This is a genomic window from Thalassospira sp. (assembly GCF_040218635.1).
Lineage (GTDB): Bacteria > Pseudomonadota > Alphaproteobacteria > Rhodospirillales > Thalassospiraceae > Thalassospira.
The window spans coordinates 461,374-692,059 of sequence record NZ_JAVJRB010000012.1; the positions used below are offsets into that span (position 1 = coordinate 461,374).

Sequence of the window (230,686 nt, forward strand, 5' to 3'; positions counted from 1 at the left end):
CTGGTCGGCAATCCAGATTACGACATCTGCCGGGCTTTGCGCCGTGATGGATATGGTTTTGACCGGGACGTTGCCGGGGGCAGGCTATGTGCGTCAGGAAGAAGTCAAACTAGACGACCTTCTTGCCAACAGGTTCGGCCGTTATTACGAAGCGAATCGTTAAAACGGGTTCCTGAGGGCAAAAATTGGCGTCGGTAAATTAAAAGTCCCTCGGAATTTATCCGGGGGATTTTTGTTTGTTTTGAGGTGTTTAGTAAGTTGCGTTTCATCCAGAATTCCGTGGGCTTCCTTCTGCGTTGATTGACAAAGGCGCACGGGGGCGCTGATCCATGGTCATGGCAGGAAATTTGTGGCAAAGACGTGGTTTGTTAACGCTTGGGCGTTATGGTTGGCCCGCAATTAAATTCACGTATGGCAATAGGTATTCCTTGTCTGATTTCGCCGCCATTTACCGATCTGCGTTGGGTTTGTATGAAGCAGGCCAGCTTGCGGAGGCTGAACAAGCCTGCCGCACAATGACCCGTAGCTATCCGCAAGCAGCAGAAGCCATGCATTTGGCCGGGTTGGTCGCGATGCGTCAGGGGAACCAGACGCTGGCGGCAGAACGGATGGGACGGGCAGCAATTGCCGATGCCAATAGTGCCGAAATTCAGCATGACCATGCACAAGCCTTAAAATCGATTGGGAAACTTCGCGATGCAGTGGGCGCGTTTAAACGCGCCATTCGGCTGTGTCCGGATGCACCGGCCCTTTATTGTAATATTGCCAATACCTATCGCCAGTTAGACGAATTGGACAGCGCACGCGCAAATTACGAACGTGCGTTGGAAATGGCCCCTGATGTTGCCGAAATTCATGCCAATTTTGCCGCCTGCCAATATGCGATGGGCGATATCAATGGGGCTGAAAAATCCTGTATGACCGCGCTTAAAATGCGCGATGATATTGTCAATGCGTTGGTTTTGATTGGCCAGATACGCCTTGATCAGGGACGTACTGTTTCGGCAAGCGAACCCTTGCGCCGTGCCTTAACGCTTGAGCCGGGGCATCAACGTGCGCTGAGTGCCTATGGTGATGCGCTGTTTCGTCTTGGTCAGTTTGCCGGTGCGCAGCATTGCTTGCGTCAGGTCTTGGCCCTTGATCCCGATGATGAAAGTGCCCGCCGGACATTGGCGATGCTGAACCTTCGTGTCGGGCAGGGGACCGAAGCAATCGGTGCGCTTGAACCGCTAATGGTGAAATACCCCAAAGATCCGCAATTGCTTTTGATGATGGGTGAGGCACTAAGCCTTGTTGGTCGTCATGGTGAGGCGGTTGAACGATTTGGGGCAGCCATCGGTGTGGGTGGCGGCGATGACGCGGTATTTCGTCTGGCGGTCGAACTTGCCGAAGAGGGCGATACAGAATCCGCACAATCGGTTTTGCAAAACGGCATTGATCGTAAAATTGCTGCGGGTCAAAACACCACATTATTTCGCACAGCACGTCGTTTGCTGTTTGCGCCGGTACCAAGCAACCTTGCGGCCCAGAATGATGAAGTTGTTCGGGATCTTTTGGACGATACGCTTGATGAAGATGCGATTGAACCGGATCTGGAATTCGTTGGAACCGACCGGATTGATCCGGTCATTTTGACGCGTTTCCCGCCGGTTTGGCGCGCGGCATTGCGCCCGGAAGGCGACAAGCAACTTCGCGCAGTGGGCCATTATTGGGAAAGGTTGGTTTCGGGCTATGATGTGCCTAAAGTCAGCCGATCCAAAGAACGCAAAGGTGGTAAAATCCGTCTCGGGATTGTGTCGGCCAATATGCGTGATAATGGCATTGGCCGCTGGATTGTTGGTCTTGCGGACGCCATTGACCGTGACCGGTTCGATGTCACCATCATTCGACCCCCAACAGGCGAAGACGATATTACGGCACGGATCGACGATCATGCTGATCTTGTTGTGCCCTTGCCCCTTGATCCCTTGCATTCTGCACGGGTAATTGCCGGGCTTGATCTTGATGTCTTGCATTATGTCGATCCGCAGTCGGATGCCTATACCATGATGCTGGCAAGCTGGCGTTTGGCACCGCTTCAGATTTCGGGTGGGGGCATTGCCGCGACCAGTGGTCTTTCAAATATTGACTATCATTTGATTGCAGAAGATTGGGAAACGGCCGGCGGGGAAAAGCGGTTTAGTGAAAAGCTGATCCGCTTACCGGGACTTTTCGTGAATGCAAGCCCGCCTGAAGATGTCGACATGACGCCAAGTGAACTTCAGCGCCGCTGGCGTCTGGCACAGGATCGCAACACGTATCTTTGCCCGCAGCCCTTGGATGTTCTCACGGCTGAATTTGATCCGTTGATCGCGGAAATTCTGCGTCTTGATGAAACGGCGGAACTTTTGCTGATCGCGCCAGAACGCGATAGTTGGGATGCTGCGTGGGGACGTCGGTTTGCGGTCAATTACGCCGATGTGGCAGGCCGGATGCGGTTTGTCACGGTGCGGAACCGCTCAGACCTATTGTCGCTTCTATGTGCGGTGGATGTCGTTCTTGAGAGTCCGGCCTGGAATGACGCGATGTTGGCGTTTGATTGCCTTGGGCTTGGTGTGCCACTTGTGACATTACCGGGAAGTGCAGCACGTTCGCGGCGCAGTCATACGTGCTACCGTCAGATTTCGGTGTTTGATTGTGTTGCCTATCATTCAGCAGATTTCGTTGATACGGCGTTGACGCTGGCGACCGATAAACGCCGCCGATCTGTGGTGTCGCATGCGATCAAAAGCCGATCACACATCCTGTTTGGCCAAAAATCATCCTTTGATGCCTATATGCAGTTCCTTGATCAATGTGTTGCTGTTCCAGCAGACAAAGTGATCTGATTTCCCCAAGATTTCCATAAAAAAAGCCAACCCGTGTATGGGCAGTTTGCCGCTGCAATTGGTTGGCTTTTATGTTGGGGATTTTGAGACGGAATTAGCTGAGCGCGTCAATATCGGCTTCTGACAAGGCGGCGGGCACAATCGTCAGCGGCAGGCGAAGTTGCCCGACCGTGTCGCTTTTGGTCAGGGCTGTGATCAGCGGGCCGGGACCATCTGACGTGGTGCCTGCGGCAAGAACAAGAATGGAAATCTGTTCTTCTTCGTCAAGTAGCGTCAGCAATTCATCCTTTAAGCGGCCTTCGCGGATGAACAAAAGCGGCATGGAGCCGGTTTGTTCATGGACATAGGCGGCGAGTTCATTGACGCGGGCCTCTGCTTCGTCGCGGGCCTCTTCTTTCATAAGGTCACCAACCGCCATCCAGTGTTGGAATTCAGCAGGTTCAATAACACTGAGCAGGGCGACGCGTCCGCCAGTATGCTGTGCCCGGCGGCAGGCATAGCGAAGTGCCTTGGTCATTTCGTCGCTGTTATCGACAACAACAAGAAATGTCCGGTTGGACGTGGCGCGGAGTTCCTGATCGGCATCGTATGACGTCATATGGCTTCTCAAAATGGTTTCCTGATCCGGTCCATATGGACGTGTATATGGGGCGCGTCCACATGCCGGATCAGCAAAGTGTGCCGTAAATTGTGGTTTGTTTCCAAGTTGTTTTTATGAACATCGATAAAGATTTATTATTTGCGATTGCAGCAAAAAATGCCGCATGTGCGAATGCGTAAAGCGCATCAGACTGATTTGAATGGGATGTGGGGCGGACTTGATCTGCCGGCGGCACGCCAAAGGATGTCGATTATCTTTTGCGGAAGGCAACACTTGCGATCCAGCCCGCGATGATCGCGATGATGACGGCGATAATGCCATACAAGGCCGAATAACGGTGGGCGAAGTCATAGACTGCGGCACTGACACCTGTTTTGGAAACCACAAGCGGCGTGGTTTTAACGCTGGCAATGCGGCCATCCCGAATCAGATAGACATTGATCGTGTATGTGCCTGTCGGGGTGTTGGCCGGAAAATGAATATCAGTCCGGAACAGCTGATTTGACAGAAAACTGATTTTGGCCGGACGACGATTGAACAAGCCGGCATTTTGCATGTTGCGGACCAGTGCCTCGCGATAAACCTTCTGGTCTATTTCGGTGGTTCCGCTTTCCGCAATGAAACGCTGATGTTCCAAACCGATGCGATAGTCTTTCAGGACATTTTCTGGTGCAATAATCTCGATCGGGCGGTTTGACGCGCTGGCATAATAGGCCGGTACGTTTTTGTAACGCGCACTGTCGCTGTTGATCCAAATGCCGACTTTGCGTTCTTTCTGACGGACGATCATGTCCTGATCGGGGCCGCGCACCGTGACAATGACATCGCCTTCATTTTGAACCGCGCCAAACAGCAATACATCGGTTCCGGTAAAGCCGGTTGTGATCGCCACAAGGTGATTGGATAAATCAACGACAAGCGGGTCGGCCGATGCAGATTTTGCTGTGTGGCCAATGGCATAGAAAACGAAGGCGGTCAAACAAACGATCATTGATTTATGCAAGGAAGCTGCCATTACAGGTTCCCCGGCATGATCGAATAAAGTTCACTTGGTTCAATCACCAAATCAAACAGAAGCTTCAGACAAACCGACAGAACCAGCAGCCCAAGAAGGGCACGTAAATGTTCGGCTTTTAGCCGTGCGCCAAACTGTGCGCCAAACTGTGCGCCAATGACCCCACCGATCAAAAGCAGGATCGCTAGGGCAACATCAACGGTTTGGGTTTGGACCGACTGCAGAAAGGTAACGTTCGCCGTCACGAAAATAATCTGGAAAAGGGATGTGCCAATCACAACCCCGGTAGGCATGCCGAGCAGATAAATCATTGCTGGCACCATGACGAACCCGCCACCAACTCCCATCAACGCGGTCAGCATGCCAACAAAGAACCCGATGGCAAGCGGGAGCAGGGCACTGATATAAAGGCCGGAACGGTAAAACCGCATTTTGAACGGCAGGCCGTGGATGAAGCTGTGCTGGTGTTTTTTGCTGCGTCGGAACGCACTACCTTTGCGGCGTGTTTTGAAAATCGCATGGGTCGCTTCGACAAGCATCATGCCGCCAATAATGCCAAGGAAAATGACGTAGCACAGCGAAATGACAAGATCGATTTGCCCCAAAGACCGCAGCCAGGCAAAGACCCAAACACCAACCGTTGAGCCGACAATGCCGCCAGCCAGCAACACAAGGCCCATTTTCAAATCGACATTTCCGCGTCGCCAATGGGCGAATACGCCAGATACGGATGATGCGACAATCTGATTTGCGGCAGTTGCAACAGATACTGCTGGTGGGATACCGTAAAAGATCAAAAGCGGGGTGATCAAAAAGCCCCCGCCAACGCCAAACAGGCCAGACAAAAAGCCTACCCCGCCGCCCAGTCCCAGAATAAGGAATATATTTACCGATATTTCGGCAATCGGGAGATAGATTTGCATCTTGGGGAGGCTAACAGCGTTTGATTGATTGTTATTATTCAGTCTAACATATTGTGCAAATGCAACAATCGCCAATTGGCACTATCTCAGACCAAATTCGTTTTTTTTATAAGGTCGTTCATGACGTCATCTTCAAGTGATACTTACGATGTTATTCTTGATGCACGGGGGTTGATATGCCCAATGCCGGTGCTTAAGGCAAAGAAGTCTTTGCGCGATGTTCCTGACGGGGGCATTTTAAAAGTGATGGCAACCGATCCCGGGTCTGTTGCAGACATGAAATCCTTCTGCGAGATGACGGGTAACCGGCTGGTCTCATCGAAAGAAGAAGACGGTGTTTTTGTCTATCACATCGAAAAGGCGGGCGCGTAGCTATCCATCGCTCGTTACCGCCCCTTGGGAAAGTCAATGTCCTTATCTTTCGAGCCGTGAAGAGATTTTCAGATGCCAGACACACGTAATAATCTGAACTGGGTGACATGCCGTTTTGAAGAAATGTCACCGTTTCAGGTTTATAGCCTGCTGAAATTGCGACAGCAGATTTTCATTATCGAGCAAGAATGCATTTTTCCCGAGATCGACGGGCTTGATCCGGTATGCCTGCATATTCTTGCCTTGGATGGAAACGAAGTTCTTGCCGCTACACGCATTGTTGGTCCGGGTCTGGATCCGGATCATGCGGAGCAGGGCGATAGGCCCGCGATTGGCCGTGTTGTGACGAGCGAGGTTTTGCGTGGGCAAGGCATTGGCCGCGTCTTGATGGCGCGCGCGATTGAAGCCTGTGCCGATAATTTTGCCGGAAAGCCGATCTATTTGAACGCACAGCTTTATCTGCGCGATTTTTATCAAGGTCTTGGCTTTGTGCAATTTGGTGATGAATATGATGAGGACGGGATCGCGCATATCTCGATGGAACGCCCGGCGTAATGCAGGACGTTCCACGCAATCTTACAGATTGTTATTTAAGGTTAGCGTAAGCCGCTTGTCGCCATGCCGGTAAAGAATTCAAGCTGCCAATTCATGTCATCTTCACTAAGCGGATATTGATTGCCGTTACGCGGATTGAGTGTCTGGCTTGGCGGGACGTGACCAAGTTTGACCTGGATTTTCACTGCAAGATCAGCCGGAAGGCCTGCTTTCCATGCCAATGAAACAACACCCTTTGCCGAGTGGGTGTTAAGAACCTTGGTAACGGCTTCTGGCGGTATGCCTGCCAAAACCGACAGGGCTGCACGGGCAAATTTTATATCATTGGCTGCCAATGCCTTCGCAACTTCCTTATCGGTAAGCTTTTTCTTGGCATGAAGTGCAAGGGCCCTTTCGTATGCTGGCTCCTCTTCTTCTTCCTCGCCATCAGTTGCAGCTTTGCCAGATGCTGGGGTGTCGGTTTTACCTTTGGCACCTTTATCTGCGGCTACGGCTTTATCAGCCTTTTTACCCTTTTGTTTTTTGGCATCTTCCGGTGCTTCGTCGCGTTTTTCGAATTCACCAGACGCAATGCGCCGCTGTACGACTTCGCGCACAGCATCGAGCTGTTCCTTTTTAAGGTCCTTGCGCCGTTCAAGCACGCTGATCAGATTTTCGGCAACAAATCGGGCCAGTTTTCCTGCCGCTGTTGGCGGTAAGTGCTGACGTTCAACCAATGGTTCATGCCATTCCGGATAATCCGGTGCGCGATCAATCAGTTGATCAAGGGTTTCTTCACGGATCTGGGCCGATTTGTTGCCCAAAAGGTGCGAAATCGCATCCTTGTCGCTGCTCGACGCAATGGCATCTGAAAGTTTTTCGCCGACATTGCGGCGGCGCGAGACAAAGCTTAGCGCGCCACGCCCGGAACTGCCTTCGATGATTTCAAGAAGGTCTTCTTCGCTCAGAACCGGCGAATATTGTAGAACCGGACCACAAACGACACTTTCCGCATCACGGGCAAGTTGCTGGATGATTGGTTGCGGCGCTTCGGCGATGTCTTTGAGAGTTTCAGAAATTACCTGACGGACATGGACAGCCTGATCTCGCGCGAGTTTATCAAGCGCCTCATAGGTCATCCGACGCAGTTTGTCGGTTTCATTTGGTGTCAGACCGGCCGAGAGATGTGCGATTTTTTCAGCAAGACTGCCACGTACGCTGTCATCGGAATCATCGGTCAGAAGAACATCGGCCTGAACCGGGGTCGCTTCGTTGGCAGCAATATGACGACGGACAGAAGAATCGTTGTCGGTTGCAAGGAAATACAGGATTTCAGGGCGCGTATCATGGCGCTGTGCAAGCTTGCCACGGACATCTGCATCCGGGCTTCCTGCCATTTCCTTGGCTTCGTCATAGGTAATCGGGGTTTCGCGCCGTTTGGTGAAGACCCGCTGCAAAAATCCCTTCATCGGGTATTCCTCCTAATCTTCTATCTTTGCCGGATCTTCTGATCCGGGTGCGGCAGCGATGCCAAAACGACCTTTGCCATGTTTCTTGACCTGATACATGGTTTGATCTGCGCGTTGTACAAGATGCTGTAATTCTTCTTTCGAAGACGGTTCGTGAACGGCGATCCCCACAGATATGCCCAGCGGATGTTCTTTGTCGCCGGAATATTTTGTCAGAATGGCGCTTTCTTTCATCAATACCTTCGCACGCCGTGATGCGGCGTTTACATCCGCTCCTTCAAGCCACAGAACGAATTCGTCACCGCCCAGTCGCGCGACCAAATCAGCGGGGCGCACATTGTCTTGCAGCACATGTGTCAGGGCAAGGATGGCTTCATCACCTGTCTGATGGCCGTGAATATCGTTCACCAGCTTGAAGTTATCCATATCAACATACATCAGGGATGCGGGTTCCGCGGCACGTTGCAATCGGCTATGGCGACGTTTGAGTTCTTCAAAGAACGCGCGACGGTTCAGAAGCCCGGTCATGCCGTCAGTGCGTGACAATGTCAGAATGCGTTCATGCTGGATTGCCTGTTCAATTGCGATGCCGACCTGATCTGAAACCTCGGTCATGATGGCACGTTCGCCATCCGTTGGTTCAGGGTGATCGGCATTAAACATAAAGACCACCGCGCCATTGTTGCGTTGATGGTAATGGCAGCGCAGGGCAAAAATGCGGTATTCGCCAATCTGGGCGTCAAACGGTTCTTCTGTGCTTTGCAGTTGGCTTAGGGCCTGCTTGGCAACTTCGCAGGCATCCTTACTTTCATCGCCAGCAGCGATGTCAAGTTCATCTGTTTCGTCATTACGTTTGAAAATCACACAGTTTGAGCAGGCAAGTGCGCGCGTGCTGGCCTCGGATGCGCCTTTTAAAACCATAAGAGGATCAATTTCGTCACGCATGGTGCGCACGATATAGGTCATCAGGCGGTCTCGGTTTCGTGCGGTCGAGACTTCGCTTTCGCGGCGGCGCTGTTCGGTGATGTCATGGGCCAGACCACGGGTGCCAGTCCACCGTCCTTCACGTGAATAGACAGGGGTCGACGACACAGACAGGCAGGCATCAGTACCGTTTGACCGACGGAACCAGACCGGCACATCACGGACAGCTTTCTGACTGCGGAAAACGTGTTCACTGTCCTGATCACCGGTATCAAGCAGGAAGTTGCGCGGGAAACGCCCGACGATATCATCTGCACGATACCCCAATGCCCCACGCGGGGAGACAAAAACAAACTTGCCGGTTTCATCGGTTTCCCAAGCAAAGGCCGAGGAAACTTCGACAATGTCGCGATATCTTTGGCGCGAATCAATCAGGGCTTCGCGTAAATTACGATCCATGCTGACGTCACGCGGCAAAATCATGACCTGATTGCTGCCGGTCGGAAGGGCGGTCAGTTCAAGTGTTGCTGTGCCGCGCTGAACTTCAAAGGTCATCATCTCAACCACACCACCCGGGGTGGTTAGTGTCCGGCGGATCAGTTGATAAATTTCAGGGAACAGACCATCGCGGATGCCTTTGGCAAACCCGACAGCGTTCTTATTGGCAAATAACGGAACCCCGTGGGCATCCATGACGATGACGGGGGCTTCTGCCTGTGCCATGACTTTGGGATCAAGGGTGAAAAGGCTGGCATCATAGCTGATCAGATCATCGATTGCGTCAGCACTTAACGATGCGGTGTCGACAGGGTGACGGGAAGTCATGCGCGTCCTCCTGTTATGGCCGAGACATCAATATTTTCTTCCGACGAGATGTCGGTCGCTGTTGTGGCATTTGCTTTGTCATAGCCATCCTGGCTGCCAATCGTGACTGGCGGACCAAGATGGTAGCCTTGGCCATAATCAATGCCCAGATCACGGACCATTTCGTAGCTGGCCTGATCATGGATCATTTCGGCAATGGTGTGGATGCCAAGGTCATGACACAGAAGGGCGGTCGCCTTCAGGAAGGCGCGACCTTTGGGATTTGCAAGTGCCGTGCGCATCGCACCACCATCAAATTTGATAATGTCGACATCCAAAGCACTGAGATATTCAAAATTCGCGGCACCGGCACCAAAATCATCCAGACAGATTTCATGACCACGTTTGCGCAAAATCTGCAGTCCGTTATTCACATCGGTAAGTCCGCGGATACGCGACGTTTCGGTGACTTCAAACAAGACCCTATGTGGTGCAATATCGTATTGATCAAGAAGTTCCACCAATGCAGGCAGGAATCCGGTCTGTTCTAGTGAATGTCCTGAAAGGTTCACTGCGACCGGGAAGGGGATGTTGTCTGCGCCATCACGCAAGTGATCGAGAACCTTGCTGCACATCGCCAAGTCAAATTCAGTGATCAGTCCTGTGCCTTCGGCAAAGTGAATGATCTGATCGACAGCAAGCGGGCTGTTGCCGATGTTAAACCGGGCGAGGGCCTCGAAATGGTGCATTTCCTGGCTATGAAGATGGACAATCGGCTGAAGTGCGACGGCAAACGATCCGTTTTCAACGATTTCGCGGAATGCGCGTACGGATTTCAGCGTTTCATTAATCAAATGCGGCAGGCTGGCCGAAAGCCGGGCTGCGGTGACTTCGTTCTGCGCTTTGCGTTGCATACGGTTCAAGGCATATGCAACCGCACGCGTCAGATTGGTTTCACGATCGTTTTCACTGTTTTCAGCATCGAAATGATGAATGTTACGCGCGCTTTCATAGTCACTGCCAAACGGGTCAGATGCATCAGGTCGTTTCGTGTTTGGGTCAGATGAAGACGCGCTATTGGTCAAGGCCATCAAGCCGTCGCGGACCGGTTCTTCAAGATCGGCACGCAATGCTGAGGCATATGCAACAATGCGCCGTTCAAGTTCAATCATCGGTTCGTCAACAGGGTGGATTTTCATCGTTTTATGCGATGAGGACGCGTTGATCGTCAATGACGGTGCGAATTGTTTCACGCCAATGCCGATCAGGCGGGCGAGTTCATTCGTTGCAGCGGTCTCGGCCTGTGAACGCGACGCTGCCAGATTTTCAAGTACGACCAAGGCCTCGCTGTGATAGGAGGCGGCCGCCTTATCGGTCAAGGTTGCTGCATGGCGGGTTTCGGCGTTTTGGTTTTGTCGAATAACGGCGTTTTGCAGAATAATTCGGTCTATGCCGGAACGGGCACGCGGGCGAATCGCACGGTGACGGGCGGCAATGTAATATCGGCTTGACGGGTCGGCGATCATATAACCGCTGAGTGACAAAGGAACGGATTCCTGTAGCGGGCTGCCATCAGCTTCGAAAACCTGAAAATCCAGATCAAGCTCTTCAAGCCGTTTCAATCCGTTGCTGGTGTGCAGATACGCACGCATCAACGGGCGTTCCGACTTTATGACAATGTTTTCAAGTGCTTCACCAATCAAACGGTCCGGTGTGCAGCCCAACAGGCTTTCGGTTGCACCGGCGACAAACAGGATATAGCCGTTTTCATCGACTTCAAGCAGCATATCTGCCCAGCAGAACGCCATGGCCGCTAAAAGGTCCTGGTCGTTTGTTTCCGCAGAATACCCGGTGCTGTCTGTCATTTGTGAACCGTCATATAAAGCCGCCTGATCTTCGTGTGCTGCAGTGTTCGCAGTCTTTCGGAACTTGCGATCTTACTAAGGATATGAAGGATTTGCACTTGATATGCCAAAAAAATCCGCCCCGTCTCTGATCGAAATTTATTGGGCTGGGAAAACCGGCGGTTTTGTGGGCCTGAATGGCGTGAGAAATCCTAGTGATATCTGGTTGTCTATGCGCTTTTTACCGATGCATATCGTGATCATCAAATTTTAGATGGCACTGAACGTCGACGATTGAAAGATACTTATCCATTAAGGGAATTAAATATTAGATGTTTATGCTTTCAGCTCGGTCTATCTTGTTAATCTCAAAAGAGGACGACAGAGGCGTGGCTTGAAGTTCGGCGATTGAGCATCAATTTAAAAACGGGTTTTGGGGCAATGTTATTGGGTGCCATGGCTTTTGAATTGTTTGTGATCTGTTGGAAACATTGAGGTGAATATGCTGAATCGAAACATCAATCGCCGTCGCTTTATTAAGTCTTTTCTTATGGCAACAGGGGTGATTGCTGTTTCGTCCCGGATCGGGATTAAGAATGCACATGCGCTTGAAAATATCTCGGTGATTGTTGTTGGTGCCGGGATCGCCGGGTTGGGCGCGGCGAACATGTTGCGCCAACACGGGGCCAAGGTAACCGTGTTGGAAGCCAAGCCTCATATCGGCGGTCGGTTGCTTACCGATTGGTCCATGGGCGCACCTTTTGAAGTGGGGGCGGGGTGGATCCACGGACCATCCTCAGACAACCCGACCAAGAAATTAGCCGATGCCGTTGGTGCAAAATACGTTGTCACTGATGATGAAAATGCCACGTATTTCGATCTGGAAGGATACGAATACGATGAAGACGAGGTCGAACGTATTGTCGATGCTTGGGAAGGGGTCCTAGACCATATCGACAGTAATTATGAAGTGAATGATCAGCGCAGCTTGGTGCAGGCGATTAAAGATTACCGGCCCGCTTATCTAAGCGACCCAGCCATAATGTGGGTCTTTTCGGCTTATACCGAGTTTTCCAAAGGCGGTGCGATTGAAAAACTATCAGCACCGCTTTTCAATTGGGACTCTGCGTTTGATGGTGATGATGTTGTCGTTACCACGGGATATGACGAAATTCTCAAACCGCTTGCAGATGGAATTGATGTCAAGCTGTCGCACAACGTGACGTCAATTAACTATCAAGTTGATGAACATGTTGTCGTTCAGACCGACAAGGGAACGTTCGAGGCGGATTACTGTATTTGCGCTGTTCCGTTGGGCGTTTTGAAAGCAAACAAGATCAAGTTTCAACCCGATCTTCCGGGCAGTTACAAAGCATCAATCGAAAAACTTGGCTTTGGGAGTGTTACCAAACTTGCCCTTAAATTCGACGAACCGTTCTGGGATATTGAAACCCAGTATTTCGGGATCACAACAGAACCGAAGGGGCGTTGGAATTATTGGCTAAATTACAGAACATTTTCCGATGAAAACATTTTGTTGGGGTTGAGTGTCGGCGACTATGCCCTTGAAGCGGACCGCATGTCAGATCAGGAAATGGTTGACGACGCGCTTATGGTTTTACGCAATGTTTGGGAAGATGAAGTTGGTGAACCAATAGAGGTTCTTGCAACCCATTGGGCAACAGATCCATTCACGCTTGGTGCATATAGTTTTCCCCGGCCTGGTACCACCAAGTCGGATTTCGATGATCTTGGAGAACCAATAGAAAATCGACTGATTCTTGCAGGGGAACATACGATTTTTGATTATGCGGGAACGACACACGGGGCCTATATGACGGGGATTCGTGCCGCAGAATTCATCATTGATGAAGAATCATAAGAAGACAACCGGTGTCGTTGCGAACCACTATTTCAGTGGGTCAAGCCGCGTCGTGGTCGGCATTCTTGGTCGCCACAGTCTTCCGACCTGCGTGTTTTTTGGCATACATGGCGTCATCAGCGGCCCGGATCAGGTCGGAGATATCGCTTTTGGCCGAGTAAACGGTGTAGCCAAAGCTTGCCTTGATGCCAAGGGCCTTGCCTTGCCAGATCAGAGGGAAGCGTGCGGTTGCGTTTTGGAGTTGGTTGATGCGTTTTTCTGCTGCATCTGGACTGCTGCCGCTCATGAGAATGGCGAATTCGTCGCCGCCAAAGCGTGCGACATAGTCATCGGACCGGGTGTGGGTACGCAGGTTTTGACCGAAGTGGCGCAAAACGGCATCGCCCGCGGCATGGCCGTGTTGATCATTTATTTCCTTGAAACCATCAAGGTCAGCAATAACCATCAGGCCACGTTCAGCATTCCGGGCGGCCCGCGCAAGGGCTTCACGGGTGCGGCGCATGAAGCCACGGCGGTTATAAAGACCGGTCAATTCGTCGGTTTCGACCATCAATTCGAGTTGGCGAATTCGATTTTGTTGCTGGTCAAGGCGCGTCTGCATGTCACGGGCCAGATCGACCAGCGTTGACAATGCGTTGCTTTGTTCGGATTCCTCAGTCGCGCGATTGTTAATCGCTGTTTGCTGCTGAAAATCAGCGGCGAGTTCTATGAGCAATTCTATCTGCGACTTTTCCATGAGCTGTCTTGTAACCAATGACATGATATGGTGAAACCCTTAAAAGGATAGCTAACCTTTTAGCGTTAATGGCTTACAAGAACCTTAACGTAGCAGGAATGAATTTGTGTTGAATGAGAATCGTTCACGCATAGGAGAACACCTAGATGAAAAACGGTTATATGGTTGGACTAGCGAAGAAAATTGCGGTTTTCACAGTGGCGGTTACGCTGTCAGCGTGTTCGTTTCTGCAGACGGAAAATTTTACCGTTGGCGGTGAGATAACCGATCACGGGCAGGAATGTGTAACGTTCCGTGCCGAAGATGGAACGCTTTATGCGCTGGCCAATAAGGCAAGCCGTCTTCGTCCGGGTGATAAAGTGCGTGTGACGGGACATCTGGCGCTGATGACAACCTGCACCGAAGCAACGACTTTAATTGTTGATAAGATCGTGTTGCTTGCCCCGGGTGGTTAAGGCCATCCCACGGTTATATCGGGTCATTTGAAACTTTGAGAATTCAGCGCAAGATTGCAAAACAATCGGTGCCGTCAGCTTTAAGCTGGCGGCATTTTTGTTCTGCCTGATCCGGGGTGATAAAGCCAACCAGTTGAAGGCGATGATAAATGCCTTTGGTGCCCAAATCGGCACTTACGATTGTCTTTTGATGGGTTTGCGCAAGTTCGGGATAGCGAATGCGAAAGCTCGCCCAATAGGTTTCTGCGGAAATGGTGTCACGAAATGCACCAAGCTGGATCAGATAGGCGTTGCTATTGGCACTCACTGCGGCATTTTCTGATCGTGACGCAGTATTCACCGAATGTGACCGATCAGTTTTGGTCGCGATCAATTCTGAAGAATTCGGAGCCGTTCCAACGCTAGGGCGCGTTTGATCAGGCGTCTTTCCCCCTGTGCTTTGGGCATTTTGAACGCTTGTCGGGCGTTGTTGTCGCCGTATTGGCGCATTGCCTGTCAAAGTCTGATGATATTGCGTGGCAAGAGATGGAATTTCCAAATCTTCTTCGAGTGTAATATTGACGGGGATCGTGCCGGGCAGGAGGCTGACCGGTTGATTAGCAGGCGGCATTGTTGATGCATGTGCCGGGAGGTCTGTTGGAATGATGTCGATCCCGGTTGGGATGGTGTCGGTGCTTGATGTTTGAGCATAGGCATTTTTAGGTGCCGTAATGCCCACAATAACCAGCGTCCCGAAAGCAGCAATCAGATATAAACCACCCCATTTTTTGGATGCGCAAACCGCTTGCGACAAACCTGCCGCAAGTTGTTGGCGATCATGGGGTGGTGTATCCATTCTTACATCTCCGCGCGCGGCTGATAGGCATGTCGTTCACGCAATATCTGGTCATTACTGCGCAAACGTTCCATGGCCTTGCCATAAACGCTGTTGGCCGGGTATTGCCCGTCATGGCGGTCACCAGATGGCATGCCGCTTAGCAGTTCAATGGCATCATTGATATGCTCAACGGTCCAGATATTGAACTTGCCCTGACGAATGGCCTGAACAACTTCTTCGCGAAGAACGACGTTTTCCGCATTGGCAAGCGGGATGATAACCCCCTGATCACCGGTGAATCCCTGATCCGCACAGATGCGATAGAACCCTTCGATCTTGTGTGAGACGCCGCCGACCGGTTGTGCTTCGCCAAACTGGTTCATTGATCCGGTTACGCCGATATTCTGGCGCATCGGAATGTTTGAGACCGCCGATATGATCGCGCAGAGTTCCGCCATCGATGCGGAATCGCCTTCGATACCGCCATAGTTTTGTTCAAACGTGACGTTGCAGGCAAAGGATAACGGGAATTCCTGTGCAAAGCGTGATTTCAGGAAACCTTCAATCGTCATGACCGACTTTTGCTGAAGCGGGCCGGACATATCGACCATCCGTTCAATATTAAGAACGCCCAGACTTCCGACATAAGACCGCGCCGATACACGGGCCGGTAGGCCAAAAGCGTGATCGCCATAATCAAGGACGGTAAGTGCATTGACCTGCCCGGCGACCGCGCCAAAGCTGTCAATCAGGATTTCCCGGCGTTGAACCCGTTCATGGGATCTATCTTCAAGGCGGCTGTTGCGGTGACGTCGTTCTTCAATGGCACGCCGGACATCTGCGGCACGAATGGTTTCGCGACCATCCGATTTACAAAGTGCCCCGGCCTCAATCGCAACATCTTCTACCCGTTCGATCTGTGCGGTGAGTTTGTCACGTTCCCCTGCCCAGCGGGCGGCTTGTCCTAAGAGTTGCCGGATGGCGCCATTATCAACCGGGATGCGCGAACGAGACAACGCAGATGCGCGCAAAAGCCCGGTATAAATCGAAATATTGCGCCCACCTGCAGGCATGTCGGCGTCGATATCGGCCTTTACACGGAAATGATTTCGGAAATCCACATCAAGCGAGAAGAAGGTGTAATAGAATTTCGGCGCGCCGACGATGACGACCTTAAGATCAAGCGGGATCGGACGGGGTTCTGGCGCACCTGCGGTGGGTGGGCCGCCTTTCTGGGTTTCTTCAATGCGGATTTCGCGGTCACGCAGGGCGGCCTTTAAATAACCCCAGCATTCTTCATGCTCGACCAGTGATTCGGCACGCAAAACCAAAACCCCGCCATTGGCGCGGTGTAATGCGCCGGGCTTGATCAGGCTGAAATGTGGATGCATGCCGCCGCCCATCGGGCGGTACTGAATTTGGCCAAACAGGTTGTCGTAGCTTGGGCTTGGTTCCAAAACCACATCTGGGTGACTGTCGCGAGAATGGTCAATCAGAAGATTGACGGCATAGCGGTCATCGACGGTTTCGGGGATTTTACCATCGCCACTTTCAATGGCGGGCTGATCGCTTTCTTCTTCGAAGGCATCGATGTTATCGAGAATGTCTTTTTCAAGTGCTTCGAACCATGCCTTCAGGCCGGGGCTTGTGAATTTATCGCGCAGTTTTTTGATGCGCGGTTTGAGAACCACTTTGGCGGCTCCACGACGGAGGCTATCAAGCGTATCGGAAATCTGTTCTTCAAGATCGCGGCTTGAAAGAAGGGTTTTGCGGGCTTCTTCTGCGACTTCTTCAAAGGAAGCTTCGGCGGTGCTCCGGCGTTCCTTGGGGATTTCATCAAGAGAAACCGGCTCGCCTTCGTCGTTAAGGGCGACGATCATCACACCTTTTTCGTTTTCCTGAACATCAAGACCGCGTTCACGGGCATATTCCCGAAGGGATTCGAATTTTTCGCGCAGCTGGGTGCGGGCTTCTTCGGTTTGGGTTTGTGTTTCGGTCAGGTGTGCGGGGGCGTTAAAGGCTGATGCAAATGCTTCGCGCAGATGCGAGATCAGCGTTTCCATGGATGAGAAAAGCTTGCTCCCTTCGCCAGCCGGAAGGGCATAGGGACGTGGGCGGTTGGTGCGTGAGAAATTGTTCAGATAGACCCAGTCATCGGGAGTGGCGCGTTCTTCCATTGCCTTGTTCAGGTAGTCAAGCGTCGCGGTCATACGTCCGGCGCGATCAAGACCCAGAACAAAGATGTTAAAACCCGGTTCGGACATCGAAAGCCCGAATTTAAGGGCCTCTGCGGCACGGTAATGCGATGAGAAATCGAAAATTTGCGGCGGTTGGTCTTTGTGTGGGCTGCGAATCCGAAAATGCGGGAAGCCGCAATCTTCTGCGTCAAGGCGGGAAACTGGCATTTGCTGACTTTCTGCTGCCCAAGATAAGAAATAGCGACGGCGTTTTGCGCCCCGCAACATATCTTGGAAGCAACGCAATCATGTGGTCAAGCGTTGCGTGCGGAAATTGCTGAAATGCCGAAAGGAATTTCTTTTTAACGTTTTAATTGGCCCATAGTGTGAACGTCGCCAATGTCGCCAGTTGGGTTTCGGCAAGCCGACTATGAGAGTTCTTTACGTGCCGTTTTGTTGAAATTCACATCACAACTGAATTGCCAAAGTCACTGCTTTTAAGCAGCCGGTCGACAATCTGCACCCCGCGGCGTAACCGTTCAGTGGACCGTTCTGCTCCAAAGCAAAGTCGTAATCCGCGCGGTACCGGCCCAACAGAAAATTGCTGTGCGGCGGTTAACAAAACACCGCTATTGGCGGCATTCATCACCAATTCACCCGTGTCGATATGGTCAGGCAGGTCAAGCCAGATGTGATAGTTGGTCGGGTGGAAGCGGACATCATATCCTTTGAGCGTACTTAATATGATGGCAAGTCGCTGGACTGCTTCATCGCGGTGCCAGGCTTCGTATTGGGCAAGGCTGCCATCCATGATCATGCGGGTGACCAGTTCAAGATTGATCGTCGAGACCATCCAGCATGTTGATCGGATCGCGCTGGCAAGTTTGCCAATCATTTCACCGGGGGCGTGGATATATCCGACACGCAATCCACCGCCGATGCTTTTGGATACGCCATCAAGATAAATGCTGCGTTCCGGGGCAAAGCAGGACAGGGGCGGTGGCGCATCAGGATCAAGGAAATGATAAATGCCGTCTTCGATCAATGTCAGATCGTATTTTCGCAGAATTTCCGCAATTTCGATGCGGCGTTGCTGGCTCATGGTGGTGCATAGCGGGTTGTGCAGCGTTGGCATCAGATAAATCGCGCGCGGGCTATGTGTGCGACAGATATTTTCAAGAACGTCCGGAATGATACCGTCATCATCCATGGCAATGCCGCGTAACCGGAACTGCAGCAAATTGGCAAGGCTGCGAAGATTGGGATAGGTCAGTTCTTCGCACAGAACCAGATCACCCGGACGGATCGTTGCCAAAAGCGAAACTGTCATACCGTGTTGAACACCCGCCGTCGGAAGCACGCGTTCCGGATTGTCATCCAATCCAAGCATTCCTGCAGAACAGGCCAAAGCTTTGCGTTGATGGGCGAGGCCGTATTCCGATTTGTAGGACACCATGTCATCAATCGGCATCGTGCTAGCGATGTCCATCAGGGTTTGGCGAAGATGTCCTTCTTGCGGGGGTAGGGGGCAATTCATCCGGAAATTGATGGGGCCGGTATCGTCTGAGCCGTCAGGCTCATCTTGTGGAATGCTCAGCTTTCGCCCCATCTGCGCAAGATTGTTTGTAAAGGCAAGCGGGATGGGGGCGGTCGCGGCCATGTCGAGTTCGGACTGGATGTTATCAAGAACATATGTCCCGCGCCCAACTTCACCGGCAACAAGCCCCAGCCTTTCGGCTTCGCGATAAGACCGCGTGATGGTCCCGACAGTCACACCCAGTTGATATGCGAGATCGCGGTGGGTCGGCAGTCGGTCCCCCGGTTTAAGAGAGCCGTCTTTAACCGCTTTGCTAATCGTCTGTGCGATCTGTCGATAAACAGGTCCGCCAGCATCATCAAGTTTTGGAATCCATATTGTCATGGTTACAATGTTTAAATTGACACCGTTACAATGTCAATGACAAAACAATATCGAGACAATTACCCGATAGGAGATGGAAATGGTAAATTGTAACGATACAATCCAGCTTCCCGACATCCGTGTTAATAATCGCGCAGTGATGAACGGCAAGCAGGGGACAAAATCTGTAACCTGGCGTTCGGCGATGGTTGGCGTGGCCGTCTCCATCGTGGAATACTTGGCACGATTGCAGGCCCATGCACGTAACCGTCATGCGATCCAAATGCTTGACAACAATATGCTTAAAGATATCGGCCTGACGCGTGCGGACATTGATAACGAGCTTTCCAAGCCATTTTGGACCGGGTTACCACCGCGCGGTTAGCCACTGCCGCGTAGGACGGAGACATAGACTCCCTTTATGTCTCCGTCTGGTCCGGGTTTAGTCGAAAATTTCGATTGTATTGATGTGTTATCTGTATGGGTACAATATCCATGTTTAGTCTGGCGGAATTAAGAGATGCGGCAGATTTCGTGCGCCAATATGTCGCGCCGACCCCGACAATCCAATGGCCGATGCTCGATCGGGCAACGGGATTGTCTTTGTATGTCAAACACGAAAATCATACACGTCTTGGTGCGTTTAAAATTCGCGGTGGCCTGACATTCTGCCGTTATCTGAGTACATCCGTTGAGGTGAATCGCGGATTGATTTCAGCCACCCGGGGCAATCACGGGCAAAGCCTTGCACATGCAGCCAGCCGGTTTGGGATGGCTGCAACCATTATTGTCCCGCATGGGAACTCGGTCGAGAAAAATGCAGCCATGCGGGCGTGGGGTGCTGAGGTCATTGAACATGGCGATGACTTTCAGGAGGCGGCCGAATATGCGTTCTCATACGCGTCCCGGACAGATCTGGTCATGGTTCCGCCATTCCACCGGGAACTTGTCCGCGGTGTCGCATCCTATGGGCTTGAGCTGTTTGATGACATCAAGCGGCTGGACCGGGTCTATGTCCCTGTCGGGATGGGATCGGGGATTTGTTCGCTGATCACGGCGCGCGATGCCCTTGGTTTGGAAACCGAGATTATTGGTGTGGTCGCCAAGGGGGCGGATGCCGTTCGCCAGTCATTCATTGCGGGCAAGGTCATTCAAACGCCAAGTGCGAAAACGTTTGCCGATGGTGTTGCGTGTCGTAGTCCGGATGCCGCTGCGTTTGAAATCATCAAAGCCGGTGCTACGGATATCGTCGCGGTTGACGATGATCAGATAGCCAATGCCATGCGCCTTTATTTCAGTTCATGCCACACCCTTGCCGAAGGGGCCGGGGCCTTGCCCCTTGCAGCGGCAATGGCGCATCGTGATGAGAATATCGGGAAAAAAGTTGCCCTGATTTTAACCGGGGCAAATATCGACCGGGCGGATTACGCCCGTATCCTTTCGGGAAAAAACAAATGACCAGCGTTCCAAATCGTGCATCTGACAGCCCCACTGACAATGCACGTCATCTGATGTTTGACGACCTTGAAAAGCTTGGCCGTATCCTTGTGGAAACAGGCGATATTGCCCATGGCTTTGTCCAAGGTGCGGATGACATCGATGTGACTTGCCGTGATTTTTCTGCCTTTGACCCCTCGCGCCCCTTATCAAGGCAGGGAAGCGGCACACTTGATGCGTTGCGAGCAGCAAAAGAAGAAATTCTGCCGCTGCTCGCCGCATCAATCGGTCCTCGGTATCTTGGTTTTGTGACCGGCGGCACGACCCCTGCCGCCCTTGTCGGGGATTGGTTGGCAAGTGCGGTTGATCAAAACGCCACGGGTCCCGAAGGATCGGTTAATGCTGCGGTCGAAGAGCAGGTCATAAACTGGCTCTGCGACATGGGGGGATTGCCCTCGGATCGGTTCGATGGTGTCCTGACCACTGGGGCGACTGTTTCAAATCTGCTGGGCCTTGTGACCGCGCGGCAATGGTGCGGGGAGCGGGTCGGTGTCAATATTGATGCCGATGGCGCGGGTGTGCTTCCGGATCTTGACATCTTTGCCGCCAGTCCACATGCCAGCATGGTGAAGGATCTGTCGATTGCGGGCATTGGACGCAATCGTGTTACCAAGGTCGCGACTTTGCCGGGCTCAGAACAAACGGATATTGCCGATCTTAAAGCACAGCTTGATGCCAGTGAAGCACGTGGCAAGATTGTTATTGCGTCGGCCGGTACGGTCAATGCGACGGATTTTGATGATCTTGATGCGATTGCCGATCTTTGTGCGGCTTATGGTGCATGGTTGCATGTTGATGCAGCATTCGGATTGTTTGCCGCACTGGATGATCGGCGGGCGCATTTTCTAAACGGGATTGATCGTGCGGATTCTATTACCTCGGATGGGCATAAATGGCTGAATGTGCCCTATGATTGCGGGATATTCCTGACGCGGCATATCTCGGTTCTTGAAACCTGTTGTCGCGCCTTTGCGCCATATCTTGATACCAAGGCCGAGGGGAACAGTTACATAAATCGCGGCGTTGAAAACTCCCGCCGGTTCCGTGCCCTGCCACTTTGGTTGTCGATGAAGGCCTATGGTCGGGACGGGTTTGCATCGGTTATTCGTGCAAACTGCGATCAGGCGGCGGATTTGGCTTCATGGGTGCGAACCCATGAAAAACTTGAATTGCTCTCTGAGCCGAAACTTAATGTGACAATGTTCAGGGCGATGGGCAGCGACGATGACAATCGGGCATTGCTGGATCGGATCAATGCCACGGGCAAGGTTTTCATGACGCCGACTGTTTACGGTGGGCGGTTTGGTTTTCGTGCCGCATTTAGCAATTGGCGGACACAGGATCATGACCTTATCATCGTGAAACAAGCTATTGATGCTGTTCTTTAGGCCTGCAAAAAGCGATCAGATGTTGCAGTATGTACGCTACAAGACGTGCAAATGCTGACGTTAGGATACTGTTATGAATACCCAGACTTTACCGATCTATCAGGTTGATGCCTTCACCGATATTTTGTTTGCAGGAAACCCTGCGGCCGTCGTGCCATTGCAGCAGTGGCTGGCCGACGATGTGATGCAGAAAATTGCGATGGAAAACAATCTGTCGGAAACGGCATTCTTTGTGCCATGTGGTGCAGGCGATGAAGCGGACTATCATATCCGTTGGTTTACCCCGACCGTTGAAGTTCCATTATGCGGACACGCAACACTGGCCAGTGCATTTGTCATTTTCAACCACCTTGGATTTGAGGGCGGTTTGGTCAAGCTCCAAAGTAAAAGTGGTATTCTGGCCGCGAAGCGCGATGGCGATGCGATTGTCCTGGATTTCCCAAAACAACCGATCAAAAGCAGCAGCGTTCCAGATGACGTGATCGCAGCCCTTGGGGGTGAAGCACCAACTGAAACCTATCAGGTGACCAGTCGCGATACGGATCATGTTGTGGTTTATCGTGATGCCAAGGTTGTCCGTGAAATGCGCCCGGATATGTCTGTGCTTGGCAAATTGAAGGGCCGGGGTGTGATTGTCACAGCACCGGGGGATAAAACCGGTCTTGATATGGTTTCGCGTTTTTTCGTTCCTGCAATTGGCATCAATGAAGACCCGGTTACGGGCTATATGCATTGTGTTGTTGCGCCGTACTGGGCAGACAAGCTGGGCCAGAAGAACGTTGTCGGGTATCAGGCTTCTGCGCGCGGTGGTATTGTCGCCTGTTCGGTGGATGGTGATCGGGTCGGCCTTAAGGGTGAAGCCGTGCTGTATCTCAAAGGTGAAATTAGCATTCCGGGCTAAGCCAGAAGCCATTTTCCGTGTGTGAATAAAAAAGACGGGCAGCAGAAATGTTGCCCGTTTTGTCGTGAAACAGGCTGGAAATCGTATGTTTCCTAGACAATGCGTGACTACCGATTAATCTGTATTGAATGTCTGTGACGCTGTTTTTCTATTGACCGGACTGTAGGGCTTTCGTCTAAGTAAAGACAAAATACGACGATTGTGGACAAATCACACGGGTCAATCCGTGGATTGCAAACCGCAAGGATACTGGTTTTACAGGGGAAGATTTATCGTGATCGAAAGTGTTGTCGCCAGTACTGCGACGCCGATGCAGATGTGGGTGGTTCTTGCACTTGTTGCCGGATCGCTTGTTCTGTATGGGCTTGAACGCATTTCGCTTGAGCTGACCAGCATGGCGCTGATCGCGACCCTGTTGCTGTTTTTCAATTTCTTCCCGCTTCTTGATGCCGATGGTTCGAACCTAATGGGCCCGGATACCGTCATGTCGGGCTTTGCCAATCCGGCATTGCTGACGGTTTTGTCGTTGCTTGTTGTCGGACAGGGGATGGTTTTGACCGGTGGGGTAAGTTATATTGCCGGGTTGATTACCGAACATGGCGGTAAAAACGCGTCTGTCGCGATCTTTATTGGCCTGTTTGTTGTGATGCTGATGTCGGCATTCCTGAACAATACACCGGTGGTCGTTATCTTTATCCCAATCATTCAAGCACTGGCAGAGCGTATTGAACGTTCGCCAAGTGCGCTGATGATCCCGCTTTCCTATGCGGCGATCCTTGGTGGGATGACGACCTTGATTGGCTCTTCGACCAACCTTTTGGTATCAAGTTCTCTGATCGAACTTGGTATGCCGGGGCTTGAATTCTTTGAATTCACGACGATTGGCAGCGTCTTGGCGGTTACAGGTTTTGTTTATGTCTTGTTCGTTGCGCCACGTCTGTTGCCGGCATTGGCATCAATGCGCAGCAAGCTTGCCAATCCAGATAGCAGCGGCAAACAGTTCATTGCCCAGATTACGGTTGGTCCGGCATCCCTTATGATTGGAACCCGCCCGGTCGCAGGTTTTTTCAAGAATTTGCCAAACATCACCATTCAAATGATTGTGCGCCGTGAACATGCCGAGCTGCCGCCATTTGAAGATGATATGGAAATTCGGGCAGGGGATGTTCTTGTCGTTGCCGCAACGCGTAAGGCCCTGACCGAGGCGATTCAGAAAGATCCGGGCCTTTTGCATTCCGACGCCGCAGCGGTCAGCAGCGATGGCGAAGAAGTTCCGCAAAAATCAACGCAACTTCTGGCCGAAGTTATGTTGCCGCCCGGATCGCGCTTGATCGGCTTTAACCTTGAGCAGATCGGTTTCCGCTACCAGTATAAATGCCTTGTTCTTGGTATTCAGCGCCGGTCGCGCATGATCCGGACCCAGATGACAGAAATCCGCCTTGAGGCGGGGGATGTGTTGCTCGTACAGGGCCGTTCCGAGGATGTCGAAGCCCTTAGAACGATTCGGGATGTGGTGTTGCTTGAATGGTCAACGCGCACATTGCCGCGCCCATTCCATGCGCGCCGTGCCGCAGCCATTTTTCTTGCTGTCATCGCGTTGGCGGCAACCGGTGTTGTGCCGATCATGGTTTCAAGCTTTATCGGTGCGGGCCTTATGATTGCATCCGGGGCCTTGAACCTGCGTCAAGCATCGCGTGCGATTGATCGAAAAATCGTCCTTCTGGTGGCAGCGGCCCTTGCCCTTGGCAATGCCTTGCAGTTGACCGGCGGTGCCGAATTTGTTGCGGATCAGCTGTTGGAAGCAACAAGTGGGGCACCAGCGCCCGTTATCTTGTCGCTGTTCTTCCTGATCGTGGCGGTCTTTACCAACGTACTGTCAAACAATGCCTGTGCGGTGTTGTTCACCCCGATCGGTATTGGTATGGCCCAGCAGCTTGGCGTGCCGCCGCATGTCTTCGCAATTGCGGTGGTGATGGCGGCAAACTGTTCGTTTGCATCCCCGGTTGGGTATCAGACCAACCTTCTGGTTATGGGGCCGGGGCATTATCGTTTCATCGACTTCCTAAAGGCGGGGACTCCCTTGATTATCCTGCTTTGGGTCGCGTTTAGTCTGTTTGCGCCGTGGTATTACGATATACCGATGTAAAAGCGCTGTGCATCTGGATACAGGCTAATTCACACAAACGGGCCAGCCATGCAAAATTGGCTGGCCCGTTTGTGTGGAAGGCGTTTGACTTTTGCCTTTGTCTCAATAGGATCAGCCCCCTAATTTGATCTGGAATGATCCGGTTGGGTTGTTCTTTTTGCTCAGGAATATGCCGATGGCTCAGAATGCCGAGAACACCAATTTCGCAAAGCCCGCACTTCGACCAACCAGCCCGAACTTTTCATCGGGTCCGTGCAAGAAACGCCCGGGTTGGTCGGCTGCTGCGCTTGAAACCGAAATACTCGGCAGATCGCATCGTTCCAAACTGGGCAAACAGCGCCTTGAAGAGGTCATTGACCGTTCGCGCGCCATTCTAAACCTTCCTGACGACTATCTTTTGGCCGTGGTTCCTGCATCCGATACGGGTGCGGTTGAGATGGCGCTGTGGTCGATGCTGGGCGCACGCGGCGTTGATATGCTGGCTTGGGAAAGCTTTGGCGCGACGTGGGTCACCGATGTGATCAAGCAGCTTAAACTTGATGATGTGCGTGTCCTTGAAGCGGATTACGGCAAGTTGCCGGACCTTGGATCCGTTGATTTTGATCGCGATGTTGTCTTTACCTGGAATGGCACGACAGCAGGGGTGCGTGTTCCCAATGGCGACTGGATTGCCGATGATCGCAAAGGTCTGGCCATTTGTGATGCGACCTCGGCGATTTTTGCCATGGAACTGCCGTGGGATAAACTCGATGTTGTGACCTATAGCTGGCAGAAGGTTCTGGGCGGCGAGGGTGGCCATGGGGTGATTATTCTAAGCCCGCGTGCGGTTGAGCGCCTTGAAAGCTATCTCCCTGCTTGGCCAATGCCGAAAATCTTCCGCCTGACCAAGGGCGGCAAGTTGATTGACGGGATATTCCGCGGAGAAACTATCAACACGCCGTCGATGCTTGTGGTTGAAGATGCGATTGATGCTTTGAAATGGGCAGAAGGTCTTGGCGGTCTTGAAGGATTGTTAAGCCGGACGCGTGCAAACCGCAGCCATCTTGATGCGTGGCTTGCGACCAGCGACTGGGCGGCCGACCTTGCCGAAGCACCGGAAACGGCATCGAATACATCGATGTGCATCAAAATTATCGACCCTTGGGCGCTGGCCTTGCCGGTCGATCAGCAGGCGACGTTGCCGAAAAAGATTTCTCAGCTTCTTGAAGCAGAAAATGTTGCGCTTGATATTAATGGCTATCGCGACGCGCCTCCGGGCTTGCGAATTTGGGGTGGGGCAACGGTCGAACCCAACGATATCAAGGCACTTTTGCCATGGCTTGATTGGGCATATTCGGTGGTAAAAGCCGAATTTGATGCTGGTTAAGCGATATTTTGTACGTATTATTTGCGTTTTAGGGGTTTTCCCCGTTGCTCTGTCCGGCACAACACGGTAGTAACCGCTACCGGATAGAGAGCCTTGAGTAAAACTCAGGTTATCATCAAGTCGAATTTGCGCGCCCAGTCCGGAAAGCACACATAATGACCGACCTCGCCAGGAAAGCTCTTTTGCCCGCCGGCCTGCAGGATGTCCTGCCAGGAACCGCCGCACGGGAAGCTGAAATCCGTGAAAAGCTGATGTCCAGTTTGGCACATGCAGGCTATGACCGGGTTAAAACACCGCTGGTCGAGTTTGAAGAAAGCCTTCTTGAAGGTGCTGCCCCCGAACTTGCCACACAAACCTTCCGCCTGATGGACCCAGAGTCGCGTCGCATGATGGGATTGCGTTCGGACATGACCCCGCAGGTTGGTCGTATTGCCGCAACCCGTTTGGTCGATGCACCGCGTCCTTTGCGTCTGTCCTATTCCGGTGATGTCTTGCGGATCAAGGGATCACACCTGCGCCCGGAACGTCAGTTCGCACAGGTTGGTGCCGAGCTGATCGGTGTATCCAGTGCTGCTGCAGATACCGAGATTGTTCTTCTGACACTTGAAGCACTTGAAAGCATCGGTTTGCCGGATGTCTCGGTTGACCTTAATCTTCCGACATTGCCGATACGTTTGTTTGATGCCTTTGGCGTGTCGCGCGATGATCGCGAAGCTTTGACCGAGGCGCTTGAGCGCCGTGATGTTGCGGCATTGCGGGTTCTGGATGGTAAAGTGACCGATGTGCTGGTTGCGCTGCTTGAAGCAGCTGGCCCGGCACAGACGGCCCTGCCAAAACTTAAAAAGCTTGAATTGCCACTTGGTGCGTCAGAAGAATTGCATCGCCTGATTGATGTTGCAGAACGTGTTCTGGCATCGGGGCTTGACGCAGCGCTTACGATTGATCCGGTTGAAATGGCTGGTTTCCGGTATCAGACCGGTGTCAGCTTCACCTTGTTTGCGCGTAATGTACGCGGTGAAATTGGCCGGGGCGGACGTTACCGTGCCGGCGGTGCCGCGGGTGAGGCGGCAACGGGCATGTCGCTTTATATGGATAGTATCCTTCGCGGGCTTCCTGAAGGTGCGTCGGTTGAACGTGTTTACCTTCCGTTGGGAACGCCACAGCGTGAAGCACGTAAATTGCGCGCCGAAGGACATTACACGGTAGCCGCCCTTGAAGGTGCGGCCGAGGCCAAAACAGAAGATGCTGCCCGTGTCGACGCGCGTCGCATGGGGTGTGACTATATTTACCTTGGTGGCCAGGTCGTGCCGCTTAAGGTGTAATCGAACGAATTTTTTATCGCGCAAGGAGTTTTGCGATGACCAATGTTGCCGTGATCGGTTCCCAGTGGGGGGACGAAGGTAAAGGCAAGATCGTCGACTGGCTGTCCGAACGGGCCGATGTCGTTGTGCGTTTCCAGGGTGGTCATAACGCCGGTCATACTTTGGTGATCGACGGAACCGTTTATAAACTTAGCCTGCTGCCCTCAGGTATTGTTCGTGAGAACAAACTGTCGGTTATCGGCAACGGTGTTGTTGTTGATCCGTGGGCGCTGTTGGCCGAGATTGCTCGCCTGAGCGAACAGGGTGTGAGCATTACGCCTGAAAATCTGCGTTTGGCTGAAAATGCCTGCCTGATTCTTCCGCTGCATGGCAATCTTGATCGTGCCCGGGAAGCAGCAGCTTCGGGTGACAACAAAATCGGTACCACCGGTCGTGGTATTGGCCCGGCATACGAAGACCGCGTTGGTCGTCGCGCGATCCGTGTTGGCGACTTGGCTGATGTTGATCTGCTGGAATCCAAAGTCGAAAACCTTTTGACCCACCATAACGCACTTCTGCGTGGTCTTGGTCAGCCGGAAGTCGACGGTTCTGAACTGCTGGCACAGCTTAAAGAAATCGCACCGAAAATCCTGCCATTCTCAGACACGGTTTGGAAATCACTGAACCAGTTCAAAGAAGCTGGCAAACGCATTCTGTTTGAAGGTGCGCAGGGCACGATGCTTGATATCGATCATGGCACATATCCGTTTGTGACATCTTCGAATACCGTATCGGGTCAGGCTGCTGCCGGTTCAGGCATGGGACCATCTGGTGTTGGGTATGTTCTTGGGATCACCAAAGCTTACACCACCCGTGTTGGCGAAGGTCCGTTCCCATCCGAGCTGTTTGATGCTGATGGCGAACGTCTTGGTGAACGGGGTCACGAGTTTGGTGTTGTCACCGGTCGTAAACGCCGTTGTGGCTGGTTTGATGCTGCTCTTGTCCGCCAGTCGGTCAAGGTCAATGGCATTACCGGTATCGCACTGACCAAGCTTGACGTTCTTGATGGCTTTGATGAAATCAAGATATGCACCGGTTATGACATTGATGGTGAAATTTATGACCATCTTCCGGCAAATCAGCGTCTTCAGGCCAAAGCCAAACCGGTTTACGAAAGCATCGAAGGTTGGTCAGACACGACCATGGGCGCGCGTAGCTGGGCAGATCTTCCGGCGGCAGCGATCAAATATGTTCGCCGCATCGAAGAACTGATCGAAGCACCGGTTGCGTTGCTTTCGACCAGCCCGGAACGTGATGACACCATCCTTGTTCACGACCCGTTCAGCGCCTGATTATCAATTCGTGCAGTGCACCGCGAAAGCCACCAGTTTGAACTGGTGGCTTTTTTCGTGGAATTTGAATGAATTGGTCTGATTTCATAATGGGCGCAAAGCCGATAACAGCTTGCTCCTATGGGGTATCAGAAGTATCGTTTTATCAACCTTTTGTGGGTAGCGTACTGGGTGACGTGTCAGGTAGGTAGCCGTTCAGAACAAGCGCGTCCCTCAGGGATGATAAATTCGGTAATGAAATATCGGGATCATGGCAGAGCAAGCTGAAGATCAGGAACAGGACGTTTCGAAAAATGCTGCGCAATCGCCGGTGATGGATGCACCGGGGGGCGGTGCACCTATGCCCAGTGAAGAACTTGACGCGGGTGGTGCGGCGATCATTGAAGATGAACTTCCCGGTGGCACTCGAAGTGTCGAGATCGGCAATTTCCGTGTCTTCATGAATTTGCGGCTGCCTGAATACGATATGGGGCACTGCAAGGCTTATTCAGCTGATAATCTGCGCCGTGATGAAGGCAGTGCCTTTGCTATCATTACCGATCCGGCTCTGCCGACCCGCTATGACCTGCTTAAATTCCTGACCGGCATGCATCTGGCCGGTCAGATTGATCTTCTTGATAGCGAAATAGCGCTCTGGCCGCCATTTGGTCGCAAGACCATGGTGTTGTTCTATGAGAAGCCCAAAGGTGGCCGCGTTACCGCGAAAGAAGGCAAAAAGAAGCTCGCGATTGATGAGCACGACATTAGCTCCGTCGTGGTCGAACCGCTGATAAGTGTCTTGCAAGCACTTGGCGAGAAAGGACTGGCGCACCGGAATGTCCGGGCGGGAAACCTGTTCTTTGCCGATCCCATGGGGGAGAAAGTTGTGTTGGGTGATTGTGCTGGCGGACCGCCGGGCTTTGACCAACCGCTTGTCTATGAAACTGCAGCCCGAATGAGTGCTGATCCCGCGGGTCGCGGGATGGGAACATCATCTGACGATCTGTATGCGCTTGGAATGACACTGGCCGAGCTTGGAATTGGGCATGTACCGCTCAATAAGCTCAGCGATCAGGAAGCGATGGACTTAAAGTTGTCCAAGGGATCATTTCAGGCGATCGCATCGCAGGAAAAGCTGCCGCTTGTCCTGATTGAGCCTGTTCGTGGGCTGCTGTGTGACGACCCCGAAGAACGATGGGGCTTTAACGAGCTTAATGCATGGATTGACGGTCGCCGAAGCAAACCGGTTCAGGCGAATACCGAAAAGCGTGCTGCACGTTCGCAAAACCTGGCGGGGCGGGATTATTATACTGTGCGTGCACTGGCCCAGGGGATGGCGGCGAACTGGGTGACTTCCCTTGCACCATTGCGTGATAGCACGGTTGAAATCTGGTTGCGGCGTGGATTGGGCGACAATGAACGCGCCAAAGCCCTGTCTGACGCCATGCGTCAACTCCAATGGGCTGGGGCTGATAAACGATCTGCGGAAGATGTTCTGATCGCACGTGCCATTATCATCATGGACCCGGCTGGCCCTGTTCGGTTTAAGGGCTTTTCGTCGATGGTTGATGGTTTTGGCTATATGCTGTCCTACGATGTGCAGCATGGTCGGGGCCCGCAACGGTTTGCCGATGTGGTTGTGCGTGATGTGCCATCCTTCTGGTTTGGCCGTCAGGAAGGGTTTAGCCCGGAAGTTCAAAAGCTTCAGCAGCTTTACAAAAACCTGCGCTATTACATTCAGCAGCAAAGTGCGGGCTATGGTTATGAACGTTGTTTATACGCAACGGTGCGCAATCAGCATTGCCTAAGCCCGATGGTTGAACAGGAATTTGTTGTCGAAATATCTCAGCTTTTGCCTGCCCTTGAAAAAGCAGCAGAAGAAGCATCTGAAGATACCTGGCCGGTTGACCGTCATATCGCTGCCTTCATCGCAACCCGCCTTGAGGACGATGTTGAAGGTCAGTTGATGGCGATGCAAAATCCATCTGACGAAGTTGAATATAGCCGTGCCATCATCAGCATGCTGGCAATTGTCCAGTGGCGTCATGGTCCGGAAAATCTGCAGAATCTTTCGCATTGGGTGGCGCGTTTGATGGAACCGGCAATCAAGGTGTTCCATAGCAAAGCCCGCCGCGAACGTGTGGAAAACGAAATTCCGAAACTGGCAAAACGCGGCAATCTGGTCGAACTTTACAACCTGATCAATGATGAACAGGAACGGCGCAAGGACCAGTCGGAATTCGTCGAAGCCGTAGCAGAATATTCCGAAGCCGAGAGTGAGGTTTTTGACCTTGAATCATCTGGCCCGGCACGTCTTGAACTGGCTGAAAAGGTTGGGCAGCAGGCGGCTGCGTTTGCGTCAACCATGATTGCGCTGCTGACCGTCTCGGCACTGTTTTTGATGCATATCTTTTAAGGGACCAACATGGCAAAAGGCAAAAGCCCAAAGGGCCGTAGTGCATTTTCCGGCTTGTCTGTGGTGGCATCGGCGGTGCTGTTGTTCATGGTCGCATTGCCGACATTCATCACGCTGACAGTCGGTTTGTTGCCATCCATGGTCGCCTTTATCTTTGACAGGAGCCCCGGGCGGTCGATGGCGCGGTGTGTTTTTGGCCTGAACTTTTCGGGGGTTGCTCCCTATATCCTTGAGCTTTGGCAGATACCCTCTCAGACGGTTGGTGGGGCAACCCAACAGATTTTTCAACCCCTTGCACTGTCCATCATGTATGGGGCGGCGGGACTTGGCTGGTTGCTTTATCTTGCGATGCCGCCCATCGTTGCCAATGTTTTGAACCTTTCGGCACAGCGCCGGGTGGGTGAACTGCGTAAAACCCAGCGCGGCCTGATCAAGACTTGGGGCGATAGCCTGATCAAGGAAGTGGATCGTTCCGGGAACTGAAACACTTGGTTCTGCGCATCATTGGCGAGAATAAAAAAAACGGCGGACATTTTGTCCGCCGTAGTTCGTTTCAAGAGGGGGGAAGAGGACAGTAATCAGAGTCCGGTTCGTCTACTGTCGGGGCAGATCGGTATGGATGGATTTACGGACCTTTTCAAAAGCCCGCACTTCGATTTGGCGGATACGCTCACGTGAGATACCGTAAGACACACTCAGGTTTTCAAGCGTCACCGGGCTTTCAAGCAGGCGGCGCTGGGTCAGGATATCGCGTTCCCGATCGTTCAGATGCGACATGGCGCTTTTGAGCATATTCATGCGCTGCAGGAATTCTTCGCGTTTCCCATAAAGGGTTTCCTGATCTTCATCTTCGCTTTCAAGCCAGTCGACCCATTCACCATCGCCATCAATACGTACCGGCGCATTAAGAGAATGATCCGGTCCGGCAAGGCGGCGGTTCATCATGATCACGTCATCTTCGGAAACACTCAGCTTGGTGGCGATAATCTCGACCTGTTCTGGTAACAGATCTCCTTCATCAATTGCCTGCATCTGGCTTTTGAGTTTGCGAAGATTGAAAAACAGCTTTTTCTGCGAAGCGGTTGTGCCCATTTTCACGAGCGACCAGGAATGAAGAATGTATTCCTGAATGGCGGCACGGATCCACCACATCGCGTAGGTGGCAAGACGGAACCCCTTATCAGGGTCAAAACGTTTCACAGATTGAAGCAGTCCGACATTGCCTTCGGAGATCAGCTCGTTAATTGGCAGGCCATATCCGCGATAGCTCATCGCGATTTTAGCAACCAATCGAAGGTGGCTGGTGATCATCTTTTCCGCGGACTTGTCGCAATCCTTGTCACGAAAGTCACAGGCGTATGTGGTTTCCTGTTCGGGTGTAAGCATTGGGTAACGGCGGATACGCTGTAAATATACAGTCAGACCATCTTTAGAAATTACTGGAAGAGCATTTCCCTGTTTCATTGAAGCCTCCCGTTATGCTTCGTAAAGGTGCTGTTATCCCCTAGCACTTTTGTAGCCTATACGAGAGTATTAGAAATCGTCAACAGGATTTCGACCTTAATGGCTAGGTAGAGCTATTCCTTTGGATAGGTTCAGACTGTTGATAAGGGCAAGTAAGTCATCAGGAAGGGGGGCGGTGGTCGAAATGTAAGAACCAGTGCGAGGGTGCACAAATCCTAGGGTTCTGGCATGTAGCGCCTGCTTGTTGAATGCGTTCAAGACCCCCTGCGCTTCTAGGTTGCACTTTTGGAGGTTTTTGTTTCTTCCGTAAACAGGATCACAAACAAGTGAGTGGCCAATATGGGTCATGTGAACCCGGATTTGATGTGTGCGCCCGGTTGAAAGACGGCATTCAACCAGTGATGCTAACGAGTCGTCGCGCGATTGTAGTGTTTTGTAATGGGTTAGCGCGTATTTTCCCGTGGTTTTCAACACTGTCATCTTCTTGCGGTTGCGCGGGCTACGGCCAATATTGCCCTCGATATCGCCGGACAATGGGCGTGGGACGCCCCACACAACCGCAAGGTATGCGCGGTCGATGTTTTCCTTGTCCTCGGAAAACAATGTCGAAAGGGCGCGGTGGGCCGTGTCGTTCTTCGCCACAACCATGGCCCCGCTGGTATCTTTATCAAGGCGATGAACAATGCCCGGGCGTTTCACGCCACCAATTCCAGACAGGCTGTCGCCACAATGGGCCAGAAGTGCGTTAACCAATGTACCGCTTTCATTTCCTGCTGCGGGATGCACAACCATGCCAGCTGGCTTGTTTATGACCAGAAGGTCGTCATCCTCAAAGAGAACATCAAGTTTGATGTCTTCGGGTTCTGGCGTGGCGGCTTCTGCGGGCGGGATGATCAGATGAAACACATCACCCTGTTTGACCTTTGATGACATTTTGCGAACGGGCTGATCATTTACGATCAGATGACCATCTTCAATTAGCGCCTTGATCCGCGAACGCGATTGTTCGGGCCATGCGGTTGCAAGCACCTTATCAAGGCGCGCACCTTCATCATCAGGTGATGCGGTGTAATTGAGGTTTTCTGTCATCTGATCGTCATGGGTCATGTGTTTCTGTTGTATCGCATCGATCTGTTATCCGGGCGGGCATCGGTTTTTGGTCCGGGGCTGCTTGTAGCGTCTTTATGCCCAATTGCAATGAATTGCACCGGATTACACCGGGTAAACAGGGTATTTGTCATCACACGATATGAGACGGCATATTACACTGCATATATCGCTGTGGAACTCAGGCATAATCTGCTTCACAAGTCAGACGATTGCAATGGATGAGCGGCGCGTTGTTGTCTTGCAATTGCAGGAACTTGTCGTTATGGCCTTGAACTATGTTTTGCGTGTTCGGGTTTTCTGGCCGAACATGCGGGTTTCAAACAGTTTTGTCAGTTGGAAATACGATGCGTGTAGTTAAGACGTTGGTTGCGTTTATGGGCCTGTTGATCGTGATTGGCATCGGGCTTGTGGCCTATGGCCTGTCGCTTGACAAGAACGCCAAGGATCAAGACGCAGCTTTAAACGAACAAGCACCATCTGTTCCAATGGCGGGAGACAACCAAGTTGTTAACGCACCAGATGCCATTTCGGCAGGTTCAAAGATCGCACCTTTTGGCGACATCGCGGTTGATATTGAACCCGATGAACGTTTGATCGGCTATACCGTATCAGGCGATAACGTGACCTTGCATATCGAAGGTGGCGATGGTTTGGCGGCACGTCTGGTGATTGTCTCCTTGTCTGAAAAAACAGTCCTTGGCCGCATCCTGATTGCGCCAAATGCACAATAACCAACGATAAAAGGGACTGTTTTCATGGGGGACGGGCAGGGTGTGCAGGACAACGACGGCAAAGCCACGCTGGATCAAGCCAGTGTCTATCTATCAGCACGTCTTCATCAAGAAATCCGTGACCTTTCTGCTTTGCAATGGCCCGAAGAATGTTGTGGTCTTTTGATTGCGTCCCAAAATACACCCAATCGTATTCACCGGGTTGTCGTGGCACGCAACGTTGCAACAGATCCGCTTAAAACCTTTGAAATTGATCCCCAGACCCTGATTGATACCTATCGCACGGTAAGGGACAGTTCCGAAACTGTTGTTGGTTGTTTTCATTCCCACCCCAATGGCAATGTCTTGCCGTCAAACTCGGACCGTGCGCGGGCCGACGAAGATGGGTTTTTGTGGCTGATCATTGCAACGGGGCATAATGGCGCGCTTAAAAGCGGCATGTATCGCGCGCAACAGCAGACAGCACAGGGCGATGAGGACGATGAAAGTCTTCGCTATTTCCGCCGCTGCAAACTGATCGAAGACTAGATATTAGCTGATTGACGTAACAGAGCAGTCACCGCGTATTTTCTCTAGCTGGACGGGTTCGCTAGTTTGGTCAGGTTTGAGCGCGTAGAACCCGGCTTCTTCATCACCGTTTCAAGTGCGAGAACAAGGGCGCGTTCCAATTTGCCTTCTTTGCCCATTTCCTTAAGGATCTCAATCGATTTGGCAACGCTGAAGCGCGGCTTATAAGAGCGTTCTTCAAGAAGTGCGCCCATGATATCGCATATGGTCAGGATGCGGGTCAGGTCAGGAATCTGATCGGCCGTCAGGCCATCTGGATAGCCACTGCCATCAAGATATTCATGATGATGTCTTACGCCGTGTAGAATGCTTGCATCAATGTTTCCCTGTGCATTTAGCTTGTTAAAGCCGTCCACGGGATGACGTTTGACGATGTCAAACTCTTCGGCGGTCAGTTTTCCCGGCTTATCAAGGATCGCATCGGGTATCGAAACCTTGCCGACATCGTGCAAAAGCCCGGCCTGGGTCAATTTGGCAATGTCGGCTTTGCTCATCCCGGTATTTTGCGCAAAGGCACAGGCAATGCCAGTCACCAACAAAATATGCTGGAACGTGGATTGGTGATAAATGCGAACCGTGCTGAGCCATTCTGAAATGCCCAGATCGGCAATGGATGCGGCAATGTTGCGACCGGCTTCACTGATTTTATCGACATCAATCGCCGTGTCGTTCTTAAATTCGTCAAAGCTGTCTTTGATCGCCTTGGCACCGATTTCGGCCGCGGCGGTCGCGGTTTTTCCGGTCATGCCAGAAGCTGTGCGGCGTTGTTCGATATGGGTTGCGATCGATTTCTCGGAAATCGGTTTTACAATCGGCTTTTTCGCACCAAGGGCCGTTGCCTGCAATTCATCTTGCAGATCGTTTTTGCCAATTGCGATAACAAGGTCAGAACCACGTTGCGACACCTTCCGAAAGGCACGCAGACGTGAAAGCATATCCGGGTTTTTAAGATCAACATCAACCATCAAAAACATAGTGTCTGCGGGGATCGGTTTTTGTAGGTCAAGCAGATCTAGCTCAAACCCCATAAGTGCGCTTGGCAATAAATGGCGGTGATCTTGGTCGCAGAGAATATGAATTACGTTGTCCAGGTCTTCTGACACTGTCTTTGTTTCATCTATGTAAGTTCCACAGCGAACACGCTGTGAGCGCCAACCCTAAAGCTAGGCTAGGTGACTGTCATAGGTCTCTGATGACAGGGCGTCAATGACCTGTTTTTTCGTGATCCTGCCAATCGGTGTTGTGTCATGTGCATGCACAAGGATGGCGTCATCTGATTCCAGAACCAGCGGTAGGATATCTTCAAGACGGGTGTCATGGGCGATACTTCTGGTGTTTTGGGACTGCAGGCCGTCGTCCGGGCCTGTGGTTGGCTCCATGATGCTTTTGGCGCGCAAGACCCGCCCACGGTTCACATCACGGGTAAAGGCCTGTACATAGTCATCTGCCGGATGCAGGACAATTTCTTCGGGGCGTCCGACCTGGATCAGTTTTCCGTCTTTCAGGATCGCGATGCGGTCCCCGATCGTAAGCGCCTCGTCAAGATCATGGGTGATAAAGACAATGGTTTTATGAAGCTCGGTCTGAAGCTTCATCAACTCATCTTGCATGTCAGATCGGATCAACGGATCAAGGGCGGAAAAGGCCTCGTCCATCAACAGAACTTCCGGGTCGGTGGCAAGGGCCCGGGCAAGGCCAACACGTTGCTGCATGCCGCCCGATAGCTGATCGGGGAATTTGGCTTCGTACCCGGCCAGACCAACCCGTTCGATCCATTTCGATGCGGCGGCCTCGCGGGTTTTGCGCGGTTGTCCCTGAATTTCCAACCCATAGGCAACGTTATCCATGACATTGCGATGGGGAAGCAGGCCAAAGCGCTGAAACACCATGCCAAGCCGTTTGCGGCGAAAGGCGTTCAATGTCGGGATATCCATCGACAGGATATCTTCCCCGCCAAAGGATACTTCACCAGCCGTCGGATCAATCAGGCGGTTAAGGTGGCGGATCAGGGTGGACTTACCCGAACCCGATAGACCCATCACGACAAAGGTTTCCCCCTGTTCGATGGAAAGTGACACGTCGTGAAGCCCGACCGTATGTCCCGTCGCAGCGAGGATTTCATCCTTGTCCGATCCTGCCTTGGCAAGTTCAAGTGCGCTTTTGGGATCGGGGCCGAAGATTTTGAAAATATTGCGGATTTCGATATAGCTCATCTACACATCCTCCGCCGACGGGCTGCGTTGCGATCGCTTGCCATAGGCTTGCCCGATCCGGTCAAACACGACCGCCAAAAGCACAATTGCAATCCCGGCTTCCATCCCCGCACCAACATCAAGGCGTTGAATGCCCATCAAAACCTGTTCGCCTAGACCCCGTGCGCCAATCATGGAGGCAATCACCACCATGGAAATCGACATCATGGTGGTTTGATTGATCCCGGCCATAATGTTGGGAAGTGCAAGCGGCAATTGAACCCCAAACAGGATTTGCTTGCGGCTGGCGCCAAAGGACCGCGATGCTTCAAGAACTTCTTGATCCACCAGTCGAATACCCAAATCGGTCAAGCGCATAACAGGTGGGGCTGCGTAAATCACCGTGGCCAGAATGGCGGGAACTTTGCCCAAGCCAAACAGCATCAGGGCAGGGATCAGATAGACAAAACTTGGCATGGTCTGCATGGTGTCAAGGATCGGTAGCATCACGGCACGTAACCGGTTTGAAAGCGCCATGGCTATCCCGACCGGAACGCCGATCATCACCGAAAGCGATGTGGCAACAATCATCAGGGCCAAGGTCTGCATCGCCTTGTCCCAAAGGCCCAGCATGCCAATGGCAAACATCGCCACCACAAGTCCGACAACAAGCTTCCAGTTCTTGCTGGCATGCCATGTGATTGCGGCAATCGCGATAAGAACCACCCACCAGGGCGCGCCGCGCAACACCTGTTCCAACGCGACCAAAACGGTCAGCAGGCTGTCGGCAAAGGCTTCAAACGCAGCCCCATAATTGATCACCAGCCAATCAACAAACTGATTGACCCACTTGCCCAACGGCACATTCAATTGTTCTGGAAACATAATGGCGCTACGCCCGATTTGCCCAATAAATCAACGAGCGTAGCAGCCTAACAAGATCGCTCTGCCCGCGCGACCGTAAATCGAACTCTGACTGACATCTCCTGACTTCTTTTGGTAACGTATTCCTGTGATTGATAATCCAGAGGCCAGCCATAGCCGTAAGTCAGAGACAACATTGTTTTCCTGAGAGGTTGCGATGATCACTGTGTTCTTTGATGGAAAATGCGGTCTATGTTCCAGAGAAATCAATTACTATCGCAAGATAGCACCAAGAGGTGTTTTCGACTGGCGTGACGTGACGGAACATGCAGGTGATCTTGAAAAGCACGGCATTTCCCTTGTCCAAGGATTAAAGCAAATGCGTGCCTTGGATTCAGATCGGCAATGGCATGCAGGTGCCGATGCGTTCATTTTGATCTGGCGGCAATTACGCTGGTGGCGCATTTTGGCAGCTGTTGTTTCGCTGCCGGTTATTCGGCAGATCGCAAATCTTGTTTATCGCCTGTGGGCCGCATGGCGCTTCAAACGCCTTACGCACTGTCAGCTTGCGGCTGTTCATGATGAGCCCCGACAAACCTAGTTTGTCCGATTTTCATCGTATTTTTGATTACCAAACAAAACACCCCGCAAGATTTCTCCGGCGGGGTGTTTGAATTAGGTTGCCGTATTGAGGTTAAAGCGCGCTTTCAACCCGTGCTGCGACTTCATCCGATACCCATGATTTCCAGACGTCCGGCTTTTGCTGTAGGAAATACAACGCCGCCTCGTCCGGCTTTTCGTTGTTTTCCTGCATATAGGCCAGCATTTCAGAAACAAGCGCATTGCTGGTTTCGTAATGGGTCAGGAAGTCGATCAGTTTGGGGGCTGATTTCATAAAGTCCGAATTCACACCCACCGTCACCGTGCTTTGCGGATAGGCGGTTGCTTTTGTCGGATTTTCGTCGGTTTTCAGCGCGTCAAAGATCGACTTGTCATAGGCCGGTTCTTCAAGACGGTGACTGTCATAAAGGCCCATCACCCATGTCGGACCCCAATAATAATAAAGGGCCGGTTTTCCGCGTTTATGGGCCGATGCGATGGCGGCTGACAAAGCAGCCCCCGTACCGGGACGGAAATTGGTGAAGCTTTCATCAAGGTTATAGGCCGTCAGTTTTGATGAATTGACCTTTTCACAGACCCAACCTGATGGACAGTTGTAAAAACGGCCTTTGCCGGGTTCTTCGGCGTCTTCAAACAGATCAACATATTTCGGCAGATCGTCGACCGATTTAAGGTCGGGTGCCATCGGTTCGATCCCGCGTTTGGCATCGCCTTCGATGACATAGCGCGGCACGAACCAGCCTTCGACGGCGTCATTGAAATTAACCCCGATCTGTCTGACAGTTCCGGCCGCCTCGGCCTTTGTCCAGGCTTCGGCGACATTGTCGCGCCAGATTTCCATGACGACATCGACATCACCCTTGCCTGTGCCGGTCAAAAGCGGGATGACATCGCCGGGCAGGGCATCGGTTTTGCAGCCATAGCCTTTTTCAATGATGAAACGGGCAACCGCGTTATGGAACAGGGCACTGTCATAGTTCAGCCCGGCAAACATCACCGGTCGATCTATTTCGCAGGTCGCATCCTGTGCCTGTGCGGTTGATGAGAATTGGGTAAATGCAAGGCCAGCGGCCATCAGCATTGCGGCTCCGGTAGGCAGGGTTTTCATCTTTCTGTCCCTTCGTGGTTGCGGTCCGGAAACGCATCAAATGCATGGTCTTTGCAGCCTTTGACCGCAGGGTTCGGATCGGTGCTGATCCTGTATGAACGTGACCGTGCCCCTGATACAGGTGCGTCAATTCTAGACATGGCCCTAGAAAGGACGCAACCCCCGGTGTCTGATATAACGACGACGTGATGACGTCTTGGTGCTGATATCATTGCAGAATGCTCCTGACAGGGGTGGCAGGAGATGTCAGTTAGACTGGGTTAATTACGCAACGATAAATCCGTGAATTTCACGGCATGTATCGTTATGTTGAGCGAAACAAACCTGTGGGGCCCGTCATGATGCATTCCAGTCTGTTCGTCTTTGATATCGAAACCGTTCCCGATATTGACGTCTTGCCGCAATTGACCGGGCAAACCGCGCCTGATCCCGAAACCGGGCGCAAGATGCTGGAAGACTATCATCTTGAGATCACCAATGGCCGAAACGGATTTCCGCGTCAGCCGTTTCACAAGGTGGTAGCGATCAGTTTCCTGCGGGCAACGATCCAGCGCGACGGCGATGTCGAAATGTATGAGATCGATGAATTGCGATCAGGTGGGGAACTGACGTCCGAGGAAAAGGATCTTGTGAACGGGTTCTTTTCGTATTGTGGCAAACTGTTCCCGCGTCTTGTCAGTTTCAATGGCCGCGGGTTTGACATTCCGGTGTTGAAATACCGGGCGATGAAACACGGCGTATCGGCGCGTTGGTTGCATCAAGCGACCAATAAGTGGGAAAATTATACGTCACGCTATGCGCCGAACTGGCATTGTGATCTGGCCGAAGTTCTTTCCGATTATGGTGCATCTGCACGGACCAAAATGAATGAAGTCTGTGCGGCCCTTGATCTGCCGGGGAAAACCGGGGTGGATGGCAGCAAGGTTTCCGAGATGTTTGATAATGGCGAGGTCGATGCCATTCGCCGATATTGCGAGACGGATGTTCTCAATACCTATTTGCTGTATCTGCGCCATGCACTTCATACCGGTTTGACCGACCATGATAGCTATAACCATGCGATCAACCTGACCGTCGCGTGGCTTGAAGAACGGGCAGGCGATGTCCCCGCGTATCAAGAATTCCTTGAGGCGTGGCGGACATCCAGCAACGGGTCCTTCAACGTCTTATAATCGGTATCACGGCCGCTTATGCAACTTTGCGGATAAGTGATCTGCGTCACACTTGCGGGTTGATTTTGGAAAACCTTATTGAAAAAGGGACTGGATTCTCTTAATTGCAAACGCGGATGCAAATGAGTTGCAGGATCAGGGCAGCTTGGAAGCTCACAAGTTTCAAAAGGGATCGTTCCAATGGATATCAGAAAACTAATCGGTGGTGCTGTTCTTGGCGCCTCGACGCTTGTCGCGGGTGCTGTATCGGCACAGGAAGTGAATGTTTATTCCCTGCGTCAGGAGTTCTTGGTTGAACCACTGTTTGCGAAATTTACCGAACAAACCGGCGTTAAGGTCAATGTGATCTTTGCTGAAAAAGGTTTGGTTGAACGGATCAAACAGGAAGGCGACAACAGCCCGGCGGATATCCTGATGACGGTTGATATCAGTCGTATTCAGCAGGCAGTTGATGCCGGTGTTACCCAATCCCTGTCCAATGATGTGATTTCGGCCAATGTTCCGGCCCATCTTCGTGACTCAGATGGTCACTGGTTCGCTTTGACCCAGCGTGGCCGCGCAATCTATGCATCGAAGGACCGCGTCGCCGAGGGTGAAATCGCCACCTATGAAGATCTTGCTGATCCGAAATGGGAAGGCCGCATTTGCACACGTTCCGGGACGCACGATTACAATGTTGCCTTGTTTGCATCCATGATCGCTGTGCACGGCGAAGCAAAAGCCAAAGAATGGCTCGAAGGCCTGAAAAGCAACTTGGCCCGCAAACCACAGGGCAATGACCGTGCGCAGGTTAAAGCGATCAAGGAAGGTGAGTGCGATCTTGCGATCGGCAACACCTATTACTTTGGCAAGATGATGGATAACGAAGAACAGCGTCCTTGGGCAGAAGCGGTAAATATCGTCTTCCCGAACCAGGATGGCCGTGGCATGTCGATGAATATTTCGGGCATGAGCCTGATCAAAAATGCACCGAACCAGGACAATGCCGTAAAATTGATGGAATTCCTGACCGGTGATGTTGCTCAGGAAATCTATGCCGAAGTGAATTATGAATACCCGGTCAAAGCCGGTGTTAAATGGGCTGATAATGTTAAGTCATGGGGCACATTCAAGGCAGACGAACTGCCGTTGTCCGAGATCGCCCGACTGAGCCCGGACGCGGTTAAAATGGTCGATCAGGTTGGCTATAACGAATAGTCAAAAGACCCGATACAGACCGAATGATCAAAGGGATGGCATTTTGCCATCCCTTTTTCTTATTTGTGCCCCACGCTTGGAAAGAAGCTCATAAGACTTTGCGGTTCAGCCTTTGGCAAGGCACTCATGTGGTTTTCTCACTTGCAAAAGACCGGGGCGGCCCATTAGTTTCGGGCAAAGAAAATACAAATCATTCCTAATTGCTGCAGTGTGTTGCGGCATATCGAAAATGAGGCACTTATGAATTCTCTGCGCAAAACGGTCTGTGGTCTTGTTGCGGTGGCAATGGGACTTTCAACGGTTCAAGCCGCCAACGCAGCAGAAGAAGTAAATGTCTATTCGTTGCGTCAGCCTTTCCTGATCAAGCCGATGTTCGAACGGTTTACCGAAGAAACCGGCATCCGTGTGAATACCCTGTATTCACAAAGCGGTCTGGTCGAACGGATCAAGCATGAAGGGCGTAACAGCCCGGCCGATTTGCTTTTGACGGTTGATATCGGACGTATTCAGGATGCTGTTGATGCCGATATTGCCCAGCCAATCCAAAGCGATATTCTGGATGCCAACATTCCGGCGCAGTTTCGCGATGAAAACCATCTTTGGGTTGGAATGACCACCCGTGCGCGCGTGATTTACACATCCCTTGATCGTGTGGATCCGGCCGAGATCAGCAGTTACGAAGAACTAGCCGATCCTAAGTGGAAAGCACGCATCTGTGTGCGTTCGGGGATGCATGTCTATAACATTGCCCTGATTGCTTCGATGATTGCCCATCATGGCCCGGAAGAAACCAAGGCGTGGCTCACGGCACTTAAGGACAATCTTGCCCGTAAACCGCAAGGTGCCGATACCGACCAGATTGAGGCGGTATCACAAGGCGTTTGTGATGTGGCAATCGGCAATTCTTATTATTACGGCAAGATGCTTGATGATCCGAACAAGGCACCTGCGGCAAAAGCTGTGCGTATTGTTTTCCCCAATCAGGGAGATCGCGGGACGCATGTGAATATCTCGGGCGTGGCCTTGATGAAAAACGCGCCGAATAAGGAAAACGCGCTTAAACTGGTCGAGTTTCTGTCAAATGATGAAGCCCAGCACATGTATGCGGACATCAATTTTGAATATCCGGTGAAGCAGGGCGTTGCCTGGTCGGAAATGGTGCGGTCCTGGGGAACGTTTCGTCATGACGAGTTGTCGCTTAATGCGATTGCGGCCAACCGGGGTGAGGCGATCCGTCTGATTGATGAAGTCGGGTTTAACGAATAGCCACTAGGCCTTTGGCATTCATCACAAATTTTGCGCAGTTAAAATCGCACCAGAATTTGTCAGAATTGTTTTCATTCGATCTTCGGGTAACCATGTATAGATGCGTGAAGATTTTTGAGAATGGCTATAGTTGATGGATTTCAGGCCTTTCAGATTGTTCCTTTGTGTTGGGTTCTTCGCTGCAGGTTTCGGCAATATTGCCAAGGCTGATGGCGAAGTTAATGTTTATACCGAACGGCAGCCAGAATTTGTGCAGCCGGTGTTTGAACGCTTCACCAAAGCAACCGGTATCGCCGTTAACGTTCTGTATTCTCAAACAGACTTGGTTGATCGCATCGTCCGTGAGGGCGCAAGCACACCTGCGGATGTTCTCTTGGCTGTGAATGTTGGGCGTTTGGTTGAAGCCGGTCAATCGGGCATTGCAGAACCGATCAATGACGCATTGGTCGCGCAAAATATTCCTTCGGACTATCGCGACAAAGATAACCTTTGGGTGGGGCTGACGTCCCGTGCGCGCGTGTTTGTTACATTGCGGGATGCAACTAAAAGTCTGCCAATCACAAGTTACGAAGAACTCGCCAGCCCGGAATTTAAGGGGCAGATCTGCATTCGGTCCGGCTATCATGTTTACAATCTTGGCCTGATCGGTTCGATGATAGCCCGTCATGACGTTGATTTCACGCGTGATTGGCTGCGTTTTGTTAAAAGCAACCTTGCGCGCAAGCCGCAAGGCGGAGACGTCGACCAAATCATGGCCGTTGCACGCGGTGAATGCGGTGTTGCCATCGTAAACTCGTACTATTACGGCAAGATGCTTGATGATCCGGCTGCCAGATCAGCCGCAAGCAAGGTCCATATCGTGTTTCCTAATCAAGAAGCTGGCGGGACTCATATGAACATTACCGGTGTTGTCTTGGTAAAAGGGGCGCCGAACCGGATAAACGCCTTGAGACTGATCGAGTTCATGTCGAGCAGCGAAATTCAGCATGTCTATGCCGATGCCAATTTTGAATATCCGGTTGGGGTTGTTTGGCCAGAAATGTTGCGTTCCTGGGGCGAGTTTACATCTGAACGTTTGCCTTTAACCGTCATTGCAGGCTATCAGGACCAAGCTAAGCAGCTTTTGGACGAAGTGGCCTTCGACGATTAAGGCGGGAATAACCGTGAACAACGCTTGTAATACACAAAAGGGGGATGATAATCGCCCTGCCGTGATTGCGGAAACTCTTGATCCCATGCGCAAACTGACTGGGCGTACTGCAATGCGCTGGTTGCCGCGTGGACAGTCGTCGATTTGGCTCATCGGGGCATTTATTGTCGCGATGATGGTCGCTGCACCGATTATTGCCGTGGCCTATCTGGCATTCTTTCCCACAGAAAACATTTGGCCGCATCTAGCATCGACCATGTTGCCGCGATACCTGAAAAACACCGGCATTTTGATGTTGGGTGTTGGTGTTGGCGTGATTTTGATCGGGGTGTCGAGTGCATGGGTTGTGACCATGTGCAAATTGCCGGGTAAACGGTTCTTTGAATGGGCGATGCTGCTGCCGATGGCGGTTCCGGCCTACATCGTTGCTTATGTCTATACCGACCTTTTGGAATATGCCGGTCCGGTGCAGCGGATGTTGCGTGATATGTTTGGCTGGCAATCGGCCGCAGACTATTGGTTCCCCGATATCCGGACCAAGGGCGGGGCGATCATTGTGCTTAGCCTGACATTATACCCCTATGTCTATATGCTGGCACGGGCGGCATTTCTTGCGCAATCGGTGTGTGTCATCGAGGCTGCCCGTATTCTGGGACGCAGTTCATGGAATTCATTTATAACGGTAGCACTTCCTTTGGCGCGACCTGCCATTGTCGTTGGTGTTGTGATTGCGTTGATGGAAACATTGAACGATTTTGGCACGATTGATTTCTTTGCCGTGCATACGCTGACAGCGGGGATTTTCAATGTCTGGCTGGGCATGGGCAATGCAGGTGGTGCGGCACAGATCGCGCTTACGATGTTGGCCGTTGTCATCGCACTTATGGTGATTGAACGCTATTCCCGCCGTCGCCAGCGGTTCCACGACACCACCAACCGTTATCAGGAATTGCCGGGATATGATCTTGGCCCGGTTGGAAAAGTCGGGGCGTTGGCGGTGTGCATCCTGCCGATCCTGCTTGGCTTTGTTGTGCCGTCCTTGGTGCTGATTTATTATTCGGTTGGATATTTTGATCAAAGCTGGACGCCAGATTTCTTTGAATTTGCGGGCAACAGTTTGCTGGTGTCAGGCTTGGCAACCCTTGTCGCCGTTGGCTGTGCCATTTTCATGGCCTATGCGTTGCGGTTATTCCCACAAACTTTGCTAAAGTTCTTTGTGCGGTTGTCATCGGTCGGCTATGCCGTGCCCGGTGCTGTTTTGGCGATCGGTGTTTTGATTCCGTTTGCGCGTTTTGATAATGCACTTGATGCTGTCATGCGCGAGACCTTTGGGATATCGACCGGCTTGTTGCTAAGCGGGACGGTTTTTGCCTTGGTTTTTGCTTATGCCGTGCGGTTCATGGCGGTTTCCTATGGCGCGATTGAAGCCGCCCTTGGTAAAGTTCGACCAAGCATGGACGATGCGGCGAGAACACTGGGTGAAAGCCCGTGGGGAACGCTTAAACGTATTCATTTCCCAATGGTGCGTGGCGGGATTTTGGCGGCAGCCGTTTTGGTGTTTGTCGATGGCATGAAAGAATTGCCCGCAACCTTGATCTTGCGGCCGTTTAATTTTGATACGCTGGCAACCCATGTCTATCAGTTTGCCAAGGACGAGATGATCGAACAGGCTGCTCTTGGGGCGCTGACCATCGTTCTTGTCGGGGTGATCCCCGTCATCATGCTCAGCCGGGCGATTTCCAAATCGCGACCGGGGCACAGTGGCCAGTCTTAAGTAGGGAATGTGACCATTCAAATGCAAAACACCAAACCCGGACTGACATCGCTTTCGGACGCATTGGAAATTGCATTCGCAGAAGTGCTAGTGAACCCATCCGTTGAAGAGCGGTCACTTGTTGAGTGCTATGGCGCGGTCCTGCGCGAAGATGTGATTGCGACGGTGTCGGTTCCGTCGGTCGATAACTCGGCAATGGATGGTTATGCCCTGCGTCATGCTGATCTGATAGTGGCGAAAGGGCCTATTGACGTCGTTGGTGTTTCGTTGGCCGGGCATCCCTATGCCGGGTCACTCCCCACCGGGGCTGCTATTCGCATCGCAACCGGGGCTGCTATTCCCGATGGCGCTGATTGTGTGGTTATTCAGGAAAATGTCTCTGCCAATGATGATGAAACCATCATTGAAATCGGCGACGAGGTTATCGGCCGGACAACCTTGAACCAGAATATCCGTTGGGCCGGTGAAGATATCAAAGCCGACGACGTGGTACTTGCAAACGGTATGGTTCTGCGACCACAAGATATCGCAATTGCCGCGGGGCAGGGACGCGGTGCTCTGACGGTGTCAAAACCCTTATCCATTGCCGTTTTTTCCACCGGTGATGAATTGGCAAAGCCCGGCGATCCGCTGCCGCCCGGTGGAATTTATGATTCCAACCGGTTTGCGATGATTGGCATGTTGCGCGAGATTGGGTGCAAAGTAACCGATCTTGGTTTGTTGGCAGATGATTTTGATGTTTTGAGAAACGCGCTTGGCAGTGCGGCCAAAACCCATGATGTGATTATGACCTCTGGCGGGGTTTCGGTTGGTAAGGCGGACTTGCTTAAACCGGTTGTTGATCAACTTGGTGAAATCACCGCATGGAAGCTTGCGATCAAGCCGGGAAAACCGTTGATGCGTGGGAAGATTGGCGATTGTCTGGTGATTGGCCTTCCGGGAAATCCGGTTTCAGTGTTGGTGTCCGGGTTGCTGTATGTGATGCCGTTGCTGCGCCATGTTATGGGCGCACAGCGATCCCAAACCGAACCGGTTCGAATTCCGGTTCGTGCGGGGTTTGACTTTAAGCGTGGAACGGGGCGCCGGGAGTGGTTGCGCGCGCGTCTTGTGCAAAATGATGACGGCGAATTTGAAGCCGTTGCTTTTAACTCGACAAGTTCAGGTATGTTATCTTCGATGGTGTGGGCCGAGGGATTGATTGAGATTCCTGAGAGCTGTGGCCAGGTCTCCAAAGGCGACACTGTTTTGTATTTGCCGCTTCGCGGTCTTCAATAAACTGGTTTGAACTGATCCAAATCATTGCAGAGGCAAATGTTTTCCTGAAGTCTTGGAGCGGTTCCAATGCGCGAAGGTGAAGAACATGACGGTATCGGTTACATTTTGCGGAGCAGCTGGCGGTGTGACAGGCTCATGCTGTCTCCTGCAAACAGATCACGGCAACATTCTGGTTGATTGCGGAATGTTTCAGGGAAGTAAGACCGTCCGGGAACTCAATTATGGTCCTTTTCCGTTTGAAGCCAAGGATATAGCTGCGGTTCTTCTTACCCATGCCCATATCGATCATTCCGGATTGCTGCCAAAGCTGATCAAAGCCGGGTTTGATAAATCGATCTTTGCGACAGAGCCGACCTGTGACCTTTTGACATATATGCTACCTGATTCCGGCTATATTCAGGAAAGCGAGGTCGAGCGACTAAACCGCCGGAACGCGCGGCGTGGTCGTCCCGAGGTCGAACCAATTTATACCCGCAAGGATGCTGAAAATACCCTTACACGCTTGAAAACTGTGGACTACCATGAATGGCAGGAAGTCTTGCCAGGCGTTCGAGCAAGATTCTGGGATGCAGGACATTTGTTGGGATCAGCATCGATCGAAGTCGAAATTGCATCAAACAAGGCTGATGGTAAGCCAACCCGCCTGCTGTTTTCGGGTGATCTTGGCACCGGTGAAGCTGTGTTTAACGATGCACCAGAGGCCCCGTCGGGGCTGGATTATTTGTTTGTGGAAACAACCTATGGGGACCGAAATCGCCCGGAAATTAGTGATGATGAACGTCGGGCGATGTTGAGAAAGGAAGTGCGGGACGCCTTGAAGGCGGGTGGAAACCTTATTGTTCCAAGTTTTGCAGTGGCGCGTACTCAAGAACTGCTGGTCGATCTTGCGTATTTGTTTAATCGCGGTGAATTGCTTGAAGCGAATGTCTTTGTCGACAGCCCGCTTGCCCAACGTGCGACAGAAGTGTTTGCCAAGCATCTTGATCGCAGTGATGCCAATGCTTTATCGCATCCAAAATTTCACATGGTTCCGGATGTCGAAGCAAGTAAGCAACTGGCAAATGTCACAAGCGGCGCGATCATCATTTCGGCCAGTGGCATGTGTGACGCTGGTCGTATTCGTTATCATCTAAAAAACAATTTGTGGCGCCCGAACTCAACGGTGCTTTTGGTTGGTTTTCAGGCAGCAGGATCATTTGGAAGCGTTTTGCAACGTGGTGCCAAACGGGTTCGTATCCACGGCGAGGAAATTGAAGTCCGTGCCCGTATTCGAACGCTTGATGTATATTCAGGGCATGCCGATCAGGAGATGTTGTTGCACTGGACGAAAGACAGACTACCTGTTTCACGGCGAATATTCCTAACGCATGGTGAGCAGGGGGCACGGGCTGCTTTTGAACAGGCATTGATCGCACAAGGCATTCCTGCCAACCAGATTTCCTTACCGATGCTTGATGAAACGGTCGCTTTGCAAAAAGGTGGTGTTAAGGCAATTGTTCCCACGCCCAGAATTTCAGGTGAAGAATTATCCCGCGATGACTGGCACAATCTTTATGCAGGAACGGTCACAGCACTTTCTGAAAAGCTACGGTCGCTTAAATCTGATACAGAAAGGCGCGATATACTAGAAAAAGTCTTGCGCGATATCGGGTCAGTGTGAGAGCAATTACCTTGGAAAAGAAATAATGGCAAAAATAGCTAATGCGCGGATTTACTTGCCAACATTGGATAACCTGTCACCCTGTTAACAGGGTGCGCAGGTATATGGAATCACTACGCAGACGGGCGGGTATATGTCAATCGTAGGGAACTCTGGTTATCGGGTTCTTATTTATAGCCACGATACCTTCGGGCTGGGCCATTTGCGCCGTTGCCGCACCATTGCGCATGCGCTTGTTTCGCGCAGGGATGATGTTTCCGTTCTAATTCTGTCCGGGTCCCCCATTATCGGCAGTTTTGAATTCCGTTCACGAGTCGATTTCGTCCGCATTCCGGGCGTGATCAAGCTGTCTAACGGTGAATATACCTCGCTTAATCTCAACATCGATGTTGATCAGATTCTAGCGATGCGTGAATCGATCATTAAACACACTGCAGACGTCTTCAATCCCGATATCTTTATCGTTGATAAGGAGCCGCTCGGCTTGCGCGGCGAAGTGGAATCGACATTGCAAATGTTGCGTCATCGTCGCACCCGCCTTGTGATGGGCTTACGTGATGTGATGGATGATCCGGTTAATTTACGCGAAGAATGGGATCGCAAACAATGCGTGCCAGCGCTTGCCGATCTTTATGACGAAATATGGGTTTATGGTTTGCAGGAAATCTGCAATCCGCTTGAAGGCATTGATCTTCCAGCAGGGGTTGAAGAAAAGATGGCCTATACCGGCTATCTGCCGCGCACAGCAACGCGCCGCCCAACGCCGGAACATGGCGCACTTGGCCTGGAAGAACCTTATTATCTGGTGACGCCGGGTGGCGGCGGTGATGGGGTCAATCTGGTTGACTGGGTGATTAGCGCCTATGAAACCGACCCGACGATTGCGGTGCCATCGCTGATTGTTCTGGGGCCGTTCATGGCACCTGCGGAACAGAAAATGTTTATGGAACGGGCTGAAAATATCGCAAAGCTTTCTGTTATTACTTTTGACGCCAATGTTGAAATGCTGATGGATAAATCGGCAGGTGTCGTTGCGATGGGCGGCTATAATACGTTCTGTGAAATCCTGTCCTTTGATAAGCCAGCGGTCATCGTCCCGCGTACTGTGCCGCGTCTTGAACAGTATGTGCGTGCATCGGCTGCCGAAAAACTTGGTCTGGTCAAAATGCTGACCGAGGACGGTGGCCGTGATCCGCGTGAAATGGCCAATGTGCTTCATGGGCTGATTGATCAACCCAAACCATCCCACGTGACAGTCCCCAACCTTATGGGCGGACTTGATCGGGTTGGTGATCTTGTCGATCGTTGGCTTCCGCCGCAAATGGCTGCTGAATAAACCATCAGGAACAGAATTGATGACACGCGACAGTCTTGCAATCGTGGTGAAAGGATATCCGCGATTGTCGGAAACCTTTATTGCGCAGGAAATTCTGGGAATTCAGCAGGCAGGCATTCCGTATCGGATCGTGTCACTCCGTCATCCCACGGATAAGAAGCGTCACCCGATCAATGACCGCATTACCGGTGATGTCGATTACCTTCCGGAATATGTCTATCAGGAACCGCTAAGGGTTCTGCGGAGCTGGTTAAAGGTTCGCAAGCTTCCCGGATATCGTCGTGCCTTTAATATCTGGTGGCAAGATTACCGCCGTGATCGCACGTCCAACCGTGCCCGTCGTTTTGCCCAAGGCATGGTAATGGCCGCGGAACTTCCCGACGATATCACGCGCATCTATGCCCATTTCCTCCATACGCCAGCATCGGTCGCACGCTATTGCGCGATCATACGCGGCTTGCCGTGGTCCTGTTCGGCACATGCCAAGGATATCTACACCAGCGAAGATTGGGATATGCGCGAAAAGCTGCGCGATATGGATTGGTTGGTGACCTGTACAAAGGCCAATGTTGACTACCTGCGTGAGCTGGCGGAAGACCCAGCCAAGGTCAATCTGCTGTATCATGGTCTGGATTTCTCGCGCTTTCCGGAAGAGTTACCGGAACGTACGGTGCGCGATGGCAGCGATGCTTCTGATCCGGTGATTGTTCTCTCCGTTGGGCGTTTGGTTGGCAAAAAGGGGTATGACGATCTTTTGCGTGCCTTTGCCAAACTTCCAAAAACACTGCATTGGCGGTTCGTTCATATCGGTGGCGGCAGCCGCGATAAATACAAGCAGCTGGCCGTAGAACTTGGCATCTCCGATCGCTGTGACTGGCAAGGTGCGCGCGACCAAAAGGAAGTGATTGCCGCGTGTCAGTCATCTGATTTGTTTGTTCTGGCCAGCCGGATTGAACAGGATGGCGACCGTGATGGGTTGCCAAATGTTTTGATGGAAGCACAGCTTTGTGGATTGGCGGCCGTTTCAACCGCGATTTCGGCAATCCCGGAACTGATCGAAGACGGGGTAAACGGCAAGCTGGTCGGGCAACGCGATCCTGAGGCGCTGGCACATGCATTGGAAGTCATGATTTCTGATCCAGCCAAGCGTGCCGACATGGGCCGTAAAGGCAATGAAATTGTGCGGCGTGATTTCTCATTCTATCGCGGGATGAAGGAACTGGCCCATCGGTTCGGTGTTTCTGATCAGAACACCGAAAATAAAGACGCAACAATCCAACAACCCGCCGCAGAGTAGGAGGCACGCGTTTGCAGGTTGCCTTTTACGCCCCGCTAAAGCCCATTGATCATCCCGTACCATCAGGTGATCGCCTGATGGCGCGTATGCTGTGTGACGCGTTGAAACATGCAGGGATGGAGATTGATGTCGCCTCCCGCCTTCGCAGCCGTGTCGCCGATGGCAATGTCTTGCAACAAGCACGACTGGCCGAATTGGGCACGAAACTGGCGGCAAGGTTGTTGCGGCAATATCAATCGGGTTTTCGTCCATGCCCCGATATCTGGTTTACCTATCATCTGTATTACAAGGCGCCGGACTGGATCGGGCCGATTGTCGCCAATGCACTTGATATCCCCTATGTCGTCGCCGAAGCATCCTTTGCGCCCAAACGGGCAAGTGGCCCATGGGGGCAAAGCCATGCTGCAGTTGAAACCGCATTGCGCCATGCAGATGCGGTTTTCTCCTTAAACCGGGCGGATATGGAATGCCTTTACCCCATCTGTGATCCCGGTTCTGTTCATTTCTTGCCACCCTTTACTCAAGTTGAAAACTGGTCGGTTGCACGCCGAAGGGCAATTGATCCTGCCTGCGTCCAGTTGGTGACGACCGCCATGATGCGTAAGGGCGATAAGCTTAAATCATATGACCTTCTTGCCCGTTCTTTAGGGCAGGCTTTGCGAAACGGTGTTGATCATTGGCATCTAACCGTCATTGGCGATGGACCTGCGAGATCAGATGTCGAAGCCCTGTTTGATCAGCACATGGTCACAGCAAGCCACGTTTCGTTCTCGGGTCAGTGTGTGCCCGAACAAACGCGTGAAGTTCTGGGCAAATCGGATCTGTTTGTCTGGCCGGCAATCAATGAAGCATTTGGTATGGCATTGTTGGAAGCACAGGCGGCAGGACTACCAGTTTTGGCGGGAGACGCCGGTGGGGTTTCGGGGATCGTATCTGAAGGCATGACCGGGTGGCTTGTACCGGTTGGTGATGAAGCTGCCTTTACGGACAGGCTGACACGTTGTCTAACCCGAGATGTCAAAGCTTTACGCCCAATAGGGGAAGCTGGCGCATCCAAGGCAATGCAGCACCACACGGTTGCTGCGGCAGCCAATATCCTTGGTGCGACACTCCGCAATCTTGTTTCTGATGGGCAGGGCAGGTCATGAGCACCATTCGCTTTGCTCTGCTGCGTCATGGTGTGACTGACTGGAATGCGCAAAAACGCATTCAGGGAAGATCAGACATTTCGCTTCGGGCGGAAACGGTTCAGACCTATCGCAATTATCGACTACCGGATGATTGGTGTAATGTGCCGTGGTTCTGTACGCCTTTGTCGCGAACCCGCGAAACGGCGAATGCCTTGTCGATTTCCCCGATCTCGGTTGAGACTGCGCTAATCGAAATGGATTGGGGGCAGTGGGAAGGACGAAGACTTCCGGAACTGCGTGCCGAACTTGGCGATGCCATGCGGGTCAACGAAGATCGTGGGTGGGATTTCCGACCCGATGGCGGCGAAAGCCCACGTGATGTCTTACAGCGTGTCGAAGGGTTCCTTCGCAACAGTGATGTTCCGACATTTGGCGCTGTCACCCATAAAGGCGTCATTCGGGCGGTTTATGCTGCTGCCCGTCCATGGGACATGATGGGGAAAATGCCAGATCGTCTGGATTGGGAGTGTTTGCACGTTTTTGAATGGTCATCGGATGCTGGGTTGTCTGTTTCCGAGCTGAATGTGCCGTTGAGCACGTTAGGAGAGTTAAGCTGATGGCCGATGTCATGGTGTATGTGCAGCATCTGTTGGGCATTGGTCATGTGCGCCGTATGGCTTTGATCAACCGTGCAATTCAAGATCGCGGTCTGACAGTGTTGGTTGCCAGTGGTGGTGTGCCGGATGACGGACAGGATTTTGCCGCCGATCAGGTCGTGCAGCTTTCGCCCTGTAAAACAGCCGATAGCAATTTTTCCGGGCTTGTCGATCCAAATGGCAATGTGCTTGGCGATGACTGGAATGAACAACGCAAGGCAGAACTACTTGCTGCCTTCAGCAATTGCGCGCCCAAGCTTTTATTGATCGAGATGTTCCCGTTTGGCCGCAGGGCATTTCGGTTTGAATTGATCCCGTTATTTGATGCCGCGCGAACCGCAGGTATTCCAATCGTTTGTTCTGTGCGTGATTTGCTGGTGCGCAAAGCCGACATCGGTAAAACGCAATGGATGCGCGATGTTGCGCGCCAATATCTTGATGCGGTTCTGGTACATGGTGACCCGGCATTGTTTGGGTTTGATCATAGCTTTGAATGCGCAGATGAAATTGCGGATCTGATTGTGCACACCGGCTATGTTGCGTCAGGAATTGCTCCTGACCCGGCAAGTGACCCTGCGCAAGATCGCAAAGGTGTTTTGATTTCTGCGGGCGGTGGTGCTGTCGGTGCGGAGCTGATTGATCTTGCGATTGCTGCCCGTCAATATTCTGAGAAGTATGCAGATGCGGCATGGGATATCGTCACAGGCCCGCATTTTCCCGCTGATCGTTTCGATGCGCTGTTGAAAAACATGCCAGACGGGATGGTGTTACATCGCTTTCTGCCAGACTTTCGCGAACGTATGGCGCGGGCTTCTGTATCGGTATCACAGGCGGGCTATAACACGTTGATGGACGTGCTTTCGACTCAAACACCTGCCGTGATGGTGCCCTTTGCACAAGGCGGAGAAAGCGAACAAACAGAGCGTGCCGAAATTCTTTCAAAAGAAGGGGTTATTTCCCTGCTTGATCTTGATGGCCTGTCTGCGCAATCATTAGCAAAACAAATAGATCGTGCCAGACGGCCAAGCGGTTTGAAAATCGCACTGGATGGCGCGCAAAAAACTGCGGCGATTATCGCAGGAATGATTAAGGGTAAGGCATGAGCAGTTGGGATCATTTACGCACGGAGCTTGATCTGTGGCAATCCGAAGGACGGATCGCGACGGCATGGTGGCGTGATGATGATGCAGTGACTGTCACCCCGGAACTTGAAGCAATTCTTGCGTTTGAGCAGCATTACAACGTTCCGCTCGCATTGGCGGTTGTCCCGGCTGATCTTCAAAACGATCTTGTGGAACGTTTGGTGGAAACGGTTGATACCCGTGTGCTTCAGCATGGCTGGTCACATAAAAACCATATGCCCGTTGGACGCAAGAAGCAGGAACTTGATGATGTCCGCGATATCGGGGACGTCGTGTCAGACTTACGACATGGATTCTCGGTTCTGAAATCCCGGTTTGGTAGCCGGTTTTTACCGGTGATTGTTCCGCCTTGGAACAGGGTCGCTGAAGATGTTGTTGCTTCATTGCAATCCTTGGGATTCTTCGGGATCAGCACCTTTAACCCGCGCGCATCGGCGGAACCGTATCAGGGCCTGTTACAGGTCAACACCCATGTTGATGTTATCGATTGGCGCGGCACACGGGGCTTTGCGGGCGAAGACGTGGTTCTTGGTGCAATGGTTGCGCATCTTGTCGCACGTCGAACAGGGCAGGTGGATGACCTGGAACCTACCGGCATCCTGACCCATCATATGGTGCATGACAAAGGTACGACCAAGTTCCTCGATAATCTGTTTTCAATGGAACATTCAGCTCTGAACTGGCTGAAAATACCTGGAGTATTTCCATGGCAATAAGCCCAAAAGAGCGCGCGGAACCAGAAGAAATTCTGGGTTCCGACACCTTGACTGACCCGGTGAAACCTGCGGGTGTCGGGGATAATGACGTTCAGATGATGGCCTATCCGCCAAAACTGATGGCGCCGGATTTGGCGAAATCAATTGTCGGGTTGCTGATCTGCGGCGTGATTGCGCTCATCCCGGATATGCTTTCAATCATCAAATGGACGGCAGCCGGGTTGGCATTGTTGTTCGTGTTTTACTTTGCCCGCACGCTGATGCGTTTCCAGTCCAAGCTATATGTCTCGGAATATGGTATTCGTCTCTCGAACATGCGCGGCGGAACTGCTTTTGCGTGGTCGGAACTTTCCAAATTCCGGTTGCGCTATTTCAGTACCAAACGTGACGGAAACAAGGGATGGTTTGAACTGACGATCCAGGCTGGCGAATCCAAAATTGTCGCAGAATCAACACTGGACGGTTTTGACGATCTGCTTGATATCTCACGTGATTGGGCCAAAGATAACAATCTTCTTGTAGATGACGTGACACGAACAAATCTGATGCGGATGGACGAAGCTGAAACCCTTGTTCAGGCAGCTGCATCTGAACGCGCACAAAGCGGTGCCAAACGAACATGATCGATATTCTGCGTATCAAGGATTTGAAAGTCGAATTTGTCTTGCCGCATATGCGGGTCAAGGCGGTCGAAAATGTAAGCTTTCGTATTGGTGCGCAAGAAACTGTCGCCTTGGTCGGGGAATCCGGATCGGGTAAAAGCACGATCTCTCAGGCGATTATGGGATTGCTACCAAAGGCAGCCCAGATCACCAATGGATCAATCATTTTTGCGGATCCGAAAAAGCCGGGCACACGGGTTGATATTGCCTTGCTGGATCGCAGCGGTACAGAAATGCGTGCGATCCGCGGTGGCCGGATTTCCATGATCTTTCAGGAACCCATGAGTTCCCTGTCCCCCCTACACACCATTGGCGATCAGATTTGTGAAGCTGTGCGCCTGCATCGGCGTGTCGGTCGGGCTGAGGCAAATGAATTGGCCGTTGAAATGCTGACGCTGATCGGCTTTCCTCAGCCTAAAAGGGCGCTTAAGACATACCCGTTCGAATTGTCAGGTGGCCTTCGCCAACGTGCGATGATTGCCATGGCGTTGGTCTGTCGTCCGGCACTTCTGGTTGCGGATGAGCCGACCACGGCACTCGATGTAACGATACAGGCGCAAATCCTGCGACTGATCAAGGAAGTGCAAAGCGAATTGCAGATGTCCGTTTTGCTGATCACCCATGATCTCGGTGTGGTCGCAAATATGGCGGATCGCATGGTTGTTATTTACGATGGCCGGGTGGTGGAATCTGGCAAAACCGATGATGTGTTTATTAATCCGGGACATGCCTATACCCAGTCGTTATTGGCGGCTGTTCCGCATTTTGACATGGGGCCGGATGAACGCCTGCGCCCGTTGCGCGAAATCAAACCCAAAACCGGAAGTCTGCTTGCCGAGATTACAGCGCAAGACACCCCACGCGAAGCAATAGAAGTTCCGGCTGCCTTGGCTTTGCACCCATCGATGGCGAGTGAGCCTGTATTGGCAGTCCGTCATCTCAGCAAAAGTTTCAGCACCCGTAAAGGCAACTGGATCAAATCCGAAGAACGGATGATCCCGGCCGTTTCCGATGTGTCACTCACCGTGAACCGTGGGGAATGTGTCGGGTTGGTTGGGGAAAGCGGGTGTGGCAAGACAACGCTTTCCAAACTGATCATGCGGGCCATGAACCCGGATGAGGGATCTATTCTGTTCCGCGGGGAAAGTGGTCAGATGACAGAACTGACCGGCCTTGATGAAGATCAGTTAAATCCCTATCGAAAACGCATACAGTTCGTGTTTCAGGATCCGTTTGGGTCGCTTAATCCGCGGATGACGGTTCAGGATATTGTGACCGAACCAATGGTCATTCATGGGGTCGGTGATAGCAACTATCGCAAGAAAATGGTGCTGGAATTAATGGATCTGGTCGGGCTTGATCCGCGTTTTCTAAGCCGCTATCCGCACAGTTTTTCAGGCGGACAGCGCCAGCGTATTGGCATTGCACGTGCACTAAGCTTAAAGCCGGACCTTCTGATATTCGACGAGCCGACTTCGGCACTTGATGTATCGGTTCAGGCGCAAATACTTAATTTGTTGAAAGACTTGCAGCGTGATCTTAATTTGACATATCTGTTTATTTCTCACAATTTGGCCGTGGTGGATTACATCGCGGACCGGATTGCTGTGATGTGTGCCGGGCGCATTGTCGAGTCAGCCCCACGTGAACAGTTGTTTAGAAATCCGCTTCATCCTTACACGCAGGCATTGCTAAATGCTGTGCCGTTTGCCGATCTCGACCATCTGTTGGATTTCGATAAGATTGTTGATGGAAAGGCTTCTGACCCGGCGCGTTGGCCTGCGCCTTTTACGATCAATGACACCAGTGCACCAAAGATGATGCAATTTGCAGAAGATCACTTTGTGCGTGCCGAACGTGCCGATTTTACGGAGATCGCGATATGACCCGGTTCCCCATCATTTCGAAGTTTTCGGCACGTCGCGTGCTTGCCGGTATGGTCGTAGGTGCAAGTGTCATCACAACATCATTGATGCCGGTTTCTGGTCACGCGGAAGTTCCGTATTTTGAGGATGCGGTGGCCAAGGGAAATTTGCCGCCAATGCTTGAACGGTTGCCAGAACATCCAAACGTTATTGATTTTGGTGCAGAAGATAAAACCATTGGCAAATATGGTGGGGAGTTCGTAACCATTATGGGCCGGTCAAAAGACATCCGTATGGCGGTTGTTTATGGCTATGCGCGTTTGGTTGGCTATGACCCGGACTTGAACCTGCAACCTGACATTCTTGAAGCGTTGGATGTGAATGAAGAGGGGAATGTTTTCACCCTTCATATCCGCAAAGGCCACAAATGGTCAGATGGCGCGCCCTTTACGGCCGAGGATTTCCGGTATTACTGGGAAGATATCGTCAATAACGATGAATTGTACCCGGTCGGACCACCACGTTTCCTGTTTGTCGGTGATGAACCGGCAACCTTTGAAATTCTTGATGAGTATACGGTGCGCTATAGCTGGTCACAGTCCAACCCGTTCTTTTTGGCGGAGCTTGCAGCAACACTCCCGCCGTTTATTTATCGACCTGCGCATTATCTGAAACAGTTTCACGAGAAATACCGTGATGGCGATGAGCTTAACGCAATTGTCGCGGAACGCAGTTTGCGCAGTTGGGCCGTTCTGCATACGGATATGGACCGGCCGGATCGCTTGTCGAATATCAATCGCCCGTCACTTGATCCGTGGTTGGTAACGACCGAAGAACCATCTGACCGGTTTGTCTTTGTTCGGAACCCGTATTATCACCGTGTCGATCCAGAAGGAAACCAGTTGCCTTATATCGACCGGATGATCTTCAATATCTCGAACTCAAAACTGGTGCCGGCCAAGGTTGGCGCAGGTGAGGTTGATCTGCAAAGCCGGGTTCTGTCGCTAAAGGACTACACGTTTCTTAAACAGTCCGAAGCAAAACAGAATTATCAGGTTCGTTTATGGGATGTTGGTGCCGGTGCCCATGCCGCCTTATATCCCAACCTGACCTGTTCGGACCCGGTTTGGCGGGGTGTTCTGCGGGATGTACGGTTCCGGCGTGCCTTGTCGATGGCGGTCAATCGGACTGAAATCAACCGCGTTTTGTATTTTGGTCTGGCACAGCCAACCAACAACACGGTCTTGCGCAAAAGCCCGCTTTTCAAACCGGAATACCGCGAAAGCTTTACCAATTTCGACATCGATGCGGCCAATGCATTGCTTGATGACATGGGATTGGCTGAACGCGACAGTGATGGCATCCGTTTGCTGCCCGATGGCCGCCCGATGGAAATCATTGTCGAAACCACCGGTGAAAACCCGGAACATGACGATATGCTTGAACTGATCGGGGATAGCTGGCGTCAGGTTGGGGTGAAGATGTTCGTCAAAGGTTTGCAACGTGAAGTGTTGCGCAACCGGGCCTATAGCGGCGAAACCATCATGTCGATTTTTAACGGGGTTGATAATGGCCTTGCGACGCCAAATACGGTGCCGTCTGAATTCGTTCCGGCTCAGCAGGACAGTCTGCAATGGCCGAAATGGGGCCAATATTATCAGACCGACGGCGAAGCCGGTGAAGCACCGGATATGCCTGCTGCCAAGGAATTGATGAACCAGTATCGTAAATGGCAGACCAGCAACGAAAAAGGCCGTAAAGAAGCCTGGCAGGACATTCTGGATATCAATTCAGAAAATATGTTCTCAATCGGATTGATCGGGAACGTGCCGCAACCGGTTGTGGTGGATAAAGATATGCGCAACGTGCCCGAAAAAGGCATACATAGCTGGGAGCCCGGTGCGTTCTTTGGGATTTATCGTCCCGATACGTTCTGGTGGGATCGATAAGCATTTTGATCACGTAACACGACGTTTCACTGCCAACGAGGGAAGGCCGTGAAACGACAGGGGGAGCAATACCGCCGATGCTGACTTATTTGGCAAGACGGCTTTTTGTAATGGTGCCGACACTGATCATGATCAGTCTGTTGGTGTTCGTGATCATTCAGCTTCCGCCCGGGGATTTTCTAAGCACCTATCTCAACGAGCTCCAAGCTCAGGGCGAGGCGGTTGATCCGGCAAAAATCGAATTTCTAAAGCAGCAATATGGCCTCGATCAGCCGATATACGTTCAGTATATTGAATGGGCGTGGGGGCTTTTGCATGGTGATCTTGGATTTTCGTTTGAATATAATTTGCCGGTATCCGAGGTCGTTGGCGACCGCCTGTGGTTATCCTTGGTCCTGAATTTCAGCACGGTTCTGTTCATTTATATCGTTAGTTTTCCCATCGGGATTTATTCGGCAACCCGGCAATACAGCTGGGGTGATTATGGTTTCACTTTCGTTGGCTTTCTTGGGCTGGCGATGCCGAACTTCCTGTTTGCCCTCATCTTGCTGTACTACGCCAATGTCGTGTTTGGGACGTCGATTGGTGGGTTGATGGACCCGGAATTCACCAACCAAGGATGGTCCTTTGCCAAGATCATGTCGGTTGTTGAACATCTTTGGGCACCTGTTCTGGTGATTGGCACATCTGGTACCGCATCCATGATCAGGCGGTTACGGGCCAATCTGCTTGATGAACTGAGCAAGCAATATGTCGTCACAGCCCACGCCAAGGGTTTGTCGCCGATGAAGGTGCTGTTCAAATACCCGCTGCGTATGGCCTTGAACCCGTTTATTGCTGATATCGGTAATATCCTGCCGCAGGTGGTTTCTGGCTCTGTTCTGGTGTCTGTGGTGATGTCCTTGCCGACAACGGGGCCGATGCTGCTGACGGCCCTGCAAAGTCAGGATATGTATCTGGCAGGCTCGTTCCTGATGTTCCTTGCCCTTTTGACCGTGGTCGGGATGTTTGTTTCTGATGTTCTCCTGGCTTGGCTTGATCCCCGCATTCGTCTGCAGGGAGGTGTCGGGCAATGAGCATCAATAGCGATCGGCGCAATGAGCATTATGTCGACCCGACACCCTTTAATCCTTGGGAACGCGAAGAATTAACGCCTGAACAGGAAAAGTATTTTCTGGCCTCGCAATGGCAGTTGATGTGGTGGCGTTTGAAGCGGCATCGGTTGGCGTATTTTTCGCTTATCATTTTAGGGATCATGTATGCATCGATCCTGATTGTTGAATTCATCGCGCCCTATGCGCAGGAAACCCGCAATTCCGAATTCATCCATCACCCGCCACAGGCGATCCATCTGTTCCATGATGGGGAATTTGTCGGACCATTTACCTATGGCACCGATTTTTCCGTGAATATGGAAACATTAAAACCGACCTATACCCCAAACCCTGATCGGGTAGACCGGCTGCGATTCTTCTGTTCTGGTGACGAGTATGCGTTCTGGGGCTTGGTCGATATGGATTTCCATTTCGTCTGTCCGCCAGAAGACGGCACGATGTTTGTGTTTGGCACGGATCGGCTGGGCCGCGATATGCTTTCGCGGATCTTTTATGGCGCACGCGTTTCGCTGACCATCGGGCTTGTTGGCATATCGGTTAGTTTCTTCTTGGGTATTCTGATCGGCGGGGCGGCTGGTTATTATGGCGGCTGGGTCGATGCAACGGCACAGCGCGCGATTGAAGTCATTCGATCCTTGCCGGAAATACCTCTTTGGATGGCGCTTTCTGCGGCCTTGCCGGTGACCTGGAGCCCGATCCTGATCTATTTCGGGATTACAATCATTCTTGGTCTGATTGACTGGACCGGACTTGCGCGTGCTGTTCGATCGAAACTTTTGGCATTGCGCGAAGAAGACTATGCCCTTGCCGCCCGTTTAATGGGGGCAAAGCCAAAGCGTATTGTCGCACGTCACCTGTTGCCGAACTTTGCCAGCCACCTGATCGCATCGGTCACGCTGTCGATCCCGAATATGATCCTTGGCGAAACGGCACTTAGTTTCCTTGGACTTGGTTTGCGCGCACCGGTGACAAGTTGGGGGGTGCTTTTGAACGAGGCACAAAACATTAACGCTGTTGCTGTTTATCCTTGGCTAATGCTGCCCGTAGTTCCGGTCGTAATCGTCGTTCTGGCGTTCAATTTCCTCGGCGACGGCCTCCGGGATGCGGCTGATCCTTACAAGAACTGATCCTTTAATGGTCTGTGATCCTCCAAACCTTGAAACGGAACGCCTTGTTCTACGGCCCATGACAATGGGGGATTGGCCTGCCTACGCGGAGCTGATGTTATCAGAACGTGCAGTTCATATGGGCGGCCCATTTGATATGGCTGGGACGTGGGGGATGTTCTGCAGTGATGCTGCTCAATGGTCTTTGATGGGCCATGGTGCACTGATGGTTGATGAAAAAACGACTGGGCAACGCTTGGGGCAGGTTTGCATTAATTACGGACCATTGTTCCCCGAGCATGAATTGGGGTGGTTTCTTTTCCCATTTGCAGAGGGAAGAGGAATTGCTGCAGAGGCTGCAATTGCCATGCGTAAATGGGCTTTTGCGGTGCGCGGACTAAAGACATTGGTCAGCTATATTGCACCGCGAAATATGCGCTCAATTCACCTGGCTGAACGCCTTGGTGCGTCTTTGGACCCTGATGCAGCCCGTACTGACCCGGACGACCTTGTTTATCGACACTTTCCCGACTAGGTGGGCACTTTACTTTTTACGCAACCACAGGCTGGTCTCATGCGCGCCTTCGGGGATGTGAATGCCATTGGCGATGGACCCTTTAATCAGATCATCAAGTCGGGTTGTGGCATAGGCACTGGACCACAGAATTTCAAATCCGTTTCCTGCCAAAAGCGATGCAACACCTTGCTGTTCGTTATAGCCGCGCCATTGCCAGATTTCCGGGTAGTCATCGGGCAGGGTGATGTCATGGATATGAATGATCGTGCCGCTGGGCAATGTCGGAATGATTGACGAGAACAGTAAATCAACATCTGTTCCGGGCATCATGATGTGGCTTGAATCAATCGACAGAATATCACCGCCTGTAAGGGTGGCGAAAATCGCGGGGTCAGCCTTTTGAACAATGGTCTGTTCAATCGTGATCGGCAGTTTTGCAATATCTGCGCGTGGGGCCGGATCAATCGCGTGAAAGGCGGTATCAAGGTTACCATCCTTGATCGCGCGATAATAAAATCGTGTGGAATGACCTGATCCGATTTCAATGATCCGATCCGGGCGGAATTCACGGGTGATAATATAGGCCATCATGCCATCAAGACGCGGAAACCAGCTTTGCTGCCAGCGTGGTTCAGGCGGCGTTGCATTACCAAAGCTTGCAAATTCTTCCTGATATGTCGCCGCCTTGGTCAACCATGCCTTCATGGTCGGCGCAGCCTGTTCCATCATGGCTTCTATTGCCGGATAGGATGGACGCCCGACTGTGTTCGCCGTTTCATTGGCATAACGATAGGGGATAAAATAGCCCGCAGGAGAACTGCCAAACAGGGTTTTTAGTCCGAATTTCCATCGGCGCATTCTGCGTGAGAACGGCATGGCGGTCATAATGGCATCTCTTTGAATTAACGTCGTAAAACAGGGGCGTATTTGATTAAGGGGTAGCTTTAGTCACAAAATGTCTGATCTTCACCACGCCAGCTTCGCATAAGCCAAAATGAAAATGCCAGTGCAATTCCCGAAAGAATGGCCATGACGTAATAGGCTTGCGATCCGAAATTCTCATAAAGCGGGCCGGATGCCCAAATGCTGCTGCCTAAAAACACCCCCATTGAAAGGGTCGCCATCAGGCTTTGCGCAGATGTCGCCAAGGCTTGCGGGATCGCACGGGCAATGAAGCTTACAGCGGCCAAATGCGTGATGCCAAAGGTCATGGCATGCAGCGGTTGAACCAGAATAATCAGCCAAATATTGTCGCTTGATCCCAAAACAAGCCAGCGAACGATACCGGCGAAGGCACCCAGCGCAAACAGCATGCCCGGATGGCGTCCGCGAACGAACCGGCCTGCAACGGCAAATAACGCAATTTCGGCGATCACGCCGATTGACCAGAAAATCCCGATCATTTCATGGGAATAGCCAACCGATTCCCAATGGACGGAGGCAAAGCTGTAATAGGTGCCGTGCGCACCTTGGGCAAAGCCGATACAGCCGAGATAGATCAGGAAAACCGGTTTGCGTAAAAGGTAAATCAACGACGATCCAGATCGCAACGGGCGGTCGGTTTGCGGATCGGGCATGCGGGTCAATATTGCAAAATTGACGATCCCGGCAATGAACAGCATCCAGACAATCCAGGAAGTTGATGTGCCATCCAGAACCCAACCGGCACCGTAGGATGCAAAAATGAACGCAAGCGATCCCCAAAGGCGCACACGACCGTAATCAAGATCACGGGCCTTGCATTCATGAACCGTGATCGTGGTGCCAAGTGGCAATAGCGGCGAAAAGGTAAAGCCGATCACCACGGATAATCCCGCTAGCCACCAGAAATTACTGGAAACCGGGAATGCCAGAATCGACAGTACGTAAATACCACCTAGCCACAGCATCGGCGTCTTGCGATTACCGGTACGGTCTGCGCGTTGGGCAATTAACGGGTCAGCAAAGACACGCACCCAGTTTGGCAAGGACAGCAAAATGCCGATTTCACCTGCCGACAATCCTTGCGCCTTTAACCATACCGGCCAATAAGGCAGGAAAACCCCCTGAATCAGGAATAACCCGACAAAAAACAGGGCAAGTATCGTTGCTGTTTGCATGCGATCAGATGCGTGGTCAGAAGATTGATTGTCGGGTGTCAGATTGGGGTTTTTCATGCCGTGATTTGCCGCCGTTTAAGTCCACGAACGATAAAACGGGCAGGGTGGACGGCATCCATCAGTGATTTTTCCAATGGCAGGGGCATGTCGCAAATCTCACTGGCAAGAATTTCGGCGGCAAGCGGGGCACCGATCAGTCCGCGCGCCCCAAATCCCGTACAGATATACACGTCTTTGTGGTAGGGCGCATTGATATATCGCGCGCCTTTTTTACCTTTATCCAGATCGGGATAGGCCGAAAGATATTGTTCAAAATCCGGGGCAGGGCCAATCACCGGCAAATGATCCTGTGTCGTTGTGCGCAACGCTGCACGGCCATCAAGGGACTTGGATGACAGGCTTTCGGCAATCTTGGGAAAGACCTTGCCCAACTGAGCGACGTTGTGGGCATGATCAGTATCGCGAAGATCGGTTTGTTCATCATCGCGCAGGAAGGTCGCGCCGAAGACATGCATGCCGTTTCTTGCCGGGGTTATATGCCCCTTATAGCTCAGAACACATTGGATGTTAGCGCTAACATACAGTTCGGAAATGACCGTTTCCGGGCAGTAACTGATTTGACCGCGAACGGGGATCAGTTGGTCGTCCAGCCACCTTGTTTGTGAGAGCATACTGGTTTCGGTTGCACCGGCAATGATGACGGCATCATAGGGACCAAATTCCCGTCCATCACTGCTGATCAGTGTTTTGCCCACGTGCGTGTTGGCAATGTCGGTGATGGTGGTCGACAGGTGACATTTGATGCCGTTGGTTAAGGTGCGCACGAAGGAAGGCGGACTAACCCATCCGGCAGACGGGTAAAACACCCCCCCCATGGGAACGGGCAGGCCAAAGCATGCACTGGCCTCATCGCGTGACATGGCCTGTATAAGATCAGGATGATCGGCAAGCCGCGCAAGCAAACCGTCTTGGCGTTCTTGTTTGCGGGCACTGGTCGCAAGGTCAAGCACACCACAAAAACCGGCCTCTATCAGGCCGTCATCGGAAAGACGTTTGATCTTACGATGGCTGAAACGAAATCCGGCCTCAAAGAATCGGCCCATAATGGCGTCATCAGCCGTGAAATAGGGTTCAATCATGCCAATGGGATTGCCCGATGCCGCATTTGCCAGTTGATCACGTTTTTCAAAGATCGTGACATGACATCCACGATTGCGCAGCGCATCAGCACAGGCCGCACCGGCCATGCCGCCGCCGATCACGGCAACCGATTTGGCGTTGCTGTTCTTGGGAAGGTTAAACCACGGATCGTCGGTAAAATGAAACCGGATGGTATCAATTGATTGGGTTTCCTTGGTGGGCAGCGTGGCCGTGATCATATCGCGCTTAAATTCAAACCCCTTGCGCTTGCTGACCGTAAATCCGGCACTTTCAAGCCCGTCGCGGACGATACGTGCTGCACTAAAGGTGGCAAGTGTTGCGCCCTTGGTGCTGGATGCCGAGGCAATCGCTGAAAACAACGACGCATGCCACATACCGGGATTTCGGGCAGGGGCAAAGCCATCAAGGAACCAGCAATCAATACTGCCCTCATACCCGGACCAGCATGTGATGGCATCGCCGATCAGAAGTGTCAGACTTACCGCGCCATTGCCAAGAATGAACCGATGTATGCCCGGCAACATTGTTTCCGTTGGCCAAATATCGCCCAGTTGATTTGATAATTCTGACAGTTCGGGCCAGTTTTGATGAGCCCGGATCATGTCATTACGGGAAAGCGGATATTTTTCGACAGAAACGAAATGAAGGCGTTTTGATTGATGCGGGTCTTGTGACCATGCCCGCCAAGCGGCCAGAAAGTTCAAGCCCGTGCCAAAGCCGGTTTCGCCAATGGTAAAATTTTCGCGGCTTTGCCACGCGGTCGGAAGGTTGTTGCCTTGAAGAAATACATAATCTGTTTCAGCCAAGCCATTGTTTGGACTGTAATATACATCCCCAAAATGCGGGGAAAATGGCACATCGCCATCGCGCCAGGTTATACCGCCAGCATCTGGCATGCTGCCGTCATCTGGCTTTGTTACTGGCGCGGCCGGGGTGTCGTCGTCTGTCATGCAGACAGGGCCTCGTCATCTTGCTCTGGGACCAGTGCAAGGGCTTCGCGAATGACCTCGGTTCCTGCCCCTTTGCGATGGGCATTCTCGCTTAGATATCGACGCCACTGTTTGGCACCCCGCATTTGCTGGAACAGGCCAAGCATGTGACGGGTGACGTGACCAATGGTTCCGTTTTCTTCTGTAAGGTGCTGCTCAATATAGGGCAGCATGGCTTCGACAACCTGATGTCTGCTCAGTGGTTTGCTGTCGTCGCCATAAAAGCGCCGATCTACATCCGATAGAACATACGGGTTCTGATAAGCTTCACGCCCGATCATAACGCCATCAACATGGTTCAGATGATCTTGCGCTTCATCAAGCGTCTTGATCCCGCCATTGATCAGAATTTCAAGTTCTGGGAATTCTTGCTTAAGCTGATAGACAAGCTCGTATCTCAGCGGAGGAACTTCGCGGTTCTCTTTGGGGGAGAGGCCTTTTAGCCACGCCTTGCGGGCATGCACGATGAAGGTTGTACAACCGGCATTGGCAACAGTTTCTGTGAACCGTTTAAGGGAGGGATAATCTTCTTGGTCATCAATGCCGATGCGGTTCTTGACCGTTACGGGGGCGCCACTGGCGGCAATCATCGATTTGACGCAATTTGCGACCACATCGGGTGTTCCCATCAGACAGGCGCCAAATGCACCGTTCTGCACGCGATCAGACGGACAACCGCAATTTAAGTTAACCTCGTCATAAGCATATGGGTTGGCAATATCACAGGCACGCGCCAGATCATCCGGGTCACTTCCACCAAGTTGAAGCGCAATCGGGTGTTCGGCATCATGATAGCGAAGATGCCGTTCCACGCCGCCATGAATGATCGCGCCTGTGGTGACCATTTCGGTATAGAGCAACGTACGACGACTGATTTGCCGCAAAAAATAGCGATCATGCCGGTCCGTCCAATCCATCATTGGGGCAACGGAAATACGTCGATTAACAGTCATGGGTCTACCGATTGTCTTCAAACTGGGTGAATGGGCTTGCCGTAGTCAAAGCGCGGTCTTTATATATGTTCCGGGATTTAGGGTCAAAACCGATTGCGAGATGCATGGCTGCATCCCAAAGAATTAAAACACAGGAATTGATATGGTTACGATTTACGGCATCAAGAATTGCGACACCGTGCGTAAGGCCCTTAAATGGTTTGACGCACAGGGCGTTGAAAACAAACTTCATGATTTCCGCGCTGATGGCATAGATGCCAAAACCATTGAAGGTTGGCTTGATGAAGTCGGCGGTACGGTTTTGATCAATAAGCGTGGTCCAAGCTATCGCAATCTTTCGGATGATGACAAAGCAACGTTGGAGCAGGGCGGTGCAGCGGCCTCGGCCATTCTTGCCGCCAACCCCACGGTTATCAAACGACCGGTTGTTGATTTCGGTGCAACCCGGACGGTTGCCTATGATGAAGAACGCTGGATCGAACTGGCGCGACTGTAAGGATACTAAATATGTCAAAGCCAGTCGTACGGGGCGTCATCTTTGATTGCGATGGTGTTCTTGTTGATACTGAAACGCTTGCCTGCCGCGTGCTGACGGATCAGCTGTGCGAATATGGCTGTGATATGGATATGACCAAGACCCATGATCTTTTCATTGGCGGAACACTGGCAATGGTGCCGCCAAAAATGAAAGATTTGTTTGGCATTGCGTTGCCTGATGATTGGTTATCGGAATGCTATCAACGTACGTTTGTTGCATTCCGAAATGATCTGGTCCCATATCCTGATTTGGCGCCGATTCTTGATCTGTTGGAAGCGCGTAACATCCCGATGGCGGTTGGCAGTAACGGGCCGCATGACAAGATGGATGTATCTTTGGGTAAAGTCGGCATCAAGGAGCGTTTCGGAGAGCGGATCTGTTCCGCCCATGACGTTGAAAATGCCAAGCCACACCCGGATGTCTATTTGTTGGCGGCGCAGAAGATGGGCGTTCCGATAACCGATTGCGTTGTCGTTGATGACAGCCAGAATGGTGTCCGGGCAGGTGTTGCATCCGGCGCGACCACCATCGGGTTGGTCGATATCACCCCCGAAAGCTATCTGCGTGAGGCGGGTGCTGATTTCATCGCAAAGGATCACAAGGATCTTTATACGCTTCTGGCCGACTGGGTGTCGTCGTCCTGAACACGGTATTGGTCTTCTGATCGAAAAAAAAACGGGCAGTCCGAAATAGTGGACTGCCCGTCTTTCATTTTGATGTGGTTATTGTCCGATAACGATACCTTCACGGCGCAAATCAGCACCACCAATTAGACCGTCATCAGTAATCATGATCGCGTGAATGCCAGAATTCAGATCACGCAGACTGGTTTTAAAACCCAGCGCGGCCAAGGCCGGTTCAAGACTTTCGGCACTTGTGCCTTCCTCGATGTCATATGTGCCAAACCGGTTGACCAGATGCGGCATATCGATGGCTTCTTGCGGGGATTTGTCCCAATCAATCATCGCGATCAAGGACTGTGCAACATAACCGATGATCCGCGACCCGCCGGGGGATCCCGTGACAATCGCCGGTGTGCCGTCTTTCATGGCAATCGTCGGCGCCATCGATGATCTTGGACGTTTACCGGGTGCCAGTGCATTGGCAATCGGAACACCGTCAGAATGGGTGCGGAACGAGAAATCCGTCAGTTCGTTATTCAACATGAAGCCACCGACCATCAAACGCGACCCAAAGCCGTTTTCAATGGTTGTCGTCATTGAAACCACATTGCCATAAATATCGACGATGGAAAAATGGCTGGTGCTGGGCAGTTCAATGGCTTCGTCATCGGCAAGGCGCATCGCATGGCTAAAGGCAGGTGCACCAGGACTGACATCTTCAAGGGCTGTTTCACCGGCAAGCAGTTTGGATCGTTCTGCCAGATAGGTTTTATCAAGCAGCCCGGCCACAGGCACTGGCAGGAAATCGCTATCGGCCATATATCGCCCGCGGTCAGCAAATGCCAAGCGTGACGCATCGCCAATCAACCGCCAGCTGTCGGGTGACTGTGGCCCCAGTGCCGCCAGATCATAAGGTTCGAGCAGTCCAAGAATTTGGCCGACGGTCAAGGCACCTGATGATGGTGGTCCCATCCCGCAAACGTCATACTCGCGGTAATCCACGCATACCGGCGCACGTTCCTTTACCCGATAATTTGCCATGTCCTGCAGTGACAGGACACCGGGGTTCCAATGTGCACCTTGAACCTTTGCAACGATATCCTTGGCAATTGTGCCGTTATAAAAGTTCGCGGTACCGTTCGTTGCCAGATCACGCAGGGTGGTGGCGTATTCCGGATTTTTCAGCAGTGTCCCAGCTTTGAGGGGCACACCATCCAGATCAAAGAAGTAACTTTTCGCAACCGGATCACGGGATAGTTTTTCGCTGTCACTGGAAATCAGTCCTGCAAGCCGTTCTGATACCTCAAACCCGTTGGTGGCGGTGTCAATCGCCAGGTTGAAAAGCGAATCCCAGGCAAGCTGTCCCCAATTTTCATGGGCTGTCTTCAACAGCGCGGGCGTACCCGGCGTTCCAACCGACCGACCACCGACAACCGCATCATAGAAATCAAGCGGTTCCCCGTTTTCGTCTTGAAACAGGGTAGGGGTCGCATCCATCGGGGCCGTTTCGCGCCCATCCAGCGTTGTCAGTTTTTTTGAACGGGCGTTGTAGTAAACCAGAAATGCACCACCACCGATGCCCGAAGATTGGGGTTCGACCAGTCCGAGCATGGTCTGAACCGTGACCATGGCATCAATTGCATTGCCACCATTGCGCAGGATGTCTGCACCGGCCTTAACCGCAAGCGGGTTGGCGGCAGTGATCATCCAGTCCTTGGCGCGCACTTCAGCACGCGATCCCGGTGTGCTATTGCCGGTGCTGCTTTCCGGGGCAATGGAGTCAGTTGTTTGTTGGGCTGTGGCGTAACTTGGCGTTGCGGCGATAAGTGTAATTGTCGCCAGCGCGGAGATAATTTGAATGTGTGGTTTTGCGGGGAATAAGGAAGCAGGAGCGATGAGGGGCATGTTCCGGACCTTTTTGCTGGGGCGATGTCAGAGATGCGGGGATTGCAACCCTGAACGGAATACGCAAATACAAACACCCGTATCCTGACAGATACGGGTGTTTGAGTGCAGTAAAAAATCGATCCGCTATCTGGATTATGCAGCGGTCTTGTTGCCCTTGCTGCGTTGCTGGGAAACCAGTTTGACTTGCAGCCATTCCAGTATGGTCTCAGCGACCTTTTCCCAGTTTTTATCCAGCATCATGGCGTGATGAATGTCGTCAATAAGTGCGTAATCCGCGCCATAGCGTTTGGCGGTGTGATGGGTCAGTTCACTTTGGATAATCTCGTCATCACGTGCCCCGATCACCAGCATTGAAGGCGTTTCCTCGGCAGACAGGAAAACGGGATTTGCCCCCATCATATCCATCAATGCGCGTTGGCTTTCGGTTTCAAGGCGGCCAAAATAGATCATGCCTTCATCTTCTGCGATATCGGGCGACAGCATTGCCCGCCCGAGCCTTTCGCGCAGATAGGTATGCGGACCGATGGCTTGAAGCCAGAACATCTGGAAAAACAAATCAGGCTGCGCCAGCGCCATCATCGCATTGCTGGCAAGAAGTCCTTCGGGGGGGACCGATGCCATCAGGATTGCGGTCTCGGCACTATGGCGTTCGAGATATTTCTGGATGATATAGCCGCCCATCGAATGGCCGATCAGGATCGGTTTTTGGCCCAAGGTGTCAACCACTTCTTCCAAATCTTCGACATAATCATCGATTGACGACAAGTTGCGCAATTGTCTTCCGCCACTGCCACCATGCCCGCGCAAGGAGAAGGAGACTGTTTCAAATCCTTGATCGGCAAACCACCCGAGAAAGTGCTCGTTCCAGCACCACGCACCTGTGAAGGCGCCGTGAACGAAAACGATGGGGTGTTTGCTTTTGGGTTTACCGACCGGGCTCCGGCGGAAAATTTCCAATTCTGGACTCATGGCAGGTCTCCTAAAGAAAACAGGATCAGTGCAAGATGAAGTCATGGTGGAAAATCATATGCGATGTTCGCACATGCAGCATGCATATGTCTATTGCGATATATGATCGGTGTTTTGTGTTGGCAATGATTGTCAGTACCAAGTTGTTTGCCTATGATTGGATCAGGGACAGAGGAATGGGAATAAGGGCAGCATCAAAGTTGCCATCCAGATAACAACAACAATGCAACAAAAAGCTTGGGTAAATGGTCAAATTATCTGTCGTTGGTATTTTCGCGGATTTGGACGAAGACGCGCTTGCCGATGTCGAACGTCACATAAATCGCAAAACTTTTGCTGCCGGGGCGCAGATTATTGAACCGGAAGCGGACAGTTCGGACGTCTATCTGATCCTTTCGGGGCGGGTGCGTATTGTGAACTATTCCCTGTCCGGGCGTGAAATCACGCTTGAAGAAATTGGCGCAGGCGGCTGCGTCGGGCAGCTTTCAGCCATTGACGGTGAACCACGTTCAGCATGTGTGTTTGCGGTGAGCAACACCGATGTCGGTATTCTCAGCCCGGCGAATTTCGAAAAAGTGGTCAAAAGCCATCCGTCCGTTGCATGGAATGTGATTAGTGAATTGGCAAGAATTGTCCGCACATCAACCCGTCGCATTGTCGATGTCAGCACACTTGGCGCGAACGAGCGGGTGGTTGCCGAAATTCTGCGCCGCGCCCAGGAAATTTGCCCTGACGGTGGTGCTGCTACGTTATCGCCAGTCCCGGTTCATTCCGAAGTCGCTGGCCGTGTGAGCACATCACGCGAAACTGTTGCACGGGTCATGGGAAGCCTTGGTCGCAAAGGACTGGTCTCAAAGCTTGAGAATGGTCTGCATGTTCCCGATGTCCGTCGATTGGAAGAATTCCTGAGTGAGTCGATTCACTAGGCTATTTGCCCAATTGAAAACGCAAAAACTAGAAATCGTATAAAGTTTTGCCTGATGTGATGACTGTCACAGAAATGCGCAGATCGCACAGGTACTAATATGAGTGTGACGGGCATTTCGATTGTCCGGCATATCTCCCCCAAGAGAGTTTACTGGCCGTACATTTATTGTACGGCCATTTTTTTGCGTTTTCGCATGGCCGGACCGGATGCAGATGATTACTGTTGCGCGAAGATTTTGATCTGAATGCGCAAAGGGGAATCCACGCATGCGAATATCTGTGGTGATGGCGGGGTTGAATGGTGCGATGGCAGTTGGCCTTGGTGCGTTCGCCGCACATGGCTTGGCCGGGACTGAAATGGATTATGCACGCGGTTTGGTAGAGAAGGGCGCGCATTACCAACTTGTTCATGCCGTCGCACTGGCGGCGATTGCAGGCCTTGTTCATCAGGTTCCCGATGAGAAGTTTTTGCGTCTTGCCGCCTATGCCATGCTTATGGGCATTTTATTCTTTTGCGGGTCGCTTTATATCATCGCCTTTAGCGGTATCACCGCCTTTGGTGCCGTTGCGCCAATCGGTGGGTTTGCGTTTATCATTGGCTGGCTATTGTTGGCTGCCGCAGGATATCGACGTTTCGCTTAAAGCCTGCGCGGCGAGCAAGTCGAGGGGCAAGTTATGTTGCCTCTCGAGCCACGACAGGCTGCGTTCAGCGCAAGAAAAAAGACGCGTCCCGAAGGACACGTCTTTTTAAAAGTCTGAGTGTAATCAGATTCCGAAGAACCAGATTACTTCATTTTCGCTTCTTTGAACACGACGTGCTTACGCACGACGGGGTCGTACTTGCGAAACTGGAATTTCTCGGTGGTATTCCGCGGGTTCTTCTTAACAACATAGAAGTAACCGGTATCTGCGGTGCTTACCAACTTTACGAGGATCGAAGCGGGCTTCGCCATGTCTCTGCATCCTGTGTTCAGGTGTATCTCAGGCGGCGGAACATAAAGGTTATCGCCAGAGTGTCAAGCCATTTTGGTGAAAAATAATGCATTTTTAGTGCGTCGGGAAAGTGTCGGCGATTTCCTGTTGTCCGATGAAGGCAAGATTCTTGTAATCAGGGCTGTTTTTCAACAATTCCAGCGCAACTTTGACGTCAAATAGATCGCCACTTGAGTTTGCTGGACAGACATTCCGGAGCTCCCGGCGGCTTTTTTCATCCTGATATTCAAGATTGCGCCATTTTACCATCATCGATGCAATTTTCTCGCGTTGGGAAAGAGCATCGGCAACGGGGTGAACGGCGTTCGTGCCATCTTCGGATTGAGTACAGATGGATGGAAAAATCCCGATTCTATCAAATGTGTAGCCAGAAGGGGCAGTCATCCGAGACCAGGTAAAGGTAAGCGTCCCGTGGTTGGGTAAATCATTAATCGCCTGAACCGACCCTTTGCCAAAGCTGGTAGAACCGATCAGGACGGCACGGTTGCGGTCTTGTAAGGCCGCAGCCACCAATTCGGCCGATGAGGCCGTGCGACCATCAATCAGAACAACAAGCGGTGCGCCGTTTGTCAGGTCCTTGGCATCGGCCTTGAAAATATGGCGGGCTGCGGTCACACGGGAAAACGTATTGCCGATCGCACCATTTTCAAGGAACAGGTCAGCCACTGCGACCCCTTGTTGGAGCAATCCGCCACGATTTCCCCGAAGGTCTAAAACCACGCCTTGCAGGCCGCCCTTATAAAGCTGTGCTTTGAGAATGTTATCGCCAAGCGCGGTTGCCGTTGCACTGTTAAAGCTGCTGACGCGTGCAATGAGGATATTATCGCGGAACTCGGCAAAGACTGTGCGATCAATGACGCGTTCACGCATGATTTCCATCGGTGTCACCGCGTCAGTGCCCGCAGAATTGACTTCGATGGTGACACTGCTGCCTTCTTCGCCATGGAGAAGGGCGGTAGCAAATGTGCTGGCCTTGCCATACATGTCCTGACCATTGACCGACAAAACCTGATCCCCCGGATGCAGTCCGGCTTTGGATGCCGGGCTTTCAGGGTGGACCAGTTTCACCACCGGATATCCGGTGCCGCCGATCAAACGCACGCCAATCCCGATATATCCATCGCGCCGATTACGTGCTGTTGCGGCCTGTTTGGGGCCTTCATAGCGGCTATAACGGTCAAGATTGCGAATGGCACCGCTTACAAGTGCCGATTGCACGTCAAGAGTTGGACTGTTCCGCAAAAGCGGGGAATAGGCGCGATAACTTGCAAGCCCGCTTAGCGTGATTTCTGACCAGATTTGCGTGCTGTCGGGGTTGGCAGGATCGAATGTGTCTTGCGGTAATGGAATGGTTCGAATGGTGCGTTGATCATATTGCAACACCAGATCATCAGGGGTGATGCCAACGCGAATATCGGCATCAATGTCTGAAAGCCCATCAAGGGTATTCACCAGAATTTGGTCGCGGCTGATTGGATCGATGTAGCGCGAAGCAACAAGTTCGATGGTTTGCGTGATCAGTTCGCGGGTTTGTGGATCCTCCGGTGCTGTGATCCCGGCAACCTGTGGCGTCCCGCAGGCGGCCTGCAAAAGACAAAGTCCGACCGCCGCACCAATACGCCGCCATTGGCGCAGGCCGTTTTGAAAAGCAGGGCGTTCCATTTGCGATGGACCAATATCGACCAAGCGACCAATCCGATAAAATCTGGGAACCAAACTAAAGTCATTCTAGAGGAGAATCTGGCATTTAGCCAATGACTATCCTTTGATCCGCATCGCCCATTGGGTGCCAAGAACCGCCCCTTTGATGAAGGGTAAAAATCCAAGGCAGAGCAAGACTGTCGCGGGCAGCCAGATCGATAGCTGCAACCCGAATGACGGTTTCATGGATTGTTCCATCATCAGCACACCGGGAACAACAATGTGACCAACCAGAAAAATCGTGAAATAGGGCGGGGCATCATCACACCGGTATTCGCCGATGGGATGGCTGCAGGAATCGCACTGGCTGCGGAGTTTAAGGTATCCGCCAAAGGCAAAGCCATTGCCGCAATTGGGGCATTTACGACGGAAGCCGCGGCGCAGGCCAAGTAAAAGGCGGCTGCCGCTGTCTTTTGGGCCATCATCGATGTTGTTGCTGTGCGGTTCGTTTTGCACTTGGTAGGGCTCGGTCATGGGGCGTTTCACTCCTGTTTCTTTCTAGCCCGCTCTTGATCCGGGTGGCAAAAAGGGGCATTGAAACGGTATGTCATCATCATGATGTTCAACAGCACAGGCAAGAGAAATCGGTTGGATTGAACCTTCTGCCGGGCAAGATTGATGCTGTTGAATAAGATAGATACCTGCCAAAGGAGTGCTCCAGTGGGAAATGCAGACGCAATTGTTGCCAGTCTGAAGCAAGACTTCATTGAGGACACTGTTGATCGAATTGATCGTATCGAAACGACAATTGATCGTGTCGCCAGCGGTATGGACGAGGCAGGTGCGGGCATCGCCGAGCTGCGCCGCGAAGCTCACACCGTTAAAGGGCTGGCTGGATCTTTCGGATTTCCATTGGTCGGGGCGATTGCCCACCGTCTGGAAGATTATATCGCTGATCTTACCGAGATTGACGACCGCGAAGCTGCATCTTTGGTTGATTTCACCAGCTGGATTCGTGAAGTCATCGAAAGTGGGGCGAACCCGCCAGCTGATGAAGAAACCCGCATTTTACGATCCCTTCCGACCCGCAGTGTCAAAGTCGATGACGCGGATGGAAAGGCAGATGCGGTTGCGGCACTCGATAAGGAAGTGCTGCTTGTAACCGCAACGGCTGTTCAAGCCAGTTTCCTACAGCGTGAGCTGCGTCAAAAGGGATTTCGGACTATCACGGCGAGAAACGCGGTCGAGGCGTTTGAGACGGTCGTGCAATCGCATCCTGATGCCGTGATTACAGCAGCAGTCCTAGATGGTCTAAGCGGGATCGAATTGGTTCGGGCACTGGCCGCGATGAAAACATTGGCGAACAAGAAACTTGGGCTTCTGACCAGTTTTGATGCCTCGCACCCCGATCTTGAAGGTCTGCCCGAAAACGTTGTTATTATTAACAACCGTGGCAAGCAGACATCAGAACATTTGGCAAAATTCATCGAGACGATGATGTAAGCGCCAATACGGCGGGTTTGATACGACAAAGGGCGGCCAGTTGGCCGCCCTTTGTCGTTGGAATTGTGCTTTACGCTATTCTGGTTTGTTGCCGTCTTTGGGGGCATTACGTGCGACCCGGTTAGATGCGACCAGTTTGCGTTGCTTTTTGGGCGTGGTTTTCTTTTTGCCAGCAGCTTTGCCACCGGGCTTACCCGTGGACTTGGTTGCTGACGTTCCACTTGGACCATTGGCGTCGCGTGGTCCGGATCGGAAACCGGGTTTGCTGCCGTGTCGGTGGCTACGGTCGCCCGGGCTTCCGCGGCGCTTGTTTTGCCCGCGGCGGCCCCGTGGTCGTTCAACCAGATCACGGTCCGTAATATCGGCATGCTCAGCCAAGCGCAGGGCAAGCGACCCGGTTGCTGCATCTGCATCCGCAATACGGACAACAACAGCATCGCCAAGCTGGAACTTTTTACCACGATTTTGACCGACCAACGCGTGACTGCCAGCGTCATGAACGTAATAGTCATCGGGCAGGGTGGAAATAGGTACAAGGCCATCCGCACCGGTTTCATTCAGCGAAATGAACAACCCGAAATGTGTGACCCCGGAAATCTTGCCGGGGAATTCGGCACCGACTTTATCGGACATATAGGCTGCAACATAACGATCAACAGCGTCACGTTCAGCCATGGCGGCACGGCGTTCTGTCGCCGAGATGTCTTCGCCAATCTGTTCAAACCGTTCGCCGTCTTCTGGTGGTAATCCACCTTCACCAAGTTTCAATCCAGCGATCAGGGCGCGATGAACCAGAAGGTCGGCATAACGTCGGATCGGGGATGTGAAGTGGCCATATTTCTTCAGGGCCAAGCCAAAGTGGCCAATATTGTCCGGGCTATACATCGCCTGTGACTGACTGCGCAAAACGACCGTATTGATCAATTCGGCTTCCGGGGTGTCTTTGGCCTTTTCAAGGATCTGGTTGAAGTCGCGTGGGCGCAGAACCGCTGCCTTGTTCAAGGTATAGCCAGCACCTTCAAGGAACTCACGCAACGCTTCGAGCTTTTCCTCGCTTGGTGCATCGTGGATACGATACATGCAAGGTTGCTTGATGCGTTCAAGTTCCTCGGCCGCGCAGACATTGGCCGCGATCATGAATTCTTCGATCAGCTTGTGGCTGTCGAACCGTGCACGTGGCGCGATTGCAACAATCTGACCTTGGTCATTAAGTTCAATCTTGCGTTCCGGTACATCAAGCTCAAGCACACCACGACGTTTGCGGGCTTCCAGGAACGCACCAAAGGCGCCGTAAAGCGGTTTGATGATGCTATCGACCAGTGGGCCGGTGGTGTCATCTGGTTGGCCATCCATGGCGCGTTGAACCTGATCATAGGTCAGGCGTGCGGCAGATTTCATCATCCCGCGGCAGAATTTATGGCGGATCTTGTGACCATGCTTATCAAGCCACATCTCAACGGCCATACAGCCGCGATCTTCGTGCGGAACCAGCGAACACCAGCCGTTTGACAGCTCAAACGGCAGCATCGGGACCACGCGATCCGGGAAATAACAGCTATTCCCGCGCTTGACGGCTTCGCGGTCCAAGGCATCACCTGGGCGGACATACCAAGACACATCAGCAATCGCGACCATGATGTGCCAACCGCCTTCGTTTTCAGGATCGGTGTCGGCTTCGGCCCATACGGCGTCATCGAAATCGCGCGCATCGGCACCATCAATGGTGACAAGCGGAATATCGCGAAGGTCGGTTCGCTTGTTCAGCGGCGTTGCCTTGGATTCCCGTGCCTGAAGTTCGACTTCTGGCGGGAATTCAAACGGAATGCCCCGTGCATGGATCGATACAAGGCTGATGGATTTTGGTTCGTTGATATTGCCAAGAACTTCTGTAATCCGTCCCTTGCGCAAGCCAAAATGTTTGCCCGGCAGAATTTCGGTCAGAACCAGCGCGCCGGTTTCAAGATCAGGATGGTCATCCTTTGGAACCGCGATCTCGCCGCTATCTTTGCGGTCTGTGGGCACAACGCGGCCTTCGCGTTCATTGGGACGATAAAGACCCAATACGCGTTGCGGGCCGCTGCCCAGAACCTTCATGATGCTGGCTTCATAGGTCTGCTTGCCGGTATAGCGCAGCTTTGCCAGAATTTTGTCACCGACGCCGGGCGCACTTGGGCCGCCACGGCGGATGGCTTTGACCAAAATCTGTGGTGGTTCGTAATCGTGTTTCCAAACATTCGGTTTGGCGAGAACTTCTCCGTCATCGTCAATGCCGGTAATTTCAAGAACCTCGACCGGGGGCAGGCGGTCCGGCTTGTCAAACCGCTTGCGGCCTTTGACGACATCGCCACCAATGTTGAGGTCCTTAAGAACCTTTTTAAGCTGGATCTTCGCAGCACCCTTGATGTTAAAGGCGCGCGCAATCTCTCGCTTGCCCACGGGGGTGGGGCTCATGCTGATGAATTCGATGATTTCTTCCCGTGTCGGGAAGTATTTTTTGTCTTCTGTGTCGTTCGCCAAGTTTGTGGCGTCCTTTCAATTAAATGCCATCTAAAAGGAAGGCGGCGATTAAGTCGCCGCCGCCTTTTTAGTGGTTGTCTTTTTCGCTGCAGGTTTCTTTGCAGCTTTCTTTTTTGCCGGCGCTTTTTTCGCCGCAGTTGATTTGGTCGCCGTTTTCTTGGCCGGGGCTTTTGATGTTTTACCCGACTTGGCGTCCTTTTCCTTAATCGCCTTTATCGCCATCTCAAGCGTGATGTCATCGCGCTCCACATCGCGGATATTGGCGATTGTCTTTTTGTGTTTAACAAACGGTCCCCAGCGGCCAACGGCAACAAAGATCGGTTCGTTGTCATCGGGGTGCTTGCCGAGTTCCTTGCCCGCTTTTTCGCGTTTGTCTGCGACAAGGGTGATGGCGCGGTTTTCACCAATGGTGAGAACGTCATCGTCCGCCTTAAGCGAGGCAAAAATACTGCCAGCCTGAATATAGGGACCGAAACGGCCAATATTGGCTTTCATTTCGTCGCCGGTGTCCGGGTAAATCCCGACAAAGCGCGGCAATGTCAGAAGCTCTTCTGCCTTGGACAGATCCACAACAGATGGCTCCAGCCCTTTGGGCAAAGAAGTGCGTTTCGGTTTAACCTTTTTGGGTTTGCCGTTTTTGCCTTCGACTTCTTCTTCTTCGCCAAGCTGTACGTAAACGCCATAAGGGCCTTTGCGGAGTGTGATTTCCTTGCCGGTTTCCTTATCGATACCAAGAACCTTTGGTCCCGTATCAAGTTCGGAATCGTTGCCATTTTCATTGGCAACCAATGGCCGGGTGAAACTACAGTCAGGGTAGTTCGAACAGCCAAGGAATGCACCGAATTTACCAAGTTTAAGGCTCAGCGTGCCATCAGCGCATTTCGGGCATTTATGCGGATCTACACCGTCTTCGCGCGTTGGGAAGAGATAGTTTTCCAACATCACCTGAAGCGCATCAAGCACCTCGGTGATTTTCAGTTCTTTGGCTTCGTCGACATTGCCTTTGAACGATTTCCAGAAATCCTTGAGAACGTCTTTCCAGGCCAGTTTGCCCATCGAGACTTCATCAAGCTGGTTTTCCAGATCGGCTGTGAAGTTGTACTGCACATAACGTTCAAAGAATTTCGACAGGAAGGCCGTTACCAGACGGCCACGGTCCTGTGCGACAAAACGTCGACGTTCCAAAAGGACGTAGTTACGATCCTGCAGAACCGAAATGATCGATGCATAGGTCGACGGGCGGCCAATGCCCAGTTCTTCCATCTTTTTAACCAGGCTCGCCTCGGTATAGCGGGGCGGGGGCTGGGTAAAGTGTTGATCAATCGTGACTTTGCCAAGATCAGGTTTCTGGCCCTCGGTAAGGGGCGGCAGACGACGATCGTTTTCGTCATCAGAATCGTCATCTTTGCCTTCCTGATAAAGTTTCAGGAAGCCGTCAAATTTAACGACCGAACCATTCGCACGCAAAACGACATGATTGTCGTTCGATGACAAATCAACAGCCACCTGATCAAAACGGGCGTCTTCCATCTGACAGGCGACAGTCCGTTTCCAGATCAGGGTGTAAAGGGCGAGTTGGTCCTTATCAAGATGGCGCGACACCTGATCGGGGCGTCGGAACAAATCGGTTGGTCGCACCGCCTCGTGGGCTTCTTGTGCATTTTTGGCTTTGTTTGCAAAACTACGCGGGCTTGATGGAAGGTAGGCGTCGCCATAATCCTTGCCAATCAGTCGGCGGGCGGCTGCCAATGCTTCTTGTGACAGAACGACAGCATCGGTACGCATATACGTGATCAGACCGACGGTCTCACCACCGATATCAACGCCTTCATACAGGCGCTGGGCAAGCTGCATGGTGCGTTTTGTCCCAAAGCCGAGCTTACGCGATGCTTCCTGTTGCAGGGTCGAGGTGGTGAATGGTGGCTGCGGACGCCGTTTGACGTCTTTGCGTTCAACCTTGGAAACGGTGTAGCTGCGGCTTTCGACCTTTTCCTTGGCAATTTTGGCGGCATCTTCATTGCCAAGGGCAAGCTTATCAAGTTTCTCGCCATTCAAATGCGTCAGACGCGCAGAAAAATTGCCTTCAGGAACGCTCAGGCCCGCCTCAAGCGACCAGTATTCATCGGCCTTGAAGGCCTCGATTTCAATTTCACGCTCGCAAATCAGGCGTAACGCGACCGATTGCACGCGACCAGCAGAACGTGAACCGGGCAATTTGCGCCACAGAACCGGCGACAGGTTAAACCCGACCAGATAATCCAATGCGCGGCGCGCCAGATAGGCATCGACCAGTTCTTGGTTAAGTTCGCGTGGATTGGCGATGGCTTCGGTGACGGCTTTCTTGGTGATCTCGTGGAACACGACGCGGTGAACATCACGACCGCGGAGCAGCTTTTTCTGCTCGAGAACTTCAAGAATGTGCCACGAAATCGCTTCTCCTTCACGATCCGGGTCAGTCGCGAGAAAGATTGTGTCAGAGTCACGTGCTGCAGATGCGATTTCCTTGATCTGCTTTTCAGATCGACCGTCGGTTTCCCAGACCATCGAAAAATCGTTGTCTGTATCTACCGAACCGTCTTTTGACGGAAGATCGCGGATGTGACCGAAGGATGCCAGCACCTTATAATCATCACCGAGATATTTGTTGATCGTCTTGGCTTTGGCCGGGGATTCGACGATGACAAGATTCATTACGTTTTTCGTGTCCGGTTCTTGCGCCCGAAGGCGATCATTATGTTGTGCGTTAAATAATCCGAATGAGCGACACATATATATAGTGTGTGCCTGTATTCCAGATCAGATTGCGCAAATTGCAGCAAATCACAACAATATTTGTCACGTCCTGATTCGACGCGACTCTCATTTGGCGATACGCGATACCCTATTTCCGGGGTGACGTTCAACCCTTCCTGCAAGTTCGAGTTCAATCAAAATTGTCGAAACCCGTTCCGCCGACAAGCCAGACGTACGGATTAGCTCGTCAATTAGGAGGGGGGAAGATGACAGAAAGTCAAAGATTGATTGGCTGTCCGAATGATCAGTTTTAGATGGTAGATGGTTGGGTGAATCATTAGTTATTTCAATGTCTTGTGCCGGTTTCTTCGGAGCTTGAATTTCTGCGTCACGGTCAAGCGATTTGATGATTTCGTCATAGTCTTGAAGATGTGGGTTTGTGGTAGCTTGACGGGCATCTGTGTTGAATTGATGAAATCCTTCAAAAAGCTGTGTGTTTTGTTCGGCCAAGCGCAAAGCATCCAAAATCACGTCCGCAGAGTCGCATAAAATTGCGCCATCACGGATCAGGCTGTTTGGACCGGCTGCACGCGGATCGGTGGGGGAGCCGGGAACTGCAAAAACATCGCGACCCTGTTCGGCGGCAAAACGGGCCGTAATCAGTGACCCCGAATTTCGGCCTGCCTCAATAACAACCGTGCCAAATGACAGTCCTGAAATAATGCGATTACGCCGTGGAAAATGGCGTGCTTGTGGTTTCAGGCCCGGCGGCATTTCCGAAATGACGCAACCTTGTTCGCAAAGCTTTTCATAAAGTTCCTGATGTTCACGCGGATAGACAACATCAACCCCACCACCCAGCACGGCAATTGTGCCGCCACTATGGGTGTCAGCCAACTGTAGTGCAGCCGTATGTGCCGCACCATCAATGCCGCGCGCCATGCCCGATGTAACAACATATCCTGCACTGACAAGTTCGTGACTAATTTTACGGGCAAAGCCACATCCATTCGCCGAGGCATTTCGCGCCCCGACAATTCCGACGGATGTTCTATTCAGAAGATCAATCCGACCGATGGCGTAAAAATATGCAGGCGCATCTTCGATCCGGGCCAACATTGCGGGGTATTCCGGATCGCCAAAAATGATTGGCTTTGCATGGTGTGTTTTGGCCAGCTCTATCTCGGAAACCGTATCTTCACGGCCCGCCAGCGTGATTTTTCGCGTGGTCTTTGAGTGGGCAATAAGATCGGGAAGAATTTCGATGGCTTCGCGGGCAGAGCCAAACCGATCCAGCATTTTTCGAAATGTGACCGGGCCAATATTCGTGCTGCGCGCAAGCCGCATGCGGGCAAGGCGTTCAGATTGGGATAATCTCTGTGGTTGTGTCTCGTTAAAAAGCATAACGCCCGGATTGTGGTCATCCGGGCGTTATTTCGTCAAGCTATTCGAAATGAAAGATTAGCTTTCTGTCGAACTGCTATCTTCTTCTGCCTGTTTCTTTTTCTGGCCGATCTTTGGTTCTTCGCCGCGCAACAGGCGGCCAATATTGGCGTGATGGGCCAGCCAGACGATAACGGCAAGAAAGACCCCAAGCCATCCTGCACCCGGATCGTTGGCGATAAAGAATGCGGCAAGCGGGGCGGCAATCATCGCGATCAGGGCCGAAAGGGACGAAATGCGGAAAATCAGGGCCATAACCAGCCATGTCAGGGCTGCACAAAGCCCCATGATCCAGTTTACAGCAACCAAGGTGCCCAACGTGGTGGCGACACCCTTACCGCCTTTAAACCGCAGCCAAACCGGGAACATATGGCCAATGACGGCGGCACCACCGGCAAAGATGCCCTGTTCAACGCCGGAAAGATGCGTGAAGAGCAGGGCGGCAAATGCCCCTTTGCCAACATCTCCAAGCAGTGTCAAAAACGCCAGGTCTTTGCGTCCGGTGCGCAATACGTTGGTTGCGCCAATATTGCCCGAACCAATTTTACGAATGTCGCCAAGACCGGCAATGCGGGTTAAAACCAGACCGAACGGAATGGACCCTAGCAAGTACCCGCAAACAGTCGCGACCTGCAGGGACATCAGCATGGCCTTGTAAGTAGCATCAAGTTCCATTTCAGGCGCCTTCCGTAAAGATTTCGCGGCCATCAATCAGGGTGCGCAACACGCGCCCTTGGGTAAGACGGCCATCAAAGGGCGAATTTTTCGATTTTGACTGGAACTGATATGGATCGATTTTCCACGGACGATCCGGATCAAAGATTACAAGATCAGCCGGGGTGCCTTCGGCCAGTGTGCCTGCACCCTTAATCCGCACCAAGCTTGCCGGGACAGATGTCAGCTTTGTAATGACGTCCAAAAGTGACATATGCCCGTTGTGATAAAGCTCAAGCGAAATGGGTAGAAGGGTTTCAAACCCGACACCACCCGCAGCCGCCTGTGCAAAGGGCAGGCGTTTGGAATCGACATCTTGCGGATTGTGGTCTGATGCGATCGCATCAATCGTGCCATCGGCAAGCCCCGCGACAATCGCCTGTCGGTCATCTTCTGAACGCAGTGGCGGGGATAGTTTGGCAAAGGTGCGATAATCTGAAACTGAATTCTCATTAAGCGAGAAATAGAACGGTGCGGTATCGCATGTGACTTTAAGGCCGCGTTTCTTTGCTTTGCGGATCACCGCGACCGATTCCCCGGTCGAGATGTGGGCAAAATGCAGCCGTCCGCCCGTCATTTCCACCAATCGCAAATCGCGTTCAATCTGGATGACTTCGGCAAGAGGCGAAACACCTGTAAGCCCAAGGCGGGTGGCAAGTTCACCACTATTCATTGCCGCACCCTTGGACAGTTCGGGTTCTTCGGGATGCTGAACAATCATGCCGTCAAAGAAGGTGGAATAAGACAATGCCTGGCGCAGAAGACGCGCACTTGCGATGGTTTTAACACCGTCGCAGAAGGCAACGGCACCGGCTTGATGCAGAAGACCCATCTCCGTGATTTCATGACCTTCGATGCCTTTGGAAACGGCACCATAGACAAAGACTTTTGCCAAACCGACTTTGCGCGCACGGCGGGCGATAAATTCAACGCCAGCCACATCATCAATCACAGGATCGGTGTTGGGCAGGGCGATAATCGTCGTGATACCGCCAGTTGCCGCGGATTTACCCGCGGTTTCGATGGTTTCCTGATGCTCAAACCCCGGTTCGCGCAGTTGTGCGCGCATATCGACCAGACCCGGCGCAAGGCAGGCCCCGGCAAGGTCGGTTATTTCAAAGCCGTCGGGAATTGTACCATTTGTGACATCTGCACCACTTTTCAGAATGGTGTCGTCTTCGATCAGAAGGCCGCCCTGGATGTCGGTCTGTTTGACCGGATCAAGCAGGCGGGCATTGAGAAAGGCCTTTTTACCGGCACCTTTGGCGCGAATGGCGGGGCTCATGCCTGACCTCCGAGTTTTCTGTGGTTCAGGACAAGAATCTCAAGTGCTGCCATCCGCACAGCAACCCCCATTTCGACCTGTTCGCGAATCACAGAACGTTCCACGTCATCGGCAACTTCACTGTCAATTTCAACGCCGCGGTTCATAGGACCGGGATGCATGATCAGTGCGTCGGGCTTGGCATTGGCAAGCTTTGCGCGATCCAGTCCATGGAAGTGGAAATATTCACGGACAGAGGGGATGAAGCTGCCTTCCATACGTTCAAGCTGCAGACGAAGCATCATAACGATGTCGCAGTCTTTCAGGCCTTCTTCCATGTCATGGAAGATTTCGACACCCATCCGCTCAATTTGCGACGGGATCAGGGTCGGCGGGGCAACAAGGCGCACGCGCGATCCCATGGTGTTGAGAAGCAAGATATTTGACCGGGCTACGCGTGAATGGGCAATGTCGCCGCAAATCGCAACCGTCAGACGATGCAGGCGGCCTTTGTGGCGGCGGATGGTCAGCGCATCAAGTAGCGCCTGTGTCGGATGTTCATGACGACCATCACCGGCATTGAGAACCGCGCAATTGACCTTTTCGCTGAGAAGCTTGACCGCGCCACTATCCCCATGACGGACAACAAGCGCATCCGGGTTCATGGCGTTTAGCGTCATAGCCGTATCAATCAGGGTTTCGCCCTTTTTGACCGAGCTTGTGCCAACCGTCATATTGATGACGTCAGCCCCCAACCGTTTGGCGGCAAGTTCAAACGATGTCAGCGTTCGGGTGGAGTTTTCGTAAAACAGATTAACAACCGTGGCGCCGGCCAGAATATTGCTGGTCTTGTCAGCAGAGCGGTTCTTTTCCGCATAATGCTGTGCCCGATCAAGAATAAGGGTGATTTCCCCGGGGGTGAGACCCTCGATGCCGAGGAGGTGAGGGTGCGGATAATGATCCGCCGCTGGTCCCATGACGCTCATGGCGTTGCACATTTCCCTTGGATGATCCTGGAAGAATTTCGCGCGGAGCATAGCGAATTGCCCCTGTCACGAAAAGGTAAATATTCCAAAGAGCCGAACGCATTTCCTGACTATGTGGTCAGGTTTTTATGCTGTCTGAATGCAAGGACTGCCGTTAAACCGCATGCATAAGAATGGCGATGATTGGCAATGTGATGATGGCAATAAGGGTATGCACGGTAATCACACTGGCCATCATCTGCGCGTCCCCGCCCATTAAACGCGCCAAGACATAGGCACTGGCCGAGCAGGGAAGGGCGGCATACAGAACAACCGATGCTGTCTCGATGCTTGGCAGTCCTAAGGCAAGGCAAAGTCCGACTGCGATTGCCGGGCTGACGACAAGCTTGCCGAAGCTAGAAACACCGACTGCGATGCCGGCACGGCGCGCTGCTGTCAGATCAAGTCCTGCGCCAACGGCAAGAAGGCCAATTGGCAATGCCGCACGACCAAGAACTTCTAAAAAAGGCCCGATGATCGGGGGCAATCCAATACCCGTCAGATTGAAAACACTGCCAAACACACAGGCCATTAAAAGCGGGTTTTTGCCAACATCGCGCAGAAGCGATAACAAACCCGGTTTGCGATCGTTATCCCCCCAATGTGCGCACGCCAAAACCGAAATGACGTTTACTGTCGGGACGACCAAGGCAACACAAAGTGCTGTAACGGTCAGGCCCTCTGTGCCCAAAAGGGCCGCCGCCACCGCAAGGCCAATATAGGTGTTTGGGCGAATGGCACCCTGAACCAAGGATGAAAATGCAGCCGGGCTGACTTTTAAAACGGGTTTGGCTGCAATGATCAATACCGTGCAAATCGCAACTGTGCCGAGCATGGCAACGGTAATTCCCAATAATGGCAAACTGCCAAGATCGGCCTTGGCCGTGTTGGAGAACAGCAATGCCGGGAAGGTCACGAAATAAGTCAGCTTTTCCGCGCCGGGCCAGAATGTATCGGGCAGGAAACTGCGTTGACGCAAGGCATAGCCCAAAACAATAAGGGCAAATGTCGGCAGCAAAGCTGAAAGAATAGCGATCATTTAAAGGCCTTTTGGGTCGGGGCGTTCTGGCGATTTTTTGGAACAGGACACTTGGTGGAATCTTTATGTTCGAACAAAACACTACCACAGTAAGTCACTGGATTAGGTGACTTAAATTCATTTGTGGGCAGTTGTTCTTTGCCCGAAGAAGAGGGATGTGATAGTCAGCACATTAATTATAATCCGGTGCAGTTAGATTGTTTTCAAGTTAAAGCGGTTCTATGCCATCGGGAAATCCGTAAGGGGACGCTATGTCGCGGTCGATTGATCATCTGGTCTTATGTGTGAACGATCTTGATGCCGCAATAGCTGCATATCGCCAACTCGGTTTCACTGTGACACCACGTGCAAACCACCCTTTTGGTACGGGCAATGCGCTGATCCAGCTTAATGGCATGTATATCGAACTGCTTTCGGTGGTTGAGCCGTCCAAAATTGCCGAAACCGATCTGGCTGTTCCGTTCTCATTCCCGGTATATAACCGTGATTATCTGCGTCACCGCGAAGGCATGTCGATGTTGGCATTGCAATCAAGTGATGCCGAGAAGGACCGTGAAGTGTTTATGGCTGCCGGTGCAGCTGTGCCAGCGGTTTTTCATTTTGAACGCGATGCTAAAACGCCACAAGGCGATACGGTTGAGGTTGCCTTTTCGCTGGCATTTGCCAATCATCCGTTATTGCGAAATGCCGTTGCCTTCGTCTGTCAGCATCGCCATCCGCCAGAAAACTTTTATTTCCCGGAATATCAAACCCACGCCAACGGCGCATTGACGCTTGGTAAGGTGATTATCAGTCACTGGGCTGCTGATGCGGTAAGCGAGTTTTACGAGGGCATCAATGTTGGCGGGCTGGTCGAAACCTTGCACACTGATGAGCTGGTTGAAAAATACGGCTTTGATGACCGGTTGTTTCCATCGGATGGTTTTGCCGGGTTTGAGCTGATTGTCGATGATATTGACAAGATATCTGATGCGGCGATGGCCCTTGGAGCGATCGAAATGAACGGACTTTTGATCCTGCCACCCTCGGCATTCTTTGGCACACTGGTTGTGATCAAATCCAAATAAAAAAGCTGCCTGAAATATCAGACAGCTTTTATCAGATCATGTTGATCCGGCGCGGGACTTAGTCTTCGTCGCCGTCAAATTCGTCTTCATCAGGTTCGGCGTTTTCGCCCGGGTCTGTATGAAGGTTAAGGTTGTCCAGCGCACCTTGCAGGATGTAGGCCGCAGCCGTTTTATCGACGACTTGTGCGCGACGTTTACGTGTCATGTCGACTTCTTCGATCAGGATACGTTCAACCGCAGTGGTCGAAAGACGTTCGTCCCACATCAGAACCGGAAGGTCGATGTGTTTTTCCATCTCATCGAGGAAAGCATAAACGCGATGGCACGCTTTACCGATTGAACCGTCAAGTTCACGTGGGAAGCCAATCACAATCCCACCAACATTCTGTTTGGTGCAGATTGCTGAAAGCTGCGCGATATCGCGGGTGAATTTCTTCCGCGAGATCAGCTCATGAGGTGAAGCGATCTGAAGCCCGACATCTGAAAGGGCCACGCCAATGGTTTTGGTGCCAAGGTCCAGGCCCAAAACGCGTGCCGCTGGTGTCAGACACCGCAGCAATTCCTGAGTATTATTGCAAATCATGGCGACCTTATAGGTCCGTTATCAGCAAAATACCAGCGCAAAGCAAACATAAGGCCCAGCGACCAGTGCATAGCTGGTCGGACCTGTAGCAGCAGTGTTTAATGCTGCTTTAGGCGGGATCATTATTGGATTGTGTCGCAATAGTTCTGTGTTTCAGTGTTTCTTTGGGTTGAAGTGTCCCGGTATGTTTGTTCTAATGGGGTAAATCAAAATTTGAGCAAAAATGAAAACAGCACAAAAAATGTGCGAAAGCGAAACTCAAAGTGAATTAAGATCAATCAGGGGGTATTTGGGCTTGACCGACGGTGCATCAAATGACGCGTTTGTAGAATTCGAACGCGTTCAGAAAAGCTACGATGGCGAAACGCTCGTCGTGAAAGATCTCAACTTATCGATGCCGAAGGGCGAATTCCTGACGATGCTCGGACCGTCAGGGTCTGGTAAGACCACCTGCCTTATGATGCTTGCCGGTTTCGAAACCGCAACGCACGGCGATATTCGCCTGGGTGGAATATCCATTAATAACATTCCGCCGCATAAGCGGGGCATTGGCATGGTGTTTCAGAACTATGCGCTGTTCCCGCATATGACGATTGCCGAAAACCTTGCTTTTCCACTTGAAGTGCGAAAGCTGGGTAAGGCCGACCGCGAAGAGAAAGTGAAAAGAGCCCTCGACATGGTCGAGATGGGCGATTTTGGTGGCCGCCGTCCGGCGCAATTGTCGGGTGGGCAGCAACAGCGTGTCGCCTTGGCGCGCGCTCTTGTGTTTGAGCCGGAACTCGTTCTGATGGATGAGCCGCTTGGCGCGCTTGATAAACAGCTGCGTGAAAAGATGCAGTTCGAAATTACCTATCTGGCACATCAGTTGGGTATTACGACTGTTTACGTGACCCATGATCAGACAGAAGCACTGACAATGTCAGACAGGGTTGCTGTATTTGACGATGGCCGTATTCAGCAACTGGCACCGCCAGATCAGCTTTATGAAAGCCCTGAAAACAGTTTCGTTGCGCAGTTCATTGGTGAAAACAACACGCTTGAAGGTGTTGTGAAAGAAATCAAGGGCGATACCTGCGTGATCGAGCTGGACGGTGGTGAAGTTATTGATGCTGTTCCTGTCAATGTCACAAAAGTAGGCGAACGGACCCGCGTTTCCATCCGACCGGAACGCGTTGAATATAACCGTGAACGTCTGCACGAAGATGCCCACACGCTGAAGGCCGAGGTGCTGGAATTCATCTATATGGGTGACATTTTCCGCACACGCCTGCGTGTTGCCGGTAATTCAGAATTCGTCATCAAGACAAGAAACGCGCCTGATCAGGTGCGCTTGAAGCCGGGCCAGCAGATTGAAATCGGCTGGCTGGCAGAAGATTGTCGCGCGCTGGACGCGTGACGAACACACTCACGTAAGAACAGGACTGGTACACCCGGGTGCACGTCCTCAATCAATAGGCCGGGAAACAATCAGGGAGTCTGCAATGAAACTCATTAAGACACTTTCAGCGACAACGATGATCGCGCTTGTCGCGACGAGTGGTGCGGCATTTGCCGACGATCACATGGCCGCGGACATGACGCTGGTTAGCTGGGGTGGCGCATATCAGGCCAGCCAGGTAGCTGCTTATGCTGAGCCATATGCTGCGATGAATTCGGGCGTTACGATTACTTGGGACGAAAGTTCTAACGAGGCTGTTGCAAAACTGCGCGCCATGAACGAAGCCAACAACGTCACCTGGGATCTGGTTGACGTCGTTGCTGCTGATGCGCTTCGTCTTTGTGACGAAGGTCTGGCAATGGAAATCGATGCAAACGAAGTTCTTGCAGCGGCACCAGATGGCACGTCAGCAGAAGATGACTTCGGCGATTTGCTGGTCAGCGATTGCTTCATTCCACAGATCGTTTATTCGACCACGGTTGGTTATCGTAAAGACATGGTTCCGGCTGGTGCAGAAGCACCGACCGACATCTGTGCATTGTTCGATACGGAAACCTATCCGGGCATGCGTTCGCTTGAAAAACGCCCGATCAACAACATGGAATGGGCGCTTCTTTGTGACGGTGTTGCCAAGGACGAAGTCTACAACGTTCTTGAAACCGCAGAAGGCCAGGAACAGGCACTTGCCAAACTCGCAACCATCAAGGATAGCGTGATCTGGTGGAGTGCCGGTGCAGATACGCCGCAGCTTCTGGCTGACGGTGAAGTCTTCATGGGTTCGACCTATAACGGTCGTCTGTTCTCTGCCATTGTTGAACAGAATCAGCCGATTGCGATGCTCTGGGATGCACAGGTCTTCGATCTTGACGGCTGGATTATTCCGGCTGGCCTGCCTGAAGATCGTCTTGCACGCGTGATGGACTTCGTCAAGTTCGCCACCGACACCCAGCGTTTGGCTGACCAGTCGAAATACATCTCCTATGGTCCGGCCCGTGCTTCTTCGGCACCGCTCGTTGGCAAACATGCTTCGCTCGGTATCGAAATGGCACCACATATGCCGACCGATCCGGCAAACAGCAAGAACACGTTCCTTTATAACTACGAGTTCTGGGCTGATTACCGTGACGACATTGATGCCAAATTCCAAGCTTGGTTGGCTCAATAACAGCTAAATGAAGGGGGCCGCTTGCGGCCCCCTTTTCCCAATAAATATAATCTTCTATTTGCATAACAGACCGACAAACACGGCGGGGTCACGGGGGTGTCATGAGTGATACGACAGAAGGATTAGTGCTTGCCGCTGACGGCAGGCCACTGAAACAAAGCTTGCGACGGGCCTTGTTGCGGCAAAAGGTACGTGCGCTGATGCTGATCGCACCACTTTTGCTGTTCGTGGTGGTGACCTTCGTCGTTCCTATTATCTCTATGCTTTTCCGGTCGGTTGAAAACGATATTGTGCCTGTCACGCTTCCGGGGGTCGTGACAGAGCTTGCCGAATGGGACAGTTCAACCGGCACGGCTCCTTCCGAGGGCGTCTTCCGTAATCTTTATATTGACCTGTTCAAGGCCAGCGAGGCAAAGCAGCATACGCGGCTTGGCACGCGCTTGAATTATGAACAAACCGGTCTGTCATCATTGTTCCGCACCACAGGGCGCGGACTTGATGACATTGGCGAAGAATGGCAAGACCCGCTTGAAGATATCGATGCGAATTTCAAGGATGGCGCCTTCTGGTTTGAAATGATGTCGGGTTCCGACGGCGATAGCCTGTTGGAAGAACGTCGTGATCTTTGGGCTGAGATGATTGGCGAAAGCATGGCCGGTGATGTTGGCTTTGTGCCATCAGAACAAGTCGCGCAGATGTTGCCATGGACAAGCCGTGCTTACACTGATTTTGCCATTTGGACTGCTATAGCAGACAATGACGTTGTCGCTGAGGAAGATCCGTGGGAAGCAGTTTACGGCGCGTTGGGGATGGATTTGACCAACCCTGATACCGTTAACGCGATTGGCCGTTACACGGGGCCGGGGGCCGATGCGCTCAAAGCCGCCGTCGCGAATTTGAACATGCTGCCCCAGGATGGTTTCCGCGAAGCATTTGCCGCAGAAAACGAAGATTGGGTTTCGCCGGATGTCTGGGCGACAATCAAACTTTATTCGCCAAGCGTGACACCGGGCTACTTCCTGAACGCAATTGACATGGAACTCACCCCGGATGGGGTCGAGCAGAAACCAGAAAACCAGCAAATTTATACCCAGCTATTCATACGTACGCTGGTGATGGCGCTGATTATTACGGCAAGTTGTATTGTGCTGGGCTATCCGGTTGCGTGGCTTTTGGCCAATCTGCCGATGAGGACATCCAGTGTTTTGATGATTCTTGTCCTGTTGCCATTCTGGACATCGCTTTTGGTGCGGACATCTGCATGGAAAGTGTTGTTGCAGCAACAAGGGGTGATCAACGAAATCCTTGTTTGGCTGGGCTTTGTGAATGATGCTGACCGCCTAATATTGATGAATAATGCGACGGGCACAATCATTGCCATGACGCATATTTTGCTGCCGTTTATGATCCTGCCACTTTATTCCGTGATGAAAACCGTTCCGCCAAGTTATCTGCGGGCGGCCAAATCGCTTGGTGCGACCAACTGGACAGCGTTCTGGCGGGTTTATTTCCCGCAATCGGTGCCGGGCATCGGAGCTGGATCAATTCTGGTCTTCATTCTGGCGATTGGCTACTACATCACGCCTGAAATCGTCGGCGGGACGAGTGGTGTCTTCATCTCAAACCGGATCGCCTATCATATTTCAAGTTCGCTCAACTGGGGCCTTGCAGCAGCATTGGGAAGCATTCTTCTGGTTGTCGTGCTTGGTCTGTACTGGTGTTACGACAGGATCGTTGGCATTGATAACGTGAAGTTGGGGGGCTAAGGCCATGAATAGTGTGATCGTTAGTATCAAACGGCCGGACCTTCTGACCTTTACAATGCCTTTGGTGGCTGTTTTGGGTGCGATGTTCGGTTTCGTCACCGGAAATATCTATGGTGATCCCTGGATTGGACTCATAGGTGGTGCTGTTGCTGGTGCTGCCTTGGCCGGTGGATTGGCACAGATTACGAAAATCAATACCCGGGTGAAAATCTGGGGAACGGCAATCTTTCTTGGCCTTGTTGGCGCTGTTGTTGGCGGACTTGGCGGGTTGTTCGGCGGGTTTATTGTTGGTGTCTCGATGGGGTGGTTCGCCACTTGGGTCGGAAGCGGCAAATATCGCGCCGGGGTTCCGATCTATTACACACCCAGTCAGGTTCTTTGGCACAATGCCTTCCTGTTTATATGTGCTTTTGTGTTCTTCTTCCTGATTGCGCCGCTGATTCCGGTTGTGTGGCTTAGCTTAAATGCGGAAAACTTCTTTACCTTCACGCCCGAAATGCTGAGCTTTAAGGCAGAAGGGTACAGTCTGAAGCATTATCGTGACTTCCTTGGCACGGATGAATGGATGGTGCCGCTTAAGAACTCGCTGATCATCGCGCCGATTGCGACGATCATATCGGTTTCGTTGGGGACACTGGCCGCAATTGGTCTGAGCCAATCCCACGTGCCGGGCCGTCAGGCAATGATGGCGATCCTGATTTCGCCGATGATTGTGCCGTTGATCATTTCCGCGACGGGCATGTTCTTTTTCTATGCCCCGCTTGGCAACTGGCTTGAAGTTAACCTTGGCCTGAACCAGTCATTCGTTGGCTATGTGAAGGTGATCCTGGCCCACGCAGTGCTTGGTATTCCGTTCGTGATCATCACGGTTACCGCGACCTTGGTTGGTTTTGATAAATCACTGACGCGGGCGGCTTCGAATATGGGGGCAAACCCTGTGACAACCTTCTTCCGGGTTCAGATGCCACTTATTCTGCCGGGCGTTATTTCGGGCGGGTTGTTTGCATTCATCACCTCGTTTGATGAAGTTGTGGTTGTTCTGTTTGTCGGCTCTGCCCGGCAACAGACGTTGCCCTGGCAGATGTATACGGGCCTGCGCGAGCAGATTTCACCGACCATTCTGGCAGCGGCAACCATCCTTGTTGCGGTTTCAATCCTGCTTCTGCTGACGGTCGAATTGTTGCGCCGTCGCTCCGAGCGACTTCGTGGCATGAGCCCGGGATAAGAAAACTGAGTCACCGACATCCGTTCAAAGCGGATGGATGTAAGAATGCGTTTAAGCAGGCCGACGGTACTTTGCACCGTCGGCCTGTTTCTTTGATGGCTCTTGAAAATCCCTGCTGTGCATAAATGCATCTGGTTAAATGCGCGTTGTTGGACAAGTTGTTCATGACGGGCAGGGCAGTGTAACCTATCAAGACCAACTCAAGAGCGGGTTCTCACCTAATTATCGGTATTTCCAGCCCTTGCGGCGGGGCCGTCGGGGTGCTAGTTTCCGCGCTGTAATTCAAGTTCTGGCAGATAATCCATCTGCCGGGTTTTTTGTCATTCCTTAAGAGAGACTTTCATCCATGTCGTCTTTGGATAAGGAAACAGTTCGTCGTATTGCCCATCTTTCACGTATCAACGTGTCAGAAGAAGGCCTCTCCGAACTGGCGGGTGATTTGACCCGTATCCTCGATTTTGTCGAGGAACTGCAAGAAGTTGATGTCGAAGGTTGCGAACCGCTGACGTCGGTTGCCGATCTGACCTTGCCGCTGCGCAAGGACGAAGTCACCGATGGCAACATCCAGCAAAAAGTGCTGTCAAATGCACCGATGACCGATGCTGGCTGTTTTGTTGTGCCCAAGGTGGTTGAATAATGACTGATCTGACAAAGCTGACACTTGCCGAAGCCCGCGACGGCTTGGCAAAGGGTGAATATACCTCGGTCGAACTGACCGAAGCACACCTGAAATCGATGGAAGTGCATCGTAATCTGAACGCTTACATCACCGAAACCCCGGACAAAGCCATCGAGATGGCCAAGGCCTCCGATGCCAAGCGCGCCAAAGGTGATGCTGGTGCCATGGAAGGCCTGCCGATTGCGGTCAAAGACCTGTTCTGCACCGAAGGTGTTCAGACGACGGCGGCCTCGCATATCCTTGAAGGGTTCAAACCGGAATATGAATCCACGGTTACCAGCAAGCTGTTTGGTAATGGTGCGGTGATGCTGGGCAAGGCGAACCTTGATGAGTTCGCCATGGGATCTGCCAATACGTCATCCTATTACGGGAATGTTATTAACCCGTGGAAAGGAAAAGACGGCAAGGACCTTGTGCCGGGTGGTTCATCTGGTGGCTCGGCTGCGGCCGTTGCCGGTGGAATGGCGCTTGCTGCGACCGGGACCGATACCGGTGGCTCGATCCGTCAGCCTGCATCCTATTGCGGTATTGTCGGGTTAAAGCCGACCTATGGTCGTTGCTCGCGTTGGGGCATTGTCGCCTTTGCAAGTTCGCTTGATCAGGCGGGCCCGATGACCAAAACCGTGCGTGATGCTGCCATCATGCTGGGGTCGATGGCGGGTCACGATGCCAAGGACAGCACGTCTGCGCCGATGGCGGTACCTGATTTTGAAGCTGCCCTGACGGGTGACATTCGCGGCATGAAAATCGGTATTCCGAAAGAATACCGTGTCGATGGCATGCCCGAAGAAATCTCCAAGCTTTGGGAAAACGGCGTTGCCATGTTGCGCGATGCGGGTGCCGAAGTGGTCGATGTGACCCTGCCGCACACCAAATACGCGCTTGGCACCTATTATATTGTTGCCCCGGCAGAAGCTTCTTCGAACCTGGCGCGCTATGATGGCCTTCGTTACGGCCAGCGTGTCATGGACGAAGGCGATAGCCTTGATGACATGTATTCCAAATCGCGTGCTGCCGGTTTCGGCAAGGAAGTCCAGCGCCGCATCATGATCGGGACCTATGTGCTCTCGGCTGGTTATTATGATGCCTATTACAACAAGGCGCTTAAAGTCCGTCGTCGCATCTACGAAGATTTCGCAAACGCCTTTGGAACGGTAGATGCCATTTTGGCACCAACCGCACCGTCGGCTGCCTTTGCGATTGGCGAAAACGAAGGCGATCCGGTCAAAATGTATCTCAATGATGTGTTTACTGTTCCGGCAAGTCTTGCCGGTCTTCCGGGGCTGTCATTGCCTGCTGGTCTGTCTTCTGATGGACTTCCTCTTGGTCTGCAGTTGATTGGCAAGCCGTTTGACGAAGAAACCGTTCTGCGTGTCGGGGGCGTGCTTGAAAGTGCGGCGAACTTCACCGCAAAACCATTCGGGCAGGAGGGCTGATCCATGACCTATATCATCGAAGGTTCAACCGGCCCGTGGGAAATCGTTGTCGGTCTGGAAGTCCACTGTCAGGTGGTTTCCAAGTCCAAGCTGTTTTCAGGTGCCTCGACCACGTTCGGTAACGAAGCTAACACCAATGTCAGTCTTGTTGATGCCGCCATGCCGGGCATGTTGCCGGTGATCAATGCTGAATGCGTGCGTCAGGCGGTGAAAACCGGTTTGGGCCTTAAAGCCCAGATCAACAAGGAAAGCGTTTTTTCACGGAAAAACTATTTCTATGCCGATCTGCCGCAGGGTTATCAGATTTCGCAGTTTGATAAGCCGATTGTCGGCAAAGGCACGATCATTCTTGATATGCCAGATGGTTCGACCAAATCGGTTGGCATTGAACGCCTGCATCTTGAACAGGATGCCGGTAAATCGATGCACGATCAGGACCCGAAATATTCGCATATCGATTTGAACCGTTCGGGCGTTGCTCTGATGGAAATCGTATCCGATCCTGACATTCGTACCCCTGAAGAAGCAGGCGCCTATCTGACTAAGCTGCGCGCGATTGTGCGTTATCTTGGTACCTGTGATGGCAACATGAACGAAGGCTCCATGCGGTGTGATGCCAACGTGTCGGTCCGTCGTCCGGGCGAGCCGTTCGGCACACGTTGCGAGATCAAGAACGTCAACTCCATCCGTTTTGTGATGCAGGCGATCGAGATCGAAGCAAAACGTCAGGTCGAAGTTCTTGAAGCAGGCGGCGAAATCATTCAGCAGACCCGTCTGTTCGATCAGCGTCTTGGGGAAACCCGTGCGATGCGGTCAAAGGAAATGGCGCATGATTATCGCTATTTCCCGGATCCGGATTTGCTGCCGCTGGTGTTCGATGATGCGTTTGTTGCAGAAATCGAGAAAACCCTGCCGGAACTTCCGGACGAGAAAAAAGCCCGCTTCATCAATGAAAACGGCCTGTCGGCCTATGATGCCGGTGTTCTCGTCGCCGAAAAGGAAAAGGCTGATTACTACGAGATCGTTGCCAAGGGCCGTGACGGCAAACTGGCTGCGAACTGGGTGATTACCAACCTGTTTGGTGCGCTGAACAAGGCGGAAGTCGGCATTGCCGATAGTCCGGTAACGGCTGAAAATCTTGGTAAGCTGATCGATCTTATTTCAGATGACACCATTTCTGGCCGTATCGCCAAGGATGTCTTTGAAATCATGATCGAGACAGGCGGTGATCCTGAAAAGATCGTCGAAGAAAAAGGTCTTAAGCAAATCACCGATACCGGTGCAATTGAAACAGCCATCGACGAAGTCATTGCGGCGAACCCGGACAAGGTTCAGGAAATCCGTGATGGTAAGGATCGTATGCTGGGCTGGTTCGTAGGGCAGGTCATGAAATCCACGGGTGGTAAAGCCAACCCTGGGATGGTCAACAAGATGCTTCGCGACAAAATACTTGGCTGATTGTAATCATCAGACTATTGAAAAGCCGCCCGATTGGGCGGCTTTTTTTGTCCTAAAAATCAGGTCTGTCTTTATTCGGGCGCCGCAGATTGAACAAGTAGGCCAAGCACTGTTTCGAGTTTTGCGCTGCTTTCCGAATCTGTAAGGATGTCGTTAACCGTGAAATTCTTACCGTTCAGCGCAATGGTCAGGCAGGCGTTATCAATGATCCGGGCATCCATTGTGCGAATGGTTTCAATCAGGGCGGCCTGTGCAATGGTGGCGCGACCAGATGCATTCAGACAAGCCACGGGTTTCTGCATAAATTCGCCACTGGCAACCACCCAATCAAGTGCGTTCTTTATGGCGCCGGTGACGCCATGTGCGTATTCCGGACTGGCAATCAGAATGGCGTCGCTGCGTTGAAGAGCTGTGCGGAAGTCGTCAACATAGATGTTGTGCGTGTCTTCGTTATCCGGATTGAAAATCGGCAAATTGCCCAAGCCTTCGTAAAGCGCGATTTCGGCATCATGCATAGCTGCTGATTTTTGTGCTGCCAGCAACAGGGTTTTGTTGATTGATGCGGCGCGCAGGCTGCCGCAAAGCGCAAGTATCTGCGATGTCATATGGTTGTTGCCCGTTTCCCGTTTTGGCAAAGGTGGCACAGATTGACATCACGGGTAAAGAAAAGCCGCCCATGCGGGCGGCTTTTGTCAGATGTTTGTCTTGATCAGAAGGGATGGCAAAAGCCAGCTGATCAGGCAGTGCCAAGCAGTTTGATCACGGCGTCTGCTGTGGCATCGCTTGATGCCGGGTTTTGACCGGTGACCAGTTTGCCGTCGACAACGGCATAAGATGCCCACATATCGCCGCGCTCATAAAGGCCGCCCTGTTTTTTGAATTCGTCTTCAATTGACAGGGGCACAACCTTTTCAAGGCCAACTGCCTTTTCTTCGTCATTGGTAAAACCGGTGACTTTTTTGCCAGCCACCAGTGGTTTGCCATCCACGCCCTTGGCGCGCACCAAGGCGGCCGGGCCGTGGCAAACGGCGGCCACGGGTTTGTTTTGGGTGATAAAGGCCTCGATCAGGGCAATCGATTTGGTATCAGTTGCCAAATCCCAAAGCGGGCCATGGCCACCGGGATAAAACAGCGCGTCAAAGTCATCAGCCTTTAAACCATCAAGGGTGACGGTATTGGCAAAGACGGTTTTCGCCGCGTCATCGTTGTCAAACCGCTTGGTTGCATCGGTCAGGGCATCAGGCACCTGGCTATTGGGATCTAGTGGCGGTTGACCACCTTTTGGGGATGCCAGCGTAATTTCGGCTCCCGCATCAAGGAAGCGGTAATAGGGGGCCGCAAATTCTTCAAGCCAGATACCGGTCTTGTGGCCGGTGTCGCCCATTTGGTCGTGGGATGTGACAATCATCAGAATACGCATTGGATCCTCCTTGCGTGGAATTCATTTGCCATGACGATAACTGGCTGACAAAATTTGCGATAGATCGAAGATATGAACAGATTGTCAAATTAAATGAGCATGTAAATGTCGGCATTAGACGAAGTCCGGGCCATGATGATTTTTGCCCGTGTGGTCGAAGAAGGTGGCTTTTCTGCTGCTGCACGCAAGATGGGCTTAAGTCGTGCAGCGATTTCCCATCAGATCCGGCAGCTTGAAGGTAAACTTGGTGTGCCGCTTCTACGTCGAAGTACACGCAATTTCAGTCTGACCGATGCAGGAACGCGATATTACGACAGTTGCAGAACCATAACATTGGAAGCCGAAGCGGCGCGTAAGCGCGTGGAAGAATTGCGGGATGAACCGGTCGGTAAAATTTCGATCACATCCTCGGTGCATCTTGGCACCATGCGCATTGTGCCGATCCTTGATCAATTCCGGCAGGCCTATCCCGGGGTTGCCATTGACGTTCATTTGACCGACGAGGTCGTCGATCTGATCGGGCAGGGGATTGATATCGGAATTCGTTCCGGGCCGCTTAAAAGTTCAGATCTTAAAAGTTTCAAGCTCTATCAAACGCGGCGGATTATTGCGGCGAGCAAGTCCTATATTGATCGGGCTGGCCTGCCTGAAACACCGGATGCCTTGGCGGAGCATGAATGGGTGATGTATAGCCGCGTTCCTGAAACCCTTTCGCTAAGCTGTGATGGCGTGGAAAAACGTGTGCGTGTCTCGGGCAATGTACGGGTCGATAATGCAACGGCACGCTTGCAGTTTGTAAGGGGTGGGCATGGATTGGCCATTGTTCCATTGTGCGATATCGAACAGGAAATCAGAAATGGGGATTTGATCAGGGTTTTGCCTGAATGTGCATTGCAAGACCTTGAAGTCTATGCCGTTTATCCATCGGGTGTTACGCGCAGCGCAAAGGTGCAGTCACTTCTGGAATTCATGCGCCGTGCATTGCGTGATGTCGATATTTCACGCAATGATAGCGTTGGAGGCGAGAGCCATATTGATCAATTCTGATTGATCGGCTATTTCCCTTTGACGACTTTACGGGGGACCCATGGCCAATCTGTTTTTTTACTACTCGTCGATGAATGCGGGGAAATCGACCACGCTGCTTCAGGCAAGTTTCAATTACTGCGAACGCGGCATGGAAACGCTTTTGATGACGGTGGCATTTGATAACCGTTTTGGCGAGGGCAAGATTGCATCGCGTATCGGTCTGGAAGCCCCCGCAACCCTGTTTGATGCAAACACAGATATGTGTGCCCTGATCCTTGAGAAAATGGACAATAGCAAGGTCGATTGCGTCCTGATTGACGAGGCACAGTTCCTGACCAAAGATCAGGTTTGGCAGCTTTCAGATGTTGCAGATAAGCACAATGTTCCCGTGTTGTGTTATGGCATCCGGACGGACTTCCAGGGGCAACTTTTCGAAGGATCGAAGTGGCTTTTGGCGTGGGCGGATAAACTGAATGAGCTCAAGACCATCTGCCATTGCGGACGTAAGGCCGGCATGGTTTTGCGGGTCGATGAAAACGGCGATCCGGTCCGCGAAGGTGCACAGGTCGAAATCGGCGGCAATGACCGCTATGTCCCGGTATGCCGGCGCCATTTCAAGGATGCGATGGGGCAATAACCGCCCATTATCGGGTTGATCGAATTCGCCATTTCAATTGTATGAGGAATTGATTTGGCGGTTCAGCCCGCCACCATTGCCGAGATTTCTGGTGCCAGCAGGCTATAGGCGACCAGCCACATGACAGCACAGGTCAGTCCATCAATGATTTTCCATGTGACCGGGCGCGCAACATAAGGGGCAAGCCAAGACGCCCCCATAGCGATGGCAAAGAACCAGACGAAACTCGCACTCATTGCACCAAGCGCAAAGAAAAGACGCTGGTCTGCGGGAAATTGCCCGCCAATGCCGCCCAGCATTACCACTGTATCAAGATATACATGCGGATTGAGCAGGGTGACCGCCAACGTGGTTGAAAGAACGGCCTGCCATCCGGTTTTGCTTATGGCTTCTTCGGACAGTGTTTCGGTTTCGAACAACCGTTTGAGCGCACCAAACCCGTACCAGATCAGAAATGCGCCGCCACCCCATGCCGCGATCTTTGTCAAAATCGGGTAGGCGGCAATCAATGTCCCAAGTCCGGCAACGCCAGCAGCAATCAAAATCGCATCACAGAATGCGCAAACAAACGCGACCATCATCGGATGATTGCGCCGCAATCCCTGTCCAAGGACAAAGGCATTTTGCGCACCAATGGCGATGATTAATCCACCGCCAAGGCCAAATCCGGTCGCATAGGTCAAAAGCATTTTAGCATTCCAGTGTTTGTTGGTCCGCCAGTGATATCAATTTTTCGAAATAAGAAAATCGAATTATGATAAAGTATCATTAGAAAAAATAATGGTGAGATATGCTCGATTACAAATTGCTTCAGGCCAGTGCCGAGGTCATTCGCCACGGCAGTTTTGAAAAGGCAGCACGTGAATTGGGCCTTACCCAGTCTGCGGTATCGCAACGTGTGAAGCTGTTGGAAGAACGGTTGGGGCAACCCGTCATTATTCGGGCCAAGCCGATCGCCGCGACCGCGGCAGGGCAAAGGTTACTTGCGCATTATCAAAGTGTGCGGTTGCTCGAACAGGAACTCCATGATGAGATTCCCGTCATTCAATCAGATGGCCGGTTCGGGCAGGTGGCATTGGCGGTCAATGCCGACAGCCTTGCGACGTGGTTTGTTGATGTGCCCAAACATCTGTTCGAACAGTTGGGGCTTCTGGTTCATCTGACGGTTGATGATGAATCCTTGAACCACACAGCCTTGCAGGATGGTACGGTGTTGGGCGCGATCAGTATGCGATCCGCACCCATCCAGGGATGTCGGGTGCGCCCGTTAGGGGTAATGCGCTATGTCATGGTTGTATCGCCTGAATTTAACGCGCGGTACTTCGCCAATGGCGTGACGCCAGATGCCTTGCGCGCATGTCCGGCCGTGAATTTTTCAGAACATGACGAATTGCAAAATCAGTTTCTAAAACAGTATTTCGGACTAAATCCTGGTGAATTTCCCGCACATATGGTTCCAAGTTCGCAAGGGTTCGTCACCGTGGCCGAGCAGGGCATCGCCTATGCCGTTGTTGCACAACAACAGGCCGAAGAAGGATTGCGTAACGGAAGTCTGGTTCAGCCCTGTCAGCATGCGATAGATCGACCGCTTTATTGGCATCACAAAACCATCCAAAGCCGTCTTCTTGATCAGGTCAACGAGATTGTATTGACCCAAGCCCGCCGTTTTTTGCCCAAAATTACCGCGTAACAAGTTGATGGGTTTGGATTTTTAAGGGACGTGGTTCGATCAGAGGAAGGCTTTGATACGCGGATCAAATTTGACTTAAAGTAAAATTTGTCGCTTACTTTGCCAGACGAGCCATTTTGTATAACGGTTTGTTTAAACAGGGAAACCATGTCGCATCGACTGATTGCATGTGAGCATTGCGACTATCTTCATGTCGAGGAAAACATCCCGGCAGGTAGTGTGGCGTGCTGTGTGCGGTGTGGATCACCGTTATATTCTGCGGAACAAACACGGTTTGACAAGCCGCTGGCGTTTGCCATTACCGCGCTTTTGCTGTTCATCATCGCCAACAGTTATCCGATCTTGACCTTTGCCATGGAAGGGCGGGTTGAAACCAACACACTGGGCAGTGGCGTTTTGACATTTTGGCAGGAAGGGTTTCCTTTTCTGGCCTTTATGGTTGCGTTGACGTCGATTGTTGCGCCGTTATTTCTGATTTTTGCACATATCTACGTCTTGCTGCCGATCTCGCTGAATATCCGTTTGCCCGGAATGCAAAAAGTCTGGCGTATTCTTGCGATGGTGCGGCCTTGGTCGATGCTTGATGTTTTCCTGATTGGATTGCTGGTCGCACTTACCAAATTGACCGATTTTGCCCAAGTGATTGCGGGGCCGGCATTTTTTGCAATTTGCTGCCTTATTCCGGTGGCTTTGCTGATGAATGTGACTCTTGATCCACGCAATGTCTGGCGGCGCATTGCCCCGGCTAGCTTGCGATATCTTGATCAAAGTGATCTTGCCGAGCTTTCGAACGGAAACAGTGCTTCGCAGGCCCGGCATTACGGTCTTCTGACCTGTCACACATGTGCGATGGTGGTACAGGACCAAAAAGACGGCCATACGCGTTGTCCGCGCTGCGGGGATGCTGTCCATCAACGGAAAGCCAGAAGTCTTTCACGGGCATGGGCCCTGTTGGCGACAGCCGTGATATTGTATGTGCCTGCCAATATCTTCCCGATCATGACCGTGACTTATCTGGGACGATCAGAGGCCGATACCATACTATCGGGCGTGGCTGTATTGGCAAAAGCAGGGGAATGGCCCATTGCGATTGTGGTTTTTACCGCAAGCATTCTGGTGCCAATCGTCAAGATCGTCATGTTGAGCTGGGTCTATATGACAACCTATTTAGGGCTTTCAGGACCCCTTAAGGAACGCACATTGATCTATCGGGTTACCGAACTGGTCGGGCGCTGGTCGATGGTTGACGTTTTCATGGTCTCGATCCTCGCTGCACTGGTCAAGCTTGGCAATATCGCGTCCGTTCAGCCGGGCTTTGGCGCGGTTGCCTTTTGCGGGGTGGTTATTGCGACCATGTTATCGGCAATGGCATTCGATCCACGTCTCATATGGGACCGGACAGGAATGGGCGGATCACAATCCAGTACGCCAGATATTTACGCACAAGACCAAGTTGAAAAACAGGGGACGCCGTCATGATTGACGAGAATACTTCTTCATTTGACCGGCGGCCGGGCGTGCCTGATGTCAAAAAAGGCTGGAGCCGGTTTTCCATCATTTGGCTGGTGCCGCTTGTTGCGTTGATCATTGGCGGGTGGTTGCTTTGGCGCGATATCGTGTCAAAGGGGCCGGAAATTAGTGTGACGTTTCAAACGGCTGATGGCATTTCCGCAGGTAAAACGGCCGTTCGGTATCGTGATGTTGATGTCGGGCAGGTGATTGGGATCAATCTTGCAGAAGATCTGGATCATGTCCGCTTAACCATCAGAATGAATGCGGATTTTAGCGAGTATCTTACTAAAAACACCCGGTTCTGGGTGGTGCGGCCCCGTGTAACCGTGCGGGGTATCACGGGCCTGGATACGATTGTTTCAGGTGCCTATATCGAAGTGGTTCCCGATAAGACTGGCGAACGAGAACGAAGCTTTGTCGGGGAAGAAGAACCGCAACTTGTTCATGATGACGAAGACGGCACCCGGTTTGTCCTGAAAGCTGAAGAACTTGGGTCCTTGGGAACAGGAACGCCAGTTTTGTTGCGCGGGATTGAGGTTGGCGAGGTTCTTGAAACAGAACTTGATGAAAATGCCGACGGCGTTTCCATCCCGGTCTTTATCCGCAAACCGTTTGATGCGCTTGTGAAACGCGACACGCGGTTTTGGGATTCAAGCGGTATCGCACTTGACCTGAATGCAGATGGGCTTTCGGTGCGTGCGCAATCGGTACGTTCTGTTCTGGCGGGGGGGATTAATTTCTATACGCCAGATGTAAGTGTGAATGAAGATCAGGCACCGGCTGAAACAATTTTCCGCCTGCATAGCAGTTTGGAAAAGGCCGAGTTGCTTGCGCAAGGATATAGCCAGAAGTACATCCTTTATTTTGATTCTTCTGTACGTGGGTTATCACGTGGTGCACCCGTCGATTTTAATGGTATCCGGGTCGGGACGGTTGAAAGCGTTGATCTGGAATATGTGGTCAGCCAACGCTCGTTTCGTGTTCCGGTTGTTGTGACAATTGAACCGGAACGGGTACAGCTTGTTGGCGCAAATGTCGGCGACCTTGATCCTGAAGCCACGGTTAAAACGCTGGTTGCCGATGGCTTACGGGCAAGACTTAAAACCGGCAGCTTCATAACCGGACAATTGTTTGTCGATCTATCAATGAACCCGGTGTCACCGGCCAGATATCTGGGCGATCGAAATGGCAACATTCCTGAATTGCCGACTTTGCCGCAAAAGCTTGATGAAATTGCCAATTCCCTGACCAGTCTGCTGGAAAAGGTTGAAACCTTCCCGCTTGAAGAGATCGGCATTCGTTTGCTGGGTACGGTTGAAGGGATGGAGAATATTGTGACGTCACCGGCCTTAACCCAAGGTATGACAAGCCTGCAGCAGGCGGCCGCAGGGATAAGCAGTCTGGTTGATAATCTGGATTCTAGCGTTCTTCCTGCAACGCAAACGGCACTTGATGCCGCACGCGAAGCACTGGGTGGTGTGCGGGATGTAACTTCACCATCATCGCCCGTGCGCTACAATCTGGAACAGGCGCTTAAGGAACTTAGTGCAACAGCACGTTCGTTACGCGATCTCACGGAATTTCTTGAACAAAACCCGAGTGCTCTGATCCTTGGGAAAAGTGGCCCGAAGGAGGATGAATGATGCGACAGGTGATCCGAATGTATATCGGTAAATGTGTCTTGGTACTTCTTGCGCCATTGTTGGTGGCCTGTGCCGCGCAATCTGTTCCTGATCGCTATTACCTGTTGTCGCCGACCGTGCAACAGGTATCAGAGCCATCCGCCCAGGCATCCGTTGTTGGCATTGGCCCGGTCACGATCCCGAGCCATCTGGATCGATCAACCATTGTGTCGCGAAGCAGCGCCAATCGTGTTGAAGTCAATTCCGGATATCGTTGGGCAGAGCCACTTGATGAAAACATCAACCGGGTTCTGATGGATAATATTGGGCGGACAGGGAAGGCATCACGACTTGAAGCTTTCCCGTGGACATCACGCGATGGTGTCGACTGGCAAGTTGTTCTTGATATTGACCGGTTTGAACGCCAGCCGGACGGAAATGTTATCCTGACGGCACGCTGGAAACTGATCCGGTTTGAAAGTGGTGAGATCGTCCGGGCTGCAACATATAACAAGGTCAGCATGCCTTCTGATACGTCGATCGAAAGTACGGTATTGGCCATGAGCACATTGCTTTCTGATATGACAGTCGAGATTTCCAGTCACCTGCCGTGACGAAGAGGCTGAATAAGCTTGGATAAGCAGATCGGATTTCAATCTCGGATTGAGACGGGTGCTCGACTTATGGCATGGCACAAAGTTTTTTATGCCACGTAGGCAAGTGAAACTGCCAAAAAGTGGAAAAAGGCAATAACAACCTATTGTTTTCATCCCCCGAATAGCCTTATAAAGAATATATAAATATAAAAAACGGGACACGCGCCTGACTAATAACTGGCAAATAAATGCCGCCCCAAACAGGAAGTTAGGGAGCCAGAGCGCATCATGTCGGATACGACATTTGAAGTTACAGTCCAGCGGGGGGATCGCTGGATCATCCATTCGACATTTGATGTCGAAAAGGAAGCGGTAACGGAAGCTGAAAAGCTTCTGAAAACCAAGGTTTCTGCCGTACGCGTCGTCCGTAACTGGGAACGCGGCGACGGTCGTCATATCGAAAAAGTACTTCTTGAAAAAGAAGGTGCCGGTGAGGATGAGGAAGAAGACGTTCGCGTCTCTCACATTGACGAGGCACCGCTTTGCGAAACTGACAACGACCTGTTGCAGAAAGAAAGCCGCGCGACCATCAACAGGTTGCTGCGCAAATATTTTGAACAGGAAATTCTGACTCCTTGCGAGGTAATGTACAATTACCAGAACCTTCGCAAGTTGATGTTCCATGACACCTTGATGCCGACTGCGGTCGACAAGGTTGCCGGGCTTCATGCCAAGGCGACTGACGGCGATCATATCGAGGCGATGAACAATCTTCATGGCGCGATTGAGCAACTTTCAGCGCGTGCACGTGAGGTTGAAAAGGTTGATCTTCCTGCATTCGAAGATGCAACCATTTCAGAAGTGCGTGATGAAATTCGCCGTCTGAATCTGGCCGAAGATACTGATTTCCTTACGATGGTAGCGCTAACACGCGTTATGTCATCAACGCGCAACTGGGTCGGCAAGCTTGATCTTGCTCTTAAGGTTAAGGGCGATGAGAAGGACGAAGCTGCGCGTAAGTTGCTTGATGATGTCATTGCAGACATCCTTGGGTCTCCGGTCGCGCTTAAGGACCTTTTGGGCAGTTCGCGTAGCTTTGGCGAAGCGGTTACCATGCATATTGATCTGGCCCTTGGCCGGGCAAAGGGTAATCGCGGGGCTGCGGATGATATTCTTGAACTGCTTAATCCGTTGTTTGGATCTGGGTTGCTTGCGACCAGTCAGGAAGCGATGTTTGATTACATCGTTCGGGAACTGCGCAGCGCAAACAATCTGACCCGTCATGAAACTGATCCAGATCCATTAGAGGGTATCCTTGATCGTCTGATTACGGAAAATGGCGTCATTTACGGTACCCCGATGGTCGAAGGGTTGGCTGAGCGTGGCGCACGTTTGCGCAATGTTGGTGGACCGCGGGCCTTGATCGAAGGTGTTGCTGAAATCAACGGCCGTCTTCTTCCGAACTGGCGAAAACTGACCTGGCTGATTGCTGTTGCCAATAGCGGTATCGTTGAAGATTTCTCTGATGAACTCATCAAGATGATGCGCGATGCGGTCAAAGACATGCGGGCGTTGCGGGCCTTCTGTGATCCAGAAGCCAAGCCGCGTGACAAGATGGCAACCGTCAAGCAAATGAGCGACGTCTTGGCCGAGTGCAAACTCGATGACGATTTGAAAGCAGAAATTGCTGAAAAGCTTGATGATGGTCTGGCTGAATACCTTGTCCGCGAAAAGGTGATCGAGCGTATCGATAACCCGGCACTCCATTTGCGCAAACGTGCTTATATGCTTGTACAATTTTGTTCGAGTGGCGTTCTGATCGAAGGCAAGTCCGCGGCCATGGCCAGAAAAAGGGTGGTGGGGTATCTCAAACAACCCAATTTCACCGATAAACTGGTCGATGACATCAAGGATATGACGGCGAAAGAAGGCACCATCCGCGATTTTTACGCGTTGTTACAACGTAGCGGATTCTAGCGGCCTTTCTTCTGCTCCGACATGAACTGACATGAAAACACCCCACGAAGCCATCTTGGCAAGATTCGTGGGGTGTTTGTCGTTGTTGCCACTATTGATCTGCGGCATGCTGAACCTGTCATAAGGAGAAGCCGCAATGTCTGTCGCCGTTGAAACCCCGAGATTGATCGTCTGTCATGCATATGATGATGTGATGAGCCTTGATATTGTCGGGCCACTTCAAGTGTTTGGCTCCGCCAATGACGAACTTTCTGTGCTGGGCCGTCCCAAAGCATATGAAGGTATCATTGTGGCAGAAAATGCCGGACCGGTTCAGACATCCTGTGGTCTAAGGCTATATGCCGACATGGGGTGGCGAGAACTGGATCTGTCGGGCGTTGATACGCTTCTTGTTCCCGGTGGGAACGGCGTTGTTCGCATGATGCGACATCAGCCCATTCTGGACTGGGTTCAGCGTGCAGAGAAAATCATTCCGCGATTAGGTTCGGTTTGTTCAGGCGCATTGATTTTGGCCGAGGCCGGTGTTCTTGACGGGCGAATGGCAACCACCCATTGGTCGCGCTGTGATCAGATGGCACGCGACTTTCCCGCCATCCACATGATGGGTGACCGGCTACATAGTTTTGATCCCACCGGGATTGACGGTGACCCGCATGTCTTTACATCTGCTGGTGTAACGGCGGGTATTGATCTTGCTCTTGCAATTGTTGAGGCCGATTTTGGCCGGTCATTGGCCCTTTCGGTTGCGCGTCGGCTTGTGATGTTTCTCAAGCGCCCGGGCGGCCAGGCACAGTTCAGCGCATATCTAACCCCTGAAAGCGGTTCAACCGCCCGGCTAAGCAGTCTTCTTGAATGGTTACCGGCAAATCTTGCTTCTGATTTGTCACTAGAATCTCTTGCAGATCGGGCTGGCATGACGCCACGGACGTTTTCACGGGTGTTTTCGCGTGATCTGGGCATGAGCCCAGCACGCTATGTCGAACGGGTCCGGGTTGAAGCCGCCCGCGCGTTGCTACAGGACGAAACATTGACTATTTCGCGGGTGGCCGGCCTTTGCGGGTTCCGGCATCCGGAAACATTACGCCGGGCATTTCAGCGACATCTTTCCGTCAGCCCACAGGAATATGCCGAACGGTTCGCGCGCAAGGCTTTGGTCGGCGCGACCTGATACGCCTTTAGACATCCCTCATTGCAATTCGATTATTCGGAGTTAGGAACATGTTGTTACTGACCAATGGACCATTGCGACTACTTTTCGCGGCACAGGCACTTTATTGGTCCTGTTCACTTATCGGTATTACGCTGACATCTATTGTTGGTGTGTCCTTGGCGCCTATACCGGCATTGGCAACCTTGCCCTTGGGTATTTTGATGTTGGGTAATTTATTGTCTGTGCATCCATTGGCGATGCTGATGCAAAGACGTGGACGGCGTGTTGGCCTGTTTTTCGGAGCCTTGTGTGGTGTCGTCGGGGGATTGTTACTGGCAAGTGGTATCTACATCGGCGAGTTCTGGCTTGTCGCAATTGCGCCGCTCCTTATCGGGACATATCAAGCATCGGCGATGTATTACCGTTACGCCGCACTTGAAACCGTGGAGACGTCACAGAATGGCCGTGCTGCGGCTCTGGTCGTTGGGGGTGGTGTTCTCGCAGCCTTTATCGCCCCTGAAATTGCCGTGGCCAGCCGCGATATGTTGGCGGTGCCATTTGCGGGTGCATTTGTTGCCTTGGCGGGGCTGGCCGCGATGGGTGCCTTGCTGATGGCCTTTTTGCCCGATGGTGGTATCCCGACCAGAAGTGGATCAAGTAGGACCGTCATGAAGGCACTTCTGGGTCGGCCTGTGATACGCGGGGCGATTGCGGTAAGTGCTGCGGGGCAGGGCATCATGATCCTTGTGATGACTGCGACCCCGCTTGCCATGAAATATTGCGGATTTGATGTTGATGTATCGGCCAATGTAATCCGGTGGCATCTGATCGGTATGTTTTTACCTGCCTTCGTTGCCGGTCCGATGATCGATCGGTTCGGGGCACGTCGGATGGCATCTCTGGGCGGATTTATTTTAGCTGCCAGTGCGTTGGTTGCCGTGTCTGGCGTATCGGTGAGTGAGTTTCTGATCAGCTCGTTCTTGTTGGGGATTGGGTGGAACCTGATGCTGCTTGCGGGCACAACCATGCTTGGCGAGGGGCATAGTGCCGAGGAACGAGGCCATGCACAAAGTTTGATGGAACTTGGCAACAGCATCACAGCTACGATTGCATCAGCCGTAAGTGGTGCGCTGATTGCCGGTGCGGGATGGAATGTCATCAATTACGGGATTGTTCCGGTCGTGCTGATTGCCTTGGTACTGATGTGGCGCGGTTCGATTGCCAAGCGCGCCACTGCAGGTGCTTAAGGGCAGGGCTAAAAAGATAAAAGGAACCGCCGGTCATTGCGACCGGCGGCGAAGTTGCAGGGCGAACGGGGAGTTTCGCCCCGGCGCGACCGAGAAACTCAATCGGCAATCCCGGGAATACCCGATGACGGTCGGGGGAATCCGGGCATAAAAAAACCGGCTGTCAGGCCGGTTGTGATGCAAGTGATGCCGCGTTGCCCGCGACGAATTCTTTGATCTTTTGCAAAACGAAATCGCGTGAGCTGTTTTCACGGGTACGGAAAAGAACTTCGCGATCTTGAATGACCAGGCCCAAATAGACCGGATCTGTGTGACCTTCCCTGATCGTTTTCAGGGCGCGGAGGGTATGACCGAGATCGTCGGTGCTTTGATAGATGGTACGCATCTTTCTCCAACCAGCATTTTGCATCATGTGACAGTAAAAAACCAATCGACTGTGGCTTTATGACAGGTGTTTTTTTCCAACCGATGACAAGTCTGTGATGGTTTGAAGACTCTTTTATCTTTCAACCAGAAAACGCCATGAGAGCAGGCGGCAAAAAGCTGCTGGTTTTATTTGGTGGGCCTGATAAAAAGAAAACGTCCTTAACGCCGGTTTCGGGCATTGACATGCGCCATGACGGTGTTTAAGAAAGGCGTCGTTCCGCAGGGAACACCAAGGAGATAGAGGGCAAGTGGCCGAGTGGCTGAAGGCGCTCCCCTGCTAAGGGAGTATAGGGTGACAAGCCCTATCGAGGGTTCGAATCCCTCCTTGCCCGCCATTGATTAAAGCACCCTCGTCGGGTGCTTTTTTCTTTTGTGCCAACGGCAGAAAACCCGTTCCCAAGACGTTGTTTGTTCAGGCGGGTCTCGCATTTTTGCGAAGTACCCACATCTTTAAGTAATGCGCAACAACATGGATTGAGGAACAAATGCCAGGAAAAATGACGTTTTATCAGATCGTTCTAGGCGCTGGATTGGCTGTTGGTAGTAGTGCCATTACCTTGGCACCTGCGATGGCACATGGCATTAACCACAACCATGGTCATGCTTTGGTCGAGATTGCACAGGGCGGCGGCATTTTTTCCGATGAAGAACGCCGGATCATCAAGGAAGTGCTTGATGTTGCCGATGTCATTACGGGCAACGATGATAGTGGTAACAACGGCGGAAAGGGTGACAAGGGCGGAAAAGGCAAGGGCAACAAAGGTCTTCCGCCCGGGATTGCCATGAAACTTGAACGTGGTGGTTCCTTACCCCCTGGCATTGCGAAACGGGATTTGCCATCCGACTTGCAGTCGCGACTTCCGGGCCGGACAGACAATGCCATTCGTCAGATTGTCGGCGATGACGTCGTTCTGATTGAACGTGGCACCGATATCATTCTCGACATTCTGCGCGGCGTGGTTCGGAACTGATCTGGTGCAAAATCGGCATAAAAAACGCGGCGTGTAAATTCGCCGCGTTTTTTGTTTTCTGTTCAGATGTGCCTAGGTGAAGGCATTGAACGTAATGATGGTCTGGGTGTCTTTGATATTCGGCAGCTTGTGGATTTGTTCGTTCACATAGCGCCCGATATCCTGTTCATCTTCGACATAGACTTTGACCAGAAGCTCAAACGGGCCGGAAATGGAATAGACTTCCGACACACCTTCGACTTCTTCAACAAGGTCGGCAGCCACATCATAGGCTTTGCCAAGTTCACATTTTACGAAAATGAAAAACGGATGCATCGGAACGCTCCTGTTTGATTTTGAGTTTCTCACAAGCTAACCGGCTTGGGCGGGGCTTGCAATCGTCTAGCTTGGTGCTTTGATCGGTATGACCAAAGCACGGTAGCTTAATCCAGTGGCTTTTTCCCGGCCTGTGCCGCGCGCTCGGCAACGGCGGTCTGTGTCAGGTTCCAAACTGTTGTGCCATTTGTTTCTGCTGTAAGGCTTGCCATGGCAAGGCCGTTGGCAACGGCATCGTCCATTTTTGCGTGGCGGTTGGAAAATGCGGACAGAAACCCGGAATAGAATGCGTCACCAGCGCCGTTCACATCACGTAACCTGGTCGCAAGCGGGGACCAGAAAGCGGTTCCGCTTTGTGAGGATGATGATACGACGCCGGTTGCACCAAGGGTAATCACAACATCTGGAATGCCTTTGCCACGCAGCAATTGAATCGCGGTTTTTGCCTGTGCGATCTCTTTGATCTCAATGCCGGTCAAAATGCTTGCTTCCGCCTGATTGGTGATCAGAAGATCAAGCTTATCCAACACAGGTTTGAAACGCACAGCCTTGCTCGGCGACACAGTGGCGGCACAAAGTTTGGTGTTGCCCTTGTTGTCAGCCAACCAGGAAATCGTTTCAACAGGCAGGTTGGCGTCAACCATCCACCACGGCCATGCCTTAAGGTTGGTCAACTGGGGTTCAAGCCGGTCAATGGTTAGGAGGTCATAGACCTCGGCATCCATCATGCCCAATGCAAGTTCGCCGGTTTCATCAAGAACGGCGGTGTAGCCCGCGGTGTGTTTGCCTTCAAGCTTCATCATGCGGCGGGTATCAATGCCGATTTCAGACAGTGCCGCAATGACATGTTCACCGTCACCGTCATCGCCAACAGCACTGAGCATCGCGACATTGTTGCCGAGCAGCCGCAAATGGACCGCAATGTTGCGTGCAACACCACCTGGCTTTCGATGAAGGGTTCTAACCGGATTTGATGCCGCCGGAATAAACTGTCCGGTGCATTGCAAAGTTCGGTCGAAATGGGCAGCACCAAAGCAAAGGATGTTGGCTGAAGGGGTGTTCACAGTGTGTTGCTCTTTGTCGTGGGACGTCACATCTGTGACGCGCAATTCTTGAAACGCGACTTTCATAAGCCTGTCGACCGCGCCAAGGCAAGAAAAACAAAAGGGTGGCTTATGATAAGCCACCCTTTGCCGCTATTGGTATGCTGCACTGATTATTTCAGCATGATCCTATCACTTGCCATCGGGGTCATTGGTGATTTCATGCCAATGTAATCTGCAACGGCCTGTTCAAGGTTCGGGCCAAAGTCATAGACGTCTTTCGCATTGTCGCGGAACAGGGCATAGCCATCACCGCCATTGCGCATGAAGTCATTGGAAACGACGCCATACATCTTGTTCATGTCAATCGGGGCATAGGTGTCACCGTCAGCAACCATGACATTTGAAACCCGCGATCCGACTGGCTGCGAAAGGTCGAGATCAAATTTCAGCCCTGCAACCTGCGGGAACTGGCCTTTGTCTTCGTCGACTTTCGACACGCCATGTTCAAGCGAGGCAACAACATCTTTGCCAGACAGGCTGAATGTCGCCAATGCGTTCTGGAATGGCAGCACCGTCAGGACTTCGCCCATGGTAACCGTGCCTTCATCAATGCTGGCACGAACACCACCACCGTTTTGAATGGCGATCTGATAACCTTCGCCAGCTTTCCAGAGCATCGCATCGGCAATCAGCGAGCCCATAGAGCATTCCATATGACGGCAGGTTTCGCGTGATCCGTCTGCGGATGCGGTAAAGCTACCGACTTCAATGTTGCGGACCGAATCAACTTTGTCACTTGCCGCTGCAATAACGGCAAGAACGTCTTCGGCAGGTTTCACACTGGCATCAAGTGAGATCGGTTCACCTGACCAAGCGGTTGCAACACCGGCATCATCAAAGGTGACATTCAATTCACCAAGATAGCGGCTATAGGCATAGGCTTGGACAACCAGAACCGGTTTACCATCCGGTGCGGTTTCAACAACCGGGTAGGGATAGTTGGCTTTTTCATTGGTGTTTGAGAACAGCTGATTGTCATGGCCACCAACAATGACGTCGATGCCGCTGACCGTTTTGGCCAATTCAAAATCCTTGTAGGAGCCCGAATGGCTCATCACAATGATTTTGTTAACGCCTTTAAGGCGCAGGCGCGCGACCGAATAGCGCAGGGCCATTTCAGAATCGGTGATTTCTACCTGATCGCCGGGGCTTGAGATATCCGGGGTTTCTTCGGTGGTAATCCCGATCAAACCGATTTTTTCACCGCCAAGTTCGACGATGGTGTCAGGGATGATTTCACCGTTGAGATTAGAGGCGGCTGTCGGGTGGACGTTTGCCGAGAGAACAGGAACTTTGCTTGCCTTGATAAAGGATTCGAGCACTTCCGGGCCATCATCAAATTCATGGTTGCCAATGGTCATGGCGTCATAGCCCGCCATTGCCATCAGTTCAGCGGTAAGGGTGCCTTTGTAGGTCGAGTAATAAAGAGATCCCTGAAACTGGTCGCCGCCATCAAGGGCAAGAACATTGCCGCCTTCCGCCTTGGCATCACGGATCGCAGTCGCAAGGCGGGCATATCCCCCGAAGCATTTTCCTTCGGCGTCGTCTTCGGCCTTACACGTGTTATTGTATTTGGTAACAGATTCAACGCGATCGTGAACGTCATTGGTATGAAGGATACGCAAATCGTAATCGGCCAATGCACTTCCCGCACCAAGGGTCAGCATGGTGCAAGCTGATAGCAGCCCTGCAATCTTTTGTTTCATCATTACTCTCCAACAAATGGGCAAGCCTTCCTGTCCCTGACGGAAAAGGTTGCCACGGCATATCAAAGCTTTTGGGTCGGAAATTACTTTCCCCAGTGGATGCTAACACCAAATTTACACGGAAGGTATGCCCGGTTGATGACGGTGAGGTGAAAGATGCACCAAAATGCGTAACGCGATCAGGGTGAAACGGACCGGGCATTAAGAATCGGCATGCGACGAGACAAGGCATTTCAGCCGATTTTGCAAAAAATTCATTTGGCGGATTATTAAGTTTACCAAGAAAATATATTGCCCTGAAAACCACGGATGATACTAAGGCAATTCCCGTAAACCTAAGGGAAGCCCCGCAGAAGCGGAGCATGTCCTGCAGTTTGGTCAGAGGCTTTTTTGACCAACTGGACAGGTTTTGTGTTTTCCTTGCATGGTCGGCTATTTACAGGGCACTATAATTTGTAGTTACCATAAGCATTCGCAACATGATCAAGCGGATTTCCACGGTTGAGGGACCGTAGCGTCCGGCATGATGTGGATCACGTGTTTTCGATGAGGGAGTCCCACCGGTTAAGGGCACCAGTGGGAAGAATAATCAGAATTCAAGCAATGAAGGGCATCGGAATGAAAAAGCTTCTGACCTCGGTGGTCGCGGCTGTCGCCTGCTATGCAGGTGTTGCTTCGGCTGCAGATATCAATCCGGCTGTGGTCTATGACCTTGGCGGTCGTTTTGACCGTTCGTTTAATCAGGGCGCATATAACGGCGCAGAAAAATACAAAGAAGACACCGGTACTGAGTATCGCGATTTTGAGATCCAGAACGACTCTCAGCGCGAACAGGCCATGCGTAACTTTGCCCGTCGCGGCATGAATCCGATCGTTGCAATCGGTTTCTCGCAGGCATCTGCACTTGAAAAAGTTGCCAAAGAATTCCCGGATACCAAATTCACGATCATTGACATGGTTGTTGACCTTCCGAACGTTCAGTCGGTGGTTTTCAAAGAACATGAAGGTTCTTTCCTTGTTGGTGTTCTGGCCGCAATGGCATCTGAAACCGGTAAAGTCGGCTTTGTTGGCGGCATGGACATTCCGTTGATCCGCAAGTTTTCTTGTGGCTATGCGCAAGGCGTCAAATACGCCAATGCTGATGCGGAAGTTTTCCAGAACATGACCGGCACGACCGGTGCAGCATGGAATGACCCGGTTAAAGGCGGCGAGCTTGCAAAATCACAGTTCGACCGCGGTGCGGACGTTGTTTACCATGCTGCTGGTGGCACCGGTGTTGGTGTTCTCCAGGCGGCTGCTGATGCAGGGAAACTCGGCATCGGGGTTGACTCCAACCAGAATGCTTTGCATCCGGGGTCGGTTCTGACATCGATGCTTAAGCGTGTTGATGTTGCTGTTTATGAAGCATTTGCAGCAGCAGCAGGTGACAACTGGGAGCCGGGCCTGACCATTCTTGGTCTTGCAGAAGGTGGTGTTGACTGGGCGCTTGACGAAAATAACGAGAAGCTCATCACTGCTGATATGAAAGCAGCTGTCGACAAGGCCAAAGAAGCAATCACTTCGGGTAGCCTTGAAGTTCACGATTACATGAGCGACAGCGCCTGCCCGATGTAAGGCAGCCTTGAAGCAAACCGGGGATTTGTAGTGTCGGATACGATGCATCAAATGCACGGCACCAGTAAGACTGGTGCCGTACCCGCTATTGAACTGCGTGGCATTGACAAGCGGTTCGGAGCGGTACACGCAAACAAAGAAATCGATCTTAAGGTCGATAAAGGAACTATTCACGGGATCGTAGGAGAGAATGGCGCAGGGAAATCTACCCTGATGAGTATCCTGTATGGCTTTTACCAGGCCGATGCAGGGACCATTCATGTCGACGGAGACCTGTGCGATATCAAAGGATCGGAAGACGCCATTTCTGTTGGCATCGGCATGGTTCATCAGCATTTCATGCTGGTTGAGACATTCTCGGTTCTTGAAAACGTAATTCTTGGTGTTGAAGGCGGTGCGGTTCTGCGCGATGGCGTCGATAAGGCGCGCGAAGAACTTGAACGTCTGGAGCGTGAATATTCGCTCGACATTGATCCGGATGCCATTGTTGGTGATCTGTCTGTCGGTCTTCAGCAGCGTGTTGAAATTCTTAAGGCGCTGTATCGCGGTGCCGAAATTCTTATTCTGGATGAGCCAACCGGTGTTTTGACCCCGCAAGAGGCAGACCATCTGTTCCGCATCCTTGAAACCCTGAAACAGCAGGGCAAAACGGTCGTTTTGATTACCCATAAATTGCGCGAAATCATGGCTGCAACGGATAATGTTTCCGTTATGCGCCAGGGCGCAATGGTGGCACACCGCAAGACTGCGGAAACCAGCCCGGAAGAACTTTCTGAATTAATGGTTGGTCGTAAGGTATTGCTGCGCCTTGAAAAAGGTGAAGCCAACCCGGCCGCGACCGTGCTTCAGGTAAGCAATCTGTGCGTTGATAACGAGCAGGGTGTGCGTAAGGTCAAAAATGCGACCTTTAACGTGCGTGCAGGGGAGATTGTCGGCATTGCCGGTGTTTCTGGAAATGGTCAGAGCGAGCTTCTTGAAGCACTTGGTGGTATTCGTTCAGCCAGCGAAGGTTCGGTCGAGCTGAACGGGCAAGACGTCACGCCGGGGAAAGGTGTTGATGCAGCAGAACTTCGCCGTCGCGGTGTTGCTCATGTTCCGGAAGACCGGCATCGCATGGCGATGGTCACGGCGTTTTCAGCCAAAGAAGCCGCAATTCTTGGGTATGAAAACGATCCAGCCTATCAGAAAAACGGGTTGCTTGATTGGCATGCGATTTCGGATGCCACAGCAAAAATGATGTCCGAATTTGATGTGCGACCCGATAATCCCGACCTGAAAGCCGCCAATTTTTCCGGCGGGAATCAGCAAAAGCTTGTTCTGGCGCGTGAAATCATGCGTGACCCGGCCCTTCTTCTGGTTGGTCAGCCGACCCGTGGTGTCGATATCGGGGCCATTGAATTCATCCATAAACGAATTGTCGCCATGCGCGATGCGGGCAAAGCAATTCTGTTGGTGTCTGTGGAGCTTGACGAGATCATGTCGCTTGCCGACCGAATTTTGGTGATGTGCGATGGATCTATCATCGGCGAAGTGAATGCAGCTGAGGCGAATGAACGGGTGCTTGGTCTGATGATGGCCGGGGTCGATCCGAACAAAGCCAAGGCAGTGGAGGGGCAGGCATGAGCAAAGCTGTCGAACTGCCACGCTGGATTGATGTCGGCGCCTTGCCGCTTTTGAACCTGCTTCTGGCTCTTGCCGTTTCCGGGATTGTGGTTCTTGCCATTGGTGAAAACCCGGTAGAAGTGGTTGAAATCCTGCTTTATGGGGCTTTCGGCTACGAAGAAGCTTGGGGTTATACGCTTTACTACACCACCAACTTCATCTTTACCGGCCTTGCCTTTGCTGTCGCATTCCATTGCGGGCTGTTCAATATTGGTGCCGAAGGGCAGGCATATGTCGGCGGTCTTGGCGTGACGATTGCTGCCCTTTACCTTGATTTCCTGCCATTCCCGATCATGCTGGTTGTCAGTATGCTGGCCGCAATGATCTTTGGCGCTGCATGGGCCTATATTCCGGCATATCTGCAGGCGCGCCGTGGGTCACATGTTGTAATCACGACGATTATGTTCAACTTCATCGCATCATCCTTGATGGTGTATTTGCTGGTGAATGTGTTGCGACCAGAAGGTTCAATGACCCCGGAAAGCGAACAGATTGCCGAACATCTGCGTTTGCCGTTCATTCATGATATGGCTGCAAGCTTTGGCATCGAGATGGCATCAAGCCCGCTTAACCTGTCATTTGTCTATGCGATTGCTGCAAGCATTCTGATCTGGATGTTCATTTGGCACACCCGTTGGGGTTATGCGATCCGGACTGTTGGTGCCAATGCGGTTGCGGCGACCTATGCCGGACTTGAACCCGGTCGTTACATCATCATTGCGATGATGATTTCCGGTGCATTGTCATCCTTCATGGCGCTCAATGAAGTTATGGGCGTGCAGCACCGCCTTCTGATCGATTTTACCGCAGGCTATGGCTTTGTCGGGATCGCTGTGGCCCTGATGGGGCGGAACCATCCGTTTGGTATTTTCCTCGCCGCTTTGCTGTTTGGCATGCTGTATCAGGGCGGGGCAGAGCTTTCCTTTGAAATTCCGACTATCTCCAACGATATGGTCGTTGTTATTCAAGGTTTGGTCATTCTGTTTACCGGTGCGATGGAACATATGTTCAGGCCACGTGTCACCAAAATCTATACCGCGTGGCGTTTGCGTCGTGATGCGCAGGAGGCCGCGTGATGGAAAATTTTGAGCTGATCATTTTGTTGCTTGATGCGACCTTGCGCACCTCCACACCACTGATCCTTGCGGCCCTTGCGGGGATGTTTTCCGAGCGGTCAGGTACGATTAACCTTGCTCTTGAGGGCATGATGCTGGGCGGTGCGTTTTCTGCGGCTGCTGTTGCATTTTATGCCGGAAATCCGTGGGTCGGTCTTTTGGCGGCGATCGCAACCACAATCGCGTTGTCGCTTTTGCACGGGTTTGCCTGCATCACCCACAAAGGCAATCAGGTTGTTTCAGGCATGGCGATCAACATCCTGATGTCTGGTTTGACTGCGCTGGTCGGGATTGCGTTGTTTGCCCAAGGGGGGAAAACACCGGCACTCGACAAAGCTTCGCGTTTTCAGCCAATTACCTTCCCGGGGGCAGAAGCCGTCAAGGATGTGCCGATCATCGGTCCGATTTATTTCGAACTTCTCAGTGGTCATAACATTCTGGTCTATATCGCATTCCTTGCGGTTCCAGCCGCCTGGTGGGTGATGTATCGCACCCGTTTTGGCCTGCGACTTCGGGCCGTCGGTGAAAACCCCGGTGCGGTTGATACTGCCGGTATTGGTGTTGTTGCCATGCGCTATCGCGCTGTGATTTGCTCTGGCGTTCTAGTCGGGATGTCTGGTGCATATCTTTCAACCGCGCAGGGTGCATCGTTTTTACAGGATATGACAGCGGGTAAGGGCTATATCGCGCTTGCTGCCATGGTGTTTGGTAAATGGCGCCCGTTCCCGACCTTGGCAGCGTGCCTTTTGTTTGGTTTCCTTGATGCCGCAGCAACCCGCTTGCAGGGCGTTATATTACCCGGCATTGGCGAGGTTCCCGTACAGCTGGTGCAGGCATTGCCATATGTCCTGACGGTTATTTTGCTGGCGGGCTTTATTGGCCGGGCCATACCGCCGAAGGCACTTGGACGTCCGTATGTAAAAGAACGTTAAGGGTGCACTCGTCCGGTGTCATGTGATGACGTGGCCCCGGGCGGTTTGCCTCCGTCATTGATGTTATGACCGTTCATGTTTGCAGCCCAGATTAAGGCGTTGCCGTTTTAAACGCAGTTTGCCAGGCGGTTCTGACTAAGAAATGCCGTAAGTCCGTGTTGAAAAGTCTGTCGGTGAGACAAGACAGAAAATGTCAGCGGTAAAATCACAATCAATGACGATATGTCAGATAGCAGTTGCCTGAATATGGCAGTGTTGGTTTACGAAACAGGATTATAAAAATGGGCGATACAAAGCAGGCTCCGCGCGATTTGGTTGATGCAGCCCTTGCTGCGCGCGACAAAGCCTATGCGCCGTATTCGAAGTTCCATGTCGGTGCCGCTTTGCGCACGGCAGATGGTAAGGTGATTGCGGGCTGTAACGTTGAAAATGCGGCCTATCCCGAAGGTGTTTGCGCCGAGGCTGGCGCAATTTCGGCGATGGTTCTGTCGGGTGAGACAAAGTTCGATGAAATTGTCGTGGTCGGTCTTGGTGATGTTGCCTGCACACCGTGTGGTGGATGCCGTCAGAAAATTCGCGAATTTACCGGATCGGATGCAACAATCTTTATCATCAACGAGGCGCGTGAAACGCTTTTGACCTTGTCGCGCGAAGAACTTATTCCGCATTCCTTTGGACCGGAGAACCTGAAATGAGCAATGTAAAAGCGGCATTGGACGTCATCGCGTCAAAGGCCCCCGGGTTTAAGGCTCAGGTGGCACTGGTTCTTGGCAGTGGGCTTGGCGGCGTGGTGGATGCTGTCAGTGACGCCATCAGTATTTCGTATGAAGACCTTCCGGGGTTCCCGCGACCAACCGTGGTCGGGCATGGCGGGACGCTTGTCCTTGGTCGTATTGGTGGCGTTTCGGTTGCTGTGATGCAGGGACGGGCACATTTTTACGAACACGGCCGGTCCGATCTCATGGCGGAGCCACTTGAAACCTTGCGTGAGCTGGGGGCAGATCGGCTGATCTTGACCAATGCAGCAGGGTCGCTTCTTCCAGAAGCCGTGCCGGGTAGTTTGATGCTGATTACCGATCATATCAGCCTGTTTGGACCTAATCCGCTGATTGGTTATCACGGCAATGACCGCTTTGTTGGCATGGATGTGCCCTATGATCCCGACATTGGATCTGGTCTGCATGATACGGCGGCAAAGTTGGGTATCAAGCTGTTCGAAGGAACCTATTGCTGGTGCACGGGACCAAGTTTTGAAACGCCTGCGGAAATCCGTGCGCTTAAAACTCTTGGTGCCGACGCAGTTGGTATGTCGACCGTGCCCGAAAATATCCTTGGCCGCCGTCTTGGTTTCCGGGTTGCTGCCGTTTCAAACATCACCAATCTTGCCGCAGGTATGAGCGCAACACCGCTTAGCCATGAGCAAACGCTTGAGATGTCGAAAGAAGGTTCGTCTAACCTTATCAAGATATTGCTTCAGTACTTTTCAAGTTCTGAATGAGCCTGAATTTGATCAATCTTGAATTTAACAATTAACGAAAAGCGTGCAGGAGACAGCTAATGCTGCCGCAGGAAATCATTCGCCGCAAACGTGAAGGCGAAGTTCTGACCGATGCCGAGATTGCCTTTTTTGTCAAAGGCATCACCGACGATAGTATCAGCGAAGGGCAGGTTGCTGCTTTTGCGATGGCTGTGTTTTTCAATGGTATGACCATGGATGAACGGGCTGCATTGACGCGCAATATGCGCGACAGCGGTACGGTCCTTGATTGGAAGTCCCTTGGGCTTGATGGCCCGGTGGTTGATAAACATTCCACGGGCGGTGTCGGGGATAAAGTCAGCTTGATGCTTGGCCCTATTGTTGGTGCATGTGGTGCATTTGTTCCGATGATTTCTGGGCGTGGGCTTGGCCATACCGGCGGAACATTGGACAAGTTTGATTCCATTCCCGGATATCGCACGACACCGACCCTTGACGAATTTGCCAAAGTTACCCGTGACGTTGGATGTGCGATTATTGGTCAGACAGCCGATTTGGCACCAGCAGACAAGCGCTTTTACGGCATTCGCGATGTTACTGCGACCGTGGAAAGCATTCCGCTGATCACTGCATCCATTCTGTCAAAAAAGCTGGCAGCGGGACTTGATTCACTGGTGATGGATGTGAAATTCGGTTCTGGCGCATTCATGAATGAATATGACCGTGCTCGCGAACTGGCCCAAAGCATTACCGAAGTTGCCACCCGTAACGGGGTGCCGACGGTTGCACTTTTGACTGATATGGAACAGGTTCTGGGCGATAGTGTGGGTAACGCGCTTGAAATGGTTGAAGCGATTGATTTCCTGACTGGTAAACATCAGGAACAGCGGGTTTATGACGTCACATTGGCCCTTGCGGCCGAAATGTTGACGGTCAGCGGCGTTGCAACGGATGTATCGGATGGTTTGCAATTGGCGACGCACGCCCTTGAAAGCGGCAAGGCCGCAGAAGTGTTTGGCAAAATGGTCGCAAGCCTTGGTGGTCCGACCGACTTTATCGAAAAGCACGGCAACTATCTTGAAGCTGCCCCGGTGATCAAACCCGTAAGTGCGGCCCAAACCGGTCGGGTGCTTTCGATGGATGCGCGCAAGGTTGGTCTTGCACTTGTCGCCCTTAAAGGCGGGCGAAGCCGTGCGGATCAGAAGATTGATTTCGCCGTTGGCTTCACCGATTTTATCAAGGTCGGGCAGCCGGTTTCTGCCGAAACGCCACTTTGCACCGCGCATGTCCGTGACCAGACGCAGCTTGAAGAAGCAACAGCGTTGCTACGCCAAGCCGTCGTGATCGGCGAGGGCGATATTCATGCCACAGGTAGCGAACCTGCTGTGCGTGAACGGATTGTCGCGAAATTAAAAGGCTGATTGCGGCCAATCATGATCAAAATAAAAGCCGGAGCAGATATCGCCCCGGCTTTTTTATTACCCTGCCGCGGCAGCCTTGATCATGGCTGCGGCCTTTTCGGCAATCATGATGGTTGGGGAATTGGTGTTGCCCGAAACAATTGTCGGCATGATTGACGCATCAGCAATGCGCAATCCATCCAGTCCGCGTAATCGCAATTCCGGGTCGACGACAGAGGCGGGATCAGCACCCATACGGCATGTGCCGACAGGATGGAAAATGGTCGTGCCAATATCGCCTGCAGCCCGGATAAGGTCTTCTTCGCTGTCGTAAGAGGGACCGGGCTTGAATTCTTCGGGTTTATAGGCGGCAAGTGCCGGTTGACTGGCAATTTTGCGGGTTAGACGGATTGAATCCGCTGCGACCTTCTTATCAATATCGGATGACAGGTAATTTGGTGCGATTGCAGGCTGCTCTGTATGGCTTGGACTTGCAATATGGATACTGCCACGGCTTTGCGGGCGCAGGTTACAGACACTTGCCGTAAAGGCCGGGAAGGAATGCACCGGTTCACCAAATTTTTCCAGTGACAGGGGCTGCACATGATATTGCAGGTTTGGCGTTTCATAGGAGGCGTCAGACCGCGTGAACACACCAAGCTGGCTTGGAGCCATCGACATTGGGCCCGATCGGTTAAATGCATATTCAAGCGCAATGCTGGCCTTGCCAATCAGGCTGTTGGCCTTTTCATTTAAGGTGCGGATGCCGCTAACTTTATACGCGCAGCGCAGTTGCAGGTGGTCTTGAAGGTTTTCACCGACCTGCGGGCTATCAAGGTTCTGCGCGATGCCATATTGCTGTAAAACATCGCCACGCCCAATGCCGGACAGCTCCAGAATTTGCGGTGAGCCGACTGAACCGGCTGAAAGCACGGTTTCACGGTTGGCGTAAACAGTTTCGATCTTGCCGCCACGATCATACTCAACACCCGTTACCCGACCTTCGGAAATGATCAAGCGGCGGACATGCGCGTTGGTGCGCACTTCAAGGTTTTTACGTTCAAGGGCAGGGCGAAGAAACGCCTTGGACGTGTTCCAGCGAATGCCACGTTTCTGGTTTACGTCGAAATAGGATGACCCTTCGTTCGTGCCGCGATTGAAATCGGGTACCTTTGGAATGCCTGCTTGCTCGGCGGCATCCTGAAATGCTTCAAGAATTTCCCAACGCACACGCGCTTGTTCAACGCGCCATTCGCCGCCTTCGCCATGAAGGTCATCGGCACCGCGATAGTAATCCTCAGACTTTTTGAAATAGGGCAAAACATCGTCCCAGCCCCAATTCGCACAGCCCGATTGACGCCATTGATCGTAATCATTTGCCTGACCCCGCATATAGATCATGCCATTGATTGACGAGCTGCCCCCCAATACTTTGCCGCGCGGATAGCCCAGTGAACGGCCATTCAGGCCCGGCTCACGTACAGTGTTAAAACACCAGTCAACCTTGGGATTTCCAATGCAATACAGATATCCGACCGGAATATGGATCCATGGATTACGGTCTTTGCCGCCCGCTTCAAGCAGCAAGATACTGGCATCAGCCATTTCGGACAGTCGGTTGGCAAGTGTGCAGCCCGCTGATCCAGCACCAATGACGATGTAATCAAACCGGTCCATGAACGGCTCCTGGCTCGATGGAGAAGGGCTTTAAACCTGTGCAATAGGGATAATGGATCATGGCTGTTGTCTCCCGGAATGGTCGTTTTGTTGTTTTTGGTTGGCTTTGAGTATTCTTTATCTGACGCTATCATTGATTTGAAGTCCCGGAAATATAATCAAAGGATGAAAAGTTTCCGCGATACGGAAAAAGGCGGCTTGTCTTGAACTGCAATAATTTCAATTACGTCCGTTATTTGAGGAAATAATCCCTGTTGGATGATCTGATTTTGCATTGATCTAAAAGTGTGGGTATGACAGGGCTTGCAAAATATGCGAGCAGGCCGCATTTTGATCAGTAATGAAAATTTGTCTGCCAAGACGAAAATCTTAAGAATCAGGAGAGAGAAGCATGGGGAAACTGGATCGGCGCCGTCGGGAGATATTGGAACTTGTGGCGTCAAACAGCTTTATGACCATTGATTCTCTGGCTGATCATTTCTCTGTGACACCGCAAACCATCCGCCGTGACATCAACGAGATGGCCGAAGAAGGTCTGATTGCGCGGTATCATGGTGGTGCGGCAAGTGTTTCGACTACGGAAAACACGGCCTACACCGATCGTCAGATCCTTAATCTTGGTAGCAAACGCGAAATTGCCAAATTGGTGGCAGATCACATCCCCGAAGGGGCGTCGTTATTCATCAATATTGGTACGACCAATGAAGAAGTCGCGCATGCGCTTTTAGGCCACAAAAGCCTGAAAATTATCACGAACAATCTTCATGTTGCCGAGATTTGTGCAGCTAATCAAGGGTTTGAGGTCATCATCGCGGGTGGCGTCGTGCGCCAGCGTGACTTTGGCGTTATCGGTGAAGCGACAATAGATTTCATCAACCAGTTCAAGGTCGATTACGCGATTATCGGCATTTCGGGTGTTGATGAAGATGGAAGCCTTATGGATTTCGATTATCGCGAAGTGCGGGTGGCGCGCGCGATCATTTCCAATGCCCGTCAGACATTCCTGTGTACGGATGCGTCAAAGTTTGGCCGCCGTGCGATGGTGCGCTTGGGCCATCTTTCTGAAATTGATGCCTTGTTCACAGACCGTCATCCCGGCCCGAACTGGTCGGATGTTATCCGTGAAGCCGATGTGTCGGTCTATACCGCGAACTAACCACAGGCCTTTCCGCGAGACTTTTAGGCGAAGACACCATCTTCGCGTTTACCGGTACGCATGGTGATTGGGCCTTGCGACGATCCGTTAAGCATCTGGGTAAGATGTTCATTATGGGCATCATCAATATCGCTGGTTTTGCCAGACCAATAGACTTTGCCTTCATGCATCATCATCAGGTTTTGATACCGGGTACGGGCAATCTGCATGTCATTGGTGATTGAAATGACCGTTGTGCCCTGTTGTTGGGCGATTTTGGCAATCATAAGTTCGATATGGGTCGACAGGACCGGATCAAGCCCCGCGGTCGGATTGTCGAGCAGCAAGATATCAGGGTTTGATGAAATCGCCCGGGCGATGCCAACGCGTTTTTGCATGCCACCTGAAAGATCGTTCGGCGTCAGATATGCACTTTCTGTCGTCAAGCCAACCAAGCCCAGTAAATGAACTGCATGTTCTTTGGCATCCGCGCGGTTCATGGTGCCAAGTTCGATCTGACGAAAACAGATGTTTTCCCAAACCTTTAAGCTGTCAAACAACGCGTTATGTTGAAAAAGCATACCAATGCGCGATGCCCATTCAGGGCGGGGCGGCGCTGAGGTTCGACTGACATCATCGCCATTAAGGGAAATTGATCCGCTATCTGCACCATAGATGCCGACCAGACATTTCATCAGCACACTTTTACCCGCAGCAGATGGTCCAATGATCGCCATGGTCTCACCCTTGGCAAGGTGGAGGTCAACACCATCAACAGCGACCATCTGGCCAAAGCGTTTGGTAAGTTGATCAACAGCAATAAAGGCCGGTTGCGCAGAGGAGGCTGATACAGGCTGGGTCATATAACTTCCGGTCCGGGTTCAATTTCGGCTGAGTTTCGGCAATTGACGGGCAGGGGGCAAGTGCCAATTTCACAAAAATGAAAACGGCCCCAAACAGGGGCCGTTTTGCAAAGCGTTTGAATTCGAAAATCCGATTAATGCGAAAGTATCTGGCTGAGGAACAGCTTGGTACGATCGCTTTTCGGGTTGTCGAAGAATTCCTTCGGGCCTGCCATTTCGACAATCTGACCAGCATCCATAAAGATGACACGGTCAGCGACCTCTTTGGCGAAGCCCATTTCGTGGGTTACGCAAAGCATGGTCATGCCTTCTTTGGCCAATTCGACCATAACGTCGAGAACTTCCTTGACCATTTCCGGATCAAGGGCCGAAGTCGGCTCGTCGAACAGCATGATTTTCGGCTGCATGCAGAGCGAACGGGCAATTGCCACACGCTGCTGCTGACCACCGGAAAGCTGACCCGGGAATTTATGGGCCTGTTCCGCAATCCGAACGCGCTCAAGATAGTGCATGGCCAGATCATTGGCTTCTTTCTTGGGCATTTTACGAACCCAGATCGGTGCCAATGTCAGGTTTTCAAGAACCGTCATGTGCGGGAACAGGTTGAAGTGCTGGAACACCATGCAGACATCGCGGCGTACGGCTTCGATGTTTTTCACATCGTCACCCAACAGGATGTCATTTACGGTGATATCGCCACCTTGATAGGTTTCAAGCCGGTTCAATGTACGGATCAGCGTTGATTTACCTGAACCCGACGGGCCACAGATAACAATACGCTCACCTTTGCGAACAGATAGGTCAATATCCTTGAGAACATGGAAATTGCCATACCATTTGTTCATCTTGTTTACGACGATGACATCTTCCTCAGACGGAGGAGGCACAGCGCCGGTAGTAGTTTCAGTTGCTACAGTCATTGTATTTCCTCACTCCTTACCTTTGTTCGCCTTTGCGAAGCTCTTTTTCAAGATAGGCGGAATATTTCGCCATCGAGAAACAGAGCAGGAAGAATATTGCTGCGGCGAAGGCATAACCTTCGACGTAATACTTGGTCCATGCCGGGTCACTGCGGAGTGCCAGCTTTACCGTGCCAAGGAAGTCAAACAGGCCGATAATCACAACCAGAGTGGTATCCTTGAGCATGGAGATAAAGCTGTTCACCGTTGGCGGAATAACCAGACGCAGGGCTTGTGGCAGAATGATCAGTCGCATCGATTGCCAGTAAGAAAGAGCAAGGCTTTCGCCTGCTTCAAACTGACCACGCGGCACGGCCTGCAAACCGCCACGGAATACCTCAGCAAGGTAGGCCGCAGTGAACATGATGATACCGATCTGCGCGCGCAGCAACTTGTCGATGGTGACCCCATCGGGCAAGAACAGCGGGAACATGACCGACGCCATGAACAGAACCGTAATCAACGGAACGCCACGAATGATCTCGATATAAACCACCGAGACCGTTCTGATTGCGGGCAGGTTCGACTGACGACCAAGGGCCAACAAAAGACCTAACGGAAAGGCAAAGATGATACCGATTGCCGAGAGGATCAGGGTCAGCGGAAGGCCGCCCCAATAGCTGTTCTGAACATAGGTAAGACCCAGAACACCGCCCCACATCAATATGGCGATCACCGGAACGCCGATCACCCACATAGGGATGATGGCCTTGGTCATCCGAGGGTATTTGACCGCAGCAAGACTGCCGCAAATTATCCCCATGAGAACGATCATGGCCAGAAGCGGACGCCACTGTTCTTCGAACGGATAGGTGCCAAACAGGATCAGGCGGAGATTGGCATTAACAAAACCCCAGCAAGCACCCGTAACTTCAGCACAGCCTTCAATGGTCGGTGCCAGGGTTGCATTGACAATTCCCCACTGGATAAGCGGCGGAATGAGCCATACTAGGAATGCAATCGAACCAAGAGTGAGAAGGGTGTTGAACCACCCGTCAAACAGGTTCTTTCTTGACCAAGTGACGGCACGCTCGGCAAAGGTGCCGACCGGAAGAGGAGGTAGTTTTGCGTTTTCTGACATGTTACCTCTCCACCAGAGCCATTTTCTTGTTGAACCAGTTCATAAAGAGCGAGGTCAACAAAGACAAACCAAGATAGATCGACATGAAGATCGAGATTGCCTCGATCGCCTGGCCGGTCTGGTTCATGGTCGTGTTGGAAACGGAAACCAGATCAGGATAGCCGACCGCAACAGCCAAGGAGCTGTTTTTGGTCAGATTAAGATACTGGTTGGTCAGAGGCGGGATCGCAACGCGCATGGATTGCGGCAGGATCACTTTACGAAGTGCGACAGAGCGTTTAACGCCAAGACTGTCAGCAGCCTCCCACTGACCGTTTGGAACAGCCTGAATACCCGATCGAACGACCTCGGCAACATAGGTCGAGGTATAAACCGTAAGACCAATCAGGACGGCCATGAATTCTGGCGAGATATTATAACCGCCACGAATGTTAAAGCCTTTAAGCGCCGGGATGCTCATTTCAGTAGGAGCGCCGCCAATGAGATAGGCAAGGAACACCAACCCGACTAAGATACCAAGACCAGCCAAGAACATAGGGAAAGGCTGACCGGTCGCATCTTGGCGCTTTTTCGCCCATTTCTTCACGAAAAAGATAATTACAAACGCAATTATCGCGGCAATACCCATCAATGTATAAGCGTTGTCGGCCACGGGGACCGGCAAATACATGCCGCGTGATGTCAGCAAAACCCCCGGTAGCGGTTCAAGGGCATCGCGCGGGTGCGGGAATGCGCTTGGAATCAAGGCATACCAGAAGAAAAGTTGAAGCAAAACCGGGATGTTCCGGAAGGTTTCAACATATGCAGTCGCCAGTTTGCGAACGATCCAGTTCGACGAGAGACGGGCGATACCAAAAATGGTTCCGATCAGTGTACACAGAATGATGCCAAGCACCGACACTTTCACGGTATTAAGAAGTCCGACTGTCAATGCCGTCGCGTAATCGCTTTTGGCACTGTAGTCGATCATTGATTCACCAATCTCGAAGGAAGCTTCAAGATCAAGGAATCCGTAACCGGTAGAGATGTTCTGTTTTTCAAGGTTGTTCAAGGTATTAGATACCAAGTACCAGCCCGCCAGAATAATTAGACCGATCGCGACAACCTGATACAGGACTGCACGAACGTTCTCGTCATTCAAATAATCGACGAAGCGCTTGGAATGAACATCTCCTTGGGCATGTTGAGGCTTACTCATATGACCCTCAGGTGTAGATTGTATCCAAAATCAGTAGGCACCTAACGAAAAGCTCCGCCCATGCGTTCAGGCAGTGGGGCGGAGCTTCGTAGGTTTAGTGAACGGCTGCTAACGAATTAGCGAACCGGCCATGCGTACTGCAGGCCACCATCGGTCCACAGAGCGTTGAGACCACGCTCAAGGCCCAATTTCGCGGTAACGTTTTTCTCATAGCTTTCGCCATAGTTACCAACGGTTTTGATGATGCGGTATGCCCACTCTTCGTCAAGACCAAGAGCTTCGCCCATACCCGGGGATACGCCCAGCAAACGCTGGATGCCTGGGTTGGTGCTGTTTGCTTTCATGTCGTCAACATTTTCCATGGTGACGCCGAATTCTTCAGCTTCAACCATAGCAAGGAACGACCAGCGTGCAACGTCTGACCACTGTTCGTCACCCTGGGCGACAACCGGGCCAAGCGGCTCTTTGGAGATGATTTCTGGAAGAATGACATAGTCATCCGGGTTTTCAGCCATGGTGGTACGGATCGAAGCAAGACCCGAAGCATCCGTGGTGTAAACGTCGCAACGGCCTGAGAAGAAGGCAGCGGTTGCTTCGTTGATGTTTTCGATAACGACCGGCTCAAAGCTCATGCCTTTAGCGCGGAAGTAATCAGCAAGGTTAAGTTCGGTGGTGGTACCCGGTTCTACGCAGACGGTTGCGCCGTCAAGCTCGGTTGCGCTGGTTACGCCAAGAGCTTTCGGGATCAGGAAGCCCTGACCGTCATAGTAGTTGATACCGACGAAGGTCAGACCAAGCTTCGCGTCACGTGTGGTGGTTGCAGTGGTGTTACGCGACAGAATGTCGATTTCACCAGACTGCAGGGCCGTGAAACGCTGTGCGGCAGTCAGGGGGGTGTACTGAACGCTGTTCGCGTCACCGAGTACTGCTGCTGCAATACCACGGCAAATATCAACGTCAATGCCTTCCCATTTACCTTCGGCGTTGGCAGACGAGAAACCCGGAAGACCGGTGTTTACGCCACACTGAACGAAACCTTTAGCCTTGATGCCGTCAAGCACGGCACCAGCCTGTGCATTGTTTGCGGCAACGGCTGCAACGGTCATTGCGCCCGCGGCTAGGATCGTTTTGATTTTCATAGATAGCTCCCTTATTAGCAAAGCATTGTTTTTTAGCTTTTGTGCCACCCTGGACATGCCATTCAGCATATCCATCAATCCAAAAGATATTGGATCGCCAAATTAAGAAATTTTAGGCCACCTTGTGTCAAGTGTGAAAAATTTCCAATTGGCCTTTAATCAGAGAATTTTGCTGCAAAACCAGCGGTTTTCACGGGTTTATGCTTCTTTACGCACCTGTTGCTAAGTTCATGTTTTTTCAGAAAATGTTCGTTATATCAGTGTTTTAACGGACAAGGCTGTTTGGCTCTCCGCCAATCCGAAAAATGCACGAACTTTTTTTCATATGACACAGGGCTGTGATTAAAAAAGTAACATTTTTAAAGTGTGTATAAAAAACAAACACTGTTGCGGTGCGGAATCGGAGAATGATTTGACTCCGCATGGTCAAATGCTCATCGCTTTTTCCAGCGTAGATTCCAAAACCCCCTGCACAATAATGCAGGGGGCTCTGAATTAGGACTTAAGTTCGCCAAGGTTGGAAAAAAGCTCAAGCGCGGTTGGATTTGCAAGCGCTTCCTGATTTTTAACCGGCCTGCCATGCACGACGTCTCGCACGGCCAGTTCGGTGATTTTGCCCGATTTCGTGCGCGGGATATCGGCGACTGCAATCACCTTGGCGGGGACATGGCGTGGTGTGCAATTGCTTCTGATCTGTTTCTTGATTTTATCGATCAGTGCGGTATCCAACACGTGATTTTCGCGCAGCACAACAAACAGGATGACCCGAACGTCATTATCCCAGTCTTGTCCAATAACAATCGATTCCTGAATTTCGGGCAGTTTTTCGACCTGACGATAGATCTCTGCGGTGCCAATTCGCACACCACCAGGATTAAGGGTTGCATCGGATCTGCCATAGATCACCATGCCGCCTTCATCATCTAGTTCGACATAATCACCGTGGCACCAGATGTTATCGAACCGGTCGAAATAGGCACTGTGATACCGCGAACCATCCGGATCATTCCAGAAACCGACGGGCATTGATGGGAATGGTTTGGTGCAGACCAGTTCGCCTTTTTCATTTCGAACCGGCTTTCCGTCATCATCAAAGACATCAACGGCTACGCCAAGAGCACGGGTTTGGATGACGCCGCGTTTTACTGGTAAGACGGGGGATGCAAGAACAAAGCAGCCAAGGATGTCTGTGCCACCCGAAATGGATGCAAGATGAATGTCTTGCTTGATGTCGCGATAGACGTAATCAAAGCTTTCCGGGGCCAAAGGTGATCCGGTCGATGTCATTGCCCTGACCGTTGAGAGCGTATGCGTTTCGCGTGGTTTGAGGTCGGCTTTTGCAAGCGCATCAATATATTTGGCGGATGTGCCCAAAAGGGTCATGCCTTCTGCATCTGCGTAATCAAACAGAATATTGCCGTTTGGATAGAACGGAGAGCCATCATAAAGAAGCAAAGTTGCACCCGCAGCGAGGCCGGCCATCAACCAGTTCCACATCATCCAGCCACAGGTCGTGAAGTAGAAAACACGGTCTCCCGGCGATACATCACAATGCAGAACATGTTCAGACACCTGTTTAAGCAGCGTGCCGCCTGTGCCATGAACAATGCATTTTGGCTTCCCGGTCGTTCCCGAGGAAAACATGACATATAAAGGGTGATTGAATTCGACCTGTTCGAACATGATCGTCGTGCCTTCGAACGGGGCAAGGAAATCGTCATAGGAAACTGAGTTGCGGATGCCTGTGGTGTCTGTGCCATCAAATGCATAGGCAACGAGAACCACCTTTTTCAGGCTGCCAATCCGATCCACAACATCGCGGACTTTTTCGCGGATATCATGTTGCTTGCCATTATAATGGTAGCCATCCACCGTGATCATGACGGTTGGTTCAATCTGACCAAAGCGATCAACGACCCCTTGGACCCCAAAGTCAGGGGAAGCAGATGACCATGTGGCGCCGATTGCAGCGGTTGCCAGCAGGGCGATGACGGTTTCTGCCATATTGGGCATATAGCCGCAAACACGGTCGCCTTTGCTAACGCCTTCTGCGCGCAATGCCTGGGAGAATTTGGAAACGGCAATATTGAGTTCCGCCCATGACAGGCGCGATTTTACCTTGTCTTCGCCCCAGAAGACGAGTGCATCTGTGTTATCGTCGCGCACCAAAAGGTTCTCTGCGAAATTCAGGCGTGCATCGGGAAAGAATTGCGCACCGGGCATCTTGTCGCCGTCCACCAAGATGCGGTCACCCCACGTTTTTGCTTTCAGGTCGCAAAACTCAATAATGGCAGGCCAAAAACGTTCAGTATCAGAGACCGACCAGTCATACAGAGCGGTGAAGCTCTGGAGGTCGAGGGAATACTTGTCATTCACCCAGCGTTGAAAGCGGGTGACGTTTGCATTTTCAACGCGTTCTTTCGCCGGCTGCCAAAGCAAGTCGCTCATGATGGGTCCTCTGTCTCGTGCCGTTTTGGTGTTTTCAAACAAGCGCAATTCGTTGTCTGCGCTAATTTGGTACCTCTGTACCGCTTTTTTACGGGTAAAAATCTTTGGCGGCAAGCAGAGTAACGCGGATGTCCGTGAGTGGTAATACCAATATCAGCTTTTTCGATGATGTAATGTGTAAGGATATGATTTCTAACTAATTAAAAATAATTACAAATATCGTGAAACTTTGAGGTGGTAAATAGTTTGTGCGCTAAGGCTTGTTCAGCTTGACAGGCTAATAAAGTGACAAAAATCGTCGGAATTTTGTTCGATGATGATTCGAGCTGGCGTGAAAAGTTTCCCTGTTTGTGAAAACTCTTGCGCGTAATCACGGGCAGACTAGTTTGACTGGGAAATATAAAACAATGGAGGCGACCTTGGCCGGGATTGACGAAAGTAAGCCGTTTGTTTCAATCAATATTGCGGTGCTTACGGTAAGTGATACCCGTACGACCGCGGATGATACATCTGGTGACACACTGATCGGGCGTATCGAGGCCAAAGGCCACAAGGTCTATGCCCGGAAAATCTTGCCCGATGATCAAAAGGAATTGCGCAAACAGCTTGCGGTATGGTGTGCAACGCCTGAAATCGATGTGATCATTTCAACTGGTGGAACCGGTGTTACGGGGCGGGATGTTACGGTGGAAGCACATCGCACCCTTTATGAAAAAGAAATCCCGGGTTTTGGCGAATTGTTCCGTTGGATTTCCTATCAAAAGATCGGGACTTCTACTGTGCAGTCGCGGGCAACCGCCGGGGTCTGTCAGGGTACTTATATGTTTGCACTGCCGGGTTCGACAGGCGCCTGTAAGGATGCATGGGACGATATTTTGACCTATCAGCTTGATATCCGGCATAAACCTTGCAATTTTGTCGAGCTGATGCCGCGCCTTATGGAACGGTGATAGAGGGTTCTCATATGTGCATCAGCGCCATCCGATAGGTTGTTCACCACCGCCCACAAGAAGCCACCACCATAAGGAAGCCCCATGGATTTTATTGCGGATCCGTTCTTTTACGCCCTTGCTATTCCGGCTGTTCTGATTGCAGGCGTTTCCAAAAGTGGCTTTGGCGGCGGGCTGGGGGTTATGACGGTTCCTTTGATGGCGCTGGCGGTGTCTCCGCAAGTTGCCGCTGCAATCATGTTGCCGATCCTGTGTCTTATGGACCTTGCAAATGTCTGGGCGTATCGGAAGCGCTGGGATCGTCGCAATATGCTGATCCTTGTTCCGGCTGCACTTGCGGGTATTTTAATCGGCACATTGACGTTCAGCTACCTTAGCGTTGCTGCGGTGAAACTGATCATTGCATTGATTGCAATCATTTTCACTCTTGATCATTGGCTGCGCGGTAAAAAGGCCGGTGATACGCCCAAACAGTCGACATGGGGAAAAGGAACCGTGTTGGGTGGCTTGGCTGGCTTTACAAGCTTTGTTGCCCATGCAGGCGGGCCTCCTGTGTCGATGTTTTTACTGCCCCAGCGAATGGATAAATCGGTCTTTGTCGGCACGACAGTGATGTTCTTTATTGTCGTCAATTACGTCAAGCTGATCCCGTATTGGTTTCTTGGGCAGTTCAATCCATCAAATCTTGGTACGGCGGCTTTGTTGATTCCGGTAGCACTGTTTGGCACGTGGCTTGGACTATGGGCGCACGACAAGGTCAATGTCACTTTATTCTATCGGATTTGCTACGGGCTGCTTTTCCTGACAGGGGTTAAGCTGTTTTGGGATGCTATGGCGCATTTCATCACTGTTGGTTCAGTTTAAAAGCAAAACGTTCCATTTCGGATGCGGCGGTCATCCTTGATACATTCTGGTTCTCACAGAAATTATGGGCATTCTTGCGACTAAGGTGGTTTTCCCGATTCATTAAAGTGCATGCGGAGCTGGCCTGACGGCGGTTATTTAGGCTGTTTACGGTGGGAGGTAACTGCACTAAGAGTTTGTCTGCTTATAAAACAAACAGCGAAAATGGCTGATTAATATAAATACAAGCCATAGCTGGAGGAGACGGGTGTGCATCTTGGAGCTTGGTTGAAATGCCAGAAAGAATTCTGCAAGTGGCGACGGATATGTCCGCACAGGCCAATGAAAAAATAACTGAAATTAAAGCAGTAACACGCGCAACACGGACATTGGCCCTGAACGCATTGATCGAGGCCGCCCGAGCGGGAGATGTCGGTCGCGGATTTGGTGTTGTTGCCAACGAGGTCAAGGATATCTCGCAACGCGTTACTGTGATTACCGAAGAACTTGAGAAAATGTTCCTCGACCTCGCATTAGATTTGGAGCGCACGGCACAAACCGCACGTGGGGATCGATTTGCAGATCTTGCGCGTTATGCGGTCGAGTTGATGGATCGCAATTTATATGAGCGATCCTGCGATGTCCGATGGTGGGCTACGGATGCGGCAGTCGTGGATGCTTGTGAAAACGGCAAAGATTTAACGGTTGCTGAGCGCGCATCTGAACGTCTTGGCGTTATTCTGGATTCCTATACTGTCTATCTTGATCTTTGGGTCGCAGATTGTGATGGCAACGTAATAGCTAACGGTCGTCCGGACCAGTATCGTCTCAAAGGCGTTAATATCGCAGACCAGAACTGGTTTCAGGATGCGCTACGATGTGGCGATGGAGGGCAATACGCCGTTGCCGATGTGACACGTAACCGTCAACTCGGTGATGCAGCCACGCCGGTCTATGCCACGGCTGTGCGCAAAGGTGGTGCTGTAAATGGCGATGTGATTGGTGTCATGGGTGTATTCTTTGATTGGGAAAATCAGGCGCCAATGATTGTGAAGTCGTTGAACTTCAATGATGAAGAACGTGGGCGAACCCGGGTCATGTTGGTAGATGCGCATAATCGTATTTTGGCGGCATCGGATGACCAGGGCGTGTTGAGTGAGAGGTTTGACCTTAAGATCAATGACCCGGCAATAGGATCATACCTTCTTGATGATAAATCCTTGGTCGCATATGCGCTGACCCCGGGATATGAAACGTATCAGGGGCTTGGTTGGAGAGGTGTTATTGTTCAGGCACCTAAGCCCTCAAGCTAGAATTGAAGGGACTTCAGGCACGGCATTTCAAAACAGGCACCCTCGGATGCCTGTTTTTTCTTGTCTTGATAACAAAACCGGAACCATCGGAAATGGTTCATGCTTGTTTAATCCAGGCAAAGGCGATAGCGATATAAGCAGATTATCGATAAATTGTTTTTGATGAGAGTAGCGGAGAGCTTCGATTGGCGCTGATTTTGGCAAAGCTTGCGGTTTCGATTGGTGTGGTGCTTGGCCTGTCGATGCTTGCTGAACGTGCCGGGCCGCGTGTGGCGGGTGTTTTGGCAGGATATCCGTTGGGAACAGCGATCTTGCTTTACTTCATCGGGATTGAACAGGGCATTGATTTCGCCAGCAAAAGTGCGGTTTATGCATTTCCGGGTCTCATCGCGACCTTATCGTTTTTGTATGCTTATTTTCTGATGTCGCGCCGATGCATGTCGCTTCCGGTATTACCGCAGATATTTCTTTGCTCAGTGTGTGCTTTTGGCGCGTTTCTGTGTGTGTCATGGTTGTTCCAATTGACCGCAATGTCACTTACGCAAGCAGCGTTCATTCTGTTGGTTGCGATGTGTGTTGCCCTTGTGCTGTTTCGAAAAATCGAAAATCAAAGAATCCTTAATCGTGTGCGCCTGACAAAGGGTATCGTCCTGTTGCGAGCAGGGCTTGCTTCGTTGATTGTTCTTATTATCAGCGGGTTGGCAGCGTGGATTGGGCCGCGTTGGTCCGGGTTGTTGTCAGGGTTCCCTGTGACGCTGTATCCGATCATGTTAATATTGCATTTCACGTATGGGGCCGGACCGGTTCATACCCTGATCAGAAACTTTCCGCGCGGTATGGGCGCACTGTGGGTTTATATCCTGACCGTGTCGCTTGGCTATCCGGTTCTTGGGCTGGAACTTGGGACTCTGGCAGCCTTTTCTATCGCAACTGTTTACCTGGTCATTTATTCCACTTTCGTCTGGATGCGCCAAAAGTCCGTGCAAGGGACTGACTGATCTCATAACATCCGTACCTAATGGTACAATAATGGTCTGAAACGAAGATCATTCTCAGGGGGATATATCTGCATGCAGCAGGTTCAATCATTGGTCAGGGCGTTAAGCATCCTGAATGCGCTTGCGAAAAGCGACGATGGCATGACGCTGACCGAAATAGCCCAACAGGTGAAATTACCGCCCTCTACTGCGCACAGGTTGCTAACAACCATGCAGCACGAGCGATATGTTGCGTTTGATGGGGAACGTACACTTTGGTTTGTTGGAGTTCAGGCTTTTAGTGTCGGTAATGCGTTCACAAAAAATCGCAATCTTAGCCAGATCGCGCGGCCTTATATGCGTGCACTTATGGAAGATAGCGGTGAAACGGTAAATCTTGCGGTTGCTGACGGTGGAGAGGTGATTTTCTTATCGCAAGTCGAATGTCGCAAAATGATGCGTGCGCTTGTCACGCCGGGACGCCGGGCTTTGATGCATTGCTCTGGCGTTGGAAAGGCGTTGTTGGCCTTCTTGCCGGAAGAAGAATTGAAGTCAGTTGTAGCACAACACGGATTGCCCAAGATTACAGAGCGTACATTGGTGTCCCAAGGTGCTCTGGAGAAGGATCTGGAGCGTTCCCGTCAACGTGGTTATGCTCTGGATGATGAAGAGCATGCTGTTGGATTGCGCTGTGTTGCGGGTGTTGTGCGTGATGAAACCGGGAACCCGATTGCCGCGTTGTCGCTCTCAGGACCGGTTGCACGTATTCCAAACGAACAGATTGAGCTGCTTGGCCTTAAAATCAGACGCGTATGTGCTGATCTCAGTCGCGAATATGGCGGTGTACCTGTCTGATCTCGTCGATACGTGAAGCCATTTCGCCTTATGGCGTTTTAGAGCAGTTGTTGGTCGCAAAGCGGAAGGTGTTCCTTCCGCTTTTTTTTGCCGCATACATGGCATCATCAGCAGCGGCAATCAGTTCGTCGGTTGTCTCACCGTGATCGGGATACAGCGCAATGCCAATTGATGCTGATACAGTATATGGCGGTTGACTGGTGCCAAATGAAATAGGGGAGTTCGAGAGGGCGGTTTGAATTTTTCGCGCGACCAGTTCGGCATCTTCGGGTGTTTCAGTGCCCGGTAAAATAACAGTGAATTCATCACCGCCAATACGCGCAACTGTATCGACATTTCGAAGGGTTGTGGTTAACCGCGTGGCAATCTCACTAAGGACCTTGTCACCTGTGGAATGGCCAAAAGTATCGTTCAGGGTTTTGAAGGCGTCGAGATCAATGAACATAAGAACGAAACATTCTCGCCGGCGTTTTGACAGTTTAATCGCATAGTTCAGACGATCCATGAACAGATAGCGGTTGGGCAAGGATGTTAAGGCATCATGGTTGGCCTGAAAACGGATCTGTTCTTCGGAAAGTTTGCGGTCAGAGATGTCGGTGAAACTGGTTAGACGCAGGGTCTTATCTTGAACGACAACGTTGCGCCCATTGATTTCACACGGGAATTCCCGACCGTCCTTGCATCGGGCTATCGCTTCATAGGGTTTGTCATAGCCTGATCTGATATTGGCCATCACAAGTGAGATGGCCTCTGGTGCAATAATATCAGCAGCATTAAGGGTGAGAAGTTCTTCGCGGTTATAGCCAAACATCCGTTCCGCAGCGTTGTTTGTATCGACGCACTGGCCGCCATCATGAAGGAACAAGGCTTCGTTGGTCAGTTTTTCAAGTACTTGTAACCGTTCTTCGCTTTCGCGACGCAGGTTACGCTCGATAACCAGTTCGGTGATGTCCCACACAATGCAATCAATCTGACAATCATTGGTAAAGGGCGGGAGTGCGCGCATTTGAATACGGACCCAAAGGCTTTCTCCCAGATTGGTCGTAACCGGAAGTTCGACAACCTGAATAGCGCCTTTGGCATCTACGGCTTGTCGTCGTAGGGATGTCAGCGTGTCATGGTCAAGGATGTGATCACGTACATTGTCTGACAGAGACGCGCCAATCCAGTGAAGTCCGTGGTCTGATGCAAATTCGATCTTGCCATGCTGGTCAAGTCGAAACACAAGACCCGGCAAATTGGCAAAGAACTTTTCGCTTGAACGCACATAACGCCGGGCAAAGAAATGGACAGCGGCAAGTGCCAAGGCGGTTAGGACGAAAAAGACGATTGATGCGGTCGCATTCTCTGGCGCCGCGCCGGGCAGGCCAAAAACAACATCAATTCCGCCGCATAACCAAAGGCCCAGCAAACACCAAAGTATCTGCAAGGCAATAAAATAGCGGTTCTTCAGCAACGAACTAGGCATAGCTCAAAGTATACTCTTTTCTCACTATGAGAATTTAAGAATATACCTGTGGTGGAATATGGCAAGCCAAGGTTTCGCTTAATGTACGAAAGACAGAGCAGCCTTTTTTATCACATTCCCGGGCAGGAAACCCCCGTGCCACCTAATCCGCAATAGCCATCCGGATTTTTGTGCAGATATTGCTGATGAAAATCTTCGGCATAATAGAAGGTTGGCGCATCAGAAATCGTGGTTGTGATGTCAGGTTGGCCCGCCTGTTTCAGTGCAGTGTTATACTGATCATAGGACAAAGATGCCGCCGTCGTCTGATCATCACCTGTTGTATAGATGACAGACCGGTATTGCGTGCCGAGATCATTGCCTTGGCGCATGCCTTGGGTGGGATTGTGATTTTCCCAAAACAGTTTCAAGAGCGCCTGATAGGAAATCACGGCTGGATCAAAGACGATTTGTACGACCTCGGCGTGCCCGGTCATGCCGCTGCAAACCTCACGGTAGGTCGGATTATGCGTATAACCACCTGCATATCCAACAGCCGTACTGTAGACACCTTTTTCATTCCAGAACAGGCGTTCTGCGCCCCAGAAGCACCCCATGCCAAATACAGCAATTTCCAAATTGTTGGGGAACGGCCCAACCATCGGGTTTCCGGTAACAATGTTGATATCTGCTACTGGAACGGCATCGTCGCGACCGGGCAAGGCGGTCTCGGCAGTGGGCATGGTTGCTTTGTCGGTTTTTAGGGCGGAAAGCATGTTTTTTACCTGATGATATTTGATCTTCTAACTGCAATGTAACTCAGACGACCACAATAGCAATTCCCCTGTTGATCAAATGTCTTTGAACATTCTTTTGGCGCCAGAAATCTTGCAGAAGATAATGCGATTGCAAGACGTCGGTCGATGATCAGAAGGCATCAGGGTGCATAAAACAAAGCATTTAAAATCAATGGCCTTGATGTTGGCGGGCGCAATTTGTTTGCTGATCGGGTTGGCTTTCTTGCCCTTGCCGCCGCCATTTTTCGGGATGGTTTTTATTGCATTGGGTGTGCCGCTACTTGCTGCCGGATCAAAGCGCACGCGGCGTTTTATTCAGTATTTACGCTGGCGGTACTATCGTCACAACGCAAAGGTTGAATTCCTGCTCGCAAGATTGCCAAGGGCTTTACGAAAACATGGGCACAAAACCCGTCCGGATGTTCTTGTCCGGATTCGTAAAAATGGCGCACAGCGAAAACGCCAGATTAATAGCACCAAAGCATTGTAATCGCATGCATTGATTAGGGCGTGATCTGTCGAACAAGGCAATCGACCCCGACGGATTTCAATTCGCCACAGGCCTGTGATGCGTCCGCTTTGGTCTTGTACTGTCCGGTCAACAAGCGGAAGAACAGACCCTGTCCTTCGATTGAGATGCTAATGACTTCATGTGGTGCGGATGCAAGAACCCCGCGTGAGGTGGATTGAAATTTCGGCCATGCACCTTCGGCGCGTTCACGTGAACGGTATGCTGCTAACTGGACCGCGTAATACACAGAGCTGGTCGTTTGAGCCACTGGCACAACTTTTGGGGCAGCTATCGGCGTCTTGTTTGCAGCCTGTGTCGTCGGTTTAGGTTGCTGAGGATTTGACATCATTGGCAATTCGATCATCGAACTTGCGGGTTCGCGGTCAACAATATCAAGTTGGCCTTGCTCAACCGGTCGGGAGTTTGAAGAAACAACAGCACCAGTGTTTTCAGTCGTTTCCGATGCACCAGAAATGGTGGCGGGTTCGATGGCTGGAGGCGTTATTGTTGTAGTCGGCTGAGTTGCCGTCATGGAAGTGGTCGACGTCTTAGGCACTGGAGACGACGCTTCGGATGGTTTCGCAACAATTACCGGTACGGCTTTTGCTTTGGGGGCTGCCATTGAAGCAGGGGTACTGGTTTCTGCAGCACTCATGACCGGTACGGCAACGGCCGCTGATTGAGGCGTCCGCCGTTCAACTCTGGTAAGCTGTGAGGTGTTCTCGCTAAAATCCATCTTCATGCGCGTAGCAGGTATAGTGCTGTCTTCCGGGGCGGCAACAATAACGCCACCGGTTTCGTAAAAACTGGTGTTGCGTTCAACATGTGGCGGATTAGGAAGTTCAGGTCCGGGGGCAACGGTGGCGGAGGCCACTACGGATTCAATTTCTGTTGAGCGTGCATATTCAGGAGCGTCGGTATCCAAAGCAACCAGTCGGCGCTGGGCTAGACTGTTCACGCTTCCAGAAAGCCTGATGCCATTACCGCAATCCAAGTCCACCTTGATGTCAGGTGGTGATGCCGTAAGCCAGACATAAAGCTTCCGCGCGTTCCCATAATCACCGTCGATATCAAACCCAATGGCCTGAAGGAGGTTTTCCTGAGGGCTGCTGTTCAGTGAGATTTCAGTAGGTGAGGCGGTGTTGTTCTTTGCGGGACTTTGATCTGCGGCACCAAGGAATAAACCACAGGCTGCGCTGCTGAGTTTGGTGCCTTCCATGGAGCTGGAAGATGCAGAAGTGTTGGCAGAAATAGATGTTTGTTCTTGATCGGAACTGAACCAAAGCCCTGAAAAACTGTCAGTACTACAAGCAGACAAGAGCGGCATGAACGCCACGGCAGTTAGCCAACCCCATTTGAAAGGGGATTTTTCAGAACTTGTCGCTGACCTGATTTTCACGCTTCACCTGACGATCACTATATCAGTGAAAGTTATATCTATACCAACGGGTAAAAACAACAGTTACAAATGTTACCGTCGTTATCAAGTGGGCAATAAAATCAGGTGGATATACAGATTTCCCAGAATGTAGGGCATGCCGTGTCGGTCAATGGGGAAGGGCGGAGATGTGCCTGATTAACGCGACATCAGGGGAATGATCAAGCCTGCGAGAAGGATCAATACGGTAAGAGCAATAACGATATTGATGATGCTTTTACTGGCTTGCTTGGCAACTTCGCGCGTAACGGAGGGGCCGTTTTTGTTTGCACGCGACCCTGTTGTCGCGCCGCTTTTGCCGCCAGTGTTCTCTGCGGTCAGGATTTTGACGACTTGTTTCTTGTCCTTGCGCGTGGCTTGATCGTATTTACTTTCGACAACACGCACTTCGGTATTGCTCTTGTTGGTCAGGGCTTCTTTGGCAGAGTTGATCGCGGCGGCATAATCAGAAACGGTTTCAAGTTCCATTTGCTGACCTGTCGTGCGGACACAGATGACTGTGTAGCTTTTTCGCATGATCGCGTCTGACATTGCTCTTCCTTCAATGCTTGCCACGTAGCGACATATGGCATTTCAGAGATGAAATACAAACCTATTCTTACGAATGGGCGGCAATATTTTTGCGATCATGCGATGATCAACGGGTCATCAGTTGGCGATTTTTCCCGAAAGTTCTTTGTATTCAGCGCAGTCCATGCCGCAAACCTGTTCGAGGCGTGCCAGGTTTTCCTGTGCCATTTCCGGTTTTCCGGTCTGTAAGAACAGCTCGCCCTGATACTCAAGAGCGCCGACATGTTCAGGATTAATCATCAGTGCGCGCTCATAGTTCTGAGCAGCACTGTCAAAATCGCCCAGTTTGCGTTGGCTATAGGCAAGGTAGTTAAACAGATCCGCATTGTCTGGATCGTCTTTCAACATGGTTTCGATCTTATCAATCGCCATGTCATACATGCCGGTATCGACCAGTTCGGAAACAGCAGAAAGATCAGTCCCGCCTTCGCTCCAGGTATTGGAACTTCCCATCGCCAATGCGTTGGTCGCGGTCAAGGAACTTGCAAGAATCATCAGCATCGCACACGCCGCGATCATTTTTGGGGTTTCGCCATTGCGGTTCATCGTCGTACCTTTCGTTGATCATCACATAGGATCAATACGTGCGTTGGGACGCTCCAGACTTGTGATCTATCACAATTATACATTTTTCCCAGTCACTTGTTGGTGAAAAATATGTCATTGAAAGGGCATTTTCGTTGGGCGTAGTTGAGACACTTGCACTGAGTATGGGGGGCGCATGGGCCAGTGGTGTCAACCTGTACGGGACGGTGGTCGTTCTGGGCATGATGGATAATTTCGGCCTGATTGATTTGCCGCCCGATTTGCAAATTCTTGCCAGTTGGTGGGTTCTGGCACTTGCAATATTTTTATACCTGATTGAATTCGTTGCGGACAAAATCCCGATCGTCGACAGCGTGTGGGATGCAATCCACACATTCATTCGCATTCCTGCAGGTGCGCTTTTGGCAGCAGGTGCCATGAGCGGTTTGGACGCGGGTATGGGTGAAGGGCTTCAGACTGCGATTAGTCTCTTGGTCGGTGGTACAATTGCTGCGGGCAGCCACTTCACCAAGGCCGGTAGCCGGGCTGCGATCAATACATCCCCAGAACCTGTAAGCAATACAATCGCGTCGGTTACGGAAGACGTTGCTGTTTTTGGAGCCCTTTACACGGTCGCGTTTCACCCGGTCGTGTTCTTTGTTCTTTTCGCCGTGTTTGTGCTTTTATTGATCTGGCTGGTGCCAAAAATTTGGCGGTTCATTGGACAGGTGTTTGGCAACGCCCGCCATCCGACCGCGGCTTATGGGCATGCCAAGGCCCAACAAACTGGCCCTAATATGGGTGGTTTTGGCAGGCTCGATCTTTCGGGGGCAAGCGACGCGACAAAGTTGCCGCCCAACAGTTCGGAAAGTGGCCCGAAACTACCACCGCACTAAATCGGGAAAATGATCAAAACAGAAAAGTAAAAGCCCGCAAGTATTTGGCTTGCGGGCTTTTTAATGGTTGAGCGAACCTTGTCAGGTCACATCAGAAATCAGCTTCGATCACGCGATCACGGATTTCAGCAGCCATTGCTTCAGCAAGTTCTTCGATGCCAAAGGTTTTCTGGTGTTTGAACCCAATGCGGCGAACCGATGCGGTTTTTTCTTCGGCTTCACGTTTGCCAAGGGCAAGGATCAACGGGATCTTTGCGTGGCTGTGTTCACGGACTTTGTAGTTGATCTTTTCATTGCGGGTGTCGACTTCGACATTTAGCCCCCTGGCAGCAAGTGCTGCCTTGACTTCATGTGCGTATTCATCTGCTTCATTGGTAATTGTGCAGATCACCGCATGAACCGGCGACAGCCACAAGGGCAGGCGGCCGGCATAGTTTTCGATCAAGATGCCGATAAAGCGTTCGAGGGATCCAAGGATCGCACGGTGCAACATAACCGGGCGATGTTTTTCACCATCTTCGCCCATATAGGTTGCATCAAGACGTTCTGGCAGAACGAAGTCAGCCTGAAGTGTTCCGCACTGCCAATCACGACCAATTGCATCACGCAGGACGAATTCAAGCTTCGGACCGTAAAACGCACCTTCACCCGGATTGATTTCAAGTTTAAGGCCAGCTTCTTCTGCTGCTTCGCGAAGGGCCGTTTCTGCCTTGTCCCAAATCTCATCGGCACCGGCACGGACTTCCGGGCGGTCAGAGAATTTGACGAGGATGTCGGTAAAGCCGAAATCTTTGTAAACCGATTTCAGCAGGTCACAGAAAATCTTGGTTTCCGAGACAATTTGATCTTCGGTACAGAAGATATGGGCATCATCCTGAATGAACTGACGGACACGCATGATGCCATGCAGGCCGCCGGACGGTTCATTACGGTGACAGCAACCAAATTCAGCCATACGTAACGGCAAATCGCGATATGATTTGCTGCCAAGACGGAAAATCTGCACATGGCACGGGCAGTTCATCGGCTTAAGCGCAAGAACCTTCTCAGGATCATCTTCGTCCGGAGTGGTGGTGAACATGTTCTCGCGGAACTTTTCCCAGTGACCTGATTTTTCCCACAGCACGCGATCAACAAGCTGCGGGGTACGCACTTCCTGATATCCGGCAGCGTCAAGACGATCACGGATATAGGTTTCGACCTTGCGATACAGCTTCAGACCCTTGTCATGCCAGAAGACCGATCCTTGGGCTTCTTCCTGCATGTGGAAAAGGTCCATTTCGCGGCCAAGGCGGCGATGGTCACGTTTTTCGGCTTCTTCGAGCATGTGCAAATATGCATCAAGCTCTTCTTTGCTTTCCCAGCAGGTGCCATAGATACGCTGCAGCATCTCGTTATCCGAGTTGCCGCGCCAATAGGCACCCGCGACCTTCATGAGTTTGAACGCCTTACCGATCTTGCCGGTCGACGGTGCGTGCGGTCCACGGCAGAGATCGATGAAATCACCCTGACGATAGCAGGTAATGGTTTCAGTTTCCGGCAGGTCGCGAATGATTTCGGCTTTGTAACCTTCGCCTTTGTCGAGGAAGAATTTGATCGCTTCGTTACGATCCCAAACTTCACGGACAATTGGCTCGTTCCGTTCGACGATCTTGTGCATCTGCTTTTCGATCTTGACCAGATCGTCGGGCGTGAACGGGGTTTTACGTGCGAAATCGTAATAGAAGCCGTTTTCAATCGACGGGCCAATGGTGACCTGCGTGTCAGGATAAAGTTCCTGCACGGCTTCGGCCATAACGTGCGCACAGTCGTGACGGATCAGCGGCAGAACCTCTGCATGCCCTTTGGTCACGATTTCGATGGCCGCGTCAGTATCTATTTCACGCGCGAGATCGCGCACTTCACCGTTGACGATGATGGCAAAGGATTTCTTCGCCAGTGAAGAACTGATGCTTTTGGCGACATCAAAACCCGAAACAGGGCCGTCGAATTCGCGTACGGCGCCATCGGGAAGGGTCAGGGCAATCATGGTTGGCTCAACTCTGTTTTATCTGCGGACATAATTCAGTAGCGCACATCTTGGACCCGCATGTTTACGCGGAGGAAATGCACAAGAAAAGGAATTTCAGGATGAGGTCAAGTTCGCTCTTCGAAAAAAGCGATTATCGGGACTGCAGAAAACCCCGTACAGCCATTTTGGCGCACAGAGGTTGAAGTGCAGGTCAATATTTTATCGGCAAAGCCGTGCATTGATACTATCCCGTTTACTGATGAGCCAATATAACAGGTGAAACGCACAGGGCAAGCCACAAGCCATTCCAATGAATGGTCGCGCATGAAGCACTTTGCCCCGTGTGAAAGTATCTCATAACAGGCGCCACCATCGCCAAAACCGGGAGCCCCAAATGTCCAGTCCGGAAGTTCGCCGGAACATAATGTTCTTGAGCTTATGTGTTGCACTGTCAGCCAGTGCTATGTCTTTGATTTTTACTGTAGCGGCCGTCATCGGCTATTCTTTGGCAACGGATAAGTCGCTTTCTACACTTCCTGTCGCCTTCATGATGATTGCAATGATGGCAATGACCGCACCTTCAGCCGTCGTCATGGCCAGGTTTGGGCGCAAGTTCGGTTTCTGGATGGGGGCTGTTATTGCGATGTTTGGTGCCGTGTCGGGTATGGGTGCGGTTTACTATGGCAATTTCTGGTTTCTCTGTATTGCCTGTGCCTGTATCGGGGCGGGCAACGCCATTGCCATGCAATACCGGTTTGCCGCGGCAGAAGCCGCACCGCCGGAATTTCGGGCACGCGCCATTTCCTATACGATGCTCGGTGGGCTGGCTTCCGCCTTTATCGGGCCAAATCTGGCAAGCTTTGCCCGTGACTGGTTTGATACGGTGCCATTCCTTGGAACGTTTGTGGCTTTGATCGGATTGCAGTTCCTGCTTGTAATCGCCATCGGGCAGTTGCGACTTCCCGATATGCGCGGCCACAAACATGCGGAACCGGCGCGACCCTTAAAAACGGTTCTTGGACAACCCGCTGTTATTGTCGCGATTGTTGCCGGGGCATTGGGATATGCGGTCATGAGTTTTGTTATGACCGCAACGCCTTTGGCGATTTTGGATTGTGACTACGCGTTTGGCGATGCTGCCTTTATCATTCAATGGCATGTCGTCGGGATGTATGCGCCGGGTTTCTTCACAGGAAATCTGATCAAGCGGTTCGGGGCGCTTAAGATCATTCAGCTGGGTGCCTTGATTAACTTTGTCTGTTTGGCCGTTGCTCTTTCAGGACAGGACCTTATGGCCAATTTCTGGGTATCATTGGTGCTGCTTGGCATTGCCTGGAACTTTATGTTTGTCGGGGCAACGACCTTCCTGACGGAGAATTATCGCTCATCCGAACAAGCACGCGTACAGGCCATCAACGAATTTACGGTCTTTGGAACGGTTGCAGTTGCTTCTTTGTCTGCGGGCACGATCTATGCCGGTTCAGGCTGGGGAACGTTGCTTTACAGTGCAGCGTTGCCCGTTGGCTTGGTTTTCGTGATCGTTGCGGGCTATGCCATCCGTCGGAAAGTGCAGCCTGTCTGATATGCAGCATTGATATGGATGAAACAAAGGGTCGCTTTTGCGACCCTTCGTTTGTTTTGGCGTGCTGCACGTGTTGCGATCAATGATGGCCGCTTAGGATATCAAGCGCGTGGGATCGGAATTCCCGGTTGTAAAGAACCAACGTTACCCATGCTGCACACATGATGAAGGCCACCGGATGATAGAACCATGCCAGTGCCGACAGGGCAAAAAAGTAGGCCCGAATGCCGCGATTGAAGTTATGGGCGGACATCATGCTCATGCGTGACGCGCGGGCTGCTGCGCGCGGGGCATCGGGTTCATGTTGGTCAGGTGCTGCACCGATCAGAATCGAACAATAGTTCGACAGCCGAAATGCCCATGTGAACTTAAAGAATGCATAGATAAAGATGATCACAAGTAACACCACTTTGCATTCCCAGACAGCTGGCGTCGTCACCGCAGCAAAGGGCAGGGCAGATACGGTTTCAATTGCCTTTTGCGTATAACCCAGCAAAGCGACCAGACCGATCAGAACCAGAATGGTGGTTGATGAGAAAAAGCTGATGCCGGTGATCAGGTTGCTGGCAATTGATGTATCAACCATCCGAATATCGCGTTTAAGCATCTGTTCCATCCAGCGATGGCGATTGCGCGCCATATGGGCTGAAATCGAATTGCGCCGTCTTGGCCCGGCATCGGCAAAGATCGTATAGCCAACCCACCAGCTGAATGCCCAACAAATGGCAACTATATCAAGGATGGTAAATGCGGGCATTGCTTGGTCCATACGTAATAGGGGATGCTTTTGAAAGCTTGTGAATTGTTTATATCCTACTGACATTGCGCTATTCTTCGCAATCTTCTTTGCAAAGCCCCATATCGGCGGAATGTGGAACGTGCATAGCTGATCGTCATATTGCCAGTTCGGGTTGAGTTTTCGCGCAATCCAGAGTATCAGCAGCGCAAATTTTCATTGGAGAGCGACATGAGCGAACTTGAGAACGATCTTGGCGAAGACATCGATTTCGCTGAATTCGAAGCCCACACTGAAAAGCTGCTTGAAGAAGGTCGGACCAAGGACGACCTGTTTGAATTTATCGGCTTCATGAACATCAACGAAGTTGGCACGCATATGATTGCCGCTGAAATGGTGCTTGATGAAGATGCTATCGATCAGATGAGCAAGAACCTGCGCAAGTTGGAAATCGATCTTTCGCCATTGGGTGAACTGACCGGTGGCCTGAAGGGCGGCGAAGACGTTAAACGTGCCCTTGGTGCTTTGTTCCTTGAACTGGTTGAGTTGTGCGAACTTGATGAAGACGACGATGATGCGGGCGAACTTTCCGAAGAGTCGCTTCTGCTTTTGAACTTCATCAAACGCTTCAATCCACAGATGCGCCGCCTGACGGTTGCACTGACCGATACGGATGATGATGACGTGTCGTGTGAATATGAAGTAACCAACTGGTAAGCCAAAGCTTGCCGTTGAGGCAGATTATCATGTAGGCAAAAGGCAGGGCATTCAGTCCCTGCCTTTTTTCTGTTTCGGAGCCACCACCGTGACCGCCATGATGCCTCTTAATGCGACCAAGCGTCTGCAATCCTATTTGAAACGTCTGGCAGATGGTCAGGAGCCGATGCCTGAAGCAGAAAAGCTCCGCCAGTGGATCACTGATCATGCTGACACATTCCACTCGGTGATGGAATATGATCTGAAATCTTGCCCGAAGATTGTTTATGACTTTTCGGCAAATGGGGATGTCGTAATTGGCGGGACAAGCGACCCTGCACGTCAAACCGATATTATGTGGCAACAACTTGCTGCTGTGCGTGCGCCCGTTGGCGTCGGGCGATACCGCGAAGACCGCATTTGTTATCAGTCCGAACAGTTCAAGAATGACGGCGAAGCCCGTAGCCAGCATCTTGGCATCGATTTGTTCGCCCCTGCCTTTACGCCGGTTTTTGTACCACTAGATGGCGTGGTTCACAGTTTTGCCGACAACAATCTTCACCTTGATTACGGTCCGACGATCATTTTGCAGCATGATCCGGCGCTAGGTGTGCGGTTCTATACCCTTTATGGTCATCTAAGCCGCGAATCGCTTGATGGACTTTATAAGGGTAAGGAAGTTGCCGCAGGCGACATGCTTTGCCGATTTGGCGATTTTCCGATTAACGGTGATTGGATACCGCATCTGCACTTTCAGATTATCTTCGATATGCTGGGCCGGGAAGGAGACTATTTCGGGGCGGCTAAACCATCAGAATGGGATTTGTGGGCAAGCATTTGTCCAGACCCGAACATGATCTTGCAGATGCCTGAAAACGTTACTGCCACGCGAGAAGGTGTATAGATGCAGCCGCGACTAAAAGCCGGTCTTTGGGTACGTGGTCAGATTGCGATTTGCCAATCGTCCTTGATTACCGCGATGGTCGCCCATAAGGGCAACGAAGACGCAGGTGCTGTGCTGCTTAAACTAAACCGTTTTAATGCGGGATGTTTCGTCTATTCACGTGTCACGACCCTTGATGGCGAACTTGGATGGATGTTGGTTGCAGGTGGTCCCGAGGGTGGCCGGAAGACTGAACTTGCCTGCGATGAATATTGGCGCAAACAGATCGGCTTTGATCGTGATGTTTGGGTTTTAGAGGTCGAAGACCATAAAGGCCAATATGAACTGGATGCGGCGATTGTCGATTTCTAAAGCCGCAGCATTGCATTGGTAGAGTGTGGCAAAAGAAAAAGGCTGGCAAAGATGCGCCAGCCTTTAAATGTTTTAGCGAAGTGCGCGAAATTACGCGGTGCGCTGAAGCAAGTGGTAACCGAAATCGGTTTCAACCACGTCAGAGGTCGCGCCGACTTCCATGCTGAATGCAGCAGCATCGAATTCAGGGACCATCATGCCGCGGCCGAACATACCAAGATCGCCGCCCTGCTGGCCGGACGGGCAATCAGAGTTTGCTTTCGCCAGATCAGCGAAATCCGAACCGTTTGCGACTTGTTCTTTAAGCGCATTGATTTGGGCCAATGCTTCTTCTTTGGTGCGTGTAGCGGTCGACCGTGCCGAACCGGCATACATCAAAAGAATGTGCGACGCGCGAACTTGTTCACTCATAACTGGTCCTTTCTTCCGTCAATGACTTGCATATGACGGATTTTCTGCAAGATTAGAAGTTTATGGTTAACGCCAAGGGTCCAAATCCATGTACAGCCGTATACTCCTGTACATGGGCTTGGGCCCTAGACATTAGCCATGCCTTGTGGCTTGTTACGACAAATTGACCCGAGATGAAAGAGAAGAGGCAGATTGATGCTTGCTGTTGTGTCCCCGGCCAAGAAGCTGGATTTCGAAACGGATGTGCCGGAAATGGCCGTTTCCCAACCCGGATTTTTGGACGACACCGAAGAACTTATTGAAGTTGCGCGGAAAAAAAGCCGCGGCGATTTGATGAAACTGATGGGCATTAGCGAAAATCTTGCCGACCTGAACTATCAGCGCTTTCAGCATTTTTCACGGCCTTTTGATCGTACCAATGCGAAACCAGCTATTTTTGCCTTTCGGGGTGACACCTATATCGGCCTTGATGCGGATACGATGAAAGCCACAGACATTGATTGGGCGGAAAACCATTTCCGTATGCTGTCTGGCTTGTATGGCTTGTTAAAGCCACGTGATTTGATGCAGCCATACCGGCTTGAAATGGGAACGCGCCTTTCTAATCCGCGCGGTAAGGACCTTTATGCTTTCTGGGGCGATAAAATTGCCGAAGAAATCAACAGCTTGACCGACGGCCACAAGGACCGCAGCCTGATCAATCTGGCATCGCATGAGTATTTTAAATCGGTCAGAACCAACCTTCTGACTGGTTCGGTGATTACACCGGTCTTTAAAGAGGTCAAAGGTGGTGCGGCCAAGGTTGTTGGGTTCTCAGCCAAGCGTGCACGTGGCATGATGGCGCGTTACATGATTGATAACCGTCTTGATAATCCGCAAGATCTGAAGAAGTTCGCCAAGGATGGCTATTGCTATCAGGATGATCTTTCGACCGAGACGGAGTGGGTCTTTACCCGCGTCCACGACCAGTAATGACAACTATAATCGGTGAAATCTGATGACCGACGAGCACCTTGAACAGCTCGAGGAAGAAAGCCATTTACCCGAATCACATCCGTTTTCGGGTTATTTGCGGACTTTCTTCCGGGGGCCCGGCCGTTCACGCAGTCTGACACGTGAAGAAGCATTCGATGCTTTCTCCATGATTCTGCGCGATGAGGTCGAGCCGATCCAGCTTGGCGCGTTCTTGCTGATGCTGCGCTATCGGGCTGAAACGCCAGATGAACTGGCCGGCATGATTGAGGCCGTGCGCAAAGCGGCCCGCCTTGATCCCGATGATAATGCCGATGGTGAAATAAATGGTCAGCCAATGCTTGATTGGCCATCCTATGCGGCGGGGCGTACGCGCGGCCTGCCATGGTTCGTGTTGTCTGCTCACCTGCTGTCACAAAACGGCGTGCCGGTTTTGATGCACGGGTATAATTCCCACCTTGTAAACGGGGTCGGAACAGAAGCCGCAGTCAAAGCTTTAAAGCTGTCGGTTGCCATGTCAGCTGAAGAAGCCCGCTCGGATATTGCGGCCAAGGGGTTTGCTTATCTTCCGCTGCGTCATATGCATCCGAAATTGCAGGAACTGATTGGTCTGCGATCGCTTTTGGGATTGCGCAGTCCCGTCAACACCTTGTTACGGTTGCTTAATCCACTACAGGCGCGTGCGGCGTTTCTGGGGGTGTTTCACCCGGCATTCTTGGATGTTCATCGCGAAACCGGAAAACTGTTGGCATTGCCACGTATTGGCGTGATCAAGGGCGGTGGCGGCGAGGCGGAGCGTACCCCGTTCAAGCATGTTGATCTTCGAATGCTTGATAATGGTGAGTTATGCGATGTCCGTTGGCCCGCATTGCTGTCCAAAAGCGAGAAAGATCTTGATGATCAAAGCCCGGTATCGCTTAAGCATTTCCTTGCCGTCTGGCGCGGTGATGTCGAAGATGCCCCGGCAGAGGCCCGCATTAAGGGCAGTGCCGCCATGGGGGCGTTCCTTGCGGGCAAAGCCGACTATATGGATGAGGCGGAAAGCCTTGTTCAAGAGTGGTGGGACAAACGCGACAAGAATGTTGGCTAACACATTCTAAACCAACCGGAATTAACCAAAAAGGGACGGGTATCCGTCCCTTTTTGCATTCTAGAATGATGATCCGGGTTCTTTTAGAAATGCGATTTCGTCGGCTGTACTTGTACGCCCAAGGATATCATTGCGGTGCGGATAGCGACCAAATCGATCAATGATTTTCTTATGTTTAACTTCAAAATCGTAATTGTTATCCAGTCCCGGTTGGGCAAATAAATCAATGGCAACCTCGTGGATCAGTTCTGATTCCGAATGCATATAGGGCATATACAAAAACGACCGTTCGTCCGGGGTTGTCAGCTTTTTATCAAGGCCAAGTGCGACGGCCTCTTGGGCAAGAACAAGCGCCATTGGATCAGAGGCAAAAGATTGTGGCTGATCGCGGAACATATTGCGCGAAAACTGATCAAGAACAATGATTTCGGCAAGACGGCCATGGGCTGTTTTTCGCCATTGATAAAGTTCACCAAGGCTGGCCGCGGTATGAAAATCCGAAAATCGTTCAATGATGTGACGGTCAAGGGTCAGATCCTTGATAAACCACTGTTTCTGTTCAAGCTCCTTGAACCAGAAGACCAAAACTGTTTCCGGGGTCATAATTGTTTCCACCCAATAAAATTATAAGTATTCAATGCTTGGTAAGTTTGTTGGTCATGATATTTGCCCTGAGTGCCTAACAGGTCAAGTCACGGCTGCGAAAAGATAATTGTCATCGACCTTTGCTAGGAGTTGACAGGACTTCACCGTACATGGAATATGAAGCTGTCTTTGGTGTTGATCCGTATGGATCGACTTAAAAGGGAACATGGTGCGTTTTTGACAATGCCATGGCTGCCCCCGCAACTGTAAGCGGTCCGAGCGTTACACATGCCACTGGTGCAAACCGGGAAGGCGTAATGCTTTTGAAACCGTGAGCCAGGAGACCTGCCTTTGACTACCAAGCGCTGTTTGCTTGGTACTGAGCTGTTGGACGCCGGGGTGAGCGTCAGGTTGCAGGGGAAAATGCGGTCTCGAAACTGATGCCTGTATCTTGCTTCCAGCCATCCTATCGTTCTTTATCCTAACCCTGTGCGTTGGGCTTTTGCTATGCGTACATCGTTTGCGAAAGAGACGATTATATGTTGAAGACCGTAAACAGGCTTGCTGTCGCAAGTGCCTGTCTTTTAATGACTTCTTTGCCTGTGCAGGCACATTTTCAGTTGGTCTATACGCCAGAAGTCAATGTCACAAAACCGGGTGATCAACCGGTTAAACTGATTTTCTGGCACCCGTTTGAAAACGGGCATGTCATGGATATGGGTGAACCGCTTGAATTCTACGCGGTTCATCGCGGTGAAAAGATTGATTTAAAATCAACGCTTTCCCCGATTACTTTTACTGGATCCGAGAACTCGGCTGCCGCATATGACGGGACACTCACGCTTAAGCGAAGTGGCGATTATGTCATGGTTGTCGTACCAGCACCGTATTATGAAGAAAGCGAAGATCTTTATATTCAGCAGCTGACAAAGTCCTATGTGAACCGCAATGAGATTCCAACCGATTGGATGGAATCTCAGGGGCTTAAAACCGAAATTCTGCCCCTTAACCGACCGACGAATATCGTTGCGGGATCAACCTTTACCGGGCGGGTGTTAAGCGAAGGAAAACCTGCTGCGGGTATCGAAGTCGAAATTGAATTCATGGCGGCTGAGCCGGATATGGCGACCAATTCACCAAAAACACCGACGGCATCTCCGATGCCCGGTGGTGCAATTGTCGCAATTTCCGATGAAAACGGTTATTTCACTTTTGGAATTCCCAAAGCAGGATTTTGGGGATTTGCCGCACTTGGCAGTGGCCCTGATAAAGAATTTCAGGGAAAAGAGCTTTCACAGGATGCTGTCCTGTGGGTTCGCGCCTATGATGTGAAATAGGCTTAGGGACAAAGATAAATGCATATCGTCGATGGGGCGCTGGCTCCTGAGGTTTTAATTGGTGGTGGAGTTCTTGCAGTTGCCGGGCTTGGCCTGGGCTTGCGAAAACTGCCAATCGACAAGATCCCGGCGACCGGGGTCTTGTCGGCAACGTTCTTTGTTGCTTCGCTTATTCATGTGCCTGTCGGTCCATCGAGTGTGCATTTGATCATGAGCGGTCTGGCCGGGCTTGTTCTTGGCTGGACTGCATTTCCTGCCTTGTTTGTTGGCTTGCTGTTGCAGGCAATATTCTTCGGGTTTGGTGGCCTTACCGTGCTTGGCGTCAATACGGTCAACATTGCCTTTCCGGCGGTGATTGCCGGTTTTGTATTCCGTTCGATGGTGGCGCGCAGCAATCCGGCAGGGGCTGCTATTTGGGGTGGTTTGGCCGGAGCATCTTCGATCGCGTTAACCACGCTGTTTGTGGCGATTTCACTGATGCTAAGCGGTGATGCGTTTATTCCTGCTGCCAAACTTGTATTCTTTGCCCATATCCCGGTCATGATTGTCGAAGGCCTGATTTCGGCAGCTGCGGTCTATTTGATCGTCAAGGTAAAACCGGAACTACTGATGCCTGCTGATCAAACGTCGGAATTCACATTGGCAACCTCGACTGCAGGTGCAAAGCGGGCAAGCGAGGTCAATAATGGCTAGGTTGTTTGCAAGTGTCCTTCTGGCCGGGCTGGTGCTTGGGGCAGGGCATGCGCATGCCCACAAGGTCATTGCGTCGGTCTTTCCAAGTGGTTCAAGCGTCGAAGGCGAGATTGGTTTTTCCAACGGCGACATGGCCGCAGATACGCTGGTCGAGGTTTTTGATCCTCAGGGCAATAAAATCGATGAAGTCAAAACCGATGCAGACGGCTTTTTCGTTTACACGCCACATCAGAAGATCGATTTGGTGTTTCGTGCTGATCTTGGGGCGGGGCATGTGGCCGAGACGACATTTGCCATTGCTGATCTTTCGAACTTAGACACGCTTGACGAAAGTGTACCGCAATCTTCGAGTAGTAGTGCTCAGGCTGCTGTGGCGACCAATGGAAATAGCAGTGGCAACAAAGCGGTTTCGCAAGAACAGGAAGAACTGATCGCAGCAATTGTTCGGGACGAATTGCGGCCGCTTCGCCGTGAAATCACGGCCTATAAAGAAAAGAACGATCTTCAATCGATTCTTGGGGGTATTGGCTATATATTCGGGTTCTTCGGGATCGCGTATTACATTGCCGCACGACGTTTGAGAGCCAAAGCAACCAAACCATGAGCCATCTATTCGGGCATGACCAACCATTAAGCGTACAGGGAAGTGGCGATCACGCTTCATCCTTTGTCGGATCATTTGATCCGCGTGTGCGCGTGGTTGCAGCAGGCCTGTTTGCCATCATGGTGGTAAGCCTTCATCAGCTTGAATTTGCGCTGGGTGCTTTTGCGCTGGCCATCTGCACCGTGTTTTTGACCGATCTTCCGCTGCGTTTGACGTTAAAGCGCATGGCGGCGATGGATGGCTTTATCATTGTCATGCTGGTGATGTTGCCCTTTACAACGCCCGGAACACCGATGTTTTCGATTTTCGGAGCGGATGCCAGCCAAGAGGGGCTTCATCACGCCATTCTGATCGGCATTCGGGCCAATGCTGTTGTGCTGATGATGCTAAGCCTGCTTTCGGGCCTGACACCAGTGGCATTGGGCCATACGTTGTATCGGCTACGTTGCCCGGCAGCTCTTGTGCATTTGATGATGTTTACGGTGCGCTACATTTCAGTTCTGCATGACGAATATCATCGGTTGCGTATGGCAATGAAGCTGCGCGGGTTTAAGGCGCGTAATACAATTCATACCTATCGTTCGTTCGGGTATTTGTTTGGCATGTTGCTGGTGCGGTCGCTAGAACGTGCTGAACGTGTGCTTGAAGCCATGAAATGTCGCGGTTTTAGTGGCCATTTCCCGATGATCGATCATTTGATTTTCCGCCCGCGCGACGGTGTGCTTGCCGTGGCCTTTTTCCTGCTGGTAACCATGCTTGTCGTGATGGATCGTGCTTATGTCTTCGCTTATTGAATTAAACGACATTTCCTATGGATACCGGGCAGGACAAAGTGTTCTTGATCGTGTCAGCTTGACGCTTGATCAACAAGAACGCCTGTTTGTTACCGGCCCGAATGGCGCAGGTAAAAGTACTTTGCTGCGCATCCTTGTTGGTCTGATTAAGCCACATGGCGGCGAGATAAACGCATTCGGAAAATCTTGTGTCACGGATGCAGATTTTCATGATTTGCGGTGTAGGGTGGGGTTTATTGTTCAGGACCCGGATGATCAGCTTTTCTGCCCGACAGTGGTCGAAGACATTGCATTTGGCCCGCTGAACTTGGGGGCTAGCCGTGAAGAAGCATTGGCGATTGTCGATGAAGTTCTTGACCAACTTCATCTAAAACACCTTCGCGAACGCATCACCCACGAATTGTCCGGTGGTGAAAAACGGTTGGTGTCCGTTGCTGCCGTTCTTGCGATGAAGCCGGATGTCTTGTTGCTTGATGAACCGACAAATGCACTTGATGAAGAAAACATGCAACGGCTTGAAGAGATTTTGCTCGAACTACCGCAAGCCATGATCCTGATTTCTCATGATCCACATTTCCGGCGGAAACTGGCAACCCGGACAATTGAATTGCGTGGTGGCAAGATCAAACAGGTTGCAATGAAAAAATCTACGACCTCTGATAATTTCAGTCATGGATCAGAACTGCATGCGCAATCTCTTGCTTCACTTTGATCGTTCGCACATTTAGTCATACCTCTGAAACGCAGTCCGGATGACGTCAAATATGTCACCGTTTTCCATAACAGCCTTTCGCCATTTATTTGCCGCCCAGATCACATCCCTGATCGGGACAGGTTTGACGACAGTTGCTTTGACGTTGCTGGCCTATGACCTTGCCGGCGAGGACGCGGGGCGGGTTCTGGGTTCTGTGCTGGTTCTAAAAATGGTGACCTATCTTGTCATAGCACCGGTTGCAGGCGGGATGGCAAATTTGCTGCCAAGACGGGTATGGTTAGTTGGGCTTGATGTCTTGCGGGCTGTGATTGTTCTGTGTCTGCCATTCGTTGACCAGATATGGCAGATCTTTGTTTTAGTGTTTGTTGTGAATGCTGCGTCAGCGGCCTTCACGCCGGTCTTTCAGGCCATCATTCCCGAAATCCTCGAAGACGAAAAAGCATATACCAAGGGGCTTTCGTATGCCCGGTTGGCCTATGATCTGGAAAACCTTGTCAGTCCGGCATTGGCGGCTGGACTCCTTTTCGTTTGGTCGTTTGACAGTTTGTTCTTGGCAAATAGTGCGACATTTGTGCTGTCCGCTATTTTGATTGTGACGGCCATTTTACCCAAGGCAGCACCGATCGACAGGGACAGCGGGTTTTATGCCAACACGTTATTTGGCGTGGTGGCGTATCTGAAAACACCACGGCTTCGCGGATTGTTGGCCGTCTACTTTGCTGTGTCATGTGTCGGGGCGATGATCATCGTCAATACAGTGGTTTTGACTCGTGGGGTGCTGGGCGGCAGTGCACTTATGACGACGGCGTTTTTGGCGTGCGCTGGTGGCGGATCGATGTTGGCAGCTTTTCTGATCCCACGTGTGATTGACAGGATTGGTGAACGGCGCCTGATGATGATGGGGATTGTCAGTGCGGCGATGGCAATGGTGTTTGGTGCGGTGCTAATGGGTGCTGAATGGCACCATGTTGCTGCGTTTGGTGTGTTGTGGGCGATTGCCGGTGCCGGAAGTACATTTGCGCAAACACCTGGTGGTCGTTTGGTTCAAAGATCTGCCGGGGCAGGAGATCGGTCAGCGTTCTTTGCGGCGAACTTCGCGCTTTCGCATGCGGGGTGGTTGATTGCCTATGGCATTGTAGGTTGGTTGGGAAGTTTGGCCGGGCTTTCCTATGCATTTATGGCATCAGGTGGGTTGGCGTTTGTTGGTTTGATTGCTGCCCATTTCATGTGGCCGCGGCAAGACCCGCTGGAAATTCGTCATAGCCATCCGGGAATTTGGCATGACCATCCCCATGGGCATGATGATCCGCACCATGTTCATGTCCATGATGGACAGGCTGGTACGGAACCTGCGCAAGAGAGTGGTAAAGACCATAACCACGATCACGGAGATCACAATCATCGCCATCAGCACTATCACCCGCCGGTCGAGCATAAGCATCGGTTTGTGATTGATAGCCATCATACAAGATGGCCGGTAGAAGATAGTGAAAAGGTCTGAGCTGTTTCTATTCTGTCCGTCTTGACGGATGGGGCGCTGTCAGCGGGCGGCTTGCCGCCGAGCAACCACCCAGGCGCAAACGCCGAAAATACCAATAATCACGCCAATTCCGCCCAGAACATCTGACATTCGCACATCATTTCGATAGGAATTTACTTCCTGACGCAATGGGCCGATCTGCCTTGCAACCGCACGGTTGATCAAGCCTGTCAGCTCGTCTTTTGAAAGGCTATTCAGGTCCAATTCGGTGCTGACGAGTGGTTTGGGGGTGGTGTTAGCAGGAATTTTTGAACCCTGATCAGGAAGGGTTGTTTCAAGTGTGCTCACCGTAATCGTATCATTTGGCCCCGGGCGAGGCAGGCTTTCAGAAAATTCGTTCTCATAGAGTTTGAATTTTGCCACATGACCATCGTGGGTGTCGGTAAAGACAATGTAATCGGTCCGGTGACTCACGCGCAGGGCAAAGCTTCCCTGTTCATCTGCGGTTGACGCGAAAATCGTTTGACCCGTTTTGTCCCGTAATTCGATGTTGGCATTCTGTGCGCGGGTGCCGCCAGTGAAATAGGCATAGCCTTCAATGGTGTTGCCGTCACTCATCGCAAAGACATTAAGGTTGTGCGCCTGTGCAGTGCCAATTGATGCGGCACATAACAGGATCAGAAACATCAGAATTCTGCGGGGGAGCACAGCCATGGTTTTAAGCCAGTTTGGTTGACAGCAAAGTGACGGGATATTCGGGACGGATAAGGACGGGCAGGTGGCGTTCCCACCCGTCCGTTGAAATCAATTCATGGGGTCGGTCTTTACCCATAAAACGCCGCCACGTTCGACGGGAACCTGTTTGTTTGTATTTGGTGCAGCCATGGTGCCGTCTTCGATCAGGGCGGCAAAAACCCACCAGCCGTCCTTGGGCATTGCATAGTGGAAGATGCCATTGGCATCGGCCTTGATGACCTGTGTTGCAAAGGTCGCATTAGGAAGGGTGATGCTGCCGTCATTGGCATACTCAACTTCAATCTCGGCGAACGGAACAGCTGTACCGTTGTGCCGCACCATTCCTGAAAACACATTGCCGGTCCAAATGCCGTATGGACGGGTAAGTGGTTCAATTTCAACAGGGAAACCAACCATCTGATCCCAATCTTCGCCCGAGTCATAGGCATCGATAATGGTCTTGGTGTACTGGATAATATATTTGCCTTCAGCCGGTTCGAAGTAAGGAGCCGGTTCGATATAAAAGGCGTAACCACCTGGCGCCTTCACGGTGACGTCGGCATCAAAGGCCGCGTGATCATCAACCGTCTTTGGGGTAAGCGCGCCCAAGAGGTCGGTCTTTACCCCATCATATTGCATGCCAAATTGAAGCGGCTCGGCCATGTCCATCGCCGGTCCATTGGTCATTGGATGGGTGAATGTCACATCAAAGGTGATCTGTCGCCCTGTGTTCTGATCAACGACATTGGTTGATGGGATCAGTTTCTGAAAATGGGCCTGTGCGGTTGCCGTGAAGGATGCGGCGATGACAAGAGACAGCGATACCTTTGAAACTAGTCCGGTGACGAGGGACATTGATGGTCCTTTATTCTGGATTTTCTGCATGGAAGCTGAGGTTTGCCCAAAGCACATTACTGATTTAAATGGTTTCATACAAAAAATCAAAAAGTATGACTGATAATTTCATCCGTTACTCAAATTGATGACGGATGAAATTGTTTTGCGTTATCGTTCTGGGAAGTAGGCACAAAAATAGGGAGCGGGTAGGTATGGACATTGTTTACGTCTCGGTGGATGGAGCAGATCACTGGATTGATGATCGACTAAGGTCAACAACCACGCTGGATAAAGCAATTGCGCAAAGCCAACCGGGGCAGATCATCCGCATGATCGCAGGGGAATATAGCTTTGAGCATCCTTTAAGATTTCCCCGAGACGGAACTCTTGAGAACCCGATTATTGTTCGTGGCGAAACGGGGGTCGTGATTGATGCGGCAAAACAACCTGACGCGACTGTGTCTGCAAGTAACCCGGGACGCGACGGTTTTGCCGTATTTCAATTGATTGATGTCGCCCATATCCGGATAGAGCAGCTCAGCATCACCCGCGCATGGCCAAGTGCAATATATATCGAGAACAGCCACAGCTTAGCCTTCAAGGGACTTGGCATTACCGAGGGCACTTACGCGTTTTACGCAAACGGTTTGCGAAGTGAACGGATTTCCATTGTGGAATGTCGCTGGGTTCAGGATCAGAGTATGTGGCGCACAATCCGGTGGGATGAAATCCATGATGGAAAGGATAAAGACGGTAACGTCATCAAGGTCAAATACCGTTATCTCAACGGGGCATTTTTTGGCTCGGATGACATTGCCGGTGACGTCGAAATAGCGCGGAACGACATCCGGGATTGCTATAACGGGGTGCGGATGGATGTCTCAGCAGATAACCTTGATGCGCCGGTCGGGACCTATAACCGTGATGTGAGAATTTTTGACAATCATTTCAGCTATATCCGGGACAATCCAGTCGAGCCCGAAGCCACGGCTGTTGGTTGGTGGATTGGCCGGAACCGGTTCTATAATTGCCACAAGCTGTTTTCACAGGACGGTGTGCGCGGTGGGTTTTGGTATTATTTTTCAAATGTTTGCTGGTTTGATAGCCGACCTGGACCGGAAGGCGATGAAAATAACGGCGGAGCCGTTTTCAAATTGGGGAAGGGCGGTGTTGTTGCACAACCCGATTACATATCGGTTTGTATGCACAACAGCTTTTTCTTGCGTCAGAAATACATAAAGAAGGGGACAACGCGTGGCTTGACCAATGCACGCAATGTTATCGAACACGCAAATCCAGAAACCTTGCCAGAAGATTTAATGCCGTTAGACCAGACTTTCTTTGGCGACGAGAACGGGTTGGATCTGTCTGCGACACCGCCTTTACCAGTGAAGTTCACGGGCGACCTTGCCAATCACGGTACATATCCAGCGGTCTTTGATCGATATGATGATGTCTTAATCGACCCACGCCCGGCGCATGGTCCAGTGTTCGTTGATGGATTAGCCGGGAATTTTGATCTGCGGATGGAATATCAAGTGGGTTATGAAAATGATATCATCATACCAATGCCCGATGGCAATGTATGGGTAAGTCGTGCTTGCAATTGGCCCGGCGCGATTACAAATGGGCGATTTATTGACGGACCGGATTACGTTCCTGTTGACCTTGATTATGTCCGGTCATTGCCCCTGCCAACGGATTGAAACGACGTGATCGTAATATGGCTAATTGGGTGTTTTAAGGTGACGTAAGCGTAAATATATTGACTGAAATGTCCGAATGTTGCGATGTTGTTCCATTATCGTCATCAAACAAGAAAAACCATGAACGACAAGCTTTACAGTATCACCGAGTTGGCCGAAGAGTTCGATATCACGCCGCGTGCGATCCGGTTCTATGAGACCAAAAACCTACTTGCCCCGCAGCGCGCCGGTGCGACGCGCGTTTACAACTATCGTGACCGTGCGCGTCTGATGCTGGTTCTACGCGGCAAGCGGCTTGGCTTTTCACTGGAAGACATAAAAGAATATATCGACCTTTACGATGCAGACCGTACGCGTACCGAACAATTGGCACATTTGATGGTGGTTGGTCGTCGCAGGATCGCAGAGCTTGAACAGCAGCTTGAGGATGTTCAGACCACTTTGGGGGAGCTTCGAAAAATCGAGAACGAAGCCGCGGTTAGTCTGCGTGAAAGTGGCATTGACCCTGAAAAGGCTGTTGCCGATATCCGCGCCAGACTGGTTGCAGAAGGCGTTTGATTGCGCAGCTTCAAAACCTGATGCCAACAATAAAGCCCGGCATTGCGCCTGGTTTTTTCGCATATCGGGCAATGTGCACTATCAATGCGGATCACGTTGAAGTGGCAAGGTCACTTCAAAGACGTCTTCGTCGGGAATGAACTTGCGGCTAAAGCCAAGTTTTTCGCAAAGGGTCAGCATACGCCGATTGTTCGGCAGGACCTGACCAATAAAGGTTTCAGTACCTTTCTTACGACAATATTCGATCATCTGTTCCATCAGCACCCGACCAAGGCCACGCCCCTTGATGTCGGAGCGCACCATAATGGCATATTCTGCATGTTCGTTATTGGGGTCGATCACGACCTGCACCATGCCGTGAATTTGGCCTTCTTCCGGTCCATTTGGCACAATCGCGAGGAAGGCCATATCGCGGTCATAGTCAAGCTGGGTCTGACGTGCCATTTCGGAATGCGGTAGTTCCCGTACAGAGCCAAAGAACCGAAAATGAATGTCTTCGGGGGTGAGTTTAGACATGAACTCGTAGTGATCTGGTTCGTCTTCGGGTTTTATCGGACGTAGCAGGTACGTCGTTCCATCATCCATCACCAATTCTTGCTTCAGATGCCTTGGATAAGGATGAATGGCAAGACGTCGATCATCGCTGATCACTTTCGGGGTGACCTTGATACGGGCATCAAGTGCGATCACACCGTTCTGATCGGCAAGAAGCGGGTTCATGTCAAGTTCGATGACTTCTCCAAGGTGGACAACAAGTTGCGACAGGCGCACGAGTGTCATGAACAGGTCTTCAAGATTAACAGGCGGCACATCGCGGTAGCCTTTTAGAAGCCTATAGATCCGTGTGCCTTCAACCAGTTCGCGGGCAAGCTTCATATTCAGCGGGGGCAAGGCCATAGCCCGATCGCGCACGACTTCAACTTCGACACCACCGTGACCAAACAGGATGACCGGGCCAAAGATTGGATCCGTCGTCATGCCGACAATCAGTTCACGTGCGCCAGATCGTTTCACCATTTCCTGAATGGTAAAGCCCCGAAGACGTGCATCCGGGAATTTCTTTTCGATCGTGCGCAGCATTTTTGCCGCTGCATTTCGGACTTCTTCGCTGCTTTCCAAATTAAGTGCGACACCGCCGACATCTGATTTATGACTGATATCATCTGACAGGATTTTAAGTGCAACCGGATATCCAATGTCGTTTGCTATATTAACCGCGTCATCGACCGTGCTGGCGGCCAGGGTTTTAACCGTGTTGATGCCATAGCATTCCAGAACAGCCTTGGCTTCTGGTTCCGTCAGCATTTCCCGGCCGGCATGAATAGCAGCATGGATGATGCTTCGCGCCTTATCCGTTTCAGGCGTGTAATCGCGTGGAACGGATGGTGGGGTTTCCATCAACAGATCCTGCAATTTCCGGAAATTAACCATATGCTGAAACGCAGCAACGGCATTTTCTGGTGTGCGATAGGTCGGAATACCTGCGGCATAGAACATGTTTCGGGCTTCGGCGACAGTCGCTTCACCGACCCAATTGGTAAGAATGTTCTTTTTGCTGTTCTTGATCTTATCGATCACACCTTGCGCAACCTCGACCGGGTTCGTGATTGCGGTCGGGGCATGCATGACAAGCAAACTGTCGATATTTGGGTCGGCAAGCATTTTGTCGATTGCAGCAGCGTAACGTTCACCCGTCGCGTCGCCAATGATATCGACCGGGTTCGCATGCGACCATGTTGGTGGCAGAACGTCGTTAAGGGATGAAATTGTTGCATCTTCAAGCTGTGCAAGATGGCCGTGCCGCTCAATCAGGGCATCAACGGCCAAAACGCCAATCCCGCCGCCGTTGGTTACAATGCCAAGCTTGTCACCGCGGAAGGGACGCATGCGTGAAAGTGTTTCAGCCGCAGAGAACATTTCACTGACTGTGTAAACACGCAAGACGCCTGCACGCTTGATTGCAGCATCAAAGACGTCATCCGCACCGGCAAGTGCGCCCGTATGTGACGCAGCCGCAGCCGCGCCTTCAGCAAATCGCCCCGACTTGATGCATAGGATAGGTTTGTTGCGCGATGCTGCCCGAGCTGCTGAAATAAAGCTTCGACGTTCATGGATTGATTCAATGTAAAGCATGATCGCGCGGGTGTCCGGATCAGAACCCAAATAGTCGATCACATCGCCAAAATCGACGTCATCGCATTCACCAAGCGATATGAAATGAGAAAACCCGATCCCGCGCGCTGATGCCCAATCAATAACGGCGGTGCAAAGGGCGCCGGACTGTGAAACAAACGCGATCTTGCCGCTGCCAATGCTTTGATGGCTGAAACTTGCATTCAGGCCGATGCCGGGGACCATCAGGCCCAAGCAATTCGGACCAAGCAGCCGCATCTTTTTGCTCGCTGCGATGTCAAGCATGGCCTGTTTGATTGTGCGGCCGTCGTCATGTTGTTCAGCACTAAGCCCGGCTGTCAGAACAATTGCGGCAAGACAGCCTTTTTCAGCCAAACATTCCATCACTGGAATGACGGCCTTTGGCGGTACGCAAATTACGGCAAGTTCGGGCACCACAGGCAAACTGTTCACGTCGGGATAGGCGAGAACGCCACCAATGGATTGGCTGTGCGGGTTGACCGGCATAATCGGCCCGTTAAATCCACCCGCCAAAAGGTTTCTCATCAGGACATGCCCGACCGAGTGAGGACGGTTTGATGCGCCAATCACGGCGACCGATTTTGGTTTGAACAAGTGGTCGAGGTTAATTGTGCTCATCGCCGTCTTCCCGCGTTGTCCTGTGGGCGGCAGGGGTGTCTGCCGCGTAATGACCAGACACTATGATTGCCGGGATATGGCAGCATACCATGTTGTAAGGCTGCGCGATATTAAGCCAAGGACAAGTATATTGATTTGCTGTGCATCAATAAAGCATTGAGGTGACAAAGTTTTGTGTCGCTGCCGCCAATGGGCAGGCGGCGTTAGTGCAAATGCCCCTGATGACCTTCGTCGTCAAACCGTTCAGATTCTTCGATCCATTCTTCGACTTCGGCGGCAGATGACATTGCCAATGCAATTTCAAGATCATTTTGCACGTGGGCCAGGCTATCAAACATCGGGCACCAGCCGAATGCCTGAATGCGTGGATCGGTCGTCGATGAAATGGTGAAGAGTTCACCGTCAATCGGATGCGCCATGCCGTGAATAATGTCTTGTTCGCCAACGATCAACCAACCTTTGGTCGCGCCAGACAGGATGCCAAGTTTGACTTCGCGTAATTCAATTTTCACGGTTTTCATGACGAGCTGATCCATTTTGTGACGTGCTAAAAGAAAAAGGGACCGAACGAAATGTTCGGTCCCTTTTTTAATTGGCTCCGGCAGCAGGACTCGAACCTGCGACCCAATGATTAACAGTCATTTGCTCTACCAACTGAGCTATGCCGGATCAGGTTTCGCACTCCGTCTGAAGCGCGTGGCAGGTGTATAATCAAACAGTCGGAGTGCCGCAAGACCTTTTTTGCGAAAATCGGGCCGAAAGGACGTCTTTTTCCATGTGGGAAGGTCTGGTGCGCCTTTGGGTTAATCGTGGGGCAGGTTTAATTGGGTGTGAGGTTGAATTGATCCGCAAACGATAATGTTTTTATGTTCTTAAGGTTAAAAATGCGGGCCTTAGATTTTGCGTGGCGCTGGACATCCGCAAAAATGGAACCGAGCGGTCGAATGTTTTGATGTTTCTTGTCGCAAGACCGGAAGAAGAGCAGGGGCCAAAAGCAAAAACCCCCAGAACAAAGTTCCAGGGGTTTTTGGCTCCGGCAGCAGGACTCGAACCTGCGACCCAATGATTAACAGTCATTTGCTCTACCAACTGAGCTATGCCGGATCAGTGGAGGCGCGAGCCGGAATCGAACCGGCGTGCAAGGATTTGCAGTCCTCTGCGTAACCACTCCGCCATCGCGCCTTCGCGTTGGCTGGAGCGGTGTATATCCCCATCGAATGCGACCCGTCAAGCACCCAATTTTACATTTTTTGAACAGCGTATTGATTATCCGCCTGAAAGTAGACGAACCGCCCGGGAACATTTCCCGGGCGGTTCGATGATGCGAAGCAAAACGTAGGCGTGCCGTGGTTTATTGAGCAGCCTTATTACCGAAACGACGTGTCAGCCAAGGTCCAAGCTTTTCTTCGCGGTCCTTGTGTGGTGCAAAGTCAAGGTTCGCGATCGTATTAAACACATTTTCCGCTTCGAACGGCAGGGTTACATTTGGTCCCGTGATCATGATCTGACCTTTGGAGCCCGGCGTGATTGGTTCTTCAAGGCTGACCTTTGTGCCACCCTTTGAAAGATCGATGGTCTGGCCTTTGATGGATTTTCCGCCAACGGTGACTGTGACAGCCAGCTGGACGTCTATGCGCGGATCTTTGCGACGGTTGACTTCCGGTGTCGCGGTACGGACGATTCGGACGAGTGTTTCGCGTAGCTCGGCGATGCTTTCATCAACTTCTTCCGCAATCTTGTTCATTTGTGCTGCACGTTTAAGGTTTTCCTGTGCTTCGGATGCAACATGTCCGATCTTCTCGGTGACTTCGTTGGATGCTTCGGCTGTTTGTACAACGTTTCGTGCGATTTCTTGCGTCGCATCATCCTGTTGACGCACATTGACGGCAACATTTGAGGCAACTTCATCAACGCGGCGAATGCTTGCTGTCATTTGCTGTACGGTCGAGACAACCGACCCCGTCACATTCTGGATTTCGCCAAGCTGACGCGTGATTTCCTCTGTCGATTTCGCCGTTTGATTGGCGAGGTTTTTGACTTCCTGAGCGACAACAGCAAAGCCTTTACCTGCATCACCAGCACGCGCGGCTTCGATCGTAGCGTTAAGCGCAAGAAGATTTGTTTGTGCTGCAATGTTACTGATCAGTTCGGCGACCTCGCCGATGCGATCAACGCTTACCTTAAGTGAGCTAACTGTTTCCTCAGCACTTTCCCCCGCCTTGTTGGCCTCAGATGTCAGGGTCGTTGCTTCTTCGATCTGCCGGGTGATTTCACGGATCGAAGCTGCAAGTTCCTCAGACGCACCAGAAACGGTTTCGGCGTTGGCCAAAGCTTCGTGCGCGGCGGCAGCAACACTTTCGGAATTTTCCGAAACTCGTTCGGATGATCCGGCCATCTCGCTCGCAGAACTATTAAGACGCTGAGTCTGATCAATAATTGCTTGGACGACTTTCTGGAGTTCTTTTTCCACGGTCTCAGCTAGGCCGCGCAATGCGCCGACGCGCTGTGCGGATGCCTTGTTTTCATTTTCCTCGCGCTCAAGCTTGGCGTAGCAAAGTTTTGCATGCAGGGCACGAAGTTGGCGGGTCAGCGATTTGAAGTCAGGCACAGTTGGAAGCGGGATGAAGTGGCGTGTATCATTGCGCGCAATCGCTTCGAAGTGGACTTCCATTTCATCAAGTGGGCGACGGAACTTACGGACTAGCCAGCTACCGTAAATCAGGGTCATGATCGCAGCAGCGATGAGTAGTACAGTTTCAACAATGACGCTGGTCCAAAATAACTCTTCAGCAGATTCAACACTGATCGCTGCAATGCCATTCTGTGTAATAGACAGATTGCCGATCTGTTCAGTCAAAGGGTCAATGACTTGGTAAAGTTCATCCTTTACCAGTGCATCAAGGGCGGCAGTATCTTTTTTCTGGAAAATTGTGCGCAGGCGTCCGATCAGATCGTCAGCAGGCGGGATAAGACTTTTGACCTTGGCAATGATGTCAACTTCAGTAGGGTCTATTGTTCTGGCGAAATAGATTTCAAGGTTATCCTTGATACGCTTTTCGGCGGTATCAAGGCTTTCAATGCCTTCCTGCCATGTGAAGTTGCCGTTCCTGACCTTATGAGACGCATCGACGACAAACACGGCATAGTCATCTGAGACCTGTTTGAGAAGGTTCAGCGGTTTGACACGGTTTTCGTAGATGTCTTCCAATGATTTTTCGGTTTGATATTCACCGTAAAGGGCGTAGCCAGCCAATACGAGCATCAAAACATACATGGTTCCGAAGGCAAGGCTCAGGCTACCCTTGATGCTGGCGATGAATTCTTTGAACTTTGCTTTTGGGCTGGTGTCGGTGATTTCACCATATTCGAGGTCGATATTTTGGCCGTTGCCGTTTCGCAGTTTTGCATATGTTTCTTCGGCGTGACGCTTTTCTTCGTCAGTCGGTTTGGTTCGAATGGATATAAAGCCGACGGTTTCACCATTCTCAATCGTTGGGGTGACGTTGGCGCGCACCCAATAATGATCGCCATTCTTCGAGCGGTTTTTTACCAGTCCTTGCCAGGGCAGGCCGCCTTTGATCGTTTCCCAAAGGTTTGCAAAGGCTTCTTTTGGCATGTCGCGATGCCGCACCTGGTTGTGCGGTGAACCAATCAGTTCATCTTCCTCAAAGCCGCTAATATCGATAAAGGACTTATTCGCAAACGTGATGCGGCCCCCGATGTCTGTGCCAGACACAAGGATGTCCTTATCTTTCATTACGACTTCGCGATTGGTTACCGGACCATTGTCACGCATGGTTAGTTGCCCCCACTGATAATTTTCGAACTGGTTGGAGTAGGTTTGAATATCCGACCAAAAAATTCATAAGTCCCCGTATTCTATACATCTGCTCGTTAAATTCTTGCTAGCAGATGTCCGCTCTCGAGTAGTAAATTCAAATGTTGTTGCACGTAAAACGCAATACAAGCCTGATGATGCTATATTTTTTGTTGGCGGCATTGCGCTGTATCAATCACGCATCAAATATGTATTTGGCTCTAAGCAGCATGCGGATACGCGAAAACTGCTAGGGTAAATTCACGTTTGACGCGGAGATGGACCGCTTATTAATCGTTTTTATTGCCAAATTGCTTGGTTGCTGTTGATCGGATGTTGTCAGTTGCCTATGTGCTGACTATAAACATGGCGATAACTGCGAACGGTTTTGGGGATAAAAAAGCGCGTTCGTGGTCTCTTTCTCGCGAGAATTTTCAGGTCAGATAATCATGGATTACCAAATCGCGCGCCATAATATGGTGGAAAATCAGGTTCGGACCAACAAGGTTACCGATCCGCTGGTCATCGCTGCGATGGAGGAAGTTCCACGCGAACAGTTCCTGCCAGAAGGCAAGCGTGGCATTGCATATGTCGATGAAGATATCGCGGTCGGTGGCGGGCGTTTCGCCATGGAGCCGATGGTGATTGCCCGCCTGATGCAATGTGCGGAAATCGCCGAGACAGATGTTGCTTTGGTGATTGGTGCAGGCTTTGGTTATGGAAGCGCATTGATTTCCCGTGTTGCGGAAACGGTTGTTTCTGTCGAAAGCGACAAGGAAATGGCGGCAGCAGCTGAAAAAACTTTCCAGAACGCCAATTACGATAACGTCATCGTTGTTGAAGGTGATCTTGCTGCTGGCTATGCCAAGCAGGCGCCATACAATGTGATTGTCTTTGATGGTGCGGTTGCGGAGGTTCCGGCAGGCATTCTTGAACAAGTGGCTGAGGGCGGTCGTCTGTTGGCAGTTGTTCGTGAAGCTGGAAAAGTCGGCGTCGCACGTCTTTATGAACGCGAAAATGGTGTTATCGGTCATCGTGATCTGTTCGATGCCAATATCCCATATCTTCCAGGCTTTGAGCCGGTAGACAGCTTTGTGTTTTGATCTTTTGAATTGATCGGTTCTTCCGGGCAATTCTTTTTACATAGCGTTCAGTGGATAGGACCCGATGGTTCAAGAAATAAGTTGTCGTGAACTTGCTGCGAAACTTGAACAGGATCGGGCAATTGTCTTGTTGGATGTACGTGAAGACTGGGAAGTCGAAATCTGTATGATCAACGGTGCCAGGCATATTCCGCTATCGAATTTGCCGGGCAGGGTGGATGAACTTCCATCTGGAAAAACTCTTGCGATCATATGTCATCATGGCGTTCGCAGTCGTCATGCGGGTATGTTCCTTGAGGATTACGGATTTAAAGATGTTTTTAATGTTACTGGCGGTATAGATGTTTGGGCGCTTGAAGTGGAGCCTGATATGACACGCTACGATTAGATGATGTGACGATGGAGGAAACGGGGCAAAAATACTTTTTTGCATTCCAAGCGCCTCTTTTCTTGGAAAACTTTCGTTCCATCGTTACCATACGTGAAACTGCGCCGGGGTCGGGACTTGGTGTAGGATTTTACAAGGGTAGATAAATGATAAAACGGTTCTTGCTGACTTGCAGTATTCTCGCAACCGGAGCAACGGTTGCTGGTAGTGCATCTGCGGAAAGTCTTGAGGACGCTCTTATTAAAGCATATCAGAGCAACCCGACACTTGAAGCTGGGCGTGCATCTTTGCGCTCAAGCGACGAAGAAATTTCAACGGCATTGTCAAACTGGCGTCCGAGTGTGACGCTTTCTGGCGATGCCGGTTTCCGTGACTTGGAAACGGATGCAAACGGTACCAAGACGAACAACAACCTGACACCTTATACTCTTGGTCTGGATGTTACCCAGCCGCTTTATCGTGGTGGCCGTACAACAGCAGAAACCGAGCGCGCCGAGGCGCGGATTAAAGCCGCACGCGCATCTTTGCGTTCTACGGAACAGGATGTGATGTTGCAGGTGGCAACGTCCTACTTCAACGTTTTGCGTGATACTGCGGTTGTTGAGCTTAATCAAAACAACGTTCGTGTTCTTGAACGTCAGCTTGAAGCAACGCGTGATCGCTTCGCTGTCGGCGAAGTTACGCGTACCGACGTATCGCAGGCAGAAGCACGCCTTGCGGGTTCGAAGGCTGATCTGATTTCGGCGCAGGGTGCGTTGGCCAATACGCGTGCTCAGTATGAGCGTCTTGTCGGCAACCCGCCAAGCAATCTTGAGATTCCAAACCCGCTTGCCGGTCTTCCGACCAGTGTTTCGGATGTTCTTTCGATTGCGCAAGGGCAGCACCCGGATGTTTTGCAGGCTCTTTACACTGAAGAAGCCGCGAAATCGGATGTCCGTCTGAACGAAGGTTCATTATACCCGGAAGTTAATCTTTCTGCAGGCGTTGAGCGTGCACATGAAAGTTCAACCGAAGAATTCACATCTGACAGTGCTGATATCATTGCATCGGTTTCGGTACCGCTTTATCAGCAAGGTGCAGTTTTCTCGAGCGTGCGTTCGGCAAAGCAGACTGCTGGGCAGGCGCGCATTCAGGTTGATGAATCACGCCGTGCCGTGATCGAAAATGCGACCAGTGCATGGGAAACCCTTGTAACTGCACGGGCAAGCATTGAATCGCAGCAGGCACAGGTTTCCTCGGCAGAAGTCGCCTTGGATGGTGTTCAGCGTGAAGCATCTGTCGGATCACGTACTGTTCTTGATGTTCTTGATCAGGAACAGGAATTGCTGCAGGCACGTGTGGACCTTGTTGGGTCGCGTCGCGATGCCGCGGTTGCCGAATTCCAGGTTAAGGCTGCCTTGGGGGCGTTAAATGCGCAGGTCCTTGGTCTGCCGGTCGAAATTTACGACACTGAGTCCAACTATAATAAAGTCAAGGACCAGTGGTGGGGAACAGACTGACTTGTTGAAACTTCAGGACAGGATGTTTGACATCCTGTCCTGAGAGCAACGTTCGGGTCGATCTGGTTGAATGACACTAGTGCGGAATTTTAATTATGAGTGACGGGCAACAAGAACCTTCAATGGAGGACATCCTCCAGTCGATCCGCAAAATTCTTGCAGATGAGGGTGACGAAGAAAAACAGGAAGCCGCTCCTGAACCCGAACCAACTCCGGAGCCGGAACCAGAGCCGGAACCCGAACCTGAGCCAGAACCCGAAGAAGAAATCGACGAACTCGTTCTCGATGAAGAACCCGAAGAACTTGAGTTTGACGAGGAACCCGAAGAACTTGATCTTGACGAGCCGGAAGAAGATCTGGAACTCGACGATATGCTCGACTTCGACGAGTCTCCGCTTGAAGACGATTTGCCGCCACTTGAAGACGAATTTGACGAACCAGAGCCAGAACCGGCAATGCCGGCCTTGTATGATGACGAGGATGATGAAGAGCCGCTGATTTCCAATATGACGGAATCTTCAGCGACAGGGACCATCTCGGAACTGGCACAAGCTGTTGCAAAAAAACGCGCAGTTACGCTCGGACTAAATGCAGGGCACATTACCTTGGAAGACTTGGTGCGCGATATGTTGCGTCCGCTTCTTAAGGAATGGCTTGACGAAAACCTGCCCTATATGATCGAACGCCTTGTGAAAAAGGAAATCGAGCGGATTGTAAGCCGTGCCGAAGACCTCTAGGCGAGCCGACAGTTGAATTAAAGCGGCGCGCCCGAGGTGCGCCGCTTTTTCTTTGTATAAATGATTAAACCCGCAGCGGATCAAAAGACCATGTTGGAGAAGACCTACAGCCCGGCCGACGTTGAAGGCAGACTTTACGATAAATGGGAAAAATCGGGGGCATTTGCCAGCGATTCGGCCTCAAAAGCCGACCCGTATGTCATTATGATGCCGCCACCCAACGTAACCGGCAGCCTCCATATGGGGCATGCGCTTACTTTTACGCTTCAGGATGTTCTTGTTCGCTATAACCGTATGACCGGCAAGGACACCCTGTGGCAGCCCGGCACTGACCACGCAGGCATTGCAACCCAGATGGTTGTTGAGCGTCAGCTTGGCGAACAGAATGTTACGCGCCATGATCTTGGCCGCGAAAAGTTCGTCGAAAAAGTGTGGGAATGGAAAGAAAAGTCCGGCGGAACCATCACCAACCAGTTGCGTCGTCTTGGCGCCTCGCCAGATTGGGAACGTGAACGTTTCACCATGGACGAAGGCCTATCGGCTGCTGTCCGTAAGGTTTTTGTTACCCTGCACAAACAGGACCTTATTTATCGCGACAAACGCTTGGTGAACTGGGATCCGAAACTTCTGACCGCGATTTCCGATCTTGAAGTCGTTCAGAAAGAAGTCAAAGGCCATTATTGGCATTTCAAATACCCGATCGAAGGCCGCGACGGTGAATTCATTACAGTTGCAACCACGCGTCCGGAAACGATGCTGGGCGATACCGGTGTTGCCGTTCATCCGGAAGATGATCGTTACAAAGACCTGATTGGGCAGTATTGCATTCTGCCGATTGTCGGTCGCCGGATCAAAATTGTTGCTGATGAATATGCCGACCCAGAAAAGGGATCCGGTGCGGTGAAAATCACCCCGGCTCATGATTTTAATGACTTCGAAGTTGGCAAGCGGTGTGATCTGGAAAAGATCAACATTCTTGATGACCATGCCTGCATTAACGACGAAGCGCCTGAAGAATATCGCGGGCTCGACCGGTTTGAAGCGCGCAAGCTTATCGTTGCAAAGATGGATGAGCTGGGGCTGCTTGAGAAAATTGAAGACACCGTTCACATGGTCCCATATGGCGACCGTTCAAACGTTGTGATTGAGCCATATCTGACCGATCAGTGGTTTGTGAATGCAGAAGTTCTTGCCAAACCGGCCACCGAGGCTGTTGAAGATGGCCGCATACGGTTTGTGCCGAAGAATTGGGAAAATACCTATTTTGAATGGATGCGTAACATCCAGCCATGGTGTATCTCACGGCAGCTTTGGTGGGGGCATCGTATCCCGGCATGGTTTGGTCCGGATGGTGAAATCTTCGTAGAAGAAACCGAAGAAGAAGCCATTGCGAGTGCCAAGGCGCATTACGGCAAAGATGTTGAACTGACCCAGGAAACTGACGTTCTTGATACCTGGTTCTCTTCGGCATTGTGGCCATATTCGACGTTGGGCTGGCCCGACAAAACGCCGGAATTGGATAAATATTATCCGGGCGATGTTTTGGTTACCGGTTTTGACATCATTTTCTTCTGGGTCGCCCGGATGATCATGATGGGTATGCATTTCATGGATGGGAAAATTCCGTTCAAGGAAATTTATATCCACGCGCTGGTGCGTGATGAAAACGGCCAGAAAATGTCGAAATCCAAGGGCAACGTGATCGACCCGTTGGAAATCATCGACGAATACGGCTGTGACGCACTCCGCTTCACCTTGACCGCGCTTGCGGCTCAGGGGCGTGATATCAAGCTTGCCGCAAACCGGGTTGAAGGATATCGCAACTTTGCGACCAAGCTTTGGAACGCGGCGCGTTTTGCCGAAATGAACGAATGCAAGCCGATTGCTGGTTTTGATCCTTCTTCAGTGAAATCAACACTGGCACGCTGGATCGTCGGCAAGACGGTTGAAGCGTCCAAAGCTGTTGGGACGGGTATTGAAACGTATCGTTTCAATGATGCGGCGAGTGCGGCTTATCAGTTCGTCTGGGGTTCGTTCTGTGACTGGTATCTGGAACTTTCCAAACCGGTTTTGATGGGCAATGACGAAGAAGCCAAGGCAGAAATTCGTGCGGTTACGGCATGGGTTCTGGATCAGATTTTGCTGATCTTGCACCCGGTCATGCCTTACATCACCGAAGAACTTTGGGAAAAAATATCGGACAATCGCAGCAAAATGCTGATTTCCGAAAGCTATCCGAAGTTCGATGAAGGGTTGATCGACCGCAACGCTGAGGCAGAAGTTGATCTTGCCATTCGTTTGATCGGTGACATTCGGGGTGTTCGTTCCGAAATGAACGTCCCACCGGCGGCAGAAGTGCCGATCTATCTGGTTGATGCAAGTGATGCGATGAAAGCTGCCGTTGCGGCACAAGAAGCACAGGTTAAACGTCTGGCCCGCGTTGCTGAAATAGCCTTCAAAGGGCAGGGAGATGTCAAAGTCATTGCCAAGGGTGCAATCCAGACAGTTGTCGACGGTGTCGCTGTCTTTGTCTCGGTTGCAGATTTCATTGATGTGGCGGCTGAAAAGTCGCGACTTGAAAAAGAAATTCAGGGCAAAAATCAGTATATCAAAGCACAGGAAGGCAAGCTTTCGAACGAGAAGTTCGTCAGCCGTGCGCCTGAACACATCGTGACTGCTGAAAAAGCCAAGCTTGAGGAGGCCCGCGATACGCTGGCCAAACTCAATGAAGCTTTTGAACGCATCGCATCGATGTAATTTGATCCTGAACTTTATCCAAAGAGGTCAGCCTTCGCGGGCTGGCCTCTTTGTTTTTTTAACGTAGCTGTCGATAACAGTAAGAAGATAAAAGTCTTCGCCAGATCGACGAAGAATCGCATAGATTAGCGCTACCATGTCAATGACAGGAACTGTGCTGATCCAATGAATTGGCACAGACTGAATTCTGTCCCGCAAGAATGCCACTGCCAATGCTTGTCGAAGAATGCCCCTATATCGAACCTGTTGATGCCTATGGTGCTTTTGCGCCGTTTGCGGACAGTCATTTTCTCGATTCCGGTGATCGGGATCGGTTTTCCTATATCGTTATGTCACCGATCCATAAGCTGACGTCGAAAAATGGCCAGGTGATGCTTGATGGTTTCCCTGTGCCGGGCGATCCGTTTGATGTGCTGGGTGAGTTGCTTTCACGTTACCAGCAGGAAAGCCATGATGACCTGCCACCCTTCCAAGGTGGGGCCGTGGGTTATTTCGGGTATGAATTGGCCCATCAGACAGAAGTTTTGCCGACTGCTGTGGATGACTGGCTTTCGATGCCCGACATGGTTGTTGGTATTTATGATCTCGTGATTGCGTTTGATCAGGAAGGCCGTCGGATGTGGCTGATTTCCACAGGCACACCCGAGGAAACTGGCCCCGCGCGTGAAAAGCGTGCGATTGAACGGATGGCATTGGTGCGTAAATATCTGCGTCTTGCGCGGCCGCTAATTGATGCTCCGACCGTGCCGCACAAACCATCAAGAACAGCTTGGCAGTCGAACTTTGATCGATCAAGTTTCAAAAGTTCGGTTCAAAAGGTGATTGATTACATTTTTGCGGGCGATATTTTCCAAGCAAATTTGTCGCAAAGCTTTCGGGCGGAATATGACACAGATTCTATCCCCGACCGTTTTAGCCTGTATAGCCGCCTAAGAGAGATCAGTTCGGCACCGTTTGGGGCATTCCTGAATTTTGGGGATGTAGCTGTTTTATCGAATTCTCCTGAACGGTTCCTAAAGGTCAAAAAAGGGCAGGTTGAAACCAAGCCCATCAAAGGAACCCGTCCGCGCGGGGAAACCCCGTTAAGCGATGCAGAACTGGCACAGGAATTAATGCTTTCACCGAAAGATCGGGCGGAAAACATTATGATTGTGGATCTTTTGCGCAATGATTTGTCAAAAGTTTGCAAACCCCATTCGGTCAAAACACCTGCGATCTGTGCGTTGGAAAGTTACGCGAATGTGCATCATTTGGTTTCGACAGTGACCGGGAATTTACAGACCGGTAAGTCCGCTGTGGATCTGTTGCGGGCAAGCTTTCCCGGCGGATCGATCACAGGTGCACCAAAAATTCGCGCGATGGAAATAATCACCGCCCTAGAAGGGACAACCCGCGGAGCCTATTGCGGGGCGATTGGGTATCTGGGTTTTGATGGTGCGATGGATACCAACATTGCCATTCGGTCGCTTTGTGTGAATGGCGGGCGGATGGCTTTTAATGTTGGTGGAGGCATTGTTGCTGACAGTGATCCTGAACTTGAATACGAAGAAACATTGATCAAAGCGACGAAGATGTTTGAGCTGTTTGGTCTTGATGAGGGTGATTTCACGTGATCCTTCTCATCGATAATTACGATTCATTTGTTTTCAATTTGGCGCGCTACATTGAAGAATTAGACCGCAAGGTCATGGTTGTACGCAATGATCAGATCAATGCCGATCAAGTCCGTGCATTAGGACCAGAGGCCATTATTTTCTCCCCCGGACCATGTGGGCCCGATGATGCGGGAAATAGCCTGTCGCTGATTGACACGCTTAAATCAGAATTCCCAATGCTGGGTGTCTGTCTTGGTCATCAATCAATTGCGCAGGCGTTTGGTGGAACAATACGCCGGGCAAAACGCCCGGTCCATGGGATGACTTCTGAAATTCGTCATAGCGGCAAAGGATTGTTTGCCGGATTAAATAATCCTTTGCAAGTAACGCGCTATCACTCACTTATTGTCGAATTGCCAGACGATGGCAGCTTGGTCGAAACTGCAACAGGACCAGAAGGAGAAGTAATGGCGTTTGCCCATAAGGAACTTCCGATATTTGGTGTGCAGTTTCATCCGGAATCGGTTTTGACCGAGCAGGGACATGAGTTGTTGGTAAATTTCATGAACCTAGCTTGCATGCCCGAAACATCAAGATAGAGGGAACAGCGTGATGCAGGTTTGGATGAATGGCAGCTTTTACGATCAGGACAAAGCCGTTATTCCAGTGACAGATCGCGGGTTTCTTCTGGGGGACGGTTTTTTTGAAACGATGCGTGCCCATAACGGCACAATTGCATGGCTTCATTCCCATATCGAACGTCTGGGCTATCATGCTGAGATCGTCAACTTCCCGACCGATTTTCTACCTAGTGCCGAAAAGGTGGCTAGTATTGTGCAGACTTTGGTTACGGAAATTCGTGCCGAAGATGCACTTGTACGTCTGACCGTATCACGTGGTTCGGGAGAACGTGGTTTGTTGCCGCCGTCGAGTTGCAGCCCAACCATCCTGATTACGGTAGCGCCATTTGTTCCGGTTGATCAGAATATTGGCTTGAGCCTATGCACGTCACAAAAAATACGGCGCAATGTCTGGTCCGTAGCAGGCAGCATCAAGAGTTTAAATTATCTTGATAATATTGCAGCCAAGCAAGAAGCGACAGGTTCTGGCGGTGATGATGCACTCATTCTTTCGGCAGATGGGGATGTTGCAGAAACCAGTGTGGCAAACATTTTTGCCATTCAGGGTGATACGCTATGGACGCCACATGAGGGAACGGGGATTCTATGTGGGATTGCACGTAGTTACGTTCTGAAATGGGCCAAGGAATCTGGTGTTAATGTCAATTTTTCTTCAAAACAGCCAGGTATGCTCCGGGACTTTGATGCCGTATTTACGGCAAACGCCCTACAAGGGTTACGTGCTGTTGATAAGGTGGATGGCGAGGATGTTGGTGTCCCTGCGAATACACTCTTCACTGAATTGGCGCGAAAGGTGGAGTTGTCCCTATGCAATGGTATAATCTTTTAACATAAGTTAACCATATCATTGGTATGTTGTGGCCCTGAGTTGTTACAGGATTACCCATGAACGCCCACACGTCCAAACCCGCGTTATCTATTGACCGTTTTGTTGAAAGCCTGCGCAAACATGCTGCGAACGGGAAAAGCCTTAATCTGGGTATTCTCAAAATACCGGCTGATCTGCGATTGGTGACCGATGACTATCGGGCGATTTCACGTGATGCGTTCCATCACTTGCCCGAGAATACGCAGGTCCATCGTCTCGAAAACGGTATGATTGCCTGCATCAAAGGTGGTAAGTGGGCCGATGATGATGCCAGTTTCATCGAGCATGTTCGCGAAACACTTGAAGAGGTTGTCGAACGACAAGGGTTGGGTGCTGTTCCCGAAAACCTTTGGAATCGTTTTCAGTGGCCTGCGGACAAAGAAAAACTTGGTGACATCTTTGGTGTCTCATTGTCGTCAGAACAGACGTCCGGTGGCTATGAGCGGTTTAACATGGCTGAAATGCTGCGCGGAGCGGTCACCACCGATGCAGTGTTCGATTCTTGTCGACGTCAGGCAATCGTGCATTTTGATGATTCTCGCCGACAGGTTCTTGGGCATGAAATTTATTGTTCACTAGATTATTTACGGCAGCATCACCTGGCAAGTTTCCTTCTGGAAGGGTCGGGAGAGCTTGAAGTTCTGCTGAGGGTTCTGGATGAAAAGCTGATGGAGGTTACGGCATCCATTGCACCGTCCATTTTACCAGATCGGCTGCACTTAAATATGAAGGTGCAGACAGTGCTGGGTGAAAGGTTTGCAGATTTTATTGAGCATGATGACGGCCAATTGATTGCAAACATGGCGATTGAGTTTTCAATGGAAAATGCCATTGCGAATTGGTGGGAATTTGAAGATGCATGTAAGTTCCTCCATTCCTTAGGCATTCAAGTTGGGTTAGACCGCATCACCTTGCCGGCTCTTGAATTCCTGTCACCACGCAAGATGAATGTCGATTTTATCAAGGTGATTTGGGATCAGAACATTGTCGGCTCACGTCGCACGGAAGTAGCGGAACGATTGCGCGAATTTGCAACGTTGTTTTCTGAGCAAAATCTTATCCTGACCCGTTGTGACAGGCGGACAGCGTTGCGTATGGGGCGGAGCCTTGGCGTTGATGTGTTTCAAGGAAGTTATATCGATGCCATGCTGGGACCGTATTTGCAGCGTGAGTGTAAAACCAAACGCCGGTCATCTGATAAACGCTGTGCCGTTTGCCAATGGGCGCCGCGCGAAGCGCGTAAAAACGGATGTGATTTCCATTTCCGTGCAGGAAAAATCCTTACGGAAGTTTAAACCCCAAGTTTTTAGGGGTTTTAAGGTGTTTGACAACTGTGCGGCACTTTTCTAAAGTGCGCGCGGTTGATCAATTGTGATCAGCTTTGTCGTTGAAACACGGCGCTTATTCTCAGGGCAGGGTGCAAATCCCTACCGGCGGTAATCCAGTTTTGGAAAGCCCGCGAGCGCCCGTTGGTCTTAAGATCAATGGGGTCAGCAGATCCGGTTAAATTCCGGAGCCGACGGTAATAGTCCGGATGGGAGAGGATAAAGCGTGACGGAAGAACATGAACGCGTTTGCGTGATTGCAAAACCGTCTGCCTGTGACCGTATTGTGACCTGTTTGTCACAAGGTGGGCCTTTCTTTGTTTGCCCTGGTTCGTAAGCCCCATCCGAAGAGGACGGTTATGAATCAGAGTATCGAACCACAATCAGACCTTTCGGTCTTTGGCGATCCGCATGCACGTATGGAACGTGCATTGGCAGATTTGCGCGAAGGCAAAGGTGTTTTGGTTGTCGACGATGAAGATCGCGAAAACGAAGGCGATCTTATATTTTCCGCAGAAAACCTGACCAATGAACAGATGGCCATGCTTATCCGCGATTGTAGCGGTATTGTATGTTTGTGCCTCACCGACGAAAAAGCCACTGCACTTGATCTGCCACCAATGGTCGCAGACAACACGTCAAGCATGGGAACGGGCTTTACCGTCACGATTGAGGCCAAAGTCGGTGTGACTACTGGTGTTTCCGCTGCAGACCGTGTGACCACGGTTAAGGCGGCAATTGCCGATGATGTAAAGCCATCTGACTTGGCGCGCCCAGGTCATGTGTTTCCGTTGCGTGCGCGGTCTGGCGGCGTTCTTGAACGTCGTGGGCACACCGAAGGAACGGTTGATCTGATGCGTTTGGCTGGCTTTAAGCCGGCAGGCGTTTTGTGCGAAGTGACCAATCCCGATGGCACCATGGCGCGGCTTCCAGAATTGGTTGCCTATGCCCAGAAACACGACATGGTCGTGATCAGCATCGAAGATATTGTTGCGTATCGCTGTGCGCTTCAGCAGGCTGCAGAGTAACGTTCACGATCTGAATTTCTTATAGACAAAGGGCCGTGCAAAATTTGCGCGGCCCTTTGTCGTTTTATCAGATTAACCTGATGGTATTCCCAGCTTTAATCGTCAATCATGCACCACACTGGCGTGTGATCAGATGCCTTTTCCTTGCCGCGTGGATCGCGGTCAATGTCAGAAGCGCTTAGCCGGTCGGCTGCTGCAGGGGTCAAAAGAAGATGGTCAATCCGAAGGCCATTATCCTTGTTCCACGCACCAGCCCGGTAATCCCACCAGCTATATTGGTGGCCTTTCGGGTTAAAGGTACGGAACGCATCCGTGTATCCCATATTCATCATGGTTCTCAGGCGTTTGCGTTCTGTTGTCGAGCACAAAACCGTCTCGTGCAACTTGGCAGGATCGTAGACATCGGAATCATCTGGCGCGATGTTGTAATCGCCGCCCATCACTGCTGCTTCGCCACTGGCCTGAATTTTCTCAAATTGGGCAATCAGACGGTCGAGGAAGTTCAGTTTGTAGTAAAACTTTTCGTCACCAATGGCGGTTCCCATAGGGACATATATAGATGCAACACGGACCGGATTGGGTGAGGAGATGGTGGCTTCGATATAACGGGCCTGTTCGTCCTCGTCATTTCCGGGAAGGCCGCGTTCAACATCTTCAATCGGATATTTTGAGAAAATGGCGACACCGTTATAGGTCTTTTGCCCATGGATCGCGATGTTATAGCCAAGATCCTCGATCTCCATCGCCGGGAAGGCGTCGTCAACCGTTTTGGTTTCCTGCAACAAGACGACATCTGGCTTCGCCTCTTGCAGCCATTCAAGAATATTGGGCAAACGGGCCTTGATCGAGTTGACGTTCCAAGTAGCGATTTTCATTCGTTCCTCGATTCTTGCAGGTGTCAGGGTGTTCTGGTCAAACAAAACGGGGTCCGAAAATAACGGACCCCGTTTTATAAATCGTTTTTCTGACTTGGATCAAACTGAGAAACTCGATCCACATCCACAAGACGATGTTGCATTCGGGTTATTCACACGAAACGCAGAACCCACCAATTCACGGACAAAATCAATTTCGGCACCGCCCAAAAGATCAAGCGACACTTCATCAATTACCATTTTCGCACCATGGTTTTCGAAGATGCAATCTTCGCTGGTGGTGCCCGCATCTAGTGAGAACTCATACTGAAATCCACTGCAGCCGCCGCCAGAAACCTGCAAACGCAGCATCGTGTTCGCAGCACCTTCGCTTGCGATCAGTTCCTGAATACGTTTCGCGGCACTTTCAGTCATTTGGACTTGCCGTGATGCTTCGGTCATTCAACACTCCTTGATCTTCACCCACCGGATAAATGGCAGGGATAGTTCCGATTCTTGTCCGTATGATAGCACGGCAAGATCGTAGTATTTAAGTCACTATTTAGCGCGCATGGCTGAAATGTCAAAACCTGTAATCAGCTTTGCCAAGGGTGACTTGCGTTTTGGGCCGAAATGGCTCAAAACAAGCCCCAGTCAAATGGTCCTTGGGGCCAAAACCAAAAAATGCAAAGTTCAAAGTCATGAATGTTTTCAGCTTGTTGAAAAGCGACATTGAGAATCAGCTTCTCGCCCTTGAGAAAGATGGAGTTCTCCCATCTGGAACCGACACAACACGTGTAACGGTAGAACCGCCACGCGACCCGTCACATGGGGATGCCGCAACCAATGCCGCGATGCTTTTGTCCAAGTCAGCGGGCATGAAACCGCGTGATCTGGCTGAAAAACTGGCTGAAAAACTCCGACTGCTTGATCATATCGAAAATGTTGAAATTGCAGGCCCCGGTTTTATCAACTTGCGGATGGCCGATCAGTTCTGGCTGTCGCAAGTTGCCCAAGTGCTTGAAGTTGGCATGGACTATGGCAATAGCAACCTTGGTAAGGGCGAAAAGATCAACGTTGAATATGTTTCGGCCAACCCGACCGGCCCGATGCATGTGGGGCATTGCCGTGGTGCTGTTGTTGGTGATGTTTTGGCTAACCTGCTCGCCAAAGCAGGCTATGTCGTTACCAAAGAATATTACACCAATGATGCTGGTGCGCAGGTTGATGTTCTGGCGCGCTCCCTTCATATGCGTTACCGCGAAGCACTTGGCGAAAACATTGGTGACATCCCGCAGGGTCTTTATCCCGGTGATTATCTGGTCGCGCCAGCAAAGAAGTTGGCCGAGCGCGATGGTGATAAATGGGTGAATGCCGGTGAAGAAGCATGGCTTGAAGAATTCCGTGGTTTTGCCATCGTTGAAATGATGGCGCTCATCAAGGAAGACCTTCGCATGCTGGGTGTTTCCCATGACGTGTTTACATCTGAAGACGGGTTGGTCAAAGCCGGTAAAGTTCAATCTGCCTTTGAGCATCTTGAGAAAAAGGGCGACATTTACGTCGGTGTTCTTGAGCCACCAAAAGGCAAAACACCCGACGATTGGGAACCGCGCCCACAGACTCTTTTCCGCGCGACCGATTTTGGCGATGACGTTGACCGTCCGCTGAAAAAATCTGATGGCACCTGGACCTATTTTGCATCCGACATTGCCTATCACTTTGATAAGTATGAACGTGGCTTTAATCTGATGATCGATATCTTCGGTGCCGATCACGGTGGTTACGTCAAACGGATGAAAGCTGCGACCAAGGCAATCACCAAGGGTGAAGGTGATCTGGACGTTAAGCTGTGTCAGCTTGTCAGCCTGTTTGACAATGGCGAACCGGTCAAAATGTCCAAGCGTGCCGGAACATTCGTTACTCTGCGTGACGTTGTTGAACGTGTTGGCAAGGATGTTGTGCGCTTCATCATGTTGACCCGTAAAAACGATGCAGCACTTGAATTTGATTTTGCCAAGGTCACAGAACAGTCCAAAGATAACCCGGTCTTTTATGTTCAGTACGCCAATGCGCGTGTTAATTCGGTGTTCCGTCAGGCTGGCGAAGCTTTTCCGGGGCAGGATTTCTCTGAGGAAACACTTCGCGGTGCTGATTTGTCTCAGCTATCGACCGAAGAAGAAAAACTTCTTGTGCGGCGCATGGCGGAATGGCCCCGCATTGTGGAGCAGGCAGCTGTTGCGCATGAGCCCCATCGTATTGCCTTTTTCCTGACAGAAATTGCCGCAGAATTCCATGCATTGTGGAACAAAGGACGCGACAACACATCGCTGCGCTTCATCGTTGCCGATGATCTTGCAGCGACTCTGGCGCGTTTGGCGATGATTCGGGCAGTTGCGATTGTGATTGCGTCGGGTCTTGATGTGCTTGGCGTAAAGCCTGTCGAGGAGATGTAAAATATGAACGAAGAACACGGTCATGACCTTCATGCGCAACGTGCCGATCACTATCCGGCGGAGCCGCCTGCGCGGAAAAGTATGATGAAGGGAATTGTTACCGTGTTCTTCGGGATTGCCGTGGTTGCTGGCGGACTTGGTGGGGCAGGGTATTGGTTCTACAATCAAGGGCAACCTATTCAGGATGATGGTAAGTTACCAATTCTTCTTCCTGATCCTTCTCCCATCAAAATCAGACCAGAAGATCCGGGCGGGATGGAAGTTCCTCACCGCAACACCACGGTCTATGATCAGCTAAGCGATGTTGATCCAGATGCAAATGTGGTGCTGCAGGAATTGCCAGACATGCCACGTACGCCAGAAGTTGCCCCGACGAAAAAGGCGACACCGGTTGTCGAAGAGCCGACGGCGGAGTCAGCAGAATCCGAAATGGTAGATGAGGCCGAAACGGTGGCTGAAGCAGAAAATGCTCCTGTGGACGAGAGTACCGCTGTTAAAGCGCCAGAAATTGCCACACCAGCATTAACTGATGCGCAAAAGGCCCTTGTTGCTGCCGAACAGCGGACGGCGGAAACCAAAACTGCCAAACCAAGTGCCCCGCAAACCAGTTCCGCTGCCGTATCAACAGGTGATTTTCGTATTCAGTTGGCATCTGTTCGCGAAGAAACTGGTGCATCGGCGGAATGGAAAAGATTGTCTTCGAAAAACAAAGACTTACTTGGTAGTCTTCAGATGTTCGTGCAGCGCACTGAGCTTGAAGACAAGGGGGTCTATTATCGTTTGCAAGCTGGACCCTTGGCCGATGCAACTGCGGCGGAAAAGCTGTGCGCTGATTTGAAACAACGCAATGTGGGGTGCCTCATTGTCCGGCCTTGAAGTCAATAAACCGCGCGCCTGTATTTTGGGCGTTGGCGGTACGGAACTAAGCAATTGGGAAAAGGGGTTCTTTCGGGAAGCTGCTCCTTGCGGTTTCATCCTGTTTGCGCGCAATGTCGAAGATCGCAATCAGGTCCGTGCCCTGACCAAATCATTGCGTGACGTTGTCGGCAACATCAATATTCCAATTTTTGTCGATCAGGAAGGTGGGCGCGTCATGCGCCTGAAACCACCACATTGGCGTAAAATTCCGGCTGCGGGTTTGTTTGGTGATCTGTTCGATACAAAGCCAGACGACGCGCGTGAGGCGGCCTATATCAATGCGCGCCTGATGGCGATGGATTTACGCGATGCAGGGTTTAACACCGCCTGTGCGCCCGTTCTTGATCTACGTTTCCCCGGAATGAGTGACGTGGTCGGCGATCGTTCTTATGGGGCGGATGTCGGTAAAGTGGTCATGTTGGCAAGCGCTGTTGCCGCAGGTCTGCTTGATGGCGGCATTGCACCTGTCATTAAACATATTCCCGGACACGGTCGCGCATCCGTCGACAGTCATAAAGATCTGCCCGTTGTGTCGGCATCTCATGCAGACCTTACCCGGCTTGATTTTGCGCCATTCATGCAGATGAAAGATGTCCTGGCGGCAATGTCGGCCCATTTACTGTTTACCGCAATTGATGACCAACGGCCCGGTACCGTATCACCAACCATTATCAATGATGTGATCCGTGGCGAGATCGGGTTCGAGAACCTGTTGATCAGTGATGACCTGTCAATGGAAGCACTGGGTGGTTCGATTGCCAGCCGGACGCATGAATGCCTGCAGGCAGGCTGTGATATAGCACTTCATTGCAATGGTAAGCGCACTGAGATGGAAGAAGTTGTTTCCATGACGCCACTTCTAAGCGGAAATGCACTGTCGCGTGCGCAGACGTTCACCAACCAGATTGCCAGCTTTAAAGCAGATACGCCGTCGTCATCGCAGTTAACCGACTGGCGCATGCGCCTTGCGGACTTGTTGGCGTCGGTCTGGACGGCTGAGGATACCATCAAGTGAACGACGCTATTGATCTGATCATTTCTGCATCAACCTGGATAATTCCGGTGTTGCTTGCCGTCACACTGCATGAAGCAGCCCATGGTTTTGCCGCCAAATTGTTTGGTGATGATACGGCGCAGCGTATGGGCCGTTTAAGTCTTAACCCGATCCGTCATATCGATCCTGTCGGGACGGTGTTGATCCCCGGGTTACTGCTGATTACAGCCGCACCATTCCTGTTTGGCTATGCGAAACCGGTCCCGGTGGCATTCCATCGCCTTCATCCGCAGCGCCTTGGCATTATCGGCGTTGCTGTTGCCGGGCCTGCAACGAATGTGATGCTTGCGATTGTCTCGATCCTGCTTCTGGTTTGGCTGCCGAGTTTTTCACCTGCCGTCAATGACTGGCTGGGGACAATGTTAAACCAGTCGATTTGGTTGAACTGCATTCTGGCAGTATTTAACATGCTACCAATCCCACCCTTGGATGGCGGGCGCGTTTTGACGGCAATTTCACCACTTCCAGTGGCACGGGTCTTGGCGCGTATGGAAAAAACCGGCATGATCGTTTTGATCGGTCTGGTTTTTCTTCTGCCATATGTGACGGCGAAGCTTGGCATAGACTTGCCGATCTTTCAGTGGTTGGTTCTAGAACCCGCCAACGCATTGGTCAGGTTGCTGGCAAATATCTTTGCCTGATTACTAGGGCGGCAAAACGGATCAGTCTGGGGAACAGTCGGGGACAGATGGCAGACCAGTTCGAATTGGAAATTCCGGACGAGGTGTTCGACAAAAAGCCGGTCGATGACGAAGGACCGAGTCTTGCTGAACGGCTGATCCTTGATCTGGAGGGGTTTGAAGGCCCGCTTGATGTTCTGCTTGAACTGGCACGTGACCAGAAGGTCGATATCATCAAGATTTCGATTCTTGATCTGGCCGAGCAATATCTTAAATTTATCAATTCAGCACAGGGCCTTCGCCTTGAACTTGCAGCCGACTATTTGGTCATGGCCGCATGGCTTGCCTATCTGAAATCACGATTGCTGCTGCCCAAACAGGCAAGTGATGAAGACGAACTCAGCGCCGAAGAAATGGCCGAACTTCTTGCCTTCCAGCTTAAACGTCTTGAGGCGATGAAAGCAGCAGGTGAAAAGTTACTTGAACGGCCAAATTTGGGGCGGGAATTCTTTGCACGCGGCGCACCAGAAGAAATACGTGTTACAACGGCCTCTGTTTACGATGCTTCGCTTTATGATCTTTTAAAAGCTTATGCGCAGATCATGCTGACCTCTGAAAGCAAGACCTTGGAGATCGAGGCATTTGATCTTTACGCCATGGATGATGCGATCCAAAGGTTGCGTGATCTCTTCGGTCGGCGGCTTGTTCCGACCTGGACGAAGCTCCTTGAATTCATGCCGCATGGCTTGGGCACACCGCTTAAGGCACGTTCTGCTTTGGCGGCTCATTTCGTAGCAAGTCTTGAGATGTGCCGTGATGGCGAACTTGAAATTTCACAAGAAGAAACCTTTGGTCCTATTTTGTTGCGATCACCGCAAAAGCCACGCGAAGGGGATTTGCCCCGTCCCAATCCGGCAGATCCAGCATGGGACTGATAATGAGGGGCAGGGTATAAGTGATGAGCGAAGACGCACAGTTTGAAATCGAAGGCGTTGATACGGGACCTGACATTGATTTTCAGCACATCCGTGTCGTGGAAGCTGTGTTGTTTGCATCAGCGGAACCGGTTAGTGAACGGGTTATTGCGGCACGCTTGCCCGAAGGCACTGATGTTTCGGCAATTCTGAACGATATTGCCAAAACCTATGCACCACGTGGCGTTAATCTGAAACGGGTAGGCGAAAAGTGGGCGTTTAGAACCGCAACCGATTTGGCGGGCGACCTTCATATCGAGGTGGAAAAAGCCAAGAAAATGACGCGTGCGACGTTGGAAACACTTGCGATCATTGCTTATCACGAGCCGGTCACCCGTTCCGAAGTCGAAGAAATCCGTGGGGTTGCACTGTCTAAAGGCACACTTGATATTCTGCTTGAAGCCAAATGGATACGTCCGCGTGGTCGCAAACGTGTGCCGGGCCGTCCGGTTCTTTGGGCGACGACCGATGACTTCCTTGATCATTTCGGTTTGGAAAATCGTGACGACCTTCCGGGGCTTGCGGATCTGAAAGCCGCCGGGTTGCTTGATAGTCGGCCGGGTATGGGCCGCTATGGGGCTAATTCGGATGATGATGCATTGCCGGATCTGGTTGATGATGGCGAAGTTGCCGATGCCGTTGTCGAAGAGGCGCTTACGACGCGAAATCTCGAAGACCTTGATGAAACGATCTATTCAGACAATCCCAATCTGATGGATGAAGGCGAACGAGAGATCGAGACGGATCTGGATGCAGATTCCGATGACGATTTCATCAGAGAACCGGAAGATGACCCGACGCGTGACTGATGAAGGATTTGAGGGATAGATTGATCCATCTTCTTGCATCCGAAGGGTTGGGACCTTAAGTTCTACGAAAGATTTCGCTAATCATTTGCACTTCTGAGTGCGCGACAACTGCAGTTAAAAGAGAATTTGGATGACCGACGGCCTTAAGATGTCGAATGTCTCGCATATGTTCGGTGATAATCGGGTATTGCACGAGGTAAGCTTCGATGTCGCTCCGGGGGAACTGGTGTGTTTGTTGGGGCCTTCGGGATGTGGCAAAACGACCGCCCTTCGCTTGGCTGCCGGGCTTGAACAATTGCAGGTCGGGGAAATTACTGTCAGCGATCAGGTTGTTGCGCGACCGGGCGAATATGTCGAGCCGGAAAAACGCGGTGTCGGCATGGTCTTTCAGGATTATGCCCTGTTTCCACATCTAAACGTTTCCAAGAATATTGGTTTCGGCTTACGGCATTTTTCCGAAAGTGAACGTTCTGAAGCCATAAAGAAGGCTTTGGCGCAAGTTGGCATGGCCGACTATCTTAATGCCTTTCCGCATGAACTTTCAGGTGGTCAGCAACAGCGCATCGCGTTGGCGCGGGCCTTGGCCGCGACGCCACGTATAATGTTGCTGGATGAACCGTTTTCCGGACTTGACGTTGCAAGGCGGGCAGATCTTCGTGACACAACCCTGCATGTTCTAAAAAACGCCGGCATTGCAACCGTCATGGTGACCCATGATCCACAAGAAGCCATGTATATGGCAGACCGGATCATTATCATGAATGAAGGTGCGATTATGCAGGATGGGACACCTGAAGAGCTGTATTTTCATCCCGATAACCGATTTGTTGCCTCCTTCTTTGGCGAAGTGAATCATTTCTCTGCAAAAGTCTCCAACGGCACGATTTTCACACCCGTCGGCGAAATCACAAACGTCGAATATGATGATGGCACAGACGTTGATGTTTTGATCCGTCCAGAGGGCCTTCATGTTGGTGATGCGGTGAATGGCCATGATATTTTGGCAAATGTTGATGCGGTTCGGGTTTTGGGGGAAGTCAACCTGATGCATTTGACGTTGCAGAAGGGCGGACACATCCATGCCCGCGTTCCACGGCGCTTTTCGACATTAAATCAGAACTCTGTCGCTATAACGCTTGATCCTGAGATGACCTTCGTGTTTCCTATGTCCTGACGCGGCAAACTGTTCCCAACCGTTAAAAGGGAAAACAGACTGCCAAATCACAGGTGAATTACAAGTGTGCGGCAGTGCGGGTTTTTAATCCTTCCGTCGCATTGCACAGTGGGGGGCTTTCTGCCATTATCCGAGCATAACGCCGGAAGGCAGAATGGATCTTTGGAGATTGAAGTTATGGGTATTGGCGTTTGGCAAATCGTTCTGATTCTTGCGATTGTCCTGATCATCTTTGGCGCAGGTAAACTGCCGAAAGTGATGGGTGATATGGGTAAAGGAATCAAGAGCTTCAAAGCTGGCATTAATGAAAAAGAAGAAGAAGATGTAGCCGCTTCGGCCAAGACCATCGAAAACACGACCTCTGCATCGGTTTCTTCCGAGAGCAAAGACAAGGATTCCGTGAAATCCTGATCGTCTGTCGGGTTTCCTTCAGATAGGCGTGTCAAATGTTTGATATCGGCTGGACCGAAATGGCTCTTGTGGCCGTCGTCGCATTGTTTGTCGTCGGCCCCAAAGAGTTACCGCATCTTCTCTACAAGTTAGCTGGGTACTGGAAAAAAGTGCGCGGAATGGCGCGCGAATTCCAAAGCGGCATTGATGACATCATTCGTGAAGCTGAACTTGATGACTTACGCAAACAGGTCACCAGTGCTCCGACCAGTGCAACTGACTTTGTAGAGAAAAATATCGGCTCTACCAAAAGCGATGACAAGGCAAAGGAAAAGAGCAGCAAGGCAGCTTCAGATAAACCATCTGAAGATAAAAGCCCGGCTGAAAAACCTGCTGCCAAATCATCCGCTGGCGAGAGCAAAAAGAATGACCACCCGGAGAGCCAGGCGTGAACATGCAAGCGCATGACAGACAGATGCCCATTATGGAGCATCTGATAGAGCTGAGAAATCGCCTGACCTGGGCAGTTCTGGCACTCTTTATCACTTTTGCTGTCTGCTATTATTTCGTCGAGGATATTTATGGTTTCCTCGTGCGGCCACTGGCAGATATCATGGGCCCGGACCGGCGCATGATCTATACGGCTTTGACCGAAGTGTTCTTCACCTATGTCAAAGTATCGTTCTTTGCTGCACTTTTTGTCTCTGCCCCCGTGTTTCTGGGGCAGTTTTGGGCATTTGTCGCACCAGGTCTTTATAAGAATGAACGTTCGGCATTCATGCCGTTCTTGTTCGCGACCCCGGTCTTGTTCCTTATGGGTGGGGCTCTGGTTTATTACCTGATCATGCCATTGGCCTGGAAATTCTTCCTGAGTTTCGAACAGGCAGGTGGCGCATCAAATCTTGCGATTCAGCTTGAAGCCAAGGTCGGGGAATACCTGTCTTTGGTGATGAAGCTGATCTTTGCCTTTGGGCTTTGTTTCCAGCTGCCAGTCTTGCTGACACTCATGGCGCGGGCAGGCATCGTTACAGCAGATAGCTTAGCCAAGCGTCGTAAATATGCGGTTGTGATCGCCTTTGTGTTTGCTGCGGTTTTAACACCACCTGACCTGATTTCTCAGGTTGGTTTGGGTATTCCGATTATTATCCTTTATGAAATCTCCATCATCATGGCGCGGTTCTCTGAGCGCAAACGCGCCAAGCGTGAAGCCGAAGAGGGCGACGACGAGGATGAAGATGACAGTGATAATGCGGAAACGTCGTCTGAAACTGCTGTCGCAACATCAGATGATGCCGTTGATGAGCAAGGAGCTGCTGCTGCATCCTATGATGACGGTCTGACTTCCTTGACCAGATCATCCGAAGATGATGGTTCTCCGCGTTTGTCCGGACCTTCGCGAAACGATGACGGTGAGGATGATTTCAATAACGCTCGTTAATTGAAAATCTTGACCGAAAACGTCCGATTTGGCAGGGTGGACCTTGTGTCCGCCCCGTCGTATAAAGCCACAAATAGTTGACTGACAGGGTGCTGTTCGATGCACGACATTAAATGGATTCGGGACAATCCCGAGGCTTTTGACGCAGCAATGGCTGCGCGCAAACAGGAAATCACTGCAGAACGTCTGATGAATATCGACGTTGAGCGCCGCAAACTGATGACCGAACATCAGGAAATGCTGGCACGCCGCAAAACGATTTCCGGTGAAATTGGCAAGCTTCGCAAAAATGGCGAAAATGCTGATGATCTCATGGCCGAAATGGGCACGCTAAAGGACAAGATCAAAGAAGCAGAAGACGGGCAGGCAAGCCTGAATGAGCAGCTTGATCTGTTGTTGTCATCATTCCCGAATGTTCTCGATGTGGAAGTTCCGATCGGCGCAGATGAAGATGATAACGTTGAAGTCAATCGCTGGGGTACGCCCGGTGAATACGATTTTCAGCCGATGGAACATTTCGAGATCGGTGAAAAACTTGGCATGATGGATTTCGAAACCGCAGCAAAGCTGTCGGGTTCGCGGTTTGTCATTCTGCGGGGCGGATTGGCCAAACTTGAACGTGCTCTGTCACAGTTCATGATTGACCTTCACACCAATGAACATGGTTATGAAGAAACCACCACCCCTATGCTGGTGCGTGACGATGCGATGTTTGGCACCGGTCAATTGCCGAAATTTGCCGAAGATTCGTTTAAAACCACCAATGATTACTGGCTGATCCCGACATCGGAAGTCACTCTTACCAATCAGGTGGCTGGCGATATCATTGATCAGGCCAAACTGCCGCTGCGCTATACCGCGCTGACCCAGTGTTTCCGATCTGAAGCCGGTTCTGCCGGGCGTGATACTCGTGGCATGATCCGTCAACACCAGTTCTCAAAGGTTGAGATGGTGTCAGTGGTTGAGGCAGAGAAATCTGACGAAGAACTGACCCGCAAGACCCGCTGCGCGGAAACGGTGCTGGAACGCCTTGGTCTTCCGTACCGGACGGTTATTCTGTGTACTGGGGATATTGGGTTCTCGGCGTGTAAAACCTATGACATCGAGGTTTGGTTGCCGGGGCAGGGCAAGTACCGCGAAATTTCTTCTTGCTCGAATACCCGTGATTTCCAGGCCCGCCGGATGAATGCACGCTACCGCGCTGCCGGTGATAAAAAGACCCAGTTTGTTCACACGTTGAACGGTTCGGGGCTTGCTGTTGGTCGCTGCTTGATTGCGGTGATGGAAAACTATCAGCAGGCTGATGGTTCGATCCGGGTTCCCGATGTGCTCAAACCCTATATGGGTGGGCTTGAGGTTATCTCAGCGCGTTAAGGCATGACGGCATGATTGATCTGACCAACGCACGTATCCTGATCAGCAATGATGACGGCATTGATGCGCCGGGGATTAAGCTGCTTGAACGGCTTGCGCGGGAATTTTCCGACGATGTGTGGGTCATAGCACCTTCTATGGAACAAAGCGGTGCAGGGCATTCATTGACCCTGCGCCGCCCATTGCGCATCCACAAGCGCGATGAACGTCATTATGCCGTTGATGGGACTCCAACCGATTGCGTGCTTTTGGGCCTGCAACAGGTGATGCGTGAAACCCCGCCCGATATTGTTCTGTCCGGGATTAACCGGGGTGGGAACCTTGGCGAAGATGTCACGTATTCCGGTACTGTCGCAGCCGCAATGGAAGCGACATTGTTAGATGTACCGGCCATTGCCTTTTCCCAGTATTTTTCTGGTGAAATGATTGACTGGACGGTTGCTGAAAAACACCTGACCAACGTTGTCGCCACCTTGGTCAAAACCAGTTGGCCCAAGGGTGTTCTGATTAATGTTAACTTCCCGGAACAAGAAGCCCGTGGTGGCGCACGCGTTCAAATTGCGACCCAGGGGCAACGTAAGATCGGTGATCATATTGCCGAACGTCTTGATCCACGTGGGGAACCTTATTACTGGGTCGGGGAGATCCTGTCAGAACTGCCAGAAGATCCAAATGCGGATTTGCGCGTCATTGAACAAGGCAACATTTCCGTGACCCCAATCAGTCTGGATTTCACCCATTACGAAACATATGACAAACTGACGAAAGCATTTCCGTGAACGATCCGGTCATTACGCGTGAAACAAAAATAGCTGATTTGCTTCAGACGCTTCGCCACGATGGAATTCATGACGAAACGGTTTTAAGCGCACTGGCTGACATCCCACGGGAATCATTTGTTGCGGAGCCGTTTGTTGAGCGTGCCTGGGAAAATGTCGCCTTGCCCATCAGCAAGGGTCAGACGATTTCGCAACCCTATATTGTTGCCCTGATGACGCAGGCACTTGAGCTTAATGATCGGATGAAGGTTCTTGAGGTCGGGACGGGATCGGGCTATCAGGCTGCCATATTGGCGAAGCTTGCCCGCCGTGTTTATACGCTTGAACGTCACAAACCGCTTTTACGCGAAGCCGAAGAAAAGTTCCGTGAACTTGGTCTTCATACCATTTCTACCCTGCATGCGGATGGTGGACTTGGTTGGAAAGCGCAGGCACCTTTTGACCGGATTATTGTAACGGCGGCCGCTCAGGATGTTCCGCCTGTTCTGGTTGATCAATTGGCCATTGGCGGGATCATGGTTGTACCGGTGGGCGAGGTATCGCATACGCAACTTTTACTGCGCGTCCTGCGCACACCAAGTGGTGTAGAGGTTACCGAATTGATGCCGGTAAGATTTGTTCCGATGCTGCCGGGTACCGAAGAATTCTAGTAAAATTCCATCCGTGAACTTGTTCTTTTTCCAGCAGATGCTTACCGATTGTTAACCGCTGATCGTGGACAATCACGATCATGATGGAAAATTGTGTCAAACGGGTTGTTCAAAGCGGAAGGACTCTGCTGCTTGTCTTTACGACAAGCGCAGTGCTGAGCGGCTGTTTGCTAAATTCTGTGCCGGTTCCGGTCGTCTATGGCGATGGTGCAAGCTATAGCCCCTATAGCATGCCGAAACTGAAAAACGGCGAACGGGTCATTACCGTTGAGCCGGGCGATACTGTTTCAGAACTTGCGTCGCGTTACAAAATGGATTTTGCGCAGTTCACATCGCGCAACGATCTTCGCAAACCTTATGTGATTTATCCGGGACAACGATTGGTCCTGCCACCGTGGTCTGCAGATTATGACAGCACGGCCCCGATGGCTGTGGCGTCAAACAGATCGAGTTCGCAGACGAAAACAGTCACAATTGGCGGTAAACGACAGGTCGTTAGTGTTACACTCAAAGAACCTGAAGCATCACCAGTAAATCGGACAGTTGCGCAAGCTACCCGCGTTGCGCCATCCGGCGGCGGTAGTATTCCAACACCAGGGATCAAGCCACAGGATTACGCAGCGGTTGCGGCCCGTGAAATGGCATCCGAACGAACGTGGCAAGTGGCAAGTAGTGATGGCGATACACCGATTGCCGGTCAGGGAAGCTCTTTACGCAAAGATGTCGTGATCGCCGAACCAGCCAACCGCAAAGGTTTTATCTGGCCGGTGCAGGGGAAGGTTGTTCTAAAATACGGGGCAAGTACCGGCGGTCTGTTTAATGACGGGATCAATATTCAGGCCAACCGCGGTAGTCCGATTCTTGCAGCTGAAAACGGCGTTGTGACATATGTCGGCAATGAGTTGCGCGGCTTTGGCAATCTGATACTGATCAAGCATGCAGATAACTACGTAACGGCCTATGCCCATACAGAAAACCCGTTGGTCGCACGTGGTGATGTTGTGACGCGGGGGCAACGAATCTCAAGTGTCGGGACCACGGGGGCTGTAACGTTCCCGCAACTTCATTTCGAAGTGCGCCGGGGTCGAAAATCATCAGATCCGATGCAATATCTGCCAAGCGTGATGGTTTCCCGCTAATGAAAACACCCGGACCAATTTCCGGGTGTTTTCGTATGCGAATTGCGAATTAGACTGTGGTCCTAATCAATGGTCCTGCCCAGCTCACCGGCAATTTCCTGAATGAATTGCCAAGCGACACGACCAGAACGGCTACCACGGGTAACTGTCCATTCTTTGGCCCGTGCGTGCAGTTCTTCGATTGGCATGTCCAGTTTGAACTCTTTGGCATACCCTTCGATAATTTCGAAATAAACGTCTTGCGAAATGTTGTGGAATCCAAGCCACAAGCCAAAACGGTCTGAAAGCGATACCTTTTCTTCGACGGCTTCGGACGGGTTGATTGCCGTGGATCGCTCGTTTTCGATCATGTCGCGTGCCATCAGATGGCGACGGTTTGACGTGGCATAAAAGATTACGTTCTTCGGGCGACCTTCAATGCCACCTTCAAGAACAGCCTTTAGCGACTTATAGCTTTGATCTTGCATATCAAACGATAAATCATCACAGAAAAGAACTGTCTTTCGACCGCTTTCCTGCAAGATATGCAAAAGTTCGGGCAGGCTTGGAATATCTTCCCGATGAATTTCGACCAATGCCAAGGCTGCGGGGCGTTCCAAGTTGATCTTGGCATGCATGGCCTTGACAATCGAACTCTTGCCGGTGCCACGTGCGCCCCACAAAAGGGCGTTGTTGGCCGGCAGGCCATCGGTAAATCGTTTGGTATTGTTATAAAGAATTTCTTTTTGCTGGCCGATTCCCTGCAACAGGCTGATATCAATGCGATTAACATTGCGTACGGGCTGCAGGTAACTGGTCTCAGCCTGCCAGACGAAAGCATCCGCAGCACTCAGGTCGTTTTCGGTGCGCGCAGGTGGAGCCATGCGCTCAAGTGCTGTCGCAATTCTTTCAAGTGTCGGCAATAACTTATCAAAATCGGTATTCATTGAAGCCTCTTGGATGTTTCTTATTCTTGGGTGACATGGGCTAGGGACGGGGTGAGTTGTTTTACTGTTTCGCCCCATGATGGCCGGAAAGCTAGCATATCGAGGATAGAATAGAACAGCTTGTTGACAGTTCTTGACGCTAACACAGGGTGAACGAAGCCACACAGGACGTTATTTTCCTGTGAAAAATCCGGTTCGTCCTTGCTTTGACGTAGCACCCCGTTATATTCCGGCAGTTGATATTTTTTGTTCTGAGGAATTAGGAGTTCCTAATGTTTATTTCGACGGCTTACGCTCAGGCCGCTGGTGGTGCAGACGGTGCAGGCGCACTGATGCAGTTCGCGCCACTTATCCTGATTTTCGTTGTTTTCTATTTCCTGCTTATCCGTCCTCAGCAGAAAAAACAGAAAGAACATAAAGCAATGCTCGGGGCGATCCGCCGTGGCGACAAAATTGTCACTGCTGGTGGCCTGATCGGCACCGTTGCCAAAGTTATTGGTGATGATGAGCTGTCGGTCGAGATTGCTGATGGTGTCAAAGTTAAAGTGGCACGCGGTATGGTTTCGTCAGTACTGTCGAAAACCGAACCGGCCAAAAGTGACGCCAAAGACGATAAAGAAGAAGACGAAGAAGAGACCAAAAAAGATTGATCTCTTCGCGCTAAGTAAGGCGGGGCATATGGCTCCGCCTTCTTGCATTTTACCGGTGGCCTGAAGCGGTACAAAATACCCGTAGTTCCAATGATCTTGGAGCCAGACCAAGGTTGACCCAGACAGATCCGGTCAAAAAACACATGCTTTATTTTACAAAATGGAAAGTAGCACTGGTCCTTCTGGTGTGTGCTTTGGGCGTAATTTACGCCGCGCCAAACTTCCTGCCCTCGTCAGTTCTGCCGACAGGTGCCAGCTATTTGCCAAGCAAACAAGTCAGTCTTGGCTTGGACCTTCGTGGTGGCTCGCACATGCTGCTTGAGGTGGATACCGATAGCGTCTTGCGTGAACGATATGACGCACTGGCTGACACCATCCGTACCGAACTTCGCAAAGAGCAGATTCGCAATCGCCCACGCGAAGCTTCTTCAAATGGTGCTGAGATCACTGTTCTCAAACCTGAGGATGTTGAAAAGTCCCTTGAGATTGCGCGTGCGGCTGAGCCGAACACCGATGTAAGCAATGACGGGAACAACATCTTTGTTTCCTATAACGACCTTGCGCGTAAGGAACTGATCGACCGTGCAATTGCACAGTCGCTTGAAGTTGTCCGACGTCGTGTTGATGAACTTGGAACGACCGAACCGTCGATCCAGCGTCAGGGCGAAAACCGCATGGTTGTTCAGGTCCCCGGGCTTGATGATCCATCGCGCTTACGTGCGATCCTGGGGCGTACAGCAAAGATGAACTTCCATCTGGTCAATGCCGAGAAAACGGCTGCTGATGCGCGTGCAACGGGGCTTCCACCAGGAACCATGATCCTGCCATCGGCAGACGAAGGTGACAAAGCGGCTGGAATTCGTGAATATCTGATTGACCGTCGTGTTGTGGTTTCAGGCGATAACCTTGTTGATTCGCAGCCGACATTTAGCGATGGCCGTCCTGTTGTTTCATTCCGCTTTGATGCAGCCGGCGGTGCACGCTTTGGCGATGTCACCAGCAAAAGTGCCGGTCGTGGACTTGCGATTGTTCTTGATGGCGAGGTGATTTCTGCACCCCGCATCAATGAGCCGATCCTTGGTGGTAACGGTATCATCACTGGTCAGTTCAGCGTTCAGGAAGCCAACGATCTTTCATTGCTGCTGCGTGCCGGTGCATTGCCCGCACCGATGCAGATCCTTGAAGAACGTTCTGTTGGTCCCGGCCTTGGTCAGGATTCAGTGGAGGCAGGTGAAATTGCTGCTGTACTCGGTCTTGTCTTTGTTATTGCCTTTATGGTGATCAGCTATGGCCGGTTTGGCGTGTATGCCGATATTGCATTGATGATGAACCTGATCCTTGTGTTGGCGGTGATGTCTGTTCTTCAGGCAACGCTTACCTTGCCAGGTATTGCAGGTATCGTTCTGACAGTTGGTATGGCGGTTGACGCAAACGTTCTGATATTTGAGCGAATCCGTGAAGAACGGCGTAATGGTCGAACGATCATTAATGCGATTGATGCCGGGTATCGGAGTGCAATGTCGACCATTCTTGATGCCAACATCACCACGCTGATTGCAGCACTTGTACTGTTTAGCTTCGGTTCGGGCCCGATCAAGGGCTTTGCCGTCACGCTGGCAATCGGCATTATCACATCCATGTTCTCGGCGATTTGGCTGACCCGCCTGCTTATTGCAGTCTGGGTGAAGCGCAGTCGCCCGACTGAGCTGGTAATTTGAGGAAAGGAACAGGGAAGATATGAAACCTTTGCATCTTATCCCGGATGACGTGAACGTCCCGTTCCTCAAATTCCGGAAAATCTTCTATATCGTATCCTTGGTGATGGTGCTGGCATCTGTCGGCATGTTCTTTACCAAGGGGCTGAACTTCGGGATCGATTTCCGTGGGGGTATCCTTGTTGAAATCAAGACCAATGGCCCCGCAGATATCAACGGATTGCGTGACAATCTTGGAAGTCTTGGTCTTGGCGACATTTCGATCCAGGAATTTGGTGAACCAGACGATATCCTGATCCAGTTACAGCGTCAGGACGGTGATGAAAAAGCCCAGATGACGGCATTGGCGCAGCTTACAGAAGCCCTTGGCGAAGATGTGACCATCCGTCGCAGCGAACTGGTTGGTCCGAAAGTTGGCGGAGAGCTTAAAGAAGCCGGGTTCTATTCCGTCGTGATCTCGCTTCTTTTGATCATGATCTATATCTGGTTCCGGTTCGAATGGCAGTTTGCCGTCGCATCCGTAGTCGCACTTCTGCATGACGTTCTGATCACCATCGGGTTCTTTGTTGTCACGGGTGTTCAGTTTGATCTGGCCACGTTGGCTGCTGTTCTGACGGTTGCTGGTTATTCCATCAACGATACGGTTGTTGTGTTTGACCGTATCCGTGAATATCTGCGGAAGTTCCGCAAGATGGAAATTCCGGATCTTCTGGACCTTTCGATCAATTCGACACTGTCACGCACCACGATGACGTCATTCACCACATTGTTGGCGTTGATTGCACTGTTTGCGTTTGGTGGCGAAGCGATCCGTGGTTTCACGATGGCATTGATCTTTGGCATTGTGATCGGGACATATTCGTCGATTTGCGTGGCTTCGCCGCTTTTGGTGGTTTTGCGTCTTAAACGTAAAATTCCAGAAGCAGAAGAAGGCAAGGAAGTCGAAGCCTGATCACGAACTAATCGATCTAGAATTTGCAAGAAGGCCGGGGATGTGCGAAAACGCCCCGGCCTTTTTCTTTTGGTATTTTGCCGTAAATTGGCAGAATACTGCGTTCCAGCCGCAACGAGGTTTACCATGTCGCTTGAAGTCAGCCCGCTTATTGCCGAAGGCCGTAATTTGGTATCGAGTTATGGTGACGGACTGTTTCGGTTTGGCGATGAGGCAATTACCGGATCGGTTTTGCTGTTCCCGGAATCAATTTATTCGTGGAACGTTAAATCCATCGATGATGTCACCGTCGAATCATTCGCCCGCTTAATTGAAAAAGCAGATGAAGTCGAAATCCTGTTGCTTGGAATGGGACCTCGATTGAAGCCTGTTCCTTTGACGTGGCGTCAGGCCCTGAAGGAGCATGGGATTGTCATCGAACCGATGGATACCGGTGCAGCATGCCGAACTTACAATGTTCTGGTCGCAGAAGCCCGGCGTGTGGCCGCAGCCTTGATTGCGGTTTAATCCGCGATAATCGCCGTCAAACCCCAAATCGATATTATTGGGTAAAGAACCCCTGCAATTGCTGACGCACCTGTTTGACACTGGCAAATAATGCAGCCGGTCCAGGGGGATAATCCGCTGGAAACGAATCACCACATAAAAACAGGTTCTTCCATGGTGGTCGCAGACGATGCCGAAACGCCGCAAATCCCGGATTAAATTCCGGGAAGGGGGCTTCGGTATCGATGAAGCGAAAATTAGGGTAATCAACATCTTGGCCGTTCTGAGAACGCGCTTGCAGGTCCATATTCAAATATTGACTACATAGCCAGACGCAGCGTTTCCAAATGCGTTCAGCAAATTGATCAATTGTCCCGTCAGACGGTAAGTGAAAACTGCTGTTCAAGCTGACTTGGATATGGCGGCGGCTACAATAAATTGCCCGTACAATATCATCACTGATCAACAAGCATCTTGGTTCCGCGAACGATTGCCGGAGTTCAAACGCCATGGTTTGACGTCGTGCCGGGGCAGGCGGTATGCCGATATCCGGGACGGTATCGCATAAAGGGCGCGGGTGAAGTGCCAAAACAACTGCATCGTTGGGTTTTAGGACGATTTGCGTGTCATCATCAAACAAAAGATCCGTCGCATATTCTGATGTGCTGTCGATATCGCCCAGTTTGGTATAGGCGTTGATATTACCACCAGAAGTGATGAACCGTTCCCGAAGTGTCGGTAAGGCAATGTCGTTTAGAATGATCGGGTCAATGGCCGAAAAAACGGGTTCATGCGACTTCGATAGAAGGGAACGAAGGTTGGGGGCAAGAACGCGTGCCAGAAGCGCACTCGAACAGCGATGAGCCGGCATTGAAAACAATACTTCGGCAAGAACCGCCAATGCATCGCGATGATACGTACCGGGCTTGTTTGCTTGGTCATCAGGATCGAAATCACTGGGAAAGGACGAATTTCCAACACGTGTTTCTTCACTGGAAAACCGTTGATGCCAAAGGTTGATCGCGGTGATGGCGCGTAGAACAAATCCAAGTCGGCGTGCGACGAGTGCGTGGGCGATACCTTGATCAAGCTGTATCACAGCCGGTTTGCGGCGCCCGCGTTTCAGACCCATAACGCAATGTGCTGAGCGGATCAGTTTTGTTGGAATTTCAGGAAATCGGGCGAAATAATCTGCAACCAGTCCTTCTGGATCATAAAAGATTTCTGGTTCGGCTGTCTTATGGCTTTTGGGAGCCGTTTGCATGCCACGGGTCCAGCGGCTTTCAAACGGCTCGGCCTCGTCATACAAAGTTACGTCAACACCGTCTTCTGCCATCAATGTTGCAAGGGCCGCACCTGCCAAGCCGCCACCAATTACATGTAATCGCCCGGACGTGAAGGATGCCATATGCCTGCGCCATTTTAATTGTTATACAAAGGCCAGAAGTGCTTGGTTGCACGCTATAGTTTCGCAAATATCAAAAAATAACCTTAACAGCAGAATACGTTACAAGCCATGGATGAAATTACTACCGAACTCGACAGCCTGAATGAAGAAGTCATCGGTCAGATGAATAGCTGGATCGATATGCTTGGCGGCGGTGATGTCGGTAGATGGATTGGCGCCGTTTTGGTGCTGATTGCTTTCTTCATTTTCAAACGTGTTCTTGTCCGCGGCGCTATCAGTCTTTTGCGTCGGATTGCGCATCAGCGGGCGCAAAGCATGATCGCCAATGTCCTTGATGCCTTTGCCTTGCCGCTTCAGGCCCTTGTGATGCTGTTGGGCATATATCTGGCGATCGAATTGCTTGAATTGCCTGTTGGTATTGATAGCGCCCTTATCGAGATCATTGCTGTCGCCGCTTCGTTCTGTCTTTTCTGGGCATTCTTTCGGGCGGTTGAGCCTGTCGGCGTTTCATTCAACCGGTTTATCGGACGGTTTGGTGCCGGGCTTGGGGATGATCTTCGGCAGTTCTTCATTCGCGGGGTGAAAACCCTGATCGTTGTTATCGGCGGGGTAATTTTCCTTGAAAACTGGGGCATTGATGTCTCTGCTTTCTTGGGCGGTCTTGGTCTTGCCGGGATGGCGGTTGCGCTTGCAGCCAAGGATTCTGTTGCCAATATCTTTGGTGGTCTTACCATATTTGCAGATAATCTTTACAAACGTGGCGACTGGATCGAAACACCGCATTTTGAAGGAACGGTTGAAGTTGTCGGCCTTCGTGCAACAAAAGTTCGTACCTTTGCCAAGGCACTGGTGACCATGCCCAACGCGCAGATTGTTGACGCGCCAGTGATCAACTGGTCACGCATGACCCATCGGCGCATTAAAATGGTCATTGGCCTTGAATACCGAACAACGGCCAAGCAGATGGAAACCATCGTCGAGAACCTGCGCAGTTTCTTGCGGGATGACGATGATGTCGCCCAAACCGACGTTGTTCAAATGGTGCATCTGTCTGACTTTGGGGCAAGTTCGATCAATATTGATCTGTATTATTTTACCACCACAACGGACTGGGTTGTCTGGCGTGAAATACGCAATCGCCACATCATCGCATTTAAACGCATTGTAGAAGAAGAGGGCGCTGCCTTTGCCTTCCCGTCGCAATCGCTATATGTCGAAACCATGCCGGAAATGACATCCAACCCGAACGACGATCAATCTCGCACACGTCAGATCGGATAAGTAAGAATGACTGATATGCCAAAACTTTCCTACTGTGCGGACTTTGTTCGTCGCAATGATCGCGACCGTTTTTTGTGCGCGCTGTTTGCAGCACCGGAAAAACGTGAACATCTTTTCACGCTATATGCCTTTAATCAGGAAGTGTCGAAAACCCGCGAAATGGTCAGTGATGTCATGCTGGGGCATATCCGCCTGCAGTGGTGGCAGGATACCCTGACGGAGCTGGCAGAGGGCACAGTTCGCAAGCACGAGGTTGTCGAACCGATGGCGGAACTTCTGCAAAAAGGTTTGCTGTCGGTATCGGACCTTGAAGCTGTTGTTACCGCGCGTGAATTTGATCTGGAAGACCGCCAACCGGCCAATCAGCAGGAACTTGATCAGTATATTGACCAAACATCGGGGCAACTTTCCGTGTTTGCAGCGCGTCTTCTTGGTGCGACTGGCGAAGACGCCGAACATGCCGTACGTCTTGCAGGCAATGCCTATGGGCTGGTCGGGATCATGCGTGCGATGGTGTTCCATGGACGTGGTAAACGGCTTTATTTGCCCAAGGATCGCATGGAACATCACAGCGTTGGGCAAAGCGATATCTTTGAGTTTCGTAAAAAGGATGTAGTGCGTGCTTTAGCCCGTGAACTGGCGGAACTTGCACATGACCGTATAAGTGAAGCGCGCAAGCACCGCGCAGCTTTGCCTAAAAATGCACATGCTGCCGCTTTACCAGTTGTTCTGGCCGACGGATATCTTCGTAAACTGGCAAAGGCCAAGTTTGATCCGTTTTCGGCCGAGTTTGGCCTTGCCCGGCCAGCAAGCCTGCGATTGACGTTAAATGGTTTGTTTAAGCGATATTGAGCTTGCAGATTCTGGCGGCACTGGATATCGCAAAAATATCATCTACATTAATGATAAAGCATAAGACAGCTGTGTTCAGGACGTGGTAGCGTGATAACGCTTTGATTACACGGCGCAACATCGGTTTAACCACCGAAGGTGAGGATCCAAATGGCACATCCGAATGACAGGTTTGGAAAGCATTGGTTGCAGAATCTGATTTTTGTCGGACTGATCTGTTTGGTCGGACTGTCTCCCCGAATTGGTCAGGCTGAAAGCATTGATCCATTTGTTGGTATGTATCACGGTGAAACGATTGAACATGCCGAAGGTGAACTTCAGGCGCGTGACCTTGACGTGGTAATTGAGAAAACTGAACGGGGTTTTGTCGTTGATTGGTCAACAGTCATTCATAAGCCAGATGGCCGTGAAAAGAACGTTTCACTGAATATCGAATTTTATTCGACCGAGCGGCCTGACATCTATGGTAGTGCAATGCGTTCGGGCCTGTTTGGCAAACGCATTCCAAATGACCCGTTAAAGGGTGAGCCATTCTTTTGGGCGCGTATTGTTGATAAAACCCTGACCATCCATGCACTTTATATCACCGATGAAGGTGGTTACGAGATGCAGGTATATGAGCGTAAGCTTGATGGTGACGGGAACATGGATTTGGTGTTTAGACGTTTCCGCGACGGGGAACAAATTCGGGATGTTACTGGGAAACTGACGCGTCAGCCCAAGACCTATCCCTGACCACATCGATTGCGATACAGAACAGAAAAACCCGCATCTTTTGATGCGGGTTTTGTCATTTCATCAGGCTGCTGAGATTGCACTCAGCCATTCATCAAACAGTGGAATGGCGCGATCTGTATAAAGTTTCTTGCGATCACGGCCTTTGACACGTTTGGTGAGTTCCAGATCAGGGAACAGTCCGAAATTCACATTCATCGGTTGGAATGTGCTTTCATCCGCACCTCCCGTGATGTGGTTAAGGAGGGCTCCCATGGCTGTGGCCAATGGCGGGGCAGGTAGTGTCTTACCAGCTTTTTCAGCAGCGGTGAAACGCCCGACCATAAGACCGACAGCCGCACTTTCGACATAGCCTTCACAGCCAGTGATCTGTCCCGCAAAGCGCAAGTCAGGTCGCGATTTCAAGCGAAGGGTGCCATCAAGAAGACGCGGAGAATTCAAAAAAGTATTGCGATGGATGCCGCCAAGGCGGGCAAATTCGGCTTTTTCCAGTCCTGGAATGGTGCGCAAAACATCCGCCTGGGCCCCGTATTTCAGTTTTGTCTGGAAACCGACCATGTTGTAAAGCGTGCCCAGAGCATTATCTTGGCGAAGCTGTACGATTGCCCGTGGCTTGTTGGTCGGGTCATGCGGGTTGGTCAGGCCGACCGGTTTCATTGGACCATGGCGCAGCGTTTCGCGACCACGTTCAGCCATAACTTCAATTGGAAGGCAACCGTCAAAGTACGGGGTGTCTTTTTCCCATTCCTTGAATTCGGTCTTGTCGCCTTCGATCAAGGCATCAATGAAGGTGTTGTATTGCGCTTCATTCATTGGACAATTGATATAGTCCTTGCCATCGCCCTTGTCATATCGCGACTGGAACCATGCTTTATCGAAATCAATGCTTTCTTTGTAGATGATCGGCGCGATGGCATCAAAGAAGGCAAGGCTTTCTTCGCCGGTTTCCGAACGGATTGCTTCGGCAAGCGGGCCTGATGTCAACGGACCCGTTGCGATGATGGTCTGTTCCCATTCTTGGGGTGGCAGACCATCAATTTCACCGCGTTCCATCGTGATCAACGGATGGTTTTCAAGCGTCTCGGTCACGGCCTGCGAGAAACCTTCGCGGTCAACGGCAAGCGCACCACCAGCAGGGACTTTGTGTTGATCAGCACAGCGCATGATGACGGAACCTGCGCGGCGCATTTCATCATGGATCAGGCCGACGGCATTATATTCCTTGTCATCAGACCGGAATGAGTTCGAACAGACCAGTTCGGCGCATTTGTCCGTATGGTGGGCATCTGTCGGGCGTACCGGACGCATTTCATGAAGGATGACCGGAACGCCAGCCTCGGCAAGTTGCCATGCGGCTTCACTGCCTGCCAGACCGGCACCAATAATATGAACAGGTTTAACCGTATTCACGTGTGCGAACTCCTCGCGCAGAATGTGTTTTAAATCTTGGCACACACATAGCGGTGCAATGGACCCGATTTCAAGTCAATTACGCACAATTTGTCTGCGGCCGGGCCATAAGCAGATAAAATTTTCACAATGCCACATACAGTGCGTCTTATATGCCAGAGCCGTTCTGTCCCTCACACGAGAAGATGGCACATCATATGAGCTACCCGCATCACCCATATGGCTATGAACCGACCCATTGCCCGGTCATCGGTCTGGTGCCGCGCCGGCGGCAATTGCGTGAAGTGATATGCGATGCAGATACCTACGAACCTGCCAAGGACGAGGGACTTGAGCCGCCTGAGGTAAAAGAACGCAGACTTGGCTTCCCGTTTGGGAACTCTGGTGAAGGCGCATTCAGTCCGGCAGATATCGAAAGCATGATCGAATATGTTGTTGCCACCCGTCAGGGATGGCGCGCTTCGCTTGTCATGCGTGCATTCTTGCGTTGGTGGCGTGATGGCAGCGGACAATACGAAACCGGATCAGAGAGAAAGAATTCTGATGCCGTTCTTATGCTTCTGGCCTTAAATCAGGGTAGGGATGGTTTTGTTCAAGGTTATCTGCATGATCTCGTGCATGAACAAAAAGACGCTCCTAAATCGGTCCCGGATGGTAATCCGATGGAGGCGTCCTTTAACAAAAGTCTTCGGATTGCAGCCCTTGCATTGGCTTTGTCGCCAATCGTTTTGATATTTGCGGTTCTATTGTTTGTACAAGTTGACAACGTCATCAGTGCCGGAAGCGGCAAGATATTCGGGTTCAGCTATGATCTGTTGTTCTTTGTCGGCAGCTTCGGGGCAATCGGCGCGCTGACCAGCATGATGATGCGGCTTGGCAAAGATACGCCATGGGATGAAATGGAACCGGCATCGGTGTTCTTTAACTTCCTTTTCCGGCCATGTATGGGATTCTGCTTTGCACTTGTTGTGCTGTTGGCCTTACGCGCAGGTATTCTGCCAATTCCATTGGATGAATTGCACAATCTTGATGACCTTGATCAGATCAGTAATTCTGCGGCAGCAGGACAGCAAATTTCCATCGTTCTGGTATTTGCATTTTTGTCTGGTTTCAGTGAACGGCTTAGCACTGCGTTGGTCAAGCGGGTCGAAAACAGGGTGACCAACTCCGGATAGGAAAAGCGAGGCAGCGTGATACTGCCCCGCAGATGTTTTCTATTCCAACCCAAGATGACGTTTAAGGTAATGGCCAGTGTAGCTTTCCTTGTTGGCCATAATGTCTTCCGGGGTTCCTGTACCGACAAGTTTTCCGCCACCATCACCACCTTCCGGCCCGATATCAATGATCCAATCAGCTGTCTTGATGACGTCAAGGTTATGCTCAATCACGACAACCGTATTGCCCTGATCAACGATGGTATGAAGCACTTCCAGAAGTTTGCGGATATCGTGGAAGTGAAGGCCGGTCGTTGGTTCATCAAGAATATAGATCGTGCGGCCGGTGGCGCGTTTTGACAGCTCCTTGGCAAGCTTGACGCGCTGAGCTTCCCCCCCTGAAAGGGTGGTCGCCTGTTGCCCCAGATGGATGTAAGACAATCCAACCTGTTTGAGCGTTTCCATCTTGTCGCGGATTGACGGCACCGCCTTGAAGAAGTCTGCGCCTTCTTCAACGGTCATATGAAGAACGTCAGATATCGATTTGCCTTTAAACGATATATCAAGCGTTTCACGATTGTATCGTTTGCCTTTGCATTGATCACATTCGACATACACATCTGGCAGGAAGTGCATTTCAATCTTGATGACGCCATCGCCTTGGCAGGATTCACAGCGTCCGCCTTTGACGTTGAACGAAAAACGTCCCGGCTTGTACCCGCGTGTTTTGGCTTCGGGTAATTGTGCGAACCATTCACGGATCGGCGTGAAGGCGCCTGTATAGGTTACCGGGTTTGATCGCGGTGTCCGGCCAATCGGGCTTTGGTCGATATCAATGATCTTATCGATATGTTCGATGCCGGTAATGCTGTCATGTGCGCCGGGATGGTTGCGGGCATTATGCATCCGCTTAGCCAGCGCTTTATATAGAGTCTCAATCACAAGGCTTGATTTTCCGCCGCCTGAAACACCTGTCACACAGACGAACTTACCAAGCGGGAAGTCAGCATCCACGCCTTGGAGATTGTTGGCAGTTGCGCCTTTGATCTTGATGAACTTGCCATTGCCTTTTCGGCGTTCTTTGGGCACGGCAATCTGTTCGGTCCCGACAAGGTATTTGCCCGTCAGGCTATTGGGGTTTTGCTGAATTTGTTCTGGCGTTCCTTCGGCAACGATACGACCACCGTGGATACCGGCACCGGGCCCCATATCAACAACGTAATCCGCTGCCCGGATTGCGTCTTCATCATGCTCGACGACCAGAACCGTATTGCCAAGATCACGCAGACGTTTCAGCGTTTCAAGCAAACGGTCATTGTCGCGTTGGTGCAAACCGATGGAGGGTTCATCCAGAACGTAAAGCACACCGGTCAGACCCGAACCAATTTGTGATGCCAGTCGGATACGTTGGCTTTCACCGCCCGAAAGGGTGCCAGATGTGCGCGACATCGACAGGTAATCCAGACCAACATCGCGCAAGAATCGCAACCGATCATTGATTTCACGCAAGATTCGGCGGGCAATTTCGGTTTCCTTGGCGGTCAGTTTATCTTCAAGTGCCAAGAACCAGTCGGCGGCCTTGGATATTGAAAGGCTGGTAATGCGTGATATCTCAGCCCCGTCTACCTTAACGGCCAAGGCTTCCGGTTTTAGACGCTGACCATCACAGGTCGGACAGTTTGAAACCATCTGGTATTTGGCAAGCTCGTCGCGGGCCCACTGGCTATCGGTTTCGCGCCAGCGACGTGACATATTGGGAATAACGCCCTCGAACGGACGCGAAACCTTATAACTGCGCGATCCATCGTCATAGGTGACTGTGACGTCTTCGTCGCCCGATCCAAACAGGATGATGTCCTGTGCGGTTTTGGGCAGTTTTTCCCACGCAACGTTGGTTTTAAATCCGAAATGCTTGGCAACGGATTTCAAAGTCTGCAGATAATATTTTGACGTCGTGCTGGCCCACGGGGCAACTGCGCCATCATCAAGCGTTTTGCTTTCATCGGGCACGACCAGCATCGGGTCGAATTCCATATGGGTCCCAAGACCATCGCAGGCCGGGCAGGCGCCAAACGGATTGTTAAACGAAAACAGACGTGGTTCGATTTCTTCAATCGTGAAGCCGGAAACAGGGCAGGCGAATTTGGCCGAAAATACCGTCGTGTCGCCGGTTTTGGCGTCTTCGGTCAGAACAATGCCATCAGTCAATTCAAGGGCGGTTTCAAAGCTGTCCGCAAGGCGTGTTCCGATTCCATCCTTAACGATCAGACGGTCGACCACGACTGAAATGTCGTGTTTGAGTTTCTTGTTAAGTTCCGGCGCGTCGTCGATGTCGTACATTTCCCCATCGATCTTTACGCGCTGGAAACCGCGCGAACGCAGATCCCGCAGTTCTTTTTTGTATTCACCTTTGCGGCCGCGCACGATGGGGGCAAGAAGATAAAGGCGCGTGCCTTCTTCCATCTCCAGCACGCGGTCGACCATTTGTGAAACGGTCTGGCTGACAATTGGAAGACCGGTTGCAGGCGAATAGGGAATGCCAACACGCGCCCAAAGTAACCGCATATAATCGTAAATCTCGGTCACGGTTCCGACGGTCGACCGCGGATTGCGCGACGTTGTTTTCTGCTCGATGGAAATTGCCGGCGAAAGCCCGTCGATATATTCGACATCGGGCTTTTGCATCAGTTCAAGGAACTGGCGTGCATAGGCTGACAGGCTTTCGACATAACGACGCTGCCCTTCAGCATAGATTGTATCGAATGCGAGGGAGCTTTTACCCGATCCCGACAGGCCGGTAATGACCACCAACGCATCGCGCGGCAGATCTACGTCAATGTTCTGCAGATTGTGTTCTTTCGCACCGCGAACCGAAATTTTCGTCAGCATGTCGGGCCTTTTGTTCCTGAATTGTTCGAAATGTGTATAGAGGAGCCAAGCTCTATACGCAAGCAAGCCCCTGACAGTTCCTGTCAGTATTTGTCAGGAGACTGACTTTTCACAACCTGTACCATCATGGATGCACGCAAAAACCCGCCGAACAAGTCCGGCGGGCTTCTCAAATCTTATGACCTTTTCGGTCAGATTAGCCTTTGGTAACCGACCGACCGGTTGCACCAAGATCCTTGAAAGATTCTTCGAGGCGGGCTGCCATCGAAAGTTCAGCTTCACGGATCCAGACGCGTGGGTCGTAGTTTTTCTTGTAAGGCTTGTCGGTTTCAGGATCGACCTGGAACTTAAAGGCGCGCTCATTGGCCTCGACATAGTCACCGACCGGGCGGGCATAAGCAAACTGGGTATCGGTATCGATATTCATCTTGAAAACGCCATAGCCGACAGCTTCTTCGATTTTCTCTTTTTCCGAACCTGATCCACCGTGGAACACGAAGTCCAACGGGCTATCGCCAAGACCATGCTTCTCGGAAACGAACTTCTGGCTTTCCAAAAGGATTTCCGGACGCAGTTTGACGTTGCCCGGCTTATAAACGCCGTGAACGTTACCGAATGCCGCCGCAACCGAAAAATGACCAATCGGCGAAAGGCGACGATAGGCTTCTTCGACTTCTTCGGGACGGGTGTAAAGACGCGGATCAATCTCGTCGCTTGACGTATCAAGTTCGTGACCAATGCCGTCTTCTTCGCCACCTGTAACACCCAGTTCAATTTCCAGGCTCATTTCGATGGCGGCCATACGCTTGAGGAAGGTCTCACAGGTCGACAAGTTGGCTTCCAGCGATTCTTCGGACAGATCAAGCATATGGGAGCTGTAAAGCGCCGTGCCGGTTTCGGCATAGGCCTTTTCGCTCCATTTAAGCATTTCATCGACCCATGGTACGAACTTGCGGTTCGCGTGGTCGGTATGCATGACAACAGCAACGCCGTAATACTCAGCCAGAAGCTGTGCATGACGTGCCGCCGACACAGCGCCGACAACACGGGCAGCGTCGGCGTCCTTGATACCCTTGCCAGCAAAGAACTGTGCACCACCATTCGAAAGCTGAATGATAATGTCAGAACCGGCATTTGCAGCGGCTTCAAGGGCTGCATTCATCGTGCTCGACGATGTAATATTAACAGCAGGAAGTGCGTAACCGTCCTGCTTACAAGCAGCAACAAGGTCACGGTAGGCAGCACCGGTAACAACACCGGGTTTAACGGAAGGCATGTGGGTACTCCTCCTGGGGGTCAGAGTAAAACAGGTGCCTTTGTGCGAACCGACTGGTCCGCGGCAAGGGCAATCCGCAAAGAGCCCAATGCATCTTCCATATGCTGCGTCAGGTCAAGATGTTCCGTTATAGACTTTAGGAAAAATTGCTGTTCACGCAGACACAGGCCGTCATGATCGGGCTCGTCATCAGTTTTGATGATCTCGTCCAATTGTGTGAATTCTCCGGCACTGTTTGTGGCAGCATGGTGAAGTTTTAGCGCGTTTGTCTTGGTGTGGGTGTCGATGTCGGCCGATCCAGCACCTTTTTCTTCGACATCGGTGATCGATACAGAACCCTTTGGTCCGATCACGTCTTTGACGAAGAAGGCAGTTTCACTGATCATCGGTCCCCATCCAGCTTCATACCAGCCAATTGAACCGTCATCGAACTGCACCTGAAGTTGACCGTAATTATACATATCCGGAGCAACGTCCTCGGACAGACGAACACCCATTGCATTAACCGAGACCGGCTTTGCGCCTGTCATCAGGCACATGATGTCAAGGTAATGTACGCCGCAATCGACAATCGGAGACACGCTGTTTAGCAGGCGTTTATGGGTTTCCCAAAAAGCGCCGCTGCTTTGCTGATTGAGGTTCATGCGCATGACAAGTGGTTTGCCCAATGTCTTGGCGATTTCGACAAACTTTTCCCAGGACGGATGGTGGCGCAGGATATAACCAATGACGAGTTTGCGGTCGTGCTTCTTAGCACTTGCGACCACACGTTCGGCATCCTCGACAGTGGCGGCCAACGGTTTTTCGATGAACACGTGCGCACCAGCTTCAAATGCAGCAATCGCAAAATCCGCATGGGTTTCGGTATAGGTATTGATCGAAACCGCATCGGGTTTGGTTTCAGCCAAAGCTGTATAATAGTCGGTAAATTGCGGATAGGCATCAAACCCGGAAGGCAGCTTTTCGGCCGGAATGGTAGATCGGGCACAAATGCCAACAATTTCGTATCCATCAAGCGCATGATAAGCCTTGGCGTGGGACATGCCCATATTACCCAGACCGATAACAAGAATACGAACCGGCTTCATTTTATGCCTCCTGATAACCTGATAATGGTTTGATTATTTTAACTATTCTGCGCCGTTGATCCAGCTTGTGGTCACATTGAAAGCACCATCAATCAGGATCAAATCGGCCTGATATCCTGGTGCAATGCGTCCCATCATATGATCAAGCTTAAGGAAGGCTGCGGGATAAAGGGACGCCATACGAAGCGCCTCGCCAAGCTCAATCCCGACCATTTCAACGCAATTTTTAACCGCAGAAATCATATCGAGATCTGAACCGGCCAACGTGCCGTCCGCCAATGCGCAGCGGCCATCCGTTGCGATGATCTCTTCATTACCAAGCATGAACCGCTTGTCATCAGCGCCAACGGTCGGCATTGCATCTGTCACCAGCATGATCTTGCCGGTTGCCTTGGCCTTCACGGCAATTTTCACGGCAGCCGGATGAACATGATAACCATCAACGATCAGGCCACACCACGTGCGGTCATCTGACATGGCCGCACCGGCAACGCCGGGTTCACGGTGGGTAAGGGGGCTCATGGCGTTGAAAAGATGCGTGAAACCCCGCATACCTTCACCAATTGCATCTTGAATATCGTCATAGCTACCGGCCGTATGGCCAGCGCAGACCAGAACACCTTGATCGGCCAAGGCTTTGATCGTGCCTTTGGCGGCTTTTTCCGGCGCCATGGTCACTAAAATGCGACCATTGGGCAGACGGGTCAGAAGTTCAAGCGCGTCATCTTCCATTGGTCGGATGATGTCCGCAGAATGAACGCCTTTGCGTGCGACATTCAAATAGGGGCCTTCAAGGTGAATACCCACGATGCCCGGCACACCTTCATCAATTGCACCCTGAACGGCCTCAATAGCGGCTTCCATCTTGTCACGGTGATCTGTAATCAAGGTTGGGAGCATTGCCGTTGTGCCAAATTTACGATGGGCCGTCATAATGGCGCGTATGCCATCAATACTGGGCTGATCGTTTAGCAAAACACCGCCGCCACCATTGACCTGAACATCAATCAGACCTGGCGCAAGAGTTTGCCCTTTGCCATCAATCACATCCAGATCAGCGGGCAGGGATTTGGCATCGCAAATCACATCTATCTTGCCCTCACGCACGATGACTGCTTTGCCTTCAAGAAACTCCGTGCCGTCGAAAATACGGGCATTGGTAATGGCGAATGCAGTCATTAGTGCGTCTCCGTTACTTTCGAAAGGTGCGGCGGGGCGTCGGGATCACAACCGCGCGCCAAGGCAACGCTTTCAGCCAAAGTATAGAATGTCTGGATCATGGCGATTGGTGCCAGAAGCGGGTGGATATCCTCGACCACCGGAAGGTGGCCCTTGACATCGGCATAGCCCGTTTCTGCGGCAAATAGATTGTCTGTCTTTGCCCGCATTTCAGTCAGGAAATCTTCAACACTGTCGCGCGATGCATCCTGCTGAGAGAAGACAAGCATCGGGAAGGTTGGGGTCACCAGTGCCATCGGACCGTGTTTGACTTCTGCGGCACTAAAGGCCTCAGCATGCAGGCTGCTGGTTTCCTTAAATTTAAGGGCTGCTTCCTGGGCAATCGCAAATGCAGGACCACGACCGATGACATAAAGGCCATTTGATTTTGCTATCGTGTCCGACGCGCCAAGCCAATCCTGATCCAATGCAGCCGACAGGGACAAAGGCAAATTGCCAAGGTCTTTGTTAAACGCATTATCTTGCGTCCAAGCACCAACGATCTGGGCAATAGATGACAGCGTCGCGATATAGGATTTGGTGGCCGCAACACTCGTTTCCGGACCCGCCATCAAAGGGATAACGTGATCAACGGTATCGGCAAGCGGTGAATCGACCGCATTGACCAGTGCAACCGTGCGTGCGCCTGCTTTACGGGCGGATTCGGCGTTTTTCACAAGGTCCGGGCTTTTGCCCGATTGGGAAACCGCGATGAACAAAGCATCCTTTGATGCAATCGACCGGTTGTAGATCGAAACAATCGAAGGGGCTGCCGAAACGACCGGAATGCCAAGCTGGCTTTCGATCAAGTATTTCGCATAAAGCGTGGCATGATCGGAACTGCCTCGACCACAAGTCACAACGAATTTCGGCGGGTTTTCCCGGAGATCTTCTGCGAGTTTGGCAATCGCGGCTGTGTTGTGCGCAATCTGTTTGGCAACAACTGCCGGGGCTTCTGCCAATTCGCGGCCCATCTGCGTTTTCGGGCGCCAACTTGTCGTCATTTCCAGTGTTCCCTCAATAATCTGCTAGGTGCCCGACATTTAAAGTCAGCGGGCATCTACCTGCATTTCAGCGATAAAGTCATAACTGTCGCCCCGGTAATAGGACCGGGTGAATTCCACAGGTGTACCGTTGGCAAGGAATGAGCGCCGCTCGATATAAAGTGCAGCACTGCCATCAGGAACGCCGAGGATTTTGGCTGTTTCGCCATCAAAAAGTTCAGCCCGAAGACGCTGAAGCGCACGTTCGGGCTTTTTATTGTATCTTGCCAACGCGTCATAAAGCGATTTGTCGACTTCGTCAGGGCTTGGCAAAAAAACACGCGGAATAACCGCATATTCAAGTGCCATCGGCTTGTCATTAGCCGTACGCAAACGCCGCAACCGGGTCACTTCTGTGCCCGGTGACAGGTTCAAAGCCATGGCTTCTTCCGGTGATGCGTGGCCAATCGTTTTCTCAAGCCAAATTGCACCCGGATCCATGCCGCGCGTGATCATATCTTCGGTAAAAGATGTCAAACGAGACAAAGCTTGCTCAACACGTGGTGCGACAAATGTTCCAGCACCATGGCGTTGAACCAAAACACCTTCTTCAACCAACGCCCGCATCGCGTTGCGGACAGTCACCCGCGAGATGCTGAGCTCGTTGGCGAGATCACGTTCGCTGGGCAACGCATCATCAACCTGCAGAATACCATCATCAATCACGGCCTTTAATGCCGTTTGCAAACGGCGATATAGCGGGCCATTCCCTGTGTTTTCGATCTCCCGGGTGCGAAGGTTTGCGATGATGTCCTGCGTCGTGGTCATGCTGCAATGCTTTCATGCTGTTTCGCCATCAGGATCGCACCATGCATGGCGTCATACTTTGCAGGAACCAGCATGTCAGAAATGTCTTGGGGCATGCGCTTTGCCATTTGTTGAGACAAACCACCCATCAAGGTCAAGCGTGTTGCGCCAAACGCAACCAGTTTGCGCAAAATTTGCAAATTGGCGGCAACTGCATTTTGGATCAGCAAGGCGGCTGTCTGATCACCGGCGGCTTCGGCTTCAAAGACCATTGGACAAAATGCGCCGTAATCTGCCGGTCGTGCAGTTTCAGCAAAGGTCACGATGTTTTCAGGGTTGTGATCGAACTTCGCCATAACGTCCGTTGTCAGGGCTGTTTGTTCGGCGAGGCCTTCATGGGCGAGAAGGGCGGATTCAATCGCATTGCGTCCAATCCGTGCGCCACTTCCAAGGTCGGAAACTTCAAACCCCCAGCCCGCAATTGACAGTTCTTGGCCGTCAATGATGGCCTGACCACAGGTTCCTGTTCCAACAATCAGGATCGCACCATTTGCGCCGTCATGTGCGCCAAGGCACGCTGTATAGGCGTCCGTCGCAAAACAAATACTGGCAAATGGATGGGCATAGGCGTGGGCAAGTTTACGTTCACGTTCAAGGGGAAGCCCTGCAAGGCCAAGGCCTGCATGAAGGTTACCAAGATAAGAGTCGTCTAAACCAGCGTTTTCAAGGGCCAATGATGCCGCGGAAATGATTTCACCAAAAACGTGATCCATGCCCAAACGGGTATTGGCGCCGCCACTCACAGCTTCGCCCAGGACGTCGCCGGATGCGTTTGCGATGCGCACACGGCAGCGTGTTCCGCCACCATCAACACCAAGATAAAGCCGTTCGTTGTTCATTTTTGGATTAACTGCCTTCTTGTTTGTGGCCGGATCATAGCAGAGTGGTATCTTAAAAATCAATACCAATATAACGCCACTATATTGTTCAGTGGTCTGTTTTTGGAGTCAGTATATATACGCAGGAGGGTAGGTGGAATATTCGAAATCAATGTCAATATATTGATAGTTAATGATAAATTCAATTTTGAGTGGGTGGTTCATCAATTTATTCACGAATGGACTTGCTTCGCTGGTATCACAATGGTATTTAATTTTGTGAGGGAGACGGAAAAATGGCATCACGCACAGAAGATTTTGATTCGCGATTTGCCGGGTTGGACCAATGGTCCGACGCCGATTTCCTTATGGCCTTGTGGGAAGGTCAAATGCGCGCTGTTGCTTCGGTGGGTCCTGTCTTGGAAGATCTGGCAACAGCTGCTGATGGGATTGCACGTCGCCTGGGGGGCGGCGGGCGTCTCGTTTATGTTGGTGCCGGAACGTCTGGTACAGTTGCCTGGCAAGATGCCAAGGAACTTGGTGGCACATTTGGCTGGCCCGAAGAACACACTATCGTCATGCTGGCCGGCGGGCTGCAAAGTGCGCCAAATGAATTTAACAGTGCCGAGGACGATATCGACCTCGCAGCGCGTGAAATTTCCCAACACAATATCTCGGACAAAGACGCAATTATCGCCATCGCGGCAAGTGGCATGACGCCATATACATTGCGCGCACTCGAACTTGCGCGCGAACGTGGCGCGTTCACGGTGGGTATTTGCAACAATCCGGATGGGAGCCTTTTGAAAATTGCTGAAAGCGGCGTTTTTCTTGATAGCTCTCCGGAAGTTGTTGCCGGTTCAACCCGTATGGGGGCCGGAACCGCACAGAAGGCCGCGCTTAACATCTTATCGACCCTTGTGATGAACAAATTGGGTCGTTTGTTTGATAACTTGATGGTCGGCATGCGCGCAGAAAATATAAAACTGCGTGATCGCGCTGTCCGCATCGTGGCCCGCATCGCATCTTGCAATGAAGAACAGGCCAAAGATGCGCTGGTAAAATCAGACTTCGATATTCGTCCTGCTGTGCTTGTGGTCAAAGGCCACACGCCAGCACGGGCGCAAAAAATTCTTGGGCTATCTAATGGAAATCTCCGGGCAGCTCTTGAGTACAGGGACTGACATCAAAAGGATGCCGGTCCGCCGACATTGATCAGAGGAGGCATAAATGTCGAATAAAGTCTTAGCAAAAGGCCTGGCCGGGGCCCTGGCGGCAAGTGTCGCCCTGGTCCCAATGATGGCATCTGCTGGCGATCTCGTTATTGAGAGCTGGCGTAACGATGATATTGATATCTGGAATGAAAAAATCATTCCGGCGTTCAATGAAGCCCATCCGGACATCAACGTGTCGTTCAAACCGACACCGCCGACCGAATATAACGCGTCGGTCAATGCCAAGCTTGCCGGTGGCACTGCTGGCGACCTGATCACCTGCCGTCCGTTTGATGCATCGCTTGAGCTTTATAAGCAAGGCAACCTTGCAGCTCTTGACGATCTCAAAGGCATGGACAATTTCTCTGATGTTGCCAAATCTGCATGGCAGACCGATGATGGTTCTGCAACCTTCTGCCTGCCAATGGCTTCTGTAATTCATGGCTTCATCTACAACAAAGAAGCCTTTGAAGAAGTTGGCGTCGAAGTTCCGAAAACCAGTGAAGAATTCTATGCTGCGCTTGATAAAATCAAGGAAGATGGTAGCTACATTCCGATGGCAATGGGAACGGCTGATCAGTGGGAAGCTGCCACCATGGGCTTCCAGAATATCGGTCCGAACCATTGGGCTGGTGAAGCAGGTCGTAAAGCCTTGATCGACGGCAGCGCGAAATTCACGGATGCGCCATATGTTGATACCTTCAAGGAATTGGCAACGTGGGCGAACTACTTGCCGGATGGCTTTGAAGCTATTTCCTATCCGGATGCCCAGAACCTGTTCTCGCTTGGTCGTGCGGCCGTGTATCCAGCTGGTTCTTGGGACATTTCGTTGTTCAACAATCAAGCTGATTTTGCATTCGGCGCATTCCCGCCGCCTGCACCTGCTGGTGCCGAGACCTGCTATATCAGTGACCATACCGATATTGCACTTGGCCTGAATGCAAATTCTGAAAACGCAGCAGAAGCCAAAGTCTTCCTTGAGTGGATGACCGGTTCTGAATTTGCCGAGCTTTATTCCAATGCGCTGCCGGGCTTCTTCTCGCTTTCAAACCACAAAGTCGAAGTTACCGATCCGGTTGCAGGCGAGTTCGTAAGCTGGCGTCAGGAATGCGAGTCTACCATTCGTAACTCGTATCAGATCTTGTCGCGCGGGACACCGAACCTTGAAAACGATCTGTGGAACCTTTCGGCTCAGACCATCAACGCCACACTGACGCCAGAAGAGGCTGCAGGTGCTGCTGAAGCTGGTTTGGCGAAGTGGTACGCACCACATCAGTAAAACCTTCAAAGGATGGCGGAGACGTCTGGTTTCTGCCATCCTTACTATATGCTCGTGCAGGTGCAGCAAAAAGCAAGCTGTCACCATATTGACCGCCGGGCGCGAATAAGCGGTCACCGAATTCGGAAGGCGAAAAGGCCTTCAACCTTTTACTCTTGGAAATACAGGATAAGGTATGGCGCATTCCGGCCCCATGACCGATTGGCGCAAGGCAAAACTGCCTGTGATTGCCTTTCTGGCTCCAGCAACGATCATCTACACATTGTTCATGATCTATCCGTTGCTCGATTCCATCCGTCTTAGTTTCTATGCGACGCCAAGTGGCGGCGAGGCGGCTTTTGTCGGATTGGACAACTATCGCACCATTCTGGCGGACCCTGATTGGTCAGCAACCTTCTGGAACAGTTTTTGGAACAATATGAAGTTCTTTGCTGTTCATATGTTGATCCAGAACCCGATCGGCATTGCGTTGGCGGGTATCCTTAGCCTACCGCAGCTGCGTTTTCGCAATACTTATCGCACCATGATGATCATGCCGACGATGCTTTCCGTGGTGATTGTTGGCTTTATCTGGCAGCTGATCCTGAGCCCGGTCTGGGGTGTCGGTGCTGACCTTCTTGATATCATCGGGCTAAAATCATTGTTCGGCCCGTGGCTTGGCAAAGAAGGTAGTGCGCTGATTACGTTATCCTTCATCTCTGTCTGGCAGTGGGTCGGTATTCCATTGATGTTGATTTATGCAGCTTTGCTTGCAATACCCGATGATCTGGTGGATGCGGCAATCGTTGATGGCGCAACCCATTTTGAAGTTTTCATCCATATCAAACTGCCACTGGTACTGCCGACGGTCGCAATGGTTTCTATTTTGACATTTGTAGGCAATTTCAACGCCTTTGACCTGATATATGCTGTAAAAGGTGCACTGGCCGGGCCGAACTTCTCGACCGATATTATGGGCACTTTGTTCTATCGGACGTTCTTTGGTTATCAGCTTCAATTGGGCAACCCGCATTTGGGTGCGACGGTAGCATCATTGATGTTCCTGATCATTCTGGCCGGCGTTCTGTTCTATCTGTTCGCCATTCAGCGCCGTCTGGCGCGTTATCAGCTGTAGTCGGGGGCAGTCATGAGTTTTTCCAATATCCGCAGGGAAGACGCCAGTCGGGCCGTGATCGTGCATGCGATCCTTTTGACCTACACGCTGGTGGCGCTTTATCCGATATTTTTGGTGGTCATTAACGCCTTCAAGACCCGTAAAGCGATCTTTCGGGATCCGATGGGGCTGCCAAATGCCGAAACCTTCAGCCTTGAAGGTTTTACCAAGGTGCTGGCGAAATCGAATTTCGAGCTGTTTTTCTATAATAGCTTCACAGTTACGATCGTAACCATCGTGATCGTGCTTTTGCTCGCTGCGATGGCAGCATGGGCATTGTCGGAATACAAATTCCCCGGCGGCACGGCATTAGCACTTTATCTTGCGATTGGCATCATGGTCCCAATCCGACTTGGTTCCGTTTCGATCTTGAACCTTGTTGTTGATTTGGGGTTGGTCAACACGTTGACGGCGCTGGTGCTGGTTTACGTCGCGCAAGGATTGCCATTGGCGATCTTTATCCTCACCGAATTCATGCATCAAATTCCCAAGGATTTGAAAGAAGCCGCACGCTGTGACGGGGTTGGGGAGTTCAAAATCTTCTTTGCGATCATTTTGCCACTGATCCGTCCGGCTGTTGCAACTGTCGCCGTCTTTACCATGATCCCGATCTGGAATGATCTTTGGTTCCCGTTGATCCTTGCCCCGGGTGATGGAAAACAGACCATTACGCTGGGTGTTCAGCAGTTCATCGGGCAGTACGTGACCGACTGGAACGCCGTTCTGGCGTCGCTAAGCCTCGCAATCATTCCGATCCTGATCCTTTATCTGATTTTCTCCCGACAACTCATTCGCGGCCTGACGTCTGGCGCGGTGAAGTAAGTGTTGGCTGATAGGAGCTTTGAATAAATGGCTGACTTGAAACTTGACCAGATCCGCAAAAGCTATGGTGCCGTTGATGTACTGCACGGCATTGATCTGGATGTGAAAGACGGTGAATTTGTTGTGTTTGTCGGCCCGTCCGGCTGCGGCAAATCAACGTTGCTGCGCATTATTGCCGGGTTGGAAGATATCACCGGCGGCGATCTGATGATCGATGGTGAGGTGGTGAACGCCAAAAGCCCGCGTGATCGCGGAATTGCCATGGTGTTTCAGTCCTATGCGCTTTATCCGCATATGACGGTTTATAAGAACATGGCCTTTGGCTTGAAGCTTGATAAACAGGACAAGGCGGCAATTGATGCCCGTGTGCGGGAAGCTGCCCGCATCCTGCAGCTTGATCAATTGCTTGATCGTCGCCCGTCCGAGCTATCCGGTGGTCAGCGGCAACGCGTCGCCATTGGGCGTGCGATTGTACGTCAACCAAAGGTCTTCCTGTTTGACGAGCCGTTATCAAACCTTGACGCCGCATTGCGTGTTCAAACCCGCATTGAAATTGCCAAGCTGCATCAAAACCTGCAATCCACCATTGTCTATGTCACACATGATCAGGTCGAAGCCATGACCTTGGCAGACAAGATTGTTGTGTTAAATGGTGGCAATGTTGAGCAGGTCGGATCACCGATGCAGTTGTATCACCATCCGGAAACCCGTTTTGTTGCGGGCTTCATCGGATCGCCTGCAATGAATTTCACCAATGTCACCATTGATGCTGTCGAAAAAGACAAGGTGACCGTTTCCGTACCCGGTGGGATCAAATCCGTTCTGTCGTTTGATGTACCGGCGGATGCTGTTGGCAAACAGGTTGAACTTGGTGTTCGCCCAGAACATCTTGCCCTTGGTGAAGAGGGGGCTTTGACCGTAAATGGGGAAGTGGATGTTGTCGAAAAGCTTGGCGATTCCACCTATCTCTATCTGAAGCTTGCCAACGGTGACCGGGTGACGGTGCGTGCACCGGGGCACAGTCGGGTGAAAATCGGCGAAACCGTAACGGCTTCTGCACCAGCCGGCGCAGCACACCTGTTTAACAGTGATGGAAAGGCCTTTACCAAGGTCAATTTCCCTTCTGAATTCAGCGCGGAAGAATAGCCGATTAAGCGTTTTAATACGATTTTTTGAAGAAGGCGTCCTTTGGGGCGCCTTTTTTGCGTTCGTGCATAAAATTGCTGCGCTGCCACCAGAAAAACTGTTGCAGAACTTTAACTTGCCGTCGGCAGGGCGATGGCGCAAGAATGGACTTGAAGTGTTCGAAAGAAAGAAAAATGTTCGACTTTTCTTTCGTATCAACAGAAATAGTTTGCGATGATACCTATGCCGGATTTCATCAAATGCTGCGAAAGCATCATGCCGGTTATCGGGAAATGCCATCACGTTCATTACGAGGATTCAAAATGTCTAAAAAACACGGCGCATTGCGTGGTTCCTTGCTCGGTCTTACGGCAATTGCAGGAATGGTTTCACTTGTTTCGGCTGCACAGGCTGATGAGCTTCGCCTGTTGACCTGGGGTGGCTATGCCCCTGATGAAGTTGTTGAACAGTTCGAAAAAGAAACCGGCATCGATGTCGAAGTTACGTTGTCTAACAACGAAGACATGATCTCTAAACTCCGCGCCACCGGTGGCGGCGGATTTGATCTTGCACAGCCGTCACAGGACCGTATTGCCGGTGCTCAGCTTGAATACGGTATTTACAAGCCGATGGACCTGTCGAAAATTGACAGCGCAAAATTCATCGCATCGATGCTGGCTGCGACCAAAGCCAATACCACGGTTGATGGCGAAGTTTACGGTGTTCCGCATGTATGGGGTACCAGCGGCCTGATCGTTGATAAAACAAAGGCAGCAAACGTTGCCGATTACACCGATCTTTGTGCAGCAGATGTGGCTGGTAAGGTTTCTTACCGTTTGAAACGTCCGACCTTGATTGGGTTTGCCTACTCAATGGGTCTTGATCCGTTCGCAGCATATGGTGACGAAGCCAAGTATCAGGAAATCCTTGATGCGGTTGAAGCCAAGCTGATTGAGTGCAAAGCGAACGTCAAAACCTATTGGGAAGGTGGCGATGCGCTGCTCAACCTGGTGCGTTCAGGTGAAGTTGTTGCTGCCATGGCTTGGGATACCGGCGGTTGGAAGCTGAACAATGACAATGCCGATATCACCTTTGTCGCCCCGAAATCCGGTGCCCTTGGTTGGATCGATACCTTTGTTCTTCCGCGTAAAACCAAAAATGAAGATGCCGCTTATCAGTGGATCAACTTTGTCATGCAGCCAGAAATCGCTGCTAAAATTACGGCAAATGCAGGCAACTTCACGGCATCGAAAGGTGCTGATGAATTCGCAGATGACACACTGAAAGCTCAGTTCCAGGGCAGTTTCCCGCCCGCCGATCTGGATAACATCAAATGGTATCCGACCGTTCCGGCAGGCCTTGAAGTTCTTGAAGGCAAGACGCTTGACCGTGTGAAAGCCGCACAGTCAAACTAAGCATACGTGTTTTTAAACACCTTTTGTCCCCGGCGTGAATTCATGCCGGGGACATTCTGCTTTGCAGTATGAAGCATGCCATTTAACTGGCTCCACTGACAAAAATAACGTGAACAGGGCTCCTATGGCTGACCAATTTGACCTTGAATGCCGCAATGTGGTCAAAAATTTTGACGACTTCACCGCTGTGAATGACATTTCACTGGCCATCCCCAAAGGGTCTTTCTTTTCCATCCTTGGACCAAGCGGCTGTGGAAAAACCACACTCCTTCGGATGCTTGCCGGTTTTCAGGCGCCAACATCGGGTGACATCCTGATCAAGGGATCATCGGTCCTTGGAGTTCCACCAAACCGTCGCCCGGTAAACATGGTGTTTCAGCATCTAGCCCTGTTTCCAATGATGAACGTTGCCGAGAATGTCGCATATGGCCTGAAACGTCGCGGTATTGATAAGACCACCATTGCGCAAAAAGTCTGTGAAACACTGGCACGGGTTGGTTTACCCGATTCCGGCCCAAAACAGATCAGTCAGCTTTCTGGTGGGCAAAAGCAACGCATTGCAATTGCGCGCTGTCTTGTGCTGGATCCTGCCGTGTTACTGCTTGACGAACCGTTAGGTGCGTTGGATTTGAAGTTGCGCGAACATATGAAAGTCGAACTCAAACAACTGCAGCACGAAATCGGGACAACATTTGTCTATATCACTCATGATCAGTCCGAAGCCTTGGTCATGTCTGATCAGGTTGCCGTGATGAATGCCGGTCGATTTGAACAGGTGGGGGCGCCACAGGATCTTTATTACAACCCGAAAACGGCTTTCGTCGCAGGGTTTGTCGGGGAAAGTAATCGCTGGAGCGGCACCGTACACGGTGGCAATGGCAATCAGGTGGAGATCAATCTGGCAAACGGCGGCAAAGTCATTGCCCAACGCGATACCAGCATTGATTTGAGTGACGGACAGTCGGTGGATGTCTTTGTCCGTCCGGAAGCAATCGCCATTGATGGATCAGGTTCGTCTGATAACCGACTATCGGCAAAGGTTGAAAATGTCCTGTTTAACGGTGCCGCCAGCAGTCTTCAGGTTCGAGAAAACACAACCGGACATGAAATGACGGTCGCTTTACCGCAGACAGGTGATTTTGCATCGGTCAAAGCGGGCGATGAAATCAACTTATCTTGGAGTGTCGCGCAAACCCGCTGCTTTGCTTCGAATGGCAATGGAGCAGGGGCATGAGCAATACGGCTTCTGTAACAGGAAGAAACACATTTCGCTTTGGTTTGCTTTTGCTGGCATTGCCATTGTTGTTATGGCTTTTCCTGTTGGTCATCCTGCCACATATCGATCTGTTTCTGGTTTCAATGCGCGAACGCATTTCGTATGGAAAGTATGAGTTCAGCCTGATCAATTATACCGAATTCTTCGCCGAACCACTTTATTGGAATACCTATGTTCGTACTGCGGTTATGTCGATTTTTGCGACATTCCTAACGTTTGTGATTGGTTTTCCTGTGTCGTATTACATTGCCAAAGTCATGCGCGGCAAAGGTAAGAACGCTCTGTTTTTGTTGTGTTTGATCCCTTTTTGGGTGTCCGAACTTGTTCGGACATTCGGCTGGATGATCCTTCTGCGTGAAAGCGGGGTGATCAGTAATTTTTTGCAGTGGGCAGGGATCGCTTCTGGCCCGGTCGAGATGCTTTATAACGATGCCGCCATCATGGTCGGGCTTGTTTATACCTCGATGCTGTTCATGGTTGTTCCTTTGGTCTCCGTACTTGATAGCCTTGATGATAGCTTGATTGAGGCCGGATATGACCTTGGTGGCAATGCCTTTACCGTAACGCGTGATATCGTTATTCCCCATGCCATGCCGGGCATCGCTTCGGGGTGCATCGTTGTGTTCATGCTGACCTTGGGGAATTACCTGACACCGAACCTTTTGGGCGGAAAAGACAGTCTGTGGTTTACCGAGCAAATCTATACGCAATTTATTACGCGCTTTAACTGGGAATCTGGTTCGGCATTTGGCTTCCTGTTGCTCGTTCTGTCATCCGCGATTGTGTGGATTGGCTTGAAGCTGAGTAAGCAGACACTTTCAGAAACCGTGGGCTAGGGGGCGCATTATGATTCCAAGTATTCCACAGCCCAAGTTCTACAAGGGTCTTTATGCTGGCTACATCACGATCTTCTTTATCTATCTAAGTGCACCTTTGATCGTCGTCGGCGTGTTTGCATTCAATGACAGCCTGTTCCCGTCCATGCCATGGGAAGGCGGCACTCTTGCCTGGTTCTTTGGCGATGAGGGCCCTTACATTGGGATTTTCAATGACAGTAAGTTGCTTGAAAGTGTTGGTGTGTCGGCGTTTGTGGCCTTTTGGGTAACGGTTCTGTCCGTGACGGTTGGGACCTGTAACGCGTTTTTGTTCGAGCGCAGCCATTTTCCCGGCAAGAACCTGCTGTATATCGTCTCACTATCACCCTTGGTGATTCCAGGCGTCATTCTGGGCATTTCAATTCTGGTGTTTTCCAATGCCATCGCCAATGGTGTTGAGGAGACCCTTGGTTGGGATATTGAATTCCTGCGGCCGGGATTGTTCCTTGTGATCATTGGCCAATTCGCCTTCATCACGACGATTACGACTCTGGTGATATCAGCACGCTTGCGAAAGTTTGATCTAAGCCTTGAGGAGGCGGCACTCAACCTTGGCGCCACACGGCGGGCAGCACTTTGGACGATCACAATACCATTCCTGAAGCCTGCATTGGTCGGGGCGGGAATCGTTGCCTTTTTGATGTCGTTTGAAAACTTTAACACGACCTTGATGTTGGTTGGTTCAGATGCGCCTTTAACAATCGCAATGTTTGACCGCCTCAAACAAGGATCAACGCCGGTATTGAACGCATTGTCACTGTTGTTGATGGTTGTGTCTGGCGGGTTGGCATTATTGTCGGTCTTCGTTCAGCGCGACAAAAAGAGCTAGTCGCAAGAACTATAACTTCACAAACGAACATTTGCGAAGGGTGGCAGGAATGCCACCCTTTTTCGTGACTGCGTGGATTAAAGGCGGTTGCCTTCAGACGTTTGTTTTCTTGCGATGTCACATTATAGAAACAAAAATATCATAATTAACAATATGTTGAATGTGCCCTGCAAAGTAGATGCTTAAGGTCTGAGTGAAAAATATCGATAAATCCGCCACTTATTTCATGTTCAGATGAACAGAAATAGGTCGCGGATTATGATCAAACGGCACGGCAACAATATCAATATTGATCCTTTTCGCGTTCGAAAAGTAAATTTCCGAAAACTGTCACTTGAGGAAACAGGGTTCTCGACAGAAAACGAATGCGTTGCGCTGAACCGAACAACAGGCGGTTTAACGCAGATGTTTTTTATTTGGGAGCTAACAGATCATGTTTCGCAAAACTCTGATGGCTGCAGCCGCCGTGTTTGCCCTTGGCAACACCGCAGAAGCAGCAACCGAGATCACTTGGTGGCACGCAATGGACGGCGCACTTGGCGGCGTAGTTGATCAAATCACTGCTGACTTTAATGCCAGCCAGTCCGAATATCACCTTGTTGCCATTAACAAGGGTGGCTACGAAGACACCATGACCGCAGGTATCGCTGCTTTCCGCGCGAAAAACCAGCCAAACATCATTCAGATTTTTGATGCCGGTGCAGCTACCATCATCAACGCAAAGGGTGCGGTTAAGCCGGTTCAGGACCTGCTTGAAGCCAACAATGTCAAATTTGACATCAATGAATACATCCCGGGTGTTCGTTACTTCTATGCCGATTCTGACGGCAAAATGATCGGCATGCCGTTCAACAGCTCGACCCCGCTTCTGTATTACAACAAAGACGCCTTGGCCAAAGCCGGTGTTGATGTTCCGAAAACCTGGCAGGAATTCGAAGCTGCTGCGCCGAAGCTGAAAGAAGCTGGCTACACCGCACTTGCACAGTCGCACAGCCCGTGGATCTTCTTTGAGAACTTCATGTCGCGCCACAACCTTCAGATGGCGACGGGCAATAATGGTTATGACGGCACGGATGTTGAAATTCTGTACAACAACGAAGCGCTGAAAGACCACTGGGAACATGTCAAAGCCTGGAAAGACGAAGGTTATTACGGTTATTACGGCCGTGCATGGGGTGCGAACCAGGATGCATTCGTTCAGCAGAACGTAGCGATGTGGATCGGTTCATCGGGCTCCTTCGGTGGCCTGCGTAAATCGGCACAGTTTGATTTTGGCACTTCGACCCTTCCTTACTGGAAAGGTGTTGGTGATGCGCCGAAATCGACCTTCATCGGTGGTGCATCTCTGTTCGCCTTTGCCGGTCATGATGCCGAGGAAGATGCCGGTGTTGCCGAATTCTTCAAATTCCTGACCAAACCGGAAACCCAGTATTACTGGCACAAAGAAACCGGTTACGTGCCGATCACCACGGCTGCTTATGAGCTGGCGAAAAAAGACGGCTACTACAACGAAAGCCCGGATGCAGAAGTTGGCATCACGCAGCTTTCCGAAGAAGGTGGCGAGTGGACCAAAGGCTATCGCCTTGGTTTCTATGTTCAGATCCGTGAAGTTATCTATCGTGAAGTCGACAAAATCATGAACGGCGA

Annotated in this window: 206 protein-coding genes, 4 tRNA genes and 2 riboswitches (2 of these 212 running past the window's edge); of the genes, 134 read left to right on the forward strand and 76 right to left on the reverse strand. The window is 51.4% G+C overall.

Annotated features, from left to right (window positions below):
- A protein-coding gene (locus RIC05_RS16100) for a saccharopine dehydrogenase family protein (protein WP_350045667.1) crosses the window boundary here: on the forward strand, positions 1 to 163 show its final stretch. Its footprint begins 920 nt before the window's first position; 163 of the gene's 1,083 nt are visible here — the last part of the coding sequence; the start codon falls outside the window, past its left edge; its stop codon occupies positions 161 to 163.
- Positions 164 to 461: 298 nt separating this feature from the next.
- On the forward strand, positions 462 to 2,867 hold the full coding sequence (locus RIC05_RS16105; RefSeq protein WP_350046134.1) for a tetratricopeptide repeat protein: 2,406 nt from the start codon (positions 462 to 464) through the stop codon (positions 2,865 to 2,867).
- Between the two features lie 94 nt (positions 2,868 to 2,961).
- Here RIC05_RS16105 and RIC05_RS16110 read toward each other — a convergent pair whose 3' ends face one another.
- The 3 genes from RIC05_RS16110 to RIC05_RS16120 all read right to left on the reverse strand — a co-directional run bounded on the left by RIC05_RS16110 (position 2,962) and on the right by RIC05_RS16120 (position 5,406).
- A complete protein-coding gene (locus RIC05_RS16110) occupies positions 2,962 to 3,465 on the reverse strand; it encodes a universal stress protein (RefSeq protein WP_350042763.1) in 504 nt (167 codons plus the stop codon).
- A 253-nt stretch (positions 3,466 to 3,718) separates the two neighbouring features.
- Positions 3,719 to 4,483 carry a TIGR02186 family protein gene (locus RIC05_RS16115; RefSeq protein ID WP_350045668.1) on the reverse strand — a complete coding sequence of 255 codons (765 nt, stop codon included), beginning with the start codon at positions 4,481 to 4,483 and terminating at the stop codon, positions 3,719 to 3,721.
- On the reverse strand, positions 4,483 to 5,406 hold the full coding sequence (locus RIC05_RS16120) for a sulfite exporter TauE/SafE family protein (RefSeq protein ID WP_350042761.1): 924 nt from the start codon (positions 5,404 to 5,406) through the stop codon (positions 4,483 to 4,485). Before RIC05_RS16120 ends, RIC05_RS16115 begins: the two co-directional genes overlap by 1 nt.
- 120 nt (positions 5,407 to 5,526) lie before the next feature.
- Between RIC05_RS16120 and RIC05_RS16125 the strand changes: the two genes are divergently transcribed.
- Both RIC05_RS16125 and RIC05_RS16130 read left to right on the forward strand, forming a co-directional pair.
- Positions 5,527 to 5,778 (forward strand): sulfurtransferase TusA family protein, encoded by a 252-nt coding sequence (locus RIC05_RS16125; RefSeq protein WP_350045669.1) that lies wholly within the window; start codon positions 5,527 to 5,529, stop codon positions 5,776 to 5,778.
- 72 nt (positions 5,779 to 5,850) lie between these two features.
- A complete protein-coding gene (locus RIC05_RS16130) occupies positions 5,851 to 6,333 on the forward strand; it encodes a GNAT family N-acetyltransferase (protein WP_350045670.1) in 483 nt (160 codons plus the stop codon).
- A gap of 41 nt (positions 6,334 to 6,374) precedes the next feature.
- Here RIC05_RS16130 and RIC05_RS16135 read toward each other — a convergent pair whose 3' ends face one another.
- From RIC05_RS16135 to RIC05_RS16145, 3 genes are read right to left on the reverse strand one after another with little or no spacing between them, the layout of a single operon-like run.
- Positions 6,375 to 7,781: a DUF2336 domain-containing protein gene (locus tag RIC05_RS16135; RefSeq protein WP_350042758.1), complete on the reverse strand. Its 1,407-nt coding sequence runs from the start codon at positions 7,779 to 7,781 to the stop codon at positions 6,375 to 6,377.
- Positions 7,782 to 7,793: 12 nt separating this feature from the next.
- Positions 7,794 to 9,530: a sensor domain-containing diguanylate cyclase gene (locus RIC05_RS16140; RefSeq protein WP_350045671.1), complete on the reverse strand. Its 1,737-nt coding sequence runs from the start codon at positions 9,528 to 9,530 to the stop codon at positions 7,794 to 7,796.
- Positions 9,527 to 11,374, reverse strand: coding sequence for an EAL domain-containing protein (locus RIC05_RS16145; protein WP_350045672.1), 1,848 nt, complete (start codon positions 11,372 to 11,374; stop codon positions 9,527 to 9,529). The genes RIC05_RS16140 and RIC05_RS16145 overlap by 4 nt, the downstream gene beginning before the upstream one ends.
- 481 nt (positions 11,375 to 11,855) lie before the next feature.
- Between RIC05_RS16145 and RIC05_RS16150 the strand changes: the two genes are divergently transcribed.
- Positions 11,856 to 13,235, forward strand: coding sequence for a flavin monoamine oxidase family protein (locus tag RIC05_RS16150; RefSeq protein ID WP_350045673.1), 1,380 nt, complete (start codon positions 11,856 to 11,858; stop codon positions 13,233 to 13,235).
- Positions 13,236 to 13,275: 40 nt separating this feature from the next.
- On the opposite strand, the gene RIC05_RS16155 is transcribed toward RIC05_RS16150, so the two are convergent.
- Positions 13,276 to 13,971, reverse strand: coding sequence for a GGDEF domain-containing protein (locus tag RIC05_RS16155; protein ID WP_350045674.1), 696 nt, complete (start codon positions 13,969 to 13,971; stop codon positions 13,276 to 13,278).
- Between the two features lie 146 nt (positions 13,972 to 14,117).
- On the opposite strand from RIC05_RS16155, the gene RIC05_RS16160 reads away from it, so the two are divergent.
- Entirely contained in the window at positions 14,118 to 14,426 is a 309-nt protein-coding gene (locus RIC05_RS16160) for a DUF5818 domain-containing protein (protein WP_350045675.1), read from the forward strand.
- A gap of 43 nt (positions 14,427 to 14,469) precedes the next feature.
- Here RIC05_RS16160 and RIC05_RS16165 read toward each other — a convergent pair whose 3' ends face one another.
- From RIC05_RS16165 to RIC05_RS16175, 3 genes are all read right to left on the reverse strand, one after another.
- On the reverse strand, positions 14,470 to 15,261 hold the full coding sequence (locus tag RIC05_RS16165) for an SPOR domain-containing protein (protein WP_350045676.1): 792 nt from the start codon (positions 15,259 to 15,261) through the stop codon (positions 14,470 to 14,472).
- A 2-nt stretch (positions 15,262 to 15,263) separates the two neighbouring features.
- Positions 15,264 to 17,648: an AAA family ATPase gene (locus RIC05_RS16170; RefSeq protein WP_350045677.1), complete on the reverse strand. Its 2,385-nt coding sequence runs from the start codon at positions 17,646 to 17,648 to the stop codon at positions 15,264 to 15,266.
- Between the two features lie 235 nt (positions 17,649 to 17,883).
- The gene (locus RIC05_RS16175) at positions 17,884 to 19,341 is read right to left on the reverse strand and encodes an aminotransferase-like domain-containing protein (protein WP_350045678.1); all 1,458 of its coding nucleotides are present in this window, start codon (positions 19,339 to 19,341) and stop codon (positions 17,884 to 17,886) included.
- Positions 19,342 to 19,420: 79 nt separating this feature from the next.
- Between RIC05_RS16175 and RIC05_RS16180 the strand changes: the two genes are divergently transcribed.
- The 10 genes from RIC05_RS16180 (at position 19,421) to RIC05_RS16225 (ending at position 32,149) form a co-directional block, all read left to right on the forward strand.
- Positions 19,421 to 19,705, forward strand: a complete 285-nt coding sequence (locus tag RIC05_RS16180) for a DUF1127 domain-containing protein (RefSeq protein WP_350045679.1) — start codon at positions 19,421 to 19,423, stop codon at positions 19,703 to 19,705.
- 110 nt (positions 19,706 to 19,815) lie between these two features.
- On the forward strand, positions 19,816 to 20,778 hold the full coding sequence (locus tag RIC05_RS16185; RefSeq protein WP_350045680.1) for a threonine dehydratase: 963 nt from the start codon (positions 19,816 to 19,818) through the stop codon (positions 20,776 to 20,778).
- Positions 20,775 to 22,205: a pyridoxal phosphate-dependent decarboxylase family protein gene (locus RIC05_RS16190; RefSeq protein ID WP_350045681.1), complete on the forward strand. Its 1,431-nt coding sequence runs from the start codon at positions 20,775 to 20,777 to the stop codon at positions 22,203 to 22,205. Before RIC05_RS16185 ends, RIC05_RS16190 begins: the two co-directional genes overlap by 4 nt.
- Positions 22,206 to 22,278: 73 nt before the next feature.
- Positions 22,279 to 23,106 carry a PhzF family phenazine biosynthesis protein gene (locus tag RIC05_RS16195; RefSeq protein ID WP_350045682.1) on the forward strand — a complete coding sequence of 276 codons (828 nt, stop codon included), beginning with the start codon at positions 22,279 to 22,281 and terminating at the stop codon, positions 23,104 to 23,106.
- 274 nt (positions 23,107 to 23,380) lie between these two features.
- Positions 23,381 to 25,252: an SLC13 family permease gene (locus RIC05_RS16200; protein WP_350042746.1), complete on the forward strand. Its 1,872-nt coding sequence runs from the start codon at positions 23,381 to 23,383 to the stop codon at positions 25,250 to 25,252.
- Positions 25,253 to 25,427: 175 nt separating this feature from the next.
- Positions 25,428 to 26,618, forward strand: coding sequence for a phosphoserine transaminase (locus RIC05_RS16205; RefSeq protein WP_350045683.1), 1,191 nt, complete (start codon positions 25,428 to 25,430; stop codon positions 26,616 to 26,618).
- Between the two features lie 155 nt (positions 26,619 to 26,773).
- The gene (locus tag RIC05_RS16210; protein ID WP_350045684.1) at positions 26,774 to 27,940 is read left to right on the forward strand and encodes an ATP phosphoribosyltransferase regulatory subunit; all 1,167 of its coding nucleotides are present in this window, start codon (positions 26,774 to 26,776) and stop codon (positions 27,938 to 27,940) included.
- 35 nt (positions 27,941 to 27,975) lie between these two features.
- A complete protein-coding gene (locus tag RIC05_RS16215; RefSeq protein ID WP_350045685.1) occupies positions 27,976 to 29,271 on the forward strand; it encodes an adenylosuccinate synthase in 1,296 nt (431 codons plus the stop codon).
- Positions 29,272 to 29,521: 250 nt separating this feature from the next.
- The gene (locus RIC05_RS16220; protein ID WP_350045686.1) at positions 29,522 to 31,666 is read left to right on the forward strand and encodes a serine/threonine-protein kinase; all 2,145 of its coding nucleotides are present in this window, start codon (positions 29,522 to 29,524) and stop codon (positions 31,664 to 31,666) included.
- A 9-nt stretch (positions 31,667 to 31,675) separates the two neighbouring features.
- Positions 31,676 to 32,149, forward strand: a complete 474-nt coding sequence (locus RIC05_RS16225; RefSeq protein ID WP_350045687.1) for a hypothetical protein — start codon at positions 31,676 to 31,678, stop codon at positions 32,147 to 32,149.
- 111 nt (positions 32,150 to 32,260) lie between these two features.
- Here the strand turns inward: RIC05_RS16225 and rpoH are convergent, their stop codons facing one another.
- A complete protein-coding gene (gene rpoH / locus RIC05_RS16230) occupies positions 32,261 to 33,130 on the reverse strand; it encodes an RNA polymerase sigma factor RpoH (protein ID WP_350042740.1) in 870 nt (289 codons plus the stop codon).
- A 96-nt stretch (positions 33,131 to 33,226) separates the two neighbouring features.
- The gene (locus tag RIC05_RS16235; RefSeq protein WP_350045688.1) at positions 33,227 to 34,237 is read right to left on the reverse strand and encodes an RluA family pseudouridine synthase; all 1,011 of its coding nucleotides are present in this window, start codon (positions 34,235 to 34,237) and stop codon (positions 33,227 to 33,229) included.
- 217 nt (positions 34,238 to 34,454) lie between these two features.
- On the opposite strand from RIC05_RS16235, the gene RIC05_RS16240 reads away from it, so the two are divergent.
- The 3 genes from RIC05_RS16240 to RIC05_RS16250 are packed head-to-tail and all read left to right on the forward strand — an operon-like array spanning position 34,455 to position 35,499.
- Positions 34,455 to 34,598 carry a hypothetical protein gene (locus RIC05_RS16240; protein ID WP_350045689.1) on the forward strand — a complete coding sequence of 48 codons (144 nt, stop codon included), beginning with the start codon at positions 34,455 to 34,457 and terminating at the stop codon, positions 34,596 to 34,598.
- The gene (locus RIC05_RS16245; protein ID WP_350045690.1) at positions 34,585 to 34,971 is read left to right on the forward strand and encodes a hypothetical protein; all 387 of its coding nucleotides are present in this window, start codon (positions 34,585 to 34,587) and stop codon (positions 34,969 to 34,971) included. The genes RIC05_RS16240 and RIC05_RS16245 overlap by 14 nt, the downstream gene beginning before the upstream one ends.
- Positions 34,972 to 34,995: 24 nt before the next feature.
- Complete coding sequence (locus RIC05_RS16250; RefSeq protein ID WP_350045691.1) at positions 34,996 to 35,499, forward strand: M67 family metallopeptidase; 504 nt, start codon at positions 34,996 to 34,998, stop codon at positions 35,497 to 35,499.
- A 44-nt stretch (positions 35,500 to 35,543) separates the two neighbouring features.
- Here RIC05_RS16250 and RIC05_RS16255 read toward each other — a convergent pair whose 3' ends face one another.
- The 3 genes from RIC05_RS16255 to RIC05_RS16265 all read right to left on the reverse strand — a co-directional run bounded on the left by RIC05_RS16255 (position 35,544) and on the right by RIC05_RS16265 (position 38,615).
- Entirely contained in the window at positions 35,544 to 36,512 is a 969-nt protein-coding gene (locus tag RIC05_RS16255; RefSeq protein WP_350045692.1) for an HD-GYP domain-containing protein, read from the reverse strand.
- A 189-nt stretch (positions 36,513 to 36,701) separates the two neighbouring features.
- On the reverse strand, positions 36,702 to 37,751 hold the full coding sequence (locus tag RIC05_RS16260) for a quaternary amine ABC transporter ATP-binding protein (protein ID WP_350045693.1): 1,050 nt from the start codon (positions 37,749 to 37,751) through the stop codon (positions 36,702 to 36,704).
- Positions 37,752 to 38,615, reverse strand: coding sequence for an ABC transporter permease (locus tag RIC05_RS16265; RefSeq protein WP_350045694.1), 864 nt, complete (start codon positions 38,613 to 38,615; stop codon positions 37,752 to 37,754).
- Positions 38,616 to 38,811: 196 nt separating this feature from the next.
- Between RIC05_RS16265 and RIC05_RS16270 the strand changes: the two genes are divergently transcribed.
- Positions 38,812 to 39,195: a thiol-disulfide oxidoreductase DCC family protein gene (locus RIC05_RS16270; RefSeq protein WP_350045695.1), complete on the forward strand. Its 384-nt coding sequence runs from the start codon at positions 38,812 to 38,814 to the stop codon at positions 39,193 to 39,195.
- Between the two features lie 93 nt (positions 39,196 to 39,288).
- On the opposite strand, the gene RIC05_RS16275 is transcribed toward RIC05_RS16270, so the two are convergent.
- Positions 39,289 to 40,323 carry an ABC transporter substrate-binding protein gene (locus RIC05_RS16275; RefSeq protein ID WP_350045696.1) on the reverse strand — a complete coding sequence of 345 codons (1,035 nt, stop codon included), beginning with the start codon at positions 40,321 to 40,323 and terminating at the stop codon, positions 39,289 to 39,291.
- A 338-nt stretch (positions 40,324 to 40,661) separates the two neighbouring features.
- On the opposite strand from RIC05_RS16275, the gene RIC05_RS16280 reads away from it, so the two are divergent.
- The 19 genes from RIC05_RS16280 to RIC05_RS16370 all read left to right on the forward strand — a co-directional run bounded on the left by RIC05_RS16280 (position 40,662) and on the right by RIC05_RS16370 (position 63,326).
- The gene (locus tag RIC05_RS16280) at positions 40,662 to 41,495 is read left to right on the forward strand and encodes a 3'-5' exonuclease (RefSeq protein WP_350042731.1); all 834 of its coding nucleotides are present in this window, start codon (positions 40,662 to 40,664) and stop codon (positions 41,493 to 41,495) included.
- A gap of 180 nt (positions 41,496 to 41,675) precedes the next feature.
- Positions 41,676 to 42,692 (forward strand): Fe(3+) ABC transporter substrate-binding protein, encoded by a 1,017-nt coding sequence (locus RIC05_RS16285; protein WP_350045697.1) that lies wholly within the window; start codon positions 41,676 to 41,678, stop codon positions 42,690 to 42,692.
- Between the two features lie 240 nt (positions 42,693 to 42,932).
- Complete coding sequence (locus RIC05_RS16290) at positions 42,933 to 43,958, forward strand: Fe(3+) ABC transporter substrate-binding protein (RefSeq protein ID WP_350045698.1); 1,026 nt, start codon at positions 42,933 to 42,935, stop codon at positions 43,956 to 43,958.
- A gap of 154 nt (positions 43,959 to 44,112) precedes the next feature.
- Complete coding sequence (locus tag RIC05_RS16295) at positions 44,113 to 45,108, forward strand: extracellular solute-binding protein (RefSeq protein WP_350045699.1); 996 nt, start codon at positions 44,113 to 44,115, stop codon at positions 45,106 to 45,108.
- A gap of 85 nt (positions 45,109 to 45,193) precedes the next feature.
- Positions 45,194 to 46,882 carry an ABC transporter permease gene (locus RIC05_RS16300; protein WP_350045700.1) on the forward strand — a complete coding sequence of 563 codons (1,689 nt, stop codon included), beginning with the start codon at positions 45,194 to 45,196 and terminating at the stop codon, positions 46,880 to 46,882.
- Positions 46,883 to 46,903: 21 nt separating this feature from the next.
- Entirely contained in the window at positions 46,904 to 48,157 is a 1,254-nt protein-coding gene (locus RIC05_RS16305) for a molybdopterin molybdotransferase MoeA (protein WP_350045701.1), read from the forward strand.
- An 85-nt stretch (positions 48,158 to 48,242) separates the two neighbouring features.
- Positions 48,243 to 49,817, forward strand: a complete 1,575-nt coding sequence (locus RIC05_RS16310) for an MBL fold metallo-hydrolase (RefSeq protein WP_350045702.1) — start codon at positions 48,243 to 48,245, stop codon at positions 49,815 to 49,817.
- Between the two features lie 133 nt (positions 49,818 to 49,950).
- Complete coding sequence (locus RIC05_RS16315; protein WP_350042724.1) at positions 49,951 to 51,153, forward strand: glycosyltransferase family protein; 1,203 nt, start codon at positions 49,951 to 49,953, stop codon at positions 51,151 to 51,153.
- 19 nt (positions 51,154 to 51,172) lie between these two features.
- Complete coding sequence (locus RIC05_RS16320) at positions 51,173 to 52,450, forward strand: glycosyltransferase family 4 protein (RefSeq protein WP_350045703.1); 1,278 nt, start codon at positions 51,173 to 51,175, stop codon at positions 52,448 to 52,450.
- An 11-nt stretch (positions 52,451 to 52,461) separates the two neighbouring features.
- Positions 52,462 to 53,598 carry a glycosyltransferase family 4 protein gene (locus tag RIC05_RS16325; RefSeq protein WP_350045704.1) on the forward strand — a complete coding sequence of 379 codons (1,137 nt, stop codon included), beginning with the start codon at positions 52,462 to 52,464 and terminating at the stop codon, positions 53,596 to 53,598.
- Positions 53,595 to 54,197, forward strand: a complete 603-nt coding sequence (locus RIC05_RS16330) for a histidine phosphatase family protein (RefSeq protein ID WP_350045705.1) — start codon at positions 53,595 to 53,597, stop codon at positions 54,195 to 54,197. The genes RIC05_RS16325 and RIC05_RS16330 overlap by 4 nt, the downstream gene beginning before the upstream one ends.
- On the forward strand, positions 54,197 to 55,339 hold the full coding sequence (locus RIC05_RS16335) for a glycosyltransferase family protein (protein ID WP_350045706.1): 1,143 nt from the start codon (positions 54,197 to 54,199) through the stop codon (positions 55,337 to 55,339). Before RIC05_RS16330 ends, RIC05_RS16335 begins: the two co-directional genes overlap by 1 nt.
- Positions 55,336 to 56,094 carry a polysaccharide deacetylase family protein gene (locus tag RIC05_RS16340; RefSeq protein WP_350042719.1) on the forward strand — a complete coding sequence of 253 codons (759 nt, stop codon included), beginning with the start codon at positions 55,336 to 55,338 and terminating at the stop codon, positions 56,092 to 56,094. The genes RIC05_RS16335 and RIC05_RS16340 overlap by 4 nt, the downstream gene beginning before the upstream one ends.
- A complete protein-coding gene (locus RIC05_RS16345) occupies positions 56,085 to 56,717 on the forward strand; it encodes a hypothetical protein (RefSeq protein ID WP_350045707.1) in 633 nt (210 codons plus the stop codon). Before RIC05_RS16340 ends, RIC05_RS16345 begins: the two co-directional genes overlap by 10 nt.
- Positions 56,714 to 58,642, forward strand: a complete 1,929-nt coding sequence (locus RIC05_RS16350) for an ABC transporter ATP-binding protein (RefSeq protein ID WP_350045708.1) — start codon at positions 56,714 to 56,716, stop codon at positions 58,640 to 58,642. The genes RIC05_RS16345 and RIC05_RS16350 overlap by 4 nt, the downstream gene beginning before the upstream one ends.
- Positions 58,639 to 60,570 carry an ABC transporter substrate-binding protein gene (locus RIC05_RS16355; protein WP_350045709.1) on the forward strand — a complete coding sequence of 644 codons (1,932 nt, stop codon included), beginning with the start codon at positions 58,639 to 58,641 and terminating at the stop codon, positions 60,568 to 60,570. Before RIC05_RS16350 ends, RIC05_RS16355 begins: the two co-directional genes overlap by 4 nt.
- A 77-nt stretch (positions 60,571 to 60,647) precedes the next feature.
- The gene (locus tag RIC05_RS16360) at positions 60,648 to 61,646 is read left to right on the forward strand and encodes an ABC transporter permease (RefSeq protein ID WP_350042715.1); all 999 of its coding nucleotides are present in this window, start codon (positions 60,648 to 60,650) and stop codon (positions 61,644 to 61,646) included.
- Entirely contained in the window at positions 61,643 to 62,812 is a 1,170-nt protein-coding gene (locus tag RIC05_RS16365; protein WP_350042714.1) for an ABC transporter permease, read from the forward strand. Before RIC05_RS16360 ends, RIC05_RS16365 begins: the two co-directional genes overlap by 4 nt.
- A 7-nt stretch (positions 62,813 to 62,819) precedes the next feature.
- The gene (locus RIC05_RS16370) at positions 62,820 to 63,326 is read left to right on the forward strand and encodes a GNAT family N-acetyltransferase (protein ID WP_350046135.1); all 507 of its coding nucleotides are present in this window, start codon (positions 62,820 to 62,822) and stop codon (positions 63,324 to 63,326) included.
- A gap of 9 nt (positions 63,327 to 63,335) precedes the next feature.
- On the opposite strand, the gene RIC05_RS16375 is transcribed toward RIC05_RS16370, so the two are convergent.
- The 4 genes from RIC05_RS16375 to dusA are packed head-to-tail and all read right to left on the reverse strand — an operon-like array spanning position 63,336 to position 68,510.
- On the reverse strand, positions 63,336 to 64,193 hold the full coding sequence (locus RIC05_RS16375; protein ID WP_350045710.1) for a class I SAM-dependent methyltransferase: 858 nt from the start codon (positions 64,191 to 64,193) through the stop codon (positions 63,336 to 63,338).
- Positions 64,194 to 64,252: 59 nt separating this feature from the next.
- Positions 64,253 to 65,464: a 3-phenylpropionate MFS transporter gene (locus RIC05_RS16380; RefSeq protein WP_350045711.1), complete on the reverse strand. Its 1,212-nt coding sequence runs from the start codon at positions 65,462 to 65,464 to the stop codon at positions 64,253 to 64,255.
- Positions 65,461 to 67,518 (reverse strand): bifunctional tRNA (5-methylaminomethyl-2-thiouridine)(34)-methyltransferase MnmC2/FAD-dependent 5-carboxymethylaminomethyl-2-thiouridine(34) oxidoreductase MnmC1, encoded by a 2,058-nt coding sequence (gene mnmC, locus RIC05_RS16385; RefSeq protein ID WP_350045712.1) that lies wholly within the window; start codon positions 67,516 to 67,518, stop codon positions 65,461 to 65,463. The genes RIC05_RS16380 and mnmC overlap by 4 nt, the downstream gene beginning before the upstream one ends.
- Positions 67,515 to 68,510, reverse strand: a complete 996-nt coding sequence (gene dusA / locus RIC05_RS16390; RefSeq protein WP_350045713.1) for a tRNA dihydrouridine(20/20a) synthase DusA — start codon at positions 68,508 to 68,510, stop codon at positions 67,515 to 67,517. The genes mnmC and dusA overlap by 4 nt, the downstream gene beginning before the upstream one ends.
- 142 nt (positions 68,511 to 68,652) lie before the next feature.
- Here dusA and RIC05_RS16395 point away from each other — a divergent pair, with 142 nt between their 5' ends.
- The gene (locus RIC05_RS16395; protein WP_350042708.1) at positions 68,653 to 69,006 is read left to right on the forward strand and encodes an ArsC/Spx/MgsR family protein; all 354 of its coding nucleotides are present in this window, start codon (positions 68,653 to 68,655) and stop codon (positions 69,004 to 69,006) included.
- An 11-nt stretch (positions 69,007 to 69,017) separates the two neighbouring features.
- Positions 69,018 to 69,692 carry an HAD family hydrolase gene (locus tag RIC05_RS16400; protein WP_350045714.1) on the forward strand — a complete coding sequence of 225 codons (675 nt, stop codon included), beginning with the start codon at positions 69,018 to 69,020 and terminating at the stop codon, positions 69,690 to 69,692.
- Between the two features lie 78 nt (positions 69,693 to 69,770).
- Here RIC05_RS16400 and ggt read toward each other — a convergent pair whose 3' ends face one another.
- Positions 69,771 to 71,576 (reverse strand): gamma-glutamyltransferase, encoded by a 1,806-nt coding sequence (gene ggt / locus RIC05_RS16405; RefSeq protein WP_350045715.1) that lies wholly within the window; start codon positions 71,574 to 71,576, stop codon positions 69,771 to 69,773.
- Positions 71,577 to 71,711: 135 nt separating this feature from the next.
- Complete coding sequence (locus RIC05_RS16410) at positions 71,712 to 72,548, reverse strand: alpha/beta hydrolase (RefSeq protein ID WP_350042704.1); 837 nt, start codon at positions 72,546 to 72,548, stop codon at positions 71,712 to 71,714.
- A gap of 245 nt (positions 72,549 to 72,793) precedes the next feature.
- Between RIC05_RS16410 and RIC05_RS16415 the strand changes: the two genes are divergently transcribed.
- Together RIC05_RS16415 and RIC05_RS16420 are read left to right on the forward strand one after the other, a co-directional pair.
- Entirely contained in the window at positions 72,794 to 73,474 is a 681-nt protein-coding gene (locus tag RIC05_RS16415) for a Crp/Fnr family transcriptional regulator (protein WP_350042703.1), read from the forward strand.
- A gap of 268 nt (positions 73,475 to 73,742) precedes the next feature.
- Complete coding sequence (locus tag RIC05_RS16420; RefSeq protein ID WP_350042702.1) at positions 73,743 to 74,117, forward strand: DUF423 domain-containing protein; 375 nt, start codon at positions 73,743 to 73,745, stop codon at positions 74,115 to 74,117.
- 143 nt (positions 74,118 to 74,260) lie between these two features.
- Here the strand turns inward: RIC05_RS16420 and rpmG are convergent, their stop codons facing one another.
- From rpmG to RIC05_RS16435, 3 genes are all read right to left on the reverse strand, one after another.
- The gene (gene rpmG / locus RIC05_RS16425; protein WP_008890790.1) at positions 74,261 to 74,428 is read right to left on the reverse strand and encodes a 50S ribosomal protein L33; all 168 of its coding nucleotides are present in this window, start codon (positions 74,426 to 74,428) and stop codon (positions 74,261 to 74,263) included.
- 94 nt (positions 74,429 to 74,522) lie between these two features.
- A complete protein-coding gene (locus RIC05_RS16430; RefSeq protein ID WP_350045716.1) occupies positions 74,523 to 76,154 on the reverse strand; it encodes a S41 family peptidase in 1,632 nt (543 codons plus the stop codon).
- 72 nt (positions 76,155 to 76,226) lie between these two features.
- Positions 76,227 to 76,643, reverse strand: a complete 417-nt coding sequence (locus RIC05_RS16435) for a DUF983 domain-containing protein (protein ID WP_350042700.1) — start codon at positions 76,641 to 76,643, stop codon at positions 76,227 to 76,229.
- 186 nt (positions 76,644 to 76,829) lie between these two features.
- Here RIC05_RS16435 and RIC05_RS16440 point away from each other — a divergent pair, with 186 nt between their 5' ends.
- Positions 76,830 to 77,612 carry an Hpt domain-containing protein gene (locus RIC05_RS16440; protein ID WP_350045717.1) on the forward strand — a complete coding sequence of 261 codons (783 nt, stop codon included), beginning with the start codon at positions 76,830 to 76,832 and terminating at the stop codon, positions 77,610 to 77,612.
- Positions 77,613 to 77,687: 75 nt separating this feature from the next.
- Here the strand turns inward: RIC05_RS16440 and rnr are convergent, their stop codons facing one another.
- The 7 genes from rnr to RIC05_RS16475 form a co-directional block, all read right to left on the reverse strand.
- Complete coding sequence (rnr, locus tag RIC05_RS16445) at positions 77,688 to 80,129, reverse strand: ribonuclease R (RefSeq protein ID WP_350045718.1); 2,442 nt, start codon at positions 80,127 to 80,129, stop codon at positions 77,688 to 77,690.
- Positions 80,130 to 80,177: 48 nt separating this feature from the next.
- Positions 80,178 to 82,820: a type I DNA topoisomerase gene (gene topA, locus RIC05_RS16450; RefSeq protein WP_350045719.1), complete on the reverse strand. Its 2,643-nt coding sequence runs from the start codon at positions 82,818 to 82,820 to the stop codon at positions 80,178 to 80,180.
- A gap of 168 nt (positions 82,821 to 82,988) precedes the next feature.
- Positions 82,989 to 84,266 carry a DNA-processing protein DprA gene (gene dprA, locus RIC05_RS16455; RefSeq protein WP_350045720.1) on the reverse strand — a complete coding sequence of 426 codons (1,278 nt, stop codon included), beginning with the start codon at positions 84,264 to 84,266 and terminating at the stop codon, positions 82,989 to 82,991.
- 57 nt (positions 84,267 to 84,323) lie between these two features.
- Complete coding sequence (gene plsY / locus RIC05_RS16460; RefSeq protein ID WP_350045722.1) at positions 84,324 to 84,980, reverse strand: glycerol-3-phosphate 1-O-acyltransferase PlsY; 657 nt, start codon at positions 84,978 to 84,980, stop codon at positions 84,324 to 84,326.
- 1 nt (position 84,981) lies between these two features.
- Positions 84,982 to 86,304, reverse strand: a complete 1,323-nt coding sequence (pyrC, locus tag RIC05_RS16465) for a dihydroorotase (protein ID WP_350045723.1) — start codon at positions 86,302 to 86,304, stop codon at positions 84,982 to 84,984.
- On the reverse strand, positions 86,301 to 87,260 hold the full coding sequence (locus tag RIC05_RS16470) for an aspartate carbamoyltransferase catalytic subunit (protein WP_350046136.1): 960 nt from the start codon (positions 87,258 to 87,260) through the stop codon (positions 86,301 to 86,303). Before RIC05_RS16470 ends, pyrC begins: the two co-directional genes overlap by 4 nt.
- Positions 87,261 to 87,423: 163 nt before the next feature.
- Entirely contained in the window at positions 87,424 to 88,347 is a 924-nt protein-coding gene (locus tag RIC05_RS16475; RefSeq protein WP_350045724.1) for an AEC family transporter, read from the reverse strand.
- A 251-nt stretch (positions 88,348 to 88,598) separates the two neighbouring features.
- Here RIC05_RS16475 and RIC05_RS16480 point away from each other — a divergent pair, with 251 nt between their 5' ends.
- Positions 88,599 to 89,414, forward strand: a complete 816-nt coding sequence (locus tag RIC05_RS16480; protein ID WP_350045725.1) for a VOC family protein — start codon at positions 88,599 to 88,601, stop codon at positions 89,412 to 89,414.
- 58 nt (positions 89,415 to 89,472) lie between these two features.
- On the opposite strand, the gene ruvX is transcribed toward RIC05_RS16480, so the two are convergent.
- Entirely contained in the window at positions 89,473 to 89,997 is a 525-nt protein-coding gene (gene ruvX, locus RIC05_RS16485; protein WP_350042691.1) for a Holliday junction resolvase RuvX, read from the reverse strand.
- A gap of 295 nt (positions 89,998 to 90,292) precedes the next feature.
- On the opposite strand from ruvX, the gene RIC05_RS16490 reads away from it, so the two are divergent.
- The 7 genes from RIC05_RS16490 to gatB all read left to right on the forward strand — a co-directional run bounded on the left by RIC05_RS16490 (position 90,293) and on the right by gatB (position 99,164).
- A complete protein-coding gene (locus RIC05_RS16490) occupies positions 90,293 to 91,393 on the forward strand; it encodes an ABC transporter ATP-binding protein (RefSeq protein WP_350045726.1) in 1,101 nt (366 codons plus the stop codon).
- Positions 91,394 to 91,478: 85 nt separating this feature from the next.
- Positions 91,479 to 92,600 (forward strand): extracellular solute-binding protein, encoded by a 1,122-nt coding sequence (locus RIC05_RS16495; RefSeq protein WP_350045727.1) that lies wholly within the window; start codon positions 91,479 to 91,481, stop codon positions 92,598 to 92,600.
- A gap of 101 nt (positions 92,601 to 92,701) precedes the next feature.
- Positions 92,702 to 94,366 (forward strand): ABC transporter permease, encoded by a 1,665-nt coding sequence (locus tag RIC05_RS16500; protein ID WP_350045728.1) that lies wholly within the window; start codon positions 92,702 to 92,704, stop codon positions 94,364 to 94,366.
- A gap of 4 nt (positions 94,367 to 94,370) precedes the next feature.
- On the forward strand, positions 94,371 to 95,591 hold the full coding sequence (locus tag RIC05_RS16505; RefSeq protein WP_350045729.1) for an ABC transporter permease: 1,221 nt from the start codon (positions 94,371 to 94,373) through the stop codon (positions 95,589 to 95,591).
- A gap of 346 nt (positions 95,592 to 95,937) precedes the next feature.
- A complete protein-coding gene (gene gatC, locus RIC05_RS16510) occupies positions 95,938 to 96,228 on the forward strand; it encodes an Asp-tRNA(Asn)/Glu-tRNA(Gln) amidotransferase subunit GatC (protein WP_033069553.1) in 291 nt (96 codons plus the stop codon).
- Complete coding sequence (gene gatA, locus RIC05_RS16515) at positions 96,228 to 97,706, forward strand: Asp-tRNA(Asn)/Glu-tRNA(Gln) amidotransferase subunit GatA (protein ID WP_350045730.1); 1,479 nt, start codon at positions 96,228 to 96,230, stop codon at positions 97,704 to 97,706. The genes gatC and gatA overlap by 1 nt, the downstream gene beginning before the upstream one ends.
- 3 nt (positions 97,707 to 97,709) lie before the next feature.
- Positions 97,710 to 99,164 (forward strand): Asp-tRNA(Asn)/Glu-tRNA(Gln) amidotransferase subunit GatB, encoded by a 1,455-nt coding sequence (gatB, locus tag RIC05_RS16520; RefSeq protein ID WP_350045731.1) that lies wholly within the window; start codon positions 97,710 to 97,712, stop codon positions 99,162 to 99,164.
- Positions 99,165 to 99,235: 71 nt separating this feature from the next.
- Here gatB and RIC05_RS16525 read toward each other — a convergent pair whose 3' ends face one another.
- The gene (locus RIC05_RS16525) at positions 99,236 to 99,769 is read right to left on the reverse strand and encodes an NADPH-dependent FMN reductase (protein ID WP_350045732.1); all 534 of its coding nucleotides are present in this window, start codon (positions 99,767 to 99,769) and stop codon (positions 99,236 to 99,238) included.
- 131 nt (positions 99,770 to 99,900) lie between these two features.
- Positions 99,901 to 100,584 carry a type 1 glutamine amidotransferase domain-containing protein gene (locus RIC05_RS16530; protein ID WP_350045733.1) on the reverse strand — a complete coding sequence of 228 codons (684 nt, stop codon included), beginning with the start codon at positions 100,582 to 100,584 and terminating at the stop codon, positions 99,901 to 99,903.
- A 105-nt stretch (positions 100,585 to 100,689) separates the two neighbouring features.
- On the opposite strand from RIC05_RS16530, the gene RIC05_RS16535 reads away from it, so the two are divergent.
- Positions 100,690 to 101,631, forward strand: coding sequence for a LysR family transcriptional regulator (locus tag RIC05_RS16535; protein ID WP_350045734.1), 942 nt, complete (start codon positions 100,690 to 100,692; stop codon positions 101,629 to 101,631).
- A gap of 40 nt (positions 101,632 to 101,671) precedes the next feature.
- Positions 101,672 to 102,250, forward strand: coding sequence for a thymidine kinase (locus RIC05_RS16540; protein WP_350045735.1), 579 nt, complete (start codon positions 101,672 to 101,674; stop codon positions 102,248 to 102,250).
- Positions 102,251 to 102,312: 62 nt separating this feature from the next.
- On the opposite strand, the gene RIC05_RS16545 is transcribed toward RIC05_RS16540, so the two are convergent.
- The gene (locus RIC05_RS16545) at positions 102,313 to 102,939 is read right to left on the reverse strand and encodes a LysE/ArgO family amino acid transporter (RefSeq protein ID WP_350045736.1); all 627 of its coding nucleotides are present in this window, start codon (positions 102,937 to 102,939) and stop codon (positions 102,313 to 102,315) included.
- Between the two features lie 101 nt (positions 102,940 to 103,040).
- Between RIC05_RS16545 and RIC05_RS16550 the strand changes: the two genes are divergently transcribed.
- The 7 genes from RIC05_RS16550 (at position 103,041) to RIC05_RS16580 (ending at position 112,044) form a co-directional block, all read left to right on the forward strand.
- Positions 103,041 to 103,940 (forward strand): LysR family transcriptional regulator ArgP, encoded by a 900-nt coding sequence (locus RIC05_RS16550; RefSeq protein ID WP_350045737.1) that lies wholly within the window; start codon positions 103,041 to 103,043, stop codon positions 103,938 to 103,940.
- Between the two features lie 147 nt (positions 103,941 to 104,087).
- The gene (locus tag RIC05_RS16555) at positions 104,088 to 105,419 is read left to right on the forward strand and encodes a paraquat-inducible protein A (RefSeq protein ID WP_350045738.1); all 1,332 of its coding nucleotides are present in this window, start codon (positions 104,088 to 104,090) and stop codon (positions 105,417 to 105,419) included.
- On the forward strand, positions 105,416 to 107,095 hold the full coding sequence (locus tag RIC05_RS16560) for a PqiB family protein (RefSeq protein ID WP_350045739.1): 1,680 nt from the start codon (positions 105,416 to 105,418) through the stop codon (positions 107,093 to 107,095). Before RIC05_RS16555 ends, RIC05_RS16560 begins: the two co-directional genes overlap by 4 nt.
- On the forward strand, positions 107,092 to 107,688 hold the full coding sequence (locus RIC05_RS16565; protein ID WP_350045740.1) for a PqiC family protein: 597 nt from the start codon (positions 107,092 to 107,094) through the stop codon (positions 107,686 to 107,688). The genes RIC05_RS16560 and RIC05_RS16565 overlap by 4 nt, the downstream gene beginning before the upstream one ends.
- A gap of 270 nt (positions 107,689 to 107,958) precedes the next feature.
- Positions 107,959 to 109,647 (forward strand): hypothetical protein, encoded by a 1,689-nt coding sequence (locus RIC05_RS16570; protein ID WP_350045741.1) that lies wholly within the window; start codon positions 107,959 to 107,961, stop codon positions 109,645 to 109,647.
- Positions 109,648 to 109,783: 136 nt separating this feature from the next.
- Positions 109,784 to 110,815 (forward strand): GlxA family transcriptional regulator, encoded by a 1,032-nt coding sequence (locus tag RIC05_RS16575; protein ID WP_350045742.1) that lies wholly within the window; start codon positions 109,784 to 109,786, stop codon positions 110,813 to 110,815.
- A gap of 50 nt (positions 110,816 to 110,865) precedes the next feature.
- Positions 110,866 to 112,044 (forward strand): MFS transporter, encoded by a 1,179-nt coding sequence (locus RIC05_RS16580; protein ID WP_350045743.1) that lies wholly within the window; start codon positions 110,866 to 110,868, stop codon positions 112,042 to 112,044.
- Positions 112,045 to 112,207: 163 nt separating this feature from the next.
- On the opposite strand, the gene RIC05_RS16585 is transcribed toward RIC05_RS16580, so the two are convergent.
- Positions 112,208 to 112,429: a hypothetical protein gene (locus RIC05_RS16585; protein ID WP_350042673.1), complete on the reverse strand. Its 222-nt coding sequence runs from the start codon at positions 112,427 to 112,429 to the stop codon at positions 112,208 to 112,210.
- Between the two features lie 283 nt (positions 112,430 to 112,712).
- Here RIC05_RS16585 and RIC05_RS16590 point away from each other — a divergent pair.
- Together RIC05_RS16590 and RIC05_RS16595 are read left to right on the forward strand one after the other, a co-directional pair.
- Positions 112,713 to 112,805: transfer RNA gene (locus tag RIC05_RS16590), tRNA-Ser, on the forward strand.
- Between the two features lie 162 nt (positions 112,806 to 112,967).
- Entirely contained in the window at positions 112,968 to 113,441 is a 474-nt protein-coding gene (locus RIC05_RS16595; RefSeq protein WP_350045744.1) for a hypothetical protein, read from the forward strand.
- A gap of 72 nt (positions 113,442 to 113,513) precedes the next feature.
- Here RIC05_RS16595 and RIC05_RS16600 read toward each other — a convergent pair whose 3' ends face one another.
- The 3 genes from RIC05_RS16600 to RIC05_RS16610 all read right to left on the reverse strand — a co-directional run bounded on the left by RIC05_RS16600 (position 113,514) and on the right by RIC05_RS16610 (position 116,568).
- A complete protein-coding gene (locus tag RIC05_RS16600) occupies positions 113,514 to 113,756 on the reverse strand; it encodes an Lrp/AsnC ligand binding domain-containing protein (protein WP_033069566.1) in 243 nt (80 codons plus the stop codon).
- 107 nt (positions 113,757 to 113,863) lie between these two features.
- Complete coding sequence (locus RIC05_RS16605; protein ID WP_350045745.1) at positions 113,864 to 114,820, reverse strand: carbohydrate kinase family protein; 957 nt, start codon at positions 114,818 to 114,820, stop codon at positions 113,864 to 113,866.
- Between the two features lie 152 nt (positions 114,821 to 114,972).
- Positions 114,973 to 116,568 (reverse strand): bifunctional metallophosphatase/5'-nucleotidase, encoded by a 1,596-nt coding sequence (locus RIC05_RS16610; RefSeq protein ID WP_350045746.1) that lies wholly within the window; start codon positions 116,566 to 116,568, stop codon positions 114,973 to 114,975.
- Between the two features lie 618 nt (positions 116,569 to 117,186).
- Here RIC05_RS16610 and RIC05_RS16615 point away from each other — a divergent pair.
- The 7 genes from RIC05_RS16615 (at position 117,187) to deoA (ending at position 124,789) form a co-directional block, all read left to right on the forward strand.
- Entirely contained in the window at positions 117,187 to 118,182 is a 996-nt protein-coding gene (locus RIC05_RS16615) for a BMP family lipoprotein (protein ID WP_350045747.1), read from the forward strand.
- Positions 118,183 to 118,224: 42 nt separating this feature from the next.
- Positions 118,225 to 119,805, forward strand: coding sequence for an ABC transporter ATP-binding protein (locus tag RIC05_RS16620; RefSeq protein ID WP_350046137.1), 1,581 nt, complete (start codon positions 118,225 to 118,227; stop codon positions 119,803 to 119,805).
- On the forward strand, positions 119,802 to 120,920 hold the full coding sequence (locus tag RIC05_RS16625; protein WP_350045748.1) for an ABC transporter permease: 1,119 nt from the start codon (positions 119,802 to 119,804) through the stop codon (positions 120,918 to 120,920). Before RIC05_RS16620 ends, RIC05_RS16625 begins: the two co-directional genes overlap by 4 nt.
- Positions 120,920 to 121,891, forward strand: coding sequence for an ABC transporter permease (locus RIC05_RS16630; protein ID WP_350045749.1), 972 nt, complete (start codon positions 120,920 to 120,922; stop codon positions 121,889 to 121,891). Before RIC05_RS16625 ends, RIC05_RS16630 begins: the two co-directional genes overlap by 1 nt.
- Positions 121,892 to 122,172: 281 nt before the next feature.
- Positions 122,173 to 122,586 (forward strand): cytidine deaminase, encoded by a 414-nt coding sequence (locus RIC05_RS16635; protein ID WP_350045750.1) that lies wholly within the window; start codon positions 122,173 to 122,175, stop codon positions 122,584 to 122,586.
- Positions 122,583 to 123,389: a purine-nucleoside phosphorylase gene (locus RIC05_RS16640; RefSeq protein ID WP_350041683.1), complete on the forward strand. Its 807-nt coding sequence runs from the start codon at positions 122,583 to 122,585 to the stop codon at positions 123,387 to 123,389. The genes RIC05_RS16635 and RIC05_RS16640 overlap by 4 nt, the downstream gene beginning before the upstream one ends.
- A 59-nt stretch (positions 123,390 to 123,448) precedes the next feature.
- A complete protein-coding gene (deoA, locus tag RIC05_RS16645) occupies positions 123,449 to 124,789 on the forward strand; it encodes a thymidine phosphorylase (protein WP_350045751.1) in 1,341 nt (446 codons plus the stop codon).
- A 57-nt stretch (positions 124,790 to 124,846) separates the two neighbouring features.
- On the opposite strand, the gene RIC05_RS16650 is transcribed toward deoA, so the two are convergent.
- A complete protein-coding gene (locus RIC05_RS16650) occupies positions 124,847 to 126,445 on the reverse strand; it encodes a GMC family oxidoreductase (RefSeq protein ID WP_350045752.1) in 1,599 nt (532 codons plus the stop codon).
- Between the two features lie 391 nt (positions 126,446 to 126,836).
- Between RIC05_RS16650 and RIC05_RS16655 the strand changes: the two genes are divergently transcribed.
- Positions 126,837 to 127,601, forward strand: coding sequence for a DeoR/GlpR family DNA-binding transcription regulator (locus RIC05_RS16655; RefSeq protein WP_350045753.1), 765 nt, complete (start codon positions 126,837 to 126,839; stop codon positions 127,599 to 127,601).
- Positions 127,602 to 127,624: 23 nt separating this feature from the next.
- Here RIC05_RS16655 and RIC05_RS16660 read toward each other — a convergent pair whose 3' ends face one another.
- From RIC05_RS16660 to RIC05_RS16685, 6 genes are all read right to left on the reverse strand, one after another.
- Entirely contained in the window at positions 127,625 to 128,443 is an 819-nt protein-coding gene (locus tag RIC05_RS16660; protein WP_350045754.1) for an ABC transporter ATP-binding protein, read from the reverse strand.
- A 134-nt stretch (positions 128,444 to 128,577) separates the two neighbouring features.
- Positions 128,578 to 129,288: an amino acid ABC transporter ATP-binding protein gene (locus RIC05_RS16665; protein WP_350046138.1), complete on the reverse strand. Its 711-nt coding sequence runs from the start codon at positions 129,286 to 129,288 to the stop codon at positions 128,578 to 128,580.
- A gap of 91 nt (positions 129,289 to 129,379) precedes the next feature.
- Positions 129,380 to 130,483, reverse strand: a complete 1,104-nt coding sequence (locus tag RIC05_RS16670) for an amino acid ABC transporter permease (RefSeq protein ID WP_350045755.1) — start codon at positions 130,481 to 130,483, stop codon at positions 129,380 to 129,382.
- Between the two features lies 1 nt (position 130,484).
- Positions 130,485 to 131,681 carry an amino acid ABC transporter permease gene (locus RIC05_RS16675; RefSeq protein WP_350045756.1) on the reverse strand — a complete coding sequence of 399 codons (1,197 nt, stop codon included), beginning with the start codon at positions 131,679 to 131,681 and terminating at the stop codon, positions 130,485 to 130,487.
- A gap of 116 nt (positions 131,682 to 131,797) precedes the next feature.
- Positions 131,798 to 132,820, reverse strand: coding sequence for an amino acid ABC transporter substrate-binding protein (locus tag RIC05_RS16680; protein ID WP_350040582.1), 1,023 nt, complete (start codon positions 132,818 to 132,820; stop codon positions 131,798 to 131,800).
- Positions 132,821 to 133,315: 495 nt separating this feature from the next.
- On the reverse strand, positions 133,316 to 135,268 hold the full coding sequence (locus RIC05_RS16685; RefSeq protein WP_350045757.1) for an acetoacetate--CoA ligase: 1,953 nt from the start codon (positions 135,266 to 135,268) through the stop codon (positions 133,316 to 133,318).
- A 407-nt stretch (positions 135,269 to 135,675) separates the two neighbouring features.
- On the opposite strand from RIC05_RS16685, the gene moaB reads away from it, so the two are divergent.
- The 5 genes from moaB to RIC05_RS16710 all read left to right on the forward strand — a co-directional run bounded on the left by moaB (position 135,676) and on the right by RIC05_RS16710 (position 140,206).
- Positions 135,676 to 136,218, forward strand: coding sequence for a molybdenum cofactor biosynthesis protein B (moaB, locus tag RIC05_RS16690; RefSeq protein WP_350040584.1), 543 nt, complete (start codon positions 135,676 to 135,678; stop codon positions 136,216 to 136,218).
- 84 nt (positions 136,219 to 136,302) lie between these two features.
- Positions 136,303 to 137,082, forward strand: coding sequence for a sulfite exporter TauE/SafE family protein (locus tag RIC05_RS16695; RefSeq protein ID WP_350045758.1), 780 nt, complete (start codon positions 136,303 to 136,305; stop codon positions 137,080 to 137,082).
- Between the two features lie 272 nt (positions 137,083 to 137,354).
- Positions 137,355 to 138,374, forward strand: coding sequence for a methyl-accepting chemotaxis protein (locus RIC05_RS16700; protein ID WP_350045759.1), 1,020 nt, complete (start codon positions 137,355 to 137,357; stop codon positions 138,372 to 138,374).
- A 185-nt stretch (positions 138,375 to 138,559) separates the two neighbouring features.
- A complete protein-coding gene (locus tag RIC05_RS16705) occupies positions 138,560 to 139,372 on the forward strand; it encodes a hypothetical protein (RefSeq protein ID WP_350045760.1) in 813 nt (270 codons plus the stop codon).
- A 72-nt stretch (positions 139,373 to 139,444) separates the two neighbouring features.
- Positions 139,445 to 140,206, forward strand: a complete 762-nt coding sequence (locus RIC05_RS16710) for an IclR family transcriptional regulator (protein WP_350040588.1) — start codon at positions 139,445 to 139,447, stop codon at positions 140,204 to 140,206.
- A gap of 28 nt (positions 140,207 to 140,234) precedes the next feature.
- On the opposite strand, the gene RIC05_RS16715 is transcribed toward RIC05_RS16710, so the two are convergent.
- Complete coding sequence (locus RIC05_RS16715) at positions 140,235 to 141,674, reverse strand: diguanylate cyclase domain-containing protein (protein ID WP_350045761.1); 1,440 nt, start codon at positions 141,672 to 141,674, stop codon at positions 140,235 to 140,237.
- A gap of 110 nt (positions 141,675 to 141,784) precedes the next feature.
- Positions 141,785 to 142,429: a peptide-methionine (S)-S-oxide reductase MsrA gene (gene msrA / locus RIC05_RS16720; protein WP_350040590.1), complete on the reverse strand. Its 645-nt coding sequence runs from the start codon at positions 142,427 to 142,429 to the stop codon at positions 141,785 to 141,787.
- A gap of 202 nt (positions 142,430 to 142,631) precedes the next feature.
- Between msrA and RIC05_RS16725 the strand changes: the two genes are divergently transcribed.
- Positions 142,632 to 142,940, forward strand: coding sequence for a hypothetical protein (locus RIC05_RS16725; protein WP_350059769.1), 309 nt, complete (start codon positions 142,632 to 142,634; stop codon positions 142,938 to 142,940).
- A gap of 13 nt (positions 142,941 to 142,953) precedes the next feature.
- Here the strand turns inward: RIC05_RS16725 and RIC05_RS16730 are convergent, their stop codons facing one another.
- The 3 genes from RIC05_RS16730 to RIC05_RS16740 form a co-directional block, all read right to left on the reverse strand.
- A complete protein-coding gene (locus tag RIC05_RS16730) occupies positions 142,954 to 144,288 on the reverse strand; it encodes an SPOR domain-containing protein (protein ID WP_350046140.1) in 1,335 nt (444 codons plus the stop codon).
- Positions 144,289 to 144,537: 249 nt separating this feature from the next.
- Positions 144,538 to 144,930, reverse strand: coding sequence for a hypothetical protein (locus RIC05_RS16735; protein ID WP_350045762.1), 393 nt, complete (start codon positions 144,928 to 144,930; stop codon positions 144,538 to 144,540).
- A gap of 117 nt (positions 144,931 to 145,047) precedes the next feature.
- Entirely contained in the window at positions 145,048 to 145,470 is a 423-nt protein-coding gene (locus RIC05_RS16740) for a tetratricopeptide repeat protein (protein ID WP_350045763.1), read from the reverse strand.
- 179 nt (positions 145,471 to 145,649) lie between these two features.
- On the opposite strand from RIC05_RS16740, the gene RIC05_RS16745 reads away from it, so the two are divergent.
- Positions 145,650 to 146,390, forward strand: coding sequence for a DUF4126 domain-containing protein (locus RIC05_RS16745; protein ID WP_350045764.1), 741 nt, complete (start codon positions 145,650 to 145,652; stop codon positions 146,388 to 146,390).
- Positions 146,391 to 146,481: 91 nt separating this feature from the next.
- Here RIC05_RS16745 and thrS read toward each other — a convergent pair whose 3' ends face one another.
- Positions 146,482 to 148,419, reverse strand: a complete 1,938-nt coding sequence (gene thrS / locus RIC05_RS16750; protein ID WP_350045765.1) for a threonine--tRNA ligase — start codon at positions 148,417 to 148,419, stop codon at positions 146,482 to 146,484.
- A 406-nt stretch (positions 148,420 to 148,825) separates the two neighbouring features.
- On the opposite strand from thrS, the gene RIC05_RS16755 reads away from it, so the two are divergent.
- Positions 148,826 to 149,983: an MFS transporter gene (locus tag RIC05_RS16755; protein WP_350046141.1), complete on the forward strand. Its 1,158-nt coding sequence runs from the start codon at positions 148,826 to 148,828 to the stop codon at positions 149,981 to 149,983.
- A 79-nt stretch (positions 149,984 to 150,062) separates the two neighbouring features.
- Here RIC05_RS16755 and RIC05_RS16760 read toward each other — a convergent pair whose 3' ends face one another.
- Positions 150,063 to 150,740 carry a DUF599 domain-containing protein gene (locus RIC05_RS16760; protein WP_350045766.1) on the reverse strand — a complete coding sequence of 226 codons (678 nt, stop codon included), beginning with the start codon at positions 150,738 to 150,740 and terminating at the stop codon, positions 150,063 to 150,065.
- A gap of 210 nt (positions 150,741 to 150,950) precedes the next feature.
- On the opposite strand from RIC05_RS16760, the gene RIC05_RS16765 reads away from it, so the two are divergent.
- From RIC05_RS16765 to RIC05_RS16775, 3 genes are all read left to right on the forward strand, one after another.
- Positions 150,951 to 151,436, forward strand: a complete 486-nt coding sequence (locus RIC05_RS16765; protein ID WP_350040599.1) for a hypothetical protein — start codon at positions 150,951 to 150,953, stop codon at positions 151,434 to 151,436.
- A 97-nt stretch (positions 151,437 to 151,533) separates the two neighbouring features.
- Positions 151,534 to 152,319, forward strand: a complete 786-nt coding sequence (locus RIC05_RS16770; RefSeq protein ID WP_350046142.1) for a peptidoglycan DD-metalloendopeptidase family protein — start codon at positions 151,534 to 151,536, stop codon at positions 152,317 to 152,319.
- The gene (locus RIC05_RS16775; protein ID WP_350045767.1) at positions 152,320 to 152,670 is read left to right on the forward strand and encodes a DUF1491 family protein; all 351 of its coding nucleotides are present in this window, start codon (positions 152,320 to 152,322) and stop codon (positions 152,668 to 152,670) included.
- Positions 152,671 to 152,760: 90 nt separating this feature from the next.
- On the opposite strand, the gene RIC05_RS16780 is transcribed toward RIC05_RS16775, so the two are convergent.
- Complete coding sequence (locus RIC05_RS16780) at positions 152,761 to 153,081, reverse strand: peptidylprolyl isomerase (RefSeq protein WP_350045768.1); 321 nt, start codon at positions 153,079 to 153,081, stop codon at positions 152,761 to 152,763.
- 195 nt (positions 153,082 to 153,276) lie between these two features.
- Between RIC05_RS16780 and yaaA the strand changes: the two genes are divergently transcribed.
- Entirely contained in the window at positions 153,277 to 154,053 is a 777-nt protein-coding gene (gene yaaA / locus RIC05_RS16785; protein ID WP_350045769.1) for a peroxide stress protein YaaA, read from the forward strand.
- A 25-nt stretch (positions 154,054 to 154,078) separates the two neighbouring features.
- Entirely contained in the window at positions 154,079 to 155,143 is a 1,065-nt protein-coding gene (locus tag RIC05_RS16790) for a glycosyl transferase family protein (protein ID WP_350044331.1), read from the forward strand.
- A gap of 60 nt (positions 155,144 to 155,203) precedes the next feature.
- Here the strand turns inward: RIC05_RS16790 and RIC05_RS16795 are convergent, their stop codons facing one another.
- The gene (locus tag RIC05_RS16795) at positions 155,204 to 155,746 is read right to left on the reverse strand and encodes a DUF924 family protein (RefSeq protein WP_350045770.1); all 543 of its coding nucleotides are present in this window, start codon (positions 155,744 to 155,746) and stop codon (positions 155,204 to 155,206) included.
- Between the two features lie 155 nt (positions 155,747 to 155,901).
- A riboswitch (cobalamin riboswitch) is annotated at positions 155,902 to 156,095 on the forward strand.
- 172 nt (positions 156,096 to 156,267) lie between these two features.
- On the opposite strand from RIC05_RS16795, the gene RIC05_RS16800 reads away from it, so the two are divergent.
- Genes RIC05_RS16800 through RIC05_RS16825 form a run of 6 tightly spaced genes read left to right on the forward strand, consistent with a single transcriptional unit; the run spans position 156,268 to position 161,372 of the window.
- Positions 156,268 to 157,065: a DUF4198 domain-containing protein gene (locus tag RIC05_RS16800; protein WP_350045771.1), complete on the forward strand. Its 798-nt coding sequence runs from the start codon at positions 156,268 to 156,270 to the stop codon at positions 157,063 to 157,065.
- A gap of 18 nt (positions 157,066 to 157,083) precedes the next feature.
- Positions 157,084 to 157,758: a cobalt transporter CbiM gene (gene cbiM / locus RIC05_RS16805; RefSeq protein WP_350045772.1), complete on the forward strand. Its 675-nt coding sequence runs from the start codon at positions 157,084 to 157,086 to the stop codon at positions 157,756 to 157,758.
- The gene (locus RIC05_RS16810) at positions 157,751 to 158,362 is read left to right on the forward strand and encodes a NikL family nickel/cobalt ECF transporter subunit (RefSeq protein ID WP_350045773.1); all 612 of its coding nucleotides are present in this window, start codon (positions 157,751 to 157,753) and stop codon (positions 158,360 to 158,362) included. The genes cbiM and RIC05_RS16810 overlap by 8 nt, the downstream gene beginning before the upstream one ends.
- Positions 158,359 to 159,156, forward strand: coding sequence for a cobalt ECF transporter T component CbiQ (gene cbiQ, locus RIC05_RS16815; RefSeq protein WP_350045774.1), 798 nt, complete (start codon positions 158,359 to 158,361; stop codon positions 159,154 to 159,156). The genes RIC05_RS16810 and cbiQ overlap by 4 nt, the downstream gene beginning before the upstream one ends.
- Positions 159,140 to 159,868, forward strand: a complete 729-nt coding sequence (locus RIC05_RS16820) for an energy-coupling factor ABC transporter ATP-binding protein (RefSeq protein WP_350045775.1) — start codon at positions 159,140 to 159,142, stop codon at positions 159,866 to 159,868. The genes cbiQ and RIC05_RS16820 overlap by 17 nt, the downstream gene beginning before the upstream one ends.
- A gap of 52 nt (positions 159,869 to 159,920) precedes the next feature.
- Positions 159,921 to 161,372 (forward strand): MFS transporter, encoded by a 1,452-nt coding sequence (locus RIC05_RS16825; RefSeq protein ID WP_350045776.1) that lies wholly within the window; start codon positions 159,921 to 159,923, stop codon positions 161,370 to 161,372.
- 39 nt (positions 161,373 to 161,411) lie between these two features.
- On the opposite strand, the gene RIC05_RS16830 is transcribed toward RIC05_RS16825, so the two are convergent.
- Together RIC05_RS16830 and RIC05_RS16835 are read right to left on the reverse strand one after the other, a co-directional pair.
- The gene (locus RIC05_RS16830; protein ID WP_350045777.1) at positions 161,412 to 162,038 is read right to left on the reverse strand and encodes a NikL family nickel/cobalt ECF transporter subunit; all 627 of its coding nucleotides are present in this window, start codon (positions 162,036 to 162,038) and stop codon (positions 161,412 to 161,414) included.
- Between the two features lie 117 nt (positions 162,039 to 162,155).
- On the reverse strand, positions 162,156 to 162,941 hold the full coding sequence (locus RIC05_RS16835; protein ID WP_350045778.1) for a DUF4198 domain-containing protein: 786 nt from the start codon (positions 162,939 to 162,941) through the stop codon (positions 162,156 to 162,158).
- Between the two features lie 194 nt (positions 162,942 to 163,135).
- Here RIC05_RS16835 and RIC05_RS16840 point away from each other — a divergent pair, with 194 nt between their 5' ends.
- Together RIC05_RS16840 and RIC05_RS16845 are read left to right on the forward strand one after the other, a co-directional pair.
- On the forward strand, positions 163,136 to 164,629 hold the full coding sequence (locus RIC05_RS16840; RefSeq protein ID WP_350045779.1) for a right-handed parallel beta-helix repeat-containing protein: 1,494 nt from the start codon (positions 163,136 to 163,138) through the stop codon (positions 164,627 to 164,629).
- Positions 164,630 to 164,749: 120 nt separating this feature from the next.
- Positions 164,750 to 165,187, forward strand: coding sequence for a MerR family transcriptional regulator (locus RIC05_RS16845; protein WP_350044342.1), 438 nt, complete (start codon positions 164,750 to 164,752; stop codon positions 165,185 to 165,187).
- Positions 165,188 to 165,268: 81 nt separating this feature from the next.
- Here the strand turns inward: RIC05_RS16845 and RIC05_RS16850 are convergent, their stop codons facing one another.
- The 6 genes from RIC05_RS16850 to RIC05_RS16875 all read right to left on the reverse strand — a co-directional run bounded on the left by RIC05_RS16850 (position 165,269) and on the right by RIC05_RS16875 (position 171,755).
- Positions 165,269 to 167,959: a bifunctional acetate--CoA ligase family protein/GNAT family N-acetyltransferase gene (locus RIC05_RS16850; RefSeq protein WP_350045780.1), complete on the reverse strand. Its 2,691-nt coding sequence runs from the start codon at positions 167,957 to 167,959 to the stop codon at positions 165,269 to 165,271.
- A 203-nt stretch (positions 167,960 to 168,162) separates the two neighbouring features.
- Entirely contained in the window at positions 168,163 to 168,480 is a 318-nt protein-coding gene (locus tag RIC05_RS16855) for a hypothetical protein (protein WP_350045781.1), read from the reverse strand.
- Between the two features lie 72 nt (positions 168,481 to 168,552).
- Positions 168,553 to 168,628: transfer RNA gene (locus RIC05_RS16860), tRNA-Asn, on the reverse strand.
- A gap of 359 nt (positions 168,629 to 168,987) precedes the next feature.
- Positions 168,988 to 169,063: transfer RNA gene (locus RIC05_RS16865), tRNA-Asn, on the reverse strand.
- Between the two features lie 4 nt (positions 169,064 to 169,067).
- A tRNA-Cys gene (locus tag RIC05_RS16870) sits at positions 169,068 to 169,141 on the reverse strand.
- A 169-nt stretch (positions 169,142 to 169,310) separates the two neighbouring features.
- Positions 169,311 to 171,755 (reverse strand): methyl-accepting chemotaxis protein, encoded by a 2,445-nt coding sequence (locus tag RIC05_RS16875; RefSeq protein ID WP_350045782.1) that lies wholly within the window; start codon positions 171,753 to 171,755, stop codon positions 169,311 to 169,313.
- Positions 171,756 to 172,225: 470 nt separating this feature from the next.
- Here RIC05_RS16875 and RIC05_RS16880 point away from each other — a divergent pair, with 470 nt between their 5' ends.
- The 10 genes from RIC05_RS16880 (at position 172,226) to ribB (ending at position 183,717) form a co-directional block, all read left to right on the forward strand.
- On the forward strand, positions 172,226 to 172,879 hold the full coding sequence (locus tag RIC05_RS16880; protein WP_350045783.1) for a protein-L-isoaspartate O-methyltransferase family protein: 654 nt from the start codon (positions 172,226 to 172,228) through the stop codon (positions 172,877 to 172,879).
- Between the two features lie 64 nt (positions 172,880 to 172,943).
- Positions 172,944 to 173,267, forward strand: coding sequence for a rhodanese-like domain-containing protein (locus RIC05_RS16885; RefSeq protein WP_350045784.1), 324 nt, complete (start codon positions 172,944 to 172,946; stop codon positions 173,265 to 173,267).
- Between the two features lie 146 nt (positions 173,268 to 173,413).
- A complete protein-coding gene (locus tag RIC05_RS16890) occupies positions 173,414 to 174,766 on the forward strand; it encodes a TolC family outer membrane protein (protein WP_350040897.1) in 1,353 nt (450 codons plus the stop codon).
- A 122-nt stretch (positions 174,767 to 174,888) separates the two neighbouring features.
- Positions 174,889 to 175,503 (forward strand): DUF2497 domain-containing protein, encoded by a 615-nt coding sequence (locus RIC05_RS16895; RefSeq protein WP_350045785.1) that lies wholly within the window; start codon positions 174,889 to 174,891, stop codon positions 175,501 to 175,503.
- Between the two features lie 90 nt (positions 175,504 to 175,593).
- Positions 175,594 to 178,260 carry a valine--tRNA ligase gene (locus RIC05_RS16900; RefSeq protein ID WP_350045786.1) on the forward strand — a complete coding sequence of 889 codons (2,667 nt, stop codon included), beginning with the start codon at positions 175,594 to 175,596 and terminating at the stop codon, positions 178,258 to 178,260.
- Between the two features lie 212 nt (positions 178,261 to 178,472).
- The gene (gene pabB, locus RIC05_RS16905) at positions 178,473 to 179,873 is read left to right on the forward strand and encodes an aminodeoxychorismate synthase component I (protein WP_350045787.1); all 1,401 of its coding nucleotides are present in this window, start codon (positions 178,473 to 178,475) and stop codon (positions 179,871 to 179,873) included.
- A complete protein-coding gene (locus RIC05_RS16910) occupies positions 179,870 to 180,454 on the forward strand; it encodes an anthranilate synthase component II (protein ID WP_350045788.1) in 585 nt (194 codons plus the stop codon). The genes pabB and RIC05_RS16910 overlap by 4 nt, the downstream gene beginning before the upstream one ends.
- A 13-nt stretch (positions 180,455 to 180,467) precedes the next feature.
- A complete protein-coding gene (locus tag RIC05_RS16915) occupies positions 180,468 to 181,325 on the forward strand; it encodes an aminotransferase class IV (RefSeq protein ID WP_350045789.1) in 858 nt (285 codons plus the stop codon).
- A 491-nt stretch (positions 181,326 to 181,816) separates the two neighbouring features.
- Positions 181,817 to 182,659 carry an EAL domain-containing protein gene (locus tag RIC05_RS16920; RefSeq protein ID WP_350045790.1) on the forward strand — a complete coding sequence of 281 codons (843 nt, stop codon included), beginning with the start codon at positions 181,817 to 181,819 and terminating at the stop codon, positions 182,657 to 182,659.
- Between the two features lie 104 nt (positions 182,660 to 182,763).
- A riboswitch (FMN riboswitch) is annotated at positions 182,764 to 182,914 on the forward strand.
- Between the two features lie 134 nt (positions 182,915 to 183,048).
- Positions 183,049 to 183,717: a 3,4-dihydroxy-2-butanone-4-phosphate synthase gene (gene ribB / locus RIC05_RS16925; RefSeq protein ID WP_350045791.1), complete on the forward strand. Its 669-nt coding sequence runs from the start codon at positions 183,049 to 183,051 to the stop codon at positions 183,715 to 183,717.
- 95 nt (positions 183,718 to 183,812) lie between these two features.
- Here the strand turns inward: ribB and xth are convergent, their stop codons facing one another.
- Both xth and erpA read right to left on the reverse strand, forming a co-directional pair.
- Positions 183,813 to 184,592, reverse strand: coding sequence for an exodeoxyribonuclease III (gene xth, locus RIC05_RS16930; protein ID WP_350045792.1), 780 nt, complete (start codon positions 184,590 to 184,592; stop codon positions 183,813 to 183,815).
- A gap of 99 nt (positions 184,593 to 184,691) precedes the next feature.
- Entirely contained in the window at positions 184,692 to 185,033 is a 342-nt protein-coding gene (erpA, locus tag RIC05_RS16935) for an iron-sulfur cluster insertion protein ErpA (protein WP_350043677.1), read from the reverse strand.
- Positions 185,034 to 185,272: 239 nt separating this feature from the next.
- Here erpA and argS point away from each other — a divergent pair, with 239 nt between their 5' ends.
- From argS to RIC05_RS17005, 14 genes are all read left to right on the forward strand, one after another.
- Complete coding sequence (gene argS / locus RIC05_RS16940) at positions 185,273 to 187,024, forward strand: arginine--tRNA ligase (RefSeq protein ID WP_350043678.1); 1,752 nt, start codon at positions 185,273 to 185,275, stop codon at positions 187,022 to 187,024.
- Positions 187,025 to 187,027: 3 nt separating this feature from the next.
- A complete protein-coding gene (locus RIC05_RS16945) occupies positions 187,028 to 187,900 on the forward strand; it encodes an SPOR domain-containing protein (protein ID WP_350045793.1) in 873 nt (290 codons plus the stop codon).
- Positions 187,887 to 188,957 (forward strand): beta-N-acetylhexosaminidase, encoded by a 1,071-nt coding sequence (gene nagZ / locus RIC05_RS16950; RefSeq protein ID WP_350045794.1) that lies wholly within the window; start codon positions 187,887 to 187,889, stop codon positions 188,955 to 188,957. The genes RIC05_RS16945 and nagZ overlap by 14 nt, the downstream gene beginning before the upstream one ends.
- The gene (locus tag RIC05_RS16955; protein ID WP_350045795.1) at positions 188,954 to 189,637 is read left to right on the forward strand and encodes a site-2 protease family protein; all 684 of its coding nucleotides are present in this window, start codon (positions 188,954 to 188,956) and stop codon (positions 189,635 to 189,637) included. The genes nagZ and RIC05_RS16955 overlap by 4 nt, the downstream gene beginning before the upstream one ends.
- 47 nt (positions 189,638 to 189,684) lie before the next feature.
- A complete protein-coding gene (locus RIC05_RS16960) occupies positions 189,685 to 190,551 on the forward strand; it encodes a segregation and condensation protein A (RefSeq protein ID WP_350045796.1) in 867 nt (288 codons plus the stop codon).
- Positions 190,552 to 190,574: 23 nt separating this feature from the next.
- Complete coding sequence (scpB, locus tag RIC05_RS16965; protein ID WP_350045797.1) at positions 190,575 to 191,399, forward strand: SMC-Scp complex subunit ScpB; 825 nt, start codon at positions 190,575 to 190,577, stop codon at positions 191,397 to 191,399.
- A gap of 130 nt (positions 191,400 to 191,529) precedes the next feature.
- Positions 191,530 to 192,573 (forward strand): ABC transporter ATP-binding protein, encoded by a 1,044-nt coding sequence (locus tag RIC05_RS16970; protein WP_350045798.1) that lies wholly within the window; start codon positions 191,530 to 191,532, stop codon positions 192,571 to 192,573.
- A gap of 177 nt (positions 192,574 to 192,750) precedes the next feature.
- On the forward strand, positions 192,751 to 192,984 hold the full coding sequence (tatA, locus tag RIC05_RS16975) for a twin-arginine translocase TatA/TatE family subunit (RefSeq protein WP_350041581.1): 234 nt from the start codon (positions 192,751 to 192,753) through the stop codon (positions 192,982 to 192,984).
- Positions 192,985 to 193,019: 35 nt separating this feature from the next.
- Complete coding sequence (tatB, locus tag RIC05_RS16980; RefSeq protein ID WP_350045799.1) at positions 193,020 to 193,415, forward strand: Sec-independent protein translocase protein TatB; 396 nt, start codon at positions 193,020 to 193,022, stop codon at positions 193,413 to 193,415.
- 2 nt (positions 193,416 to 193,417) lie between these two features.
- Complete coding sequence (tatC, locus tag RIC05_RS16985; protein ID WP_350046143.1) at positions 193,418 to 194,401, forward strand: twin-arginine translocase subunit TatC; 984 nt, start codon at positions 193,418 to 193,420, stop codon at positions 194,399 to 194,401.
- A 99-nt stretch (positions 194,402 to 194,500) separates the two neighbouring features.
- Entirely contained in the window at positions 194,501 to 195,775 is a 1,275-nt protein-coding gene (gene serS / locus RIC05_RS16990) for a serine--tRNA ligase (protein ID WP_350045800.1), read from the forward strand.
- A gap of 11 nt (positions 195,776 to 195,786) precedes the next feature.
- The gene (gene surE / locus RIC05_RS16995; RefSeq protein WP_350045801.1) at positions 195,787 to 196,554 is read left to right on the forward strand and encodes a 5'/3'-nucleotidase SurE; all 768 of its coding nucleotides are present in this window, start codon (positions 195,787 to 195,789) and stop codon (positions 196,552 to 196,554) included.
- The gene (locus RIC05_RS17000) at positions 196,551 to 197,204 is read left to right on the forward strand and encodes a protein-L-isoaspartate(D-aspartate) O-methyltransferase (protein ID WP_350045802.1); all 654 of its coding nucleotides are present in this window, start codon (positions 196,551 to 196,553) and stop codon (positions 197,202 to 197,204) included. The genes surE and RIC05_RS17000 overlap by 4 nt, the downstream gene beginning before the upstream one ends.
- Positions 197,205 to 197,284: 80 nt before the next feature.
- Complete coding sequence (locus RIC05_RS17005; RefSeq protein ID WP_350045803.1) at positions 197,285 to 198,343, forward strand: peptidoglycan DD-metalloendopeptidase family protein; 1,059 nt, start codon at positions 197,285 to 197,287, stop codon at positions 198,341 to 198,343.
- A gap of 62 nt (positions 198,344 to 198,405) precedes the next feature.
- Here the strand turns inward: RIC05_RS17005 and RIC05_RS17010 are convergent, their stop codons facing one another.
- On the reverse strand, positions 198,406 to 199,269 hold the full coding sequence (locus RIC05_RS17010) for an ATP-binding protein (protein WP_350045804.1): 864 nt from the start codon (positions 199,267 to 199,269) through the stop codon (positions 198,406 to 198,408).
- A gap of 272 nt (positions 199,270 to 199,541) precedes the next feature.
- On the opposite strand from RIC05_RS17010, the gene yajC reads away from it, so the two are divergent.
- From yajC to RIC05_RS17030, 4 genes are all read left to right on the forward strand, one after another.
- Positions 199,542 to 199,919, forward strand: coding sequence for a preprotein translocase subunit YajC (gene yajC / locus RIC05_RS17015; RefSeq protein WP_350045805.1), 378 nt, complete (start codon positions 199,542 to 199,544; stop codon positions 199,917 to 199,919).
- A gap of 143 nt (positions 199,920 to 200,062) precedes the next feature.
- The gene (gene secD / locus RIC05_RS17020) at positions 200,063 to 201,637 is read left to right on the forward strand and encodes a protein translocase subunit SecD (protein WP_350045806.1); all 1,575 of its coding nucleotides are present in this window, start codon (positions 200,063 to 200,065) and stop codon (positions 201,635 to 201,637) included.
- A gap of 19 nt (positions 201,638 to 201,656) precedes the next feature.
- Positions 201,657 to 202,586 (forward strand): protein translocase subunit SecF, encoded by a 930-nt coding sequence (secF, locus tag RIC05_RS17025; RefSeq protein ID WP_350045807.1) that lies wholly within the window; start codon positions 201,657 to 201,659, stop codon positions 202,584 to 202,586.
- 126 nt (positions 202,587 to 202,712) lie between these two features.
- The gene (locus RIC05_RS17030) at positions 202,713 to 203,093 is read left to right on the forward strand and encodes an Mth938-like domain-containing protein (protein WP_350045808.1); all 381 of its coding nucleotides are present in this window, start codon (positions 202,713 to 202,715) and stop codon (positions 203,091 to 203,093) included.
- A gap of 34 nt (positions 203,094 to 203,127) precedes the next feature.
- Here RIC05_RS17030 and RIC05_RS17035 read toward each other — a convergent pair whose 3' ends face one another.
- Positions 203,128 to 204,480: an NAD(P)-binding protein gene (locus tag RIC05_RS17035; protein WP_350045809.1), complete on the reverse strand. Its 1,353-nt coding sequence runs from the start codon at positions 204,478 to 204,480 to the stop codon at positions 203,128 to 203,130.
- A 108-nt stretch (positions 204,481 to 204,588) separates the two neighbouring features.
- Between RIC05_RS17035 and RIC05_RS17040 the strand changes: the two genes are divergently transcribed.
- From RIC05_RS17040 to RIC05_RS17050, 3 genes are all read left to right on the forward strand, one after another.
- Positions 204,589 to 205,761 (forward strand): mechanosensitive ion channel family protein, encoded by a 1,173-nt coding sequence (locus RIC05_RS17040; RefSeq protein WP_350045810.1) that lies wholly within the window; start codon positions 204,589 to 204,591, stop codon positions 205,759 to 205,761.
- 6 nt (positions 205,762 to 205,767) lie between these two features.
- Entirely contained in the window at positions 205,768 to 206,613 is an 846-nt protein-coding gene (locus RIC05_RS17045) for a phytoene/squalene synthase family protein (RefSeq protein ID WP_350045811.1), read from the forward strand.
- A 186-nt stretch (positions 206,614 to 206,799) separates the two neighbouring features.
- Positions 206,800 to 207,348, forward strand: a complete 549-nt coding sequence (locus RIC05_RS17050; RefSeq protein ID WP_350040639.1) for a hypothetical protein — start codon at positions 206,800 to 206,802, stop codon at positions 207,346 to 207,348.
- 63 nt (positions 207,349 to 207,411) lie between these two features.
- Here RIC05_RS17050 and trmFO read toward each other — a convergent pair whose 3' ends face one another.
- The gene (gene trmFO / locus RIC05_RS17055) at positions 207,412 to 208,758 is read right to left on the reverse strand and encodes a methylenetetrahydrofolate--tRNA-(uracil(54)-C(5))-methyltransferase (FADH(2)-oxidizing) TrmFO (protein WP_350045812.1); all 1,347 of its coding nucleotides are present in this window, start codon (positions 208,756 to 208,758) and stop codon (positions 207,412 to 207,414) included.
- A 197-nt stretch (positions 208,759 to 208,955) separates the two neighbouring features.
- Between trmFO and RIC05_RS17060 the strand changes: the two genes are divergently transcribed.
- Positions 208,956 to 209,933 carry a hypothetical protein gene (locus RIC05_RS17060; protein ID WP_350045813.1) on the forward strand — a complete coding sequence of 326 codons (978 nt, stop codon included), beginning with the start codon at positions 208,956 to 208,958 and terminating at the stop codon, positions 209,931 to 209,933.
- Between the two features lie 39 nt (positions 209,934 to 209,972).
- Here the strand turns inward: RIC05_RS17060 and uvrA are convergent, their stop codons facing one another.
- The 7 genes from uvrA to RIC05_RS17095 all read right to left on the reverse strand — a co-directional run bounded on the left by uvrA (position 209,973) and on the right by RIC05_RS17095 (position 219,072).
- A complete protein-coding gene (gene uvrA, locus RIC05_RS17065) occupies positions 209,973 to 212,801 on the reverse strand; it encodes an excinuclease ABC subunit UvrA (protein WP_350045814.1) in 2,829 nt (942 codons plus the stop codon).
- Between the two features lie 196 nt (positions 212,802 to 212,997).
- Positions 212,998 to 214,077, reverse strand: a complete 1,080-nt coding sequence (fbaA, locus tag RIC05_RS17070; protein ID WP_350045815.1) for a class II fructose-bisphosphate aldolase — start codon at positions 214,075 to 214,077, stop codon at positions 212,998 to 213,000.
- Positions 214,078 to 214,097: 20 nt separating this feature from the next.
- Positions 214,098 to 215,165 carry a Gfo/Idh/MocA family protein gene (locus RIC05_RS17075; RefSeq protein WP_350045816.1) on the reverse strand — a complete coding sequence of 356 codons (1,068 nt, stop codon included), beginning with the start codon at positions 215,163 to 215,165 and terminating at the stop codon, positions 214,098 to 214,100.
- A 42-nt stretch (positions 215,166 to 215,207) separates the two neighbouring features.
- On the reverse strand, positions 215,208 to 216,344 hold the full coding sequence (nagA, locus tag RIC05_RS17080) for an N-acetylglucosamine-6-phosphate deacetylase (protein ID WP_350045817.1): 1,137 nt from the start codon (positions 216,342 to 216,344) through the stop codon (positions 215,208 to 215,210).
- A complete protein-coding gene (locus tag RIC05_RS17085) occupies positions 216,344 to 217,387 on the reverse strand; it encodes an SIS domain-containing protein (RefSeq protein WP_350045818.1) in 1,044 nt (347 codons plus the stop codon). The genes nagA and RIC05_RS17085 overlap by 1 nt, the downstream gene beginning before the upstream one ends.
- Positions 217,388 to 217,432: 45 nt before the next feature.
- A complete protein-coding gene (locus RIC05_RS17090) occupies positions 217,433 to 218,194 on the reverse strand; it encodes a GntR family transcriptional regulator (RefSeq protein WP_350045819.1) in 762 nt (253 codons plus the stop codon).
- Positions 218,191 to 219,072 carry a glucosamine kinase nucleotide-binding domain-containing protein gene (locus tag RIC05_RS17095; RefSeq protein ID WP_350045820.1) on the reverse strand — a complete coding sequence of 294 codons (882 nt, stop codon included), beginning with the start codon at positions 219,070 to 219,072 and terminating at the stop codon, positions 218,191 to 218,193. Before RIC05_RS17095 ends, RIC05_RS17090 begins: the two co-directional genes overlap by 4 nt.
- 275 nt (positions 219,073 to 219,347) lie before the next feature.
- Here RIC05_RS17095 and RIC05_RS17100 point away from each other — a divergent pair, with 275 nt between their 5' ends.
- The 10 genes from RIC05_RS17100 to RIC05_RS17145 all read left to right on the forward strand — a co-directional run.
- A complete protein-coding gene (locus RIC05_RS17100; RefSeq protein ID WP_350045821.1) occupies positions 219,348 to 220,235 on the forward strand; it encodes an N-acetylmuramic acid 6-phosphate etherase in 888 nt (295 codons plus the stop codon).
- 46 nt (positions 220,236 to 220,281) lie between these two features.
- Positions 220,282 to 221,544: an ABC transporter substrate-binding protein gene (locus RIC05_RS17105; protein WP_350045822.1), complete on the forward strand. Its 1,263-nt coding sequence runs from the start codon at positions 220,282 to 220,284 to the stop codon at positions 221,542 to 221,544.
- A gap of 175 nt (positions 221,545 to 221,719) precedes the next feature.
- Positions 221,720 to 222,658 (forward strand): carbohydrate ABC transporter permease, encoded by a 939-nt coding sequence (locus RIC05_RS17110; protein ID WP_350044320.1) that lies wholly within the window; start codon positions 221,720 to 221,722, stop codon positions 222,656 to 222,658.
- A 12-nt stretch (positions 222,659 to 222,670) separates the two neighbouring features.
- Positions 222,671 to 223,519 (forward strand): carbohydrate ABC transporter permease, encoded by an 849-nt coding sequence (locus RIC05_RS17115; RefSeq protein WP_350044319.1) that lies wholly within the window; start codon positions 222,671 to 222,673, stop codon positions 223,517 to 223,519.
- Positions 223,520 to 223,546: 27 nt separating this feature from the next.
- On the forward strand, positions 223,547 to 224,665 hold the full coding sequence (locus RIC05_RS17120; protein WP_350045823.1) for an ABC transporter ATP-binding protein: 1,119 nt from the start codon (positions 223,547 to 223,549) through the stop codon (positions 224,663 to 224,665).
- Positions 224,666 to 224,967: 302 nt separating this feature from the next.
- Positions 224,968 to 226,059, forward strand: a complete 1,092-nt coding sequence (locus tag RIC05_RS17125; RefSeq protein ID WP_350045824.1) for an extracellular solute-binding protein — start codon at positions 224,968 to 224,970, stop codon at positions 226,057 to 226,059.
- Between the two features lie 124 nt (positions 226,060 to 226,183).
- Positions 226,184 to 227,293, forward strand: coding sequence for an ABC transporter ATP-binding protein (locus RIC05_RS17130; protein WP_350045825.1), 1,110 nt, complete (start codon positions 226,184 to 226,186; stop codon positions 227,291 to 227,293).
- Complete coding sequence (locus RIC05_RS17135; protein ID WP_350045826.1) at positions 227,290 to 228,171, forward strand: ABC transporter permease; 882 nt, start codon at positions 227,290 to 227,292, stop codon at positions 228,169 to 228,171. The genes RIC05_RS17130 and RIC05_RS17135 overlap by 4 nt, the downstream gene beginning before the upstream one ends.
- A 10-nt stretch (positions 228,172 to 228,181) precedes the next feature.
- Positions 228,182 to 229,039: an ABC transporter permease gene (locus RIC05_RS17140; protein ID WP_350045827.1), complete on the forward strand. Its 858-nt coding sequence runs from the start codon at positions 228,182 to 228,184 to the stop codon at positions 229,037 to 229,039.
- Between the two features lie 433 nt (positions 229,040 to 229,472).
- Positions 229,473 to 230,686, forward strand: partial view of an extracellular solute-binding protein gene (locus tag RIC05_RS17145; RefSeq protein ID WP_350045828.1) — the 5' portion only. It continues 85 nt past the right edge of the window; the window shows 1,214 of its 1,299 coding nt (coding positions 1-1,214); the start codon lies at positions 229,473 to 229,475; its stop codon lies beyond the right edge, outside the window.

Coding starts and splice junctions, on each gene's coding strand:
- RIC05_RS16840 (WP_350045779.1), top strand. CDS start 163,136: ATGGACATTGTTTACGTCTCGGTGGATGGAGCAGATCACTGGATTGAT.
- RIC05_RS17010 (WP_350045804.1), bottom strand. CDS start 199,269: ATGAATACCGATTTTGATAAGTTATTGCCGACACTTGAAAGAATTGCG.
- RIC05_RS16800 (WP_350045771.1), top strand. CDS start 156,268: ATGTTGAAGACCGTAAACAGGCTTGCTGTCGCAAGTGCCTGTCTTTTA.
- RIC05_RS16675 (WP_350045756.1), bottom strand. CDS start 131,681: ATGAGTAAGCCTCAACATGCCCAAGGAGATGTTCATTCCAAGCGCTTC.
- RIC05_RS16575 (WP_350045742.1), top strand. CDS start 109,784: ATGTCTGTCGCCGTTGAAACCCCGAGATTGATCGTCTGTCATGCATAT.
- RIC05_RS16225 (WP_350045687.1), top strand. CDS start 31,676: ATGGCAAAAGGCAAAAGCCCAAAGGGCCGTAGTGCATTTTCCGGCTTG.
- RIC05_RS16545 (WP_350045736.1), bottom strand. CDS start 102,939: ATGCTTTTGACCTATGCGACCGGATTTGGCCTTGGCGGTGGATTAATC.
- moaB (WP_350040584.1), top strand. CDS start 135,676: ATGGAGGCGACCTTGGCCGGGATTGACGAAAGTAAGCCGTTTGTTTCA.
- RIC05_RS16790 (WP_350044331.1), top strand. CDS start 154,079: ATGACCGACGAGCACCTTGAACAGCTCGAGGAAGAAAGCCATTTACCC.
- RIC05_RS16275 (WP_350045696.1), bottom strand. CDS start 40,323: ATGAAAACCCTGCCTACCGGAGCCGCAATGCTGATGGCCGCTGGCCTT.
- RIC05_RS16540 (WP_350045735.1), top strand. CDS start 101,672: ATGGCCAATCTGTTTTTTTACTACTCGTCGATGAATGCGGGGAAATCG.
- pyrC (WP_350045723.1), bottom strand. CDS start 86,304: ATGAGCCCCGCCATTCGCGCCAAAGGTGCCGGTAAAAAGGCCTTTCTC.
- RIC05_RS16370 (WP_350046135.1), top strand. CDS start 62,820: ATGGTCTGTGATCCTCCAAACCTTGAAACGGAACGCCTTGTTCTACGG.
- RIC05_RS17075 (WP_350045816.1), bottom strand. CDS start 215,165: ATGAAGCCGGTTCGTATTCTTGTTATCGGTCTGGGTAATATGGGCATG.
- RIC05_RS16505 (WP_350045729.1), top strand. CDS start 94,371: ATGAATAGTGTGATCGTTAGTATCAAACGGCCGGACCTTCTGACCTTT.
- RIC05_RS16250 (WP_350045691.1), top strand. CDS start 34,996: ATGGGGGACGGGCAGGGTGTGCAGGACAACGACGGCAAAGCCACGCTG.
- RIC05_RS16180 (WP_350045679.1), top strand. CDS start 19,421: ATGGTAAATTGTAACGATACAATCCAGCTTCCCGACATCCGTGTTAAT.
- RIC05_RS16920 (WP_350045790.1), top strand. CDS start 181,817: ATGGCTGAAATGCTGCGCGGAGCGGTCACCACCGATGCAGTGTTCGAT.
- RIC05_RS16770 (WP_350046142.1), top strand. CDS start 151,534: ATGATGCCTCTTAATGCGACCAAGCGTCTGCAATCCTATTTGAAACGT.
- RIC05_RS16220 (WP_350045686.1), top strand. CDS start 29,522: ATGGCAGAGCAAGCTGAAGATCAGGAACAGGACGTTTCGAAAAATGCT.
- RIC05_RS16280 (WP_350042731.1), top strand. CDS start 40,662: ATGATGCATTCCAGTCTGTTCGTCTTTGATATCGAAACCGTTCCCGAT.
- RIC05_RS17135 (WP_350045826.1), top strand. CDS start 227,290: ATGAGCAATACGGCTTCTGTAACAGGAAGAAACACATTTCGCTTTGGT.
- ribB (WP_350045791.1), top strand. CDS start 183,049: ATGAATCAGAGTATCGAACCACAATCAGACCTTTCGGTCTTTGGCGAT.
- RIC05_RS17085 (WP_350045818.1), bottom strand. CDS start 217,387: ATGACGACAAGTTGGCGCCCGAAAACGCAGATGGGCCGCGAATTGGCA.
- RIC05_RS16735 (WP_350045762.1), bottom strand. CDS start 144,930: ATGTCAGACGCGATCATGCGAAAAAGCTACACAGTCATCTGTGTCCGC.
- RIC05_RS16130 (WP_350045670.1), top strand. CDS start 5,851: ATGCCAGACACACGTAATAATCTGAACTGGGTGACATGCCGTTTTGAA.
- rpmG (WP_008890790.1), bottom strand. CDS start 74,428: ATGGCGAAGCCCGCTTCGATCCTCGTAAAGTTGGTAAGCACCGCAGAT.
- dprA (WP_350045720.1), bottom strand. CDS start 84,266: ATGCTTTTTAACGAGACACAACCACAGAGATTATCCCAATCTGAACGC.
- RIC05_RS16175 (WP_350045678.1), bottom strand. CDS start 19,341: ATGACAATATGGATTCCAAAACTTGATGATGCTGGCGGACCTGTTTAT.
- RIC05_RS16635 (WP_350045750.1), top strand. CDS start 122,173: ATGGGCGATACAAAGCAGGCTCCGCGCGATTTGGTTGATGCAGCCCTT.
- RIC05_RS16420 (WP_350042702.1), top strand. CDS start 73,743: ATGCGAATATCTGTGGTGATGGCGGGGTTGAATGGTGCGATGGCAGTT.
- RIC05_RS16500 (WP_350045728.1), top strand. CDS start 92,702: ATGAGTGATACGACAGAAGGATTAGTGCTTGCCGCTGACGGCAGGCCA.
- RIC05_RS16195 (WP_350045682.1), top strand. CDS start 22,279: ATGAATACCCAGACTTTACCGATCTATCAGGTTGATGCCTTCACCGAT.
- RIC05_RS16570 (WP_350045741.1), top strand. CDS start 107,959: ATGTCGGATACGACATTTGAAGTTACAGTCCAGCGGGGGGATCGCTGG.
- yaaA (WP_350045769.1), top strand. CDS start 153,277: ATGCTTGCTGTTGTGTCCCCGGCCAAGAAGCTGGATTTCGAAACGGAT.
- RIC05_RS16185 (WP_350045680.1), top strand. CDS start 19,816: ATGTTTAGTCTGGCGGAATTAAGAGATGCGGCAGATTTCGTGCGCCAA.
- RIC05_RS16820 (WP_350045775.1), top strand. CDS start 159,140: ATGTCTTCGCTTATTGAATTAAACGACATTTCCTATGGATACCGGGCA.
- RIC05_RS16315 (WP_350042724.1), top strand. CDS start 49,951: ATGTCAATCGTAGGGAACTCTGGTTATCGGGTTCTTATTTATAGCCAC.
- RIC05_RS16565 (WP_350045740.1), top strand. CDS start 107,092: ATGATGCGACAGGTGATCCGAATGTATATCGGTAAATGTGTCTTGGTA.
- tatB (WP_350045799.1), top strand. CDS start 193,020: ATGTTTGATATCGGCTGGACCGAAATGGCTCTTGTGGCCGTCGTCGCA.
- RIC05_RS16895 (WP_350045785.1), top strand. CDS start 174,889: ATGGAGGACATCCTCCAGTCGATCCGCAAAATTCTTGCAGATGAGGGT.
- RIC05_RS16475 (WP_350045724.1), bottom strand. CDS start 88,347: ATGATCGCTATTCTTTCAGCTTTGCTGCCGACATTTGCCCTTATTGTT.
- deoA (WP_350045751.1), top strand. CDS start 123,449: ATGCTGCCGCAGGAAATCATTCGCCGCAAACGTGAAGGCGAAGTTCTG.
- RIC05_RS16670 (WP_350045755.1), bottom strand. CDS start 130,483: ATGTCAGAAAACGCAAAACTACCTCCTCTTCCGGTCGGCACCTTTGCC.
- RIC05_RS16260 (WP_350045693.1), bottom strand. CDS start 37,751: ATGAGCTATATCGAAATCCGCAATATTTTCAAAATCTTCGGCCCCGAT.
- RIC05_RS16115 (WP_350045668.1), bottom strand. CDS start 4,483: ATGGCAGCTTCCTTGCATAAATCAATGATCGTTTGTTTGACCGCCTTC.
- gatB (WP_350045731.1), top strand. CDS start 97,710: ATGACCTATATCATCGAAGGTTCAACCGGCCCGTGGGAAATCGTTGTC.
- RIC05_RS17140 (WP_350045827.1), top strand. CDS start 228,182: ATGATTCCAAGTATTCCACAGCCCAAGTTCTACAAGGGTCTTTATGCT.
- RIC05_RS16620 (WP_350046137.1), top strand. CDS start 118,225: ATGCATCAAATGCACGGCACCAGTAAGACTGGTGCCGTACCCGCTATT.
- rpoH (WP_350042740.1), bottom strand. CDS start 33,130: ATGAAACAGGGAAATGCTCTTCCAGTAATTTCTAAAGATGGTCTGACT.
- plsY (WP_350045722.1), bottom strand. CDS start 84,980: ATGGAACTTGATGCTACTTACAAGGCCATGCTGATGTCCCTGCAGGTC.
- RIC05_RS16155 (WP_350045674.1), bottom strand. CDS start 13,971: ATGGAAAAGTCGCAGATAGAATTGCTCATAGAACTCGCCGCTGATTTT.
- RIC05_RS16765 (WP_350040599.1), top strand. CDS start 150,951: ATGAGCGAACTTGAGAACGATCTTGGCGAAGACATCGATTTCGCTGAA.
- RIC05_RS17125 (WP_350045824.1), top strand. CDS start 224,968: ATGTCTAAAAAACACGGCGCATTGCGTGGTTCCTTGCTCGGTCTTACG.
- RIC05_RS16880 (WP_350045783.1), top strand. CDS start 172,226: ATGGATTACCAAATCGCGCGCCATAATATGGTGGAAAATCAGGTTCGG.
- RIC05_RS16550 (WP_350045737.1), top strand. CDS start 103,041: ATGCTCGATTACAAATTGCTTCAGGCCAGTGCCGAGGTCATTCGCCAC.
- RIC05_RS16300 (WP_350045700.1), top strand. CDS start 45,194: ATGCGCAAACTGACTGGGCGTACTGCAATGCGCTGGTTGCCGCGTGGA.
- RIC05_RS16650 (WP_350045752.1), bottom strand. CDS start 126,445: ATGGACCGGTTTGATTACATCGTCATTGGTGCTGGATCAGCGGGCTGC.
- RIC05_RS16640 (WP_350041683.1), top strand. CDS start 122,583: ATGAGCAATGTAAAAGCGGCATTGGACGTCATCGCGTCAAAGGCCCCC.
- RIC05_RS16255 (WP_350045692.1), bottom strand. CDS start 36,512: ATGTTTTTGATGGTTGATGTTGATCTTAAAAACCCGGATATGCTTTCA.
- RIC05_RS17035 (WP_350045809.1), bottom strand. CDS start 204,480: ATGGCATCCTTCACGTCCGGGCGATTACATGTAATTGGTGGCGGCTTG.
- RIC05_RS16915 (WP_350045789.1), top strand. CDS start 180,468: ATGCAGGTTTGGATGAATGGCAGCTTTTACGATCAGGACAAAGCCGTT.
- RIC05_RS16660 (WP_350045754.1), bottom strand. CDS start 128,443: ATGACCCAGCCTGTATCAGCCTCCTCTGCGCAACCGGCCTTTATTGCT.
- RIC05_RS17130 (WP_350045825.1), top strand. CDS start 226,184: ATGGCTGACCAATTTGACCTTGAATGCCGCAATGTGGTCAAAAATTTT.
- xth (WP_350045792.1), bottom strand. CDS start 184,592: ATGAAAATCGCTACTTGGAACGTCAACTCGATCAAGGCCCGTTTGCCC.
- RIC05_RS16165 (WP_350045676.1), bottom strand. CDS start 15,261: ATGGATACACCACCCCATGATCGCCAACAACTTGCGGCAGGTTTGTCG.
- RIC05_RS16615 (WP_350045747.1), top strand. CDS start 117,187: ATGAAAAAGCTTCTGACCTCGGTGGTCGCGGCTGTCGCCTGCTATGCA.
- RIC05_RS16680 (WP_350040582.1), bottom strand. CDS start 132,820: ATGAAAATCAAAACGATCCTAGCCGCGGGCGCAATGACCGTTGCAGCC.
- RIC05_RS16855 (WP_350045781.1), bottom strand. CDS start 168,480: ATGAAAACCGTGAAAATTGAATTACGCGAAGTCAAACTTGGCATCCTG.
- RIC05_RS17030 (WP_350045808.1), top strand. CDS start 202,713: ATGTCGCTTGAAGTCAGCCCGCTTATTGCCGAAGGCCGTAATTTGGTA.
- gatC (WP_033069553.1), top strand. CDS start 95,938: ATGTCGTCTTTGGATAAGGAAACAGTTCGTCGTATTGCCCATCTTTCA.
- argS (WP_350043678.1), top strand. CDS start 185,273: ATGAATGTTTTCAGCTTGTTGAAAAGCGACATTGAGAATCAGCTTCTC.
- erpA (WP_350043677.1), bottom strand. CDS start 185,033: ATGACCGAAGCATCACGGCAAGTCCAAATGACTGAAAGTGCCGCGAAA.
- msrA (WP_350040590.1), bottom strand. CDS start 142,429: ATGCTTTCCGCCCTAAAAACCGACAAAGCAACCATGCCCACTGCCGAG.
- RIC05_RS17090 (WP_350045819.1), bottom strand. CDS start 218,194: ATGACCACGACGCAGGACATCATCGCAAACCTTCGCACCCGGGAGATC.
- RIC05_RS16555 (WP_350045738.1), top strand. CDS start 104,088: ATGTCGCATCGACTGATTGCATGTGAGCATTGCGACTATCTTCATGTC.
- RIC05_RS17040 (WP_350045810.1), top strand. CDS start 204,589: ATGGATGAAATTACTACCGAACTCGACAGCCTGAATGAAGAAGTCATC.
- RIC05_RS16495 (WP_350045727.1), top strand. CDS start 91,479: ATGAAACTCATTAAGACACTTTCAGCGACAACGATGATCGCGCTTGTC.
- RIC05_RS17115 (WP_350044319.1), top strand. CDS start 222,671: ATGAGTTTTTCCAATATCCGCAGGGAAGACGCCAGTCGGGCCGTGATC.
- RIC05_RS16285 (WP_350045697.1), top strand. CDS start 41,676: ATGGATATCAGAAAACTAATCGGTGGTGCTGTTCTTGGCGCCTCGACG.
- RIC05_RS16795 (WP_350045770.1), bottom strand. CDS start 155,746: ATGACCCCGGAAACAGTTTTGGTCTTCTGGTTCAAGGAGCTTGAACAG.
- RIC05_RS16110 (WP_350042763.1), bottom strand. CDS start 3,465: ATGACGTCATACGATGCCGATCAGGAACTCCGCGCCACGTCCAACCGG.
- RIC05_RS16150 (WP_350045673.1), top strand. CDS start 11,856: ATGCTGAATCGAAACATCAATCGCCGTCGCTTTATTAAGTCTTTTCTT.
- RIC05_RS16665 (WP_350046138.1), bottom strand. CDS start 129,288: ATGAACAAATGGTATGGCAATTTCCATGTTCTCAAGGATATTGACCTA.
- RIC05_RS16830 (WP_350045777.1), bottom strand. CDS start 162,038: ATGTTTCTGATCCTGTTATGTGCCGCATCAATTGGCACTGCACAGGCG.
- RIC05_RS16305 (WP_350045701.1), top strand. CDS start 46,904: ATGCAAAACACCAAACCCGGACTGACATCGCTTTCGGACGCATTGGAA.
- RIC05_RS16695 (WP_350045758.1), top strand. CDS start 136,303: ATGGATTTTATTGCGGATCCGTTCTTTTACGCCCTTGCTATTCCGGCT.
- cbiQ (WP_350045774.1), top strand. CDS start 158,359: ATGAGCCATCTATTCGGGCATGACCAACCATTAAGCGTACAGGGAAGT.
- RIC05_RS17060 (WP_350045813.1), top strand. CDS start 208,956: ATGAGCTACCCGCATCACCCATATGGCTATGAACCGACCCATTGCCCG.
- RIC05_RS17045 (WP_350045811.1), top strand. CDS start 205,768: ATGACTGATATGCCAAAACTTTCCTACTGTGCGGACTTTGTTCGTCGC.
- fbaA (WP_350045815.1), bottom strand. CDS start 214,077: ATGCCTTCCGTTAAACCCGGTGTTGTTACCGGTGCTGCCTACCGTGAC.
- RIC05_RS16470 (WP_350046136.1), bottom strand. CDS start 87,260: ATGGGACCAGCGGCGGATCATTATCCGCACCCTCACCTCCTCGGCATC.
- RIC05_RS16835 (WP_350045778.1), bottom strand. CDS start 162,941: ATGTCCCTCGTCACCGGACTAGTTTCAAAGGTATCGCTGTCTCTTGTC.
- RIC05_RS16755 (WP_350046141.1), top strand. CDS start 148,826: ATGTTCTTGAGCTTATGTGTTGCACTGTCAGCCAGTGCTATGTCTTTG.
- RIC05_RS16330 (WP_350045705.1), top strand. CDS start 53,595: ATGAGCACCATTCGCTTTGCTCTGCTGCGTCATGGTGTGACTGACTGG.
- uvrA (WP_350045814.1), bottom strand. CDS start 212,801: ATGCTGACGAAAATTTCGGTTCGCGGTGCGAAAGAACACAATCTGCAG.
- serS (WP_350045800.1), top strand. CDS start 194,501: ATGCACGACATTAAATGGATTCGGGACAATCCCGAGGCTTTTGACGCA.
- gatA (WP_350045730.1), top strand. CDS start 96,228: ATGACTGATCTGACAAAGCTGACACTTGCCGAAGCCCGCGACGGCTTG.
- RIC05_RS16890 (WP_350040897.1), top strand. CDS start 173,414: ATGATAAAACGGTTCTTGCTGACTTGCAGTATTCTCGCAACCGGAGCA.
- RIC05_RS16900 (WP_350045786.1), top strand. CDS start 175,594: ATGTTGGAGAAGACCTACAGCCCGGCCGACGTTGAAGGCAGACTTTAC.
- RIC05_RS16350 (WP_350045708.1), top strand. CDS start 56,714: ATGATCGATATTCTGCGTATCAAGGATTTGAAAGTCGAATTTGTCTTG.
- RIC05_RS16205 (WP_350045683.1), top strand. CDS start 25,428: ATGGCTCAGAATGCCGAGAACACCAATTTCGCAAAGCCCGCACTTCGA.
- RIC05_RS16290 (WP_350045698.1), top strand. CDS start 42,933: ATGAATTCTCTGCGCAAAACGGTCTGTGGTCTTGTTGCGGTGGCAATG.
- RIC05_RS16145 (WP_350045672.1), bottom strand. CDS start 11,374: ATGACAGACAGCACCGGGTATTCTGCGGAAACAAACGACCAGGACCTT.
- RIC05_RS16320 (WP_350045703.1), top strand. CDS start 51,173: ATGACACGCGACAGTCTTGCAATCGTGGTGAAAGGATATCCGCGATTG.
- RIC05_RS16715 (WP_350045761.1), bottom strand. CDS start 141,674: ATGCCTAGTTCGTTGCTGAAGAACCGCTATTTTATTGCCTTGCAGATA.
- RIC05_RS16190 (WP_350045681.1), top strand. CDS start 20,775: ATGACCAGCGTTCCAAATCGTGCATCTGACAGCCCCACTGACAATGCA.
- RIC05_RS17110 (WP_350044320.1), top strand. CDS start 221,720: ATGGCGCATTCCGGCCCCATGACCGATTGGCGCAAGGCAAAACTGCCT.
- RIC05_RS16400 (WP_350045714.1), top strand. CDS start 69,018: ATGTCAAAGCCAGTCGTACGGGGCGTCATCTTTGATTGCGATGGTGTT.
- pabB (WP_350045787.1), top strand. CDS start 178,473: ATGCTTGTCGAAGAATGCCCCTATATCGAACCTGTTGATGCCTATGGT.
- RIC05_RS16435 (WP_350042700.1), bottom strand. CDS start 76,643: ATGACCGAGCCCTACCAAGTGCAAAACGAACCGCACAGCAACAACATC.
- RIC05_RS16335 (WP_350045706.1), top strand. CDS start 54,197: ATGGCCGATGTCATGGTGTATGTGCAGCATCTGTTGGGCATTGGTCAT.
- RIC05_RS16170 (WP_350045677.1), bottom strand. CDS start 17,648: ATGCCAGTTTCCCGCCTTGACGCAGAAGATTGCGGCTTCCCGCATTTT.
- RIC05_RS16740 (WP_350045763.1), bottom strand. CDS start 145,470: ATGCTGATGATTCTTGCAAGTTCCTTGACCGCGACCAACGCATTGGCG.
- RIC05_RS16210 (WP_350045684.1), top strand. CDS start 26,774: ATGACCGACCTCGCCAGGAAAGCTCTTTTGCCCGCCGGCCTGCAGGAT.
- cbiM (WP_350045772.1), top strand. CDS start 157,084: ATGCATATCGTCGATGGGGCGCTGGCTCCTGAGGTTTTAATTGGTGGT.
- topA (WP_350045719.1), bottom strand. CDS start 82,820: ATGAATCTTGTCATCGTCGAATCCCCGGCCAAAGCCAAGACGATCAAC.
- RIC05_RS16395 (WP_350042708.1), top strand. CDS start 68,653: ATGGTTACGATTTACGGCATCAAGAATTGCGACACCGTGCGTAAGGCC.
- RIC05_RS16480 (WP_350045725.1), top strand. CDS start 88,599: ATGTCGCGGTCGATTGATCATCTGGTCTTATGTGTGAACGATCTTGAT.
- RIC05_RS16970 (WP_350045798.1), top strand. CDS start 191,530: ATGACCGACGGCCTTAAGATGTCGAATGTCTCGCATATGTTCGGTGAT.
- RIC05_RS16215 (WP_350045685.1), top strand. CDS start 27,976: ATGACCAATGTTGCCGTGATCGGTTCCCAGTGGGGGGACGAAGGTAAA.
- RIC05_RS16160 (WP_350045675.1), top strand. CDS start 14,118: ATGAAAAACGGTTATATGGTTGGACTAGCGAAGAAAATTGCGGTTTTC.
- RIC05_RS16585 (WP_350042673.1), bottom strand. CDS start 112,429: ATGCGTACCATCTATCAAAGCACCGACGATCTCGGTCATACCCTCCGC.
- RIC05_RS16140 (WP_350045671.1), bottom strand. CDS start 9,530: ATGACTTCCCGTCACCCTGTCGACACCGCATCGTTAAGTGCTGACGCA.
- RIC05_RS16655 (WP_350045753.1), top strand. CDS start 126,837: ATGGGGAAACTGGATCGGCGCCGTCGGGAGATATTGGAACTTGTGGCG.
- RIC05_RS16875 (WP_350045782.1), bottom strand. CDS start 171,755: ATGCGTGACAATGGTCCGGTAACCAATCGCGAAGTCGTAATGAAAGAT.
- RIC05_RS16360 (WP_350042715.1), top strand. CDS start 60,648: ATGCTGACTTATTTGGCAAGACGGCTTTTTGTAATGGTGCCGACACTG.
- RIC05_RS16245 (WP_350045690.1), top strand. CDS start 34,585: ATGCGTGTAGTTAAGACGTTGGTTGCGTTTATGGGCCTGTTGATCGTG.
- RIC05_RS16235 (WP_350045688.1), bottom strand. CDS start 34,237: ATGACCCATGACGATCAGATGACAGAAAACCTCAATTACACCGCATCA.
- RIC05_RS16135 (WP_350042758.1), bottom strand. CDS start 7,781: ATGAAGGGATTTTTGCAGCGGGTCTTCACCAAACGGCGCGAAACCCCG.
- surE (WP_350045801.1), top strand. CDS start 195,787: ATGATTGATCTGACCAACGCACGTATCCTGATCAGCAATGATGACGGC.
- RIC05_RS16630 (WP_350045749.1), top strand. CDS start 120,920: ATGGAAAATTTTGAGCTGATCATTTTGTTGCTTGATGCGACCTTGCGC.
- RIC05_RS16700 (WP_350045759.1), top strand. CDS start 137,355: ATGCCAGAAAGAATTCTGCAAGTGGCGACGGATATGTCCGCACAGGCC.
- RIC05_RS16775 (WP_350045767.1), top strand. CDS start 152,320: ATGCAGCCGCGACTAAAAGCCGGTCTTTGGGTACGTGGTCAGATTGCG.
- dusA (WP_350045713.1), bottom strand. CDS start 68,510: ATGACTGTTAATCGACGTATTTCCGTTGCCCCAATGATGGATTGGACG.
- tatC (WP_350046143.1), top strand. CDS start 193,418: ATGCAAGCGCATGACAGACAGATGCCCATTATGGAGCATCTGATAGAG.
- RIC05_RS16595 (WP_350045744.1), top strand. CDS start 112,968: ATGACGTTTTATCAGATCGTTCTAGGCGCTGGATTGGCTGTTGGTAGT.
- RIC05_RS16730 (WP_350046140.1), bottom strand. CDS start 144,288: ATGCCGCTCTTGTCTGCTTGTAGTACTGACAGTTTTTCAGGGCTTTGG.
- nagA (WP_350045817.1), bottom strand. CDS start 216,344: ATGACTGCATTCGCCATTACCAATGCCCGTATTTTCGACGGCACGGAG.
- RIC05_RS16525 (WP_350045732.1), bottom strand. CDS start 99,769: ATGACATCGCAGATACTTGCGCTTTGCGGCAGCCTGCGCGCCGCATCA.
- RIC05_RS17105 (WP_350045822.1), top strand. CDS start 220,282: ATGTCGAATAAAGTCTTAGCAAAAGGCCTGGCCGGGGCCCTGGCGGCA.
- RIC05_RS16415 (WP_350042703.1), top strand. CDS start 72,794: ATGGTCAAATTATCTGTCGTTGGTATTTTCGCGGATTTGGACGAAGAC.
- RIC05_RS16410 (WP_350042704.1), bottom strand. CDS start 72,548: ATGAGTCCAGAATTGGAAATTTTCCGCCGGAGCCCGGTCGGTAAACCC.
- RIC05_RS16945 (WP_350045793.1), top strand. CDS start 187,028: ATGAACGAAGAACACGGTCATGACCTTCATGCGCAACGTGCCGATCAC.
- RIC05_RS16535 (WP_350045734.1), top strand. CDS start 100,690: ATGTCGGCATTAGACGAAGTCCGGGCCATGATGATTTTTGCCCGTGTG.
- RIC05_RS16365 (WP_350042714.1), top strand. CDS start 61,643: ATGAGCATCAATAGCGATCGGCGCAATGAGCATTATGTCGACCCGACA.
- RIC05_RS16530 (WP_350045733.1), bottom strand. CDS start 100,584: ATGCGTATTCTGATGATTGTCACATCCCACGACCAAATGGGCGACACC.
- RIC05_RS16780 (WP_350045768.1), bottom strand. CDS start 153,081: ATGAGTGAACAAGTTCGCGCGTCGCACATTCTTTTGATGTATGCCGGT.
- RIC05_RS16375 (WP_350045710.1), bottom strand. CDS start 64,193: ATGACCGCCATGCCGTTCTCACGCAGAATGCGCCGATGGAAATTCGGA.
- RIC05_RS16685 (WP_350045757.1), bottom strand. CDS start 135,268: ATGAGCGACTTGCTTTGGCAGCCGGCGAAAGAACGCGTTGAAAATGCA.
- ruvX (WP_350042691.1), bottom strand. CDS start 89,997: ATGATTTGCAATAATACTCAGGAATTGCTGCGGTGTCTGACACCAGCG.
- RIC05_RS16725 (WP_350059769.1), top strand. CDS start 142,632: ATGTTGGCGGGCGCAATTTGTTTGCTGATCGGGTTGGCTTTCTTGCCC.
- RIC05_RS17005 (WP_350045803.1), top strand. CDS start 197,285: ATGATGGAAAATTGTGTCAAACGGGTTGTTCAAAGCGGAAGGACTCTG.
- RIC05_RS16580 (WP_350045743.1), top strand. CDS start 110,866: ATGTTGTTACTGACCAATGGACCATTGCGACTACTTTTCGCGGCACAG.
- RIC05_RS16600 (WP_033069566.1), bottom strand. CDS start 113,756: ATGCATCCGTTTTTCATTTTCGTAAAATGTGAACTTGGCAAAGCCTAT.
- RIC05_RS17100 (WP_350045821.1), top strand. CDS start 219,348: ATGGCATCACGCACAGAAGATTTTGATTCGCGATTTGCCGGGTTGGAC.
- thrS (WP_350045765.1), bottom strand. CDS start 148,419: ATGATTGCCCTGACCCTTCCCGATGGCGCCGTACGCGAATTCGACGGC.
- RIC05_RS16560 (WP_350045739.1), top strand. CDS start 105,416: ATGATTGACGAGAATACTTCTTCATTTGACCGGCGGCCGGGCGTGCCT.
- RIC05_RS16340 (WP_350042719.1), top strand. CDS start 55,336: ATGAGCAGTTGGGATCATTTACGCACGGAGCTTGATCTGTGGCAATCC.
- scpB (WP_350045797.1), top strand. CDS start 190,575: ATGAGCGAAGACGCACAGTTTGAAATCGAAGGCGTTGATACGGGACCT.
- tatA (WP_350041581.1), top strand. CDS start 192,751: ATGGGTATTGGCGTTTGGCAAATCGTTCTGATTCTTGCGATTGTCCTG.
- secD (WP_350045806.1), top strand. CDS start 200,063: ATGCTTTATTTTACAAAATGGAAAGTAGCACTGGTCCTTCTGGTGTGT.
- RIC05_RS16240 (WP_350045689.1), top strand. CDS start 34,455: ATGGATGAGCGGCGCGTTGTTGTCTTGCAATTGCAGGAACTTGTCGTT.
- RIC05_RS16960 (WP_350045796.1), top strand. CDS start 189,685: ATGGCAGACCAGTTCGAATTGGAAATTCCGGACGAGGTGTTCGACAAA.
- RIC05_RS16345 (WP_350045707.1), top strand. CDS start 56,085: ATGGCAATAAGCCCAAAAGAGCGCGCGGAACCAGAAGAAATTCTGGGT.
- RIC05_RS16885 (WP_350045784.1), top strand. CDS start 172,944: ATGGTTCAAGAAATAAGTTGTCGTGAACTTGCTGCGAAACTTGAACAG.
- mnmC (WP_350045712.1), bottom strand. CDS start 67,518: ATGACAGACGACGACACCCCGGCCGCGCCAGTAACAAAGCCAGATGAC.
- RIC05_RS16380 (WP_350045711.1), bottom strand. CDS start 65,464: ATGAAAAACCCCAATCTGACACCCGACAATCAATCTTCTGACCACGCA.
- RIC05_RS16120 (WP_350042761.1), bottom strand. CDS start 5,406: ATGCAAATCTATCTCCCGATTGCCGAAATATCGGTAAATATATTCCTT.
- RIC05_RS16270 (WP_350045695.1), top strand. CDS start 38,812: ATGATCACTGTGTTCTTTGATGGAAAATGCGGTCTATGTTCCAGAGAA.
- RIC05_RS16850 (WP_350045780.1), bottom strand. CDS start 167,959: ATGAGCACAATTAACCTCGACCACTTGTTCAAACCAAAATCGGTCGCC.
- RIC05_RS16760 (WP_350045766.1), bottom strand. CDS start 150,740: ATGCCCGCATTTACCATCCTTGATATAGTTGCCATTTGTTGGGCATTC.
- RIC05_RS17120 (WP_350045823.1), top strand. CDS start 223,547: ATGGCTGACTTGAAACTTGACCAGATCCGCAAAAGCTATGGTGCCGTT.
- yajC (WP_350045805.1), top strand. CDS start 199,542: ATGTTTATTTCGACGGCTTACGCTCAGGCCGCTGGTGGTGCAGACGGT.
- RIC05_RS16610 (WP_350045746.1), bottom strand. CDS start 116,568: ATGAAACAAAAGATTGCAGGGCTGCTATCAGCTTGCACCATGCTGACC.
- RIC05_RS17095 (WP_350045820.1), bottom strand. CDS start 219,072: ATGAACAACGAACGGCTTTATCTTGGTGTTGATGGTGGCGGAACACGC.
- secF (WP_350045807.1), top strand. CDS start 201,657: ATGAAACCTTTGCATCTTATCCCGGATGACGTGAACGTCCCGTTCCTC.
- RIC05_RS16625 (WP_350045748.1), top strand. CDS start 119,802: ATGAGCAAAGCTGTCGAACTGCCACGCTGGATTGATGTCGGCGCCTTG.
- RIC05_RS16355 (WP_350045709.1), top strand. CDS start 58,639: ATGACCCGGTTCCCCATCATTTCGAAGTTTTCGGCACGTCGCGTGCTT.
- RIC05_RS16125 (WP_350045669.1), top strand. CDS start 5,527: ATGACGTCATCTTCAAGTGATACTTACGATGTTATTCTTGATGCACGG.
- RIC05_RS16810 (WP_350045773.1), top strand. CDS start 157,751: ATGGCTAGGTTGTTTGCAAGTGTCCTTCTGGCCGGGCTGGTGCTTGGG.
- RIC05_RS16710 (WP_350040588.1), top strand. CDS start 139,445: ATGCAGCAGGTTCAATCATTGGTCAGGGCGTTAAGCATCCTGAATGCG.
- RIC05_RS16310 (WP_350045702.1), top strand. CDS start 48,243: ATGACGGTATCGGTTACATTTTGCGGAGCAGCTGGCGGTGTGACAGGC.
- RIC05_RS16845 (WP_350044342.1), top strand. CDS start 164,750: ATGAACGACAAGCTTTACAGTATCACCGAGTTGGCCGAAGAGTTCGAT.
- RIC05_RS16265 (WP_350045694.1), bottom strand. CDS start 38,615: ATGTTTCCAGAACAATTGAATGTGCCGTTGGGCAAGTGGGTCAATCAG.
- ggt (WP_350045715.1), bottom strand. CDS start 71,576: ATGCCCCTCATCGCTCCTGCTTCCTTATTCCCCGCAAAACCACACATT.
- RIC05_RS16825 (WP_350045776.1), top strand. CDS start 159,921: ATGTCACCGTTTTCCATAACAGCCTTTCGCCATTTATTTGCCGCCCAG.